The 199,417-nt window shown below is 37.3% G+C and carries 181 protein-coding genes, 3 pseudogenes and 1 other annotated feature; of the genes and pseudogenes, 118 read left to right on the top strand and 66 right to left on the bottom strand.

Annotated elements, in window-relative coordinates:
• Window positions 1–116 (top strand): annotated as a pseudogene (locus AAA923_RS12360) (IS982 family transposase); the annotation flags it as partial.
• 898 nt (window positions 117–1,014) lie between these two features.
• Window positions 1,015–3,798: a BspA family leucine-rich repeat surface protein gene (locus AAA923_RS07595; protein WP_338216031.1), complete on the top strand. Its 2,784-nt coding sequence runs from the start codon at window positions 1,015–1,017 to the stop codon at window positions 3,796–3,798.
• 411 nt (window positions 3,799–4,209) lie between these two features.
• Here the strand turns inward: AAA923_RS07595 and AAA923_RS07590 are convergent, their stop codons facing one another.
• The 6 genes from AAA923_RS07590 to hflX all read right to left on the bottom strand — a co-directional run bounded on the left by AAA923_RS07590 (window position 4,210) and on the right by hflX (window position 11,252).
• Window positions 4,210–5,136: an ABC transporter ATP-binding protein gene (locus tag AAA923_RS07590; RefSeq protein ID WP_338216029.1), complete on the bottom strand. Its 927-nt coding sequence runs from the start codon at window positions 5,134–5,136 to the stop codon at window positions 4,210–4,212.
• The gene (locus tag AAA923_RS07585) at window positions 5,136–6,182 is read right to left on the bottom strand and encodes an ABC transporter ATP-binding protein (RefSeq protein ID WP_338216027.1); all 1,047 of its coding nucleotides are present in this window, start codon (window positions 6,180–6,182) and stop codon (window positions 5,136–5,138) included. The genes AAA923_RS07590 and AAA923_RS07585 overlap by 1 nt, the downstream gene beginning before the upstream one ends.
• A gap of 16 nt (window positions 6,183–6,198) precedes the next feature.
• Entirely contained in the window at window positions 6,199–7,224 is a 1,026-nt protein-coding gene (locus AAA923_RS07580; RefSeq protein WP_338216025.1) for an ABC transporter permease, read from the bottom strand.
• Window position 7,225: 1 nt separating this feature from the next.
• Complete coding sequence (gene opp3b, locus AAA923_RS07575; RefSeq protein ID WP_338216023.1) at window positions 7,226–8,158, bottom strand: oligopeptide ABC transporter permease; 933 nt, start codon at window positions 8,156–8,158, stop codon at window positions 7,226–7,228.
• 22 nt (window positions 8,159–8,180) lie between these two features.
• Window positions 8,181–9,818 carry a peptide ABC transporter substrate-binding protein gene (locus AAA923_RS07570; RefSeq protein ID WP_338216020.1) on the bottom strand — a complete coding sequence of 546 codons (1,638 nt, stop codon included), beginning with the start codon at window positions 9,816–9,818 and terminating at the stop codon, window positions 8,181–8,183.
• A gap of 141 nt (window positions 9,819–9,959) precedes the next feature.
• Entirely contained in the window at window positions 9,960–11,252 is a 1,293-nt protein-coding gene (gene hflX, locus AAA923_RS07565; RefSeq protein WP_041500329.1) for a GTPase HflX, read from the bottom strand.
• A gap of 510 nt (window positions 11,253–11,762) precedes the next feature.
• Between hflX and AAA923_RS07560 the strand changes: the two genes are divergently transcribed.
• A complete protein-coding gene (locus AAA923_RS07560; protein WP_338216015.1) occupies window positions 11,763–12,044 on the top strand; it encodes a bacteriocin immunity protein in 282 nt (93 codons plus the stop codon).
• Window positions 12,045–12,582: 538 nt separating this feature from the next.
• A complete protein-coding gene (locus AAA923_RS07555; RefSeq protein WP_338216013.1) occupies window positions 12,583–13,833 on the top strand; it encodes an MFS transporter in 1,251 nt (416 codons plus the stop codon).
• Here the strand turns inward: AAA923_RS07555 and AAA923_RS07550 are convergent.
• Window positions 13,828–14,034 (bottom strand): hypothetical protein, encoded by a 207-nt coding sequence (locus AAA923_RS07550; RefSeq protein ID WP_041500924.1) that lies wholly within the window; start codon window positions 14,032–14,034, stop codon window positions 13,828–13,830. The two genes, AAA923_RS07555 and AAA923_RS07550, sit on opposite strands and share 6 nt — an antisense overlap.
• Window positions 14,035–14,679: 645 nt before the next feature.
• Between AAA923_RS07550 and AAA923_RS07545 the strand changes: the two genes are divergently transcribed.
• The gene (locus AAA923_RS07545; protein ID WP_338216008.1) at window positions 14,680–15,030 is read left to right on the top strand and encodes a hypothetical protein; all 351 of its coding nucleotides are present in this window, start codon (window positions 14,680–14,682) and stop codon (window positions 15,028–15,030) included.
• A 110-nt stretch (window positions 15,031–15,140) separates the two neighbouring features.
• Here AAA923_RS07545 and AAA923_RS07540 read toward each other — a convergent pair whose 3' ends face one another.
• The 5 genes from AAA923_RS07540 to AAA923_RS07520 form a co-directional block, all read right to left on the bottom strand.
• Complete coding sequence (locus tag AAA923_RS07540; RefSeq protein WP_338216006.1) at window positions 15,141–15,743, bottom strand: hypothetical protein; 603 nt, start codon at window positions 15,741–15,743, stop codon at window positions 15,141–15,143.
• Between the two features lie 137 nt (window positions 15,744–15,880).
• Window positions 15,881–16,483, bottom strand: coding sequence for a hypothetical protein (locus AAA923_RS07535; RefSeq protein WP_338216004.1), 603 nt, complete (start codon window positions 16,481–16,483; stop codon window positions 15,881–15,883).
• Window positions 16,484–16,596: 113 nt separating this feature from the next.
• The gene (locus tag AAA923_RS07530; protein WP_338216003.1) at window positions 16,597–17,346 is read right to left on the bottom strand and encodes a response regulator transcription factor; all 750 of its coding nucleotides are present in this window, start codon (window positions 17,344–17,346) and stop codon (window positions 16,597–16,599) included.
• Window positions 17,343–18,623: a GHKL domain-containing protein gene (locus AAA923_RS07525; RefSeq protein ID WP_338216001.1), complete on the bottom strand. Its 1,281-nt coding sequence runs from the start codon at window positions 18,621–18,623 to the stop codon at window positions 17,343–17,345. Before AAA923_RS07525 ends, AAA923_RS07530 begins: the two co-directional genes overlap by 4 nt.
• 14 nt (window positions 18,624–18,637) lie before the next feature.
• Window positions 18,638–19,933, bottom strand: a complete 1,296-nt coding sequence (locus tag AAA923_RS07520; protein ID WP_338215998.1) for a GHKL domain-containing protein — start codon at window positions 19,931–19,933, stop codon at window positions 18,638–18,640.
• Between the two features lie 196 nt (window positions 19,934–20,129).
• On the opposite strand from AAA923_RS07520, the gene AAA923_RS07515 reads away from it, so the two are divergent.
• Window positions 20,130–20,342, top strand: coding sequence for a hypothetical protein (locus tag AAA923_RS07515; protein WP_338215997.1), 213 nt, complete (start codon window positions 20,130–20,132; stop codon window positions 20,340–20,342).
• A 12-nt stretch (window positions 20,343–20,354) separates the two neighbouring features.
• Window positions 20,355–20,708 carry a bacteriocin immunity protein gene (locus AAA923_RS07510; protein ID WP_338215995.1) on the top strand — a complete coding sequence of 118 codons (354 nt, stop codon included), beginning with the start codon at window positions 20,355–20,357 and terminating at the stop codon, window positions 20,706–20,708.
• Between the two features lie 235 nt (window positions 20,709–20,943).
• On the opposite strand, the gene AAA923_RS07505 is transcribed toward AAA923_RS07510, so the two are convergent.
• Window positions 20,944–21,570 (bottom strand): hypothetical protein, encoded by a 627-nt coding sequence (locus AAA923_RS07505; protein WP_338215992.1) that lies wholly within the window; start codon window positions 21,568–21,570, stop codon window positions 20,944–20,946.
• Window positions 21,571–21,752: 182 nt separating this feature from the next.
• On the opposite strand from AAA923_RS07505, the gene AAA923_RS07500 reads away from it, so the two are divergent.
• Genes AAA923_RS07500 through AAA923_RS07475 form a run of 6 tightly spaced genes read left to right on the top strand, consistent with a single transcriptional unit; the run spans window position 21,753 to window position 25,881 of the window.
• On the top strand, window positions 21,753–22,130 hold the full coding sequence (locus tag AAA923_RS07500; protein ID WP_338215990.1) for a GntR family transcriptional regulator: 378 nt from the start codon (window positions 21,753–21,755) through the stop codon (window positions 22,128–22,130).
• Window positions 22,123–22,851 carry an ATP-binding cassette domain-containing protein gene (locus tag AAA923_RS07495; RefSeq protein ID WP_338215988.1) on the top strand — a complete coding sequence of 243 codons (729 nt, stop codon included), beginning with the start codon at window positions 22,123–22,125 and terminating at the stop codon, window positions 22,849–22,851. The genes AAA923_RS07500 and AAA923_RS07495 overlap by 8 nt, the downstream gene beginning before the upstream one ends.
• Window positions 22,844–23,596 carry a hypothetical protein gene (locus AAA923_RS07490; RefSeq protein WP_338215986.1) on the top strand — a complete coding sequence of 251 codons (753 nt, stop codon included), beginning with the start codon at window positions 22,844–22,846 and terminating at the stop codon, window positions 23,594–23,596. The genes AAA923_RS07495 and AAA923_RS07490 overlap by 8 nt, the downstream gene beginning before the upstream one ends.
• Before the next feature lie 15 nt (window positions 23,597–23,611).
• Window positions 23,612–24,322 (top strand): ATP-binding cassette domain-containing protein, encoded by a 711-nt coding sequence (locus tag AAA923_RS07485; RefSeq protein WP_338215983.1) that lies wholly within the window; start codon window positions 23,612–23,614, stop codon window positions 24,320–24,322.
• Window positions 24,319–25,092, top strand: a complete 774-nt coding sequence (locus AAA923_RS07480) for a hypothetical protein (protein ID WP_338215982.1) — start codon at window positions 24,319–24,321, stop codon at window positions 25,090–25,092. Before AAA923_RS07485 ends, AAA923_RS07480 begins: the two co-directional genes overlap by 4 nt.
• 39 nt (window positions 25,093–25,131) lie before the next feature.
• Window positions 25,132–25,881, top strand: coding sequence for a hypothetical protein (locus AAA923_RS07475; RefSeq protein WP_338215981.1), 750 nt, complete (start codon window positions 25,132–25,134; stop codon window positions 25,879–25,881).
• Window positions 25,882–26,058: 177 nt separating this feature from the next.
• Here AAA923_RS07475 and AAA923_RS07470 read toward each other — a convergent pair whose 3' ends face one another.
• Window positions 26,059–26,268, bottom strand: coding sequence for a hypothetical protein (locus tag AAA923_RS07470; protein WP_338215979.1), 210 nt, complete (start codon window positions 26,266–26,268; stop codon window positions 26,059–26,061).
• A 546-nt stretch (window positions 26,269–26,814) separates the two neighbouring features.
• Here AAA923_RS07470 and AAA923_RS07465 point away from each other — a divergent pair.
• Together AAA923_RS07465 and AAA923_RS07460 are read left to right on the top strand one after the other, a co-directional pair.
• The gene (locus AAA923_RS07465; RefSeq protein ID WP_041500953.1) at window positions 26,815–27,003 is read left to right on the top strand and encodes a hypothetical protein; all 189 of its coding nucleotides are present in this window, start codon (window positions 26,815–26,817) and stop codon (window positions 27,001–27,003) included.
• 83 nt (window positions 27,004–27,086) lie between these two features.
• A complete protein-coding gene (locus AAA923_RS07460) occupies window positions 27,087–27,941 on the top strand; it encodes a helix-turn-helix domain-containing protein (protein WP_338215976.1) in 855 nt (284 codons plus the stop codon).
• A 51-nt stretch (window positions 27,942–27,992) separates the two neighbouring features.
• Here AAA923_RS07460 and AAA923_RS07455 read toward each other — a convergent pair whose 3' ends face one another.
• Window positions 27,993–28,925, bottom strand: a complete 933-nt coding sequence (locus tag AAA923_RS07455) for a DHH family phosphoesterase (protein WP_338215974.1) — start codon at window positions 28,923–28,925, stop codon at window positions 27,993–27,995.
• Window positions 28,926–29,067: 142 nt separating this feature from the next.
• The gene (locus AAA923_RS07450) at window positions 29,068–30,525 is read right to left on the bottom strand and encodes an APC family permease (RefSeq protein WP_338215972.1); all 1,458 of its coding nucleotides are present in this window, start codon (window positions 30,523–30,525) and stop codon (window positions 29,068–29,070) included.
• 723 nt (window positions 30,526–31,248) lie between these two features.
• Between AAA923_RS07450 and AAA923_RS07445 the strand changes: the two genes are divergently transcribed.
• From AAA923_RS07445 to AAA923_RS07380, 14 genes are all read left to right on the top strand, one after another.
• A complete protein-coding gene (locus tag AAA923_RS07445; RefSeq protein WP_338215971.1) occupies window positions 31,249–32,001 on the top strand; it encodes an ABC transporter ATP-binding protein in 753 nt (250 codons plus the stop codon).
• A 14-nt stretch (window positions 32,002–32,015) separates the two neighbouring features.
• Complete coding sequence (locus AAA923_RS07440) at window positions 32,016–33,806, top strand: FtsX-like permease family protein (protein ID WP_338215968.1); 1,791 nt, start codon at window positions 32,016–32,018, stop codon at window positions 33,804–33,806.
• A gap of 703 nt (window positions 33,807–34,509) precedes the next feature.
• Window positions 34,510–35,241: an amino acid ABC transporter ATP-binding protein gene (locus AAA923_RS07435; protein ID WP_338216044.1), complete on the top strand. Its 732-nt coding sequence runs from the start codon at window positions 34,510–34,512 to the stop codon at window positions 35,239–35,241.
• 11 nt (window positions 35,242–35,252) lie between these two features.
• Window positions 35,253–36,080, top strand: a complete 828-nt coding sequence (locus tag AAA923_RS07430; RefSeq protein ID WP_338215966.1) for a glutamate ABC transporter substrate-binding protein — start codon at window positions 35,253–35,255, stop codon at window positions 36,078–36,080.
• Window positions 36,077–36,715 carry an amino acid ABC transporter permease gene (locus AAA923_RS07425; protein WP_338215965.1) on the top strand — a complete coding sequence of 213 codons (639 nt, stop codon included), beginning with the start codon at window positions 36,077–36,079 and terminating at the stop codon, window positions 36,713–36,715. The genes AAA923_RS07430 and AAA923_RS07425 overlap by 4 nt, the downstream gene beginning before the upstream one ends.
• Before the next feature lie 13 nt (window positions 36,716–36,728).
• Window positions 36,729–37,382 (top strand): amino acid ABC transporter permease, encoded by a 654-nt coding sequence (locus AAA923_RS07420; protein WP_338215964.1) that lies wholly within the window; start codon window positions 36,729–36,731, stop codon window positions 37,380–37,382.
• Between the two features lie 400 nt (window positions 37,383–37,782).
• Window positions 37,783–39,186 carry a Na+/H+ antiporter NhaC gene (nhaC, locus tag AAA923_RS07415; RefSeq protein WP_338215962.1) on the top strand — a complete coding sequence of 468 codons (1,404 nt, stop codon included), beginning with the start codon at window positions 37,783–37,785 and terminating at the stop codon, window positions 39,184–39,186.
• A 475-nt stretch (window positions 39,187–39,661) separates the two neighbouring features.
• Window positions 39,662–40,573 (top strand): efflux RND transporter periplasmic adaptor subunit, encoded by a 912-nt coding sequence (locus AAA923_RS07410; protein WP_338215960.1) that lies wholly within the window; start codon window positions 39,662–39,664, stop codon window positions 40,571–40,573.
• A 12-nt stretch (window positions 40,574–40,585) separates the two neighbouring features.
• Entirely contained in the window at window positions 40,586–41,263 is a 678-nt protein-coding gene (locus AAA923_RS07405; protein ID WP_338216042.1) for an ABC transporter ATP-binding protein, read from the top strand.
• Complete coding sequence (locus tag AAA923_RS07400; RefSeq protein ID WP_338215958.1) at window positions 41,256–42,407, top strand: ABC transporter permease; 1,152 nt, start codon at window positions 41,256–41,258, stop codon at window positions 42,405–42,407. Before AAA923_RS07405 ends, AAA923_RS07400 begins: the two co-directional genes overlap by 8 nt.
• Before the next feature lie 8 nt (window positions 42,408–42,415).
• Entirely contained in the window at window positions 42,416–42,868 is a 453-nt protein-coding gene (locus AAA923_RS07395; RefSeq protein ID WP_338215956.1) for a hypothetical protein, read from the top strand.
• A 317-nt stretch (window positions 42,869–43,185) separates the two neighbouring features.
• On the top strand, window positions 43,186–43,674 hold the full coding sequence (locus AAA923_RS07390; RefSeq protein WP_338215953.1) for a prolyl-tRNA synthetase associated domain-containing protein: 489 nt from the start codon (window positions 43,186–43,188) through the stop codon (window positions 43,672–43,674).
• A 334-nt stretch (window positions 43,675–44,008) separates the two neighbouring features.
• On the top strand, window positions 44,009–45,700 hold the full coding sequence (locus tag AAA923_RS07385) for an FAD-dependent oxidoreductase (RefSeq protein WP_338215951.1): 1,692 nt from the start codon (window positions 44,009–44,011) through the stop codon (window positions 45,698–45,700).
• A gap of 98 nt (window positions 45,701–45,798) precedes the next feature.
• Window positions 45,799–46,560, top strand: a complete 762-nt coding sequence (locus AAA923_RS07380) for a hypothetical protein (RefSeq protein WP_338215949.1) — start codon at window positions 45,799–45,801, stop codon at window positions 46,558–46,560.
• A 106-nt stretch (window positions 46,561–46,666) separates the two neighbouring features.
• Here the strand turns inward: AAA923_RS07380 and AAA923_RS07375 are convergent, their stop codons facing one another.
• From AAA923_RS07375 to AAA923_RS07360, 4 genes are all read right to left on the bottom strand, one after another.
• On the bottom strand, window positions 46,667–48,361 hold the full coding sequence (locus tag AAA923_RS07375; protein ID WP_338215947.1) for a radical SAM protein: 1,695 nt from the start codon (window positions 48,359–48,361) through the stop codon (window positions 46,667–46,669).
• A gap of 396 nt (window positions 48,362–48,757) precedes the next feature.
• A complete protein-coding gene (locus AAA923_RS07370; protein WP_338215945.1) occupies window positions 48,758–49,897 on the bottom strand; it encodes a trans-sulfuration enzyme family protein in 1,140 nt (379 codons plus the stop codon).
• A gap of 442 nt (window positions 49,898–50,339) precedes the next feature.
• A complete protein-coding gene (locus AAA923_RS07365) occupies window positions 50,340–50,999 on the bottom strand; it encodes a histidine phosphatase family protein (RefSeq protein ID WP_338215942.1) in 660 nt (219 codons plus the stop codon).
• An 84-nt stretch (window positions 51,000–51,083) separates the two neighbouring features.
• Complete coding sequence (locus AAA923_RS07360) at window positions 51,084–51,740, bottom strand: histidine phosphatase family protein (RefSeq protein ID WP_338215940.1); 657 nt, start codon at window positions 51,738–51,740, stop codon at window positions 51,084–51,086.
• A 112-nt stretch (window positions 51,741–51,852) separates the two neighbouring features.
• On the opposite strand from AAA923_RS07360, the gene AAA923_RS07355 reads away from it, so the two are divergent.
• From AAA923_RS07355 to AAA923_RS07340, 4 genes are all read left to right on the top strand, one after another.
• Window positions 51,853–52,473 (top strand): NAD(P)-dependent oxidoreductase, encoded by a 621-nt coding sequence (locus tag AAA923_RS07355; RefSeq protein WP_338215938.1) that lies wholly within the window; start codon window positions 51,853–51,855, stop codon window positions 52,471–52,473.
• A 4-nt stretch (window positions 52,474–52,477) separates the two neighbouring features.
• On the top strand, window positions 52,478–52,918 hold the full coding sequence (locus AAA923_RS07350; protein WP_338215935.1) for a flavodoxin domain-containing protein: 441 nt from the start codon (window positions 52,478–52,480) through the stop codon (window positions 52,916–52,918).
• A 142-nt stretch (window positions 52,919–53,060) separates the two neighbouring features.
• Window positions 53,061–53,741: a sunset domain-containing protein gene (locus tag AAA923_RS07345; protein WP_338215933.1), complete on the top strand. Its 681-nt coding sequence runs from the start codon at window positions 53,061–53,063 to the stop codon at window positions 53,739–53,741.
• The gene (locus AAA923_RS07340; protein ID WP_338215931.1) at window positions 53,741–54,577 is read left to right on the top strand and encodes a DNA/RNA non-specific endonuclease; all 837 of its coding nucleotides are present in this window, start codon (window positions 53,741–53,743) and stop codon (window positions 54,575–54,577) included. Before AAA923_RS07345 ends, AAA923_RS07340 begins: the two co-directional genes overlap by 1 nt.
• Window positions 54,578–54,613: 36 nt before the next feature.
• Here AAA923_RS07340 and AAA923_RS07335 read toward each other — a convergent pair whose 3' ends face one another.
• The 7 genes from AAA923_RS07335 to AAA923_RS07305 form a co-directional block, all read right to left on the bottom strand.
• Window positions 54,614–55,015, bottom strand: a complete 402-nt coding sequence (locus AAA923_RS07335) for a MerR family transcriptional regulator (protein WP_338215930.1) — start codon at window positions 55,013–55,015, stop codon at window positions 54,614–54,616.
• A gap of 613 nt (window positions 55,016–55,628) precedes the next feature.
• Window positions 55,629–55,943, bottom strand: a complete 315-nt coding sequence (locus tag AAA923_RS07330; RefSeq protein ID WP_338215928.1) for a hypothetical protein — start codon at window positions 55,941–55,943, stop codon at window positions 55,629–55,631.
• A gap of 389 nt (window positions 55,944–56,332) precedes the next feature.
• The gene (gene lacD, locus AAA923_RS07325) at window positions 56,333–57,322 is read right to left on the bottom strand and encodes a tagatose-bisphosphate aldolase (protein WP_211257136.1); all 990 of its coding nucleotides are present in this window, start codon (window positions 57,320–57,322) and stop codon (window positions 56,333–56,335) included.
• 33 nt (window positions 57,323–57,355) lie between these two features.
• Window positions 57,356–58,300, bottom strand: a complete 945-nt coding sequence (locus AAA923_RS07320) for a hexose kinase (RefSeq protein WP_338215924.1) — start codon at window positions 58,298–58,300, stop codon at window positions 57,356–57,358.
• A gap of 404 nt (window positions 58,301–58,704) precedes the next feature.
• Window positions 58,705–59,220, bottom strand: a complete 516-nt coding sequence (lacB, locus tag AAA923_RS07315) for a galactose-6-phosphate isomerase subunit LacB (RefSeq protein ID WP_041500000.1) — start codon at window positions 59,218–59,220, stop codon at window positions 58,705–58,707.
• A 17-nt stretch (window positions 59,221–59,237) separates the two neighbouring features.
• The gene (lacA, locus tag AAA923_RS07310) at window positions 59,238–59,672 is read right to left on the bottom strand and encodes a galactose-6-phosphate isomerase subunit LacA (RefSeq protein ID WP_338215923.1); all 435 of its coding nucleotides are present in this window, start codon (window positions 59,670–59,672) and stop codon (window positions 59,238–59,240) included.
• A 17-nt stretch (window positions 59,673–59,689) separates the two neighbouring features.
• Window positions 59,690–60,454, bottom strand: coding sequence for a DeoR/GlpR family DNA-binding transcription regulator (locus tag AAA923_RS07305; protein ID WP_338215920.1), 765 nt, complete (start codon window positions 60,452–60,454; stop codon window positions 59,690–59,692).
• 270 nt (window positions 60,455–60,724) lie between these two features.
• On the opposite strand from AAA923_RS07305, the gene AAA923_RS07300 reads away from it, so the two are divergent.
• From AAA923_RS07300 to ppk1, 5 genes are all read left to right on the top strand, one after another.
• Complete coding sequence (locus tag AAA923_RS07300) at window positions 60,725–61,237, top strand: PTS sugar transporter subunit IIA (RefSeq protein ID WP_338215918.1); 513 nt, start codon at window positions 60,725–60,727, stop codon at window positions 61,235–61,237.
• Between the two features lie 17 nt (window positions 61,238–61,254).
• Window positions 61,255–61,560 carry a PTS sugar transporter subunit IIB gene (locus tag AAA923_RS07295; RefSeq protein WP_338215915.1) on the top strand — a complete coding sequence of 102 codons (306 nt, stop codon included), beginning with the start codon at window positions 61,255–61,257 and terminating at the stop codon, window positions 61,558–61,560.
• A 26-nt stretch (window positions 61,561–61,586) separates the two neighbouring features.
• Window positions 61,587–63,005, top strand: a complete 1,419-nt coding sequence (locus AAA923_RS07290) for a PTS galactitol transporter subunit IIC (protein ID WP_338215914.1) — start codon at window positions 61,587–61,589, stop codon at window positions 63,003–63,005.
• Between the two features lie 740 nt (window positions 63,006–63,745).
• Complete coding sequence (locus tag AAA923_RS07285) at window positions 63,746–65,125, top strand: DUF2252 domain-containing protein (protein ID WP_338215912.1); 1,380 nt, start codon at window positions 63,746–63,748, stop codon at window positions 65,123–65,125.
• A 21-nt stretch (window positions 65,126–65,146) separates the two neighbouring features.
• Window positions 65,147–67,150, top strand: a complete 2,004-nt coding sequence (gene ppk1 / locus AAA923_RS07280; protein WP_338215910.1) for a polyphosphate kinase 1 — start codon at window positions 65,147–65,149, stop codon at window positions 67,148–67,150.
• Window positions 67,151–67,384: 234 nt separating this feature from the next.
• On the opposite strand, the gene AAA923_RS07275 is transcribed toward ppk1, so the two are convergent.
• Together AAA923_RS07275 and AAA923_RS07270 are read right to left on the bottom strand one after the other, a co-directional pair.
• Entirely contained in the window at window positions 67,385–68,290 is a 906-nt protein-coding gene (locus AAA923_RS07275) for a proline-specific peptidase family protein (protein WP_338215909.1), read from the bottom strand.
• A gap of 390 nt (window positions 68,291–68,680) precedes the next feature.
• Complete coding sequence (locus AAA923_RS07270) at window positions 68,681–68,968, bottom strand: type II toxin-antitoxin system HicB family antitoxin (protein ID WP_338215907.1); 288 nt, start codon at window positions 68,966–68,968, stop codon at window positions 68,681–68,683.
• Between the two features lie 164 nt (window positions 68,969–69,132).
• Here AAA923_RS07270 and AAA923_RS07265 point away from each other — a divergent pair, with 164 nt between their 5' ends.
• From AAA923_RS07265 to AAA923_RS07255, 3 genes are all read left to right on the top strand, one after another.
• A complete protein-coding gene (locus tag AAA923_RS07265) occupies window positions 69,133–70,458 on the top strand; it encodes an NEAT domain-containing protein (protein WP_338215906.1) in 1,326 nt (441 codons plus the stop codon).
• A 363-nt stretch (window positions 70,459–70,821) separates the two neighbouring features.
• Entirely contained in the window at window positions 70,822–71,586 is a 765-nt protein-coding gene (locus AAA923_RS07260; RefSeq protein ID WP_338215904.1) for a threonine/serine exporter family protein, read from the top strand.
• Between the two features lie 2 nt (window positions 71,587–71,588).
• On the top strand, window positions 71,589–72,056 hold the full coding sequence (locus tag AAA923_RS07255; protein ID WP_338215902.1) for a threonine/serine exporter family protein: 468 nt from the start codon (window positions 71,589–71,591) through the stop codon (window positions 72,054–72,056).
• A gap of 537 nt (window positions 72,057–72,593) precedes the next feature.
• On the opposite strand, the gene AAA923_RS12330 is transcribed toward AAA923_RS07255, so the two are convergent.
• On the bottom strand, window positions 72,594–72,818 hold the full coding sequence (locus tag AAA923_RS12330; RefSeq protein WP_366150649.1) for a zinc-ribbon domain-containing protein: 225 nt from the start codon (window positions 72,816–72,818) through the stop codon (window positions 72,594–72,596).
• A gap of 165 nt (window positions 72,819–72,983) precedes the next feature.
• Here AAA923_RS12330 and AAA923_RS07250 point away from each other — a divergent pair, with 165 nt between their 5' ends.
• The 14 genes from AAA923_RS07250 to AAA923_RS07185 all read left to right on the top strand — a co-directional run bounded on the left by AAA923_RS07250 (window position 72,984) and on the right by AAA923_RS07185 (window position 86,401).
• Window positions 72,984–73,406, top strand: a complete 423-nt coding sequence (locus tag AAA923_RS07250) for an HIT family protein (RefSeq protein ID WP_338215900.1) — start codon at window positions 72,984–72,986, stop codon at window positions 73,404–73,406.
• Window positions 73,407–73,468: 62 nt separating this feature from the next.
• A complete protein-coding gene (locus AAA923_RS07245; protein ID WP_338215898.1) occupies window positions 73,469–73,951 on the top strand; it encodes a GNAT family N-acetyltransferase in 483 nt (160 codons plus the stop codon).
• 739 nt (window positions 73,952–74,690) lie between these two features.
• Entirely contained in the window at window positions 74,691–76,589 is a 1,899-nt protein-coding gene (locus AAA923_RS07240) for a heavy metal translocating P-type ATPase (RefSeq protein WP_338215896.1), read from the top strand.
• Window positions 76,590–76,731: 142 nt separating this feature from the next.
• Window positions 76,732–76,962 (top strand): heavy-metal-associated domain-containing protein, encoded by a 231-nt coding sequence (locus tag AAA923_RS07235; RefSeq protein ID WP_338215894.1) that lies wholly within the window; start codon window positions 76,732–76,734, stop codon window positions 76,960–76,962.
• The gene (locus tag AAA923_RS07230; protein WP_338215892.1) at window positions 76,962–77,516 is read left to right on the top strand and encodes a ferritin-like domain-containing protein; all 555 of its coding nucleotides are present in this window, start codon (window positions 76,962–76,964) and stop codon (window positions 77,514–77,516) included. Before AAA923_RS07235 ends, AAA923_RS07230 begins: the two co-directional genes overlap by 1 nt.
• Before the next feature lie 13 nt (window positions 77,517–77,529).
• Window positions 77,530–78,216 carry a Crp/Fnr family transcriptional regulator gene (locus AAA923_RS07225; protein ID WP_338215890.1) on the top strand — a complete coding sequence of 229 codons (687 nt, stop codon included), beginning with the start codon at window positions 77,530–77,532 and terminating at the stop codon, window positions 78,214–78,216.
• Window positions 78,217–78,810: 594 nt separating this feature from the next.
• The gene (locus tag AAA923_RS07220; RefSeq protein ID WP_338215888.1) at window positions 78,811–79,470 is read left to right on the top strand and encodes a Firmicu-CTERM sorting domain-containing protein; all 660 of its coding nucleotides are present in this window, start codon (window positions 78,811–78,813) and stop codon (window positions 79,468–79,470) included.
• 130 nt (window positions 79,471–79,600) lie between these two features.
• On the top strand, window positions 79,601–80,305 hold the full coding sequence (locus AAA923_RS07215) for a Firmicu-CTERM sorting domain-containing protein (RefSeq protein WP_338215886.1): 705 nt from the start codon (window positions 79,601–79,603) through the stop codon (window positions 80,303–80,305).
• Window positions 80,298–80,894 carry an exosortase family protein XrtG gene (gene xrtG, locus AAA923_RS07210; protein ID WP_338215884.1) on the top strand — a complete coding sequence of 199 codons (597 nt, stop codon included), beginning with the start codon at window positions 80,298–80,300 and terminating at the stop codon, window positions 80,892–80,894. Before AAA923_RS07215 ends, xrtG begins: the two co-directional genes overlap by 8 nt.
• On the top strand, window positions 80,891–82,228 hold the full coding sequence (locus tag AAA923_RS07205) for a TIGR03111 family XrtG-associated glycosyltransferase (RefSeq protein WP_435890167.1): 1,338 nt from the start codon (window positions 80,891–80,893) through the stop codon (window positions 82,226–82,228). Before xrtG ends, AAA923_RS07205 begins: the two co-directional genes overlap by 4 nt.
• Window positions 82,225–82,605, top strand: coding sequence for a 6-carboxytetrahydropterin synthase (locus AAA923_RS07200; RefSeq protein WP_338215881.1), 381 nt, complete (start codon window positions 82,225–82,227; stop codon window positions 82,603–82,605). Before AAA923_RS07205 ends, AAA923_RS07200 begins: the two co-directional genes overlap by 4 nt.
• Window positions 82,606–82,617: 12 nt before the next feature.
• Window positions 82,618–84,165 carry a TIGR03766 family XrtG-associated glycosyltransferase gene (locus AAA923_RS07195; protein ID WP_338215879.1) on the top strand — a complete coding sequence of 516 codons (1,548 nt, stop codon included), beginning with the start codon at window positions 82,618–82,620 and terminating at the stop codon, window positions 84,163–84,165.
• A 484-nt stretch (window positions 84,166–84,649) separates the two neighbouring features.
• On the top strand, window positions 84,650–85,480 hold the full coding sequence (locus tag AAA923_RS07190; RefSeq protein ID WP_338215877.1) for a DUF8370 family protein: 831 nt from the start codon (window positions 84,650–84,652) through the stop codon (window positions 85,478–85,480).
• 150 nt (window positions 85,481–85,630) lie between these two features.
• Window positions 85,631–86,401: a formate/nitrite transporter family protein gene (locus tag AAA923_RS07185; protein ID WP_338215875.1), complete on the top strand. Its 771-nt coding sequence runs from the start codon at window positions 85,631–85,633 to the stop codon at window positions 86,399–86,401.
• 285 nt (window positions 86,402–86,686) lie between these two features.
• On the opposite strand, the gene AAA923_RS07180 is transcribed toward AAA923_RS07185, so the two are convergent.
• The gene (locus AAA923_RS07180) at window positions 86,687–89,218 is read right to left on the bottom strand and encodes a hypothetical protein (protein WP_338215874.1); all 2,532 of its coding nucleotides are present in this window, start codon (window positions 89,216–89,218) and stop codon (window positions 86,687–86,689) included.
• A gap of 294 nt (window positions 89,219–89,512) precedes the next feature.
• On the opposite strand from AAA923_RS07180, the gene helD reads away from it, so the two are divergent.
• Together helD and AAA923_RS07170 are read left to right on the top strand one after the other, a co-directional pair.
• Window positions 89,513–91,834 (top strand): RNA polymerase recycling motor HelD, encoded by a 2,322-nt coding sequence (gene helD / locus AAA923_RS07175; RefSeq protein WP_338216041.1) that lies wholly within the window; start codon window positions 89,513–89,515, stop codon window positions 91,832–91,834.
• A gap of 219 nt (window positions 91,835–92,053) precedes the next feature.
• Window positions 92,054–95,680 (top strand): hypothetical protein, encoded by a 3,627-nt coding sequence (locus AAA923_RS07170; RefSeq protein ID WP_338215872.1) that lies wholly within the window; start codon window positions 92,054–92,056, stop codon window positions 95,678–95,680.
• A 48-nt stretch (window positions 95,681–95,728) separates the two neighbouring features.
• Here the strand turns inward: AAA923_RS07170 and AAA923_RS07165 are convergent, their stop codons facing one another.
• On the bottom strand, window positions 95,729–96,160 hold the full coding sequence (locus AAA923_RS07165; RefSeq protein WP_338215870.1) for a hypothetical protein: 432 nt from the start codon (window positions 96,158–96,160) through the stop codon (window positions 95,729–95,731).
• Between the two features lie 189 nt (window positions 96,161–96,349).
• On the opposite strand from AAA923_RS07165, the gene AAA923_RS07160 reads away from it, so the two are divergent.
• The gene (locus AAA923_RS07160) at window positions 96,350–97,681 is read left to right on the top strand and encodes a dihydrolipoyl dehydrogenase family protein (protein ID WP_338215868.1); all 1,332 of its coding nucleotides are present in this window, start codon (window positions 96,350–96,352) and stop codon (window positions 97,679–97,681) included.
• An 84-nt stretch (window positions 97,682–97,765) separates the two neighbouring features.
• On the opposite strand, the gene AAA923_RS07155 is transcribed toward AAA923_RS07160, so the two are convergent.
• The 4 genes from AAA923_RS07155 to AAA923_RS07140 form a co-directional block, all read right to left on the bottom strand.
• A complete protein-coding gene (locus AAA923_RS07155; RefSeq protein ID WP_338215866.1) occupies window positions 97,766–99,520 on the bottom strand; it encodes an ABC transporter ATP-binding protein in 1,755 nt (584 codons plus the stop codon).
• Entirely contained in the window at window positions 99,520–101,283 is a 1,764-nt protein-coding gene (locus AAA923_RS07150; protein WP_338215864.1) for an ABC transporter ATP-binding protein, read from the bottom strand. The genes AAA923_RS07155 and AAA923_RS07150 overlap by 1 nt, the downstream gene beginning before the upstream one ends.
• 59 nt (window positions 101,284–101,342) lie before the next feature.
• Window positions 101,343–101,786 (bottom strand): MarR family winged helix-turn-helix transcriptional regulator, encoded by a 444-nt coding sequence (locus tag AAA923_RS07145; RefSeq protein ID WP_338215861.1) that lies wholly within the window; start codon window positions 101,784–101,786, stop codon window positions 101,343–101,345.
• A gap of 104 nt (window positions 101,787–101,890) precedes the next feature.
• The gene (locus AAA923_RS07140; RefSeq protein WP_338216039.1) at window positions 101,891–103,255 is read right to left on the bottom strand and encodes an FAD-dependent oxidoreductase; all 1,365 of its coding nucleotides are present in this window, start codon (window positions 103,253–103,255) and stop codon (window positions 101,891–101,893) included.
• An 83-nt stretch (window positions 103,256–103,338) separates the two neighbouring features.
• Here AAA923_RS07140 and AAA923_RS07135 point away from each other — a divergent pair, with 83 nt between their 5' ends.
• The gene (locus AAA923_RS07135) at window positions 103,339–104,037 is read left to right on the top strand and encodes an EAL domain-containing protein (protein ID WP_338215859.1); all 699 of its coding nucleotides are present in this window, start codon (window positions 103,339–103,341) and stop codon (window positions 104,035–104,037) included.
• A 428-nt stretch (window positions 104,038–104,465) separates the two neighbouring features.
• Here AAA923_RS07135 and AAA923_RS07130 read toward each other — a convergent pair whose 3' ends face one another.
• Together AAA923_RS07130 and AAA923_RS07125 are read right to left on the bottom strand one after the other, a co-directional pair.
• Window positions 104,466–105,101, bottom strand: coding sequence for a GPP34 family phosphoprotein (locus AAA923_RS07130; RefSeq protein ID WP_338215857.1), 636 nt, complete (start codon window positions 105,099–105,101; stop codon window positions 104,466–104,468).
• 10 nt (window positions 105,102–105,111) lie between these two features.
• A complete protein-coding gene (locus AAA923_RS07125; RefSeq protein ID WP_338215855.1) occupies window positions 105,112–105,693 on the bottom strand; it encodes an SGNH/GDSL hydrolase family protein in 582 nt (193 codons plus the stop codon).
• A gap of 92 nt (window positions 105,694–105,785) precedes the next feature.
• On the opposite strand from AAA923_RS07125, the gene coaA reads away from it, so the two are divergent.
• Together coaA and guaA are read left to right on the top strand one after the other, a co-directional pair.
• Window positions 105,786–106,712, top strand: a complete 927-nt coding sequence (gene coaA, locus AAA923_RS07120) for a type I pantothenate kinase (protein ID WP_338215853.1) — start codon at window positions 105,786–105,788, stop codon at window positions 106,710–106,712.
• Between the two features lie 58 nt (window positions 106,713–106,770).
• Complete coding sequence (guaA, locus tag AAA923_RS07115) at window positions 106,771–108,336, top strand: glutamine-hydrolyzing GMP synthase (protein ID WP_338215851.1); 1,566 nt, start codon at window positions 106,771–106,773, stop codon at window positions 108,334–108,336.
• Between the two features lie 219 nt (window positions 108,337–108,555).
• Here the strand turns inward: guaA and AAA923_RS07110 are convergent, their stop codons facing one another.
• The 3 genes from AAA923_RS07110 to AAA923_RS07100 form a co-directional block, all read right to left on the bottom strand.
• Window positions 108,556–109,014, bottom strand: coding sequence for a hypothetical protein (locus tag AAA923_RS07110; protein ID WP_054746443.1), 459 nt, complete (start codon window positions 109,012–109,014; stop codon window positions 108,556–108,558).
• Window positions 109,015–109,090: 76 nt separating this feature from the next.
• Window positions 109,091–109,480, bottom strand: a complete 390-nt coding sequence (locus tag AAA923_RS07105) for a hypothetical protein (RefSeq protein WP_054746442.1) — start codon at window positions 109,478–109,480, stop codon at window positions 109,091–109,093.
• A 621-nt stretch (window positions 109,481–110,101) separates the two neighbouring features.
• Window positions 110,102–110,941 carry a hypothetical protein gene (locus AAA923_RS07100; RefSeq protein ID WP_338215846.1) on the bottom strand — a complete coding sequence of 280 codons (840 nt, stop codon included), beginning with the start codon at window positions 110,939–110,941 and terminating at the stop codon, window positions 110,102–110,104.
• 122 nt (window positions 110,942–111,063) lie between these two features.
• Between AAA923_RS07100 and AAA923_RS07095 the strand changes: the two genes are divergently transcribed.
• From AAA923_RS07095 to AAA923_RS07070, 6 genes are all read left to right on the top strand, one after another.
• On the top strand, window positions 111,064–111,357 hold the full coding sequence (locus AAA923_RS07095) for a hypothetical protein (RefSeq protein ID WP_056945775.1): 294 nt from the start codon (window positions 111,064–111,066) through the stop codon (window positions 111,355–111,357).
• Between the two features lie 93 nt (window positions 111,358–111,450).
• Window positions 111,451–111,834 (top strand): hypothetical protein, encoded by a 384-nt coding sequence (locus AAA923_RS07090; protein WP_056945774.1) that lies wholly within the window; start codon window positions 111,451–111,453, stop codon window positions 111,832–111,834.
• A gap of 103 nt (window positions 111,835–111,937) precedes the next feature.
• Entirely contained in the window at window positions 111,938–113,167 is a 1,230-nt protein-coding gene (locus AAA923_RS07085; protein ID WP_082611528.1) for an FtsK/SpoIIIE domain-containing protein, read from the top strand.
• A 2-nt stretch (window positions 113,168–113,169) separates the two neighbouring features.
• Entirely contained in the window at window positions 113,170–114,387 is a 1,218-nt protein-coding gene (locus AAA923_RS07080) for a replication initiation factor domain-containing protein (protein WP_056945773.1), read from the top strand.
• Between the two features lie 56 nt (window positions 114,388–114,443).
• The gene (locus AAA923_RS07075) at window positions 114,444–114,650 is read left to right on the top strand and encodes a DUF3173 domain-containing protein (RefSeq protein WP_201779031.1); all 207 of its coding nucleotides are present in this window, start codon (window positions 114,444–114,446) and stop codon (window positions 114,648–114,650) included.
• Window positions 114,651–114,656: 6 nt separating this feature from the next.
• A complete protein-coding gene (locus AAA923_RS07070; RefSeq protein ID WP_056945779.1) occupies window positions 114,657–115,955 on the top strand; it encodes a tyrosine-type recombinase/integrase in 1,299 nt (432 codons plus the stop codon).
• Window positions 115,956–116,360: 405 nt separating this feature from the next.
• Here AAA923_RS07070 and AAA923_RS07065 read toward each other — a convergent pair whose 3' ends face one another.
• The gene (locus AAA923_RS07065; RefSeq protein WP_338215836.1) at window positions 116,361–117,458 is read right to left on the bottom strand and encodes an SLAP domain-containing protein; all 1,098 of its coding nucleotides are present in this window, start codon (window positions 117,456–117,458) and stop codon (window positions 116,361–116,363) included.
• Window positions 117,459–117,747: 289 nt separating this feature from the next.
• On the opposite strand from AAA923_RS07065, the gene AAA923_RS07060 reads away from it, so the two are divergent.
• Together AAA923_RS07060 and AAA923_RS07055 are read left to right on the top strand one after the other, a co-directional pair.
• A complete protein-coding gene (locus AAA923_RS07060) occupies window positions 117,748–118,641 on the top strand; it encodes a YitT family protein (RefSeq protein ID WP_041500151.1) in 894 nt (297 codons plus the stop codon).
• Window positions 118,642–119,191: 550 nt separating this feature from the next.
• Window positions 119,192–119,419, top strand: coding sequence for a cation transporting ATPase C-terminal domain-containing protein (locus AAA923_RS07055; protein ID WP_338216037.1), 228 nt, complete (start codon window positions 119,192–119,194; stop codon window positions 119,417–119,419).
• Between the two features lie 111 nt (window positions 119,420–119,530).
• Here AAA923_RS07055 and AAA923_RS07050 read toward each other — a convergent pair whose 3' ends face one another.
• A complete protein-coding gene (locus AAA923_RS07050; RefSeq protein WP_338215833.1) occupies window positions 119,531–119,833 on the bottom strand; it encodes a bacteriocin immunity protein in 303 nt (100 codons plus the stop codon).
• Window positions 119,834–120,274: 441 nt separating this feature from the next.
• On the opposite strand from AAA923_RS07050, the gene glgB reads away from it, so the two are divergent.
• The 6 genes from glgB to AAA923_RS07020 are packed head-to-tail and all read left to right on the top strand — an operon-like array spanning window position 120,275 to window position 130,178.
• Window positions 120,275–122,155, top strand: coding sequence for a 1,4-alpha-glucan branching protein GlgB (gene glgB, locus AAA923_RS07045; protein WP_435890169.1), 1,881 nt, complete (start codon window positions 120,275–120,277; stop codon window positions 122,153–122,155).
• A gap of 5 nt (window positions 122,156–122,160) precedes the next feature.
• Entirely contained in the window at window positions 122,161–123,306 is a 1,146-nt protein-coding gene (locus tag AAA923_RS07040; protein ID WP_494515736.1) for a glucose-1-phosphate adenylyltransferase, read from the top strand.
• On the top strand, window positions 123,303–124,475 hold the full coding sequence (glgD, locus tag AAA923_RS07035; RefSeq protein WP_338215829.1) for a glucose-1-phosphate adenylyltransferase subunit GlgD: 1,173 nt from the start codon (window positions 123,303–123,305) through the stop codon (window positions 124,473–124,475). The genes AAA923_RS07040 and glgD overlap by 4 nt, the downstream gene beginning before the upstream one ends.
• The gene (glgA, locus tag AAA923_RS07030; protein ID WP_338215827.1) at window positions 124,468–125,904 is read left to right on the top strand and encodes a glycogen synthase GlgA; all 1,437 of its coding nucleotides are present in this window, start codon (window positions 124,468–124,470) and stop codon (window positions 125,902–125,904) included. The genes glgD and glgA overlap by 8 nt, the downstream gene beginning before the upstream one ends.
• Window positions 125,905–125,941: 37 nt before the next feature.
• A complete protein-coding gene (locus tag AAA923_RS07025; RefSeq protein WP_338215825.1) occupies window positions 125,942–128,347 on the top strand; it encodes a glycogen/starch/alpha-glucan phosphorylase in 2,406 nt (801 codons plus the stop codon).
• A gap of 19 nt (window positions 128,348–128,366) precedes the next feature.
• Entirely contained in the window at window positions 128,367–130,178 is a 1,812-nt protein-coding gene (locus AAA923_RS07020) for a glycoside hydrolase family 13 protein (RefSeq protein WP_435890168.1), read from the top strand.
• Window positions 130,179–130,426: 248 nt separating this feature from the next.
• On the opposite strand, the gene AAA923_RS07015 is transcribed toward AAA923_RS07020, so the two are convergent.
• Entirely contained in the window at window positions 130,427–131,089 is a 663-nt protein-coding gene (locus tag AAA923_RS07015; protein ID WP_338215821.1) for an HAD family hydrolase, read from the bottom strand.
• A gap of 50 nt (window positions 131,090–131,139) precedes the next feature.
• Here AAA923_RS07015 and AAA923_RS07010 point away from each other — a divergent pair, with 50 nt between their 5' ends.
• From AAA923_RS07010 to AAA923_RS06995, 4 genes are all read left to right on the top strand, one after another.
• A complete protein-coding gene (locus tag AAA923_RS07010) occupies window positions 131,140–131,874 on the top strand; it encodes a hypothetical protein (protein WP_338215820.1) in 735 nt (244 codons plus the stop codon).
• A 178-nt stretch (window positions 131,875–132,052) separates the two neighbouring features.
• Window positions 132,053–133,036, top strand: coding sequence for an Lreu_0056 family protein (locus tag AAA923_RS07005; RefSeq protein WP_338215819.1), 984 nt, complete (start codon window positions 132,053–132,055; stop codon window positions 133,034–133,036).
• A gap of 58 nt (window positions 133,037–133,094) precedes the next feature.
• Window positions 133,095–133,658 (top strand): SLAP domain-containing protein, encoded by a 564-nt coding sequence (locus AAA923_RS07000; RefSeq protein ID WP_338215818.1) that lies wholly within the window; start codon window positions 133,095–133,097, stop codon window positions 133,656–133,658.
• 26 nt (window positions 133,659–133,684) lie between these two features.
• Window positions 133,685–134,806: a CAP domain-containing protein gene (locus AAA923_RS06995; protein WP_338215817.1), complete on the top strand. Its 1,122-nt coding sequence runs from the start codon at window positions 133,685–133,687 to the stop codon at window positions 134,804–134,806.
• Window positions 134,807–134,927: 121 nt separating this feature from the next.
• On the opposite strand, the gene AAA923_RS06990 is transcribed toward AAA923_RS06995, so the two are convergent.
• Window positions 134,928–135,227 carry a hypothetical protein gene (locus AAA923_RS06990; RefSeq protein WP_338215814.1) on the bottom strand — a complete coding sequence of 100 codons (300 nt, stop codon included), beginning with the start codon at window positions 135,225–135,227 and terminating at the stop codon, window positions 134,928–134,930.
• A 168-nt stretch (window positions 135,228–135,395) separates the two neighbouring features.
• Between AAA923_RS06990 and AAA923_RS06985 the strand changes: the two genes are divergently transcribed.
• Together AAA923_RS06985 and pepI are read left to right on the top strand one after the other, a co-directional pair.
• Window positions 135,396–136,220 (top strand): SDR family NAD(P)-dependent oxidoreductase, encoded by an 825-nt coding sequence (locus AAA923_RS06985; RefSeq protein ID WP_338215811.1) that lies wholly within the window; start codon window positions 135,396–135,398, stop codon window positions 136,218–136,220.
• Window positions 136,221–136,306: 86 nt separating this feature from the next.
• Window positions 136,307–137,203 carry a proline iminopeptidase gene (gene pepI / locus AAA923_RS06980; protein WP_366150648.1) on the top strand — a complete coding sequence of 299 codons (897 nt, stop codon included), beginning with the start codon at window positions 136,307–136,309 and terminating at the stop codon, window positions 137,201–137,203.
• Window positions 137,204–137,247: 44 nt separating this feature from the next.
• Here pepI and AAA923_RS06975 read toward each other — a convergent pair whose 3' ends face one another.
• The gene (locus AAA923_RS06975) at window positions 137,248–137,532 is read right to left on the bottom strand and encodes an iron-sulfur cluster repair di-iron protein, ric (protein WP_338215809.1); all 285 of its coding nucleotides are present in this window, start codon (window positions 137,530–137,532) and stop codon (window positions 137,248–137,250) included.
• A 244-nt stretch (window positions 137,533–137,776) separates the two neighbouring features.
• On the opposite strand from AAA923_RS06975, the gene AAA923_RS06970 reads away from it, so the two are divergent.
• From AAA923_RS06970 to AAA923_RS06960, 3 genes are all read left to right on the top strand, one after another.
• Window positions 137,777–138,661 (top strand): serine hydrolase, encoded by an 885-nt coding sequence (locus tag AAA923_RS06970; protein WP_338215807.1) that lies wholly within the window; start codon window positions 137,777–137,779, stop codon window positions 138,659–138,661.
• A gap of 156 nt (window positions 138,662–138,817) precedes the next feature.
• Window positions 138,818–139,759, top strand: coding sequence for an NAD(P)H-binding protein (locus AAA923_RS06965; protein ID WP_338215805.1), 942 nt, complete (start codon window positions 138,818–138,820; stop codon window positions 139,757–139,759).
• 305 nt (window positions 139,760–140,064) lie between these two features.
• Window positions 140,065–140,604, top strand: a complete 540-nt coding sequence (locus AAA923_RS06960) for a dihydrofolate reductase family protein (RefSeq protein ID WP_338215802.1) — start codon at window positions 140,065–140,067, stop codon at window positions 140,602–140,604.
• 35 nt (window positions 140,605–140,639) lie between these two features.
• Here the strand turns inward: AAA923_RS06960 and AAA923_RS06955 are convergent, their stop codons facing one another.
• The 3 genes from AAA923_RS06955 to AAA923_RS06945 all read right to left on the bottom strand — a co-directional run bounded on the left by AAA923_RS06955 (window position 140,640) and on the right by AAA923_RS06945 (window position 144,705).
• Window positions 140,640–141,449: a CAP domain-containing protein gene (locus tag AAA923_RS06955; protein WP_338215800.1), complete on the bottom strand. Its 810-nt coding sequence runs from the start codon at window positions 141,447–141,449 to the stop codon at window positions 140,640–140,642.
• 16 nt (window positions 141,450–141,465) lie between these two features.
• Window positions 141,466–142,071: an SLAP domain-containing protein gene (locus AAA923_RS06950; protein ID WP_338215797.1), complete on the bottom strand. Its 606-nt coding sequence runs from the start codon at window positions 142,069–142,071 to the stop codon at window positions 141,466–141,468.
• Window positions 142,072–142,179: 108 nt separating this feature from the next.
• Window positions 142,180–144,705 carry a PRD domain-containing protein gene (locus AAA923_RS06945; protein WP_338215795.1) on the bottom strand — a complete coding sequence of 842 codons (2,526 nt, stop codon included), beginning with the start codon at window positions 144,703–144,705 and terminating at the stop codon, window positions 142,180–142,182.
• 269 nt (window positions 144,706–144,974) lie between these two features.
• Here AAA923_RS06945 and AAA923_RS06940 point away from each other — a divergent pair, with 269 nt between their 5' ends.
• The 5 genes from AAA923_RS06940 (at window position 144,975) to AAA923_RS06920 (ending at window position 148,271) form a co-directional block, all read left to right on the top strand.
• Window positions 144,975–145,412 carry a PTS sugar transporter subunit IIA gene (locus AAA923_RS06940; RefSeq protein WP_338215793.1) on the top strand — a complete coding sequence of 146 codons (438 nt, stop codon included), beginning with the start codon at window positions 144,975–144,977 and terminating at the stop codon, window positions 145,410–145,412.
• Window positions 145,413–145,428: 16 nt separating this feature from the next.
• Window positions 145,429–145,923 (top strand): PTS sugar transporter subunit IIB, encoded by a 495-nt coding sequence (locus AAA923_RS06935; RefSeq protein WP_338215791.1) that lies wholly within the window; start codon window positions 145,429–145,431, stop codon window positions 145,921–145,923.
• A gap of 43 nt (window positions 145,924–145,966) precedes the next feature.
• Window positions 145,967–146,818 (top strand): PTS mannose/fructose/sorbose/N-acetylgalactosamine transporter subunit IIC, encoded by an 852-nt coding sequence (locus AAA923_RS06930; protein ID WP_338215790.1) that lies wholly within the window; start codon window positions 145,967–145,969, stop codon window positions 146,816–146,818.
• Between the two features lie 2 nt (window positions 146,819–146,820).
• Window positions 146,821–147,669 (top strand): PTS system mannose/fructose/sorbose family transporter subunit IID, encoded by an 849-nt coding sequence (locus tag AAA923_RS06925; RefSeq protein WP_338215788.1) that lies wholly within the window; start codon window positions 146,821–146,823, stop codon window positions 147,667–147,669.
• A 296-nt stretch (window positions 147,670–147,965) separates the two neighbouring features.
• A complete protein-coding gene (locus tag AAA923_RS06920; RefSeq protein WP_338215786.1) occupies window positions 147,966–148,271 on the top strand; it encodes a DMT family transporter in 306 nt (101 codons plus the stop codon).
• A 272-nt stretch (window positions 148,272–148,543) separates the two neighbouring features.
• Here AAA923_RS06920 and AAA923_RS06915 read toward each other — a convergent pair whose 3' ends face one another.
• The 4 genes from AAA923_RS06915 to AAA923_RS06900 form a co-directional block, all read right to left on the bottom strand.
• Entirely contained in the window at window positions 148,544–149,782 is a 1,239-nt protein-coding gene (locus tag AAA923_RS06915) for a CAP domain-containing protein (RefSeq protein WP_338215784.1), read from the bottom strand.
• 365 nt (window positions 149,783–150,147) lie between these two features.
• Window positions 150,148–150,762 (bottom strand): SLAP domain-containing protein, encoded by a 615-nt coding sequence (locus tag AAA923_RS06910; RefSeq protein ID WP_338215782.1) that lies wholly within the window; start codon window positions 150,760–150,762, stop codon window positions 150,148–150,150.
• Between the two features lie 12 nt (window positions 150,763–150,774).
• Window positions 150,775–151,185 (bottom strand): nucleoside 2-deoxyribosyltransferase, encoded by a 411-nt coding sequence (locus AAA923_RS06905; protein WP_338215781.1) that lies wholly within the window; start codon window positions 151,183–151,185, stop codon window positions 150,775–150,777.
• Complete coding sequence (locus AAA923_RS06900) at window positions 151,182–152,069, bottom strand: LysR family transcriptional regulator (protein ID WP_338215779.1); 888 nt, start codon at window positions 152,067–152,069, stop codon at window positions 151,182–151,184. Before AAA923_RS06900 ends, AAA923_RS06905 begins: the two co-directional genes overlap by 4 nt.
• A gap of 109 nt (window positions 152,070–152,178) precedes the next feature.
• Between AAA923_RS06900 and AAA923_RS06895 the strand changes: the two genes are divergently transcribed.
• Genes AAA923_RS06895 through AAA923_RS06885 form a run of 3 tightly spaced genes read left to right on the top strand, consistent with a single transcriptional unit; the run spans window position 152,179 to window position 154,360 of the window.
• A complete protein-coding gene (locus AAA923_RS06895) occupies window positions 152,179–152,715 on the top strand; it encodes a DapH/DapD/GlmU-related protein (RefSeq protein WP_338215777.1) in 537 nt (178 codons plus the stop codon).
• 4 nt (window positions 152,716–152,719) lie between these two features.
• On the top strand, window positions 152,720–153,469 hold the full coding sequence (locus tag AAA923_RS06890) for an SDR family oxidoreductase (protein ID WP_338215775.1): 750 nt from the start codon (window positions 152,720–152,722) through the stop codon (window positions 153,467–153,469).
• A 24-nt stretch (window positions 153,470–153,493) separates the two neighbouring features.
• On the top strand, window positions 153,494–154,360 hold the full coding sequence (locus AAA923_RS06885) for an aldo/keto reductase (protein WP_338215773.1): 867 nt from the start codon (window positions 153,494–153,496) through the stop codon (window positions 154,358–154,360).
• A 280-nt stretch (window positions 154,361–154,640) separates the two neighbouring features.
• Here the strand turns inward: AAA923_RS06885 and AAA923_RS06880 are convergent, their stop codons facing one another.
• Entirely contained in the window at window positions 154,641–155,504 is an 864-nt protein-coding gene (locus AAA923_RS06880) for an SDR family oxidoreductase (protein WP_338215771.1), read from the bottom strand.
• 140 nt (window positions 155,505–155,644) lie between these two features.
• On the opposite strand from AAA923_RS06880, the gene AAA923_RS06875 reads away from it, so the two are divergent.
• Window positions 155,645–156,394 carry an alpha/beta hydrolase gene (locus tag AAA923_RS06875; protein WP_338215770.1) on the top strand — a complete coding sequence of 250 codons (750 nt, stop codon included), beginning with the start codon at window positions 155,645–155,647 and terminating at the stop codon, window positions 156,392–156,394.
• A gap of 47 nt (window positions 156,395–156,441) precedes the next feature.
• On the opposite strand, the gene AAA923_RS06870 is transcribed toward AAA923_RS06875, so the two are convergent.
• Window positions 156,442–156,900, bottom strand: a complete 459-nt coding sequence (locus AAA923_RS06870; protein ID WP_338215769.1) for a nitroreductase family protein — start codon at window positions 156,898–156,900, stop codon at window positions 156,442–156,444.
• Between the two features lie 67 nt (window positions 156,901–156,967).
• Complete coding sequence (locus tag AAA923_RS06865; RefSeq protein WP_338215767.1) at window positions 156,968–157,888, bottom strand: helix-turn-helix transcriptional regulator; 921 nt, start codon at window positions 157,886–157,888, stop codon at window positions 156,968–156,970.
• A 91-nt stretch (window positions 157,889–157,979) separates the two neighbouring features.
• Between AAA923_RS06865 and AAA923_RS06860 the strand changes: the two genes are divergently transcribed.
• The 7 genes from AAA923_RS06860 (at window position 157,980) to AAA923_RS06830 (ending at window position 162,844) form a co-directional block, all read left to right on the top strand.
• Window positions 157,980–158,582, top strand: a complete 603-nt coding sequence (locus AAA923_RS06860; RefSeq protein WP_338215765.1) for an FMN-dependent NADH-azoreductase — start codon at window positions 157,980–157,982, stop codon at window positions 158,580–158,582.
• Window positions 158,583–158,653: 71 nt separating this feature from the next.
• The gene (locus tag AAA923_RS06855; protein WP_041500243.1) at window positions 158,654–158,887 is read left to right on the top strand and encodes a cytochrome b5 domain-containing protein; all 234 of its coding nucleotides are present in this window, start codon (window positions 158,654–158,656) and stop codon (window positions 158,885–158,887) included.
• 311 nt (window positions 158,888–159,198) lie between these two features.
• On the top strand, window positions 159,199–160,236 hold the full coding sequence (locus AAA923_RS06850) for a zinc-dependent alcohol dehydrogenase family protein (RefSeq protein WP_338215762.1): 1,038 nt from the start codon (window positions 159,199–159,201) through the stop codon (window positions 160,234–160,236).
• A gap of 12 nt (window positions 160,237–160,248) precedes the next feature.
• Window positions 160,249–160,845: an NAD(P)H-binding protein gene (locus AAA923_RS06845; protein WP_338215760.1), complete on the top strand. Its 597-nt coding sequence runs from the start codon at window positions 160,249–160,251 to the stop codon at window positions 160,843–160,845.
• A gap of 137 nt (window positions 160,846–160,982) precedes the next feature.
• Entirely contained in the window at window positions 160,983–161,861 is an 879-nt protein-coding gene (locus AAA923_RS06840; RefSeq protein ID WP_338215758.1) for a LysR family transcriptional regulator, read from the top strand.
• Window positions 161,862–161,958: 97 nt separating this feature from the next.
• The gene (locus tag AAA923_RS06835) at window positions 161,959–162,330 is read left to right on the top strand and encodes a nuclear transport factor 2 family protein (protein ID WP_338215756.1); all 372 of its coding nucleotides are present in this window, start codon (window positions 161,959–161,961) and stop codon (window positions 162,328–162,330) included.
• Between the two features lie 19 nt (window positions 162,331–162,349).
• A complete protein-coding gene (locus AAA923_RS06830; RefSeq protein WP_338215754.1) occupies window positions 162,350–162,844 on the top strand; it encodes a GNAT family N-acetyltransferase in 495 nt (164 codons plus the stop codon).
• A 73-nt stretch (window positions 162,845–162,917) separates the two neighbouring features.
• Here AAA923_RS06830 and AAA923_RS06825 read toward each other — a convergent pair whose 3' ends face one another.
• The gene (locus tag AAA923_RS06825) at window positions 162,918–164,108 is read right to left on the bottom strand and encodes an ATP-binding protein (protein WP_338215752.1); all 1,191 of its coding nucleotides are present in this window, start codon (window positions 164,106–164,108) and stop codon (window positions 162,918–162,920) included.
• A gap of 522 nt (window positions 164,109–164,630) precedes the next feature.
• Between AAA923_RS06825 and AAA923_RS06820 the strand changes: the two genes are divergently transcribed.
• The 4 genes and pseudogenes from AAA923_RS06820 to AAA923_RS06805 all read left to right on the top strand — a co-directional run.
• Window positions 164,631–167,162, top strand: a complete 2,532-nt coding sequence (locus tag AAA923_RS06820) for a M1 family metallopeptidase (protein WP_338215751.1) — start codon at window positions 164,631–164,633, stop codon at window positions 167,160–167,162.
• Between the two features lie 217 nt (window positions 167,163–167,379).
• Window positions 167,380–169,614, top strand: a complete 2,235-nt coding sequence (locus AAA923_RS06815) for a lectin-like domain-containing protein (protein ID WP_338215750.1) — start codon at window positions 167,380–167,382, stop codon at window positions 169,612–169,614.
• A gap of 176 nt (window positions 169,615–169,790) precedes the next feature.
• Window positions 169,791–169,889 (top strand): annotated as a pseudogene (locus tag AAA923_RS06810) (manganese ABC transporter ATP-binding protein); the annotation flags it as partial.
• 53 nt (window positions 169,890–169,942) lie between these two features.
• Window positions 169,943–170,527: pseudogene (locus AAA923_RS06805) on the top strand (metal ABC transporter solute-binding protein, Zn/Mn family); the annotation flags it as partial.
• A 232-nt stretch (window positions 170,528–170,759) separates the two neighbouring features.
• On the opposite strand, the gene AAA923_RS06800 reads toward AAA923_RS06805, so the two are convergent.
• Entirely contained in the window at window positions 170,760–171,458 is a 699-nt protein-coding gene (locus AAA923_RS06800) for a Bax inhibitor-1/YccA family protein (protein ID WP_338215748.1), read from the bottom strand.
• A 77-nt stretch (window positions 171,459–171,535) separates the two neighbouring features.
• On the opposite strand from AAA923_RS06800, the gene AAA923_RS06795 reads away from it, so the two are divergent.
• The 3 genes from AAA923_RS06795 (at window position 171,536) to AAA923_RS06785 (ending at window position 173,424) form a co-directional block, all read left to right on the top strand.
• On the top strand, window positions 171,536–171,976 hold the full coding sequence (locus AAA923_RS06795) for a hypothetical protein (protein WP_338215746.1): 441 nt from the start codon (window positions 171,536–171,538) through the stop codon (window positions 171,974–171,976).
• Window positions 171,977–172,219: 243 nt separating this feature from the next.
• Window positions 172,220–172,672 (top strand): LytTR family DNA-binding domain-containing protein, encoded by a 453-nt coding sequence (locus tag AAA923_RS06790; RefSeq protein WP_338215744.1) that lies wholly within the window; start codon window positions 172,220–172,222, stop codon window positions 172,670–172,672.
• A 2-nt stretch (window positions 172,673–172,674) separates the two neighbouring features.
• Complete coding sequence (locus tag AAA923_RS06785) at window positions 172,675–173,424, top strand: LiaF transmembrane domain-containing protein (RefSeq protein WP_338215742.1); 750 nt, start codon at window positions 172,675–172,677, stop codon at window positions 173,422–173,424.
• A 404-nt stretch (window positions 173,425–173,828) separates the two neighbouring features.
• Here the strand turns inward: AAA923_RS06785 and asnA are convergent, their stop codons facing one another.
• Complete coding sequence (gene asnA, locus AAA923_RS06780; protein ID WP_338215741.1) at window positions 173,829–174,836, bottom strand: aspartate--ammonia ligase; 1,008 nt, start codon at window positions 174,834–174,836, stop codon at window positions 173,829–173,831.
• Between the two features lie 98 nt (window positions 174,837–174,934).
• Window positions 174,935–175,185: a binding site (T-box leader), on the bottom strand.
• Between the two features lie 117 nt (window positions 175,186–175,302).
• Complete coding sequence (locus tag AAA923_RS06775) at window positions 175,303–175,788, bottom strand: GNAT family N-acetyltransferase (protein ID WP_041500283.1); 486 nt, start codon at window positions 175,786–175,788, stop codon at window positions 175,303–175,305.
• 112 nt (window positions 175,789–175,900) lie between these two features.
• Here AAA923_RS06775 and AAA923_RS06770 point away from each other — a divergent pair, with 112 nt between their 5' ends.
• The 4 genes from AAA923_RS06770 (at window position 175,901) to AAA923_RS06755 (ending at window position 179,906) form a co-directional block, all read left to right on the top strand.
• Entirely contained in the window at window positions 175,901–176,749 is an 849-nt protein-coding gene (locus AAA923_RS06770) for a LysR family transcriptional regulator (RefSeq protein WP_338215737.1), read from the top strand.
• 95 nt (window positions 176,750–176,844) lie between these two features.
• Complete coding sequence (locus AAA923_RS06765) at window positions 176,845–178,524, top strand: putative glycosyltransferase family protein (protein ID WP_338215735.1); 1,680 nt, start codon at window positions 176,845–176,847, stop codon at window positions 178,522–178,524.
• Between the two features lie 173 nt (window positions 178,525–178,697).
• Window positions 178,698–179,333 carry an MrcB family domain-containing protein gene (locus AAA923_RS06760; RefSeq protein WP_338215733.1) on the top strand — a complete coding sequence of 212 codons (636 nt, stop codon included), beginning with the start codon at window positions 178,698–178,700 and terminating at the stop codon, window positions 179,331–179,333.
• A 33-nt stretch (window positions 179,334–179,366) separates the two neighbouring features.
• Entirely contained in the window at window positions 179,367–179,906 is a 540-nt protein-coding gene (locus AAA923_RS06755; protein ID WP_338215731.1) for a protein NO VEIN domain-containing protein, read from the top strand.
• Window positions 179,907–179,929: 23 nt separating this feature from the next.
• Here AAA923_RS06755 and AAA923_RS06750 read toward each other — a convergent pair whose 3' ends face one another.
• Window positions 179,930–180,547, bottom strand: a complete 618-nt coding sequence (locus AAA923_RS06750; RefSeq protein WP_338215729.1) for a LysE/ArgO family amino acid transporter — start codon at window positions 180,545–180,547, stop codon at window positions 179,930–179,932.
• A 124-nt stretch (window positions 180,548–180,671) separates the two neighbouring features.
• Here AAA923_RS06750 and AAA923_RS06745 point away from each other — a divergent pair, with 124 nt between their 5' ends.
• The 4 genes from AAA923_RS06745 to carB all read left to right on the top strand — a co-directional run bounded on the left by AAA923_RS06745 (window position 180,672) and on the right by carB (window position 187,534).
• A complete protein-coding gene (locus AAA923_RS06745) occupies window positions 180,672–182,123 on the top strand; it encodes an aminotransferase-like domain-containing protein (RefSeq protein WP_338215726.1) in 1,452 nt (483 codons plus the stop codon).
• A 182-nt stretch (window positions 182,124–182,305) separates the two neighbouring features.
• Complete coding sequence (locus AAA923_RS06740; protein ID WP_338215724.1) at window positions 182,306–182,662, top strand: hypothetical protein; 357 nt, start codon at window positions 182,306–182,308, stop codon at window positions 182,660–182,662.
• 621 nt (window positions 182,663–183,283) lie between these two features.
• Window positions 183,284–184,342, top strand: coding sequence for a carbamoyl phosphate synthase small subunit (locus tag AAA923_RS06735; protein ID WP_338215722.1), 1,059 nt, complete (start codon window positions 183,284–183,286; stop codon window positions 184,340–184,342).
• A gap of 15 nt (window positions 184,343–184,357) precedes the next feature.
• The gene (carB, locus tag AAA923_RS06730) at window positions 184,358–187,534 is read left to right on the top strand and encodes a carbamoyl-phosphate synthase large subunit (RefSeq protein WP_338215719.1); all 3,177 of its coding nucleotides are present in this window, start codon (window positions 184,358–184,360) and stop codon (window positions 187,532–187,534) included.
• A 43-nt stretch (window positions 187,535–187,577) separates the two neighbouring features.
• Here the strand turns inward: carB and AAA923_RS06725 are convergent, their stop codons facing one another.
• The 3 genes from AAA923_RS06725 to AAA923_RS06715 form a co-directional block, all read right to left on the bottom strand.
• On the bottom strand, window positions 187,578–190,745 hold the full coding sequence (locus AAA923_RS06725) for an AAA family ATPase (RefSeq protein WP_338215716.1): 3,168 nt from the start codon (window positions 190,743–190,745) through the stop codon (window positions 187,578–187,580).
• Window positions 190,742–191,932 (bottom strand): exonuclease SbcCD subunit D, encoded by a 1,191-nt coding sequence (locus AAA923_RS06720; RefSeq protein WP_338215713.1) that lies wholly within the window; start codon window positions 191,930–191,932, stop codon window positions 190,742–190,744. The genes AAA923_RS06725 and AAA923_RS06720 overlap by 4 nt, the downstream gene beginning before the upstream one ends.
• Before the next feature lie 131 nt (window positions 191,933–192,063).
• Window positions 192,064–193,473, bottom strand: coding sequence for a C69 family dipeptidase (locus AAA923_RS06715; protein ID WP_338215710.1), 1,410 nt, complete (start codon window positions 193,471–193,473; stop codon window positions 192,064–192,066).
• A gap of 344 nt (window positions 193,474–193,817) precedes the next feature.
• Here AAA923_RS06715 and AAA923_RS06710 point away from each other — a divergent pair, with 344 nt between their 5' ends.
• Window positions 193,818–196,019 (top strand): Tex family protein, encoded by a 2,202-nt coding sequence (locus tag AAA923_RS06710; protein WP_338215708.1) that lies wholly within the window; start codon window positions 193,818–193,820, stop codon window positions 196,017–196,019.
• Window positions 196,020–196,083: 64 nt separating this feature from the next.
• Here AAA923_RS06710 and AAA923_RS06705 read toward each other — a convergent pair whose 3' ends face one another.
• Window positions 196,084–196,926, bottom strand: a complete 843-nt coding sequence (locus AAA923_RS06705; RefSeq protein ID WP_338215705.1) for a mechanosensitive ion channel family protein — start codon at window positions 196,924–196,926, stop codon at window positions 196,084–196,086.
• A gap of 86 nt (window positions 196,927–197,012) precedes the next feature.
• Complete coding sequence (locus tag AAA923_RS06700) at window positions 197,013–197,267, bottom strand: hypothetical protein (RefSeq protein WP_338215704.1); 255 nt, start codon at window positions 197,265–197,267, stop codon at window positions 197,013–197,015.
• A gap of 394 nt (window positions 197,268–197,661) precedes the next feature.
• Between AAA923_RS06700 and AAA923_RS06695 the strand changes: the two genes are divergently transcribed.
• The gene (locus AAA923_RS06695; RefSeq protein ID WP_338215701.1) at window positions 197,662–198,186 is read left to right on the top strand and encodes a GNAT family N-acetyltransferase; all 525 of its coding nucleotides are present in this window, start codon (window positions 197,662–197,664) and stop codon (window positions 198,184–198,186) included.
• A gap of 38 nt (window positions 198,187–198,224) precedes the next feature.
• Entirely contained in the window at window positions 198,225–198,809 is a 585-nt protein-coding gene (locus tag AAA923_RS06690; RefSeq protein ID WP_338215698.1) for a peptidylprolyl isomerase, read from the top strand.
• Window positions 198,810–199,417 lie beyond the last annotated feature (608 nt).

Below are 199,417 nucleotides of genomic sequence, written 5' to 3'. Positions count from 1 at the left end.
TTTCTCGTTGGGGAAATATTTTCGATCTGGAAAGAAACAGGGCTCGTTCCCTAGATGGTTTTCAAACAAGAATTGAACAATGTTTATTAGTAGATACTTTAAAACAAATCAACTAGCACCACGAGTATATAGATATAAAAGAGTCGGAGGAGCAGAGATAGTATTCACCCGCTGTGGGTGTGGCGTTATGGCTTTAGCCATTACACCACCGGGCGTGTTTGGAGACTTTCCGGTTTGTGGAAAGGCTTCAAACCGAGGTCTGAGACCGCACTTTGGCTCGGGCCGGTCCGCATAGCAGGTGAATACTATCTCTGCTCCGGAGACGGGAAGGTCATAAATTCTTCATACATTGTTATCAATTACTTCGTACTTTGGAAACTATATGTTCATAATTTCCCGTTATTATATAACCATAGTCAAATAACAAAGGAACAAAGAGGTGACCGGATGAACAAACAATCCATTTCCAAATTGAATAACATGAATTAATTTAATCCCCTTAAAATATTGAAATCCCTTATAAACTAAAATTAAAAATTATATCTCCCCCCTTAAAAAGATATAGAAGAATTTACTTTGAAAGAAGTGACCTGATGAAATTGGAAAACCCCGTAAAAATTATTTTCTTAAATAACTCACACAACATGAATAGAAATAAACCCCTATATAAATAATCTATTTTTTAAAAAGTTTAATCCCCTTATAAACACATAAATGAAACTTTCATATCTCCCCCCCTATAGATATAAAGTTAATTTCCTAAAAACAATTCGATATTTATTCCCCGTAAATATCCAAAAAATAAAAAGTCTACTGTATGTAGGCTTTTTTTGTTGGGCTGCCGCTTTCGGGTGCACGTGATTTTTACCTATGAAACTAGCTTTATTCTTATGTAAAATAATATTTATATTATTAAAAATTATACTTTTCTAGTTTATTTTTTGAAAAAAAAGCAAATGAAAAGGTATACAATAAACAACATAAGAAGATAATAATTATTGGGGTGAGGGTAAGATGAGGTTTAGACAGTTACAGAAAAAATCTAATGTTGTTTTGAAAAGAAAAATGTATAAAAGCGGGAAAAACTGGGTTATAAAATCTAGTTTGGCTATTATTAGTGGGTTAACCTTGTTTGGTGTTTCTCAGACAATTAATGTCAAAGCGGATACTGTTCCAGTTGGGCAAGAGAATACTGCTAATAATGTCAAAGCGAATACCGTTCCTGGTGGACAAGTAGTTTCTGATAAAACATTGACGGATGATTCTGTAACTGAAAATACATCTGGGTCTCCCGAACTACCTACAAATAGTGGTGGAAAAAGTACAATTACTTCTGATAATCCTCAGCAATTACCTGTAAATCCTGTTCAAGAAAAGCAACCAATTGTGAGACCAAAGGAGAATATTGAAGAAAGCTATCAAAAGTTTGATATAAATGATTCTCAAAGTGATGCAGATCAGGAAGAAAAACTAGCAAACTCTCTTGATGTTTCTAAAAAAGCTATGATCAATACAGCTGCCAGTCCAGTTCAAGTACAATCAGATGATACTGTTTCGACGTTGGATCCAGAGCAATCAGGTGACTTTGGGGTTCATTGGTATACAGATAAAGGAACTCTTCATCTGGGCAGTGGTACGTTGGCCAGTGCTCCTTATGAAGGTGGACCATGGTCTGACGGGTCTGAAAGCTCTGTAAAACTGAGGAAAAACATTACAAAAATAGTTTTTGATGGTCAAGTTAAAGCAGGCAATAGTCTTAACGAATTATTTTCTCGATTTTCTAATTTAACTGAAATTGATAACTTACCTTTCCTAGATACTTCTGACACTACGGTATTTTCCAGTATGTTTCAGGGGGATGCTAAACTAGAAAAAATGGATCCTAGCCAATTTAACACCAGTAGTGCTACGTCTCTTAGTGGGTTGTTTTATGGTGATAAGGCATTAACATCATTAGATGTTTCCGGATATGATGTGTCAAATGTTACCGATTTCAGTCAAATGTTTTCCTATTGTAACCATCTTAAAGATATAAATATTTCTAATTGGAATATGGCACAGGCTACCGATTTTGAAAGAATGTTTGATTCCGATGAATTAATGGAAAGTGTTGAGTTACCAGATAGCATTACTTCAACTAAAGTGAAATCGGATTCAAAAATGGATTTTGATTATATGTTTACTTACTGTACTGCTTTAAAATCTTTGGATTTATCGAACCTTAATATGGATTTTTCTAATATTACTGCGCAAGGAATGTTAAATACTGTGGCAAATACAGATTATGCCAATATTACAGGAAGTCTGACGGAATTATCGCTTTCTTCTATCAATAATTTAGTCTCGTCGGATTTATCAACTTCTTTGCGAGATAGCGATGATAGAAAACAGTACGCCTCAGGTTGGAAAGTAGTGAAAACCGATGATGGTGTAATTCCTTTGGGGACTGAGAAAGAGACTTACTTATTAGACACTATATACAATGGCGTAACTAATAATGGTACTAAGACGACATGGCAATTAATGTTTAAAGACTATATTGATTTTACTGTTAGATATATTGGTGAAGGTACTTCTAAAGAATTGACGAGTATTCCAGAAACGAGAGTGAAACAAGGACCATTCACCTTAAGGTCACTCTCCAGTTTAGGTGTTTCTGCTGAAGGTTATCTTAAGGATTTCCAACCAGCTCCTATACAAGTAGATTCAAGTACGAACGGTCAAACTATTGATGTAACAATTCCGGTATACGTTGCTCCTGTATATGCTCCTATGAACTTTAATATAATAGAAAAGGATACTAATGATAAATTAATTAATGAAATAGATTTGAAAATTCCTGTTGGTAAACCATTACAAGATACTAGTCAAGTAGATAAAATTTCTAGTAAACCATTTATTTTGAAGACAGATGATTCTGGCGATAAATATAGTTATATTGAAATAATTGATGATGAAGGTAAGTCAGAAGAACCAATACCGATAGATAAGAAGACTGCTGATGTAATAGGCAGTGATAATGCACAAGATCTTACTAATTTCTTTTTGAAGAATAGTTTCTCAAATGGAGCTGATCCTAGTCAATCTAATTGGACTTATGTGATTCATACATATTATGAACCTGAGAAAACTCATTCGGGTGGTTCCAATAGTGGTTCAAGCAGTAGTTCCAGTGGTAATGAATCAATTCCTGAATCAAATATAGAGGATAAAGAACAAACCATCGCTACTTATGCTGATAAATCAAATGTCAAAATTTATGATACAGATGGTAATGAATTAACTAACAGAGTTATATCAGCAGACACCGGTTGGTTTAGTGATGAAATCTTGACCCTGAATGGTCAAAAGTATTATCGTGTAGCAACTGACCAATGGCTTAAGGCTGATGATGCCTACGTTTATGTAGCTGAACCAACGTTAGTTAGAGTTTATCAAGATGTCTTTGGTGGCTTGGTTAAAGCTGAAGGTAATCCAGTAACTGACCGAGAATTGAAGTCAGGGACTGATTGGAAGTCAGATCGATATGCTTATATCAATGGTGCAAAGTATTATCGTGTAGCCACAAATGAATTTGTTAGTGCAGATCAAGTTTATGAGTATAAGAATGTTAATGAAACTTTAACAACTAAATCAGTTGTAAGTTTATACAATGAACGTGGTCAAAAGTTGTCTAATGAATTACCAGTGAATGCAACATATAAGATTGATCGAGTAGTGGTAAATAACGGTCAAGCTTACTATCGTGTCGCTGAAAATGAGTTTGTTATAGCAAATGATGATATTATTTTAAATTAAAAAAACGCGGTTAAATAAGGGAAATCCTTGTTTAGTCGCGTTTTTTCTTCACATTTAATTAGTAAATTGTTCGCAAATAACTAACGGTTTATTCATATTTTCCAGCTATTATATAACCATAGTCAAGAAACGAAGAGGTGACTCAGATGACTATGAAAGCACCATTTTAAAAGGATAATTAAAATTTAAAAACCAATAGATTTTTTCAAATATATCTCCTCCCCCCCTGATATATAGAAGAATTTCAAAATGAAAATAAAAGGAAGAATAGCTTATGAAAGAGACAAATACAAAAAGAGCTAGCCGCAAGGCTAGCTCTTTTCTTATGTAAAATAATATTTGTTTGGTATAGGATTTGGATTTTGTCAGACGTAATAGGATCAGGCAATGTCTGCACGCATCGCCATGGTTCTATTTCTTATATGTGGCTGCTTCTTCATTGCTGCAATAAAGGAAGTGGCCAGGTAATACTTCTTGCAATCTCTGATCATCCTTGAAGGGACTCTTGTGATCAAAGTCGATTCTTGTACGCTTCTTCTCAATCTCTGGATCAGGGACGGGAATAGCAGATAGGAGACTTTGAGTATAGGCATGCAATGGATTGTTGTAAATCTCATTGGAATCTGCCAACTCAACAATCTTACCACGATACATAACGGCGATACGGTCACTGATATATTTAACCATGGAAAGGTCATGGGCGATGAATAGGTAAGTCAAACCTTGTTTCTTTTGGATATCTTGCATCAAGTTGACAACTTGCGCTTGAATAGAAACATCAAGGGCTGAGATAGGTTCATCAGCGATAATAAATTGTGGGTCAACTGCCAAAGCACGGGCAATACCGATACGTTGACGTTGACCACCAGAGAACTCATAAGGGTAACGTGTCATATGTTCAGGGTTCAAGTTTACCATGTCGAGCAATTCACGGACTCTAGCGTCACGCTCTTGTTCGTTTTTAACTAAACCGTGGACATCAAGGCCTTCAGCAATAATATCCTTAACCTTCATTCTGGGGTTCAATGAAGCATATGGATCTTGGAAAATCATTTGCATTTCACGACGGAATTCTTTCATCTTAGGTCCATGCGCTTTGATTTTACTAATATCTTGGCCATTGAAGAAAATGTGACCATCAGTTGGGTTGTAAAGTCTGATAATACTACGTCCAGTAGTACTCTTACCAGAGCCAGATTCACCAACTAGTCCAAAAGTTTCGCCCTTATAAATATCGAAGGAAACATCATCGACAGCTTTGACTTCGTTAGGTTTACCAATGTTGAAATATTGTTTGAGATTTTTTACGGATACGATTACTTCTCTTTCATCTGCCATTATTTAGCATTGCCTCCTAACTTTTCAAATTTCTTGTAACGATTGAGAATCGCTGCAGGTGGTGTAACTTTTGGTGCATTGGGGTGAAGCAACCAAGTAGCGGCGTAGTGATTCTTTGAAACCTTAAAGAATGGTGGTTGTTGTTCTTCATCAATTTGCATAGCATATGTGTTACGTGGCGCAAAGGCATCACCCTTTGGTGGATTCAATAGGTTTGGTGGTGTACCAGGAATTGAATTCAAACGGGCATTTTCGTTGGTATCAAGGGTAGGCATTGAATCCAATAGTCCCCATGTGTATGGATGTTGAGGATTGTAGAAAATATCTTCAACAGAACCATATTCAACGAAACGACCAGCGTACATAACGGCTACACGGTCAGCGATACCAGCAACGACACCTAAATCATGGGTGATAAAGATGATGGCAGTACCAATTTTTTGTTGTAACTCTCTCAAAAGGTCGATGATTTCAGCTTGAACAGTAACATCCAAGGCAGTTGTAGGTTCATCGGCGATTAGAATTTCTGGGTAATCAACGATAGCAATCGCAATAACGATACGTTGACGTTGACCACCAGAGAATTGGTGAGGGTAGTCTTTCATTCTGGCAGCTGGATTAGGAATACCAACTAAACGAAGTACTTCTTCAGCACGCTTCATGGCATCCTTTTTAGAAACGTTGTTGTGAATCAAAAGTGGTTCAGCAACTTGTTTTCCAATTGTCATTGTAGGATCAAGTGAAGTCATAGGATCTTGGAAAATCATGGAAATTTTGTTTCCACGAAGTTTATCCATTTCCTTTTCACTCTTTTGTAAAAGGTCGTCCCCATGATAGAGGATTTCACCTTTAGAAATAGTGGCATTTGAAGCCAACAATTGTAAGATTGAACGAACTGTGATGGACTTACCAGAACCAGATTCACCAACAATAGCTAAGGTTTCACCGGCGTTTAAATGGAAGTTAACACCACGAATTGCATGGACGGTACCGTTATAGGTATCAAAGTCGACATGTAAATCTTTTACTTCTAGAATTTTATCCATTTCGATTTCTCCTTAGTTAATGCTCAGATGATTGTGGGTCAAAGGCATCACGTAGACCATCACCAAGTAAGTTAGTGGCAATCATGATAATACTCAAGATAATAGCTGGAGCCCACATTTGGTATGGCAAGAATCTGAAGGCTTTTTGACCATCTGATAAAAGTGTACCTAATGATGCGTTTGGTGCGGGAATACCAATACCAATGAAACTTAAGAAAGCTTCGAAGAAAATGGCATTCGGAATTGTAAACATTGTTTGAATAATAATTGTTGAAGACAAGTTAGGAATCAAGTGCTTAGTAGCAATCTTAGTTGATGACTCGCCAAGTGTTCTGGCAGCTAAGATATATTCTTGTTCCTTCAATTGGAATGTTTGAGCACGAATCAGACGCGCCATTGTAACCCAACCAGTGATGGCAATCGCAATAACGATTGAACCTAGACCTGGTTTTAAGATGATCATCATCAAGATAACAACAATCAAGTTAGGAACAGAAGATACGATTTCAACGATACGTTGCATGATTGTATCAGTTCTGCCGCCTTTCCAACCGGAAACGATACCATAAGGAACACCGATGATTAAATCAACTAGTGTAGCCAAGATAGCAACAACAAGTGAAAGACGAGTACCATAGATGATTCTTGATAATAAGTCACGACCAAGATAGTCAGTACCTAATAGATAGAAAGCGTTCTTAGGTGCGCCTGCTTGTTTGTAAGCATCGACCATCTTACCACCCATGTTTTGGTAACCGTTGAATCCAGGGATGTTTAAGTTTCCCAACTTAGGAGGCAAGTTAGATAAAGTAACTTCTTGAGCATTAGGATTGTGAGGTGCAACTAGTGGGGCAAAGATTGAAATCAAGACGATAATTGAAAGTAGTGTTAAACAAACAACAGCGACTTTGTTTGAGAACAAGCGACGACGAACATCTTGTAAGTATGTTAGAGAAGGTGTACCGATCTTTTCTTGTTCATTATTATTCTCGTCATGAACTAATTTGAATTTTTCCTTTGGAATGTCTGGAATTTGTTCCATATTATTCTTTACCTCCGTTTCCTAATCTAATTCTTGGATCGATAAATCCGTAAAGAATATCGACAATCAAGATGATAACAACCAATAGGAATGAATAGAAAATTGTAAGTCCCATGATTGTAGGGTAGTCATTTGTTGTAATTGATTTAACGAATTGTTCACCGATACCAGGGATTGAGAAAATGTTCTCAACAACCATTGAACCAGTCATAACAGATACGGCCATAGGTCCGATGATTGTAACAACTGGGATTAAAGAATTACGAAGCGCATGCTTTGTAACAACTTTCCAGGCTGAATTACCTTTTGATTTGGCTAATTCAATATAATCACTACTCATAACATCGACCATTTCAGTTCTCATAAATCTGGCAACGTTACCTAATGGTAAGGCCGCCAGAGCTAGTGTTGGTAACACACTTGATTGGAAGTTATCCCAAAGAGCAACTGGGTAGATGTGCCATTTGTAGGCTAAGTAGAATTGTAGTAGTACGGCTAAAACGAATGATGGAATTGATAGACCTAAGATTGAAATAAATGTAGCAAGTGTATCAACCCATGTGTTTTTACGAATAGCAGCAACAGCACCTAGTAAAATACCAAGAACTGTACCAAGAATCATAGCTTGAGCACCAATTTGCATTGATGGAGCAAGACGTTGGCCGATTAAGGCTGTAACAGGTTCATTGTTGAATTGGAATGATGTTCCAAGGTTACCTTGAAGCAAACCACCCATATAACGTAGATATTGGACAAAGACTGATTGATCCAAACCATATTGAGCTTTAACAATTTTCAGTTGATCTGGCGACATACGGTTCTGGTTAGAGAACGGTGTACCAGGAAGCATCTTCATTAAGAAGAATGTCAAAGTTGCAATAATGAAAAGGGTCAAAAACAGGTAGAAAATTCTTTTGAGAATATATTTAGCCATATTTAATCTCCCTAACTCCTAATTATTTTTTGTAAACAGTGGCAAGGTTGTAACTACCATTTGGTGTAATTCTGTAGTTCTTAACGTTTTCTCTAGTTAAGTTAGCTTGGTAAGTTTGGTATAGCGGAACGGCACCTTGATCTTCGGTCAAAATTGCGGTCGCTTGTAACATATCTTGCCATCTAGCTTCAGGATCAGTAGCGTCAGTTGTCTTACTCTTCTTGATTAAAGCATCGTATTCTTTATTTGAATACTTACCATCATTTTGAGGGTTATTTGTTGTAAACAAGTCAAGGAATGTAACAGGGTCTGGGAAATCGGCATTCCAAGCTGTAACAACGATATCAAAGTCACCAGTCATAGATTTGTTAAGACGTGATTTGAATGGAACGTTTTGTAAGGAAATGTTTAATCCAGGCAAGTTCTTTTCAAGTTGACCTTGTAGGTACTCGTTTTGTTTCTTAGCACCATCAGTATCGTCACCTAAAATAGTGAAGTTAAGGTTCTTTTGACCAGTTTCTTTCAATCCTTCTTTCCAGAGTTTTCTAGCAAGTTTAGGATTGTATTCTGAATATTTACCGGGAGCTTTCAAAGCTGCTTCTTTAGTAAAGTCTTTCTTAGTTTCTGGATTGAATGACATTCCAGCTGGGACAACGGTATTATCAACACCGGCAGTCTTACCAAGAACGTTATCAGTTAATTGTTTACGGTTAATTGACATTGAAATAGCTTGTCTAATCTTTTTGTTTCTGAAGAAAGGATATTTCTTTTGATTCAATTCGAAGTAGAACGTTGCAGCAAGTTTATCGTTGGAGAAAGTCTTGTAATTTGAAACTTGACGAGCTGTATCACCACTGATCTTTTGTAGACGGTTGATACGGTTAGCATCGTATAAGTTCAAACCAGTATTGTTATCCTTAACAACGTAGTATTTAACTTTATCAAGTTTAACAATCTTAGCATTCCAATACTTGTCGTTCTTAACTTCAGTCCAACTGTTGTTTGAAACAGTCCAGTTAACTAGCTTGAATGGTCCGTTGAAGACCATTCCTTTACTCTTCAAACCATATTGCTTACCAGCTTTCTCAACTGCTGGTTTGTATTGTGGGAAGAATGTTGAACTGGCCATCAATGTATTGAAGTATGGAATGGCGTTTTCTAGCGTAATTTGTAATGTATAGTCGTCCAATGCCTTAATACCTAAGGTATTAACTGGTTTCTTACCAGAGTTGATAGCATCGGCATTTTTGATACCTGAGTAAATATATGCATATTGTGAAGCTGTCTTTGGATCAACGGTTCTGCGCCATGCGTAAACGAAATCTTGGGCACGAACGGGTTTACCATTTGACCAAACAGTCTTCTTTAAATGATAAGTGTAAGTTTTACCGTTGTTGGTTGGTTTAACAACACTCTTAGCGATAGCAGGCTTTAAAGTCTTACCATCGAAACGATATAACCCCTCCATAGTATCTGTTAAACCTTGAGCACCGATAACATCAGTGTTCATTGATGAATCCATTGTAGCGATAACATCACTGGAACTGATTGAAAGTGTATTTTTATTATCTTTTTCTGTCGAGTTACCACACCCGCTCAGAACTAATGCAAATAGAAATATCGGTAACAATGCAAGGAAATACTTCTTCTTGAAATTCATTGTTCATCCTCCCTAAAATAATTATTCTTAGAATACACTAATGAATATTAAAAGTGAATACCCTTAATTAGAAAAATTCTAATGTTTATAAAATAATAATACAATATGGACTAAATTGCAAAGAAAAACAGAGATATCTGCTTAATCAGATACCTCTGTTTGGATGTATTTATTAAATCTTTCTAATTCTTCAGGGCTTAAATTAGCACTGATCAAGGAACCGTCATTAGTAAACTCTTTTTTGATTACTTGGGAGTTTTTCAATATTTCTTCCGCAACTTTCTGATCACTGTAAGGAACCAGTAATTCAGCTTGCTTGTAGTGATTGAAAACTTTTATTTTAATCAGATCAACTAATTTTTCGATCGATTCCTTATCAATGGCTGAATAATAAATATTATCGCCTTCGATAACAGGGAATTGTTGGCCTGGTTTGAGGTCAGCTTTGTTGAAAGCATAAATCATTGGCTTATCAACGACACCAACTTCTTTTAAAGTTTTCTCAGTAACTTCAATCATGTTGCGCCAATGTTCATCTGAAACATCAATGACTTGGATTAATAAGTCGGCGTTTTCTGCTTCCTGTAACGTTGTCTTAAATGATTCGACTAAGTTATGTGGTAGTTTGCTAACAAACCCGACTGTATCGGAAAGTAGGAAACTTGAGTTGTCTTCAAGATCGATGCGACGAACGCTGGTGTCTAGGGTAGCGAAGAGCATATCCTTTTCAAAAACCTTACGGTCTTGCGAATTGTCCTTATTAAAATTCAAGATACCGTTCATTGTCGTTGACTTACCAGCGTTGGTATAGCCGACTAATGAAACTAGTGGAAGGGATGTATTAGTCCGACGTCTGCTTTGAACATCAATTGTACGGTCGACCGTTTTAAGTTCGTTACGTAAAGCGGTGATACGTTTTCTAATTACACGTCTATCCAATTCCAATTTTGATTCACCGGCACCACGGTTAGCGAGACCACCTGAAGCTGATTGTTGGTCAAGTGGATTCCCAGATGGGTGAATTCTTGGTAGTTGATATTGCATTTTAGCAATTTCAACTTGTAATTTGGCTTGCTTAGTTTGAGCACGATTTGAGAAAACTTGGAGAATCAATTCTGTTCGATCCATGAAACTCAATTTAGTTTCTTTTTCCAAATTTCTGATTTGTGAAGGTGTCAATTCATCATTTAAAACGATAATTTGAACATCGTCAGCGTTGGCAATTTCTTTGATTTCGGTAACTTTACCAGCACCGAAGTAAGTTTTACCACTGACACTGTTAACGTTTTGAACGATTGTATCAGCTACTTCCATGTTATTAGCTTCAACTAAAGCGGCTAATTCTTGCATCGTATATTCAAAGTCAGGCTGTAGGTGGCTAACTCCGGCAACGATTACGCGTGTTTTTTCATATGTTAATTTAGATTCAGTCATAAATCCTCCTGGTGGCACTAATTACCCCAGGGTAACAATGCCAATTTATTATTTATTGGTTGAAATGATATCAGTCTTTAAGCGCATGATTGCGAATACCATCCTTTCGATAAGCTGTATAAATAATACCATGGATGTCCTTTTTGCGCTATATAATAGGTAGAAAACGGTTTCTTGGGTTTTGGGGTATTGAAATATACCGCCTCCGACTGGGAGTGATTTTTCGCCCTGCTATGGGACCGGCTCGAGCCACAGCGGTCTCGACCCTCGATTTTGAGCCGAAACCCGCGTCTCAAAATACGTCCTGTGGTGTAATGGCTAAAGCCATAACGCCACTTCCACAGCGGGTGAAAATCACTCCCAGTTGGAGGCTAGATTGTCTGTTTAATTCAATTGTTTCTTTATTATATTAGTTCAGGACTTAAAAATAGTGTGTTCAAGATAATTTGGTTCGTTTAAGAGTTAGATTTAGTAGTATTGAAACAATAAATGATATGAGGCAATTTTAATATGGATAAAAATGAATTGATGAAATTGATTGATAACGCAGCTCGGGATGAAACTGTTAAGAGTGATAAAGGTTTGTTTGATGCTTTGTTATTAGCTTACAAGGATTTGGATAATGGTAAGGAAGTTAGGGGCGTTGTTAGAAAACTGGGTGGAGTTGTTTCTACTTACTTGATGACACATCAATACAAGGCTTCTGATAGTCTTATGGCATTGGCCAAGGCTGTACAGGTCGATGATCAGAAGTTTTGGAAGGGCACTGGAATTAGTCATTTATTCTGGTAAAAAAAGCAGTTAGTCTTGGAATTGTCTGAGATTAACTGCTTTTTGTTTTGCTAAAGTTAGAGATTTTAAGTTCTGAAATAGTAATGTACCTTGAAACGTATGCCAAAAAGGATTTTAATATTATTAATATTCTAATTTGATTAAAGAATTGCTTTTTTTATTCGCTATATTATAATTCATCCATAGATGAATTTGTGATTAACGTTAATTAGCTGGGAATATACATCAAATTATAAAATTAGAAAAAGATTAGAAAACATATTATTTGTCGATATTTTTTTTATCAGATGATACGCATGGTACTAGTTGATAACCTATTACAAATATTTCATGGTCTAAAATTGTTTGAATAATTTTGCGTTCGAATAATAACGATTAATTAGTCGGAAGAGCTGGGAAATATTTGTGTGCCGAGGTTCCATACTTTGGCTCGGACCGTTCCGCACAGCTGGTGAATATTTACTAGCTCTGGAGACGGCATATTTAACTAGCACCACACGTCAGATAGCACAAAATCTAAATGAAAAGGGATCTTATTATGGAAAGAAAAAGGAAGTCTGGAGTTCAGATATCTTTAGCTATTAGTAGTTTATTTATAGGATCCTTTGCCAGTGAGCTGTTTACGTTTGCTTTAGGGATGTATGTGCTCAAAGTTTATAAATCGAGTATTCTATTTTCACTAATAATTTTTATTGGGCCATTTTTATCATTTATATTTAGTCCTTTTATTGGGCACTTGGTTGACCACTTCAATCATAAAAGAATTGTTGTTATGGCGCAGGTTGCTAGTACTTTAGTGCTCTCGATTGTTGCTTACTTTCTATTTGTTGTTGGGAATAAAATATATTTTCCGACGATTATCGTTGTCCTCGCAGGGCTACTGGAATTATGTGATGCGTTTCAATCCACGGCTTATAAGGCTTCTACTACTGGAGTTGTGCCAACAGCTGATCAGCAGAAATTAATTGCGCTTGAGCAAGGTGTAAGTATTATTGCTAGTTTGTTGAGTCCAATTCTTGGTGGAGGGTTATTCGCCATAATTCCTGTAGTTTCCTTCTTTATTTTGGATATCATTGGGGAAATTGTTGCTTTGATTTTGATATTATTTCTCAACTTTAATTTTGCTGAGGTTGCCAAAATTGATGAGAAACCTAAGGAACAATCGATACTTTTGGATTCTAAAGAAGCTTTGTCATTTATTAAAAGTGACAAGATATTGGCATCAATGGCCACTTTCGGTATCATCGCTAACTTCAGTATGGCATCGATTAACGTTGGTATACCTTATGTTCTAGTTACATTATTTAAGATGAAGTCGCTGCTTTTCGGAATAATTCAAGCCTTGATTGCAGTGGGAATGTTAACAGCCAGTATTTTATGGAGTGTAAAACATGTTAATGCCAGTTTAACTAAAATGACCGGTATATTTGGATTAATAACAACATTCAGCTTCGTACTATTCTGTTTGCCACTATTCACAAAATTAAATATGTTTATTGTATATGCAATTTCAATGTTAATCCTAGGTTTATCAGTTACTTCAATAAATATGCCGGTTTCGATTTATATCAGAACGAAAATTCCATTTGAAATTCAAGGAAGAGTAAATGCTTTTTTCAATTCTGCCGTAAGCGTGCTGACACCAGTTGGAACAGCAGTATTTGGATTACTATTCAACAAAGTTTCACCGATTATACTTTTTGGAATCACAGGAACTATTTTATTGATACTTTCTATCTTCATGTTTAGTATTGATGTGCCAAATAAAAAAGCGACCAAAGCCCTATAAAATAGGATTCTGATCGTCGTCTTTTTTAGGCTTAGGTTTGCGGAAGAGGCTAAGTAATAAGAAAACAATAGCGGAAATGAAGAAAATGGCATCAACTAAGATCCAAGTTGATTCAGTTGAATGAGCAGTAAATATGATACCAACAACGAACATAGCGACTGCATACCAAAAGTTAATGGTCTTATAAAACAATTTATTCATATGTAATATCTCCAAAGTAGTAAAAATGTATACGTTTTATTATACACCTGATAGAGGTTAACCGTCTCCAGAGCTGAGAAGTATTCACCTGCTATGCGGACCGGTCCGAGCCAAAGAGCTGTCTCGAATCTCGGTTTGAAGCCTCACCACAAATCGGTGAGTCTCCAAACACGCCCGGTGGTGTAACGGCTGAAGCCGTAACTCCACACCCACAGCGGGTGAATACTTCTCAACTCTTCCAACCATTTTTATTTATGTATTGGTTTGGGGCTTTTAGTATAAAGTCCTAGATATTTAAAAAACTTTAATTTATCGACATTGAATATAATTAATCGTAACAAAAAAATATCTAGTCATTAAAAGACACTAGCCGGAGGTAGCGAGAAAAATTCACATGCTATGGAGGTGGCGTTATGGCTTCAGCCATTACACCACAGGGCGACTTTGGAGACTTACCGGTCTGTGGTAAGGCTTCAAAGCGAGACTTGAGACCTTGGCTCAAGTCGGTCCTCATAGCAGGTGAATTTTTTCTCGCAACCGGAGGCGGCAGGTTTCACAGATTTAACAAGTTTAAATAGAAAAATGAGCTAAAGCATATCTATTATTAAGGAAATCAGTTATATTTATATACGGGTGAAAAGACAAATGGAATATTCTAAACAGAAGTTATTGCTTTCGATATTGATGAATTTCGATGAATCATTTAACAATCAGATTAATGAATCAGCGGTTAATCAAGAGATGGGGCAATTTATTAAGCTATCTGTCCAAGAACTCTCGGAGAAACAATATCGCGGTTCGCTTTTTGACAAGAAAATCGATCAACTCATTAGTAAGGTTAATCATGAACGTAACGCGAATGAATTGGTTTTCAACGATTATACTGGTCGCTTATGGGACCAAATCTTACAAATAAAACAACGGACAACTAGCTTTGAAACTGCTTATTCTTTGATAGATATCCTAAGTACAAAAAATGCATCTCTTAAATTATAAGAGGTGCATTTTTTTAGTTAAAACTTATTTTATGGTTAGGGTAATTGATAATTTTAATCTGTGCATCATCGAGACTGTCGATTTTGTGCATGTAGTTATAACGGTGAAAATTAAGCTGTTTTTGTGGAAGTATGCTTTCTATCTTTAGGAATATCAGTTTTGATAGGAACATCTCCCAAACCTTTGAAGAAAACATCGAGTTTATCGAGGGTATTATTACGACTATATGCGTAGTCACGGGAAACGTCCAAGTCGACTGTAGAGCCGTTTTTGAGCGTTAAAACAACGAGGTCTGGATGATGGATCATTGAAAGAACTGGTGAAAGAACTGCTACTCCAGGGCCGAAAGGAATTGCCATTGGCATAGCGTAGTTGCCGCTCAAATCACCAACAACCGTGACCGATTTAATATCACTCTTTTTAATCGTCACCATTTTAGCAGCGAAAGGAGCCACCATACCTAATAGCCGATTTTTCCAAGATTTAATGTCACAATATCTGATTTCGTCAGGATCTGCTGTCCAATAAACGAATAGTGTTGGCACATTAGGAAAATAATAAGCAAAGAATACGTATAGGGAAAATGCTAGGCCGACTAGTAGTCCTAGGGGAACTGATTTAAGAATATCGCCAGCTGCACTTCCTGGTAGAAAGCCAATTAACAAACTAATCAAGAGTGCTCTATAGGTTATCTTTTTACCGAATTTTAACATGATAATTACCTTCCTTTGAAAATATTTATTCATGAATGATTCCTTTTGATTACAACTAGATTATAGGAATTAGGAGGGCTAGAATGCACGCACTTATCGGTTGCAAGTATCTATACACCGTTATAACGATAAAAGAATTAGGCTATTTTATTTGAAATGTGCTTTCTATCCGTGGGGATATTTGTGCTGATGGGAATATCTCCCAGACCTTTGAAGAAAGTATCAAGTTTATCGAGGGTATTGTCACGGCTATACGCGTAGTCACGGGCAACACTTAGGTCAATTGTAGATCCATCTTTGAGAGTCAAAATTACGTCATCTGGATGGTGAATCATTGATAGAACTGGTGAAACAACTGCTGGTCCAGGTCCGAAAGGAATAGCCATTGGCATTGCGTAGTTGGTGCTCAAATCACCAATAACTCGTGCCGATATAATGTCACTCTTTTTGATAGTTACCATTTTAGCTTTGGAAGGAACCACCATTCCTAAGAGACGATATTTCCACGTCTGGATGTCACAATATTTAATTTCATCAGTATCTGCTGTCCAATAGACGAATAGCGTAGGTATATTTGGAAAATAATAAGCAAAGAAAACATATAAGAAGAATGGCAATCCGATTAATAATCCTAAGAAAAATGAGTTGTAAGAATCTCCGGCTTCGAGACCGGGGATTGCGGCAATTAAAAGGCTAATTAACAATGGTCTGTAATTGATTTTTTTACCAAATTCCAACATGATGATGACCTTCTTTAAATTGAATTGTTCTTATTACACCCTTAATTTAGCATTAGGTGAGGTCACTGGAATCAAGATATCTTGAAATAGGGTAGATTTGTTCTTGAATGAAATTAGAGCGTTTCTTGAATGATATTTTTCAGTTTCTTAGATTTTCCGATAGAAAATTTCTGTGTTGTGCCGTCACTAAAACCGATTTCCCGAATTGAAAAATCAACGTGATGAATGTTCTCAGGGTTGATCAGACAAGAACGGCTAATTCGGAATAGGAAGGGATACTTCTTTTCCAATTCAGTTAGTTTACCGTAGAATTCAAATTTGCCGTTAGTTGAGTCGAGGTTCAAACGGTGTGGGATGTCTGAGGCTTCGAGGAAAATAACCTCAGACTTATCCAAATTGTAGACTTGGCTGCCAACTTCAAAGGAGAAACCTTTCTTTTGAACAGTTCGAGTTTCATCAATAATTTGTTTGGCATAATCGAGCGTATCGTAGATTTCTTGACGATAATCATCTAAAGGTTGGTCTTTTTCGATGAAGTCTAAGGCGGCAACTTTGCGTTTTAAGGTTAAAGGAGCAAGTTCATCGTGAGTTGTAACGAAAATAATTTCGGCTTGGACGTCCTTTTTACGAATGATGGCTGCTAATTGAATGCCGTCAATTTCAGCTTTTAAGTCGATATCCAGAAAGTAGATACCGTTTTGGGGCTCAGATTGGTCTAAATAGTCGATAACTTGCTGCGGGTTAGAAGCTTCTAGTTCAACCTTGAAGAGGTCGCTGTGAAAGAGAATATAATTCTCGACCAACTTGTCCAGTTGTTGTAATTGGATTTGATTATCCTCACACATGATAATTGGGTAACTCATTTTTTGTCCTCCTTGGTTATTAATGTGATGTGGAATCGGAACCACTTAGCATTTTTACTATATTGAATAAAGATATTGGAATATTTCTTCTTTAATTCCTTGATATGAAGCAAGTCCAGGTAATCTTGTTCCCGTTCAGTCGTGGGTAAATTGGCCAAGGTATTATTGACCAAAAACGCCAACTGATTATTCTCTTGAGTGATAGCGAGTTGAATTTTGCCATGTTCTTGACGTTCAGTGAAATGAATTGCGTTGTCGATAGCCCGGTCTAACAGGCGTATGAGGTCAAAAATATTAATCGGTAAATTATTCAACTCATCGGTACAATTGAAAAAACAGACAATATTCTTCTGATTAATGGTATTTAATTTGCTGATGAGCAGACTCTTTAGGTAAGGGTTCTTCACATTATTTAAGTCTTGATATAAATCCATTGATAAATTGTTTAGATAATCATCAGAATAATTTTCGAGGTTATCCAGTGCTTGATTCATCAACTCGTAATTTTGTTGTTCGGCTACGGACTTTAAGCTGAATAGTAGGTTCTTATAATCGTGTTTAAAATGACGTAATTTTAATTGATCGTGTTCCAATTGGTCGGTATAAAGCTTCAGATTTTTAACTTGTTCTTCAGAAAAACGGTCGCGATAAACTTTTCTCTGCCGTCTTCTGGTAAAACTGAATATTAAAATAATAAAAATACATTGAATGAGGATAAAAATAAACATACCAGTAATTAATCCAGCATATGCTTTGAAATGTTGGGTGAGTTTTAGAAACATGAAAAAGATAATGTAGACGTAACTGAGTACGATACTAGTCATTGGATTTTGGCGTGATTGAAAGAAATTGTTTAGTTTGAAGTAATTGTAGAAATAAACAAAGGTGATTGAAAAGATGAATTCTATCAAGTTTATTGTCAGATTAAAGCCATATGAAACGACATCTGGATTAGGTAAAAAGTGTATCAGAACTGGACTGGGAATGATAATGGCAAGAAATTTAACGAGAAAGCTCAACAGAATAATATTTATGAGGTAATAATCGATTTTCTTGTTGGACCAGAGAACAAAATAAATAATTATCGCAATAAGCAAGTTAGCATAACCAGATAAGAAGATATTTAGAGTAATAGAAATTAACCAAAGTGCCCAGTAACTGAGTGTTTTGCGTTGAATAGAAAATTTAGAATGATAAATTAAGCTGAACGTGTAGTAGAAAATTGCCCAGGCAAAGCAGATTCGCATTAGATGCGGTCCGGTAATAAATAACGTCATAAATACTCCCCAAATTATTTAATAATTACAATACTAAGATTAAACCATTGATTATTTTTCCGATATTGAACAAATAGATTAGGATACTTCTTTTTGATGTCTTGAACATTGACCATGCCTAATCCCGAGTGATGCTGTTTGGTGGTAAAGCCTTCTTGCATCATGTCAGAAATATCGGTTTGTTCGGCGGTGGTGTTGTTGATGACAAAGGATAATTGTGCGGCTTCCTCAATAATCGCAATTTGAATTTCACCATTCTTTTGATTTTTCGTGGCTTCAGTTGCGTTGTCAATCGAAATCCCCAGTAGTCGCACGAGGTCAAAAATATTTATCAAAACGTCATTGACCGTATCACGACATTCAAAGTGACAGGTGATGTTATTTTGATGAATCAAAGTGAGCTTACTGATTAAAAGGCTCTTCAAATATGGATTCTGAACGTTATTGAGGTCCTTAAATAGTTGCATTGAAATATTGTCGAAATAGCTGTTGGAGTAATCTTCCAAAGTTCCTAAAGAGTGCTTCATTTCTTGATAGTCGCCAGTTTTAGCAATATCTCGTAGACCAGAAATTGTGCTCTTATAGTTTCTTTCAAAGCCACGGAGCTTAATTTGGTCGGTTTCCAATTGGTCAGTGTACATTTTGAGATTCTTCAGTTGTTCCTTCATAAGTTCACGGGTATAAGTTTCAGCTTGAGTTTGGTTGCTCTTTAGAAAGACAATGACGATGAAGAAACATTGAATCAGAATAAAAAGCATGATACCAGACATTAAATCTGAGTAAGCTTGATAGTGCTGAATTATCTGCATGAAAAAGAAGATAACGATGAATAAATAGCCAATTAATAAACCAAACAAGGATGAGTGGGTGATATTCCATTCCTCTTCAATATTAAAATATCTATATGAAATAATAAAAATTGCTGAAATAACGATTTGGATTAAAAGTGTGATGAAGACGAATAGAGTACTGCCCCAGAGCGTTTTAGTTGAGATATTTTGACTATTGAAGAAAAAGGCAGTCGTATTGATCAACGTTTCGCCAAGTAATTGAATCAGGGAACTCAAGAGAATTGTATTGATCAACAGTAGTTTAGATTTCTGGTGCCAACAAAAGGCTAAGTACAAGATGATGGCATCGATGAAATAGGCGTAATCAGGAATAAAAACAGCCGTTATAACGATGGATATGGCTGATATTACGAAAAGATAATTTTTTTGTTGCCGATACAAACTGTTAAAGACATAGAAAAAGACTATTCCCGACAGCGCTCGACCAATGACGTCAATCGTTGGATTTATATAAATCATCGTTTGCCCCCCTACCTATATTGATAGATTAATTATCACATATAATTAATCGCTAAAAATAAAGATATCGTGAAATGGGGAAATTTATTCCTGAAGTCGTTCAAGAACAAAAAATAAGGTATTCAAGATGTTTTGATTCAAGGCAATTCACGAGATGCTATCTTGTAGTCAAGAAGCAAGAAGGGAAGCGTCTAAAATGATTTGGAATTATGTCTTTGGTATTTTAGCAATCGCATTTGGAATGTATCAGATGTTAAATTCAATTAAATACGTTAAAGTGATTCAACATCACGGTAATAAGACGACATCAAATTTTTCTGCCTTAACCGTTTGGTATAGTTTTCTCTTTGGAGCATGTTTCATAATTGGTGGCGTGGTCTTGTTTGTAGTAAAAAGTCCATTATTTTAAGGAGCAAGCACGATGAAAAAAGATATTGAGGTTAGAGAAAAAGCCAAGGAGAATATTAAGGTATTGTATGATTCACTCATGGATCGACCTGAAAAATCAGCTCATTTATTAAATATTACTGATGTTTTAAAACAAGTTTATGTAAAAATTGATACAGCTAAAGATCCATATGTTTTGCTCAGTCGACTAGCTAAATATATTTATGTTGAAGGTTTTAGTCGAGTAGTTTTGTCAAAGGATGAGGAGAAAGCCTTGATGGAATTAGGAAACTTGTCAAAAGATGCTAGTTGGAATGGCATGAACATGGGTGACTTTAACGATAAGTCACAGTTCTATAGTTTCTCGGAACAAATACCACAAAGGTAATTTAAATATGCCGTCTCCAGAGCTGGGAAATATTCTCAAGCTGTGCGGAACGGCCTTAGCCAGAGAGCGGTCTCGAACCACGGCACACAAATATTTCCCAGCTCTTCCGACTAGTAAATCGTTGTTAGTTGAGTGTAAAAGTATTTAAAAAATTTTGAACTGTGAAGTATTTGTCGTAGGTTATCAATTAGCAACATGCGTAAATTAAATGTATTTGAACTTAAAAATAAGAAGATTACGGTGAATTAGTATCATCGTAATCTTCTTCTTTTTTGCTTAACTGGAGTAAATTTTCAGTTTCATCTGATAATTCCAAAATTCTAGGATTAAAACCTTTGAGAAAAATCCGTAATTTACCTAACGTTTCATGCGTTCGTCTTACATAATCGCGTGATAGATCTAGGTCGATTGTTTCCCGATTTTTCATGGTCAGACGGACTTTGACAGGTTCATTTATCATCAGAAATAAGTTGTACATTAAGCCACCTTCTTCTGATAAGACCAGTTCGGATGCGAATGATAAATCGTGTTGCGGTAATCCTAATATTGATATTTGACGAATATTTTTCCTGTCAATGACGGTAACTGGTGAAAACTTAGGTAAAAGAATAGCCAGTACGCGTTTATTGAACGGTTTGATATCGTTATAACGGATAAATTTACTGTCGGAATCCCAATAATTGAAGATTACTGGCAGTACAAATAGATAATGTCCCAAGAACATCAATAGAAAAAGTATAACGGCGATTTTAATTCCCAACATAGTTGCGATATTAATTCCAAAGATTAGTCCGATGGCTGTAGCGATGGCTCCACTAACTAGAAACGGTCGATAATTGACCTTTTTTCCAAATTTGAGCATGATACATCAGTTCTTTCGATTGGCTCCCAATTTTGATCTAAATATAACATCACGCCGGAAACGTTGCTGCTAAAGGTGATTGACATATTGGCAAAAGAAAATTTAAAAATCGTTGTTAATTGATTGCTTTTTTTTAGTGCCCGTTGTACTGTATTAGTGTACTAGAACAGTAAGAGGGTGAAATGATGGAATATATTGATAACATACCTATTTACCTCCAAATCAAGGATATCTTGTATCGCAAAATTATTAGCAATCAGTATGAATTAGGATCACAACTGCCTTCAGTAAGACAGTTGGCCGTCCAATTTTCTGCTAATTCAAATACCGTTCAGAAATCGCTCAAGGAAATGACTGAAGAAGAAGTCATTATACCGCAGCGTGGTAAAGGTAATTTTGTGACAGAGGATACCAGTATTGTGGAAAAATTAAAAGCACATATTGTCAGTGAAATGTTTGATGCAACATACGATAAATTGCATTCATTGAATATGGATGACACTGAAATTATGAATAGCTTCAACACCTACGTCAAAAAGCGGGAGGCAAGTCATGAGTAAAGTATTGGAAATTAACGCTTTAAATTATAAAAAGAATAATAAGTTAATTTTAAAAGACATTAACCTTAGTCTTGATAATGGCAAAATTATCGGTTTGCTTGGTGCAAATGGGGCTGGTAAAACGACACTCATGCGTTTGATCTCCGGTGTTAATGCTAAGACTTCCGGTCAAATCACGGTTGCTGGGGTTGATGGTAAGGCTGCCCGCAAATCATGCGTTAGTGCGACTTATCCATTAACCAGTTTTAACAAAGGCGCTGGCGAAAAAAATACTAAAGTTAAAGATGTCGTGAAATTTTATATCGACATTTATCCTGATTTCTCATTTGAAAAGTACCAGGCAATGGCTAAATTTCTAGAAATTTCTTGTGATGACAAGTTGGTCAATCTTTCAACTGGTACTGCTGAAAAACTAGAGATTGCCTTAACCTTGGCTCGCCAAGTACCACTTTACTTGTTGGATGAACCGTTGAATGGGGTCGATATTATGGCTCGTAAGAAAATTATCAAAAGTATCATTCAGTGGAAGGGTGACGATTCAACAATCATTATCAGTTCGCACTATGTGAAAGAAATCTCGAGCCTTTTAGACGATGTCGTAATTTTAAAGGACCAAACAGTTTATCAAGTTAGTCCTGTGGAAGATATTCAAGCTAAATATCACTTGGGAATTGAAGAGTATTATGAAAAAGTTTATGAAGGGGGTCTGGAAGATGAGTAGCTTAGGTCGTGTTAGTAAAGGATTACTTAAAAATAAATTTAAAATAATCAGCTGGATTTTAGGAATTCACATACTTATCATATTAGTTACTCAAATCTGGAATTCCTTCCGAACAAATCCTGGAATAACTAGTTTTACTGGTGGTGTCTTTATTGCTCTTGCCATTGGAATCTTTGCAATGGCAAGAGCAAATGAGCTGGTTTACGTTAACGACAAGTATCGTTTGATACCAATCAGTGATGCAACGCTTTATTCAAGCAACATGTTGACGTCATTTTTAGGATTAATCTATTTGATGGTTGGGGAATTTGTTGTTTATGTAGCTTCTGTCGCATTTTTCCCTAACGACTATGATCGCTTTATGGTCAGAAGTTTCAATTCAGTCCAACAGTATTATTTCAAAGCAGAAGTTGTAGTGGCATTTATATTAGGAATCATCGTCATTTGGACTGGCATAACGGCGTTACATTTATTGATCGATTGGGTTAATGATTTTCTGCCATTTAGAAGTCAAAGTTTTGTCAAAGCTATCGTTGCAGTAATCATTGTCTGGTTGTTTATGATACCTTTCAACTTTATTACAAGTAATGTTTTGAGAATCATGGGAATCAATGATTTAGATAGCAGTTTCGGTGCCGTTTCACGAGTGTTGTACTCGGGCATGGCAATGATGGTTATCTGGATTGTAATATTCACAGTTATTGATCTTTATTTATTAAATAAGAAGTCAGAAACAATTAATTAGGAAAGGGGCGTCATTATGACAAATTTGTTAAGAATTAAGAATTTGAATTATAAGAAGAATAATAAAGCCATTTTAAAAGACGTCAATTTGAACTTAGCCAGTGGCAAGATTGTTGGCTTACTTGGTGAAAATGGTGCTGGTAAAACCACTTTGATGCGTTTGATTGCTGGGGTGAATTCATTGCCTGAAGGCGTTATAACGGTCAATGGTACTAGTAAGAAACGTGAAATCAAACAAAATGTCAGTTTTAGCGATCAACTTGGTGGTTTCTCGAAGAATACCAAGATTGGCGATATCGTTAAATTTTACGAGAAAGTTTATCCTGATTTTGTGTCAGAAAAATACATGGAAATCGCTGAATATCTAGGATTAGAAGAAGATAAAAGAATTTCTTCACTTTCAACTGGTACAAGAGGCAAGCTGATTATTGCTTTGACACTATCTCGTGATACTAAACTCTACTTATTAGATGAACCTCTGAGCGGTATTGATAGTATGTCACGTAAGAAGATTATCAGCAGTATTATCCGCTGGAAGACTGATGATTCAACAATTGTCATCAGTGATCATTACGTTACAGAGATTGCTAGTCTTTTGGACGATGTAATTATTATTAAGGATGAAACAATTTATCAAGTTAGTTCAGTTGAAGATATTCAGGAGAAATATCACTTGGGTGTCGAAGAGTATTACGAACAGGTTTATGAAGGAAGTGTTACAAAATGACCAAATTTATGGGTTTGACTAGTAATTTAATGAGTGAGAAATGGCGAATGATGAATTGGATCATTATTGTTGACCTAATTTTTCTAGTTGCTGTCGATGTGTTGAGAATCTTCACAGGCGGTTGGGATGGCCAAATCATTCCAGATTATTTCTTTGCAACATTCATGGTTAGTATGAGTTTTGCTAATTTTGTTGGATTTATCTTGTTAGCACGTAAAAACGAAAGAGTTTATACGAGTAATAATTACCGTCTGCTTCCTGTTTCAGAGACTAAATTATATTTCAGTAATCTTTTAACAACTTTTTTGGGATTCATGTATCTTCAAGTTCTAGAATGCGTGATTGGAACTATTCTTTACTTTATAAGTGGTCAGAGTGATTTTAATTTAGCCGCTGGCGAAGTAAAAGGTCCAGTTGGAACAGCTGTGTTAGTGCTTCTTTTAATGCTTTTAACAATGATTCTAATTTGGATGGGTATTACTTCGGTTCATTTTCTAATTAATTGGATCGGCGGATTCTTACCATTCGCTCGCCAAAAATTTGTTAATTTCATTCTATATATCGTTGTAACGGTAGTTGGAGTTATGATTTTTAACTATACGTCAGGCAATGTGTTTAGAGTTATTTACAGTGGATCACAAGGAATTACAACATTAGGCCAAATCAACAATGTTATCTGGCTTGGAATCGGAATTGTTGTAGTTTGGGGAGTAATTTTTACAGCGTTAAATATCTATCTCTTGAAGAGATGGACGGAAACAGTTCGTTAAAACAACTACAAAATAAAGACTATGGGATGGTCCGTTATTATGAGTAGCTTACTGGGTGTAAGTAAAGATTTAATTTGGAGCAAATTTAAACTCATCAATTTAATTTTGCTCATTGATGTTATTGGAGTTTTAGTTTTCATTGGAATGAATAATTTTCACGCCAAACTGGATTCGCAGTATCCCGTCGGCTTGATGGTTAAGATTGCTGCAGCAGTTTGTGTAATTAGTATCACCTTATTGGTTCGAGCTAATGAGAATATATTATCGAGTAATCGTTATCGGTTAGTACCGATATCAGATAATAAGTTGTACTTTAGTAATTTACTAACAACTTGTCTGATTTATTTGTATTTTGGATTAGTCGAATCAATTATTTTTATCAGTTCACTGTACTATTTTATGAAAAAAGATGTCATCCATCATCTGATTGTTATCAGTGATATGCAACTGGAATTATTGATCAAAGACTTAGCAATCGGGATATTAGCAGTACTGTTGATTTTGACTGGTAGCACGTTGATTCACCTATCTATGGGGTATTTCAGCAACTTCTTACCAATTAAAAATCAAGGTATTATTCCTTTGGCGTTTTATATTTTGATAGTAACTTTTGGTGGTGCAAATATCTATTGGACATTAACGCGGATGTCAGTTCTAGGGATGTATCGTTATACTGGCATGCACAATAATGAATTTTTGATAGTAAGTGTGATAGACATTGTCGGAATATTAATTTCAATCGTAGTTGGTCTATATCTCTTGAAAAATCAAGCTGAAACGGACAGATAATTTTACGTTCATGATGGAAAAACGCACGTTGATGATTAACTTGGCACAAAATTATTAATAGAGAGTATTATCTATCTAAAGGTTGGGCCAGGAAAAGCCAATACTTTTATTGAAGACTGTTTTATCGGTTAAAAACTAAGCAAAGAAGGGAACCGTTGTGAGATTCAATAGTGATTTTTATAAAGGAAAATACTTTTGGATAGGCATTGTGGGATTACTATTTTTAGTTGATTTCCCGTGGAATAGCATCTGTACGGTTGAAGGAATTCTTTCTCTGACAATGGTTGTTATTGGTACGGTTTCATTGATTGGTTCAATTTTTAACTTTTCGAAGTATTTTTCATAAAATAAACAGAGGATTTCAATACTAGACAGCTTGTCTAGCATTGAAATCCTCCTTTTTTTTGGTTGGACCTTATCATATGGGTAACTCATAGGAAAGAAGTGACCAAAATGTCTGATCTAATTGCTTTACTAGCCCTGATTATGGGCGGTACACAAATTTTTCTAGTAATAAAATCATTTAATCAAATTAGGAGAGAGCCAAAGAATAAGTTTCCTAAAATTGAACGATTGTTATTGGTTTTTGGATCTACTTTTGGAATGATTTTAATATTTCTTAGTTTTGATATTATCTTCAAATGGATTTAATCATTTTGTTAAAAGACTTATGCTTAAGGTGTATGCCGTTTCCAGAGCTGAGAGTATTCATCTGCTGCGCGGTACGGTTCGAGCCAAAGTGCGGTCTCGAACCTCGGTTGAAGCCTTTTCAAAGACCGAAAAGTCTCCAACACGCCCGGTGGTGTAAGAGCTAAAGCTCTAACGCCACTTTCGCTGCTGATGAATACTCTCAGCTATTCCAACTAGTTTATTTTTTTATGATGGAGAATATTTAAATTAATCATAGCAGTTAGGAAAAAGGGGGATGATTTCTTGGGAATTGAGTTAATTGGGATTGTCGTTATTCTAATGGGAATCTACCAAATATATGTCGGTCGAAAAATGTATTTCAATATCAAAAAGAATGTTAAAAATCCTCAGCCATACGTGTTTATGGGCGTTTACTCGTCACTTATTATTGGAGTCATCTGTCTAGTGGTCGGTGCTTTCATGATTAAATAAGCGTTATATAACGCTGCAAGCAGAAAGTGCGTGCATTTTCCTTGATTAAGAACCTATAATTTAGGTATAGGGAAGTGAAAACGATGTCATTAGCAGATAATATTGTTAAATATCGAAAAAAGAATCAATTGACACAAGAGCAATTGGCTGAAGCATTGAGCATTTCACGACAATCAATTTCCAAGTGGGAGACTGGAGAAAATCTACCTAGTATTGATAATTTGATTTCGTTGAGTGGCTTGTTGGATATTTCTTTGGATGAGCTAATTACCGGTGAACCATATCTACACTTCCCATTCAATTATGGTAAGCCCCAGAATCGATGGTCGGTATTTTTTTTAGTATTGGTGGTTATTCTGGGGGGGTTAGTTTTCTCAGGGTTCCATCTTTTCTATGCGCCTATTTTTGGAGCGTTCGTTGCTTATGTGATGGCAATATTATTTTACCCATATGATTTCAAACGCTACTACACGTATTGGACACTGGATAAGTCAGGAATTACCTATGTGGCTAATGATAAAGATGTTTATAACAGCTTAGATGAAATAATTATTCCAATTAAAACATTATTTCATGCACGGAAAACTAAATTTATTTCCTATCAACAAATGAAGAGTATTGAAGTTAAATTGGACTTATTCAAGGTCAGTCCTAATTCAGCGATTGCACCTAAAGGTGGCTATGCACCAACCGAAGGACAGTATATGCACGAGGCTTTTCATCTGATTATTACGACTAAAGATGATCAAACAATCTATTTGGATTTGCGGCAGTATTATTGGCCACGGTCAAAGGAACGTCAAATGTTGGCGACAATTATTTCTTTCTTGAGACGGAAGAATATTGAATTTGTCGATAAGCAAAACATTGCAGAAATGGTTCGAGATAGAAGTATCAGTTTGACTAAAGAACTATATGAATTACGGGATAAAAAATAAAAGAAGGGTCGTCAATCCGCGGATTGACGACCCTTTTAAAGTCTAAACATTTTATTTATTCAAATTATCCATATCTTTAATTAAAGCTTCAACTTCATCCATACTACCAACGTAAACACCACTAGCTAATGGATGACCACCGCCACCGAATTTTTCAGCAACGCCATTGATAGCAACATTCTTTGAACGTAAGTTAACACGGAAATGATTCGTATCTTTTTCACTGACAACAATCCAATTATTGATGGTGTTAATGCGACCAATCAATGGCACCACGTGATCCAACTCACCATCATTTAAATTGAATTTATCAAATGTTGGCTTTCTGATGATGATGTAGCCAAACCCAGAATCAGTAATTTGAAAGTTATTCAAAATATAGGCTTCCAAACGTGCTACTTGCAATGACATCTCATCTTCATGCAAAGCAATCTGAGAAATATCGATTCCAGTTTTAGCCAATTCAGCGGAAATTCTCAAAGTTCGATAATCAGTTTCTCCGTATAAGAAACGGTTTGTATCACCGACGATACCAGAATAGAGGCTGAATGCCGATTTTTTCGAAACTTTGAGTGGTTCCAATTTGTCAGCCAACGTGTAAATCATTTCGGCACAACTTGAATATGATTCATCCACCCAATTAATATCGCCGAATGGGTCAACATTGGGATGATGGTCAATTTTAATAATTTTGGCTGCCTTTTGATAGGTACCATCATTGTCGAGTCGTGGAGAATTGGCAGTATCGACCGCAATAACTAGGGCATCCTGATAGACGTCACTAGAAATTTGGTCCATTTTGCCAATCCAATCGAGCACGGTTAAGTCGATTCCTGTCACATAAATGTCCTTGGTCGGAAAAGATTCTTGCAAGATGGTTTTCAAACCAATTTGTGAACCAATGGCATCAGGATCAGGATTTTGATGTCTGAGAATAATAATTTTTTGGTACTGTTCAATGTCTTTTAAAATTTCATCAATCATATGAAGACCCCTCAGCTTTTATTGATTTATTTATATATTACTAAAAAAGACGGTTATGTAAATATAATATCAATGTTTAAACGTAATTAATTACTTTAATAATAATCTCTAATTAGCTTAACATTAAATGACTGTAAAACAGCTAGTTAGTTTCGTGTGATCTTTGGAAGTATGCAATCAAAGGTAAAATAATCCCAATTAAAATCATTAACACAGGTTCCAAAATGTTCAACGTTAAAACGTGTGTCCATGCTGAAGTACCAGGAGTTTCATCGGTTGGGAAGATACCCAATGTGGCGGCTCCGAAGGTGATTGCAAAACACCAAATACCAACTAAAATAGCAAAATATTTATTTTTAATATAAACGAAGTCAGATTTGAATTTATCATCGTGTAATCTAACTAGGATAAAGGAACTGAACAGGAAACAGGTTGTATATGGTGAAACGATACCGTTTAGATTCAAGAGTTGGTTGAAGATTGAATTCATATTTGGCAACGTTGCACTCATGACCATGATAAGTGTACAAATACCAGTCGTTAGCCAGTAACCATTGATTGGCAAGCCACGCTTATCAGTTTTAGTAAGACCTTTTGGTAAATATTCTTTCGCGGTATCAGATAGGAACATTCTCGTTCCGGCATCCAAGAGGACAGCCAATTGCGCCATCATGTAGAGTGCCTGCGTTATAGCGAATAAGTATAGGAAGAAACGACCCATGCCGAATTCTTGTCCCATGTATTGGAAAGCATAGTAAGAACCGTTCATCTTCAAGTCATTTGGCAAATGGTGGGCATTGAAGAATACTCCCAAGGCAAATGAACCAAGCACAGTTAGAAAACCAGTCATAATGGCTAGCATCCACATAGCTTTTGGAAAGTCACGTTTACCGTTCTTCATTTCTGTAACGTATGGTGCAGCGAATTCTGATCCGTTCATCGCAAAGATGACGAGTCCAAATGTTGAAAGATAATGCATATCGAACTTAGGAATAAATGATTTTATAGTAAATGGTTGGGTATGTGGCATGTTACCTTTGCTCAAGTAAACAAAAGTCATGATGACATACAAAATTGAGATGATAAACATCGCACCACCACCGAGAATACTCAAAATTTGTAATGAGTTTCTCAAATAATGTTGGATAAAAATAAAGACTGTAAAAATAACGGCTGTCAAAAGGGCAAACATTGAATTGCTCATCTTATCTGACATTGAACTGTTACCATTGATCAACCAGCCAAATGATACCAACGTTGAGTTAGCAACATCGACAATATAAGGCAAACTAGAAACCCAAACAGTCCAAGCACAAATATAGCCCCAGACATTACCACCAGTGGCACGTACCCAAGAAGTAACGCCACCACCTTCTTCATCAAATGTTGAACCGAGATGACCAACCATCATCTCATAAGGTACAACGAATACAAATAGCATAATAATCCATGTAAATACGATTCCCAAACCTTGGTTATGGAAATTGTAGACAATATCATCGAAGCCAATAACGGTAACGAAATCCATTAAAGCAACGACAGGCCAACTAATAAACGACTTCTTAGAACCAGCGTCGATATTTGGCAGATTTTTCCCCATCGGAAATACACCCCTTTGTTTTGTAGATTAACGTATTGTTTGCCGTCTACAGGACTGAGAATATTCTACCCGCTATGCGGACCGGTTCGAGCCAAAGTGCGGTCTCGAACCTCGATTGTTTGAAGCCTCGCACAACCCGCGAGTCTCCAAATTCGCCCGGTGATGTAATGGCTAAAGCCATAACGCCACACCCACAGCGGGTAAATATTCACAGTCCTTGCGACTAATTGATTTCCTATTTAGTACGAAGGTTTTTACGAATATCTTCAGCTCTTTTCGACTAACTGTTGCTGTAATAATCAAAAGGCTGATTTGTTTAAGCATTCAGAAATACCCGTTAAAATATCTATTCATAAAAAATAAATTAGTTGGAAGAGCTGAGAGTATTCATCAGCAGCGAAAGTGGCGTTAGAGCTTTAGCTCTTACACCACCGGACGTGTTGGAGACTTCCCGGTCTTTGGGAAGGATTCAACCGAGGCTCGAGACCGTTCTTTGGCTCGAACCGTGCCGCGCAGCAGATGAATACTCTCAGCTCTGGAAACGGAACTAGAGCAACATGTTAATCAATTTTTTTAGGCCATCTTTGCGAATTGATAGTCCAAAAATATTATATCTCACAATGAAAGATTGACTTACAAAAATGTAAGGAAATGTAAGAAGAATCGCACGACCCAAAATGGCTATCCAGTTATGATAGATATATCAAATGGAGGGAAGTACAAATGCAAAAAATCGTCGATGTACAAAATATTGAAAAAATTTATGGTAAGGCCGGTGAGAAACAATTTAAGGCTTTGTCAGATGTTAATTTTGAAGTAAAACCCGGCGAATTCGTAGGAATTATGGGTGCTTCAGGTTCAGGTAAGACAACACTTCTAAATATTCTATCTACTTTGGATACACCAACTAGTGGTCGTGTTGAGATTGCCGGACAAGATATTACTAAATTAAAGAACAATCAAATGGCTGATTTCCGAGCTAATAAAATTGGTTTCATTTTCCAAGATTTCAACTTACTAGAAAATTTAACTGCTTACGAAAACATTGCTTTACCTTTGGCATTACAAAATAAACCTGCTAAATCAATCAAGCCAGCCGTTATGAGCATCGCTGAAAAGCTTGGCTTAACTGAAATTTTGAATCACTATCCAACTGAATTGTCTGGTGGTCAAAAACAACGTGTCGCCGCTGCTCGTGCCTTAGTTCACGAACCATCAATTGTCTTCGGTGATGAACCAACTGGTGCGCTTGATTCTAAGAGTGCTCGTGCTTTGATGGACACACTAACAAAAATTAATCGCGAAGATAATGTTTCAATTTTACTTGTAACGCATGATCCATTCTCAGCTAGTTTCTGTGATCGCATTTTATTCATCAAAGATGGTGAAATCGGCCAAGAGTTGAAAAAAGAAGACGATAGCCGTGCTGAATACTATCAAGAAATCTTGGATTCACTAGGAACATTCGCTGAATAGGAGAGGAGGACATTATGTTAAACAAATTAGCCTTGAGTGGTATTAAACATCGAATGCGTGATTACAGCGTGCTGTTTTCTGGCTTGACGATTGCTTCAGCCATTTTCTACATGTTTATGTCACTGGCAACTAATCAAAATTTTCTAAAGTCCAATTCTCCGGCCGCAGCAACTAGTTTTATCTTCGGATTCGGGATTGTACTGTTAGCCATCATAACGATAGTTTACGTCAATTATGCCAACACTTTTCTGTTGAGCATGCGTCAAAAGGAATATGGGATGTTCATGATGCTCGGTGCCAAGAGTAGCAAGATTTCCCGCATGATTTTTGTTGAAACATTTGCTATTGGTGCTATTTCAACCTTGATTGGCTCAGCCATTGGTATTTTGGCAACTGGTTTTGTCAGTAAGTGGATTATCAACGCCCTAGATATGCAAGTTAAACACTTCAACAGTTTCTATCTACCTGCTTTATTATGGACGTTCGCATTTTTCATCATTATCTTCATGTTCTCAGCAATTAGAAATTCAATTTCACTCCGTCGTAGTAAGGTTTTAACGCTCTTAAACCGTGACAGTCAACCAGTCAAAATTAAGCGTAACGGCGTTTTAAAAGCTGTCCAAGCTCTACTTGGTCTAGTACTACTAATTCTCGGTTATTTAACAATGTGGTATATCGGTCAAAATGCTGGTTTCATCATGATTGGGATTCCAATTGCTTTAGTTACAATCGTTGGTGGAACTTACTTCATGATCAATTCCTTCGTTACAACAGTTATCGGAATGTTGAAACGCAACACAAAGTATTCTCAAAAAGGTTTGAACAATTTCACCTTGTCACAATTGAGCTTTAGAATGAACGACTATACTAAGATTCTCTCAATGGTATCGATCATGTTCGCCTTAGCCCTTGGTGCTATTACAGTTGGACTAGGCTTCAATAATCAAATCGACAACGTAGTTAACGGTCAAAACTATTATGATGTGCAATTAACTAACCCAGATGCTGCACAACAAAAGCGTTTGAAGAGTTTGAATATTGAAAAGAAAAATACTTATCACTTTAAATCTGATAAGACAAATGTCTACTATCAAGCAAGTGAATTCGAAAAACAACCAATCGGCTATTCACAAATTGATACGAAGACAATGGTTTCAAAACTTCGGACTTCAACCAATCCAAGTAAAAACGATAATGCCAAATATGAATTGATGAATACAAGAATGCCTGATCAACGTGGTCATGTTGCTAAATTTGTCAGTGACCAAGAATATAAGGCAATCAATGCTCCCGAAACAACAACTGTCTTGGTTAAAACTAACTCATTCAAGAACAATTTATCTGAAATTAAGGCCATCTCAAAAGCTGAAGTCAAACGTTACCCGGTTTTGAAAAATGCTGGTGGCGATAAATACAGTGCTTATACATTGATCAACGGATTCTTCTCTGGACTAGAATTCATGGGATTCTTCCTTGGAATTGCCTTTCTAGCCATGTTAGCTAGTTGTTTAATGTTCAAGATTTTATCTGGTGCCAATGGGGATGTTAAGCGTTACAACATGCTCTACAAGATTGGTACAAGATCAAAAGTTTTACGTGCAACAATCAACAAGGAAATTGCCGTATTTTTCTCAGTTCCCGCAATCCTTGGAGTGGTTCACGTATTGCTTGGTTTACAAATGTTTAGTGCAATTCTTTATAAACCATATGCACATATCGAAATTCCATTCGCAATCTTCATCGTTCTATACCTTGGTTATTACTTCCTAACTAGATATCTATACAAGAAGATTGTTCTAAAGTAACATGCAGTGCTGCCGTATCCAGAGCTGGGAAATATTCTCGAGCTGTGCGGAACGGTCCGAGCCAAAATGCGGTCTCGAACCTCGGTTTGAAGCCTTGACACGGTTCGTCAAGTCTCCAAACACGTCCGGTGGTATAAGTACGGAAGATTCCTTCCGTACTTATACCACTACCACGGCACACAAATATTTCCCAGCTCTTCCGACTAATTGATTGGTATTAGTTGAATTTGAAATAGGTTATCAATAAGCACCACGCATAATGTAACAGGTTCCAGCAGTTTCTTCCGAGAAACTGCGCACAACGGGTACTCTCAGTTCTGGAGACAGAATACGAAAAACCTTTTGTGCGCAGCTTCTCGGAAACGAGAAGCACTTCCCCCCTTAATAATTAATCTTTTTAGATTTCGAAATCCTCAACAATTTTTCGAAAACATTAAAAAAGTTCACTTTAGTTTTAATAAAGTGAACTTTTTTATTTGTTCGTAAAATTTTTTTTAATTTAAAAAGCGTTAAGATTATAATCCCTATAACATTGGTGTTATAGTTTTTCTGGGTCAATGGTCATTCGTTAAAAAGACGAACATTTCTTTCACAAAATGTTTTTTTGTTGCCAAAACATAAATTAAACATTAAAATTTTCTTAATATAATTTTTTAGAATTATTTTTCACGAAGTAAGAAGGGAGCATTTAGCTATGTCATCAATGATTGAATTCCGCAATGTGCAAAAGTATTACGGAGATTTCCATGCTTTAAAGGATATTAACTTGGAAATTGACAAGGGTGAAACAGTTGTTTTAATCGGACCATCTGGATCAGGTAAGAGTACTTTATCCAGAACTGTCAATGGTTTGGAAACAATTCAAGAGGGGCAATTAATTGTTAACGGACGTGATATTGCTGAGAAATCAACTGATATCAACCGTATTAGACGTGATGTCGGAATGGTTTTCCAACACTTTAACTTGTACGCCAACAAGGATGTTCTCGAGAATATCATGTTAGCACCTAGAATCGTTTTAAAAATGAATGAAGAAGAAAATAAAAAGCAGGCCATGGCTTTGCTTGATCAAGTCGGTTTAGCTGATAAAGCTCATAATATGCCTTCACAAATCTCTGGTGGACAAAAACAACGTGTCGCCATCGCTAGATCTTTAGCCATGAAACCTCGTTGCATGCTATTTGACGAACCTACCAGTGCTTTGGATCCTGAAATGATCGATGATGTTTTGAAAGTTATCAAGTACGTTACTAGTCAAAGCGATATGACTTCTCTAATCGTTACTCACGAAATGGGCTTCGCTCAAGAAGTTGCTAACCGAGTTATCTTTATGGCTGACGGTGAAATTTTGGAAGATGACGACAAGGATACTTTCTTCAATCATCCAACTAATGAACGTGCTACACAGTTCTTGAGCAAGATTATTAAACACTAGGGGGTAAGAATATGAAACGCTGGAAATATTTTGCAGTAATTGTCACTTCTTTACTTCTAGTCTTTACATTAGCCGGCTGTGGTTCACAATCACTGTCGTCACAAAATCTTTATGAAAATGACAAAAAATCCAAAACAGTAACTTGGGGTGTTAAAGCCGATACTAAGTTGCTTGGTTTGGTGGATGTTAAAGACGGACAAGAGAAGGGATTTGAAATTGATTTAGCCAAAGCTATTACTAAGAAAATGTATGGTAAAGATGCCAAAGCTAAATTCGTTACCGTTACATCACAGTCACGTATCCCTTTGTTAAAGAATGGTAATATCGATGCTATCATCGCTACAATGACCATAACGCCGGAACGTCAAAAGACAATTGATTTTTCTAACTCATACTTTGATGCTGGTCAATCAATTTTAGTTAAAGACAGTTCGCCAATTAAGAAAGTTCAAGATCTTAACAATAAGACAATCATTGGGGTTGTCGGTTCTAACTCAGTTCAAAATGTTAAAAAATTTGCTCCAAAAGCTCGAGTTCTCCAATTGCCTGATTATGCTCAAGCTCTAACAGCTTTAAAGTCAGGTCAGGGCGATGCTTTGACAACTGATAACGTTATTTTAGCTGGTATGGCAGTTAAGAACCCTGGCTACAAGCTACAAGGTAAGGCCTTTACCACTGAACCTTATGGTATTGGTATCAACAAAGGTCAAACTGACTTAAAGGCTGGTATTAACAAGGCTTTGGGTGAAGTTGAGGCTGATGGTACATACAATAAATTAATCATTAAGTGGTTTGGTAATGTACCTGGATTTAACTACAAGGAGGTGCTACGCAAATGATTCATCTACTAACAAGTAACTGGAGTGCATTTATCAGTGGTTTTGGTTGGACGTTGCTATCAAGTATTTTGGCACTGTTCTTTAGTTTAATTATTGGATCACTGTTCGCAATTCTCGAAGTAGTACCAAATAAATTTTTACGTATCATCGGTAATATCTATGTGGAAGTTTTCCGTAATATTCCGCTACTAGTTATTACAATGTTTTTCTACTTGGTAATTCCGTTGTACGTTGTCAAAATCAACGGATTTACAGCCGGAACAATTGGTTTGACGATTTATACATCAGCCTTTATCGCTGAAACTGTTCGTGCTGGTATCAATTCAGTTGATCCAGGACAAATGGAAGCCTCTCGTGGACAAGGGATGACTTTCTGGCAAGCGATGCGTTATATCGTTTTACCACAAGCCTTCAAATACGTTATTCCACCATTGGGTAATCAATTCGTTAACTTGGTCAAAAACTCTTCAGTTCTAGCCTTCATTGCTGGATTTGACTTGATGTACCAAGGTAATGCGATTGCTTCACAAACGTTTGATACAGTTAATACTTACATTATTGTTGGTGTATTCTACTTGATCATAACGTTGCCAATTAGTTACTACATGCAACATCTAGAAAGAAAATTAGCTTAGGAGGAGAAAAATAATGCAAAATTGGATTGACGCTTATTCATGGATCAATATCAGATTCCTTCTCCAAGGCTTATGGATCACGATTTTGATCTCCGTTATATCAGTGATTTTGAGTTTTATTATTGGATCAATTTTGGGAATCATTCGTTACGCTAAGATTCCTTATTTATCAAAAATAGTTGGTTTTATCATCGATGTTATTCGTAATTTACCATTGCTACTGATTATCTTCTTCGTTTACTTTGGCTTGCCAGCATTTGGTTTCAAACCGGATACGATTCCCGCAGCCATTTTAGCGATGACAGTCTTCGAGTCGATGATGATTGCCGAGATTATCCGTTCAGGTATTTTGGCAGTTGATCCCGGACAAATGGAAGCATCACGGGCAATGGGGATGAAGATGTCGCAAGCAATGTGGCATATCGTTTTACCACAAGCATATAAAAAGATGATTCCAGCAATGGTTAGTCAATTTATTTCATTGATTAAGGATACATCTTTGGCAACAATCATTGTTGTGCCAGAATTGATGCAACACGGTCAAGTTGTTTATGGACAAGACCCTAACTTCATCATTCCAGTCTTCGTGGCTATGGCGGTTATGTACTTTATCGTTTGTTACGCGTTGTCACTGTTGTCAAAATTTATCGATCGTCGAATGGCATAAAAAAATATTTAAAGTTGACAGAAATGAATCAGCCTGTTATTGTTTAAGGCAATCAAATAAACATATATAAGTGTCTGAATTAATTAGTAATGTATCTGGGCGTAAGAAAGCCGGTGGTTGATGCGAACCGGTCAGGGTGCAATTATGAAATACCAGACATGACTTGGTTTTTCCAAGCGGAATAAGAGAGCCGTTATTCTCAAGAGTGGAGCAATAGTTTTTTTGAACTATGCTCAAGCTGGGTGGTACCACGGTAAATCGTCCCTGTTGCATATTTTTGCAGCGGGGACTTTTTTTATACAAAGGGGTACGGAAAATGATGATCAATACATGTGGTGGTAATCCTCGATATTAGTTTTTTCTAACATTCACAGTTAAAAAACAATTTGGAGGATTCAAAATGAATAAGGGTAAAAAGAATGTCAGTTTTAGAGAAGCAATCGCAATTTTGGTAGTGATGTTGATTGTTTTAGGATTTGGAGTTATCAAGTTTGGCTTGTCACCTCAAACACCAGTCTTAGTAGTTATCGGCCTATTGATTTTATGGGCTAAGGTTCGTGGTTCTGAATGGGATGAAATTTTTGATGGTATTACCGATGGCGTTAAAAACGGAATTATTCCCATCTTCATTTTTATTTTAATCGGAGCTTTGATTGGAACATGGATCGCAGCCGGAATTATTCCATCAATGATGGTTGCCGGTTTCCACTTAATTTCAGCACAATGGTTTGTGCCATCAGTTTTCCTAGTTTGTGCCTTGATTGGAACATCAATCGGTAGTGCCTTTACTATTATTTCAACAATCGGAATCGCACTATTCGGAATGGGTCAAACTTTGGGAATGAATCCAGCTTTGGTTGCTGGTGCAATTATCTCTGGTGCCATTTTTGGCGATAAGACTTCACCACTTTCAGATTCAACAAACTTGGCTTCAGCAATTGCCGAAGATGACTTGTTCGATCACATTAAAAACTTGATGTGGACAACAATTCCCGCATTCATCATTTCATTGATTCTTTACGCAATTCTAGGCAACGCCGGTTCAGGCGCTAGTTTATCTAAAATCGATACAACTTTAAACGTTTTGAATTCTAATTTCATCATCACATGGTGGTCAATTTTACCAATTGCTTTATTGTTCGCTTGTTCCATTATGAAAGTTCCTGCCATTGCGACATTGATTTTAAATATCACCGTAACAGTCGGCATGATTTTTATTGAAAAGCCTGGTACACCGGTAAAAGCTATTGCTGGATTTATTGAAAATGGTTTCGTTTCAAAAACTGGTACTGCCAGTGTTGACGCTTTGTTAACTCGTGGTGGAATTTCTTCCATGATGGGTACAGTCTCATTGATTTTCCTAACTCTTTCGTTAGGTGGCTTGTTAATGAAGTTTGACGTCATTCAAACAGCCATGACACCACTAGCTAAGAAGCTTAAAACACCAGGCGCCGTCGTTACAGCAACAATCCTTTCAGGAATCGGCGTTAACATCTTCGTTGGTGAACAATACTTATCAGTTATCCTACCTGGTAAAGCATTTAAACAAACATTCAATGAACATGGTTTGGATAACTTGGCCTTGAGTCGTGTACTTGAAGATGGTGGTACAGTAATCAATTACTTGATTCCATGGGGCGTTGCCGGAGCTTTCGCTGCCAATACCTTAGGAGTACCAACATTAACCTTCTTACCATTCTGTTTCTTTAGTCTATTATCACCAGTTCTTTCCATTATTAGTGGATTTACCGGAATTGGTTTAAAACGTCAGGATAAGACATCTAAAAAAGTTGTGACTGCTTAGGTGTCTTTGGACGCCGGAGGGCGTCAATAATGTAGTTCCGCTATGGGGACCGGTTCGAGCCAGAGTGCGGTCTCGAACCTCGATTTTGAACCTTGCACAGTTCGCAAGTTTCAAAACTCGTCCCGTGGTGTAATGGCTAAAGCCATAACGCCACCTGCATAGCGGACTACATTATTGACACCCTCCGGCTTTTTGTTTTGAAATGGATATATTCTTATGCTTTGTTTGATGATAGTTTGTAGGACACAATATAAATTGAAAGGTATTAAATAAAATGAGATTCTGATCAGAATTGTTTAATTGAAAATTTGTCAGAAAAGTGTAACCGCTAACTTTACTGGTACCATTAAACTTTTAAAAAAATCAGGGCAGAAATGCTCTATTTTTTTGCCATCAAACATTGACAGTACGCCAATTTTTGTCTAGTTTAAGACTGTTATGCTATTTAAGATAAGCAAATTTAGGGAGATTATTTATGAAGAAAATCAAGATTGCTATTTGGGGTATTAATGTTGTCCTAATTGCCGTTATTTTGTTTTTAGTTTTAGGAAACGGCTTTAAGAATGATACTAATAAAATAGATTACAAAACTTATACTGTGCAGCGCGACAATACTAATTATTTCAACGGTATTGTTCAAGAAACAGATAAGCAAGCGGTCAGTGACCAACCCAAGAGTGAAGATGAAACTTTGACTTCAACTCACGTTATTAATGGTCAAAAAGTTACCAAAGGACAAGTATTATTCAGCTTTTATCGTGATATGAGCAGTGACTTGGCCAGTGCCAACGCTGAGATTCAACAAGCCCAACTTGCAATCCAAGCATATAATTCAACCGACAAAACAACGGCTGACAAGATTGAATTGAGTAAGAATCAAGAAATGTTAGCTGAAACTCAAGCTAAAATTAACAAGATTACTAAGGCTCAAAATAGAACTGTTTTGGCACCAATCAGTGGTGTTTACTACAAGGATGATGCTGGAAGAAGTTATATTTACGGCGCTCCAGTTATCCAAGGTAATGTGAATGAGTACAGTCTTGATAAAATCAAACTTGGTGCTGACGTTACAATCATCAAGAATGATGGTACAAAGATTTCTGGTAATTATGAACAAAAAGATGCCATTCCTTACAGTACTCACAACGTTTCTTACTATCACTTCCGTGTTGCGACTGAAGACAAGCTCCCATACGGCATGCATGTCCAAATCAAGACTGAATCTGACGGTTACAAGATTCCTTCTAAAGCTGTTTGGAGTAAGAACACAGTCTATCTTTTGAAGAATGACAAGAAGCACAAGAAACATGTAACAATGATGAAAAAAGATCAAGATTACTATGTGATCGATGGGCTTAAGGCTGGCGACAAGCTAGTCTTAAAATAAGGCGGTGAAATGATGCTTAAAGTTACTGATATAGGTAAAACTTATGGCAAATTCACTGTGTTACAGAATATCGATTTAGAGGTTGCTGATGGGGAATTTTTAGCAATTATGGGACCTTCTGGATCAGGTAAGTCGACTTTGATCAATATCTTGGGATTATTGGATCAAAGTTATACTGGTGAATATCTGCTTGAAAATAAAAGCTACAAAGAAGTTAACGATAATGAGTTGTCACAAATCCGTGGCGATCAATTGGGATTTGTTTTCCAAAATTTTAAATTATTAACGACATATAACGTTTATGAAAATATTGAAATTCCACTTATTTATAGTAAGAAAAAGCAAAGCAAGAAACACGAAATGGTTGAAGATGTCATCAAAAAGGTTGGTTTGACTGGAAAAGAGAAAAATCGTCCAGCTGAACTATCTGGTGGCCAACAACAACGTGTTGCGATTGCTCGAGCTATTGTTAACCGTCCCAAGTTGATTATCGCGGATGAACCAACTGGTGCTTTGGATTCCAAGACTAGTAAAGAGATTATGGAAATCTTTACGAAATTGAATCAAGCTGGAACAACTATTATCATGGTTACTCATGATAGCGAAGTGGCTGATTATGCGATGCGTACAGTCTATATTCGTGATGGCCGTCTATATAATGATGAAAAGAGTGTGAAAAATCATGACTGATAAAATTATGATTGCTCTCAAATCAATTGGTAAGAATAAAAATCGTAATTTTCTAACAATGTTGGGAATTATTATTGGTATCGCCAGTGTTATTTGTATTTTGGCAATTGGGGATGGCTTTACACATACTGTTACCAAAGGTATGGGCAGCCACGATACTCGTAATAAAGTTACTTTACAGTGGCAATCAACGTCTGATTACAATACTGACGGTGGTTTCACACCAAATGACGCTTCAGTCTTGGCCAAAGTTCCAGGCGTTGACCATGTGAAATTGACTAGTAGCATCGTTGAAGCTGGTGCCAAAGTTCAATATAAGACGAAGAATATTTCGATCGGTTTGAATAAGCAGCCTAAACATTTGAAGTTAGTCAAGGGGACTTATTTCAATATGACAGGTGCTTCAAACGGTGTTTATATTTCTGAAGATTTAGCGCACAGATTATTCAAAGAGAATGCCATCAACCGTTTAATTTCAATTGATGGAACAGTTTTCGTTGTCCAAGGAATTTATCATATCAGCGATATGAATTACCGCCCAGATGCTTACGTTTCTAAACAAATTTTCAAGGATTTGTTTGCTAATCAGATTTCTAAGGATCAAGCTAAATTGTACGTTCAACCAGATGCTAATAAGAAACAAGTTGGTAAGACAGCTGTTAAGCGTATGAAGAAGATGGGTGAACAGAAGCATACAGGTGACTATTCTGTTTCTAATCCAGACGCTATCAGTAAACAATTCACTCGTGTCTTAAATGATATTACGTACTTTATTGCCTTTATCGCCGGAATTTCTCTATTAATTGCGGGTATCGGCGTTATGAACGTTATGTATATTACTGTTTCCGAACGTCGCAAAGAAATCGGGATTCGTCGTGCTTTCGGTGCCACATCTAGTGATATTAGAAATCAATTTTTGATTGAAAGTGTTGTTCTCTGTGTTATCGGTGGAATCATTGGGATTATCTTTGGATATATCTTTGTTTCAATAATAAATGCATTCTTACCATTCAAAGCCGTTATAACGGTATACGCAATAATCCTATCGTTGTCAGTTTCGACCGCAGTTGGTTTGATTTTCGGATTTATTCCATCAAACAAAGCGGCTAAATCAGAACTAGTTGGATTATTGAAAGAAGAGTAGGGGAAAATATGAAGAATTTATATAAATTAGATAGACTTTCTGTTTTGGGGACAGTCTTGATTAGTATTTTGATACAAGTTATTCAAATGATTTTAACTGATCCTAACGTTTCAGAAATGCCACAAATGGGTAAATGGTTGAAGTTGTTGATCTATGTAATTGGTGCCGTACTTGCCTTTGCGATTGCTTATTGGTTGTTCAACTTGTTATTGAAAAATAATGATAATTACAAAGCTAAATTAGCTATTAATATGGCAATTGGTTTAACAATTGAAGCTTGCTTGATGATTATCGTATTTTTGATTGCTGGCAAAACTAATATTTGGATCAAGGGAATTGTTGGTGTTATTGGTTTTGGTAGTATGGCTGGTTTGAACTGGAAGTTTTTGGAAGTATCACAGTCAGATAAGATTAAAATCAGCGTTTTAACTGCAATTTGGTTTATTTTGACATTGTTCTAAGATGCCGCCTCCGGGTGACAGTGATTTTTCGCCTGCTGTGAGGACCGACTTGAGCCAAGGTCTCAAGTCTCGCTTTTGAGCCGAAAACCACGTCTCAAAAGTCGTCCTGTGTTGTAATGGCTAAAGCCATAACGACACCTTCACTGCTGGTGAAAATCACTGTCACCCTCCGGCTAGTTCATTAATATTTTGTTGATTGGTTAAAACTTGATTAATATTAAATGGGTTTCATAAATCCTGCATAGTTTAAGAATGTGGCCAAATAACGTTCACTTCTCTGATAGAATGGGTCTAAAAGGTTCTTTGGGGGAAATGTTATGAGTCCATTTGAGCGGGTTAAAGCTGAATTAGCTAAACTGAATATTTCTTATGATATTGTTGAACATCCGGCTGTTTTTACCACTGATGTTGCAGATGAATATATCAAAGGTAAAGTTGGTGTTAGAACTAAGTCGCTGTTTCTAACTAATAAGAAGAAAAAAGCTTTTTATTTAGTTTTTATGGATGACGACAAACGTTTGGATATGAATCACTTTGCTGAAATCGTTGGAGAGAAACATATCAAATTTGCTTCAGAAGCTAGTTTGATGGAAAAACTTGGCTTGAAACCAGGAGTTGTTTCAATCTTTGGTTTGTTGAATAATAAGGAAAAAGATGTTCAAGTTTACTTTGAAAAGGACATAGTTGGTGATATTCCATTAACATTCCATCCGAATGACAATACGAAAACGATTTTTGTTAAAATGGACGATTTGGTTAAATTTTTAAATGATTTAGGATTTGAATATAACGTAATTGAATTATAGAGACTTTTCTTGAGCTGGAAATCGCAGTTTAAGGAAAGTCTTTTTTGGTATATAAACTATAGTCACAAAAAGAGAGATTTAACTGTCTATTTATGAAATATCAATAATATTAGCTGGAGGTTGCGAGAGATTCTACCCGTTGTGGATGTGGTGTTAGAACGGTGGTTTTCCGTTCTTACAGCACGGACGTATTTTGAGATTCGCGTTTTTTGCGAAGCTCAAAATCGAGGCGTGAGACCTTGGCTCGCACCGGTCCCACATTAGGTGGAATCCCTCGCAACCGGAAGCGGCAAAATGTTATGATAAATTAAATAAAATAGGGGGATTTAAGCGAATGGTTAATAAGAAAATTGTGATTGTTGGTGGTGTCGGCGGCGGTGCCTCAGCTGCTGCCAGAGCTCGTCGTTTGGATGAATCGGCTGAGATTACGATGTATGAAAAGGGACCTAATGTTTCGTTTTCTAACTGTTCTTTGCCATACCATTTGAGTGGTCTGATTCCTGATGCTGATAGTATCGTTATGAAGACTCCGGAGCAATTTCATAAGCAATATAATATCAATGCGGAAGTTAACTCAGAAGTGGTTGATATTGATGCTCAACAAAAGACGGTTCAAGTTAAGGATGTTAATACTGGCGAAATTAGAACGGCTGCTTATGATGAATTGGTATTGTCGCCAGGAGCTAATCCCATCATGCCAAAATCTATTAAAGGTATTGATAAATCAAATGTCTTTTCAATTCGAAATGTAGTCGATATTAAGTCACTGCAAGCATATTTGACGGATGACAACGTTACTGATGTCGCCGTTATTGGTGGTGGTTTTATCGGTTTGGAAGTTGTCGAAAATATTGCCCAAACTGGTAAAAAACTAACATTAGTTGAAGCGGCTGATCATGTTTTAGGAACGATTGATGATGACTTCGCTCAATTGGTACACAAGAATCTTTATGACAATGGTGTTCAAGTTATTTTGAATGATGGTTTGGCTGAAATAAGCGACCAACATATTACGCTGACTTCTGGTAAAGAAATCAAGGCTCAAGCAGTCGTTATGGCGATTGGAGTCAGTCCTGATACGGCTTTGGCAAAGAATGCTGGCTGCAAGATTGGCGTTACAGGTGGTATTGAAGTTAATCAACAATTTGAAACTTCGGTGCCAGATATCTATGCGGTCGGTGATGCGATTGAAGTTACCAATATGATTACGCGTCAGAAAACTCGTTTGGCATTGGCTTTTCCAGCTCAAATGGAAGCACGTGATGCGGTTGATCACATGTATGGACGTCCAGTTCAAAATCAAGGTGTGATTGGGTCGCAAGTGATTCACTTGTTCGATTTGAATGTTGCTTCGACTGGATTAACGGAAGCGGCCTGCAAGCAAAATAATTTTGATTACCGTTCTGTGACCGTTATACCGCAGAACCGTGTCGGCGTTATGCCTGATACATCACCAATATTCTTGAAGCTAGTTTTCAGTTATCCAGGTGGTGAAGTCCTTGGTGCACAAGCAATTGGTAAATCTGGAGTCGACAAACAAATTGACGTTATAGCAACCATGATTTCGATGCACGGTAATATTTCCAACCTAACTCATTTGGAATTGGCTTATTCACCTTGGTTCAGTACGGCTAAAAATGCGGTTAACATTGCCGCTTTAGTTGCCGAAAATGTTCTCAATGGTGAGTATCAACAGGTTTCAATTAGTAAGGTACGTGGATTGGTTGAAAGTGGTGCTTTTATTATTGATGCCAGAGAACCTAATGAGTACGCAGCTGGTCATATTACGACCTCAATCAATATTCCATTGAGTCAATTCCGCCAACGTTTGGACGAAATTCCAACTGATAAGCCAGTGTATATTCACTGTCAGTCCAGTCAACGTAGTTATAATATGGTTCGAGCTTTGAACAATCTTGGTTATACCAACATTACGAATATTTCAGGGTCATTTTTAGAGCTGATGCAATATGAATATTTCAAGGACCAAACAACTGATCGAAAATCAATTTTGACTAATTATTAATTAATGAAAATAAGACAAAAATTTTAGTGTTTTATATAAAATAATCGCGGTACAACAGCATTCCACTACGTGCGATAATGACGGTGGGGAGAATTGCGATGAAAAAAACACTAATGATTATTGTGTCCTTATTAGTATTTGTTTTACCTCTGTCGGCGTATAGCGTTAATGCTTTGAATAGTTCGAATGCTCAAGAAATTAAGCGAGAAGAATCCGCAAAATTGATCAATCGAAATCAGAAGATTTGGCAGAATCATATTGCTAAAGCTGATGTTATTCATAGCGACGAATTTAGCACACGCAAGGCATTTATTAGTACATCACTTGAACAGTTGCAGAATCACAGTCAAACCGTGATTGAGGGGACTGTTTATAATCTTCAGAAGATGAGTAGTCCGGAAGAAATGTCTTATACCAAGGCCACGATTTACGTTAATCGAGTTATCAGTGGTGATACGTCATTGAAGGATAAGCAGATTTATTTGGCTCTTGATGGCGGCTTAGTGTCCTTTGACCGTTGGTATTCGCATAGCGGTAGACCAAAAAATCAGAACCGTGAGATGCTTATTAAAAATGATGAATTTCCATTGCCAAAGATTGGTTCTAAGATAATTGTTGGTTTGATTCCAAATCATTTGGATGAACCAACTGAGTATAACGTGGCTTTGAAACGAAGTGGTTTTACAATCAATAATTCTTATGCCATCGAAAATCCACGTTATAACGTCTGGGTCAAAGCTCCTGATGCAACCAAGTATCAGCTGAATAATTCTAAGATGCGTCGACAAACTAATGCCCAACAAACTCAAGATTTACAAAAGTTAACTCAACAAATTAATCAAAAATACAACAACAAATAGAGCAGTAATCCAAAATCGGATTACTGCTCTATTTGTTTAAGCGGAAAAAGCTATGCTTTGTTGCACGTTTAAGGCAGAAATAGTTATGTCAAAGCCTCATTATTAATTAGTTGTTCATTAATTCAGATAGTAGTTCTTTAGCTGATTCTTGAAGGCTGTCTTTTGACTTATCATACCCAAGATGAGTATAAATTTCGCCGACATAAATCTTATCTTGATAGAGTTTATTGAATACTTTATCAATAATAGGACGAGTCTTTTCTTCTTCTTGAACAGGACCGAATGGGTTGGCAAAGAATGTTGTACTCATACCGACTTCATCAGTTGTCCCAAGGGCTTTACGCTTACCAGCAATAAATGTAGCCTTAGCGTGATCTTCATCAGGGAATTGATGCAAACCAATTTCTGAATCGTAGTTATTTGCGTAGACCCACATGTCGATTGAATGATGTTCGACCACATGCTTGTAAGTGTTGGCAGGTAAGATAACACGGGCATTCTTGAGCTCAGGGTTCAAGTAGATACCACGATCCATATTATTGAAGGCGACAGAACTGCTCAAGTCATCCAAACGAACGAATGCACCTGTTTCAGTACCTTGGGCGTAAACGTTGCCTTCTTCATCGAAAGCAAAGCTACCCATATCGTCAAAAATGGTTTCAATGTTAATGATTTTATCATCAGCGACTTCTTGTAACGCTTCAATTGATTCAGACTTTCCGGCACCAGAGTCACCGAAGAAGACAACTGACTTAGTTTTACCATTTGAGAAGCTGATATTAACCATTGAACCATGAATTGGCAAACGGCTTTCATAAATCATGTGCAAGTTGTGAACGGTTAGGCACATCTTCTTCATATAACCGAAGTAAGTTGTCTTATCGTTATAAGGAACTTCACCGACCCAAATATCATTTTCTTCATCGTGATAGTAGTGGCTGACGTCACCCTCAGTCTTTTTGAGACCGAAGAGAATAATTTCATCAGGCTTTTGTCCGGCAATACTTTCTGCATCAGCGACTTCAAACAAGTTAGCTAAAGCAATACCACTGACAAAGTAATCGCGATGGAAGTAGATGAATGCTAAACTTTCACCGATTTTAGCAGGGAAACAGTACCAGTCTTTTTGATCACCGTCGAATTTATCGATAGGATTGTCTTTAACGGCACTGAAAACACCTTCACGTTTATTACTCTTAGTGTGCATCATCATTGGTGGACGCAACATGATTGTATCCAAGAAACGAATGCTTTCTAGAGCTTGATAGTTTTTGGGAGCAGCCCATTTAATTGATTGAGTTAGAACACAGGCATTAGTACCAGCGTTGATTTGACGATAAGTACGGTTAGAAAATCCTTGGATTTTTTCTTCAATAGCACGATAAAGGTGAAGCACGACTTCATTGAAACGGTTGTCGATGTTCATGAAATTGCCTTTAACAATGGCACTGCTGTGCTTATTGATGAGAGAAACTCTAAAGTATGAACGGTAGTATGAGTAGAAATCTTCAATACTCTTTAAAATCTGCTCATTACCATATTTTTCATATGTAGGTTTATCGTCGATTAAGACAGCTTTCAGGATACTGATGTAAGTATCAGCTTGTAAACCTTCTACCTTATTGGTTACAGCTAGTTGACTCTCTTCTAGGTATAGGTCGACTAAATTGTGAAAACCTTTGCTGTTGATTAACTGAAAAATATCTTGGACGTATTCTTCGTTGTAATTAATTACGGCAACTGATCGATTAGGATTAATATAAAAGGCCTTTGATTCGATAGCTTGTAATGAATTAGACATATGTTAAAGTTCCCCTTTCAAAAATGAGATTAATGACAGTTTATAGCATTTTTCAGTAAATAGACAGTAAAAATTAGAAAAAATTTAATATTGTCAATATTACAAATCGTACTAATGTTGAAATTACGGGAAAATTAGACGTATATTTAAAAGATTTCAAATAAAAAAATTATTTTATTAAATTAATTGTAATATGGGGTCCGTCTCCAGAACTGAGAGTATTCATCTGCTGCGCGGCACGGTTCGAGCCAAAGAGCGGTCTCGGACCTCGGTTGAAGCCTTTTCAAAGACCGAAAAGTCTCCAACACGTCCGGTGGTGTAATGGCTAAAGCCATAACGCCACTTTCGCTGCATATGAATACTCTCAGTTCTTCCGACTAATTGGGTTTAACAAATTTATATTTTATCGAATGCTTGCTTCAAATCTCCTAACAAATCTTCTTCATCTTCGATACCGACAGATAAACGAATTAATTCATCTGTAATGCCGTTTTGTAGACGAATTTCTCTAGGTATTGCGGCATGTGTCATCACGGCTGGAACTTCGATCAAACTTTCAATTCCACCTAGGCTTTCAGCTAAATCAATTAGTTTCAAACTTTCGACGAACTTCTTAGCATCAAGGCCTGGTTGAAGTTCGAATGAAATCATGGCACCAAAACCTCGCATTTGTTTCTTGGCTACGGCATAGTCAGGGGAATCGGGTGCCCCTGGATAGTAAACGTTGGCAACTTTGTCATTATTTTTTAGATAATCGTAAACTAGGTTGGCATTTTCTTGATGGATGCGCATTCTAACGCCGAGTGTCTTGATACCACGCATTAATAGCCAACTGTCATCTGGTCCTAAGACGCTACCAATGGAGTTTTGTAGGAAAGCTAAGTCTGCAGCAATTTGCTTGTCATTTGTGACTGCTAGGCCTGCTACGACGTCACTATGACCACCGAGATACTTAGTAGCACTGTGAACCACGATATCAACGCCGAGTGTTAGTGGATTCTGATTGTATGGTGTCGCAAAAGTGTTGTCGACGATTGTTTTGAGATTATGTTTTTTTGCAATGTCCGCTACTGCCTGAATGTCAGTGATTTTGAGTAGTGGGTTAGTTGGTGTTTCAAAATAAATGGCTTTGGTATTTGTTTGAATAGCATCTTCAACTGCTGTTAGGTCACGAGTATCAACAACACTAAATTCTAAACCAAAACGTTTTAGAACCTTATTAACTAAACGGAAGGTTCCACCATAAACGTCATTACCAATGATGATGTGATCACCGGTAGAAAATAGTGAAAAGACGGTGTGAATAGCTGCTGATCCTGAGGCGAAAGCAAAACCGTCAGTTCCGTTTTCAATTTCAGCAATCAATACTTCGAGTGCTTGACGAGTAGGGTTGCCAGTTCGAGCGTATTCCCATTTTGGTTCAGCTCCAAGTTTGTGCTGGTGGAATGTTGATGAACGATAGACAGGTATTGAAACTGCTCCTGTTGTTGGATCTTCGCTGATACTGCTGTGGATTAATTTTGTATTGAATTTCATAGTGATATATTCTCCTTTGATTTTTGGGCGTAAAAAAAAGGGTGCAAATCAAATTGATTTGCACCCTACGCGTAAGTTACCAGTAGTCTAGTCTGATTTTAAGCACTCAAACTGACGGCACGCATAGAATGCGAACCGCAACAACATAATGATGTTTGAGCATTGATTAAAATCATTGTCTTGACCTCCAAGTAATTGATGTGTTGAGAATATATTAATTAATTTATTTTGTCAAATTTAATATGCGGTTTTGTCTCCAGAACAGAGAATATTAACCTGCTATGCGGACCGGTCCGAGCCACAGTGCGGTCTCAAACCTCGGTTTTGAGCCGAAGACCGCGTCTCAAAACTCGCCCGGTGGTGTAATGGCTAAAGCTATAACGCCACACCCACAGCTGGTTAATATTATCTGCTCTTCCGACTAGTTGATAAGTATATATATTTAATAGAGTAATTGATTGTAACTTGTTACTTTGTTTTTACCGTTATCACGTGTCATCATTGTTAAACTAGAATTTCTAGGACTTACCGTTACGTCAAAATCACCATCGTTATAACGGTCGGTGATTGAACGGATTGTTGTTCCGTGTGAAACTAATAGAATTTTATCGCCATCTTTAGCAATTTTGTCGAGTTTTTCGAATCCTTTGTTTACACGGTTCCAATACTCTTCAGCGTTTTCGGCATCGTGAAACGGATCGGCTTCTTTCATGAAGTCTTTAGTGGCATCCATACCATACTTGGCAATAATTTCGGCAAAACTCTTGGCACCGTGGGGTTCTCCAACCATGAACCATGCTTCGGGAGAATTCATTCCCTCGTAATAACCGTAGAATTCTTCACGAAATTCCATTAATTTTTGAGGTGTGATTTTATCGTGGTTGATATTTTCATCCACAATTAATTTGCAAGTGTCGATTGCTCGTCTGGCATCTGAAGAAAATGCGGCCGCAAAGTCGACGTCTTTCAAAGCATGTGCAGCTTTTTTAGCAACCTCGACTCCTTCTGGGGCAAGGGGAGTATCGGACCAGCCTTGCATTTTATTGTATTTGTTAAACCAAGTACGTCCGTGACGAACAAGGTAAATTTGGTATTTTGCCATTATTAAAACTCCTCATTAATATGTGTAATTTAAGTGTAACGCACTCGTCTGCAAGCTGAAATGCTGTTTTAGAGATTCCTCAGTTTAATCAGTTATCAACGATTGATTGTATTTGGTTACCTTATTAATGCCATTGTCGCGCTCCATGATGGTCAAACTTGCGTTGGCAGGAATATCATCAACTTTCAAATTGGCCGTCTTGTAACGAATGGCAAAGCCCAATATAGTAATGCTGTGAGTTACTAAGAGAATTTTGTCTCCATCATGAGCAATTCGATCAATTTTCTTAAATCCACGATCGATTCGGCTCCAATATTCTTCAGCGCTTTCGGCGTCATGTAATGGATCAGCCTCTTTAACGAAATCCATGGTGGCGTCAAAGCCATATTTTTTAACAATATCGGTAAATGTTCTAGCTTGATGTGGTTTTCCAATGGCAAACCAAGATTCATCAATACTGCGGCCTTCAAAATAGCCATAGAATTGTTCTCTGAATTCGGAAAGTTCTTGGGGAACCAAGTTATTTATATTTCTTCTTGTAATGATACGTGTTGTATCGATTGCACGTTTCATATCAGAGGTCATGGCAGCTGCAAAATCAACGGTTCTTAAAGATTCAGCAGCTTTTTGTGCAACGGCAACGCCCTCGTCAGTTAGCGGAGTATCGGACCAACCTTGCATCTTTTCATATTCGTTGTACCAAGTTTTACCGTGTCGTACTAAATAAATTTGATATGCCATAATTAGCGCCTCCCAGCACGATAAGTTTACTATATTAGAAGCTTATCTTTGGTTATTTTGCTTATGATTATGTAAAGTGAATATGTTGATATAATTTGGAGGTAGTGGATTTATGAAAATAGCAGTAATTGGAGCAAATGGTAAGGAAGGTTCTTTGATTGTCAAAGAGGCTTTAAGTAGAAATTTGGATGTGACTTCAATCGTACGTGATGCAAAGAAATCACCAACTGATAAATGTTTGGTAAGAGATGTTTACAGTTTGAAAGCTGAGGATATTAAAGATTTTGATGTATTGGTTGACGCTTTAGGATTCTTTGGACCAGCTGTTAAAGAATACGTCCCTGCAATGAAACATTTGATTGAAATTATTGGGAATGCTAAAACTAGATTATTGGTTGTTGGTGGCGCAGGATCACTTTATGTTGATAAGGCTCATACAACTAAACTTTACCAACAAGCTGATTTTCCCGATTCTATTAAACCTTTGAGTGAAGAAATGGGCAAGTCATTGGATATTTTGCGTGATAGTAAGATTGATTGGACATTTATCAGTCCAGCAGCCGATTTTCAAGCTAAAGCAGAACGCACTGGAAAGTATGTTTTAGCTGGTGAAGAATTAACTTTTGACGAAAATGGTAAGAGTGAAATAAGTTACGCTGACTTTGCATTGGCAATGGTTGATGAAATTGTAGCAGATAAGCATTCCAAAGAACGTATAAGTGTAAGGTGGTAATTCAATGAAGATACTTTTAACGTATACAAGCATGACCGGTCGTAATGAAAAAATTGCTAATTATTTGGCCGATTATTTAAAAGAAAAAGGCGCCGACGTCGATTTAGAAGAAATTATCGATACAGATGCCTTTGGATTGTCCGATTATGACGCTGTGATCGTAGAAAGTTATACATATCACGATGGTGAAGTTCCTGACGAGGCTCAAGATTTCTATGAGGATTTAGCTGACATTGATTTGGAAAGAACTAAGTTTGCAGTGTTAGGCTCTAGTTCTAAGAAACATATTCATTTTGGACGTGCGGTCGATTATTTCACAATGCAACTTAACTCCAGCAATGGAGAACAGGTTAGCGATTCTGTGAAGATTGATCAAGACCCAGATGAAGATGATTTCAAGCGAGTTAGAGATTTGGGCGATAGAGTTTTGAAGAGTTTGAAATAAAGAGTACAAAAATATCCGGGACTTTTATGAGTTCTGGATATTTTTTTGGAGAAATTTACGTATACGGCAAGTTATCATCTTGTACCGGATAAATTTCTCGGATAAGATTGAGTTAACAAATTCGAATAGGGGGAAACAGGGGATGACAAGAATAGTCGGTGTCGTGGCGTTTGGATTTATCATTTATTTTATAGTCAAAATGTTCAAGACTCGTAAGTTAGTTAAGACGATTCAGAACAAAAAAGTCCGAAAGCATTATCGTAATGGCTTATTACTAAGTATTTTAATCATGATAATCACGCTTGGTTTTGGTGGCGGTGGGACTACTGAACAAACCGATTCCAAGCAAACAGGCAGTGCCGAGACTATTAAAGTAGTAAAAAAGCAGAAGTATATCGGTAAGGACAAGTACCAAATTGCCAAAAAAGAGAATGTAGCTTTACTTGCTAAGAAAAAGAAACTTCAAGAACAAGCAGATAGTCTACAGTCGCAAAAGGATAAGATTGCTAGTGATGAAGCTGCTGCCAAACAAAAAGAACAAGAACAACAGGCAGCCGCTCAAAAGCAACAAGAAGAGCAAGCAAAACAGCAACAAGAACAAGCTGCAGCTACGCAGAAACAGCAATCGCAACAGTCTGCATCGCAAACTCAAACCAAAGGTGATATGAATACATCTGATTCAGGATCCATTGTTGGAAATGTTAATTCGCACATCTACCACGTCCCTGGTCAAGCCGGTTACAACATGAATTCATCTAATGCAGTCTATTTTCACAACGAGCAAGAGGCCATCAATGCCGGTTATAGGAGGGCAAAACGCTAATGAAAAAGTTAGTTAGATTTTTAGTTTTATTAGCTTTAGTTCCGGCCACAGCAACGGTCACAACTCAAAGTCAGGCTGCTTCTAAGAGCAATGTTAAAACTGAATATGTGAAGAATTATTCTTACCAAAAGAAAACTAAGAAGTTAGTTTCAAAAAATAAACAACTCAAGAAATCAATTTCTAAACTTCAACGAGAGATTGCGGATAATCAAAAGTTTCTTGACGATCACAACAACAAGCCAACGCAAACAGCTGCCAATACTGATTTGGCCAATATGAATTACAACGGCACGCAGGAAATAGTCGTCAATAACAATAATCCTAGTTTTAACCAAGACGATTTGAGTATAGCTAAAGGTGCTTGGCAACAATATGGCGACCTCGATAATCTCAACCGAGTTACTGCTGCTAATGCATTGTTGAATATTTCACTGATGCCATCAGCTAAACGTGAACCTTTGCACTGGAATCCAACAGGCTGGCATAATAAAAGAATTAATGGTGGCTGGCTCTACAATCGTAGTCATTTAATTGGGTATCAGTTAACCGGTCAAAATAATAATCCTAAAAATTTGATGACTGGAACACGGTCGTTAAATAGTCCAGAAATGTTAGCTCACGAAATGGATATTGCTTATTATTTGAAACAAAGTAGTTCGCATTATATTAGATATCGTGTTACACCAGTCTTTCGTGGGGATGAATTGTTGCCACGTGGTGTTCAGATGGAAGCACAATCAATTGGTGACAACGCCGTTCACTTCAATGTTTACATTTTTAATGTTCAGTCAGGTGTCACACTAAATTACGCAGACGGAACGAGTCAAATTGGATAAAACTCAAAAAAGACGATCACAATGTGACCGCCTTTTTTACTGACTAAATCTTCTTGCAGCACTCAAGCTATCCTTCTTAGTACCTTTAATAATAGCTTCTTCTAACCTAATCTTTTCATCCAAACAATTTAAACGCTCAGTGGCCGCATCAAGGTCTGACTGGGCTTTTTTTCGTTGCTCTAACAACAATGCGTGACGTTTTTTTAAAGCTGCAGGACCGGTTTTCTGACTCAATTGTAAGTACGCTTGAATTTCAGAAAGCGACAATCCCAAGTCCCTTTGAAACTTAATACCTTTCAGCCAAGTGATGGATTCATCGTCGAAAACTCTTTCACCGTCAAAATCACGCTGAATGGAAGGGACCAGACCAAGGTCACAGTAATAACGAATAGTTGGAATTGAAAGACCGACCGTTTTACTTACTTCAGAAATTTTCAAGAATAATCACACCCTTTGAAATGAACTTTCAAGGACAAGGGTAGCATCTTTACCGACCGATTCTGATTACATAATGTCAATGAGGTGTGTGGACTGAAATATTCCGCCGAAGGTCGTCAATAATATAGTCCGCGTGGGGACCGGTCCGAGCCAGAACGCGGTCTCGAACCTCGATTTGAATCCTTGCCACAGTTCGGCAAGTATCCAAACTCGTCCCGTGGTGTAAGAGATAAAGCTCTAACGCCACCTCCACAGCTTGACTATATTATTGACGACCTTCGGCTAGGTTTTCTGGATTTGATAATGTCTAAGATTTTTATGTGTAAGTCTTTAAATATGAATATATATATTCTGAAAACATAAAGTGAAAATAAAAGTATAAATTGGCTGGAGGGTTCGAGGAAGTAAGGTGCCAGCAGTTGTAGTGGTGTTAGGGCGTTTCGCCCTTACAGCACAGGACGTGTTTTGAAATTCGCGTACTTTGAAGTTCAAAACCGAGGTGAGAGACCTTGCGCTCGAACCGGTCCAACAGCAGGCAGCCTTACTTCTTCGAACCCGGAGGCGGTAAACAAAAAATCCCCCAAATCCAAACGGATTCAGGAGACCTAATTTGTTATTTCTTAGACTTATTAGTAGCTTTCTTAAAAATAGAACTAATGATAAATATAATCACAACAGCCATAAAGACAAACGTGACAATCGTATTGATGTAATCAAGACTAGCAGGCAATTTAACAAAGTTCATCAGTGTGATATAAACACAGTAAATAGCGATGAAAGTCAAAAGAATCGTATCACCAGTCCAAACTTTCTCTTTATCACGATGTGAGTATTTTGAGATCATATAGATAATGTAAATGACAATCAATAATACAGCAACCATTGATGTAATAGCGTTTCTAGCCAATTCAAAGTTAGCAGGTACCATAATTTTACCCCCAGATAAAATTTCTAAATAATATAGTGTGTTAAGTAATAATGTGTTTTAAACATTGTTATTAATTATAGTCGTATATCCGAATAATTAGTATTTTTATATTAAATTGCAGCAGATCAACTAGTTGGAAGGGAAGAGAATATTCACCCGCTGTGGGTGTGGCGTTACAGCTTTAGCTGTTACACCACCGTGGAGACTTACCGGTCTTTGGTAAGGCTTCAAACCGAGGTGTGAGACCTTGGCTCACGCCGGTCCGCATAGCAGGTGAATATTTCTCTTCCCTGGAGACGGCCCAAAAGAAAAAACTGGAGATTCCTGAACAAAAAGATTGTCCAAGAAACCCCAGTTTATTCAAAGTGCATAATTTTTAAAGTTTTAAATTAGTCTTTTGAAACTTTTTCTTTCCATGAAGTTGCAGTTTCAGCAAGAACTTCGTTCAATTCTTCGATGTTCTTCTTACCTTGATCGTTCATCCACTTCTTACCAGCTTCTTCACCATCTTTGGCGAATGGTTCGATAGCACCTCTCCATGTGGCACGTCCACATAGAACACCATTGAACTTAGCATCAGCATCTTTAGCTAGGTGTAGTTCATCTCTGAAGGCCTTAGCTGTAACACCGGCACTCAAGAAGATATATGGTAAGTTTGTAGCATCGCTTTGTTCCTTGAAGTACTTGATAGCTTCATCCTTTGTGTAAACAACAGGGTTGTCGCCGTTAAATCCTTCAACGTAGTCAAGGTTAATAGGAACTTCAACCTTCAAAACATCGATGTTGTACTTAGGCTTTGAGAATTCTTTCATAGCTTCGATAACCTTGTGTGGCTTTACCTTAGCATATTCGGCACTCTTAACGTCACCAATTGAGTCATCGTATGTAACTAATTCAACGAAGAAAGGAATATCTTCAGCAACACATTCGTCACCAATTCTTTCTACAAAGGCTTCCTTTTGGTCGATGATTGATTTATCTTCATCTGGATCGATGTAAAGCAAGAACTTGATTGAGTCGGCTCCGGCTTCCTTCAAACGACGTACTGACCATACTGAGATCAAATCAGGTAATCTACCTGGTTCAGTTGCATCGTAACCAGTCTTTTCATATGAAACTAATAGACCTGAGCCTGCTGCTCTAACCTTTGATGCTGGAAGACCATATTCTGGGTCCAAAAGAATAGCTGAAGCATAAGGTGTCAATTCAGAAGCGATAGCTTTCTTGAATTCAACGATATCTTCTTCGTTAGCTGGCTTGTTTGCGGCTGCGGCTAACATCTTCTTTAGTGAACCACGTTGGTCAATAGCAAGAGCTGCAATAACTCCGTTCTTGTCAGACATTTTTTCTAGTGCTGCGTACTTTTTTGCTGTTGTCATATACATTCATTCCTCCGAATAATAAATTAAACATTAGTACTTAACTATGTCTACCTTTTCAAAATAATCCTCATACTGACTAATGTCAATATTTCCAGTCTTTTCCTGTAAAGTATTTAGGATACCGACTGTCATAGCTCTTTTCATAATATCTTCTGGTTTTTCATCTTTTACTATACCTGCGGCTAAACCAGCTACAGTGGAATCGCCTGATCCAACAGGGTTAACGGCGTGAATTTTTGGAATGTTTACTTTGAAGAAGTCATTTTGGTATTTAACGAATGCGCCCTGTGAACCTAGTGAAACCACAACCCAAGGAATTCCTTGGAAAATTTCTTCGGTTGCTAATTTGTCTTTCAAGTCGTTCAAATCACTGATTTCTTTACCAATTAATTGAGCGATTTCATCTTGATTAGGTTTAATCATAAATGGCTTAACGTCGCTTTCTAGAGCTAAACGTAATGCCTCGTTAGAACTATCCAGAATAACGGGAACATTATGATTAGCAGCGACATTTACCATCTTGGAATAAAGGGCCTTTGATAGGCCTTGTGGTAAACTTCCAGAGATTGTTACTAAATTGAAACTACTTACTTGATCGTCGAAATGCTCTAGAAAAGCGTTTTCGTCGTCTTTTGAAAGGATAGGACCTGCTTCAAGAATCTCAGTTTGGTCACCATTGTCGTGTAGAATAGCGATACAATTACGAGATTCTTGACTGATCTTCATGAAAGCGTGATCGATGTCATTTTCATCAAGTTGATTAGTAATGTATTGGCCGATTGTTCCACCAATAATTCCTGATGCTGTGACATCAACGCCGAGTTGCTTGAGAACCCTTGTAACGTTTAATCCCTTACCACCAGCTGTCTTGGAAACATCCTTAACACGATTGACGGTATCAATATTCAGATGTTCTAGTGGATAGGAGATATCAACTGAAGGATTCATTGTGATTGTTAAAACTGAATTACTCATTGTGCGGACCCCTTTATTAAATTTAAAATAGTCTGATTCAGACCATTAAAAATGGGTTCTATGAAACAAAACCTCTCAAAGTTAGTCCAGCTTGATGCATTGTACCGTGTGGTTCAGTGCATCAAGCCGGGCTAACTTTTTTATTTCATATAGCCCTGATGAGTTACACAATGGCAGCTCACTTTTTTTATTTTTTTTGATTGGATTGGAAGGTTAGGGTGGGATTGCCTTATATATATAGGGGTTGTTAGACTTCTTTATATAGGCAGTGGCTCTAAAACGAGTTCCGCAAGCCAATTTCTTCCGCTTTACATACCTTCCCAAATCGTCCGCAAGGTGCGCGAACAATTCGTGAAGCTACGTAAATGCTCGGAAATTCCCAGGCTTGCTCCACTCTCTATCTTTTAGTCGTGATAGAATCCTTCGTCCCATAGCTTCATTTCGTGATCGTAGAAGTGTGGATTGTCGTGTTGGTCTGGATTGTCTTTTGATTCAACGGCATCAATCTTCTTAACTAGATCGTCATCTTCACCTAAATAGTCAGCAGCAAGGAATGTCTTAACGATTTCTTCAGCTAGATGTTCACCGACAACGGCACCACCAAAACTGATAACATTAGCATTCAAGTGTTCTTTGGCATACTTAGCTGTTGTTGTATCAGCAACTAATGCAGCACGAACTCCTTGGTTCTTGTCAGCAGCTGTTGAAATACCAACACCAGTACCACAAAGTACGACACCATAGTCGGCTTTGCCATCACGTACAAGGTTAGCTACACGTAATCCGTAGATAGGGTAGTGAGTTCTTGTGTGGTCATATGTACCAACATCAATAACCTTGTGACCCATAGCTTTTAACATTTCTGAAATTTTGATTTTAGTATCTGTAACAATATGGTCGTTTCCTAATGCAATAATCATAAATTGATTTCCTCCTATTAATATAGTTTTTCTAGCATGTCCAAACGGATTTGGTGACGTCCACCGGCGTATTCAACACCTAAGTATTCATCGACGATTGATTCTGCACGTTTGTTACCAACAATTCCAGCACCAATAGCAATTGCTTTAGCACCGTTGTGTTGTGTTGTCATGTGAGCTGTATTTTCTTCAGTAACGTTAGCTGTTACCATTCCGTGAATCTTGTTACTTGCCATGGCTGAACCTGTACCATATTCATCAAACATGATTCCACGATCTGTCTTGCCATCAAGTACGGCATGAGCAACTGCAACTGATGAATCTACGAAATCAGCAGCTGGTTCTTCTGAAAGGTCTACAACTTCGTAGCCTTTGCCTTCATTTTCAAGATAACTCTTGATGTAATTTTTTAATTCAAATCCTGCTTTATCTGAAGCTAATGCGATTTTCATAAAAATATTCCCTCCAATTATTTGGTAATAAGTCTTACATATTGTTGATAATAATCGATAGTCTCTTTTGAGGTGCTCTTGTTAGTCACAAGATAATCTACATCGTCCAAACTATAGAAGGTATAGAAATCATTACGATTCAACTTATATCTATCTGCAACAATGTATTTCGTCTGTGAGTTATTTAAAGCGACGCTTTGGATTCGACCTTCTTCGGTGTTAGCAGTCATAATCTGAGAATTTTGAATCCCATTGACCCCGACGAATGCTTTGTCGAATTTCAATCCATTCACAGCGTTGCTTGCCAAAGCACCGATTAAAGTTCCTGAACGGCTACGATAAATACCACCAGCTAAAATCAATTCACAATTAAGATCTGAATTTTTAAAGCTTTCAAATACAGGAATGCTAATCGTTACGACCCTCAAAGAATTAATATCTTTAGTAATGTTTTGAGCAATCAATTCAAGCGTTGTTCCTGGACCGATAAAGACAGTATCGAAATTGTCGATTTGGTTAGCTGCCAGTTTAGCTAGTTCTTGTTTTTCCTTAATATGTACCTGGCGTTTTTCTACGTGAGAAGCTTCCTCTAATGGAGAAACGCTAATTTTTTGTGCTCCACCGTGGATCCGGATTAACTTGCCAGATTCTGACAACTCTTCAAGATCACGACGGATGGTCATATCAGAACAATTCAATAATGTAGTTAAATAGTTAACAGTAACGATGTCGTTCTTATCTAATTCCGATAGTATCTTTAGAAAGCGTTCTTTCTTTAACAAAAGATCACCTCTTTTTGTTTACTATTGTTCGTTACAAACATAATTTAGCATTGGAATGTTCGCTTGTCAATCATTTTTGATAAGTAAGTGTTTATTTCTTTGTAAGCATTTACCTTATTAATCTATCAAGAAATCTGGCGGTCCATTGCTATATATAGGAAAGGTTATTTATGGTCTTATAATTTTATATTTGGTATTGACACATTTTGTGCAAGCGTTTACTATTGTTCTTGTAAACAAAAACAAACAAACAGGTAGGTGATGGTGTTAATGGGTGAATTAGCTGCTGATCAACTATTTAGCGAAAACGAAGTTTATATTTCTAAAGCTTCTACACAAGAGGAAGTGTTTCGCGAAATAGCAGATTCTTTATTAAAGAAGGATCTTGTAACTGAAGACTTCATTAATAATTTATTGGAACGTGAACAAAACTATCCAACCGGAATTGATATGTCAGTTGTATCTCCAAAGATACCAAATATAGCTATTCCACATACGGAGAGCGAATTCGTCAAAGCACGAATGATTGTTCCTATTAAGTTAGACAAAGAAATTTCTTTCCATAATATGATTGATCCATCGAAAGAATTTCCAGTGAAGTTTTTGTTCATGATTCTTAACAATGATCCAGAAGGCCAATCAAACATTTTGGCACAGATCATGGACTTCATGGCTCGCACTTCTGAAAACGAGCTCGTACCATTCTTTAAGAGTGACAATCCTAAAGAAATCTATTCATTCTTGAATAGAAAATTTATTAAATATGCTAAGAGCAATGAATAAAAAAGGAGAGTGTAATTATGTTTAAGATTTTAGCTGCTTGTGGTGCCGGAGTTAACTCAAGTCACCAAATTAAGGATGCCTTGGAAACAGAAATGGGCAACCGTGGATATGATGTTCAAGCCGATGCCGTTATGGTTAAGGATATTACAGAAGATATGTTGAAGGATTACGATCTATTTACACCAATCGCTGCCACAGATCTTGGATTTACACCAAGCTGTCCAGTTGTTGATGCTGGCCCTATCCTTTATAGAATGCCTGCTATGGCCAAACCAGTTTATGACCAAGTAGAAGAAGTTATTAAGGAAAGTGGCAAAGCATAAAAACGTTCATCTAGGGGGAAACGGATATGTCAGGAATTATTGATTTTGCCAACGCGATATTCAAACCGTTAATTGATCTTGGTGCCGCACCAATGATGTTAATTGTTTTGACTATTATCGCTTTGATCTTTAGAGTTAAATTCTCTAAAGCTTTGGAGGGTGGTATTAAATTAGCCATCGCTCTTACCGCTATCAGTGCCGTTATTGGATTGTTGACAACAGCCTTCCAAGACGCATTGAATGCGTTTGTTAAGTCTACTGGTATTCAACTATCAGTTACTGACTTAGGTTGGGCTCCACTTGCTACTATTACTTGGGGTTCACCTTACACATTGTTCTTCTTGCTTGTTATGGTTATCGTTAATATCGTTATGATCGTTATGAACAAGACAAACACACTTGATGTTGATATTTTTGATATTTGGCATCTAGCTTTCGTTGGTTTGCTAGCAATGTTCTTCGGTGCTAACTTACTAATCACTACATGTTTAGTTATTTTCATTGGTGTTTTGAAGATTATCAACTCTGATTTAATGAAACCTACTTTTAATGATCTATTACATGCACCAGCTTCAAACCCAATGACAACAACACATATGAACTACATGATGAACCCAATCATCATGGTATTTGATAAGTTATTCGATGTTATCTTCCCATGGTTAGATAAATTTGACTTCGATGCTGCCGCATTGAACAAGAAGATTGGATTCTGGGGAAGCAAATTTGCAATTGGTATTTATTTAGGTATCTTTATTGGTTTACTTTCACACCAAGGTGTTAAAGAAATCTTTACACTATCATTTACAGCTGCTTTCTGTTTGGAACTATTCTCACTTATCGGTTCATGGTTTATCGCCGCTGTTGAACCATTGTCACAAGGTATTACAGACTTTGCTAACAAGAAACTTAAAGGTCGTACAATGAACGTTGGACTTGACTGGCCATTTATCGCCGGACGTGCTGAAATCTGGGCTGCCGCTAACGTTTTGGCACCTATCATGCTTCTTGAAGCACTTGTATTACCTGGAAACAAGATCTTACCTTTAGGTGGTATCATCGCCATGGGTGTTACACCAGCTTTGCTAGTTGTTACACGTGGTAAGATTATCCGTATGATCGTTATTGGTGCTATTGAATTGCCTCTATTCCTATGGGCAGGTACATTATCAGCACCTATGGTTACAGCTACAGCCAAGAAGCTTGGCGCATTCCCTAAGGGTCTTGCATCAGGTACAATGATTTCCCACTCAACTATGGAAGGTCCTATTGAAAAATTCTTAGCTTACTTAGTTGGTAACGCTTCAACTGGTCAAATTAAATTTATTCTTTACGCTGCATTAGCACTTGTTGCATACCTATTGATCTTTATCTGGTACGCACAACAAATGAAGAAGAGAAACAAGATTTATGCTGACGAAGCTGCTGCTAAAGCTGCTAAATAGTATATGAATGTTTTAAAAATCCCGAATATTTGATTCGGGATTTTTTTTGCGTTCTGCCGTCTCCAGAGATGAGAAGTATTTCGCCTGCTATGCGGTACGGTTCGAGCCAAAGAGCGGTCTCGAACCTCGGTTGAAGCCTTTTCAAAGCCCGAAAAGTCTCCAACTCGCCCGGTGGTGTAACGGCTAAAGCCGTAACGCCACTTTCATAGCTGGTGAATACTTCTCATCTCTTCCGACTAGTTAAGCATCATTATATTGAGCAAGTATGATTAAAAGTTTGAATGTATATTTATTTGGTTGGGTCTAGTGTCTTGAAAAATATTTTAAGTAGTGGCGATAACTTTTTGAGAATACTTAGATTGTTTAAAAACCCTAGGAATTATATAGATCAATTCATCGAAAAAATTAGTCGGAAGGTCAGAGAATACATACCCGCTGTGGGTGTGGCGTTAGAGCTTCAGCTCTTACACCACCGGGCGAGTTTGGAGCCTTACCGAACTTTGGTAAGGCTTCAAACCGAGGTTCGAGACCGAATTGTGGCTCGGACCGGTCCGCATAGCAGGTATGTATTTCTCTGACCTGGAGACGGCCCACATATTAATATTTAGTTATTAAATCTCAACAGTTTAGTCATACTTAAGAAATATATTTTAGTATAGTAAACATTAATGTAAAAAATGTTGAAAGCTGACGGTTATTGGTGCCAGCTATTGTATAATAATCTTGAGGAGATGACCGGTATGAGTAGAACACCATATACGTATCAAGATACTGATGCTTTTAAAAGTACGGAACAATTAATTATCAGAGGTCGTTTTTTTGCGACAACTGTTTCTGATAAATTTGATCAATTTGAACCCGAAAAAAGAAATATCCACAAAATTCTGAATATCAAAAACAAACTATTAGTTCCAGAACTTTTAGCAGTTAAGCGTGAGAGAATGTCGAAGTCGCTCTTTGCTTTCTTTCGCGGAACCGTTGATGTGATGCATTATGACATGTCGCGGAATGAGAACAGTGGCATCAAAGTATTAGTTGGTGGCGACGCTCATCTCGGTAATTTCGGTTTTTACGGTTCTTCTGAAGGCCAATTACTCTTTGATATGAACGATTTCGATGAAGCCCATTTAGGTCATTGGGAATATGATTTAAAACGATTGTTGGTCAGCGCCTTGCTGGTTGCTAGAGCCCATAACTTCGTTGAAACTGACGTTCAGGAATTTTTGTTAACGGTTGTCGATACTTATTTCGACACCTTGAAACACATGACAAAAATTTCTGAAATGAAGCGTTTTATTTTACCAAATACACTCCAAAATATTACCGAGATATTTGGTATGCTCAAAGATAATGAGGAGTACTTCCAAGAATCATTCAATAATATGATTGCTAAAAGTATTAAGAAAGCTCAAAAGAGCAATTCTCGTTTAGTGATTGAAAAATATACTGAGGTCAGTGCCAGTGGCGAACGTCGTTTTGTCGAAAATAAGCCGGTGACACAGCACATCAGTGAGAAAGACTATAAGAGTGTCGTTGATGGATACAAGAGTTACAAGAAGCATCAACGTAGCGATGTCAGACTGTTTTTGGAGGATTTCGATATTATCGATATCGTCCGTCACAGTGTCGGTGTAGGGAGCGTGGGAACTCTTTGTTACTTGATTTTGCTACAAGATTTGGACAGTAATTACTTGGTACTCCAGGCTAAGCAAGCTTTGCCAATTTACAATGATGATAAATTGTACTCTGACGATGAGATTAGTCAGGGTCAAAATATTGTTAACAGTCAATTGATTTTGCAAAGCGCTTCAGATCCATTCTTGGGAGCCTTCGATACGAAGAAATATAGTTTTTACATGCGTCAATTTAAGGATATGAAATCATCTATTAACCTGGATAAACTAGATTTTGAATCATTTGAGGATTATACAAAGGTTTGTGTCATTCTACTTGCCAGAGCGCACTCACACTCACCTAACTATCCGTTGATTATTGGATTTGGTGAAGAGTATGCAGATATTGCCAACTCATTGATGAACTTTACCAATAGTTACGTCAAACAAGTGGAATATGATTACGAATCATTTAAAAAAGAACAGAGGGATGAAAGACAAAAATAGAAATGAAGGTTAATTAGCTATATGAAGGATAAATATTATAATAGGGATTTAAGTTGGATATTATTTGATAATCGAGTCATTGATCAAGCCTATGATGAAAAGGTTCCGTACTTGGAAAAAATGCGTTTTTTGGCCATTGCCTCAAACAATTTGGACGAATTTTTCCGTGTCAGAATGCACAATATTCATACGATGGTTAAGCAAGATAAATCAGAAAAGCGAACTGGTATGTCTGGGGAAGAGATCCTCAGTTTAGCCTATGAATTTAATACTCGTAATATTGAAAAACAATATACTGCCTACCACGCATTGATGAAAGAAGGCAAGGATAGCGGCCTATTTAAGTTGATGAAGTATGCAGATTTGAAGGATTCAGAGAAGAAGTATATCAAGAAGTTTTATAACAAAAAGATCGTGCCTAGATTAGACATGCAGCGTTTCATGAAGGGATTCAAATACCGGCGTAACTTGAATTTATTGATGGAAACGCCTAACTATATTTACACATGTCCAATTCCGGAAGATCTCGGCCGTTTGGTTGAAACTGGTGTCGATAATCACTACATCTTAATTGAAGATGTAATTCGCCACTGCGCCTCGGATATGATTAGAAAGTATAAAATTTCTAAATTCTACGTCTTCCGGGTTACTTACGACCAAAATAAGCCATATGACTTTTTGGATGAACATCTGTCTGATGAAGAATATCTGAATAAGATGATTAACTATGTCGATACTCGTGACCTTCGTAAGATTACTAGAGTGGAATTTGCCTGCAATGGTGATAAAAAAGGTCGAGAATACTTTGCTAAATTACTCAATATCAGTAAGAAGAGTGTTTACAAAATTCCAGGACCAGTTGATCTCAAATTCCTCGGTAATATTTTCAAACTTTATAAAGACCATCCAGATTTAGTCTTCCCACCATTCGAAGCATTGCAATGGAATAAGACCAACAACATGTTGCAGTATTTGGATAAATCACCAATTTTAGTCCAATATCCATATGATTCATTCCACGTCTTTATCGACTATTTGGAAACTGCCGTTAATGATCCTAAGACAACTAAGATTTGTATCACAATTTATCGGACGGAAGATAATTCTGATTTATTGAGATTATTGAAAGAGGCTGCCGCAAAGGGGATTGATGTTACAGCTGTGGTTGAATTGCGAGCTCGTTTTGACGAAGTTCACAATATTGAAGTTGCCAAAGTTCTGAAAGAATCGGGCGTAAAAGTTTTGTTCGGCGATAAGATCAATAAGGTTCACTCGAAAATCTGTTTAGTCTTACATGCTGATAATACTGGCTATGTTCAAATTGGAACAGGAAACTATAACGCTATAACGGCTAATGTCTTTTCTGACGTCAGTTACTTTACAAGTAAACAAGATTATATCGACGACGCCACTAAATTTTTCAATTATTTGATTACTGGCGAAAAGTTGCCATATAAATATTTGACCGCCTCACCAAATGGTATTAACGATATGGTGATTGCCAATATTAAAAAGGCTGCTGAAGCTTACAAACGTGACGGTCAAGGTGAAGTCTTCATGAAAGTTAATGGTTTGACCGATGTCGACATTATCGATGCAATTTATGATGCGGCTAAAGAAGGTCTACCATTTAGACTGATTGTTAGAGGACCTTGTTCATTGAAGATTGGTGTTTGTGGACCTAAGGAAGATATTCGTATCAAGAGTATCGTTGGGGAACTGCTAGAACACAGTCGAATCTTCAAGTTCCAATATGGTAGCGATCATACTGATATTTGGATTTCATCAGCTGATATGATGACTAGAAATCTCGAACGTCGGGTGGAAATTGCTGTTCCTGTGATTGAAGAAAAACCTAAACGTCAATTGTTGAAGATTATTAAGATGTTTTGGAGAGATACTGAAAACTCCTATCATCTCAATGATGAGGGTAATTATGTTAAAACCCATGTTCATCATGGTATTTCGGCTCAACAAACTTGGTTGGACCGTTTGCAATATCGTAAATATATCCATACAAAGTAAAAGTACGTAAAAAAATCCTTCAATTTTTTAAGATTGAAGGATTTTTTTCGTACTTTTGATATTATTTTTAATTCTTGGTTATATAGGCAGTGGCTCTAAAACGGGTTACGACAGGGCAACTCCTTCCGCTTTTCATAATTTAGTAAATCGCCCGCAAAAAACAGCGTGCAATTCACTAAATTACGAAAATGCTCGGGAGCTGACCGCCCTGTCTTCACCCTCTAATTTCACTCTCTAATCTTTAAAATTGCCTGATTCAACATCTTTAATAAATGTCTTCAAGTGATCAAAGTAAACTGGAGCGTTATCGATCATGTGATGGTGTCCACCGTTTGGTGTTGTTACTAGACGTGCATGTGGGATTTCCTTTTGCATAATCTTAGCTGTTGGAATAGGCATTGTTTCATGTTCACCGAAAGTTAATAGTGTAGGTACTGTAATTTCCTTAAGGTGTTTTCTGAAGTGCCAGTCCTTTAATTTACCTGTGATGACGAATTCGTTGTCACCTTGGAATGTGTTGTAAACGGCTGTACCGGTTGTATCAACTAAGTGTCTGATAGCAGTAGGTTGTTTACGGTCAACGTATTCAGCGTTCAAAATATCAACGTAGCTTTGGTATGTAGGGTCTGAAAGATTGTTGTCAGCTTCGATTTTTTCCATGTACTTAACTTTGTCAGGACCTAATGTGTCCATACGGCATTTGTTAATATTTACAACATAGTCATCGATTTCGTCGACCATACTTGAGATGATAGCACCCTTGAGGTGTTGTCCATATTTAGCAGCGTACATTTGAACTAAAGCGCCACCCCATGATTGTCCGATGAGGTAGAAGTTTTCTAGTCCAAGCTTTTGTCTAACTTCTTCAACTTCTTCCAAGAAATAGTCGTAAGTTAAATATTTCTTAGCGATTTCGGGGTCGCTGTAATCTGGTTGGTCTGAGTACCATGAGCCTAATTGGTCATAGAAAGTTACTTGAACGCCGAGATCAGCTAATTTGTCGCCAAAGTTTTCCCAATATTCATGGTTTCCGCCGGGTCCGCCATGTAAGCAAAGTAATTTGATGTCACCATGGCCTTGAGTGTGTGTCCATAAGTGGTATCCGTTATCTAAAGTAAGGATTGTTGTTCCTTGTTTCATAAAAAGTTCACCTTCCTGCAAATGATAATTATAAGTATATATCTATCTCTTAGTTTATTTCAAATAATCTATAATATTATTTTAATAATTCTAATGTAAAATTTATTTTGTGGGGCTGCCTTCGGGTGCGAGAAATGGAGTACGCAGTGCAGGTGGCGTTAGAGCTTTAGCTCTTACACCACGGGACGATCTTGGAGACTTGCCGAACTGTGGCAAGGCTTCAAGTCGAGGTTCGAGACCGCACTTCGGCTCGAACCGGTCCCCACAGCGTAACTCCATTTCTCGCACCCGAAGGCTAATGGGTTGATGTGCTCTAGGTCTTTCTTTGAAATGACCTATATTTTAAAATACGAAAAAAAGAACCGTTCTTTTAAACGATTCTGCATTTTTTTAATTTATTTCTTCAACGTCGAGATCGTCAAGGTCAACACTGACCAAATTGACGATTGCTTGCGGATTAGCTTTTTGAATATCTTTTAAATCTGATGGAGTAGGCATTTCTGAATCTGAATTTCCATAAAGTGATATACCCAGTGCCTCAGGAGCTCTTTTGATTGCTTGATTTAGAGTGTACCCATACGTTAAAGCGTCTGGAACATCGGGAAAATTAACACTGTAAACACCAGGATCGTTTTGTGTATCATCAAAAATTGCTGGATATTCGACTATTTTTGTCATCATTTTCCTCCAAAATTTAGGATCACTGATATAGTACATTAGGTTATAGACATAATGAAAATGATTTGACTATTAAATTATAAATATTTTGAGAAACATGTCGTAATATTTAAGTGTATAGAAAAATTATGATAATATTGGTATATATGGTAAAAAGGGGCGATATGATGAAGAAATTGCTAATTAGTCTATTGTCTGTGGGGATGCTCTTAGGAATATTTGGTGTAGTTGGAAATAACACTGGTACACCTAATGTAATAGAAGAAACAGTTCAAGCAGATTCGACCAGCAATAGTAAAACAATTAATTATGAAGTTTACAAAGAAAATTCAAATTCACTGTCACCAATGAATACGTTGTTTACCAAAAGCGCAACGATTACTCCCAATGATGACGGAACTTATAAGGTAACTATTATCGGCAGGACCACTAATCTCAATGATTTGAACGTACCAACGATTGACGGCCAAACACCAAAGGTTGCAACAAATGGCAGTCATCTTAAGGATATTAGCTTTAATGTCGCTAGTTTAGAGGACTTGGACAAAGACATTCCAGCAAAAGTAACGGTTGATACGAAAATTTTGAATCTTCCGATTGATAACCAGAATGTTACTTTTAAATTTGATTCGAGTTCAATGTATTCGCAAGGTGCTAACAGCACATTTGCGGACAGTTTGAATAAGTTGACACATGCTGAAAATAATATTACTAACGGTCTCAATAATGCCAAAAGTATTGTCAGTGGTTTACAAGCTAATGACGACAACGATAATATTATTTCCACACCAAGCGATAATTCCTCAACTAGTTCGACAACAAACACTGATAATAACAACACTACAGCCACTAAAGTTGATCCTAAAACAATTTTGAAAGAATTGACTTATAGTATTGCTAAAAATAATGGCGACGGTTCATTGATTTCACCTTACTTTACGAATACAGCTAAATTGATGCAAAATCCTGATGGCAGTTATTACGTTGAAGCCACGATTAAGTATCCAAAGAAATTTGGAACTAACGCCTTTGAAATCAACGCAATTAATGGTCAGAAACCATTCAACGTCAGTTTCCGTAGCGAAGGCGATAGCAATTACATAACATTCGACTTTCCAATTAAGAAAATAACTGATTTGAGTAATTTGATTCCCGGTGATATCACGATGAATATTCCTGATTTTGGCTTGAATAAAGATTTAGGATTCAAATTGAATTTTGATAGTTTAAATCCAGCTGATCTTTCAAGCTTGATGAGTAATACTGATACATCAGGGATGTCAGACTTGATTTCCAGCTTAGGCAGTATCAGTGACTTAGGCAATGTAAAAGCAACACCAACTACCAAATCAAATACAGCAGCCAAGCAGAATACCAATACATTACCTCAAACAGGTAATGAAACAAACGATGCTCTAGCAGTAATCGGTGGTCTAATCTTGGTTTTGACATTGATTTTATTAAAAGGTACATATTTAAAGAAGAACTAAATTCATAAGAAGATAATTTCCCTATTATGGAAATTATCTTCTTTTTATATGGAATAGACTTACTGGCTTAATTAATTATTAATCAAAAATATAAATTAAATTAGTCGGAAGAGATGAACATATTAACCAGCTGTGGGTGTGGCGTTATGGCTTCAGCCATTACACCACCGGGCGAGTTTTGAGATTCGCGTACTTTGCGAAGCTCAAAATCGAGGGACGAGACCGCACTGTGGCTCGGCCCGGTCCGCATAGTAGGTTAATATGTTCATCTCTGGAGACGGCCAACTTTGTTTTTACTTTACCCCCCGTTTGTGTTAATAATATTCTAATAATATAAATATCTACCATTTGGAGGGAACCATTATGGGGGCTATCAGCGAAAGAGATATTGTCACTCTTTGTGGTCAAGTGGGAACGATTCTACTAGAGAATGGTGCAGAAACGGCTCGAGTTGAAAATACAGTCGAATATGTAGGAAGAGCTGCAGATTTACCGGTTGTTTGTCACGCGACAATGACTGGTATTTTTGTTAGTTCAGAAAAAAGCGCTACCACTAGGATTTTTAAAGTCCGAGTGGGCGATTTTAATTTGCAAAAAGTAGATGACATCAATACTTTATCAAGAGAATTTAGCAGTCACAAAATTACTTATGATCAGTTACAAAAAGAAGTCGACCGAGTTGAGAATGAAAATCGTGATTTTTCTTGGCTGACAAAATGTTTCGGCGCTGGATTAGTTTCCATGCCACCAATGTTACTGTTCAAAGCTACTTGGGGCGATTTAGGAATAGCCTTTTTCGTTGGGATTATCGGATATGTTGCATCACAATATATCGGACATCATACGAAAATTCCTTATATACCAGTGGCGGTCGGCAGTTTAGCAATTAGTATGTTGGCACATGTTTTAGGAATTTATGGCATAGCTCATGATGCAAATTACATCATTATCAGCGCGTTGATGCCACTAGTTCCGGGAGTTCCAATGACCAACTCTTTGCGAGAAATAATTGAGCGAAATACTATTTCTGGATTAGTTAGAGCAACCGATGCCATCATGTCGGGAATCTCCATCGGAAGCGGCGTTATAATCGGACAAATCGTTATTAGAACAGTGATGGGAGGCTAATTATGTCAGAAATTATTTATGGATTCATTTTTGGTTTTCTATCAAGTGTCGGATTCGGAATTATTACGAATAATCCAAGAAGAACGTTGATACCGGCAGGATTAGTCGGAGCCATCGCGTGGATCGTGTACATTGTGGTCGGCTGGTACAATCACGGCCTGATCATGCCCAATCTGATGGGTGCCGTGGTAATCGGAATATTAGGAAATTTATGCGCGATATTAGTAAAGGCTCCAGTCAATATTTTTTATGTACCATGTTTAGTTTCACTAGTTCCCGGAGCAATTCTGTATGACAGTATGCGTAATTTCACATTGGGTAACGACAGCCAAGCTGCGTATGGATTTGTCAAAGCTTTAACAGTGGGGATGTCATTAGCAATAGGGTTTATCATCGCTGAAGTAATAGCCAACAAACTTTATCCACCAGTTAAAAGGTATTTAACTCAACGAGAAAATAGTAAAAAATGATGGTTGGTTTAAAGATGCCGTCTCCAGAGCTGGAAAATATTCACAAGCTGTGCGGACCGGTCCGAGCCAAAGAGCGGTCTCGGACCTCGGTTTGAAGCTTTGACACAGTTCGTCAAGTCTCCAAACACGTCCGGTGGTATAAGTACGGCACACAAATATTTCCCAGCTCTTCCGACTAATTAGTCAGTATTAGTTGAACGTAAAAGCGTGTAGATGAAAAAAATAAGTAAAAAAAATTTTGGGGGATTTTTTGGCAAAAAATGAACTTTATATCCGTTATAAGTAAATTTTATTAAATACAGATTTTCTACAGAAAATGAACTTTAAAAAAAGCAGCGAAGGCTAAATTCTAATACCTCGCTGCTTTTTTTACTCGAAAATTCTTGGGCCATTTATCTGTTTATGTTAAATAAAGTGCCTTCTTTTTCTATTTCTTCCTTTACAATATGGACAAACTTTCATATGACGTTTTTTATAATAAAGGATTCTTTTTACAGGCATTCGGAATTTATGGTCGCGGTTGTCTGAGCAATACCATCAAACTGGGGTTGTTGAATTATCCAATATTTCATTTGGTTGAGCCAAATAAATATTCGCAACAAAGTCCCAATATTCAATCAAGTCAGGGTGCTTATCTTGAAAGGAGTTCAAACCCGGTAAAGCTCGCCTATCATTACAGTATGGACAATTTGTACTGCCATATATGTGGTTATTAATTACATCTAAATATTCACCAGAACAAGTTGAACAAATCCATTTCACAGCATACCGGTATTGCAATACGGTTTAGTTGCTGGTAAAAAATATCTAATATCATTATATCTAGTGTTGATTACGAAAGCTATCACCACCGGACATCCTTATTCTGTCTAAACAAAGTGACCAAACAAGCGTATACTGATGAAAACAAGATTAGGGGTGCTTTCCATGGAAGATAATTGTCTCATTTGTCAACGTATCGCAATGATTAAAGCCAATCTGAATCCGTACTTTGTTAAAGAACTCTCAACTGGTTACGTGGTGTTAGCCGACAGTCAATATTTTCGTGGCTATACGTTATTTTTAGCCAAGGAACACGTTACCGAGCTCCATCTCATGTCGCCAGCCACCAAGACCCAGTTCATGTTAGAAATGAGCTGGGTCGCCGAAGCCTGCGCAAAGGTGTTTCACGCGGACAAAATGAACGTTGAAATGCTAGGCAACGGCGATTCCCACGCACACTGGCACATCATTCCCCGGCACAATGGCGACACGCCGACTCCAGGTCCCATTTGGTGGGTCAAGCCCGAAATCATGTACGCTGACGATACCGCACCCACCCCTGAGGATCTTGACTGCCATGAAATCTAAATTGAACACGGCGCTTGAGACTGTCATCAGTCACTACCGCTAATTAAAATGAGGTGAATCATTTGATCACAACACGCTTCTTTAAACCGACCGACGCTAAAAAGGTCGCAACCATGATTGCGACCACTTTACGAACATCTAATTGTCAGGACTATTCCAGCGACTACCTAGAGGCTTTAATCGCTGAAATGCCACCCGCCTTTTTCATAGCCAAAGCGCAACAAACGCACTTTTACGTTTTTGAAAGCGATGGACAAATCGTTGGCACTGGTGCCATTGGGTCCTATTGGGGTAAAGCAAATGAATTCAGTCTATTCGACATCTTTGCGTTGCCATCCTTTCAAGGACGCGGACTGGGCCGCAAAATCATCGAAACCCTTGAAGCCGACGACTACTTTAAGCAAGCTACCCGGGTAGAGATTCCAGCTTCCATTACCGCGTTAGGCTTTTATCAACACATGGGTTACACGTTCAAAGCTGATCACGATACCCTGGATTATGAACAATTGTACCGTCTAGAAAAATTTCCGACACACCTGCACTAAACTGAGTACAAGTATTTTCCTCTAAAACTTTTAAATTGTTTTTAATATAATTGAGATTATGTAACAAGACCCAAGATGTACTTTATTTAGGACAAATGGCAATTAATTATGTGGTCAGATTCATTGTATTTTGGACTTTATTATGGCTAAAAATATAATACAATATTGGATAAAGTCTATTTTTAAAAATATGTACTTTAAGGCTAAAACACTCACTATGATTTAGGTACAGCTTTTTAAAATAAAGTTCAAAAAAATTCACTTTATATTTATATTCAAGCAATTTTAGATTATGAAATATTTGTAATAGGTTATCAACTAGTATCGCTGGTATGAATATAAATTAAATAATCCCTTCATTACTAATAGGAAGAAATATCAAAATTCTTCTTATTAATAATGAAGGGATTTTTGTGTTTAATTATGCTATCAAAAAAGCAAATACCCTAGCCGGAGGTTGTCAGTAATATGGTCCAGCAGTGGAGGTGGCGTTATGGCTTTAGCCATTACACCACGGGACGAGCTTGGAGACTTGCCGAACTATGGCAAGGCTTCAAGTCGAGGTTCGAGACCGCACTTTGGCTCGGATCGGTCCCCACAGCGGACTATATTACTGACAACCGGAGGCGGCATATATATAAACAAATTTCAGTTTCTTTTCAAACTTGATTAGAATCAAGTTTTTAAATCAGCTTACCCAGTAGAATATGTCTTGTAAGTAAGAGAGAGGTAAGAACAGATGACAAAATTAAACGTATGGATTACAAAACATCAAAATAAAATCACCGCTTCAATCGCAATCTTGATTGCATTAAGTTTACTTTCAGATTTCGTATTGAAAATGGGAACTGCCGCTACGGTCTTCATGATCGTTGCCAGTATCCTCGGAGCTATCCCGGTAGCTCTACATGCCTTCAGCGCATTGCAAAATAAAGTTATCAGTATTGAACTTTTGGTAACTATCGCTGTTATCGGGGCGTTTATCATTGGAGAATATGAGGAATCCGCTGTTGTTACTTTCCTATTTCTCTTTGGTAACTATTTGGAACAGAAGACTTTGGAAAAGACTCGTTCTTCAGTTAAGAGCTTGACAAAGATGGCTCCAACAACCGCCGAATTGGTTGACGAAGATGGTAAAACTGAAACTGTCGACGTTGACGACTTGGATGAAGGGGACCACGTTTTAGTTAAACCAGGTGGTCAAATTCCTGTCGATGGCAAGATTATTGACGGAACTGGATATATGAATGAATCTTCAATTACTGGTGAATCAACTCCTGTTAAAAAAGGTATCGGTGATAAAGTTTTTGCTGGATCTTTAACAGATAACGGAACAATTACAGTCGAAACAACTTCCGTTGGTGAAGATACAACTTTTGGTAAGATTATCGAACTTGTTGAAGAAGCTCAAGATAGTCAATCACCAGCTGCACGTTTTATTGATAAATTTGCAACATATTACACACCTGCCGTTTTAATTATTGGAATTCTTGTTTGGGCAATCACCCGTGACTTTCCATTGGCTATCACCGTGCTAGTTCTAGGATGCCCTGGTGCTTTGGTTATCGGTGCTCCCGTTTCAAACGTTGCCGGAATTGGTAATGGTGCCAAAAATGGTATTTTGATGAAAGGTGGAAATGCCGTTAATAGTTTTTCACATGTGGATACTTTGGTACTTGATAAAACTGGTACTTTAACCACTGGTAAGATGAGCGTTACGGATGTGGATAACTTTGGTGACAAGACAGAGAACCTTGCTTTACTAGCTGCTGTGGAAAAAACTTCAGATCACCCACTAGGCCAAGCAATTGTTAAATACGCAACTGAACAATCAATTACTGAAACACCAGAATTACCTGAATTAGATACTGTTAAAGGCCAAGGATTAGTTGGTCAAAAAGATGATTTCAAGATTTTAGTTGGTAATGAACGTTTGATGAAAGCTAACGATGTTAAAATTTCCGCTGAACAAAAAGAAGCTATCAATAGTCGTATGAATGACGGTGACTCAGTCGTTTTGATGGCTGTCGGTCAAGAATTAAAATTAGTTGTCGGTGTTAATGATCAACTCAGACCAGATGCCCGTGAAGGACTCCAAGCTTTGAAAGATGCTGGTTTGAAACGTATCGTGATGTTGACTGGTGATAACAAAGTGGCTGCACAACGTGTCGCTGACAGATTGCCAATTGATGAAGTTCACGCTGAATTACTTCCTGAAGATAAAGTAACCTTTGTTAAGAAGTTCCAAGAACAAGGCAGTACCGTAGCTTTCGTTGGTGATGGTATCAATGATAGTCCATCACTCGCTACAGCTGATATCGGAATTGGAATGGGAACCGGAACTGACGTTGCAATTGAAACAGCTGATATTATCCTGGTTAAATCAAGTTTCGACGCTTTAGCACATGCTTATGTTTTGGCTAAGAAGACCGTTGCTAATACGAAAGAAAATATTTTTATCGCTGTTGGTACCGTCGCATTACTACTATTAGGCTTGATCGTTGGGGTTATCCATATGGGTAGCGGAATGTTTGTCCACGAAATCAGTATTTTAGTCGTAATCTTTAATGCAATGAGATTAATTAAAAATAAACCTGCAAAACTTGATTCAAATCAAGTTCTCAAAACAGCAAACTAGTTAAGATAGTATTTGTAAGTTAGTTGAGCAAGTGATTTTCGGATTACTTGCGAACTGTAAGTGATTCAAATTTGGAACATTTACAGCTCGTGGGTAGTTGAAATTTCACCGCGAAGAATTAAGAAATATGGAGGAATCAATTATGGCAAAAGCAATTTTACAATTAGGTGAATTAACATGCCCATCATGTATGACAAAAATTCAAAAGTCCGTTGAAAATCAAGATGGCGTTTCAAACGTCAAGGTTCTTTTCAATGCCGGTAAAGTTAGAGCAGATTTCGATGAAAGCAAGACTTCAGCTGATAATTTGGCTCAAGTAATCACAGATTTAGGATATGAAGTATTAAAAGTTAAAGTTAAGGAGCTTGCATAATGACTGAATTAACAATTGATGAAAAATTTGAAGCTGAACAAAAACAAGCTGACACAGATCACCACAAACCCACTGCCGGAGCAATGACTGGACATATCGTTTCCAATCATTTCCTATTAAATATTAAATTGCACCAATTAAAATGGTTTATTAAAGGCGCTAACGCCGAGAATTACAAAGCAGTTTTGAATCAAACAATTGACGAGAATAACGCTTGGTATGATAAGATAGCCGATGAATTATTAGATGAGGGTGAACTTCCTCCTTCAACTATGAAAGAATATTCCGACTACGCAATGATTGACGAAGATGGCAAGAACAAATACTTGAGCGCTGAAGAAATGATTCAAACAGTTGTAAATGATTTCAGTACTGACAATATGTTTGTTACACGTGCCATCAAGTTAGCTGAAAATGAGGATCGTCCATTTATGGCACAAGTTTTAGTCCAATTACTAGGATTCAATAATCACCAAATCAGAATCTACCAAGCTTTACTAGGCAAGAGTGCCCGTGAAGGCTTTGAAGAGGAAGATGACGAAGATTTCGATTAAGGAGCGATAATTAATGGCAAAATTGGCGCATGACCACACCGCAGAAGATTGTGTTGAATTAGTTTCAATCTTTCAAAATTTATCAAAGTCTGATAAAGAAACCATTGCAACGTTGGTGACTCACCATCACTACAAGAGCGGCGAATATCTATTTTCCGCAGGCGATGAAGCTGATTCACTAATCATTGTGGCCCACGGTCAGGCAAAGGTTTTCCAAATGTCTGCCAATGGCAAAGAGCAGATGCTCCGGATTTTACAGACAGGAGACTTCGATGGCGAAGCAGCCTTGTTTACAAATACCGATCACAACAGTTTTGCCCAAGCTTTAATGGACACCGCCGTATGTCAGATTAAACGTAGCGATTTTCAAAAGCTGATGCAACAAACACCAGAATTAGCAGTCAATATGGTCAATGCGTTAGGACGTCGAGTAGGACAGTTGGAGCAACAGACAACCGAAGTCACGACAGCCAGCGTTGAAAGCAGACTAGCTAATTATCTTTTGGAAACAAGCGCAGGCTTAGACGATGCAGTATTCACTCTTCCACTTAAAAAGAAAGATATCGCAACATATTTAGGCACGACCCCTGAAACAATCAGTCGGAAATTAACAGCCTTGGCAAAACAAGGAATGATTGAAAAAATCACGAATAATAAATTCAAGATTTTAGACGAAGATCGATTGATGATGATTGATTAAAGGCAGAGAGTGGAGACAGGGCGGTCAGCTCCCGAGCATTTGCGTAGCTTCACGAATTATCCGCGTACTTTGCGGATGATTTGGGAAGTTAGGCAAAGCGGAAGGAGTTGCCCTGTCGGAACTCGTTTTAAAATGAGAGAGTGGAGCAGGCTTGGGAATTTCCGATCATTTGCATGACTTCACGAATTATCCGCGTACCTTGCGGATGATTTGGGAAGTTAGGCAAAGCGGAAGAAATTGGCCTGCGGAACTCGTTTTAGAGCCACTGCCTATATGAAAAAAGATAACCAATAGCCCCAGTAATCCAGCACTTTAAGATTACTAGGGCTATTTATTTAAGCATTAAAGTTGTTGTATCTGAACTCCGTTTTAAATCACTGCTACACGAAAAAAAACAACACCCAGTCCCAGTAATCCAACACTTCAGAATACTAGGACTATTTATTCTGAAATCAAATTGAATGATTTGATTATTTCCAAACCATTTGTTTTTTAATACAAAGATTTGTTATTTCTTACCATAAATATCTTAATAAACACCTTGTTACCAGTTATAATTGGTATAGATGAATTTTAGTAAACTAAAAGGGGGATATGATGCGTAAGATAATTTTTGCCTTGTTCATTGCTTTAGGAATTGTTAGTACGGGGATGACTACAGTTGTTAAAGCCGCTGACACAAATAAATTTGGTATCACAATCGATGGTAACTTCAACGACTGGAAAGATAAGCCGAAAGTTGATTTCAAAAATCCTTGGGATACCGATCCAGTTAAGGAAGCTTCACTTTTAACCGATGGCGACTACATTTATTACTATGTGACGATGTCTAAGACTGGGAAAGCTAATTATCCAATGCAGGTCAATGATTACGAGTTAACTGTTGGTGGAAAAACTCACGTTATCTATATCAAGAATGCCAGTAATTTACCAGAGAATGCTAACCGGAAAGTAATGTTGCAGGATACGACTAAGGGTGATTACAATATGATTCATTCTCCAGCAATCGTTCATACATTTGCCAAAGACGGCAATTTGTACGCTTCAATGGAGTGCAAGATTCCGGCCGCTGACCTACATGCGACATCGATAGATTTACATGATATTTCAATGAAGAATCCAATTTTAGGAAATAAAGTCGTCGAAGCTAAAGGTGCCAGCACTGGACCAATTGTGTTAGCCAGCATCGGTTTTGGGATTGCTTTGCTCAGTTTTTTTACCGTTCCTAAGCTGAAAAAGATGACAAATAAATAAAAAATAATTATAATTTATTGTTATTTTTGGATATTATCAATATTATGTCCTATTTATTTTGATAACCAATGAATATGCATTAAATATTAATATTATGATGATATAATAATCCTCGAAGAGAGGGGATTGCATGAAAAAAATAATATTAGCGATGTTAGTTCTTTTAGGATTAGCATCTTTTAGCGTCACTACAAACGTGCAAGCTGCCGTTGATAGTAACTCAATGGGTAGCCCCAATATTAAGATTGATGGTAATTTTGATGACTGGAAAGATAAACCAATTACCGATGTTAAAGAACCCTGGGATAATTACAATATTAAACATGAATCTTTATTAGCTGATCAAGATAATATTTACTTTTATTTAGATATGTCACCTGTACAAGGTAACGGTTATTTAGATATTCAACCTTCAGGTTATAAGTTAACGGTTGGGGATAAAAAATTTGATATAACTATTAAAGATGATCCTTACATTTTAGATGGGAATACACCAAAAAAAGTACATTTATGGATTTATGAAGAGGATGGCGTAGGCAATGTTAATATGCTATCTAAAAAAGCTGAAGCATACGCTGCTAGAGTTCCCATTAATGTTGGTCAAGGGTATACCGAGAAGCTTGAGTTCAAGTTGCCTCTATCAGAACTTGGAATTACAGGAACTACTTCGCAAGAAATAACCATGAAGAACGCCAACTTGGGTACTCAAACTCTCCACGTAAAAGGTGGAAGTACAGGTCCCGTAGTATTGGCGGTCAGTGGTTTTGCAATTGCATTATTAGCAGTTATTAAGATGCCTAAGATAAACGAATTAAGGAAGTCGCTTCATGAATAGTATTTTACTATTCGGCATTATCATTTGGATATATATGCTGTCAGTTCTAAAAAGAGCAAAACTGACGGCATTTTCTTTTATCATCGGTAGTGTCGGATTCTTTTTCATTTTGATGGCTATGAGTACACCTTACTGGATATGGTTCTTTACGCATGCAGTAATCAACGGTGTTTCATGGTTAGGAGATCTGACAAAAATGAGTCAGACATATCCTAAATACGGTTTAGTTTACATCGTCAATAACCTTTCACCAGTGACGATGCAAATCGATTACGAGTGTTCAGGAATCATCGAGACTATGGCCTACATCAGTTTGTTAGCTTTTTATCCAACATATTCACGGAAGGAGAAAGTTTTTTACTTGTTGCTGGGGATGCTTTGGATTTACCTATCAAACGTATTGAGATTGATGCTAGTCATTATTATGGTTCATTTTGGTGGAGCGGGACTCTTTTATTTAGCACACACCATTATTGGAAGAATTGTATTTTATCTATTAGTAATTACACTTTATTACAACGTCTTCACTTATTCTCGACTATCTCAAGGTGTATATAAAATATTTAAGGAAAGAATAAAGCGAGCATGAGATATTTTTGGTATCTAACAGTTAGGCAAATGGGGTTTTGGTTAACCTGGGTCTTAATTCCAATCGTTGTTGAGATTGTTCCTGCATTCATCTCGGCAATTCTTTTGCTGGTTAGAAATAGGAATCGGGCCAAAGAACCAATGCCTATGAAATTACCATTTATTACGGTCATCGTGCCAGTTTATAATTCTGAAGACACACTTTATAATTGTGTGAAATCAATTAAAGATTCAACGTATCCTAGTAAATTAATTCAAGTTATTTTGGCTGATAACCAAAGTACCGATAATAGTTTTGGTGAATTTGCTCGAGCTCAAACGGATTTTGGCTTGAACATGCAGCTGCTTAAGACGAAAAAAGGTAAAGCCAATGCTCTAAATGCTTCAATTTATCAATCCATTGGAACGTATATTATCAACATTGATAGTGATGGAACTTTGGAAAAGAATGCTTTGATGAATATTGTTTTGAAGTTTGAAAATCATTTGGACATTTCAGCTTTAACCGGAACAATTTTGCCAAGAAAAGATATGGTCAAGCGGACAAAGAGTTTCCCACTACGACTATTACGTAAAAATGAGTACTTTGAATACGCTCAGGCCTTTCTTTCTGGGCGAGTAATTGAATCATACAGTGATCAGTTATTTACGATGTCAGGGGCCTTTTCAGCCTTTCGTAAGTCAACTATTATGAAAACATTTATGTACGACACCAAAACTTTAGGTGAAGATACGGAAATGACTTTCCAAATTCGTGATCGTTTGAAGAAGAAAGTTTTGATTTGTACGGATGCAATTTTTTACATCGATCCTATTAGTGGTTGGGATGAATTGTACCGGCAACGTCAACGCTGGCAACGTGGAGAATTGGAAGTTGCTAAGTCATATATGAGAAATAATGCCAGCCTCAAGAATTTCTTCACTAATTTCTTGGTACGGCGGATGATTATTGACCATACGTTTATTTTTCCCAAGATGATTTGGCTATTTGCCAGTTTTGTTTTACTATTTTTGCGTTATTCACCAGTTATTTTGAGCTTATCGTACGTAGTTATTTACTCCTTATACGTGTTAGTTTCAACGTTAAATTACTTCTGCGTCAGGTTACTGTTAAGCAATTTCCAAAATGAGGAACGTTTTTACAGGAAGTTGTTATGGGTAACACTGACTTTGCCAATGTATAACTTTATTTGTTCATGGTTCAGATTGATTGGTACGTTGAATGTTTCAGAAGACAATCATAATTGGAACTCATTAAGTTTTAAGGATGAGTCTAAAAGTGCTTTTAAAATTGTTAAACGGGATGTCCGTAATTTAGAGAGGAATCGATATTGAATATAGATGGTTATGAAACTTATAGTACTTACAAATTAACATCATATATAAACGCCAGTCACGCTGTCCGTTGGGAAGGTGGCATTGGCAAGGAACATATGCATACATGGGCCGTTATTTGCGAAATTCACATTAATAATAATCAGATGGTTCCGTTCAACCAGATTGAAAATGAATTGAAGGAAGTTTCTTCACGAGTCTCCGGTCGATTTTTGAATGAAGTGCCACCTTTTGATCACGTAAATCCAACGTTAGAAAACTTAACAACATATTTCTTCCAAGTTATCACCGAATTATTGCGTAAGAACAATGCTGTTTTGACACGCTTGGAAATCGGTGAGTCACCAACCAGATTTTATTGCATAACTTTGAAGTAATAGGTGGAGAAAATGAAAGAAAAGTTTTTTAAATTCGGAAGCAAGTTAGTTAAGTATCTTTTCTACTTCTTCCTTTTACTGACATTTTATTTTGCCATCACGTCGCCAAACTTGATTTTAGGTGATAACAACGTAACCGGAGCAGGAACAACGCTTTACACGACGTTTTTCATTATTATCAGTTTGGCTTTGATAATTACGTTTTTTACATATGAATCTTGGTCGGACTTTTTGAAATTTCTGTTTATTGATCGAAAGTGGATTACTGCCAGTGTCATGGTGGGAATAGCTATTATTTTTCAAATTATTTTTGTTTGGAATGTTCATCCGGCAATTGGATTTGATCCTGGTGCCTTGCATCAGGCGTTATACAATACGACTGATCCAGAGACAAAAGCTTATTTCTCATTATATCCCAACAATATTGCGACCATGTTAGTGATGCATCAGATTGCAGTTTTCTTTCACAGCAGGTCATGGTTATTGTTCGACGTTATAACGACGTTATTGGTTGATACATCGGCGTTATTCAATATTTTAGGGGTAGCCGTAATTGACCGTAAGAAGGTGCCATTGGCAATGTATATCCATGCACTGTGGTTGATGGTCTTTCCAATGATTATCGTGCCATATACCGATGCGTGGGTTTTGCCATTAGTTTCTTTGTACATCTTTTTGTATATTTTGATGCGTTATGGAAAGTTCCCTTGGGGTTGGAAAATTCCACTGGCTGTCTTATTTGGGATGACAGTTATTTTCTCATACCTCGTCAAACCTTCAGCTATCGTGGCTGTAATTGCGATATCGTTAATTGAATTCTTATACGTTTTCAAAGGTAAATTTTCTAAGACTAAAGTTCTTAATGAATTTATCTTTGCATTAATCGTTGTGATTGCAATGGTGCCAACATATTCTATTAGTAATTACGCGATTGACCATCAGAAGTATATGGAAATTAATACGTCACGAGCCATTGTTCCCATTCACTTTATGAGTATGGGTGTTTCAGGTGAAGGTGGTTATAACGCTCACGATGCTTTGATGATGGCGAGAATGCCCAATAAACAAGCGCAAGTTGACTATTCTAAAAAGATGTTAAAGAAGCGTTTGAAGAAAATGGGATTCTTCGGATATATCAAGTTTTTGTTCAGAAAGCATTCTAATAACACGGCAGACGGAACATTTGCTTGGATTAAGGAAGGCCATTTCATTATCGGAAATACCAATCCATCGCATAAAGGCTTTGGTGGTAAAATCCGAAACTTCGTTTACTTGTACGGAACAAATTTAGGAGACTTTCGTTATGTTGCACAAGTTTGGTGGGTCTTCCTTTTGACGGCTATTTTCTTTAATTGGAATGATGGTCGCAAGTTCGTGCAATTATTAAGATTGACGGTTATTGGTGGATTCATGTTCTTACTATTGTTTGAAGGTGGCCGTAGCCGTTACTTGATCCAGTACTTACCGGCATTTTTGATTTTAGCTACACTTTCATGGAGCAATTCATGGAATCAGCTCAAGGGGATGCTCTGGTGGATTGATAAGGATAAAAGCGAATGATAGCATGAAAAAAGAACCGATCAGTCATTCATAGGAGGGATTGATTGGTTCTTTTTTTGATGATCAGCAAGTGTTTGATTCTAAAACCAGTCGATATAATAATATACCAATGAATTGCAATGTAATTCATTGTATTACATTGTAATGCCCATATTGGCATTTTAAGCACCGTTATACAACGATACTTATCAAGTGGTATTTACAAAGGACTTTTAAAATAATTGCTCTAAATGGATTATATTGAGTAATAGAGTACATTTGAATTAGCACTAGTGGTATAATAGTGCTAATAAGACGAAAAAAGAGCAAAGCGGCAACTTTGCTCAGTGTTCAATACCATAGTAATGATATCAACATACAATATTATTCTACTATTATTTCAACCACAGATAAAGAAAATTAAGCTTTTTTAATTTTTTTCATTTTTGTGTTATTTGATGACTGTATTGAATGCCGTTTTAAAAATAAATCAGGAGGCATTTATATGGTCAGATTAAACTACCATAAGAACAATGATATCAAGGATGATAAGAAGTTTGTAGATTTTAACCTTTTAAAGCAGTGTGATGATTTCGACTGGATTGGTTTTAGTCCAATAATTGACAGTTATATTGGATATAATATTTCTTTATACGTAAAAGGCGAAAAAAAGAGGGTTATAAGAAACTTTTCTAATTTTTCAGAAAAACATTTTTATCCAAGTATAGGGTATGCTGGTAGTTCTAATGGCGGTCGGGGCGTTAAAGATAAGGCATTTCTTGAAGTTTTTGATTTGATAGCAATTAGAGAAAATGCTGCAAAAATTATGGAAGGAAATATCTTTGCACCGGTTGTTGTTGATGGGTATGGACAGGATAGAAATTCAGATTTTTTAATTTCACTTATGCTTCCACAATTGAGTGATTATACTGAGAAAGTAGCTAGACAAGAAGGACTTGAAATAAAAGAATCTGAATCTCAAAAATGGGATATCAAATTAGAGAAGTGGGTGCCTTTCAATGTAACAGTGGCCAAATTTCCAGATGATTTAGTCTTTAGACTGATTATTCCGGAAGGTATTCTGACACCTGAATTGCCTTACAGTGCTAGCGATTTTATATATCACTACTGTATGCAAATTGACAATTATAAATTGGATAAAGATAATAAATATACTCAAAAAACCTATAATGAAATGATAAACCAAGAGTACGGCTCTAACCATTCATTTATGTTGGATCGCTTTAAGCATATGAATGACGAGCAGCTTTTACGCTATATGAACAGTAGGGTTGCTAACTCGAAGTTAAATCGTGATAAACACGATAAAAAATAACACGTATACATAAAAATAACGTCGATTATAATTAATCGGCGTTATTTTTATGTATACGTGTTATCCGAATGATTTTTCCATATTTTATTGATATGTTCGGCAATTGATGATATTTTTAATACACTAAATGGTGTATAGGGAGATTAAAATATGTTTACTCCAGAAGAGATTCTGCAAAAGAGTATTGGTGCCGGAGTCAATAAACTTAAAAAGACACTTGTGGCCAAAATGATTTTAGGATTCATCGGTGGGGCGATGATTTCTATTGGATTCTTGGCTTATGTCCGCGTGACGGCTTCAATTCCGAGTAATTTAGCTAGTGTGAAAGCTTTAGTCGGAGGAGCAGTTTTCCCAATCGGTTTGATTGTTATTCTGTTGGCTGGTGGTGAATTGGCAACCGGAAATATGATGGCCGTTGGAACATCACTTTTTTCAAAGAAGAACAATTGGTTCGACTATTTTAAGAACTTGGCAATAATTACATTATTCAATTTTATCGGTGCTGTTTTTGTGGCTTATTTCTTCGGACATGTAACAGGATTAACACATGCGGAACCTTTCAGACAGGCAGTAATCGGTATTGCGGCAGGTAAGACGGGGGCTAGTTTTTGGTCAGCTTTCGTTTCCGGAATCGGTTGTAACTGGCTAGTTGGTTTGGCCGTTTGGTTGTCATTTGGTGCTAAAGATGCTGCAGGAAAGATTCTGGGTATTTGGTTTCCAATTATGATCTTCGTTGCAGTTGGATTCCAACATAGTATCGCCAACTGTTTTATCATTCCAGCGGCTATTTTTGAAGGTGGCAGCACATGGTGGTTATTCATTCAAAACTTTGTGCCAGTGTTCCTTGGTAATATTGTCGGTGGCTTGGTATTTGTTGCCGGATTTTATTACTTGAGTTATAAAACAAAAAATGCAGACTAAATTTGTGTTCATCTACAGAATTGAGAATATTCACCTGCTATGCGGACCGGTCCGAGCCACAATACGGTCTCGAACCTCGGTTTGAGGCCTTGCAAGGTTCAGCAAGTCTCCAAACACGCCCGGTGGTGTAACGGCTAAAGCCGTAACGCCACACCCACAGCGGGTGAATATTCTCAGTTCTTCCGACTAGTTAATTGCTATTAATTAATTAAATTAAGTATGTTAAAACAAAAATGGTTCCATTATTAATCTTAATTGATCAATGATGGGACCATTTTTTAACTTCTATAAACTATCGTTGTAATCCATAATTGTCCAAGTTAACGTTCCACTATATTTTTTGGAACTAGATAGACCATAATTCTTCAAAAGTAATCCGGAATTAGTGGTCCATTTATTCAGCTTAGAAAGTAAAGTAGTTGTTTCTGTATTATATGAATTGGTATCGCTAGCAATTATTACGGGGTTATTTGTCAAAACAGTTGAACCTGAGGCGTTCTTATTAACAATTACACCGTTGAATTTAGAATCGCCATTAGTTAATTCACTGGCTGATACTTGCAACATCCAAGGATTTTGATAGCTGGTAACTGAAACGTCGTAGTTATTAGCACGCTGAATGTATTCTTTCAAAGATAGGTAATTGAAGGATTTAAATTGCAAGTCATCATCTGGTTTCACTTGCAAAAGGTGATTAGGCTCGACCTGAATATTATAGGTGGCAGTGTTGGATGTTATTCCGTCTGTATCAATAGCACTGATAGTAACTTTTTGAGTTTCGTTATTCGGGAATAGACTCCAGAAATCTAAGCCAGCCTTTTCAATAACTGTTCTTAAAGGAATCACGTCACTTAAAGTATCGGAATTGGCTGAAACGGTCGTATTATAAGTTAGATTGTGACCACCAACGCTGATTTGATATTGAATTGGATCGTTAGTCGCAAATTCAGGACTAGCTTTCCCAGTGTAATTAAGATTTGTGTTTAAATTTAACGTTGCGTTATCTTGCTGATAAATGAGCGTAACTGGGTTAGTCATTGGATTAGTTAGGTTTAAAGTCCAATCTTTTTTGTAAAGAACCGTGAATTGAGGAGTACTTGTTGTTTCAATATCATTTGAACCAGTAAAAGTGGCAGGTTGCTCACCGACGGTAATGTCAGCCTTAGTTTCATTGACAGCAACACCATTGATAATGATGTCAGCTATTTTTGAAGTTGCTGAAATATTACCTAGGTTTTGTAAGAAAGTATAATTGATTGTTTGAAGTCCATCGGAATCAGTTGATATTGCTCCGGCTGGAATAGATTCTGGTTTACCATTTTCATATTTGATAGTACCGATAGTTCCATCGGCAGTATCGTAAGTAATATTTTTAGGCAGAATAATTTTTGAAGCAATATCTTTCCAATCTTCACGACCATCTTCGTAAGTCAATTTATAATCAAGTTGTATTTTATCACCACTGGCAACTTTACGGTCGGTCGTGTCGCCAGTTCCGCCATCAGGGTCGTCGAACATAACTTTATTCTTCGTTGTGTCAGTTACAGTTGTGTCGATTGAGGCATTAACCAAATCTGGAATTGATTCGACGGAAACTAACTTGCTAGCAACATTTGTATTGACATTATTATTGGCTCCTGTGAATCCCCAATAAATTTTACTGTCTGAAGTGATATCACCTAATTGTGTCATATCAACTGTGATATTGTCATCTATACGCTTGCTGTTATTATTTATTGACCCATCAGGGAACTTGTCATTATATGAGTAGGAAATTGTGGCTGTTTTTAAATCCGCTGATGGCATCCATCTAAAAGTAATGTGGTGCCAAGCGACAGAATTTTTGTTAGCATCGGTACCATTAGCAAGGTCAGCTCCTTGTTGACGATGTATATGAAACATTGTATATCCTTCTGGAAAAGGACTATAAAAAGAAGTGTTGTCAAATTCGAGTGGGTAATAAGTTGAAGGAAAACTTGGATAAGTTACCGCAATATGGCCGTATATTCCTTCAGCCCCTAATGCTGTATCATCAGGGAAACCGGATGGAGCAGTGACAGTGGCTCTTTTTGTGTCAAAAGAGCTTGTAGAATAGTAAGAATATAAGGTGTCCATAGAGTACATAATTGGTGGGTAGACGGCCGAATTAGCTTCTTGTTTTTGCGTATCGAATTCTAATGCAATACTGTGTTGGATGGCCGTTTTGGCCACAGCTTCGGGAGAAGCCAGAGAACCAGTATAACCTTTGTTGGTAGATTTATCGTAACCATAAACGCCGAGGCCTTCTTGACCGGCCCCCATTTCAGTTGAACCATCCTTATTGTTTTGTAGAACCAAAGCCATACCTTGCCCATTAACTGTTTCCGAGCTATTACCGGGACCAAAGCTCATCCAGAAAGAAAGTGTTTGTGGCTTTCCCGCTTTGAAATAAGCTGTATCCATATTGGACCAAGCAGAACCGTATGAACCAGTCTTATTTTTGACTGCATATGATCCAAGTATGCCGTTATTAGTATTATCTGCACTATTAGTAGCAGTACCATGAGCTAATACTAAAACTTTATTATTATTGGAAATAAATGCTGAATTAGACTTAAATCTGAAGGAACTATCAGAAGAATTATTAGTTGGATCTTTAATAGTAAAATAATTACTCATTAATAGACCAGTAGGAGCTTTACTCACAGTGTCTTGATCAGCGCTACTCAAATCAGCATCGGTTGCAGCTGAAACTCGTGTAAAACTAAAAAGCATTGCTAAAGAAGAAATAAGCAAAGCAAAGACGACTGGTAATTTAAATTGGTTTAGGTGTTTCATTCTTTTTCCCCCTCACAAAAGAAATAAATGAAATAGTATACATAATGTACACTAATATTAATGAACATTTTATTCATAATATGTTATTAAATTATATAGAATTTGAGTTCAAATATGAACTAAAAAGTTTGCTTTTTAGCATGATATATATACTAGGCAATATTGCTAATATGCGAGTATCAAAGGATAAAACAACTCATATCTATTAATTGATATTGTTATAAGGGGGTCGTCTTTGTAATCGTTAAAATTTAGTGGTAACATTATATAACTTAAAATTAAGAGGTTATTATGATGACAAGCAAACCTAAAGTTAATGAAGTAGACGAAAAACAAAAAGAGCAAGCCCATTTAAACGATGTGGTTGCTCAAATTAAGAAGTCTGAAAGTCGTCTCCAGGAACACATGGAAGTTGCCGAAGAAGATTTAAAAGTTATCAATAATGCTTTTGATGATATTCATATTGGTATGGATGGCGATTCTATTTCGATGGATGCGGCATTGTCCATTCACCAACAACAACAGATGCTCGATGAAAGAAATAATAGTTGGCAACAGTCCCGTCAACGTTTGGGAATTCTCAAGAAACTTGAAAAGACACCGTTCTTTGCTCGTTTGGATTTCCAAGAAAAAGGTGAACCTAAGAAAGAAACAGTGTATATCGGTTTGAGTTCATTCACTGATAAAGCTGATCATTTCTTAGTCTATGATTGGCGTGCTCCAATTTCTTCTATCTATTATGATGGGAAATTAGGGGATGTCACATATCAAACACCTGATGGCGAACAGGATGTCAATTTATTCTTGAAGCGTCAATTCCTAGTTGAAGATGGAAAAATCAAAGCATATTTTGATACTCAAGAGACAATCGGTGATCAGATGCTTTTGGAAGTCTTGGATGGTAAATCTTCGACACACATGAAGGGCATCGTTAAGACAATCCAGAGTGAACAAAATAAGATTATTCGTGATACCAAATCGAAACTCCTATTTGTTCAGGGTGCTGCCGGTTCGGGTAAGACATCAGCTATTTTGCAAAGAATCGCGTTTCTACTATATAGATATCGTGGAACTTTGACATCTAGTCAAGTTGTTATGTTCTCACCAAACTCGTTATTTAACGACTATATCAAGAATGTTTTGCCTGAAATGGGTGAACAAAACATGGTCCAAATGACGTACAAACAATTCTTAGCCCGTCGTTTGCCAAATTTAAATGTCGAAAGTTTATCAGATCAATTTGAGACAGTTGTTGATACTGATAGTAAGAATATCGGTAAATTTGTTTCTGATATTGAATTTTTCAAGATTTTGACAAATTACAGCAAATTGCTTGGACAAAGCGGAATTGCCTTCAAGGATATTAAATTCCAAGGCAAAGTCTTTATTCCTAAGGAAAAGATTCAAGAATTTTATTACAGCTATGGACCTCAATATAATTTGGGTAATCGTCTCGATGCGACGGTTGACCGTTTGATTAAGCTATTACACCGTAAGATTGGTGCCGAAATGCGTTCCAATTGGGTTTCCGAACAGATTGAAAACTTGAGTAAAGAACAATTGCAAGCTTTGTATACTACAGCTGATCAAGAATTCAAAAATGGTGACGAAGAGAAGAAATTCTTGGCTCGTAAAATCGTTACAACTATGATGCAAGGTGTTTATAAGAACATCAAGCACTTACGTTTCTTGAATGTTGCGGCCAACTACTTGAACTTCTTAAAAGCTGTGCCAAAGATTGTTGATTTAAGCGAACACGGCATTACTAATGAGCAGTGGAATCAATTCGTTGATAAATTTATTCAAGGATTCCAGAATAAACAAATTTCAATGAACAATTTAAGCCCATATCTTTACTTGTATGATTTGGTCACAGGTAAGCACGGTGAACTTGATATGAAGTTTGTCTTTATTGACGAAATTCAAGATTACACACCATTCCAATTGGCTTACATGAAGTACAAGTTCCCAAGAGCTCGTTACACAATGTTGGGTGACTTGAATCAATCAATTTTCACGAAGAAGAACAGTCAAACATTGCTTGCTGAAGCACAGAGCCTTTTCAATGCGGACGAGACAAATGTTGTCCAACTAGTTCATTCATATCGTTCAACTAAGCAAATTACTGACTTTACCAAAGCTATTTTGACTAACGGTCAACGAATCGAACCATTCAATCGTGATGGTGATTTGCCAAATCTATTGATGTCACAAAACGTTGATGAATCTGTTCAACAAGTTTTGGGACAACTTAAAGAGAACGATAAACGTAAATTTACCACAGCTATCATTGCCAAAACTTTGGAAGATGCAGCTAAGTTGCACGAATTATTAGGCGCTCAAGGTGTTAAATCAACTTTGATCCGCTCAGAAAACCAACGTTTGGCAACTGGAACAATTGTCTTACCATCATTCTTGGCTAAAGGTTTGGAATTCGATGCAGTCATTATGTGGGATGCTTCAAAGGATAAATTTAGCGAGGATGAACAACAATTAGTTTACACAATTGCTTCACGTGCCATGCACAAGTTGACGATTACTTCGATTGGAGAATTGTCACAATTATTACAACGTGTACCAGAGAAATATTATCAAGTTGCTGAACCTAAGGCATAATATGACGAATAGTTATCAATTTTAGTAATTGATGCTATTCGTTTTTTGTTGTCAAAAAATAAAAGTAAAGTTCTCTTTAAATGAGAATAATGTTGCAATAAAGTAAAATATTTCATAACAAATAATAAGTATTTATGATTTATGAAATCATTCGCACAAATAATTCCTGTATGATATTTACATATAAGAGGATTTCTACAATTTGTGAGGGAAAGAAGTATGAAAAATAACAGAATAAAATTTATATTGTTAATGATGGCTTTTTTAACCATTTTGGGGTTAACAACTAAATTTTCTTCGGTTAAGGCAGCGACGACTCCGCCTACAAAAACTGAAGTATATCAGGATGCTCCAGATGGATTATCGTTGGACGGATTAATTGATAATCCTAATTATGAAAACGGAACTAACGGAGCAACTTTGTTAACCAATTATCCAGCTAATATCGTTGAAATGTTAAGCGCCAATAAAGCTAACAATCAAGTTAGTTCTTTTTGGGGTAAAAAATATAGTGATAGTTCTGAAACCAAGCTATATAATTCTTTCAGATTAGATAAGCCGCAGACTATTTCAGCGTGGCTTTATTTTGGCGATACTTATCATTTCTACAGTGATAAATCAGGGAGTAAGTCTGATCTTTATGATAGTACCGTGAAAGATAATTTAACATCTGATGGTATGGCTTTAGTTTTACAGGATGATTCCAGAGGTGCTAAAGCTATATCCACAGCTATCGGTGGTACTGATAAAGGAAAACCCTCCTATGGAGAAACTTTAGGTGTTTGGGCTGGTAGTTCTGCCGATCACCAACCATTAACGGCCACTGGTGGAAGTATCCTTAGTCCACCTTCTGCCACTTTATTTGATAATTTATATACTACAGGTATTCAAAATAGCTTTGCGTTTGAAATGGATGCTGTTCAAAATTATAGGGCACCAAAATCCGCTCTTGATGGTCTGATTTTTGAAAAGATAACTGGTACAGATGATTATTTTGACGCAGATAGTAACTATAAAGGACAACATCTAACTACTGGTTACCCTGGGGATAGTGCAACATATAAATCAGCTATGGGTACTTACAATGTTAATAAAGGTTTCTATTATTTTTCACAAGCATATCAGAGCGGTACTTCCAATAATATTGAAATTTCTGGATATTCATCTTCTAGTCCTTCTGATATGAACGCGGACAAAGCTTGGCGACATTTGACATTTAAATATACTCCGCCAGCTGATGCAGGTTCGACAATGGCATCTTATAAATATAGTTTTAATGATCAAAAGATTGATGGAACGGCTACTGGTTTTAATCTTAAAAGTTCTGGTAGTGGCTCAATCGATTTATCTAAAGTTAGTAAAAACGATAATATTCGCTGGGGATTCACAGCCTCAACTGGTTCAGAATATTCCGCTGCGAAAGATTATGCGATTATCATGCAGCAGATGCCTAATACAGCTAATGTTGAAAATACGGCTAAACTTTATGACATGTCACAATATGATAGTAATGGTGAATTAGGCCGTGAAATTAGTGACTTGAATCAAAATAACTTGTACAATCCTTCACTCAGCAACCCAATAGATGGATTCTTAAATAAAACAACTTATAATGTTGCTAATAATGATAATTTACTATTTCAATATGACTTGAAATATGATTCTGGAACGATGAATACTGGTGACATTAAGAGTGTGCTACATTTACCTAAAAACATTAATTTCAAGGCAGGACTATCGAGTTCTGTTGGTGACCAAAGTATTGGCAAAGTAGTTTACTCGGGTGAAGGCTCTGACCCTAGTAAGTCATTTGAGATTTCAGCTAGTGACATTACAACTGATGCTAAAAGCGGAGATCAAGTATTAAACATGGACCTTCCTGATATGGATACTGAAGGTCAAAAAGCGACCATTTATCTTTATGGGCAAGCAAATGCGACAACGACACCACAGTTAGTTGATGGTGAACCGATTTCTTACCGTAGTAATAATTTTATTTCTGATGTTACGACACCTGTTTTCATCATTAATGATCAATTGAATATTGCCAGTGATAAAACTGAGCAGGATGTAGCTTCAGATGAAGATGTGACACTTAATGGGACAATTAATTATGTAAATAACTCGACCTTTGATAATAAGGCAGTTCAGATACATACAACTATCAATGGTAAAGATATTGGTGCTGCCACAGCCAACACAACTTCTGGGGCAACGACTGGTAGCTATACGATGGCTGCATCAAATGCATTGAGTGAAGGCAGTCCGTTGAAGATTGGTAAAAATACTATTGAAGTTTATGCAACGGACTCCTTAAATCGAGTGTCTAATAAAATAACTTATACAGTGAATGTCAAAGATTATAAGGATTTAAAATTGGTGGCAACTGGAGATAATCCTCAGACTGTTAAGGTTACTGATCCGATTACGTTGACTAGTGATTTGTCATATACAAATGGCGATAATATTGATTCTGGTACTTTAAAGGGGTATTTCAAAGTTGATGATGGCATGTATACAAGTATTGGTGTGAGTGGTAATGGTATTTCAAATCCAGCAAACCTTCATATCAAAATTCCTGCTGGTACTCTATTAGCTGGCACACATACAATTACTTTTTATGTAAGTGACGGAAAGCGTGATTCTAATCCGGTTGAGTATAAGGTTATCGTTAATGATAAAGAATTGATTTTAACACCTGATTCAACCGATTTGAAACAAACCGTACATGACAACAGCAATGTGAGATTAAACGGAAGTTATGCATATGCAGATAACTCCAATTTTACGAATAAAATTACGTCAATTAAGTATCAAATCACCAACGCTGATGGAACAAAACAGGCTGAAGTATCACAAAATGTGACTGATAAAGTTACTGATAAGGGTGACTTTACAGTTGAGTTGGAACCAATTGGAGCCAAATTATTTGATGACAATAGTCAACAATCGGTTGATGATTATCTGAAAACAGCAACTGGTTTAAAGGTTGGTCTCAATGAGATTGGTGTAACTGCTTATGATGGAGATACAGCATCGAACTCAGTAACTTATGAGGTAAATGTGCCTGATATAACACCAAGTATTTCAGCAACAAAAGCTGAATTAACGGCAATTTCTAATTTACCATTTAGATTACCAATGACTTTCACATATCCAACGAGTGATTCAACTGATTATCTTTTGCAGAATGGTGATCTAGCTGTTTTTGCTCAAACTGATGGCAATAGTGATACACCGGTTATGACCTTGGCTGACCGACCTAAGAAATCTGAGGATAAGGTTAAAACACCGTATAAGCTTAATCCGAAAACTAGTTGGACTGATAAATTGTCAGCTGGCGACTACAAATTGAATGCCTACGTGATGGATCGATACCTACGTAAGACGAATACCGTTAACTATACAGTCAAAGTTTTGCCAACCGGTGCGCAAGTCGAAGTGGATGATTATCGTTTCAAGACAATTGACCCACGTGGCAGCATTGTTCCCAGATATGTCCAACGTGACGGCAACTGGGATATAAAAGTTGATAGTTACAAGTCCAAGTGGAAACTACAGGCTCAAGCTGACAATATGAAACGCCAAGATGAAAGTGGGAATTACAGTGAAATCTCTAACTTACAAATGGTGCAATTAAGTGAAGATTCTGGTACTCCAATCTCATTATCAGAAAATCCAACGATTGCTTCTGGTGATAGCACGGCTTCGGAGAATCCTGTTTCTTATTCGATTTTTGGTGATAATAGTGACCCTAATACCGGTATTTTACTAGGCACAAGGGGAGTTCCGTTATCTGGTGAATATCAAAGTACTGTAACTTGGTCAATGAGTGATGCACTATAAAACGAGTAATCTAGTCTGATTGCTCATTTTTTTGTGTTTTGAAACTTGTTATTTAAAAATGCTTTTGTAAAAAGTTAGGTTGGATTCAAACTCATCATCTGTAAGCAACTTATCGGGATCTGTATGGAATAAAATATCGGTATGAATTCCTGCTTTGTTGAGCTCTTTTTCTAAATCCAACATCGTTTTTGATTCATGATTCTTCTCATTTCTTTTTTTCAATTTTCTCCAAGCAATGTAGAGGTGTGGGGCGCCAAATCCTCGACCAAGATTGAAGATGTAGTCACTGTGTTCTTGGTTTAAATATTCGACCAGCTTGTTAACTGTAGATTCATCAACGTTATTGTTTAAATGTTTTTGGTCAAAAATTGAGATGACTTCTTCAAGTCTATCACCAACTTTTAAGTTATATAGGGCGCTTTGAACATCGTCCAAATTAAGAAAATTATCTGCTAATGCTTTAATCTCACTGTTATTCATAATTGTTCTCCAATCAATAATTATTTCTTAAAGGCATTATACATCATTATGCGAACATATGTTTGTATAATTGGAACTTTTTACTATTTTTTTGAAGAACAGCGAAAAATGTAAATAATCGAATTTATTGCCACCTTTTCCGGAATGCATTATGTTGAATGTATAGAAAAAACTTTGGAGGTCAGCTGGATGGTTAAATACGATTACGACGTACTTTATATTGGAGCGGGTCATGCCACATTTGATGGTGGGGCACCGTTAGCTAAAACTGGTGTCAAAGTTGGTGTTATCGAAAGTGGTTTGATTGGTGGAACTTGTCCAAATCGTGGCTGTAATGCCAAAATCACATTGGATGAGCCAGTTAAAATGGTCCGTGAATCTGAACGAATGGGCGATATTTTTGAGGGTGATCTCAAGCTTGATTGGACGAAAAATGTTGAACATAAACAAGAAATTATCGAGAATTTACCACAGGATTTAACTGAACGTTTGGAAAGCAATGGTGCGATGATAATCAAGGGTCATGCGACGTTTAAAAATAATCACACTGTTATTGTCGATAATGTGGGTGAAGTTACGGCTGAAAAAATTGTGATTGCGACAGGATTACGACCACACCGTTTGAATATCGTTGGAACTGAACTGGCGCATGATAGTGAAGACTTCATGAATCTCAAGCAGTTGCCAGAGCACATTACGATTGTCGGCTCCGGTTATATTGGAATGGAATTTGCTACAATAGCGAATGCCGCCGGAGCTCAAGTAACCGTCATGTTGCATTCTGACAAAGTTTTACGTAATTTCCATCAACCATATGTCAAAATGGTAGTCGATGATTTGAAGCAACGTGGTGTTACATTTATCGAAAATTCACGGGTTCAGTCATTTGAAAAGGTTGGTGCCAGTTATCAAGTAAACTATGCCGATGATCAACAATTAACCACTGATTGGATTTTGGATGCAACAGGTCGAATTCCTAACCTAGACAATTTAGGTTTGGATAACGTTGGAGTGAAATACGATAAAACTGGAGTTTTCGTAAATGATTATCTCCAAACAAATATCGAGAATATTTATGCGGCTGGGGATGTGGTATCCAATAATTTACCAAAAGTAACACCGGCAGCTTACTTTGAATCGAAATATTTGATGAAATTATTCTCTGGTCAAACGACTGAACCAATTGATATGCCAGTGATTCCGTCAGTTGTCTTCACGTCGCCACGAATTGCCGAAGCAGGTGTTTCTGTAGAAGAAGCTGAAGCAAAAGGTTATCAAGTTTCTGAGAATGATTTAGCCAACTATTGGTATTACAAAGTTGATAAGGAACCGATTGCTCAGAGTAAACAAATTCATGACAAAGATGGTCATTTATTAGGTGTGACTGAAATTAGTGATCAAGCTCAGGATGCAGTGAATGCCTTGTTACCAGCAATTGAATTCAAGTTAGACCCAGAACAAATCGGACGATTAACTAGTTTGTTCCCAACAATCGGTTATGCGGCATGGCATCGAGCATAAACGCGCAACAAAACATAGCTTTTTCCGCTTAAAACAAAAGAGACAAGCAATCAAAAATCGGATTACTTGTCTCTTTTGCGTAATTTATTCTTGAAATTGACTGTTATACATATTAGCGTAAAAACCATTTTCTTTCATCAACTCGGTATGATCACCACGTTCAATAATTTCACCATCTTTGACTACTAAGATTACATCCGCATTCTTAATAGTAGATAATCTATGGGCAATAACGAATGATGTTCTACCTTTCGTTAATAAATCCATGGCCTTTTGAATCTGTTCCTCAGTTCTAGTATCAACTGAACTTGTGGCTTCATCAAGAATTAACATTGGGGCATTTCTGATTAAAGCTCTGGCAATAGTTAATAATTGTTTTTGACCAACTGACAAGCTGACAGAATCGTCCAGCAATGTATCGAAACCATTCGGCAACGTATCAATAAAGTGATCGATGCCGACAGCTTCACAGGCTTTTCTGATTTGTTCGTCTGTTACGTTAGGTTGATTATAAACTAAATTATTTTTAATAGTGTCGTCGAATAACCAAGCGTCTTGCAATACCATATCGAATTGATTACGTACTTCGGTACGCTTCATATCAGTAATATCAACGCCGTCAATTTTAATCGTACCGCTGTTTAAATCGTAGAATCTCATCAATAAGTTGACGGTCGTTGTCTTACCAGATCCAGTAGGACCAACGATAGCAATTTTTTGACCAGGTTTAGCGTGCATCGTAAAGTTTTTCAAAATCTTTTGACCAGGTAAATATCCAAATTCAACGTTATCGAATTCAACATCCCCAGTAGTTTTGATCAACTTATCAGTTTTTTCAGAATCGTCAACTTCTTCAGATTCCTTCAAGAATCCGAAGACACGTTTCATCGCAGCTGATGCAGTTTGTAAACTCGAGAATGCTTGAGCAATTTGTGATAGTGGTTGTGAAAATAGACGAACGTAAATCATGAAAGCAACGATTGTACCCATGCTCAAATTACCGTTGATTGCCATGATACCACCAACGATACAGACCATAACGTAACCGAAGTTACCAATGAATCCCATCAATGGTTGCATGATACCAGACATGAACTGTGACTTCCAAACGGCATCATACAAGTGATTGTTCATTTGATCGAAATCAGTTTTAGCTGTATCTGTATAATTGTAAGTTTTAACAACAGCGTGACCTGAGTAGATTTCTTCAGTATAACTTGAGATATCGGCTAGGCGACTCTGTTGGGCATTGAAAAATTTCTGTGATTTAGACATCAAAGCGATGGTACCGATAAAGCCAGCTAGCACGGAAACGATAGCGGTAATACTCATTGGAACATTTGTTACTAACATCATTATGACAACGCCGACAAATAAAGTGACGGAGGAGATCAACGTTCCCAAACTTTGGTTCAATGATTGTCCCATGGTATCCAAGTCATTGGTAACACGGCTTAAAGTGTCACCTTCGTTGTGAGTGTCGAAATAGTTCAATGGTAATTTATTGATTTTAGTAGTGATTCTGGTTCTTAATTTTTGAGTGAACTTCTGTGTTACGGTTGCCATGATGAAGCCTTGTCCATATGACATAATAGCTCCAACAGCATAAATTATTCCCAAGATGATGACGATTTTCATAACTTGAGCGACATCGATACCTTTGACCAAACCGTCAGTTATCAAATCAGTAATTTTACTCAATTGACTCGGACCAACAATTGAAGCAACGCTACCTAAAATGGCAAATATTACCGCAATAAGAACTGGTCCAATATATGAACGTCCGTATTCAACAACGCCATCTTTGATACTGACTCCTCTAGTATTAGCTCTGCGCATTAGGCAAGTTCCTCCTTTGATAGTTGTGAGTATGCGATTTGTTGATAAACTTCGTTATCTTTTAGTAATTCTTCGTGTGTACCTTGACCGACAACTTGGCCTTTATCCAACACAATAATTTCGTCGGCATCGATAATCGTACTGATACGTTGGGCAACGATAACTTTGGTTGTTTGTGCAGCTTTTTGTTTCAAAGTGTCACGTAATTTTTTGTCAGTTTCATAATCCAAAGCTGAGAATGAATCATCGAACAATAGTATTTCGGGTTTTCTAGCAATAGCACGAGCAATGGCTAAACGTTGTTTTTGACCACCGGAGAAATTGTCACCATGTTGGGCAACAGTTGAAGCTAATTGCTGGTCTTTTTCTTCAACAAAAATCTTTGATTGGGCTATGTCTAAAGCATCATAGGCTTCATTATCAGATAGTTGGTCTGACTTATTAGTGCTTGTTCCGAAGTCGATATTGCTCTTGATATCACCACTGAATAACACAGCTTTTTGAGGAATATATCCAATGCGATTATTCAAATCTGACTGGGCGTAATCTCTGACATCGACATTATCGATTAAAACTTGTCCACTAGTCGCATCGTACAATCTAGGAATCAAGTTCAAAGCTGAACTCTTACCACTACCAGTTGATCCGATAATAGCGACAGTTTCGCCTTGCTTAGCCTTCAATGATAAATTCTCAATCGCAGGTTTTTCAGCACCAGGATATTTAAAAGTAACATTTTTGAATTCTAATTCACCTTGAGTTTTTGGTTCAGATGCAGATTCTTGATTAAATTTAATTGATGGTTTAATTGCTAAAACTTCGTTGATTCTTCCAGCTGAAACAGTTACACGTGGCAATAAAATGAAAATCATTGATAGTAGTAGGAATCCTAAGATAACTTGCATGGCATATGATGAGAACACAATCATGTCACTGAACAATGTTAATCTTTGCATCCCAACAGCTTGGTTGATGATAACTGCACCAATTCCGTAGACGGCTAGTGTCAATGCACTAGAGATGAATGTCATTCCGGGGTTCATCAAAGCTAAGAAACGATAGGCAAACAAGTTAGTACCAGTTAAATCATCGTTTGCTTTGTTAAACTTATCGTTTTGGTAATCTTCAGCGTTATAGGCGTGAACAACCCGAATACCAGATAGATTTTCTTGCGTAACTAAGTTCAAACGGTCAGTTAAACTTTGAACCATTTTGAATTTTGGTTGAACCTTAGTTAAAATAAGCGTCAACATTAAGCACAAGAGTACTACGGCAACAGCAGTAGCAGTCGTCCATTCCCAGCCTTTACCAGCAATCTTAGTAATTGCCCAAACAGCAGTGATGGGAGCTTTGATGATAACTTGTAGACCCATAGCAACGAATTGTTGAATTTGGGTAATATCATTGGTTGAACGTGTTAACAAACTTGAAACGGAAAAATTCTTAATGTCTTGAGTTGAGTAATCCATAACTTGGTTGAAGACATCTTTTCTAACACGGGCGGAAAAACCACCAGCAATTTTAGCAACGAAGTAACCTGTCACAACGGCGGCTAGGACACTGGCAATTGAGCAAAGAATCATCATCGCACCAGGTTGAATAATCTGGCTGACGGTTGTTCCTTTAGTCTCGATTCGTTGAGTGATTGTTGACATGTATCCGGGAATGCTTAGTTCCAACCAGACTTGAATGACGATGAACAAGGTACTTATCGCCATCATGCCGTATTCTTTTTTATTCATTCTTTTTAGTAGCTTAAACATTGGCAACTCCTTATCCTATATAGGTTCGCATGCGAACTATATATCTAAAAATAAAATGCTTATTCAGCATTTTTAGAAATTTGTTTCAAAACTTTGAAAAAGGTCTTCATATCATTGTCGGAAATATCTTTTTTCAATGACGATTCCACTTCTGAAGCCGCATTATCGACCTCTTGCATTTTTGCTCTGGCTTGCTGTGTTAACATCAAACGTTTATAGCGTGCATCTTGACTAGAAGGGGAAGTTTCGATGATACCATTCTTGACCATCCGCTGAACTAAACCACTGGCAGTGGACTTACTAATCGACATTCCGTGTTCGAGATCTCTTTGGAATACTTCGTGGTCATCATTCATTGCAATATAACCGGCGGCCATTCCTTGCAACTTAGATATATGCTCGGGAGCATGATTAAATATCGGATATTGCGCTTTAATATAACGGTCAATTTTCAAAGAAGCACCTCTGATTTGAAACATAATTGTCGTCTCAGGGTCAATCATGATATCTTCCTCCTGTTCGTTCGTATGCGAACTATATTACTTTCTTTTAATTATGAAGTCAACAAAAAAAGCAAAACTTTTTTATAGTTTTGCTTTCAGAATATCTATTTTCTCAAATAACCATGTTCTTGGTCCACAGCAACTTGAGCAACTAAATTCAAATAATTAAATGGTTCGTCAAAGTTAGGTGAGAATAGCATATCGAGAAATGCTAATTCATCAATTGTGTTGCCATTTTGAATCACAACAGAAATGGTGTTGGCTGATTGTGAAATTTCGTGGTCAGACATCATTTGGGCACCTAACACTTTGCGGCTGATTTTATCATAAACTAATTCAATCGTAATTTCAGCAGTTGTTGGCATAAAGTCAGGACGGTAATTACCATGATAAAAGGCAACTCCGGTATCGAATCGAGCCTCTTGAGCTTTGTCAAAAGTTAATCCGGTACAAGCAATTGTTTTACCAAACAAAAGCATGCCAGTTGTAGCTTGGGTACCAATTGATCTGAGACGTTTGTCCAAAACATTGATTCCAGCTAGAGTACCTTGGCGAACAGCATGTGAAGCTAGAGGCATGTAGGCTTGACTCAAGGTTGGATTGTAGCGAACTTCGGTAGCGTCTCCGGCTGCGAAAATATCAGGGTTTGTCGTACACATATAAGGATCAGTTACGATTGCACCATTTTTAGACAACTTGACTTGCCCTGCCAAAAGATCTGACTGAGGGATAACTCCGGGTGCGATGGCAACCATGTCAACGGCACATTCTGATTTAGTTGTTTTGACGTTGATCTGTTCATTCTGTAAGTCGTCGAATTGCGTTACAGTAGTATTGGTTAAGATTTTAACGCCATGTTCAACAAGTAATGTTTCAACTTTTTTGGCCATAATAGGGTCCATATATTGACTAAGAAGATGTGGACCACGTTCAATTATGGTGACCTCGTGACCAGACTTAATATAGCCTTCGGCTAGTTCAACTCCAGCATATCCACCGCCGACAATGGCAATTTTGTGATGAGTTTGAGCTGCAGCGTATAATTCGTGAGCTTGGTCGCAAGTTTTGCAAAGCATAACTTTGGGATTTTCAATTCCGCTGATTGCAGGTATGGCAGTGATTGATCCAGTTGCCATAATCAGCTTGTCATAATCGTCATGTACTAATTCTTTGGTCTTTAAGTCTTGAACTAAGATAGTGTGTTTATCAGCATCGATACTGATAACATCATGAAGCAGGCGCATTTTAACACCTTGTTTAGTAAATTCGTCGGGATCTGCATAAAAAACATCGTCTAAGTTTTTAACAGTTCCACCTAAGTGTAGATATGTTCCACAAGATAGGAATGAAATTTCGGCATGACGCTCGTAAACAGTTATGTCCGTATTAGGATAATATTTGAGAATTTGTTTAATGGCCGCGATTCCTGCATGGGTGCAGCCGACAATAATTACTTTCTTTTTCGTGATGTTGCTATCCTTTCTAGTTGTCGTATACTACAAGTATACAAGGAATAGTACAAATGTAAACTCATCAAAGAGGTGATAAATGAATGAAACCGATTTATCGTTATTTTGTTCAACCACAGCTGAACGGGCGTACCAGAAGCATCTTTGGATATGAATTGTTAATTAAGCAATTGACACCCGAAGGCTGGCGTTTACCTGAATCATTTACTGCGATTAGTTCTGAAACAACGTCTGATTTATTAGTAGCAACTACGAAGATTTTAGGCGAAAAGGTTCAATATTGTTCCGTGAATATTAGTCGTGAACAATTGATGGATACAACTGTAGCTAAAGCAATTATTACAAGTCAAACACAACTTTATCCAGCTAAGCTAGTTGTTGAATTAACTGAAGAAAAGGGACCTAAGAGTTATCCTGATACAAGCTTGATTCCATATTTAAGAAAGTTTGTTGAATCAGGGATGCAAATATCTTTGGATGATGTTGGAACTGGTGTTAACGACTTCAGAAGTATCCAAGAGTTCCTACCTTTGGCATCGGAAATTAAATTTGCTTTGCAAAACTTCAAGACTGGTTTCGAGGATCCAAAAATTCAACAGAAGTTGCATTTCTGGCACGCTATCAGTGAAGAATATGGATTGCGCATGATTCTTGAGGGTATTGAGAATGATCATGATGCACAATTGAGCAAGGACTTTAATATTCAATTGCGTCAGGGTTATTATTATGGGAAACCTAAATTGTTGAGATTGCCTGGAGATCCTGTCGATATGGGATATTAGGTCATTGCCGCCGAACCTTGCCAGTGATTTTCACCTGCTGTGAGGACCGACTTGAGCCAAGGTCTCAAGTCTCGCTTTGAAGCCTTGCCAAAAATCGGCAAGTCTCCAAAGTCGTCCTGTGGAGTAAGGGCTAAAGCCCTAACTCCACTTTCACTGCTGGTGAAATCACTGGCAAGGTTCGGCTCTTTCTTTTGGACTTGCTGCAGTTTTATTAGTTTTATATGAATATTTGGATACTAAAAAGGCATTACGAGTAATCTATTATGATTGCTTGTAATGCCCTTGTTTATATATGCGGTGGCTCTGAAACGAGCTACACAAGGGCAACTCCTTCCGCTTTGCATAACTTCCCAAATCATCCGCAAGGTACTCGGATAATTCGTGAAGTTACACAAATGCTCGGGAGCTGACCGCCCTTGCTCCACTCTCTAACTTAGAAGTGTTAAAGTAACTCGATTCAACTTCTTAGAAAGCTCAAACAACTTCTCATAAGTTGGGTCATTTTGATACAACTCAATTTTATCTTTCAACTGTTTCTGCTCGAATTGTGAGAAGTAGAACTTCAAATCGTGATTTCCGTATAAAGTGGCTAATAGGGCAAATGCTTCTGGTGAAACTTTTTCCGCTGTTAGGATTTCTTTACGTAAATCGGCTACCAATTCTCGTTTAACACTGCGGTTAGGTAGGTAATTGTTTGTCTTGAATACTAATCCGGTCACTGCTTTGGTCACGTCGACTTTATCAACTAGGGAATCACCGATTTCGTTGTAAATAATACGAGTGATTTTTTCGTTGGTTGCCATGGCTCTTAAAACGTGATTGACGCTGCGGCCTTGGTTCTTGTTGATGATTTGGAAAAATTCGTTCAAATACGTTTTGTCGTCGGGCAAAACCTTATTAATGATGACACTGTTGTCTGTCAAATCGATAATATCATTTAGTGCTAAGTCGAAAAATGAGCTTTCAGCTAAATAAGCACGACGTCTGGTATTCTTAAAAATACGAATGCTACCTTTTTCGTTACACGATAAAATAAAATATTTTTGAGGAATATTTAAATCCATAAAGTGCTCCTTAATTTGACACTAGTTCTGATTTTCTTGCTAGCGTGGCTTTAATTTCTGGTATTAACTCGTCTTCTAAGAGATTATAACCTTGCTTGGTAAAGTGCAAACCGTCTGTCTGTAATAATTCTTTTAGATTGGCGCAATTAGTCATATCGTGTAATAAATCGATATACGATACGTCAAGTTGTTTGCTGAGATGTTCCGTTACCAACTCAAATTGCAGCTGGCGCGTCCATGGTCTAGTAGGGTCTTTAATCCAATCAATGTACGGTGGCGAGAGTAGAATAACACGCTCACTACCGAGAGTCGTAATTATATTAGTCAGGTTTGCGGCAAATTTACCGGGTTTGATTTCATCATCTGTGGAAATATCGTTGGCGCCAAATCCTAAAATAACTACTGCGGGATCTAGTCGTGCCACACGATCAACACGTGTCATAGCATTATTGGTTTTGTAGTCCGAAATCGACATATTAATGACTTCATAACCAGGAAAGTCTTTCCGAATGCGTTTAGCTAGCGTATCGCTGGCTTTTCCATCCCGAAACCCCATCATGGTCGAGTCCCCAAATAATACTATTCTCTTCATATATGTTTCCTTTTTTGAAAATGTTCTATACTATACTAGAATACCAGAAAACTAATAAAAGTTAATTATTATATTAAGCAGGGTCTAATAATATGCAAAGTTTAACTAACTACGATGAATTTACTCGAAAACAATGGGAAAGTTTCCACGGCGAATACACTAAGCAGGCAATTACTGACGGAGAGTTAAGGAAAATCAAATCCTTGGATGATGAGATTTCCATCGATGACGTGCGCTCAATTTACGCTCCAATTCGTCATTTACTTCATATATATTTGAAGAATTATCGCAAATTGACGAAGTTGAAGAATGAATTGGTTAATCGTTCGACACGCAAGATTCCGTTCATCATCGGTGTTTCCGGTTCAGTGGCAGTGGGTAAGAGTACGACTGCACGTTTGTTGAAGATTATGTTGGAACGTGCCTATCCACAATATAAAGTTTCTCAGATGACGACTGACGGTTTCTTATATCCCAGCAAGATTTTAAAAGAACGTAATTTAATGGATAAAAAAGGTTTTCCCGAAACATACGATATGGAAAAACTTTTGAATTTTCTTGGTGAAGTTAAGACTAAAGGTGGAAAGATTAAGTATCCACTGTACTCACACAATATTTATGACATCATTCCTGACCGATATGAAGAAACAGATAATCCGGATATTTTAATCGTTGAAGGTATAAATGTACTACAATTGCCTCATAACGAGCAGATCTATGTCAGTGACTTTTTTGATTTTTCGATTTATATTGATGCAGAGGTCGAAGATATTGAGAAATGGTTCCTGAAACGCTTCGAAAAGCTGCTAGATTTGGCTAGAAACGATCCTAATAGTTACTACTACCAATTCACCCAGATTCCGGAAAAGAGCGCTATGGATATGGCAAAGCACGTTTGGGAGACAATAAATTATCCTAATTTACGGGATTACATCAAGCCAACGATGAATCGAGCCAACTTAATTTTACATAAGTCAGAAGATCACCAAATTGATAAAATTTATCTTCGTAAATATTAAGCGCTTACAGTATATGACATGGAACTGAATTTCGTATACAATAGAATAAATAAAAAAAATGGGGGAAATTGATTTGAGCAAGCAATGGCCTGATGCTGATAGCATCATCGTTCTAGACTACGGTAGTCAATACAACCAATTGATTACTCGTCGAATCAGAGATATTGGTATTTATTCAGAATTATTACCAAATACTATTACTGCTGCAGAAGTTAAAGAAATCAATCCTAAGGGTATTATCCTTTCTGGTGGACCAATGAGTGTCTACGACAAGGATGCCTTTACGCTCGACCAAGACATTTACAAGCTAGGAATTCCTATCCTTGGTATTTGTTACGGTATGCAATTGATGTCTTATAACCTTGGCGGAAAAGTTGAATCAGCTGATAACCGTGAATACGGACGTGCTGACATTACCGTTAAAGATACAGATTCTGTATTATTTAAAGGCTTACCAGAAAAGCAATATGTTTGGATGAGTCATGGTGACCTTGTAAGAGAAGCACCTGAAGGATTCAAAGTTGTTGCTACAAGTAAGAATGCACCTATTTCTTCAATCGCTAATGACGAAAAGAAGATGTATGGTGTTCAATTCCATGCCGAAGTTAGAAATACTGAATTCGGTTTGGATATCTTGAAGCATTTTGCTTTTGATGTGTGTGGAGCAGAAGCTAACTGGTCAATGACTGATTTCATCGATCAACAAATTGCTAAGATTCGTGAAACTGTTGGTGACAAGAAGGTTCTTCTTGGACTATCTGGTGGTGTCGACTCTTCAGTTGTTGGTGTTTTGTTACACAAAGCCATTGGTACTCAATTAACAAGTATCTTCGTTGATCATGGTTTGCTACGTAAGAACGAAGCAGATCAAGTTATGGATAGTTTGAAAGGTAAGTTTGGTTTGAACATTATCAAAGTTGATGCTCAAAAACGTTTCCTAGACAAACTTGCTGGCGTAACTGATCCAGAAAAGAAACGTAAGATTATTGGTAACGAATTTATCCAAGTGTTTAACGATGAAGCTACAAAGTTGGATGGAATCGACTTTCTAGCTCAAGGAACACTTTATACAGACGTTATCGAAAGTGGTACAAGTACTGCTCAAACAATCAAATCTCACCACAATGTTGGTGGACTTCCAGAAGACATGCAATTTAAGTTGATCGAACCATTGAGAACATTGTTCAAAGATGAAGTTCGTGAACTTGGTGAAAAATTAGGTATGCCACATGACCTAGTTTGGCGTCAACCATTCCCAGGTCCTGGCCTTGGAATCCGTGTTATCGGTGAAGTTACCGAAGAGAAGTTACAAATCGTTCGCGATAGTGACTGGGTTCTCCGTGACGAAATCGCTAAAAACGGCTTAGACGAAAAAATCTGGCAATACTTTACAGTATTACCAGGAATTCGTTCAGTTGGTGTTATGGGTGATGGTAGAACTTACGACTATACAATCGGAATCCGTGCCGTTACTTCAATCGATGGTATGACAGCTGACTTTGCACAAATCCCTTGGGATGTATTGCAAAAGATCTCGGTTAGAATCGTAAACGAAGTTGATCACGTTAACCGTGTAGTTTATGACATTACGAGCAAGCCACCAGCTACTATTGAGTGGGAATAATGAAGTAAGTGAAGTTGAAGCCAGAACGTTGATTTAACGGCGTTTCGGTTGTCATAAAACGGGCTAAATAGTGGGTCATAACAAAGGTGCCCCACCAAAATCACCACCAAAGATAGCCGCTGTTGCTTAGGTAACGGCGGCTATTTTGCTACTGTGACCCACCAAGATATTTCAGAACGAAGCGAATAAAAAGAGGCTTTTCAGCCTCTTCGGTGGTTATTATTCTAAAGTTGCAGATACAGCAGGAATACCAACTATGTTACCAACAGCTTCACATTTAACGGTAATGGTATCACCGGCCTTAATTTTACGTGTTTCTTTGGTTACGGGTAAGAGAACGTCAAAACCGCCCGGAGCAGCAAGACCGACACCCATCTGGCTTTCATCGCCAACTTCGGTAACCTTAAACTCAAGGGTTTTGCCTTCAATCTCTTTGGTGGTAGCATTGGCGATGAAGTCTTTACCTTCTGCCTTAGAGGTAACAGTATAGTCAGCAGAACCAACACCCGATATAACCCCAAAAAGAGTTGCAGCAGTTGGAAGTGCAATTCCGACTACTAAAAGGATGACACTTAGCTTCTTTGGCCGTTTGCGCAGAGCAGCAAAGATAAGCATGATTAGTGCAACAATGGCAAGAATGATACCGCCAATAATGGTAAAGCCAATTACAGTTTCCATTGATGTGTCCTCCATGAATCTCCTGATTAATTTGATTATACTGCATCAAAACGTGTGCGTCTATACCGTGGCATCACTATTCTTTGTCGAATGCGAAGTTAACTGCATCAGAGATGGTCTTTTTGTAGGCGGTCTGAAAGTCGCTTCCAGTATCATCGTGTTCAAGGGACATGAATATAGAGTTGTCATCGTTATCAAATTGGTCCTGCCAGACGTAGGACGTTCCGTTATAGGTTAGACGATTCCAGCCTCCTGTGGAAGTCCCTTCAGGTTTGATGTTTGTCTCATAGGTCATTTCAATAATCTTGTGTGTATTTGTGAATAGAAATGCAGCTTTACGAGTGTCTGGGTTAATCAAGAATGCCGCATTGTGGAATAGAGATTCTTCATCTGATTCATAGTTGAACAGATATGCGTGTTTGTATGTCTGTTCAACTTTGTTAAGCATCTGTTGTTTAGCGGACACTTTTTTGACCGCCTGTTTAGAAACCTGGGAAGATGAACTTTTCGTAGTGCTCGTACCGGTATCGTTTTTTTCAGAACAAGCCACGAGAGTGATGCTTAAGCCAGCTAAAAGAATCAGCGAAGCTGAGAAGATTCGTTTTGGTGTCATAGTTTTCCTCGCCTTTAGTTGTGATGTCATTATTCGTTAAGTATATGATAGCCTATAAAAAAGGGAAATCCTACTTACAGAACAAAATCACTAAAATGATTGTGGCATTACCACACATGTTCAACTGATGCAGAGTAAAAATGCCCGACGAATATTTGAAAATGCGGCGAGACGGCTAGTGACCACATTAGACAGTAGAGTAAGGACGGCGAAAATGAACGCCAAGCATCATAACGGCATGAAGTCTAATTACTAGTTTTCATGATTAAAATAACTCTTTGCATATGTGACAGTATTTGGCAGACCACATGGAAGAAATAGAGCAAAAGTTTGGAGATATGTGAAATACCGCTCTGATAAAACGATATCTTATCCACCACTTATGATTTCTACGATAGTAAAATATGCGCTAATAATAAAATTGACGTTATAACAAAGCGACTGTCCATCGGGCAGTCGCTTTTAATATATACATTAGCCGTTTTTTTGAGGGAATAATGACATTTCATATCTGTGTACTTTTTGCATGGCTCCGATTGCCGTATCAAGCTCGGTGGAAACTCTAGCGTATTCGTTACGCATCCGGTTATCATCTTGATACCAAGCACGACTTTCTGCTTCGAATGCTTCATAGGCATTTATAGTCAAGTAATAGGCTAGCATACCAGTATCAGTTGGGGTAGGTTTGAGCGGCGTAAGAATGTCCGTGAAGATTGTTTGCATGAGCTTAGGAAACCTGACGTAAAACTTTCGGAATTCCTTTCCGAAAAACTCCTCCTCAAATCGACGAACTAAAATTTCTTGAAAAGATTCAGCATTTAAAAACTGTATGCGCTGAGAAAGTTCGTCAAGTGCTTCAATTTTAACAGTATTAATTGTTCTCGATTTTTTACGTTCAACCTTAACTGGATAGATGTCATAACTAAGTCCTGCACGCATTTGAGCAAAGTGAACATTTGCAGTTAGGACCTGAAAAAGTAGTTCGTGTAGATTAATCATAGTTAAGTCGGTACCTTTGTATGAATAAATCTCATTAATTGCTTTTTTCAGTAGCACATTCCACTTGATTTGTCCCCAAAGCATTTCATCAAGATTGTTGAATTTCAGGTTCTCTCGGATATCTTGCGCATTGAAGTCACTCATCAAGTTCGGATATTTAGTAGTCCGTTTATTGTTGATGATATTACTGACTAACGATTCGTCGGATAGAATGTCCGAACGATTTAGGTTAAGTTCTTCCTTTCGTTGCTTAATAGTTGAACTAATTGTGGTAAACACATATTTTGTGGTTTTTTTAAACGCCGTTTCAAACATTATGAGGACTCCTCTCCCTTAAAGCGTGGGACAAAATTGTTATATTAACGAAAAAAGGTCATATTTCAATCCCACGTTGCAAGTATATACTTAAAATATCGAAAGCGCAAGGAGGTGACAACATGACGAATCATGAGCGCATGAACGTTAGCTACAGTCATTCACTAGTATCAGGTTCCCTGCTAGACGAGCACCATGTAAATGACTCAGAAATTGAAGAAGCAATGGACGAATTGAATGGCCTTATATTAGCAAATCACTTTGACCCTTTTGGCAATGAACCAACCATATTTCTGAAATTAGGTGATATAAGCCTCGAGGTGAAGGCTACTAAGGATTGTCAGGCATGTATGCGTGACCTAATGGCAGTACTTGCTCGCCGTAATTGGAATCGAAAGTATGGTTATGGCTGTTGACCGTAACTAATACGTCTTGACCAAGGCCACGATGTCAATAAACTCTGGGTACAAAAATAAAGACGGCTGCGTATCGCAGCGGAGGTAACTATCATGGCTCTACAAAATTCCTGGTTCTTTTCGCAGACCAGTTTCAACGATGCGAAATTCAAGTCGGTAACTAACAACCAGTTCCGCTTGGTCTCTCAGCACCCATATGCTAGCAAGAAGAATCCTCAAGATATCGGTGTAGCATTAACGCTTCAAGTGGTCAAAGATACCGCCGATTATGGTGTTGACAAAAAGACTGGCATGAAGCGGGATAACAACGTTCTGAATACCTTTGATGTGACAATCTTGAACGGAGTACAGCGTTTAGATGCTCAAAAGGGCGATGTCATTCGGCTCGGTGACATGATTGTTGAAAAGACTTTCATCATTGGGTTCAACCTGATTCTCCGTTATAAGGATGTGCAGGTGATTAAGCGTGACAAGTAAGGTTAAAACTTCACGGTACCTTCGTGGACAGGCCTTGGTTGTCATTGAATCCCTATTACTGTTACTGGTAGTAGGGATTTTCCTTACCACGCGGTACCTTCAAATGATGATTCCTGATGTAATTCTAATTGTATGTATCTTCGCGATTACAGTTGTTGGTACGTGCTCGGTCACATTTTGGTCGATGCGTAACCATATTAGTAAAGGTTGGAGATTTGCACTACGCCATTACAAGTTGTGTTTGTCGGTTCGCCGTGCTTTGCTTGATGCCGCTTATTATGTACCGCGGCAGTTCTTCGGAACTGCCGTGGCCCAGTTGCCTAAAATTAAGCTCACTTTCACAGATAATTATCAGCGTGGAATGCTGTTGGTCGAGAATCGTGTGAAGTATGCCCAACGTTTGGACACTGCCCAGTTATCCAGTGCATTAAGGCGATATGTGGTTGAACGCTCGTATCTTAGTGATGATGAGAATTACTACTGTTTTGAATTGTTTGATAGTCGTCTTGAACGACGATTAGAGTTCCGTTCTCTTGATGAATTGCTAAGTTACAATGCACAAGTTGGTGATTTGGAGTTGTTCATTGATAAGTTCACTGTGATTCCGTTACACCACACGCTAATTGTTGGGCAGACGGGTTCTGGTAAGACATACGGTGTGTATTCTTTCCTGTTGCAGATGCTTATCAAGCCGGTGCAATATCAACTATATCTAGCCGATCCGAAAGGCTCCAGCCTTTCGATTCTCGGCGACATGATTGCGCCTGACTGTACCGCTGAAGATGTTGATGATATTGTAGCCCTCCTGCGTGAGTTCAATGATGTGATGGACAAGCGCAAGGCTGATTTGAAGGCTAAGCTGGCCACTAAGCTTGAGGCGTCATATTCGGACTTTGGATTTAACCCGTATGTTTTTATCTTTGATGAATACGCGTCATTCCAAAGTGTTGTGCAGGCTATGGATAAGAAGCACCGCGATGAGGTCAATAAGCTGATTTCGCAAATTGTGCTTCAAGGGCGCCAGTTGGGCTTCTTCCTGTTTATTGTCATGCAGAAGAGTGATAGTACGTCATTACCAACGATGATTCGCGATAACTTGCCACTGAAGATTGTTTTGGGTAATGCTGAACAGCAAACCTACGTCACTGCGTTTGGCACGGGCGTAGAAATTCCTAGCCGTGACTTTCGCAAGGGTGAAGGTGTGTACACATTCCCTGGAATTGCCAACACGCCTAAGTTGTGTGCGTTTAGTTACCTGAATTTTGACATTAACGCCGCTTTTCGTGCCAAGCGGGGGTTATGTAATAACCCCCGCTCCAGTAAAGGAGCCTAAAAATGGAGCCTACACTTTTACTCGGAATTGATGAGTTCACGATGGTGCTAACTGTTGAAAAGTCAAAGATTGATGATATTGGCAGTTGGCCGCTAATTGCCTTGGACACCATCAAGAAGTTTGTTGAGATGACCGACATTAAAGTGATATTCGGCAAACAAGCTCAATTGATTGGCAAAGTTCCGCAAGGTTACACGATAGGTTACCAGTTTGGCGACAATCCGTTTTACTTTGCCATTGCGTACCACCCCGACAATGTTCAGATGGGGATTGTGATTAAGTTTTCGGCCTATTCATGGTCGTACTACTGTCATGAATGGACGCTGGTACATCATTCACCGATGAACATCAAACAGTTCGCTTCACTGACTGTATCTGATGAATTTCATTCTCGGCTTAGTCGAATTGACTTTACCGCTGACTTTCAGAACGTAGATTTTACAGTTGATGACCTGTACCGTCACCTGACTGATGGTACATGGATTGTTCAAAACGCTGATGGCAAAAAGAACCCTTCTGGCTTGTCTGCGCATGAGGTCAACAAGATTGTCGAAACTTTCTATGTTGGTTCTAAAAAGGGCAATACACGGCTGTTCTTGCGAGTCTATGACAAGCGACGTGAACAGATAGAGCAACCTAGCTTTCGTTACGAAGAGGCGTTGTCGGTCGAAAGTTGGGTACGGTTAGAAGCAGTGTTCAAAGGTATATATGCCCACCAAATTACTGATAGCCTCCGTAATGAACTGGACGATGATGAGCCGTCATTGAAGGCATTTATTGCTAGCAAGCTACTTGAGAAATATCGGTTTGTTGATGCAGAGACGGAAGAATACGCCGATTTAACGAAAATGCTTATACGTGTTGTTGAAGATAATGAATTTAGCCGGTTACGCTTAGAAAGCCCACGAGACAGCGAGTTGATTCAATCAATCCAATATTTGATGTTCAATTCTGGCTTGTTTACCGCCATGTACAAATGCGATGCCTTGTGGGGACACAATTCTGGCATTGAGCTGCTGTTAAGAATGGCGGCTGTGTACCTGCGTGGACGTCATCCGCCTGATGATGCAATTAGGTGGGTGGCCATTCACCGTAAAGAGATGGAAAAACGCACGCTGGCAGAATTATTTGATGAAATTGATGCAAACCAAGAAGCTATGAAAAAAGAGACCATCACCACGCCTCCGACAGCAAATGGTGACAGTCCCGCTCCTGTGTAGATAATTAGTCTACCCGCATAGTATCTCATGCTTCTTGTACGATTGAAAGAAATGAGATGGTAATTGTGACCTCCACAATTTGTAAGCAAGACTTGATGGCGATTGGCTACAAAGAGCACACCGCGCGAAGTTTGATTTGCCAAGCCAAGGCCATTATGGTACAAAATGGGTATCCGTTTTATAACAACCGGCGTTTGGGACGTGTCCCAACAGAAGTTGTTGAGTCAATCATTGGCACGAAGCTTCAATTGAAAGCAGAGTGATTGATGATGACAAATAAAATGCAACAAACAACGAAGTACACCGGCGTTTTCAAGGACTTGAAGAGCGGTATGTACTTCTATCAGACAGAACTTGGAATTGACCGGATTACCGGTCGGCGTGTTAGAAAGAAGGCGCGTAAAGACTTGACCGGCCGCCCGTTTAAGACAGCGACAGCGGCAAATAAAGAATTGACACGAGTTAAGCGAGAGTATTACCAAGCTAACAGTTACGCCAACTATCAAATGACGTATCGTGAGTTTATGCAGAACATCTATATTCCTGCGTACAAAACGGAAGTCGAAGAAAGTACGTTTTCTGTTCGTAAAGGCGCTTTCAATCAGTTTTGCGCTCGTTTCGGGTCTAAGAAGTTGCGGGATATCAATATCGAGGATGTTCAGAATTACCGAACATACTTACTGACTGATGCAGATGAAGGTGGTGCTGGATTCTCACAGTCATACGCGAGTTTGGTGTTTGGTATGTTTCGTAAGACCTTGGACAGGGCGGTTACGCTGCAGTATCTAGAGTTCAATGTGTCAAAGCGGATTAAGGCGATTCCGAAGAGTAAGGCCATTGTGCCATACTGGACGGCTACCGAGTTCAAGAAGGTCATTAAGCAGATTTACATTGGCGACTTTCTGGAACATCTGTATTTCGTAATGCTGTGGGTCTACTTCATGACTGGTGTTCGAGTTAATGAGGGCATGGCCTTATGGTGGAGCGATATTGACTTGGACGAGAAACGTATGCGGGTGCACCACATGCTGTATCTGAAGTCACGGACGGATTGGACACGTAACGACTACACTAAGACTGCGGACGGCAAACGGACAATCGCTTTGGACGATACCACGGTGGATATACTCCGCAAGTGGCGGCAACGGCAAAAAACGGTAGGGCTAGGCAAAGACGATGACTTTGTATTTACCTATGATGGCTTGCCAATGATTAAGTCAACTCTGGGACGAGTTATTCAGCGTTATGCTAATGCCGCTGGTGTGAAGCCTATCCAAGGTAAAGGATTGCGTCATAGCCATGCATCGTACTTGATTAATGAGTTCAATGTGTCGGTTCTGGTACTGTCGAAACGGCTCGGGCATAGCAGTCCGGACATAACTTTGAGAAACTACTCACATATGTGGGTCGGCGCCGATACTGCTATTGTTGAGCAGATGGAAGGCAATATCAAAGTGGAGACTGCGGCAGTAAGTTCGGTCAAGTTTAACGGCAATCAATCAATCAAGAAATTGAGTGAAATTGGTGCCCCACCAAGCACACCACCGGAACAGTGTAAAGGTGCTTAAAACGTTGATATGTAGGTATTCTCACGTGAGTGCTAGCGCTTGAATGGGAATAAAGATTAAGTAAAACATGAAACGGAAATGCTGATATAACAGCATTTAGTGGAATGAAGCGTAAGTAAAAATGATTTAGAATAATATGATCGTCTACGTTTAGTCTACCTTTTCTACTGAAATATTGAGAAAAATAGCTAATTCTAAACACGCATCGTATAATATCGTGAATACTTAGAAAGACATCCTTTATTAGGTTGCCTTTTTATTTTGCACTAATTTTGAGGAAAGTTTCCTTGTAAAATAACATGTTTTCCAGCCAAAACTCAGCCAAAATTGTTATAAAAAAACTCTGACGGTTAGATGTCAGAGTTTTTTTGGTTCAATTAACTTTCAACCTTTAAATAATTTATATTAAATTGAATCTTTAGAAATAAATTTAGTATTAGGATTTGAACCAGTGTAATTATATAAATCTTCAAATTGATTGTATGTATCATAACTCCAATCAGCATCAAAGGATGCAGCATTACCACTGATACCTAAACCAACGCTAGGGCCAGAATAAATTAAAGCGGCACGATGACCATAATGACCAGCTTGTCCACTGCCAGTGAGATTTCCACCTTCATCATACCATCTTGATAGTAAGTAGTAAGCGGCATCTTTATCAGACTTAACACCAGCCCATTTTAGCATGAAGTCAAACCCAGAACCGGATAAATTTTCAGAAGTTGATCTAGTAGCAGTTGTATGGTCTAGATTATTGCCAACTTGTTGTTCAGCACGTTGTTGAGCGTAGTTCATCATATCTGTTGTTAAATGAACAGGTGCTGTGCCGTTTGCTTTATGTAGTGCATTTAGATATTTTTCAAAGTAATTATTGATATTAGTAAGGTTTGGCTTGTATGTATTAAACTCTTGACCAGTATCAGGGTCGATATTTTTATTCAGATCAGTAAGATGAGTTACTTCTACTTTAGGAAGAGTACCTTCATCACCATGAACTTGGTAATTATACAAAGTAATAAATTGGTGAGGCGAAATTTGGTAATATGTTTTCCCTGTGTATGATTCAAAAACAACTTTTGAAACTACCCAATCTGAAAAATGACCAACTTGACCATTAACTGATCCGTCACGATCATCATATGTATCTGCTGAAGGTTGTTCAACTAAGATATCTACCTTACTGTTGTTATGAGTATTTTGACTATCGTTGCTACCAGTCAAGCTGGAAGAATCAGTTGATTTTAAATATTCGTTTGTTGCAACTTGGTAGTAGTCAAGACCATTTAATTGAATGATTTTACCAACTCTCCAAGGTGTATTAGCTGCAAGACCTCTATCTTGCACCAAATTACCATCTTGCGTGTATAGACGTGTAATGGTTACATTTTTTGTGGTAGCAACCATTGCGGCATCGGCATCATCACTTAAAATAGAACTAGTAGCAAAGGCTGCTAGCGCAAGCCCTGAAACAGTTAATGATTTCAAAAATAATGATTTCATAAATAATCTCCTTAAATTCTTCCTCTATATTTGTAAAGCCACATATCCAATTAGTATGATATTACATTAATATCTTTAATCAATACTTTATCTTGAGTTAATACATTTATCCTATATGAATGAATTAAAATTCAATTTACCAAATTAAAAAATGCTAAATCTTTATTCTTATAAATTTTGGCATTTTTGTTTAATTGGCATTAAACTATTGACCCTACACTATAATTAAAAACAATGAAGAGTACACTAATATTAATAGCAAAAAAATTATTATATTGGAGGGAAAAATATGAATTTTAAGTGGTGGACCAAATATAATAGTTTGGAACTATTAATGATTACCCTAGGATGTGCCATCTATGCCTTTAGTTTGGATATGATTTCCATTCCCAATGGTTTAGCTGACGGGGGATTAAGTGGTATCACATTGATCATTCGATATTTTCTTCATATTAATCTTGGTGTGAGTACGTTAGTGCTAAATATTCCACTGATATTAATTGGATTTCGATTTCTGGGCAAGCGTGTTATGTTCTATACGCTTTATGGCACGCTTTGTTTGTCATTATTCTTAATACTATGGTCGCATCAATCTATAATTAAACCGTTACCATTAAAACATGATTTATTGTTATCATCCCTTGCTGCAGGTGTATTATCTGGACTCGGCATTGGACTAGTTTTTCGTTATAACGGAACAACGGGTGGTAGTGATATCATCGCCCGTGTCAGTCAGAAAAAATATGGTATTTCGTCTGGTAAAGGTATTTTAATTATGGATTATATCGTATTATTTTTATCGTTATCATATTTGGATTTTTATCACATTATGTATTCGTTAATTGTTAGTTTCATTTTGGCAAGAATGATTGATTTCGTGCAAGAAGGTCCCAATCGTGCCAAAGCCTTGTTCATTATTTCTGACAAATATGAAGAGATCACGCAGTTAATTGATATCACGCTTGAGCGTGGCTGGACATATTTGAACGCCGAAGGTGGTTATCAAAATGATGAGAAGAAAGTTATTTATCTGATGATTCAACCGCGTGAAGTGCCACAATTAAAACAACTAATAAAATCCGTTGATTCCAAAGCTTTTGTTACCGTGCTCGATGCTCATGAAGTAATCGGTGAAGGATTTAGTTATCAACGAAAGAGATATCATATTAGTTTGCATAAATAATTAAATATATTCATTACTTTTCTAACATAAGAAATCAAAAAATCCGTCTCATACTCACTATTACATTAGTGAGTATGAGACGGATTTTTTTCGTGAAAATGAAGTACTTAAAATCATTATTTCTCCCAAGATTTTTCAGCAAACAAGTGATACAACAAAAGTCCCACCCCGAGCAATGCACAAACACCGCCATAATAGGTACAGTTTTGCCGAATTGCGACACATTCATGATGATTGCTCCACCGACAAACAGAAATCCACTGGCGATTAAATTAGTCATAATTTTTCTCCACATTCGAATTTAAGTTACTTGTATATATGATATTCAGTTTAACAGTTATATGTAGCGACTACTATTTATAACGATAACAATATATTTATAGGTTCTAAGTCGTTTGTAACAGTGTTGATGGTCTTGTGGGTGAACATGATCAGTGATGCCTTGCCATCTTTTGCCATAAAATATGGTGTTAAGAAGAATAATTGTCCGTGAAATTACGATGGGTGCGGTAGTTTCGTAGCCTTTATCTTGGCTGCTAGAAGTTCCAGAATGCTGTTCCACCGCAATCCCTTCAGTAATCTGAAGCTGATTATGGCAGTAACTTTCTCGGCATTAAGTTCAATTTTGGTAACTGTAGCGCCATTTTTTAATGAAGTAATGGGAACGGCCAGACTGAACGGTAAATTATACTTGGCAGTAATATTTTTACCAGCGGTGCCATTGTTCATAATTTCCGGAGTTAAAGCGTTATTGCTGAAGAAAAATAAAATCAAGTAGTCCCATTTTATGTATTATTCTTTATGAGTATAAAATGAATTTTTGTATCGAAATAAGCTCGACAACACTTTCTAATCAAGTGCTGTCGAGCTTATTTTATTGTCATAAATTTTATTTCTCGCTCAAGTCCAATAAATTGTTCTTAGGATCATGATACAAAACAGCAGCTGAACCAAGGTCACGAAGTTCACGCCACCAATTTTCTTGTTCGTCGGTCAAAGTGATTTTTTCAGTCAAACGAATATAGTTCACAGCGCTGGCCGCATGTGCAGTCAAATCGCTCACATCAGTTCCTTCTTCAAGTCGTTTGTAAGCTTTCATTAGGGGAGCTTGCAAACGTTCATCGTCAGTTGAGTTATAGAGTTGCTTGATCAAAGTTTTAGCTTTGATAAGTTGGTCATCTTTTTCAGCCATATCAATTCACCTTTCTAAAAATATATAGATTAAGTGTATCACCCAATTTCGTTCCAAAAACTTGGCGGATTGTCCAACAATATCTTCATAATTCAACACAGGCTATTTTTATATAATAAGCAAACTGGTATATATCAAAAAGAACCAATAATTAATGTCTATTGTGAATAAATGAACACTTTGAACTGCTAAATTGTCAAAAAACTCATAAAACTCATAAAACAAACTATTACCAAATGACATCTTGTCTACTCTAAAATATGAAAACGATTACTTACTAATATACCAACGTATAAGTACCTAGAATTTATTCGATATAATTTCATCAAAAAATGAATACAATTGTCAAAAACTAACTTATAATGAGGTTATAACAAAGGTGTTTAAATAAATATAGTTACAATTTTCACGTTTCTTTGAAGGGAAGTGATTGGGTTGGTATTGCAAGACACATTAGCTGATAAAAGTTACTTGTTTAACACGGGGAGGTCTTTTAAAAGTTACGGTTTCTTAGGATGTCACATGCACGAAGAAGGTCGAGCAGAATTCAATGTTTGGGCTCCAAATGCTAAATCCGTCGCAGTCGTTGGTGACTTTAACGATTGGCAAGATAGTTCGATGAAACAGATTGAAAATACTGGTATCTGGCATATTGAAATTAATAATGCCAAGTTGGGTAACTTGTACAAATTTGCGATTGTTGGACCTGATGGTGAACGTAATTTGAAAATTGATCCGTATGCGACTCAGTTTGAAAAAAAACCTGGGGACGCAGCAGTTATTACACCGCCAATTGGTCACAAATGGCACGATGGTTTGTGGCTCGGACGAAGAAAGCGGAGTAAACCAGCACAACGACCAATGAATATTTATGAAGTTCATCTTGGTTCTTGGAAACGACACGATGATGACAGTTATTATACATATTCTGAGTTTGCTGATGAATTGATTCCTTATGTGAAAAATCTCGGCTACACGCATATTGAGTTGATGCCTGTCATGGAGCACCCTTTGGATGCTTCTTGGGGTTATCAGCAATTAGGATATTTCGCTACTACAAGTCGCTTTGGCGGTCGAGAAGACTTCTTAAACTTCATTGATAAATGTCACTTGGCAAATATCGGAGTCATCGTTGACTGGGTTCCGGGACACTTTATTAGAAATTACGATGCACTTTATCAATATGACGGGACACCAACGTTTGAATATCAGGATGAAAATCGAGCTGATAACAAAGGCTGGGGTGCTTGGAATTTTGATTTGGGCAAAGCTCAAGTGCAGAGTTTCTTGATTTCGAGTGCTATGTATTGGATTGATGAATGCCACTTGGACGGTCTGCGAGTTGATGCGGTTTCGAACATGCTGTATTTGGATTATGACGTTGGCAAAGAAAATTTGGTCAATAAGTATGGCGATAATCGTAATTTAGAAGGTATCGAATTTTTGCAAAAACTGAATCAAGTCGTCCATCAAGAACATCCCGACGCATTGATGATTGCGGAAGAATCTTCTGCATATAAAGGTGTGACGGACACGGTTGCCAATGGTGGCTTAGGATTTGACTACAAGTGGAATCTCGGTTGGATGCACGATACGTTGAAATTCTTCGAAATGGATCCGCTCTATCGTCACGATCACTACAACCTATTAACATTTGCTTTTGTTTACATGTACAATGAAAAATTTATTTTGCCATTTTCTCACGATGAAGTTGTTCACGGCAAGAAGTCGTTGATGCACAAGATGCCGGGGGACCGCTACAACCAATTCGCTAATTTGCGGACGATGATTACGTATTTATTAGCCTTTCCGGGTAAAAAATTAACTTTCATGGGCTCAGAATGGGGTCAATTCTTGGAATGGCGTGATTGGAGTCAGCTCGAGTGGGTCGATTTAAAGGATCCTTTGAATCAGAAGATGCAGGCATTTACGAAAGCTATCAATGATGTTTATCACGATGAACGGCCACTTTGGGAGCAAGACCATGAGCCTGAAGGAATGATATATTCCAACACGGATGACAACGAAAGTTCGACGATGGGCTTCATTCGGCAAGGCAAGAAGAAACGTCAATTCGTTGTGGCAGCTTTCAACTTTGTACCAGTCGAGAGACAGGATTATCGTATCGGAGTTCCATATTCAGGTGATTATGAATTACTTATTAACACGGAAGATGAGCGCTTTGGCGGTACTTGGACCAAACTGGAAACGCAATTCACAGCAGATAAAACGCCTTTTAACGGGCAACCTGCTAGTTTTACGGTGACACTTCCAGCTATGGGAGCGCTATTGATTCGACCAACCAAACTTAATAGAGGGTGAGTCAGATGAACGAAAATAATGAAATGTTAGCAATCATTCTTGCCGGCGGACAAGGCAGTCGGTTAGGAAAATTGACCAAATCCACAGCAAAACCAGCGATTCCTTTTGGAGGACGCTATCGTATCATTGATTTTACACTAAGCAATTGCGCCAATTCAGGTATCAATACTGTCGGGGTTATCACCCAATATCAACCTTTGGAACTAAACGCTCATATCGGAAATGGTTCCAGTTGGGGTCTGGATGATCAAATGGGTGGTGTTACTGTTTTACAACCATTCTCATCGACAGAAGGGGAAAAGTTCTTCGAAGGAACAGCCCATGCAATCTATCAAAATATTGAATATATTGACCAACAGAATCCAAAATATTTGCTAGTTCTTTCTGGTGACCACATTTATAAGATGGACTATGAAGCAATGTTGGCCTATCACAAAGCTAAGAAAGCCTCATTAACAGTTGGGGTCATTCCCGTAACTCCTGAAGAAGCCAAACGTTTCGGAATGATGAATACGGATGAAACTGACCGCATTATCGAATTTGAAGAGAAACCAGAACATCCCAAGAGCAACAAGGCTTCAATGGGTATTTATATTTTCAACTGGGCAACTTTGAGAAATTATCTAACAACTAGTTTCAGCACTAACAAAGAATTAGAAGACTTCGGTAAAAATGTTATCCCAATGTATTTAGCAAATAATGAATCCGCCTATGCATATTCATTTGATGGCTACTGGCGTGATGTCGGTACTATCCAAAGTCTCTGGCAAGCCAATATGGAATTCCTTTCTCCATATAACAGCTTGAATATTGGTGACCACAATTGGCGGATTAATTCCAAAGCCCAAGTTTTGCCACCAATGTATTTGACAGCGACAAGCAATATCAATAATTCGATGATTGTTGACAGTTGTTACGTTGCCGGGGAAGTTGACCATTCGATTTTGTCGCAACGTGTTTCAGTCGGTGCCGGTAGTAAAGTCGTGGACAGTATGATTATGCCTGGAGCGACGATTGGCAAGAACGCTGTGGTCGACCATGCATTAGTTGGTGAAGAAGCAGTTATTGGCGACGATGCTGTTGTTAAAGGAACTGAAGATGATATTGCCGTTGTAGGTTACGGCGAAGTGTTGGGGGTTAAAAAATCATGAAACATAATAGTGTGAGTGCCATCATAAATTTAGTTGAACCATGGGAACAACTCGAGCCATTAACAACGAACCGTCCAGTGGGAACGCTGCCTTTTGGCGGTCGCTATCGTTTGATTGATTTTCCACTTTCAAGCATTACTAACGCCGGAATTCAAAACGCCATGATTATTTCGCCACGTTCAGGCCGTTCAGTTGCGGACCATTTGCGTAGTGGTAATGATTGGAATTTGGATACTATTCGCGGTGGACTATTCAACTTTCCATACAATGATTTGTCATTAATTGCTCCACAAAAGAAAGAGACATTGGTTCATCACTATTACGACAATACGATTCTATTTTTGAAACGCAGCAATAGTGAATACTCCGTAATTATGGGAACAAGAAATATTTGTAATATTGACCTTCGTGCGTTGTTACGTTATCACCAAGAACGCGACAATCCGGTCACAACTGTCTACAAGAGTATTGATGCCAAAGAAGCCGATCCTAATACATCTGTTTTACAACTGACTGATAATGGCATGGCCACAGCAATTTTACCAGCAGCAAGCAAGAATGTTGTTCCAAATGATAATGGTAAATTTGCCAAGAGTTTGAACATTTATATGATGAGTACGGTTGATTTAATCGACATTTTGAAGGAAGCTAATGAACGTGGAGACTTAATCAGTTTAGAGGATTTGATGCTCCAAGCGGTTATGCAACACAGTGCCAACGCCTTTGAATATACTGGTTACTACGCTAATATCCATGATATTGAAAGCTACTATAATGCCAGCATGTCGATTTTGGCAGAAGATAATTTCAGATCACTCTTCTATACTCAGCGTAGAATTTACACGAAGGTTAAGAATGAAATTCCAACGTTCTTTGCTAAGAGTTCGCATGTCAAAGGCAGTCTCTGTGGTACTGGTGGCTACATTGAAGGAAAAATTGATCATTCAGTTATCTTCCGAAATGTGTTCATTAATCGCAAATCACAAATTAAGGATTCCGTCATTATGCAAGGGACCAGAATTGGCGCTGGGACAACAGTTGAAAATGCTATTATCGACAAGAACGTTGTCATTGGTCCCAACATGCAATTGAAAGGAACACCTGAAAATCCTCTTGTAATTGGTAAAGGCGAACGAATATTTCGGCAAACGGAGGTATCTAATGAATAAGGTTTTATTTGCGGCAGCAGAAGCAGCACCTTTTTATAAGACTGGTGGTTTGGGGGATGTTATTTACGCTTTGCCACAAGCTCTGCAGCAAGATAATGAAGTAAAAATAGTTATTCCATACTATGGAAAGCTTTTTCCTGAAAAATATCGTAATTTAGTTAAAGATTTGATGCACTTTACCGTTCGTGTCGGCGAAAAAACGAAGTATTGTGGTATCAAAACGCTTGAACTCAACGGGATCCAATACTATCTGATCGACAATGAAGAATACTTTGGTCGCGATGGTTTGTACGGCTATTGGGATGACGGCGAACGTTTTGCCTTTTTCCAATTAGCTATCTGTGAGATGTTGGAAAAGGTCAACTATATTCCTGATGTATTGCACTTGAATGACTGGCACACCGCCTTTATTCCCGTGTTGTTGAAGGATAAATACAATTGGATTGATGCCTATCGCCATATTAAGACAGTTTTGACGATTCACAATATTCAATTCCAAGGAATCTATGATCCAATTATTTTGGGCAGTTTATTTGGCATTGGCCGTCGGACTTTCAATGAAGGCAGTGTCGAATACTATGGAAATGTGAACTTTATGAAGGGCGGAATCACGTTTGCAGACGCTGTCACCACGGTTTCTCCAAGCTATGCGAAAGAAATTCAGACCCCTAATTTTGGCGAACATTTAGACGGTATATTACGTGATAATTCTTATAAATTGCATGGAATTGTCAACGGTATCGATATGAAAATCTATGATCCAGCAACTGATACTAATATTCCAGAACACTTCAGTGTTAAGGATATGAAAGGCAAGGTACTCGACAAGAAAGCCTTACAAAAAACTGTTGGTCTACCTCAAAAAGATGTGCCTATCTTTGCGGTCGTATCACGTTTAACACGTCAAAAGGGTATGGATCTGTTGTTAGATGCTTTAAATGAATTTTTACAAAATCATGATGTACAAGTTGTCATTCTAGGAACTGGCGACCCTGATTTGGAAAAAGGTTTCAAAGGGTACCAAGAAGCCTATCCTGACAAGCTTGCTGCCAAAATTGAGTTTGACGTGAAATTGGCACAGTTAATCTATGCCGGAAGCGATGCTTTCGTTATGCCATCAGCGTTTGAGCCCTGTGGCTTATCACAAATGATGGCAATGCGCTATGGTAGCGTACCAATCGTCCATTCCGTTGGTGGATTACGTGATACAGTTGTTCCGTTCAATAAGTTCACCAAAAAAGGAACTGGTTTCGGATTTGACGATTATCGTTCTGAAGTCTTGGGCAAAATGCTAGATTCTGCCTTTGATTTGTATAGTAAAGCTCCCAAAACTTGGCAAGAACTCAGAAAACAAGGGATGGAACAAGACTTTGGCTGGGAAAATTCCGCCACTAAATATCGCAATTTGTATCAAGAATTGACTGATTAGGTCAGTTTGCATCTCTTAGAATAACAGAGGTATAAAAATGGAATTAAAAGAAGCCGAGTTTGTCAGAGATTACATTAACGAAATTAGGGCTACATATGCGGTGGACTTGAAAGACACTTCACCCATGGAGCAATACATGGCTTTGGGACATTTAATTAAGCGCTATAACAGTGAGAACTGGACGGATACTTCGAAAAGTTACCGTAAAAATGATGTCAAACAAGTATATTATTTTTCAATCGAATTTTTGCCCGGACGACTTCTTAAATCAAATATGCTCAATTTGGGCATTACGGACGTCGTCAAAAAAGGTATTAGAAATTTAGGCCTAGATTTCGACAAAATTGTTCGAGCTGAGCCCGATCCTGGACTTGGTAATGGTGGTTTGGGTCGATTGGCCGCCTGTTACATGGATTCAATGGCAAGTATTGGAATGGCTGGTAATGGTAACGGAATTCGTTATCGTTATGGTCTATTTAAGCAAGTCTTCATGGACGGTTATCAAGTTGAATTGCCTGATGATTGGCTACGTAACGGGGATGCTTGGGAAGTCAGACGTGAAAATCGGGCTTGTTTAGTTAGGTTTGGCGGTCACGTTTGGATGCAAGAACAAGCAGATGGCAGTTTGAAACCAGTTTATGATCATACCGATGATGTGCTGGCAGTACCTTATGATACTGGCATTATTGGCTATCACAATGTAGTGACGAATACGTTGAGACTATGGTCAGCTGAATTGCCACCAAGCGCGGAAGAAAAGTATTATTCACAAAAACAACGTGACAATATCGATGATATTACAAAAGTTTTGTATCCAGACGATAGTAATGAAGAGGGACGTTCGTTGCGTTTGCGCCAAGAATATTTCTTCTCCTCAGCTGGTGTGCAAAGTATTGTCCGTCATTATCTATCTGGCCACATTAGCCTCAAGCGTTTTGCCCAAAAAGTTGCGATTCATATCAACGATACCCATCCAACATTGGTAATCCCTGAATTGATGCGTATCTTGATGGATGAACATGACTGTCCTTGGGATTTAGCTTGGCAAATAACGACTTCAACTATGAGTTATACCAACCACACAATTATGCAAGAAGCACTTGAGAAGTGGCCAATTCCAATGTTCCAAGGCTTGCTCCCTAGAATTTATCAAATCGTCGAGGAAATTAATCGTCGTTATCGTGCTGACAAAATTCCTGTTTTCGGTGAGGATATTGTTGACCGCACCGCTCCTTTGGGTGATGGACAAGTCCGGATGGCTTATTTAGCTGTTATTGGTAGTCACAGTGTCAACGGAGTTGCGCCATTACACACCGAGTTATTGGAAAAAGATGTTTTAGCCGATCTTTATCGAATTTACCCTGAAAAGTTCAACAATAAGACTAACGGTATTGCCGAACGTCGTTGGTTGGAGGTTGCTAACGAACCGCTTACTAAGTTGATTGACAGTAAGATTGGTAAAGAATGGCATTTCAATCCAAAATTGTTGCAGGAATTGTCAGCCTTTGAAGGCGATACGAAGTTTTTGAATCAATTAGTTGATGTTAAGAAAGAAAATAAGCAACGTTTGGCCGATTACGTGCAGTCAGAAATGGGTATTACGATTCGAACTGATGCTATCTTTGATGTTCAAATCAAGCGACTACATGCGTATAAACGTCAAGTTTTGCATATGTTAGAGATTATTCGTGAGTATTTGGAAATTAAGAATAATCCCAAAGCTGAAGTTACACCACGAGTTCACATTTTTGGTGCCAAAGCAGCTCCTAGTTATCATTACGCCAAGTCAGTTATCAAGGTTATCAATGCTGTAGCTGATTTAGTCAACAATGATCCCGATATTGGCGACAAGTTGAAAGTTGTCTTTGTGCCAAACTATGGCGTTTCATTGGGTGAATTGATTATCCCAGCTGCCGATGTCAGTGAACAAATTTCCACGGCTTCCAAAGAGGCATCTGGTACCAGCAATATGAAATTGATGACTAATGGTGCTTTGTCATTGGCCACAATGGACGGTGCCAATATTGATATTATTCGGGCTGCCGGTAAGCAAAATGAGTATACTTTTGGGCTCACAGCGAGTGATGTTTACGGATATTATCATCGTAATGACTATCGTTCAAGAGCCATTTATGATGCTAATCCCGAGTTACAAAAAGTTGTTAATTGCTTAATTACCAATATGATTCCGGGTATTTCGACTGAAGGCCGTGAGATTTACGATTCATTACTACAATATAATGATGAATATTTCGTCTTGGCTGATTATGCCGATTACGTCAAACAGCAGAAACAAATTTCCCAAGATTTCAAAGATGTTGAAACTTGGCAGAAGAAATCCTTGGCTAATATTGCCGCATCTGGAACGTTCTCAGCTGACTATTCAGTAGCTCGTTACGCTGAAGATATTTGGCAAGTTCCATATAAGCGGATTTTGAAATAAGGTGGCCCATGCAATGAGTATTGTGATTGAGTACGATTCATTTGAAACGTCAAAAAAAGCTCCATTCGGCGCAGTGGTCGAAGGAACCGAGATTGATTTTAATATAAGAGTTCATTCCAGCAATGATATTCAACAAGTTATCCTGCATGTGGCGCAAGATGGTCACTGGGATACGGAACATCAGTTGCAGATGAACTTGGGACCACATTCTTATCAGACTAAATTTACACCCAAGTCTTCAGGTTTGTTTTTCTACTATTTTGAAGTTATTACGAATCAGGAAAGTTGTTTCTATGGTTGTTTAGATGGTGGCTTTGGCGGTGAAGGCGTGATTTATTTGAAGCGTTCAGATGTCCAAATGTATCAGCTAACTGTTATGAGCCATGTGGAAAGGATTCCTGATTGGTATAAACATGGCTTGGGTTATCACATCTTTGTCGATCGTTTCAACAATGGAAATTCTGATGGTCACATTAATAATCCGAAACCTAATAGCTTTATTTATGGTCAAAAGAGCGATTTGCCAATGTATATTCGTAACAATAAACAAGAAGTTGTTCGTTGGGACTTTTATGGTGGTAATTTACTCGGGATTGAAAAAAAGATTCCTTATTTGAAGCAATTAGGCGTGACAGTCATTTATTTGAGTCCGATTTTTGAGGCAATGAGTAATCACCGTTATGATACGAGTGACTATTTCAAAATTGATCCGATGTTGGGTACATTGACTGATTTTGACCGCTTGGTGAAGAAAATTCACGAAGCAGGGATGCACGTTATTTTGGACGGTGTCTTTAACCATGTAGGAGTTAATTCACGTTACTTCAACCAATCTGGAACGTATGAAACACTTGGTGCTACCCAGTCGAAAGACAGTCGTTATTATCCTTGGTTTACTTTTACTAAGTATCCGCAAGAATATGACAGCTGGTGGGGCGTCACTGATTTGCCAACGGTTAATAAAGAAAATGTTGACTATCAGAATTTTATTTATGGTAGCGATGACTCGGTGATTGACTACTGGACTAGCCGTGGTGTTGATGGCTGGCGCTTAGACGTTGCCGATGAGTTGCCTGATGAATTTATCTTGGGTATTCGACAAGCATTGGACAAGTATCCTGACAAGGTTTTAATCGGTGAAGTTTGGGAAGATGCCTCGCATAAATTGGCTTACGGCAAACGACGTCATTACTTGGAAGGTGGCATGTTGCAGGCAGTCATGAATTATCCATTACGCAAGTTGATAATTCGGGTGCTGACGGGTGATTTGAAGCCATCTGAGTGGTGGTTAGAGTTGATGACGTTAAAAGAAAATTATCCACAGACTGTTTTTAAATATAATTTTAATAATATTGGTAGTCATGATACGAGACGAATTTTAACCGCCTTGCATGGCAATAATGATTGGCTCCAGCAGGCATTTGGATTGCTGTTCACTTTGCCCGGAGTGCCTTGTGTTTATTACGGGGATGAAACTGGTTTGACTGGTGGAAAAGACCCCGAGAACCGGGCTTTCTTCCCTTGGGATGATCTCAATACTAGTTTGCAACAGGCAGTGGAGCATCTGTATCATTGGCGTTCACGTAATAGCTGGATTGATGAGGCGGAGTTTGCCCCATTTTATCTGGATAATTACGGAATTGGATATGTTTATTGGCAAGACGATAAGAAATTATTGGTTGTCTTGAATACTTCATCCAATGAACGTCAGATAAATTCCAATGATTTAATGTTGGATGTGGTGCCTTCTGATCTGGCAGTTGCGGTTAAGAAATGTTTGACTAACAAGAGTTTGGAACATGGTGAATTTAAGATTATTGAAGATTTGTAGGCGTCTCCAGAACTGAGAATATTTAACTCGCTATGCGGACCGGTTCGAGCCATAGTGCGGTCTCGAACCTCGATTTGAAGCCTTGCAAAAACCGCAAGTCTCCAAACTCGCCCGGTGGTGTAATGGCTAAAGCCATAACGCCACACCCACAGCGGGTAAATATCCTCAGTCCTTCCGACTAATTCGATATATATATATGTATAAAAAAAGACTGATATGTATTCAGTCTTTTTTTGCGTGCCATTATATTATTGCTCAAATAGTTTTATTGATTCTTTTAGATTTGGAAGAACTGCCACGGCCTGTTTTGCCAATTCTGGCTTAGGTTGAACTAGATCAGGGACAATTATTACGTCGATTTTGGCTGCTAGTCCAGATTCGATTCCGCTGTTGGAATCTTCAAAGATTACTGCTTCTTCAGGTTTGGCGTGAGTGACATCTAATGCGTGTAAATAAATATCGGGAGCTGGTTTGTTGTTTTTCACATCGTCACCACTGATTAAGTCGGTAAAATAGTCTGTTATGCCAGTGTTTTTGGCGTTGAGCGTCAAAATTTCTTTTGTTGAAGATGAAGTTATGTAACGAGCAATATTATGTTCCTGTAGATATGTTAGTAATTCTATTGCACCAGATTTAAGGGTCACTTCACCAGCTAAAACTTTGTCGTGGTAGCGTTCCATTGATTCATCAAAAATTTTTGTGCCAAGTTTTGGATCACCAGCTAATTCTTGTAGACGACGTTTAGTATCAGGGAACCCTTTGGCAATGTAATGTTGGTTATCTTCTTTTGTGAATGGGAAGCCATACTTTGCTAGGATTTCTTTACGAGCTGAGTAGTATAAACCTTCAGTGTCGATTAGGATTCCGTCCATATCGAAGAAGACAAACTTTTTATCACGTAGATTCATCATAAAATTCCTTTCCTCAAACAGTGTGTTGGTGGATGCTTGTTATGATTTGATTGTACACTAAGTTTTACATGCCCACGATTGAAGATGTCACTGCCATCAGTTTTGAGGAATTACGTGATAATTCGCAGCGGATTAAGTCGATGATGCAGAGTATGTCTAATATGAAGAAAAGTGTTTCGATGGATCATATGAAGACAGTTTTGGAAGACATTCCACGGCACAGTTCGACACGTTATATCAACCAGGGCAGTCTGACCGATTACTATTTTGAATCGGCTAAAGCTAGTTTGGATGATGGACATATCTATTTGGTTGTTTCCAATACCGGAAGTCCAGCTAGTAAGATAATTTCGCAATTTACGCAGAAACAGTATAATCACGTGTCACTATCTTTTGATAGAGATCTTAATACGATTATTAGTTACAATGGTGGAAATAATGTGTATCCTCCGGGGATGAACGCTGAGGCTGTGCAGTATTTTCATCAAAAAGATGATGCGTCAGTTTTGATATATAGTTTGCCAGTCACTCGTAAACAGAAAGAAATTTTAATTGAAAAAGTTGCCGAAATTAATGAAGAGGGCAGTGCTTATAATCTAGTAGGATTGGTTGCCGAGCATTCATTTAGACCAAATATTATGTTCTGCTCGCAGTTTGTTTACAAGATGTTGAAATTGGCGGGCTTAGAATTCTTTGAAAAAGATGCTGGAGAAGTTAGACCAACTGATTTCATTGAATTGGATTACTATAAAAAGATGGCTTTTGAGTATGAGATAAAGTTCTGATCGATATGGTCAGAGCTTTTTTTACGATTAGTTTTTAGAATTATAAATAAAATATTCTTTTATTGAAAAGTTGGTGCTTATTTATTTATAAATAGTTGTATAATCAAAATGGATATTTAATTAAGAATATTTTTTTTAGTTACGGAATACTTTTTTAATCGACGATAGGGGAATAATCATGAGTAAAAAGGGATTAACTGCGCTCGCCGTTTTACTGGTTAGTGGTGGTATTGCCGTTTCGGGATGTAGCAATCAGAGTCAGAGTAAGAAGGATACGTCCGGCAAAAAGACAATGACTACAGCGGTCAGTAAAAAGAAGAGTCAAAAGGTTAAAACTAGCACTGAAAAAACTAGCGCGCTTTGGGATAAGGATAAGGACACTCATTTAGAATCATTTATGGATCAATGGGGTCCAACGATGAAACAAGAATATTCGAAATACAATGGAACTGATTCATTAAAGACAAGTACTGACATTGTCTATCCAGATGATTTGTCCAAAGTAACGGTTGAAGGTTCAAATTCTTCAATTGGGTGGAGCAAAGATGGTAGCAATAAATATACATACAATGTTGTTGCCATTTATAACTACAATGGCATCGTTCCACCACTTCCCAATCACATTACTTATTTCTTTGCCTTTCATAATGGAGAACCAATTGTTTTGGTTGACCAAAGTCGTGATGGACAACCTAATCTGACTGAGACAGCAAATACCAAATTGAAGTCAGGTTTTGATGATGTTGTTGCCGGAAAAGTAGCCACCGTAGATTCAGATACAGGTAATAGTCAAGCATCAACCAATGATAAGAAAACTACGGAATTGACTTCAGATCCTAAGTTAGTTGGTGTTATGGTTCATCAATTGGCTTTGCCGGGTGATGATCTTTCGAAAGAAGATATGTTGAGTATTTATCTTGATAATGGTAAATACGAAATTGGAATTGGGACTGCAACTTCTACCATTGGTTATGTGATTAATGGTGAAGTCGTGAATTACTATACCCGTGATTATAGCCACGGAGATTCTACAGCAACGGCACCTTTGATTGAGCATTCTATCAGTTTGAATGATTTGGAAAGTACTTATTATTCAACAGATGCTCAAAAGCAACTTGTACAGTCAGTTGCTAATAAAATGCCTGCAATCCAGCAGGATTAAAATAAAGTTTTACAAGTAAAATAATGGTATCAAATAATTTAAAAGGGGATTATTTATCATGAAACTTACAAAATCAGCAGTACTAGCAGCCGCATTATTAATGGCAGCAACAGGAGCAGTAACAAGTTTATCAAGCAATTCTACAGAAGCAGATGCTGCCACAGTCGCAACAGTTAAATCAGGCGTTACAGCACAACTTTATAATTCAAATGGTGCTTGGGTTACTGACCGTGCTTTGGCACAAAACACAAAATGGCGTGTTGGTACTATCAGCAAAATCGCCGGTGTCACAATGTATCAAGTTGCTACAAACGAATATTTAAAAGCTTCAGATTCAATACTTTCAGGTCAACCACAACAAGCACCTTCATCAAGTCTAGTTGCTACATTAGGTAACAACGGTGCTCCATTGTACTTCTCAGCTACAAAGGGTGATCCAGCTCACTATCAAACACTTGGCGCAAACAGTGCTTGGAGAGTTAGCCATGTTGTTACAAATGGTAAGGATACATTCTATGAAGTTGGTCTAGGTACTTTTGTTAATGCTAAGGATGCTCAATTGAACAAGACACCTTCAAACGTTGAAACAATTGGATTTGAGCCATACCTAGGTTTGAGATAATCAATTAGACGAGGATAGTAAATATTATGAAGTTTATGACTAAATCAACAGCTATCGTAGCTGCTTTGGCAATGGCAACAACTGGAGTACTAGCTTTTTCCACAAAAGTTAGCGCTTCAACTGTTGCGACAGTTCATTCAGGTGTAGTTGCACGTTTGTACACACCGCAAGGAGAAAAAATTAGTAACCGAGCTTTGTCACCAAATTCTGCATGGCAAGTTGGCAAAATTTCGACAATTAACGGTGAGAAGATGTATCAAGTTTCAACTAATGAATATCTTCGTGCTGCTGATTCTTCTCTCAATGGTCAACAACAAAGCCATGCACCAAGATTAGCTGGTAAAGCTATGAGTATGTTGGCACTTTATCGTGATGACACTAACAGTATGGCTAACCGTTCATTGGCTCCAAATTCAGAATGGGCAATTGGTGAGTATGTCGTCAATAAAAATGGTCAACAATTTGTGCAAGTTTCAACGCATGAATACGCTGATGCATCTAAATTGATGTACACACAACCTATGACTAACCCAACTTATATCGCTGACTTTGGTACAAATACTAAGTTCTCAGACTTTGCGGTCGTTGGTTCTGGTAATTTAGGCACTAATGGTGATAGTTCATCTGCAACGGATACTACACCATCAGTAACAGTACCCGATGTGAATACTAATAGTAATAATTCAAGTAAGAATCAGCCAGTTGCAAGTGTTGCATCCATTCAATCAGCTGTTGTTAAATCAATCAATGATGCCCGTGCTTCAAAAGGCTCAGGTCCGGTAGTATTAGATTCAGTATTAACTAAAATTGCTATGAAACGTGCAAACGAAAGTGTTACTAATTTCACGCATATTCGCGCAGACGGTAATCATTGGTATGCTGAACTAAAACAAGTGGCACCATCATATGTTGCTAGAGGTGAAAATCTGTTTTTGACACCATGGAATGATCTATCAGTTGAGACACCGGAGCAATTAGCATATGTAATGATGGATAATTTCCGAGGCGAAGGTGAAGGTAGTGAGACTGATATGTCTAAATGGACTCATTACACTGGAATGCTTGATTCTAAGGCGGGAAAAGTTGGTGTTGGCGTATACGTTACATCAGATAAAACCGTTTATATTGCTGAGGATTTTGCCGAATAATTAATCTTACAATCAATAATAAAAGCTAGCAAAAGCTCACAAATCAAATTAGAGTGATCGTCGTCGCTGGTAAATAAGTTTAAAAAAATAAACCCCAACCAATTACGGTTGAGGTTTTTTACTATCCATTTAGATCGGAAGTATCCAATCTAAAGAAAGGTGATACCAAGTGAATAGCGATGATGTATGTGTTATTGGATAAAACATTGTAACAATCCCAAACACGTTCGCTAGGTTCGGTATTGCGAAGATATTCTTTGATATCGGCTAGGTAAGGCTTTATTTCGTCTTCCTTGAGAACTACGTGCTGTTTTATATTTAATTCTCGTTTCTGAGCACCGGTCAAAACTAATCCAGTTTGAATTTCCAAATCCTCCGTTAATTCTGCAATAATCTTTGTAAATCTAATATCTAATGTCATTAGATAATTCCTCCATTTTTTTTTGTTATGAAAACTAAAAAAAGATGCCCATGGCGTCTTACGGTTTTACGAATTCGATAATAAGTTAAAATGTTTGACTTAGAGTGACCTCTAACTTGTAGAATACTGGACATGGTGAAAATGAATTAGAAAATAGAGGAAATATTAATGACAAAAACATGGATGATTACAGGAACTTCTAGTGGATTCGGTAAGGAATTGGCTCAGGTCGTCGCCAAACAAGCGGACACTAACTTGATAGCGACTGCCCGTAAAGAGGCTGATTTGGCATATTTAGACGCATTTGATGCAACACGTGTGGCTAAGGTGATTATGGATGTGACGAATGAAGAACAAGTTCAAGCAGGAGTTACAGCAGCCAAGGATAAATTCGGTGGAATTGATGTATTGGTCAATAACGCTGGCTTAGGATATTTTGGAACGATTGAGGAAAGTAACGAGAACGATGTTCGACAAATGTTTGAGGTTAATGTTTTCGGATTGGGCAATGTGACAAAGTCAGTTTTGCCAATTATGCGATCACAAAAGCAAGGTGTAATTGTTAACATTTCATCCGCATTAGGTGTTACTTCGTTGCCAACTTTAGGTTGGTACAGTGCAACTAAATTTGCGGTAGAAGGTTATTCCAATGCTTTGCGCCAAGAAGTTGCTCCATTGGGTATTCAAGTGATGAACGTTGAACCTAGTGGTGCCAGAACTAAGTGGAATGCTGGCAAGACAGCCCCAGTTGAAATCTCAGATTATAGTAAATTTGCTGGAATGGTCGATGGTGCTTCAAATGGTGTCACACAAACACCTGGTAGTCCGGAATTGATTGCTCAAACAATTTTTGGCATGGTAACTGATAATGAAATTGTTCCAGAACACTTGCCATTGGGAACTTTCGCGACTGATGGGATTAAAAAGGAACTTACTAATACTTTGAAAGATGTTGATAAATATCACGATATTTCAGTTGGTATTGATCAATAGGTGATAAAAGAATAATGTCTCAGCTATTAAATTAGTTGAGGCATTTTTTGCTATGATAATTGTATAAGTGAAAAGAGGCAGTTAAATTGAAAATCCAAACAGGCTACATGCCATTTCGTGAATACAGAACTTACTATCGAATTGTCGGTGATTTGGACTCCGAGAAGACACCGTTATTGCTGTTACATGGTGGTCCAGGTTCAACGCACAATTATTTTGAAGTCTTTGACCAATTAGCCGAAGAAACTGGTCGACCAGTAGTTATGTATGATCAGATTGGTTGTGGAAAATCCAGTATTCCTGATGATAAAAGTCTGTGGAACGCTGATACTTGGGTAGCTGAGTTGAAAACGTTACGTGATTATTTAGGGCTAAAGCAAGTTCATTTGTTAGGTCAATCTTGGGGTGGGATGTTGGCGATAATTTATATGTGCGACCATAATCCTCAAGGTGTGAAAAGTTTGATTCTTGCCAGCACTTTATCTTCGTCCAAATTATGGGCTCAAGAACAGCATCGAATGATTAAATTCATGTCTCCAGAAGATCAAGTGGCAATTGCCAAAGCAGAGTCAACGGCAAATTATACTTCATCGGGATATTTAAAAGCCAATGAACATTTCATGTTACAACATGCCTCTGGCCCTATCACAGAGCAGTCTCCAGAGTTTTTACGTCGTCAAAAAATCAGTGGGGAAGTAGCTTATGTTACCGCTTGGGGTCCCAATGAATATTTTCCAACTGGTAATTTGAAAGATTATGATTACACGGATAAGTTGAAAAATATCATCACACCAACCTTGGTAACGAGTGGAACTGACGATTTATGCACGCCGTTAGTTGCTAAAACGATGGTCGATCAATTGCCCAATGTTGAATGGACTTTGTTTGCTCACAGCCGTCATATGGCGTTTATTGATGAAACTGAAGCTTATATGAAACGATTAATTAAATGGTTAGCCAAAATGATTGAAAACAACTTCTAAATTAAAAAAGCCACTCAATTTATAGTTGAGTGGTTTTTGTCGTTCTAAACTTGAGCATTGATAGCATCGGCTGTCTTCAACATGTGATAAGTTGCTTCAAAGACAGGGCAGACATCACCGGGAATCGCATAATCCTTAGTAGTTTGACGTAATTTGGCAAAATTATCGTTGAGGTTCTTGTTATTTCCGGCATCTAAGCATAATTTAACATATTGTTGTCTGACGTCGAAAACCTCAGGATGATTTTGTCCATGTGCGTTAGTAATTGCTCGAGTATAGAAATCCAATTTATCGTGGCGCTCGTCTAAATAGTCCTTAACTGCTGTCATTTGAAAAGCCTCTTTTCATTTAATGACTTCAGTATAAGGTGCCAAATTAATTAAAAATTGATTTAAATCAAAAATCGTATATTTAAAAATATGTAACATAATTGTATAAAACATTTACGGTTGTAGCTCGTATAATTGAGTTACTTAAGAGGTTATTAGTAAATATATGTAAGCGTTGAGATGAGGTGATCACATAAGAGTTAAAAGAAGGAATATAAAAAAATATTTAAGAATTATTTTAGTGGTGGTTCTGCTAGCAGGGGGACTAGGTTACTATTTTAATAATTCTTATGCTTCAAGTGGTAATGATAATGTCAAAACTAATCAAGTGATTAAAAAGAAGCAACGCATTATCAAACACAACTTGACGAGTTATTTGAACAGTGTGACGAAAGATGGCACCACTAGTGTTAGTTTTTATAATTTAGGCGCTACTGAGGATAGTGATGCAGCCGATGGCAAGTACGCCGACGTTTATAAGAAAGGTAGCTTACAAGTAGAGGCTAATGCTCACACTGCACAAACCGCTGCTAGTACGTATAAGCTTTACATTGCGGCGTTTTTAATGAATCAAAAGTTGCATGGCAATTTTAGTTGGACGGATTCCAATGTGGATGGATTCAATCGAATGATTGTTGAAAGTGCAAATGATTTTTCGGAAAATCAGATTAATATTTATGGCGCGGATATTTTAAATGAGTTTGCGGGCAATCAAGGCTGGTATTCGGGCGTTTTCCAAACTGGTCAAGGAACACTGACGACAAGTTATAGTTTGCAGCTGTTGTTGCAAGACCTCGAGTCAGGAACCGGTGTGTTTAAAAATAAATCCGACCGAGCTAAAATTTTGAAATTGATGGGCAAACAAATTTATCGTGATGGGATTCCTGCTGGGGCTGCCGCAGCCGATGCTGGGACAACTGTTCAAGATAAAGTTGGTTTTCTCGATGATGTCAATAATGATGCGGGGATTGTGACGATGCCAGATGGTCAGAAGTATATTCTGGTTGTTTTGACCAATGGTCATAATCAAAGCGGATTTAGTGGGTTCCCAAGAATTGCCAAAATTACGAAAAATGTGCAGAAGATTGTCTATGGATCTGATGCTGGAACTAAAATTGTTAACTATTAAGGGGCTCTGAATTTGATTCAGGGCTCTTTTTTGTTATTGACAGAGGTGTTAAAATTTAGCTATTGTGTAAGCGTAAACATTTATGCTTAATTGACAACTAAACGGTCAATCTAGCATGTTTGGATACGTCAAAATAACAATTGGGGGTATTTTTTAATGCAAAAAACTTTTGTTAATGGTGTCGATGGTAATTTTGGGAAATTAGTCGTTGAGTATGTTCAGCAATTGATTCCTAAGGAAAGATTAGTATTCACCGCACCTGATGAAAGCAAATTAAAGATTTATGCCGACCAAGGTATTCAAACGGCCGTGGCAGATTTCAATTCGCCGGAAAGTTTGGCTAAAGTCTATGCACATGCTGATAAAGTTTTATTGATTTCGATGCCTTTTGTTGGTGAGAAGCGTCGTAAAGCTCATAAAAATTTTGTGGATGCTTGTGTAAAAGCAGGAGTTAGACAGGTTATTTATACGTCGGTTTTATCCGCTGGAAATCCTTTTAACCCAAGTGTCGAGAATGCCGACCATGGTTATACAGAATCTATAATTCAAAATACGGATTTAGATTATATTTTCTTACGTAATTCACTCTTTGCTGAGGCGTTTATTTCGGATTATATGCGTGCGGTTGATAGTCACGAAGATACGATTGAGAAAAATATGGGTGACGGACGTGTTTGGTTTATTTCTAGACGTGATGCAGCCTTGAGTGCAGCTTGTGCATTAAATGATGACTTTTATCATAGAGCAGTTTTGAATATTAATGGTCACGAGCCATTTACGTATAATAAATTCTTGGAAGTTGGTAATAAGGAGACTGGCAACAATATCAAGTATATTAAGAAGACTGACCAAGAATTATATGATTACTTTGATAGCATTGGCGTTCCTAGAAATACTGATGGTGATTTTTCAAAGAGTCCAATTCAAGCAACTTCTGAAGGGATGGTTACATTTGGTACGACTGTTCGCGAAGGATACTTGGATGTTCCAGTCAGTGATTTTCATAATTTGACAGGGCATCAACCAATTACTGTTAAATATATGTTTGAGCATAAGGATGATTTCTTGTTAGGAGAGCGTCATTCTACAGAAAAGTAGTAAATAAATAGAGGATTTGGGAATTAATCAGCCCAAGTCCTCCTTTTTAATTTCTGAAAAAAAGCGCAAAAAAATAGACAGGTGACCACACCTGCCTATTTCCCGATACAAAGTGACTGAGATTGCCACTTATAAAAGCTGCATCGGTTTTAGTATAACAATAATCGAGACTAATAGATAGAATAATTTGCAGAAATAAAATAAATGACAAAAAGTAAAATTAAAATATTGCTTGAAGTTATGTATTTACCGCCAATTGATTATATAATTGTTTCAACTAAATAGGTCAATTGGAGGACAAAATCATGGCACGCAAAGTTATATTATTTATCGCTGAAACTTTGGATGGCTTTATTGCTGAAACAGATGGCAATATTGATTTTTTAATTGATAGTGACTTTACTTCGGGGGAAACGACCGATCGTGAATATGAAAGATTAACTAAGCATATCGATACAGTGGTGATGGGACGAAAAACTTATGAGCAAGTATCCAATAAATTATCACCTAATAATTATCCGTATGATTCGTTTGAAAATTATATTTTAACGACCCATCCAACTGAAAGCCTTGGTAATATTAACTTTATCCGGGACAACGTTGTTGATTTAGTCGAGATGCTGAAGGGGCAACCATCAAAAAAAGACATCTGGATTATCGGTGGAAGCAGTATTATCGCTCCACTAGTAAATAGTGATTTGATTGATAGTTATCAAATCGGTATCGTTCCAATCGTTTTGGGTAGTGGTATTCCGCTCTTTTCTGACAAAACTAAGTTCAAAGAGTTTAACTTGGAATCAGCCAAGAAGGTTAATGGAATTGCTTATCTAACTTATAGCAAGTAAAAAGAAGGAAAATCGCAGAGGATTTTCCTTCTTTTTTATTGAACGGAATCTTTGGAAACAAATTTAGTGTTTGGCGAAGTTCCCGTATAATTATAGAGATTCATGAAATCATTACCTGGTGCCCAGTCAGCAACGAAAGATGAAGCATCTTTAGACATACCAACTGCAACGGTTGGTCCGGAATAGATTATGGCAGCTCTGTGTCCAAAATGACCACGGGTTCCTAAGTAGCTTCCCATATTGTAAGTTTCGTCATACCAGCTCTTTAGTAAATAATAGGCTACATCTCTGTCTGAATGAACATATCCCCAATGAAGAAGATAATCATAGCCAGAACTAGATAAGTTTTCTGACATCTCACGAGTTGCAGTTGAATGGCTCAATTGACCATTAGTTTGTTGTGCTGCTCTCTGATTGGCATAATTAATGAGTTCGGTCGATCCATGAACTGGTTGTGTTCCATTAGCAGCATGAATAGCATTTACATATTTAACAACATAGTCATTAATTTTGTTGATGTCGGGTTTGTAATTTGTTATTTGGACTTCAACATTTGGGTCATTCTCAAGTTGACCATCTCCAATAAAAACATATTCGTTAGTTGCTACTTGAGCATATTCAGCGCCGTCAATGAAACCAAGTTTGCCGACGGCCCAACTAGTATATGGTCCTAAAGCACGATTGCTGATTAATTTACCCTCAGAAGTATAAAGTCTAGTGATTTTGCGTACGAAAAATGTTGGTCTCTTAGCTGCATCAACTTGATTTTGTGTCGAAATAAATCCACCGAATGTAGCTAATAATAAAGCAGCAATGATACCAGTTAATCTAGATTTTTTCATCATCTGTTCCTCATATTTTCTAATAGTCTGTATTTGGAGTATATCCAGGATTCAATTTAGGATCCATTTGCCAGTAATAATATAGATTAGGGTCTGAAGTTGGTTCAGGCAGTGCCTTGTTGAATTTCATATGGGTGATAGGAACGTAGTCATCGCCAGAAACTTGAACGTATTTCTTCCCGAGTCGATTTACAACGTATTTTCCAATTTGCCATTGTGAACCTTCAGGTAAGATGTTGTCGGAAAGGTCATCTAGTCGCTTACTGATTGTCAGCGTGCCTCCGTGTGTCGTAACCGTTCCAATTAGAGCAGCTTGAGCAGGTTGCTGTGTTTGAACATTACCGCCAGATAATGAAGAATCGCTAGCTTTCAAATATTCATTGGTAGCGACTTGATAAAGTTTCTCGCCGTTGATAGTAATGGTTTTACCAACTGCCCATTTAGTATTTGGTGCAAGGGCTCGATCAGTAATCATTTTTCCCTCAGAGGTGTAAAGCCAAGCCGGCCCTTTGGTGATTGTTGTAGCGACTGTAGATGCCTTGGCGTCGTGCTGTGTAACGAGCAATCCACCAACCGATGCCACTGCTAGAGTAGCAATTAAAGCTACTGATTTGGTTAATCTCATAAAAAAAATCCCCCTATAACAAATTGTCCTAACTAACGGATAATTTAAGAATAGAAGAATTTTATAAATATATCAATATCAAAAGTAACCGATTTCATAATTTGGGGTCTAATTAATAAAAATAAAATCTTTAAGCAATTGATACAAAAGTTCAATTTCGTAATCTTGAATCTTAATGTTAAACTTCTGCTCAACTGGTTTAAAAATGCCATGTGAAAGTGAGAAGAAGTCACGTTCTTTATCAGTTAGAGACTCTTGCTTGATAACCGATTCAGAGTTGCTTCGACTCATCAGCATACGTTCAAACATTAATGAAAGGTGCATGTACAAGTTTAATTTAAGTCTAGCTTCGAATTTGACGTTATAAAAGTTTTCATAATGAGAAACTACATCTTGGCTATCTTGAATCACAATATCGGGATTTAAAATCTGTAATCGACCGCGAATACCTTCAATTGATAAGAATCTTAGTAATTGATCAATTAGGGATGTGGTCGATTTTTTAGTTTCGCCAGCGTTTAACAAAATTGATTGAAGTTTTGAAGAGGTGACTTTATCGAAAATATTATAAATATTCATGATATTCAAATCGAGACTGTCGCTGACATCAGACGTCGTCATAATCAACAATGTATTTGAGAAGAATTGCTGATCATTATTTTCCAATAACTCGTGCAACTTTTTATAATCAAGCGCAATAACTTCGAGTGAAGGTGAAAGTGTTGAGTCGATAAGTTTCTTCAATTCTTTTGATAGTCCTACACCAGACATACAAGAGACGATAATATTCTTCTTATTTGAGAGGCCTTCATAATATTGTGCGTCGGTGCTTAAACTATATTTCTTGCTGGCCTCAGCGATTGATTGAAAGCTATCGTTTCGTTGGATTCGAAGTGCAATGTCCAATGCCATTGAAGTAGTGACATTATTCACAACTAGCAATTCTTGATTCGAAGTCCGCTTAATCTTAGTAAACATTTGGCGCAATGATCCCATATCGAATAAGATGATATTTCCTTGTGTTGAGCTAGGTTGATTTTCAAGATATTTGCTAACGTAAGTATTAATCTGCTCCAATGAAATATCGATTGGCATGTCGAAAGCTTCAAAAAAGTAACTTCCACACAATGAATTGACGACTTGTTGAATACTTGATGCGGTATGTTCACCGTGAGCAAGCAAAATTGCATTATAGCGGACGGCCTCAATTTCATCAGCACATTGATACATCAATATGAAGAAAGGTAAGTAATAAGCTTCACTATCTACTCGTCTAGGAAGAGTTTTTTCTAGTAGTTTATGAAATAGATAATGGGATCGTGGATAGTGTTCCTTAACTTGTTCTTGTAAATGAGGCACCTTTTCAGAACCCGCAATATTGTCGTCATATAGGTTGGCAAATACGAATGCGAGCGTGATATTTCTCCAGAAAGTCTCATCTTTGGGAAAAGTTACACCATATGGATGAGTGATATATTTATGAATTAAGTCTTTAATTCTCTGTATGGACGGATTTAGGAGTTCTTCACTGGTTGCAGTGCTTAATTGATTAATGATTTTAATCACAAGGAAATACTGCTCGGAAATGGTCTCGCCACGTTGAACTGAATCCGTCAATTTGTTGAGTAGGGATGTTAAAGTAGTGCCCAATTGTAACGAACTGTTAGTTAGTGATCGAATGCTGTCCGTTACCATTTGTTGGTTTGGCAATATGTGGATGGATTTTTCGGAAACGTCACTGATAAATAACAAATCCCCTTCAGGCGTATGCGCATATGCTTCAGCACATAAGAGTTGAATGTAATTATTCAATCCGCGAATATTATTGATTTGTTTAATAGTGGAAAGTTTAATTAATTTGCTAGGAGAAATCATGATTCCTCGACCAGTTTGATTAGCTTGTTGTTGTAAAAACATAGCTATAAAAGCGATTCGTTCCGCAAAAGGACGTTGGTTTAATGGTCTAAGGGTAATATGAACTGCGGCTGATTTGAAGTAAGCATTGTCTAGTTTATCAATATCCGCTGTAGCTGAGAAAATGTATCGAGGTCCGGAAGAATCCTGTTGATTAGTAGTATTGAAAAGATAATGTTGGTCATTTTTAGTAAGTGATTGCAGGTTTTTAATGTATAAATACCCCGTTTGCTTGGGTTCTTTATCTTTGAAATTGTCGATATTTTCAGTTAGGTCACTCCGAAATTTTTCGGACTGATCCTTGTAGTTTATACAATCCATAATTTGAAAAGCAGCATTCTTAATCAGTTCTTTTCGACGTATTGCTTCTTGATAGATAGCACGAGCAAAAGTACGTTTGCCACTTCCCGGTGTTCCAGTAATAAAAATTGGCAAGCCGTTTGTCGGATAAACAATTGCCTCTAAAGCATGCTGAATATCAGAACTTAAACTCCCATCAGCCCCGATTAAGTTATCGAAGGCCGATGGGTCTTTTTTGATTTGCCAGTAAACAGGTCTGGTTCCTGATTTTTTAAGCTTATCTTTTTTTTCCAATTTAGAAAGGTAACTGCTTGTAACACCACGGGTTAATCCAACAGCATCTGCGGCTTGTTTAGTTGTAATACGTTCATTTGGAAAGCGTTGCAATATTGCGGTATATAGTTTTTCTAATGCATCCAAAATAATCACTCCTTAAGCACTAACGATGATAATTAATCACAACGTACTGGTGACTTTTTACTTGACTGTGATTAATATAGACATTGTAAGCGTTATATTTATTTAAGTCCAGATGAATAGAAGCGGTCTACAGTAACTCAAATGAAAGGGGGTACTTCCTTAACGGTATCGAAAACCACAGTAGATGAATATAACAAAACAGATTCTTTACCGATGCCGACTACCGTTTTCTGTGGAACATACGTGTTTTACAGAATGGAAGAAATAAAATGAAATATTTATTACTTGTAAGTCACGGTGATTTCTCAAAAGGATTAAGACAAACATTGAGTATGTTTGCTGGAGATCCTGTTAAATCTGTAGTTGCCGTTGGTTTGAAAAAAGATGAGGCAGCTTCCACACTGGAGAAACGTTTTGAAGGTATGATGAGCGATTTTCCTGAAGATTCAGAATTTGTGATTTTGGCTGATGTTATTGGTGGTAGTCCACTGACAACCGTCTGCAACGTTCTAAGCAAGCACGGCAAGTTGCAAGGTAGCTTGGTAATGGGAGGAATGAACTTCCCAATGGCTTTAACCGCAACATTGTCGAAAGACAGTTTATCAAATGAGGATTTGCAGAAAAAGATAACAACAGAAGCAACTGATGCTATAAAAGTATTTGATACAACACAATCATCAGAAGATTTATCTGACGACGATATTTAGAGGAGGATTTATTATTATGGCAATTTCTTTTGTACGTATTGACGATCGAATGATTCACGGACTAATTACAGTTCGTTGGGGTAAGGAATATCCTTGTGATGGAATTATCGCTGTTAATGATAAGGCAGCTAACAACCCAATTTTATCTGAGGCTTATAAAGCAGCTTCCGAGAAGAAAACTTTCGTCTGGACATTAGCACATTTTGAACAAGTTAAAGATAAGGTATTAAATTCATCAACACGTTATTTCTTAATTACAAAGAATCCCCAAGATATGAAACAAATTTTGGTAGATATGGGATTTGTACCAGGAGATATTAAGACAATTATTGTTGGACCTGGTAATGATCGTGATAACGCAATTAAATTAGGTGACAACCAATCATTCACACAAGAAGAAGCCGGTGCTTTTGAGGATATTGAAAAGGCTGGTTATAAAGTTGAGTTCGCACTGTTGCCAGATCAACGTATCGGTGATTGGGGTAAGTTCAAGTCTAAGTTTGGTTATTAGAATTTGATTCAAATGTTCGATATTAAAAAGAGGGGTATTTAAAATGACAATTAGTTGGGTTCAAGCTGCTATTTTAGGGTTATTCGCATGTTTATGTTCCAACTCTTGTATGGCTGGTCAAGCCGTAGGTAATTATACAATCGGTCGTCCATTAGTTGGTGGTCTAGTTTGTGGGATCGTACTTGGAAATGTGCCACTAGGTATCGCTGCTGGTGTCGCAATGCAATTGGTTTACATCGCTTTGGTTACACCAGGTGGTACTGTTTCAGCCGATGTTCGTGCAATTTCTTATATCGGTATTCCTTTGGCAATGGTTGCCATCACAGCACAAGGATTAAATCCTATGAGTGGTAGTGCTGCTAACCTTGCTAAATCAGTTGGTACTTTGGTTGGTACCGTTGGTACTGTTTTGTACTACGCTGTTGCAACAATGAATCTAGTTTGGCAATCATTTGGTTGGAAAGATGTTCACAATGGTAAGCTTGATAAATTAACTGCTGTTAACTTTGGCTGGCCTTGGATTTCACACGCTTTGTTCTCATTCATTCCTACAATGCTTCTAACATATTATGGTTCTACAGCTGTTACAGCATTACGTAATGCTTTACCAATGGATGGTGTTGCTATGAAGACACTATTCACTGTTGGTGGAATGCTTCCATGTGTCGGAATTGCTATCTTACTCCGTCAAATCATTAATACTCCACTTGATTTTGTACCATTTTTAGTTGGTTTCACATTAGCAGCATCTCTACACTTAAACCTAGTTTCAGTAACAGTTATTTCACTATTGTTCGCCGTTATCTTCTATGAAGTTGAAATGGCAAGAGGTTCAAATAATGGTACGCCGTCGGTTGCAGATGGACCAGATGATGACGATGAGGAGGATATTTGATCATGGAAAATACTACTGATACTATGAAAAAACTTGATCGGAAGACATTAAATAAATCTTTCCATCGTTGGTTCTGGGGAGCACTAACATGTTTCTCTCAAGAACATATGCAGACTTTTGGTTACATGGCTTCAATGCTACCAATTATCAAGAAATTATATCCAAAGCATGATGATCAAGTAAAAGCAATTCATGCTTACACAGCTTTCTTTAATACAAACCCTATGTTGGGTACCGTTATTGTTGGTATTACAGCAAGTATGGAACAGGCTCGTGCTAACGGTCAAAACATCGATGGCGAAACAATTAACGATATGCGTGCTGGTCTTATGGGACCTATCGCTGGTATCGGTGATTCATTGATTGATGGTACATTGATTCCTATCTTGCTAGGTATTTCATTAGGTATGTCTTCTGGTGGTTCACCAGTTGGTGCTATCTTCTACATCGTTTCATGGGTACTAATCGCTTACTTTGGTCAACGTTTTCTATACTTCCGTGGTTACAAATTTGGTGACCAAGCCGTTAGTTTCCTAGTTGGTAAACAAGGAGCAGCTATTCGTCACGCTATCGGAATCGTTGGTAGTATGGTCGTTGGTGGTGTTCTAGCTTCATGGGTTAACGTTACAACATCATTGAAATTGGTTGGATCAAACGGAAAGGTCTTCCTAAACTTACAAGATAAGTTGGATAGTATTTATCCCGGAATCTTGACCGTTGCAATTACATTCTTCTGCTGGTGGTTAATGACTAAGAAACATGTTTCAGCTATTTGGACTATGTTGATTTTGGTTGTTGTTTCACTTGTAGGTGTATTGCTTGGATTCTTCAACCCAGGTCTTTCATACTAAAAAAGTCCGGCTCCAGGTATGAGAATATTAACCTGCTATGCGGACCGGTTCGAGCCACAGTGCGGTCTCGAACCTCGATTTGAAGGCTTTCCAAAGAACGGAAAGTCTCCAAATTCGCCCGGTGGTGTAATGGCTAAAGCCATAACGCCACACTCACAGCTGGTAAATATTCTCATACCTTCCGACTAATTTAATTAAATATGTTTGTTGGTATTACGACTAAATAAATTGCTATTACTCTAGCGATTAGAATGATTTTAATATTCAGTTAGAAATAAATGTAAAGGAGAAGTAAGATGACATTTCAAGAAATGAAAGATGGTTATGAGCAAGAAGTCACTTATCAAAAACATATGTTAAAGAATTTAGGTTATTGGTTCCAGCTCTTTACCATTCTTAGTGGTATTGGAATTGTCTTGATTTACTTCTATCATGCTCAAAGTTCATGGTTAAAAATCTTAGGTATTGTGTTATTGGTTCTTGGCGCATTTGGGATGTTACTATTTGGATATTCAGGATGGAAAGGTCAGCAGAATGTCAATGCTTTGATCGATGATTATGAATCTAAGGTTGATTATTTACATAAGAAATCACATAAATAAGAGGGCGTCTCCAGGACTGAGATAATTTACCTGCTATGCAGACCCGTGGTGTAAAGACTAAAGCCTTAACGCCACTGTCACAGCCGGTAAATTGTCTCAGCTCCTCCGACTAGTTAATTTAATACATATATATTATTGAATAGACTACAACTGAACTTAATACAGCAACGTGTATAAATAGTATAGAGTTTAACCCTTCAGTTAAATTAAAAATTCTCCTAATAACATTTTGAAATGTTATTAGGAGAATTTTTTGTTTATTAGATTATTTACTAGATAGCATCTTTAGAGATGAACTTAGTATTAGGGTTTGAACCTGTGAAGTCATATAGTGCAAGGAACTTGTCATTTTGAGGCATATTCCAGTCAGCATCGAAAGAAGCATCACTATTAGTAACACCTAAACCGACGTTTGGACCTGAATAAATTAAGGCGGCACGGTGACCGAAGTGACCTTCTTGTCCTATTCCAGAATAATTATTATCCTCGTCATACCATTGCTTTAATAGGAAGTAGGCGGCATCTTTATCAGATTTAACACCTGCATAATTCATATAGTTAAAGCCGGCACTTGATAGATTTTCAGATGTGTCTTTAGTAGCAGTTGTGTGATCCAAATTTCCACCATCTTGTTGACTGGCACGTTGTTGAGCATAAGTCATCATATCATTATCTAAAGTAACAGGAGCAGTACCATTAGCTTTATGCAAAGCGTTCAAATATTCAACAAAGTACTTATTAATGTTAGCCAAATTTGGTTTATATGAAGCAGTGTTTGTATTAGTTGAAGTATTTGTGTTGGTATTTGTATCAACATTATTGTTATTAGAATTGTTGTTAGTATTAGTATTTACAACAGTTGAATTGTTGTCTGTACCAATATTTGACCAATCATTGTTGTTTTCATTGTTTGAAGTAGTCGTTTCGGTACTTGTATCGACACTTGCGCCAGGGATACCAAAGTTAGCACTGTATGTGGTGTCCTGTGGCATGTGATTCAAGGATAAATGTTTGCCATTGACGTATTCGTGAGTTGAAACTTGGAAGAAGTCATCACCATTTTTATTTAGATAATGTTTACCAATTGCCCAGTTAGAACCATTTCCTAACAGACGGTCAGACATGGCGTTGGTATCATCACGGTATAGTTGAGCATTACCGTTAATGATTTTTCCAACTAATTTGTCGGTTGAGGCAGTCTTTTTAGGTTGTAAGTAGGCATAGTCACCGGTCAAATTGGCTTCAGTTGATCTCAAGTATTCATTAGTTGAAACTTGATAAATGGCCATGTTGTTGTTGGCAACAAAGATTGTTCCGACAGCCCATTTAGTATTTGGTGCAAGGGCGCGGTTGGTGATTGCATTGCCATTGATATCATATAACGTGGCTGGTCCCTTGGTAGTTATGGTCGCGATAGTTGAGGCGTCAGCTTGTTTTTGTGATAAAGCTAAACCTGCTGTAGAGGCCATTGCTAAAGCAGCGATAATTGTTGCTGATTTAGAATATTTCATTTGTGAATCCCCCTAAACATATTATCCTAAATATCGGATAATTTAAGAATAGAAGAATTTTGTTAATATATCAATAGGTAAAATTGGAAGGTGGCCATCTCCAAGGATGAGAATATTTGCCTGCTATGCGGACCGGCCCGAGCCACAGCTCGGTCTCGAACCTCGGTTTGAAGGCTTACCACAGACCGGTAAGTCTCCAAACACGCCTGGTGGTGTAAGAGCTGAAGCTCTTACACCACACCCACAGTGGGTAAATATTCTCAGCCCTTCCGATTAATCAAATTTTTTAAATAGTTAATCATATGTATTAAGTAAAATATAATTAAAATTTCTACCTATATAATATATGAGCGAGTAGGTAAAATTTAGAAATTGAACCAACTATCAATGCTGGTATAGTTATACGCACTTTGTGGATCGCGGAAAGGTTGATAAAAGAACCCTACATCATATGTTGGAGTTGGTAATATTTGATTGAATACCATATGAACAGCCGGGACATATGTATTCCTAGCTACTTCAACATATATTTCACCGAAAGTATTAACAAGACATTGACCAATACGCCATCTTGAACCTTCAGGTAAACGAGGTGTGGGAGATATACCGCCAAGGTTTTTATCAATGGTCACAGTACCATCATGAAAGCGGGATCGTACGGTACCAATTAAAGGTTGTTGAACGGGATTCTGAATATCAGACAGAGTAGAGTCCTCGTATGATAAATATTCATTGGTAGCAACTTGGTAGTAATAATAATCATTGATAGTGATAATCTTACCAACAGCCCATTCTGTATTTGGACTTAACGCACGGTCAGTAATTTTCGTACCATCAGAAGTATAAAGCCAAGCTGGTCCTCTTCTGGTGGTAGTTGTAGCAATTTTTGCAGCCTTAACATCAGTTTGAGTAGTTAATAATCCCCCAATTGTAGCCATGGTTAAAAATGCAATTAACGATACTAATTTAGAATGTTTCATCTGTGGTTCCCCCTATAATTTGAGTGTTTTTTTTAAAATCTCGATTGCTTCAGCGACTGTCGAATATTCAAAAATTTTCTTAAAATAATCAGTCCCATTGATCATTGCCGACAACTGACCGTTCTTAGAATTATGTAGGATAATGACGGGTTTGTGCAACTTCTCCGCGTAGGCAAGTTCGTAACCGACGCCCAAGCTAGGATTGGAAGTCTCGGCAACCACTAGGTCAGCTTCTTTTAACCAAGCAATGTCACGATTTCTTATATATGAATCGTCTTGCTTTTGACCGACAACTGAAAGGGATGGGTCGCCAATGTGTTCCGTCAAAACTTGATTATCTTGTTTGAGAAAATCAATCAGTTGTTTGTAAATTTTAACATCGTCACGTCCGCCCCGGATTGAGGCTGAGAAGTATATTTTCATTTTGATTGTTCTCCAATTTTTTCTTTGAGAGTCTTTAAAAATAATTTATCCACATCGGGTAAAGTTCTCTTTTTACTCCAAATCAAAGTATTCGGGTCGGTTAATTCAGGGGATAGTGGGCGAAAGGTTAAGTCACTGTCAGATGAAACGTCTACCAAATCATCATATGTCAGTGCCATGCAGGCGCCAGTTTTGACCAACAAACTAGCATTGAAAATTAAATTATAAGTTCCCACAAAGTTGAATTGATCGAATAATCCCTGACTCCAATTTTTGAAATCACGGTGCTGCTTAATTTGATGGGAAACTAATAGCGGACGTCCAATCAGATCACTTGGTTGGATGTATTTTTTTGTCGTCAATTGTTCATCCTTGCGCATCAAAATACCCCAACGGTTTTTCATCGGCAGTTCCAAAGTGTTGTAATTACCAAACTCGTGATGTCCCATGATAATACCAAATTCCAGAACACCGCTGTCGAGTGCAGATTCAATAACGGTGTAATCACCACTATTAAAGTTGATGTGAACTTCTGGATATTTGCGAATGATGTCGTGAACGGTATCCATAACACCTTGAACAGCAATACTTTCACCAGCTCCGATATCCAAAGTTCCACTGACAACATCTTGCTTTTGTAAGTTATAGGTAGTTTTATCGACTAAATCCACGATTTCTTGGGCACGTTCCAAAAGATAATAACCGTCTTGGGTCAGTTGAATCTGTCGTTTGCCACGAATGAATAATTGCGTTCCAAGATTAGTTTCCAAATCAGCGATTTGTCGTGATAATGCCGGTTGTGAAATATGCAATAGGCGGGCAGCTCGAGAAATATTTTGTTCTTGTGCGATGGCAATAAAGTAGCGTAAGACTCTAATATCCATTGATATACTCCTATTATAATAAAAAGGTATAGTTATTGATTCATGATAAGTATTTAACATTATAATAATCTCTTTGTATACTGAATTCAATCAGAGAGAGGTACTTAAAATGAAATCAGAAATGGATGTAGGGACTGAAGCCTACGAACAAATCGAAAAGGTCAATCGTCGCAACCAAATGTTAGTGCAACAGTTGAACGATTCGCCACATACGAAAGCGGAGACTCGCGACCTTGTCAGCCAAATTACCAATGAAAAAATTGATGAGACTACTGAAATTAGATTGCCATTTTATACCGACTTTGGGCAAAACCTACATATTGGTAAAAATGTTTATATCAGCAATTGTTCAATGTTCGTTGATCTCGGTGGAATTTATATTGGCGACAACGTTTTGATAGGACCTAATGTCACAATCACATCGGTTAATCATCGTAATAATCCTGCCGATAGACGTCATTTGAGCTTTAAATCAGTTTACATTCACGATAATGCTTGGTTGGGTGCGAATGTTACTGTCACACCAGGAACAATTATCGGTGAAAATGCCATCGTTGCTGCAGGTGCAGTTGTGACAAAAAATGTCCCTGCCAATACTATAGTTGGTGGCGTACCGGCCCGCATCATTAAAACAATTAAGGAGTAATTTTATGAGTTTAAAAGATAAAGTAGTTGTAATCATGGGAGCCTCAAGTGGTATCGGTGCTGCTACTGCCAATTTATTAGCTGGTAAAGGTGCTAAGTTAGGTATTGCAGCTCGTAGATTGGATCGTTTGGAAGAAATTAAAAAGCAGAACTCAGATGCTGAAATCAAAACTTTTAAAGCTGACGTAACCAAGGCTGAAGAAGTTGAAAAGGTAATTGCTGACACGGTTGCAGAGTACGGTCGAGTTGATGTGTTATTCAACAATGCCGGAATTATGCCAGTCAATAATTTAGACCAATTAGCTCACGACGAATGGCAAAATATGTTAGATATTAACGTTAAAGGTGTTTTGAATGGTATCGCTGCAGCCTTACCAGTTATGAAGAAACAAAAGAGTGGTCATATTATTACAACGTCCTCAGTTTTAGGCTATGAAGTTTTACCGGGCTATGTTGCTTATTCAGGAACTAAATATGCGGTTCGTGCAATTATGGAAGGTTTACGTCAAGAAGAGCACGCAAACAATATCAAGACGACCATCATTGCCCCCGGATCAGTTAGAACAGAATTATTCAATTCAATCAATAATAAAGAAGTTCGTGAGGGACTTGAGTCGGCCATGAAACAGCCCGGTTCTGAGATGATGGCTTTACAACCAGAAGAAATCGCTCAAGCAGTTGCTTTTGCCATTGATACACCAGCAAATATGGCTGTCAACGAGATGGTAATTCGCCCAACTGGACAAGAAGTTTAAAATAAAAAATTAGGAGAAAATTATATGTCAATTTTTGATGAAACAATCACTTTAAATAATGGAGTAAAGATTCCTAAGTTAGCTTTAGGTGTCTGGGAAATCCCTGATGATCAAGTTGCTGATGCAGTTAAGAGTGCACTTGATATTGGCTACCGTCGTATCGATACAGCCCAAGCTTATGGTAACGAACATGGTGTCGGCGAAGGAGTTTTGAATAGTAATGTCAGTCGTGACCAGATTTTTGTGAATTCAAAAGTCGCCGCTGAAATTAAGAATTATGACGAAGCTAAACAATCAATTGATGAAACTTTGAACAAGATGGGCTTGGATTATTTGGATATGATGATTATTCACAATCCTCAACCATGGGCTGAAGTTAACCAAGGCAATGACCGTCACTTTGAAGGAAATTTGGAAACATGGCGTGCAATGGAAGATGCTGTTAAAGCTGGTAAGTTGAAGACTATCGGTGTTTCAAGTTTTAACAAGGAAGATTTAGACAACTTGATTAAAAATAGCGATACTAAGCCTGCCGTTAACCAAGTTCAGATTCATATCGGCGATACACCAATGGATATTATCAAGTATTCACAAGCTAACGATATTGCTGTTGAAGCATTCTCACCAGTTGCTCACGGTGCTGCAATGAATGATGACAGGATTAAAAAGATGGCTGAAAAGTATCATGTCAGTGTGCCACAATTGTGCATCCGTTATGATTGGCAATTGAACGTTATTGTTTTGCCTAAGTCAGCCAACCCTGATCATATGAAGTCTAATGCCGAAATTGATTTTGAAATTTCAGCTGAAGATATGAATACTTTGATGAAGATTGACCAAATGAATTATGGTGCAGCTAGCGCTTATCCAGTATTTGGTGGAAAGCTATAAAATAGGGGCCGTCTCCGGGTTACAGTGATGAATTCTGCTATGAGACCGGTGCGAGCCAAGGTCTCGCGCCTCGATTTTGAGCTTTGCCAAGACCGCAAATCTCAAAATACGTCAGTTGTGTAAGAACGGAAAACCACCGTTCTAACGCAACTTTCATTGCGGAATTCATCACTGTAACCCTCCGACTAGTTAATCTGTGTCAAATGGTGTTATTGATCAAAATAAATATATATTAATAGTAGAAAAAAGGAGAAGACGTTTTAGTTTTCTCCTTTTTGCGTTATTTAAAATCGTCTTGATAATCATAAATGTAATTCTGAATTGTTCTTGGTGCGTGGCCTAATACTTTGGCTGCTGTATCCGTAACTTCTTTGGCATTGCCGAGTTGTGTTATCAAGTAAAGCATGACCATTACGTTGACGAAATCTTTTTTGATACCGCGTTTTAACATTACTTTGCGAAACTTTAATAGGCTAGGTTTGCTGTAAGTTATTTGGGTTCCCAGAATCTTAGTCATAATCTTGGCGATTTCTTGATATGACAATGCCGATGGACCAGTGATATTTAGTTTTTGATTGAGATATTTTTCGTCCGTTAGGACAATGCCAGCGACTTCACCAATATCACGTGTGTCGATGAAACTTGTTCTGGCATTGCCAGCGGGGATAAACAAATCATGATTCTTTTGAATATCCTCACGGTGTGTTGTATTGAGGTTTTGCATGAAGAAACTTGGTCGTATGAAAGTATATGGAATCTTCAAGTCGAGAATCATTTGTTCAATTTTATGATGTGGAGTCATGGGATTCTTTTCGACACCAATCAAAGATACGAAAACGATTTGTTTGATTTGTTTTTGCTTGGCAAAGGTTAGAAATGGCAACATATCTTGTTTGGGCTTTGCCAGCTGTGGAGGGCGAACGAAGAATACTTTATTTACGCCGTCAAAAGCAGATTCAAAAGTCGATGGATCTAGGAAGTCGAAATGCTTAATTTCTACATTATTCAATCCCTCAAATTTTGCCTGAGCTTTTTGTAAATTGTGTGTTCCAGCTACAGCTTGAACGTTTTGTTGATTTAAATATTTAATTAGTGGATAACCGATATTACCTGTACCACCGATTACTAAAATTTTATCTGCCATAATTTATGCTCCAATCTATCTAGCTTTATTATATTCAATTTGAAGACCGAATTTAAAAAGTTTAGAATTTTCCAACAAACAAGACTAAAATAATCATAATTTGTTAGAAACATAACTTATTAGAAGAAGGATGATAAAAAATGGATGTCGAAATAAAACGTGATGGCTTAACTTTGCGAGGGGAGTTTCATAAACCAGCTACAGATAAATTCAATCTAGTGATTCTGATGCACGGATTTACTTCCAATCGCGGAGTTGACCCAGATCAGTTGTTGTATCAATTGGCAAAACGCTTTGAGGAAAAAGGTTTGGCAACGTTACGCTTTGATTTTAATGGTCACGGTCAATCAGATGGGAAATTTGTCGACATGACAGTTCTGAATGAAATTGGCGATGCTAAAGCTATCTTGGACTATGCTAGACAAATCGAAGGTGTCGAAAAAATTTATTTATTAGGTCACTCACAAGGTGGGGTTGTTGCCAGTATGATTGCTGGTTATTATCCTGAAAAGATTGCTAAGTTGGCTTTGCTAGCTCCTGCTGCAACTTTGAAAGATGATGCTTTGAAGGGTGATACACAAGGGTTCACTTATGATCCACACAATATTCCTGATACATTGCCAATCAAGAAAGGCTTAACTTTAGGTGGCTTTTATCTCAGAACAGCTCAAACTTTGCCAATTTATGAAATTGCTAAAGAATATCATGGTCCCGTTTGTTTAGTCCACGGTATGAAAGATACAGTTGTTGATAAGATTGCCTCGACACGTTACGACGACGTTTATACCAACGATACTTTGCACTTGTTGGATGATGCAGACCATGGCTTCGGAATCGGAAACTCTCGAGCAGAAGCTTTGGATATTGCAACAAAGTTTTTTACTGAATAAGTATTAAAAAAACTAGGACTTCCCATGATGAGAAATCCTAGTTTTTATTATTTAACAATGTTTGTTTGAATCTTCTTTAGAGAAGTTTCACGTGGTGTGAAAGTCTCGTTTGTTTGTCCTAATGTCAAAGCAAACAGTGGTTTGAAACCATCAGGAATAACTCCAGCCGGAATTGAACCAAGACTTGCCATGTTGTAATTAGCGCCTAAACCTTGATTTTCTGCCTCAAGTTCCATGTTGTGAACGATTGTGCCGGCAGAATTTCCTTCCATTAAGCCGTTGTTTTGACCAGAGACGACAATGACGGTTGGAGCATCGTAAATACCATTCATTTGTGACAAAACTTCTGGTTTTTGAATAACTGTTAGACGATATTCATCGAATTTTGCCAAGCCAACGGATCCAGCATTAGCAGCCAACAAAATATTGTTCAATTGTTCGTCAGTAATTTGTCCAGAATATTCACGAACGGCCTTACGTGATTGAATCATTTCAAAAGTTTCCATTATATGAACCTCCAAAAATACGATTTAGTTTAATAATAAGCTTTTTTGTATCCGGTTGCACAAACATCTAGTATTGATTGATAATTTTTTGCAATTCATTAACATACGCTTGTTTTAGTTCAGCAGGATAATTTATTTTGACATTTTTTCCAAGTGTAATCAGGTATTCGACCATATAGTTAAATTCGGCTCGATTGTAGCCGCCGTACATTAGAATATTACCGTTGGAAGTTTTTAAATGCATGTTTGGATAGTTATTCTTCTGAAATAATTCTTGTCCCAACGGTGTTAACTCGCATTCGAAAGGGATGTTATGATAGTTATTTTCGTAATTTTGTTGGAATTGTTTCAGTTTCAGACGTGAATAAGTATCCGTAATTTTACGATTGATTTGGCAACTTTCGATGCGGTCACAACGGTAAGTTCCCCATTTTTTTGTATTTATATCGAGAGCATCACAGAACCAAATTCCGTTGCGGTAGAGCAAATTAAAAACTTGAAGCTGCTTGTTTCGATGATAAGTTACATCGATAACTTTTTCGTCGACTATTGATTGTAAAATAATGTTCAAAAAATTGGGTGTAGTAATAGAAGGAACGCGATAATAGTTAACACCATCCTGCAATTTGGCGACATATTCTTGCTGGGATTTGGGTAAGGTTGCTAATAATTTGTCATAAATATGTTGATAATTCTTCTCAAAGGGAGTGGCTGATAATAAGGTCAAAGCTTTGATAGCAAAGAAAATAGCACTGACTTCCTCAAGATTGAAGATAACAGGAACGAGCAGTTCTTTTTTGATGAGGTGATATCCGCCATGACGACCATTCTCGACATAAAAAGATAGTCCCATGGCCTCCAATTCAGTTATATCGCGCAGAACAGTCCGTTTAGAAATATTGAATTCGGAAATTAAGTCGTTGATTTGAAAGAAATTTTTATTGCTGAGAAAGATTAATTCTTGATTTAGTCGTTCAGCTTTGTTCATTTTTATATCTCCTTTTTTTCATAAAAGGTGCCATGCATTGTCACCTTTAGATTGTAGTATATAAATATCGAGAAGGAAAGAAGACATAAATATGGAAACATTAATAATTAACGCTCAACCAGATTTTAGAAATGGTGATCACTACTCAATTAAGTTACAACAACGATTTTTAGAAAAATTTCGAGTTTCGTTTCCGCAACTAACGACGGATCAATTGTTGGGTATTTGGGAAAAGCAAGCTGCACACATAACCTTAAGTGCTGAAGAGAACAGGATTTTCCAAATTAATCAGAATTTGATTCAACAATTCAAATCGCATCACCGAATCGTTATTGTTTCACCACTCCACAACTTTAACGTGACTTCAAAAATGAAAGATTATATCGACAATATTTTGGTTGCTCACGAAACTTTTAAATATACCGCCGAAGGTTCAGTTGGCTTGATGACTGACAATTATAAAGTTATGTTGTTGCAGGCAAGCGGTTCGATTTATACCAACAATGATCGTTACACACCACTAGAATTTTCAAGAATGTATCTAAAAGGTATTTTTGAAGAATTAATGGGATTTGATAAATTTTCAATTGTCAGGATTGAAGGATTACAGACAAATGGTGTCGATATAAATCAGACAGTACAGCAAGGAATGGCAGAATTAGATACTGAGTTCACTAAATTCTATGAGAGCTAAAAATATCTTCATCCGCTGATAAATGTCATAATATTTGTAGATATTAATTTTTGAAAGTAGAGGTTGATTAGATGGCAGACAAACAATTTACACTTGAAGAATTAAAAAAATTTAACGGAGAAAATGGCAATCCAGCCTATGTGGCCATTGACGGGATTGTTTATGATATGACAGATGTTGAACCATGGAAAGGCGGAAAACACCATGGCAACGTTGCAGGCAATGATTTGTCAGAAGCAATTATGAAATCTCCACATAAACATTCAGTTATTGCTAAGTTGAATGAAGTTGGAAAATTAGTCTAAAAAGCGGAAGGAGTTGCCCTGTCGGAACTCGTTTTAGAGCCACTGAATATATAAGAATAATTTTAAAATAACCTCAAGTGATCATCAAAAAATCACTTGAGGTTATTAATTTGATTTCAAAAATTATTAGTAATACTTTATAAAAATCAGCAGGTGAATATTCTCTGTCCTGGAGACGGCCAAACATAAGTAAAACTTATCAATCACCCCAATATTTGAAATTGGTTCAACGAGAAAATGAATGTACTATATCACTTGTAAGTTAAATCAAAGAAATAATAAATAAATAAAATCCAAGGAGATATTTAAATATGAGAGCAGCAACTTTTGTAGAACCTGGAAAAATGGAAGTTAGGGAATACGCCAAACCAACTATTCAAAAGCCGACTGATGCGATTATCAAAATCGTGCGTGCTTGCGTCTGCGGATCAGATCTTTGGTGGTATCGAGGAATTGCTAAACGTGAATCTGGTTCAACCGTTGGTCACGAGGCAATTGGTATCGTTGAATCAGTTGGTTCTGATGTCAAAGATATTAAAGTTGGCGACTTCGTAATTGCACCTTTCACTCATGGTTGTGGTCACTGTGCGGCTTGTCTAGCAGGTTTTGATGGCGATTGTTTGAACAAAGAAGCTGGTGGCAATGGCGGTTATCAAGGTGAATATTTGAGATTCATTAACGCTAACTGGGCTTTAGTTAAGATTCCTGGTCAACCAGAAGATTATTCTGATGATATGCTCAAAAATTTCCTAGCTTTGGCTGATGTTATGGCAACTGGTTTTCATGCTGCTAGAAGTGCCGAAGTTAAGAAAGGTGACACAGTTGTAGTAATGGGCGATGGTGCTGTTGGTTTGAGCGGTGTACTTTCTGCTAAATTGCTTGGTGCTAAACGTATTATTGCCATGAGTCGTCACGAAGATAGACAGAAATTGGCTAAAGAATTTGGCGCAACAGATATCATTGCTGAACGTGGTGACGAAGCCGTTGAAAAAGTTATGGAATTAACTAAGACTGGTGCTGATGCCGTACTTGAATGTGTTGGAACTGAACAATCAGTCGACACAGCTGTTAAAGTTGGTCGTCCTGGAGCAATTGTTGGACGTGTCGGTGTACCACAAAAACCAGAAATGAATACGAATAATCTTTTTTGGAAGAATATCGGTCTACGTGGCGGAATTGTTTCAGTAACCACAGATGATAAAAATGTTTTGCTAGATGCCGTTTTGAATGGTGAAATCAATCCGGGTAAAGTTTTCACGCAACGTTTTGACCTTGACCATATCCAAGATGCCTATGAGGCAATGGATAAGAAAACAGCTATTAAATCACTATTAATTATTGATAAATAAGGAGAAATTAAAATGACAAATGTATTAATTATTGGAGCAACAGGAACAATTGGTGGAACAGTTCGCCAAACACTTTTGAATGAAACTGATGACAAGCTAACTTTATTTGCTAGAAGTGCCGGTCGTTTGAATGTCAGTGACCGTGAAACTGCAATGGCAGGAGACGTGACATCTGATTCCGACTTGGATAAAGCTATGGAAAATCAAGATGCAGTCTTTGTAGCCTTGAGTGGCCCATTAAATCGTTTTGCTGAAAAAATTGTGGCAGCTATGGATCGAAACAATGTTTCACGTCTATTGTTCATCACATCAATGGGAATTTATAATGAAATCCCTGCATCCGTTGGTAGTAACGGAAACTTGAGTAACAACGGTGTCCTTCGTCCTTATCGTGAAGCCGCCGATATTATCGAAAGTTCAGATTTGAACTACACTGTTATTCGTCCGGGTTGGTTTACAAATGGACCAGTTGACTATGAAATCACACGTAAAGGCGAACCATTTGGCGGACATGATGTTTCGGTTAAATCGATTGCTGACTTTGTGAAGAATGCGATTGCTGATGACAGTTATTATTCACATGATAGCGTTGGATTAAATAGTAAATAACCTCTTCTGGGGTTATTTTTTTTGCTTTGGTTTTGCCACCGAAGGATTCGAGGTAGGACAGAGGAACTATATTGCTGACAACCGGAGGCGGCCCCAACTGGTATAATGGTAAAAAATACAAGTTTGAGGCGAAGTTTATGTTTCAACAGATGCAATACTTTATCGCAATCGTTAAGAACCACAGTTTTACGCAGGCCGCGGTTGAATGCAATATTTCCCAATCAGCAATTTCCCAACAAATGAAAGAATTAGAAAGCAATCTGGGCGTGAAACTCTTGGAACGTAAGGGTCGGAGTTTTGAGGTTACTGAAGCCGGACAATATTTTTATACTCATAGTCAGGATATTTTGACGAATGTTGATCAATTAGTTAAAAATACGGTGAAAATAGTCAAAAATGACGATGTGAATCTCAATGTCGGTTATTTGCGAAGTTTCGGGACGACAGAATTTCTTCAAACAGTTTCCAAATTCACTCAAGAATATCCTCAAGTTAAAATTCACATTACTAGTGGCAACCATGAAGAACTCTATGAATTATTGCGGACGGGCAAGATTGATTTGAATTTTTCTGATCAAAGGCGGGCGTTGTCGAATGAATATCAGAATGAATTTTTGACATCAAGTGAATTTATGGTGGCCGTCAGTCGTTCTTTGCCAGTCAGCACTGAAAAAATTGATATTGCTGAATTGGCTGATATTCCTTGTATCTTAATTTCCGACAGTGATGATCCAACTGCTGATGAGTCGTATTATCGCGATATTCTCGGGGTTAAGGGTGAGTTTGTCATTGCTAAAAATTATGATGAGGCACAAATATTAGTTGCTTCTAGTCAAGGTTATTTAATTATTAATTCCCGAATGCAAAACCAGTTAAATCAGGATATTGTTAAAGTTATTAAATTAATTAAAGGCAAGCAGAGTTTGGTTCAGAATTACTATGCTTACTGGCAAGCTGATAACTCAGGCTTTTATATCGAAAGCTTTGCCGACTTGTTGAAAGAAAGCTTTGCATAAGGATAGCTTATGAATGCTATTTGGAATTGAAATAGCTCTATGGCGGTCTTCACGGTATCATTATGTTTGTAGATAAAAGCAGAAAGCGTGATAAATAATGACTGATCAAGAAGCAATTATTCAATTATATCGAGACGAAAACAAGTCTATGGTCGAAAAAGACCTTTCTAAATTAGATAAAATTTTAAGCTCATCAATGAAATTAACTCATATGACAGGCTATGTGCAGCCAAAATTGGAATGGATCGACCAGATTCAAAATGACGAAATGCAATATCTTTCTTCCAAAGAAGAAGCAATTAAGAACATTGAAATTACCGGTAACAAGGCTAGTTTTATCGGTCAAAATCGTGTTCAAGCTAAGATTTGGGGTGGCGGAGCTAATACGTGGTCGCTACAAATGAAAATGTATTTCGAAAAGAAGAATGGTCAATGGATTATTGCCAATCAAGTTGCCAGCACTTACTAAAAGTAACGGAGTAACAATAATGGAAATTACGAATGTAAAGATGGAAGATTTACCGGAAATTTTACGCATCGAAAACTTAGGATTTACCCCTGAAGAAGCTGGAACTGAGGAGCAGTATCGTGACCGCATCAACAAGTTATCAGATACTTTCTTAGTTGCTAAAATAGATGGTAAAGTGGTGGGATTCGTCGTAGGACCAGCCACTAAAGAAGTCTATGTGGAAGACTGGATGTACGAAAAAACTCCAGATAACCTTGCGACAGGTGGACATCAGATTGTCTTCACAATTGCAGTGGATCCAGAATATCGTGGCAATAGTATAGGAAGTAAATTGTTAAGTGTCTTGGAAAAGAATGCTCGAATTGCTAAAAGGGAAAGTATTTCCTTAACTAGCTTGAAACACAATGTACCATTTTATTTGAAAAATGGTTTTGAAAATGAGGGTGTGGCAGATTCAGAGCACGCTGATGAAGTTTGGTATAACTTGGTTAAGAAGTTAGATTGTAATTTATAATTTCTAATATAAAAGAGAGATTAATCGTTTTAGATTAGTCTCTCTTTTTGTGATGCTTATTTAAAACTTTAATTTATGATAATAACCAATCAATGATGTATTCTACAGAAATGCCATTAACGTGACCAACATCCATTCGATTGGCTGTTAGGACGACTTTAGGAAAGTTATCAGGTAAAACAGCTAGGTTACTGATTTCACGGTTATTATCATCAGGTAGCTGCATAGTTACTTGGTAGTAACGGGTTTCGTTTCCTTTACGTGCGATAAAATCAATTTCTTTAGTATCATCTTTACCAACATCAACCTGATATCCGCGGCGTCGTAATTCTAGATAAACGATATTCTCCATTTGATGTCCAAAGTTGTCATGATAGTTGCGGTTTAATGTGGTGTTTCTTAAGCCTGTGTCGACAGCATAATATTTGGCAACAGTACGAAGATAAGCTTTGCCGCGTATATCATAGCGTTTGGCAGGGTAGAAGAGAAAGGCATTTTGTAGTAAATTGATATATCGAAGAACTGAAGTGGCATTAGCTGTTTTGAATCCTTCATTAGATAGAACGCCTGCAATCTTGTTTCCAGAGATTAAATTACCAATTTCACTTAGGAGATAATTTGAAATTTGGGTCAATTGGCCATCATCACGTATTTGAGCACGTTCAGTCACGTCCCAAAGCAAAATAGAGCTGTATATTCCATCCAAAATGCTCTGTTTTACCGAAGCATCATCAACTAAAGCTACAGCGGGAAATCCTCCTTCAGTTATATAGTCGTTAAAGTATCGTTCTGGTTGGTCTGTTATATCTCGAAATTGTAAATACTCTTTGAATGATAGTGGATAAATCGGAATTTCGACCATTCTACCTGTTAAAAGAGTAGCCAATTCGCCTGATAATAGGGATGCGTTTGATCCAGATACGTAAATATCTGCATCAAAGTCTACTCGAAAACTATTAATCACGTCTTCCCAGCCAGTAACTCTTTGAATCTCGTCAAAGAATAAATACATTTTCTTATCAGGAATTAGGGATTTCATAACGTAGTCATAGAGGGCGTTTTTAGATAAGAGATTCTGATATTTCATAGATTCAAAATTGATAAAGATAATCTGATCGTCAGGAATCCCTTGTTGACGCAATTCGTCTCGAAACATCCGAAGAATAAAGGTTTTTCCAGATCTTCGTACCCCAGTGATGACCTTAACAAATTCGGTGTTTTGAAATTTACGTAGCTTATTTAAATATAAATCACGAACAATCATTTTGAGCCCTCCTTTTTCTTCAATTATAATTGAAGAATTTCTTAATTTCCAGTTTTCTTCAATTATAATTGAAGAAACTTCTAAATTCCTGCTTTTATCAATTATAATTGATAAAAATCTAAGATAGTATTGAATTGGAAATCACATTACTTGGGACATAAGTTTATTTTTGATAAGCTATTTGGGTATTAATAATGGTTTAACTGTTTTATTAAAGGGATTTTAAGTACAGTAAATTTTAGTCGGAGGGTGTCAGTGATTTTTGCATGCTGTGGAGGTGGCGTTAGAGCTTTAGCTCTTACACCACGGGGCGACTTTGGAGACTTGCCGGGTTTTGGCAAGGCTTCAAATCGAGGTACGAGACCGTACTTTGGCTCGCACCGGTCCCCATAGCTGGCAAAAAATCACTGACAGCCAGAGACGACATATTAAATTACTATTCTTTTTATATTGAAACTAAGATATATTAAAGATTATAATAAATTAGAAATATATTAAAGAATGATTAAAAAAGGGGAACTTATGTCTGAAATAACACGCTTTTATGATAAATTTCAACCAAGTCGCTACGATGTCTTCATCGATATCGACCGTGGAACTAAAAAAATCTCTGGTAAGACCGTTATTGATGGTGAAGCTAAAGTGCCATCCATCTCAATTAACCAAAAATATTTAAATATTGAAACCGTTCAAGCTAATGGTAAAGATGTTCAATTTGCTGTTGATGATACTAATGAAGCTATCAACATTGATTTGCCACAAGCTGGCGAAACAACTTTGACAATTACTTACAACGCTAAATTGACTGACTCAATGATGGGTATTTACCCTTCATACTACGAAGTTAATGGCGAAAAGAAGCAAATTATCGGAACACAATTTGAAACAACTTTTGCTCGTCAAGCTTTCCCATGTATTGATGAACCTGAGGCCAAAGCTAAATTTGATATGGCTATCAAGTTTGACGAACAACCGGGTGAAACAATTTTAGCTAACATGCCAGAAATTAGAACTGAAAATGGCGTTCACTACTTTGATACAACTGTTAAGATGTCAACTTACTTAATTGCCTTTGCTTTCGGTGATCTTCAAAGTAAAGTTACAACAACTAAGAGTGGTGTTGAAGTCGGTGTCTTCGCTACTAAAGCTCACAAGGCCAACGAATTAGACTTTGCCTTGGATATTGCTAAACGTGCTATTGAATTCTATGAAGACTTCTATGAAACTCCATATCCACTACCACATTCATGGCAATTAGCTTTGCCTGACTTCTCAGCTGGTGCCATGGAAAACTGGGGTCTTGTTACATACCGTGAAGCTTACTTGATGGTTGATCCTGACAATACTTCGCTTGATACTAAACAACTCGTTGCCACAGTTATTACTCACGAACTTGCTCACCAATGGTTCGGTGATTTGGTAACTATGAAGTGGTGGGACAACTTATGGTTGAACGAAAGTTTTGCCAACATGATGGAATACGTTGCTGTTGATGCCATCGAACCTGACTGGAATGTTTGGGAAATGTTCCAAACATCTGATGTTCCGGCTGCTTTGCAACGTGATGCAACTGATGGTGTTCAATCCGTTCATGTGCAAGTTAATAATCCAGCTGAAATTGATGCTTTGTTCGATTCAGCTATCGTCTATGCTAAGGGTGCCAGAATGCTAGTTATGGTTCGTGCCTTGTTAGGTGACGATAACTTACGTGCTGGTTTGAAGAAGTACTTTGAAGCTCACAAGTATAACAACGCTGAAGGTGATGACCTTTGGAATGCTTTAGGTGATGCTTCTGGTATCGATGTTGGTTCAATCATGCACTCATGGCTAGAACAACCTGGTTATCCAGTTGTTTCAGCTAGTGTCGTTGATGGCAAGATTACTTTGTCACAACAACAATTCTTTATCGGTCAAGGTAAAGATGAAGCTCGTTCATGGAAGATTCCTTTGAACAGTAATTATGGTGCTGCACCTAAGATTATGTCTGAAAAGTCAGTCGTTGTCGGTGATTACGCCGAATTACACAAGGATGCCAACGAACCATTCCGTCTAAATGTCGGTAACAACTCACACTTTATCGTTAAATACGATGCTACTTTGTTGAAAGATATTTTGGATAATCTTGATTCAATCGACAACATTTCACAATTAGGAATTTTACAAGATCTTCGTCTATTGGCTGATGCTCGTGAAATTTCATACGCTGAAATCGTGCCATTATTAGGTAAGTTCGCTCAAAGTACATCAACTGTTGTTAATGCCGCATTGTATCGTGTTGCCAATAACTTGAAGAAGTTTGTTAAACCAGGTTCTGTTGAAGAAAAGAACTTGCAAGCTTTGTTCGATAAATTGAGTGCTAAGCAAGTTGCTCGTTTAGGTTGGGAACCAAAGGCTGGCGAATCAAATGACGATCAATTAACACGTCCATATGTTTTGAGCGCCGCATTGTATGCTGAAAATAAAGATGCCATTGCTAAGGCTCACGAAATCTTTACTGAAAACAAAGATAACTTGATTGGCCTATCAGCTGACATTCGTCTCTTCGTTTTGAGAAATGAAGTTAAGAACTACGGTTCTGCTGAATTATTCAATAACTTGTTGAACGATTACGTTAAGACTGCTGACCCAAGTTATAAAGAAGACCTTTCAGTTGCTATCACAAGTACACCTGATGCAGAATTGATTAAGAAATTAATCAGCAAGTTTGAAGATGCTGATACTATCAAGCCACAAGATTTGCGTGCATGGTATCGTGGAACTTTGGCAAATAAAGAGGCTCAACAAGACGCTTGGGATTGGATCAGAAACGACTGGTCATGGTTGGAAAAGACAGTTGGTGGCGATATGGAATTCTCAACATATATCACTGTTACATCAATGATCTTCCACACACCAGAACGTTTGGCTGAGTTTAAGAAGTTCTTTGAACCAAAAGTTAATACACCAGGTTTGACTCGTGAGATCCAAATGGATATCAAGATTGTTGAAACTAACGTTAACTTGATTGAAGACGAAAAAGACGCAGTTAACAAAGCAATTTCTGAAAATAAATAGCAAATTATGAAAAGAAAGCTTATCAATATTTGATGAGCTTTCTTTTTTTATGCCAAAAAGCTAAAAAATGACACAAATTCGATGTATTTTTTTCATGATGTGTATATAATTATCAAAAGATATTTTTAATTTATATATTTATGAAATTGAGGGCGGCAAAATCAGAAAATTAAATATAGTGGGGCTGTTTTGTATTGCCTTTTTTTTGATTATTTTAATGTTTGACATTCAAATCATGGGGGTTAATGCAGCAACATCTGATAGTGTTCTTCAAGAACAAAAGGACGGTCTAACAACTGCTCCAAATAATTTGGGACTTGGTAGTGGACTTAGTTCATCTAACGCTAGTAATCAGTTGTTTGTCGCAGGAGACCTTAGTGGATATACTGATTCTAACGGTACTGCAAAAAATTGGGCAACGTTGATGGATTCTGGTGGATCTACATTTACGGATAAAATGCGTGCCATTAGAATGACATTCGCGAAGAATCAAGCTGCTTCTATCTGGTCAAATGTTGATCAAGGAAATTATATTGATATAACTAAAAAGCAGACATTATCCATGTGGCTTTATTTTGGACCATCGCAACATATCGATTCTAGTGATGGATTTGGTGATGGTATGGCATTTGTGATGCAAAACTCTGATGAAGGTATTAAAGCTTTTTCACATAAAGGAACATCTATTGGAGTCGGCGAAACTTTGGGTGCTTGGGGTGTTGATAATGATAAGAATATTGATAATACCGATAGTATTGCAAGTACGGCCATTCCGGACAGTTGGGCATTGGAATTTGATACGTATGAAAATAATTCGACAGCTTCAGGCAGTTCGAGTTCCTTTGATATTGGATATCCTAATCAACATATAGCTTATGGTTATCCAGCAGAACCAACAACATATACGCGGATGGGTAGTGGTGGAATATTTTTCAAGAATTATTACTATACTCAAAAGCATTTGGGATATAAGGCAGTAACGTTACATGATGGTAAATGGCACCATTTAACGATTAGTTGGAATCCGAATACTTTTGAAGCAACGTATTCTTTTAATGATAAAAATCCAGATCCAGAGGAATCAAAAGGAGCAAATCCCATAACAGTGACAACAGAACCGTTACTAAAGAAGGAATTTGCAGATCTTTCATCTGGAAAGCTGCGTTGGGGATTTACAGCTACCACTGGGGCCAACTATGAAGCTAACTTAGTTGCATTTGAATCCATTCCTTCGTCTGTTGAAGCAGATACTACGTCAACAATTAGAGACAATACTCAAAATAAGGACGTTAATAAAGGTGACTACGTTAATTCTAATGATAATCTAACGGTTAACTATAATTTGAAATATGATAGTGGTAAAGATGTTTGGAAGAATATTGTTGCTGATTTGAAATTACCAAGTAATTTAACATATACTCCAGATGCAAATGGCGATATTGGAACGGTTACCTATAATGATGGAACAAAAGAATTGATTAAGGCTGATACTAGTTTTACCCCGGAAACTGAGGAAAATGATGCAAGTATACACTATGAATTAGAAAGAAATTTGGACAGTTCAACCAGAGGGAGTATAAGTTCAGCTGTGATTTCTATCAATGGTGTCACTAAGTCAGTTGGTTCTGATACTAATGTTGCTTCAGTTCGTTCCAAAATCGATAGTGACAATTTGCTTACGAATATAGATACACCAGCATTTAATATCAAAAAGAGTAAACCAATCAATTTAAATTTAGATAATAGTACGATGTCAGTTGGTACGGACGAGGATGCTAATATTACCGGAACGGTTTCGTATACTGATGGCTCTACCGTGACCAATTCAGATGTTTCAGTCTATGCTAAATTGAAGGGCAATGGAACCAATTCAGATACCGATTTGTCGACAACCACTTTAAGCGATTCTGATAGTTCAGGAAAATTAAATTTCAAAGTTCCAGCAGATAAGTTAAATGAACAATCAAATACTTTGGAAGTCTATGTGATGGATAAGTATGGCAATCTTTCCAATACATCGAAAGTTATAATTGCGAAAGATGGATCATTATCGCTTACAGTTAATAATGACTATAAATTTAAGAATATGAATCAAATTTCAGCGTCACGACTAATTTCTCGTAGTGGAGATTGGGATATAACAGTGAATGATAGTCGTGAAGTCAGTGCCGCCAATACTTGGAAACTATCGGTCTCAACGGGTGGTTTGTATAATGGCGGTACACCATTTAATGGTGATATAGTTTACCTGAGTTCAGGCGGGATTGAAAGTACAATGAATGACAATGATGTAGATATTGCAAATGGTGTTAAAACTCAGGTAGGCGAACAAGACACTGATATTTCTAAAAGTTGGAATAGTACTAGTGGAATCTTTTTGAGAAGCAAGGGTTTGAGTCCGGCCGGAAAATATTCTGGTGTAATTAATTGGACTTTGTCAGATACACCTTAAAATGGATATATAAATGTAAGTTCTCAGATAAAATTCTGAGGGCTTTTTTGCATTCTTGAATTTATAAAGCACTTTATTAATATAAGTGCAAAATAAAATTTAAGTTTGCCTAGTTTTTTTAATTGAAACACCATGTAGTATATGATAGCTCTGACATTAGAGCGGAGGCTCTTTTTATGCTAAATGTTAAGAACTTCACTGTCACTTATGATGACACAATAGTATTTTCTGAGGTTGCCATTAATTTTAACGTTGGTAAAATTAATGGAATCATTTGACCGAATGGTGTAGGTAAATCAACGCTGATTAAAGCTATTTTAAATTTGGTCGTGAAGTATTTGCGGCGAGTGAAAATGTGGAAGCTAAACATCTGATAACTAATAAGGATGAAGGTGACCCCCATGAGTGGCTAGATATAGCTGATGAGGTCAAATACGTTAGCACGATTATGAATGTTTTGAAACAGAAAGACCCTAAGAATGCTGGCTTTTATGAGGACAATGCTGAAACTTATATTGCCAAGTTGGAAAAATTACATCAACAGGCGCAATCTAAGTATCTACAAATACCTGAGAAACAACGTTTGTTAGTAACTTCAGAGGGGGCATTCAAGTACTTCTCCGAAGCTTATCACATTATGCCGGCATACATTTGGGAAATAAATACTGAGGCTCAAGGTACACCGGAACAGATAAAGGCTGTTTTAAGTAAAATTAAGAATTCTGATGTTAAACATTTTTTCATTGAATCATCAGTTTCGCCCAAATCAATGGATAAAGTTGCCAAAGAATCAGGATTAGAGATTTATTCTAAACTCTTTACTGACTCGCTATCTAAAAAAGGTACCACTGGCGATACATATTATTCGATGATGAAGTGGAATATTGATCACATTTATAATGGTTTGAAATAAAAAATTCCCCGCAGTCTTTTTAGTAGACTACGGGGAAATTTTTTCGATTTCAACTCACTAAAAAATCGAAAACATAGCAATTGAGGACTATTTGTTTTCGAAGTCTTCGTGAGCCATTTATAGTACTACCTTATTTGAGGTAGCGCAAGAATTTGAATTTGGGATACCGTCGGAAGTGCTGAGAGTAGACAAAAAAATCCCCAAATGATATTTGAGGACTTTCTTATAAATACTAGTTATTATTACCAAAAATTTGAATGATACTCATGAACAAGTTAATGAAATCAAGAACCAAGTTAACTGAGGCAACTAAGGCGATAGCACCCAAGCTTTCTGAGTCTGAGTAATTTTGGTAAATACGTTTGATATTTTGTGAATCAAAGGCAATGTAGAATAGGAACAAGACAATAATTACGGCGCTGGTGATCATCATCATTGCTGAACTGTGGAAAATCAAACCGTTTAGCAATTCGACAACGATAACGGCGATTAAAGCTGTGAATAAAGTTCTACTCCAAGATGTTAAGTCTTTCTTAGTAATGAAACCAATTACGGCTGAAACAACGAAAGCACCGGCTGTAACTGCCAATGTTTGAACGATGCTTCTAGCTGAATATAGGTAGAAGACAGGCACGCCGATAACTGATAAGGTAACGATAAATCCAATGTAACTCAAGAATGTTAGGAAATACGACCTCGTGGCTAAGCGACTACATAAACTAATGAAGGCAATTGGAATACCAATCATCAAAATCATTGAAATAATACGATGTTGTGCCATGCTTTGGAAAATAGCCATTGAAAGAGCTTTGTTATTTGCGATTAATTGTGCACTAATGGTCCATAGGGCGATTCCCAAGCCTGTATAGAGATAAACTAGGGATGTGAATCTTGCTAAACCAGAAGTTCTGACTTTATCTACAGATTGCATAAAATTCCTCCTCAATTATTATAGTAATAATTGTACAATAGGATAACATTTTTGACGGTTTTAAGAAAGGAAGCAGTATGGGACAGAGACATGATTTACGTTGCAGTAAGTGCGGTTACGAAATTGATGCATTGCTAGGTATCGGTATGATGTATTCGAAAACTAATATTTTTGAAGGTGAAAAGCCAATGTTGACGGAGTTGGTTGATGATAAAGAAATTACTAACCGAGCTTTGAAATCCGTAGTAGCTGGAGAAAAAATTTTAGATGATTATGGACATGAACTTTATGCTTGTCCAGAAGATTTCTACCTATTTGATAAGTTTTATTTTAAAATTGGCGATATGGAACCGGAATATCATTGTCCGTATTGTGATAATCAGTTGCAACGAGTTACCTTTGCTAAAGGAAGTTTCGGAAAAACAAGACTTAGGTTTGTTGATCAAAACAAGTTTTGGCATTGTCCGCGTTGTGGTAATGATGAGATGGTAGAAGTAAATTTTGGTAACTGGGATTAGTCAGGGATTTTATATTCCTGACTTAAACGTGTGACAAAGCATAACTTTTTCAGCTTAAACTAAATAGAGCAGTAATCCAAAATCGGATTACTGCTCTATTTACCTTAATGCTCGAAAGTTGACCATGCTTTGTCGCACTCTTTGATACCACTTAGTTTCTAAAAAGGACCACTTAGGTAGAATAGCTATACAGCCTAACTTGGATGTGGTGTAATACAGTTATCGAAAGGGGGTTGAGTCGATGTGAAGATAAGACTAGATATTTCACCTGATTATCAGGAAAAAGAAGTTGTCATCAAGGCCGCTAAAAAAGATGATGAAGTGCAACAGATTATGGACAGTATTAAAGATGTTGCAGAAAAATTTAATCATCTCAATGGCTATATCGGTGAAACGGTCTATTCGTTGGCATTAAAGGATGTTTTGTTCTTTGAAACCAATGACCGTAACGTCTACGCCCACACGACCAACAATGCCTTTCTAATTCATTATCGGTTGTATGAGCTGGAGGAGAATTTGCCTGATAATTTCTTACGGATTTCTAAGTCATCAATTTTGAACGTTGATGAGATTTTATCATTATCCAGATCAGTGACTGGTAACTTAGTTGAATTCAAAAATACTTATAAACAAGTGTACGTTTCACGGCGATTTCTACATGAGTTAAAAGATAAATTAAAGCAAAGGAAGTTTTGAATATGAGAAATAGAAATGGAATTTTCTGGGGTATTTTTCTAGTGTTGAGTGCGGCAATTCTAGTCGTCAGCCAGATGCACTTGATTACATACTCGTTTAGTTTTTGGACAGTAGCTGTGACAATTTTCTTGGCAGCTGTTTTGATTAAGAGTTTAATTTATTTCTCAATTCCGGGAACAGTGTTTTCGTTGGCATTTCTGGGAATAGTTTACGCAAAACCATTGGGAATCACGGCAATTGTTCCTTGGACATTATTAGGTGCAGCGTTGTTAGTTTCAATCGGTTTGTCGATGATTTTTCGGCCATTGATTGCCAAACATCGTCCATGGGTAAACTATAGTAAGGGCTATACGAGAGGACACCATGGGCCCTTTGTTCAGATGGATTACACGTCGAAACCCGATGTGGAGACAGTTAATGATCCAGATGTAAATGTTTATGTGAAGATGGGCAGCAGTATTCGTTACGTGAAATCTGACGATTTTAATTCAGCTAATATTGACGTTTCGATGGGAGATGCTAAAGTTTATTTTGATAATGTAAAAATTAATGATAGCGCCGCAATTAATGTCGATGTTTCGTTTGGTGGGGCAGAGTTGTTCGTACCAAGTGACTGGATTATCCGTCAAGGAATCGATACTAATATGGGAACTATTACTGAAGTCGGTAATGTTAGAACTGATGAAGATAGTCCAGAGATTACGATTACTGGTCGAGTTTCGGTTGGAAGTTTGAAGATTACCTATATTTAGATGGTCTGACTTTGGAAAACGATATTGAACTTTGATATTTAGCTAAAATATTAAAGTTAGTCATTAAAAAAGGTCTTCAACTTTGATATTTAGTCGAAATATTAAAGTTGGTGCTCAAAAATCGTCTTCTATTTTAATATTTAGCCGAAATAATGAAATAGGTCGGAAAAAAATACCTTCTATTTTAATATTTAGCCAAAATAATGAAATAGGTCGATGAAAAAAATCCTCTATTTTAATATTTAGCCAAAATAATGAAATAGGTCAGTAAAAATCACGCTCTATTTTGATATTTCCCCATAATATTAAAATAGCAATTAAAGAAAAAACTAAAAATGGTCCTACATTCTGAACAAAACAGAATATAGGACCATTATTTGTAATTAGGGAAGGATTAATATTTTTTATAGTAAGTGAATGCCATTTTCGTCACATTTCTTACGTAGGTCTTCAGGCCAAACAGCGGCTTGAACTTCACCAACGTGAGCTTTACCGAGCAATAACATACATAGACGTGATTGTCCGATACCACCACCGATTGTGTAAGGTAGTTCACCGTTCAACAATTGTTTGTGGAAAGGTAATGAGGCACGATCTTCAGCATGAGCCATCTTCAATTGTTCTCTCATTGATTCTTCACTGACACGGATACCCATACTTGAGATTTCCAAAGCCTTTTGTAGAGGTTCGTACCAGAATAAGATATCACCGTTTAATTTCCAGTCGTCATAATCAGGGGCACGGCCGTCGTGACGCTTACCACTCTTCATAGGTCCACCGATTTGCATTAAGAATACACAGCCGAGTTCCTTACAGATGGCATCTTCACGTTCTTTAGGTGTCTTGTCAGGCCAGCGGTCTTCAAGTTCTTGAGTTGTAACAAAGTGAATTTCGTCAGGCAAATGATAAACAGCCTTAGGGAATTTGTACCAAACTTCGTGTTCCATATGCTTGATAACTTTGAAAATTTGACGGACGGTGCTTTCCAAAGTTTCAGTTGTACGTTCATCTTTAGCAATGATTTTTTCCCAATCCCATTGGTCAACGTAGATTGAGTGAATGTTATCAAGATCCTCATCTTTTCTGATAGCGTTCATGTTAGTGTAAATACCTTCGTGCATGTCAAAGTGATAACGTTTCAAAGCTAGACGTTTCCATTTAGCCAATGAGTGAACGATTTCAATTGTTTCACCGGGCATACCTTTCATAGTAAAGGAAACAGGTGATTCGACACCGTTAAGGTTATCATTAAGACCAGTGCCTTTTTCGACCATCATTGGTGCTGATAGACGTGATAAATTCAATTCTTTACCAAATTCGTCTTGGAATGTTTCACGAATGTATTGAATAGCTTTTTGTGTTTCTTTAACTGATAGTTTTGGATCGTAGTCCTTAGGTATAATTAAGTCCATAATAATTTCTCCTTCTTCGGTCGATCAATTGATCGTTTTTCTTAATGAATAAATACAAAATAAAAAAAGTCTTTCATCTCAATTATTAAATTAATAATAATTGGGACGAAAGACTTTTTCGCGGTACCACCCAAGTTGCCTATATAAAAATAGGCCACCTCAATAAGAGCACTAGCATGCTCCACCGATGGTAACGTACCGGTTAACGTCTGAACTTACTCTGATTGCTCATTTTAGCCAGAAACATAAGAAAGTGTTATTCGGATAATCCATTTACTAATTGGGTTCTCACCATTCCCAACTCACTGTTAGTGTGGAAAATCTTACTCTTCTTTCTCGTCGTTTTTATCTTGTGACACTTATATTAGCATCTTTTTAAAAAAAGTAAATAATAAAATTTGAATTTTATTAATTTTGGCATAATTTCTTAGAACCCCTTTAATGTAAGAAAACGTGATTATTTAAGTTAAAAAATTAGTTCATAGAGTCGAGAATTTCGGTCTGGGTAAGGATAATTGGCATTGAATTGCTCTGGTGTGACTTGCTTAAAACCGTGCTTTTCATAAAAGTAATGTGATCTGGTTTCGCCTTCTGGGGTATCTAAGACTAATCTTTTGAAGTTGTTAGCTTGGGCGAAGTTAAGTAATTCCTGATACAACTTTGCGCCTAGGCGATTTGGTTGCCCACGAAATTTTGGATAAGTGAAGAATTTTTTGAGCACGGCTGTCTGATTTCCAATTGGCAATAAGGCGATGGAACCTACCACTTGATTTTCTTCTAATGCAATCCAGAAATTTCCACCTTTGGATTGATAATAAGAGCTGATTTGGAAAATATCATCTTGTTCAGCCATTTTAATATTTAATTTGGCTTCGATGTTTTGACAATAATTAATTAAGTCGACTAATTGAGCTAGGTGATGGGGATTATTTTGATAAGGAACTATTTGCATATGAAAGCCTCATTTCTTAAACGTTGATTTCATTGTAACTGGCAATTCCATATATGTATAATTGATAGTATGAATAGTAATTATCAAATATATTGATAGATAGGATAAATTTATGGACGTTCGTGAATTAATAACTTTTAAGACGATTTCTGAAACACGTAATTTTTCTAAAGCTGCCGATATTTTGGGTTATACGCAATCAACTGTTTCTATGCAGATTAAAAGCTTAGAACTCGAGTTAGGCGCAAAGCTGTTTGAATATAAAAAACGCCAAGTAAGCATTACTGATGCTGGTTTACAGTTGTTGCCTATGGTCGAAAAAACGTTAGAAAGCTTTTCAGATATTAAAAAATGGAATCAAACTGAAACTTCAGGAATCTTGAAGATTGCCGCTCCAGAATCCTTGACGATTTCGGTGATAGCTCCGAAACTACAACAATTTCAAAAACTTTATCCTCAGGTACAACTTGAGCTTCAGAATGCGACTTGTTTACATAATGAAGAAGTTTTGTTGCGTGGCGATGTCGATATAGCTTTTATGATGTGGCCTAGTAAACCCAGTAAGAGGTTGATAGATCATGATTTGGGTGAACAAAAAATGGTCTTAGTTAGCTCACAAAAGCAAACTTTTCAACAATTGTTAAATGATAGTCAGGCTACCTTTGTGATTAATGAACCTGAATGTAGCTATCGTAATCAGTTTGAAACTTCTGTTTGGCAGCAACATCAGCGACAATTCAGAACAATCAGTTTGCCAAGTATTGCTACAATTAAGTCAGTGGTGATTGGTGGGTTAGGATTTAGTTATTTGCCATGGGAAATGGTTAAAATGGAAGTTGAGAATGATCAATTGTTTGTTATTAAAACGGATATTATTAATCACGTTCATGGACACTTATTGACCCGCAACTATAAAACTAAATCCAATCTGATTTCTGATTTTGTTAAGGTATTTAAATAAGTTTTGAAGTATATACAGATATTAGATTATCAACTAGCACCATGCGTACTATAATTGAGAATAAATATGTTTATAAGTCTTCTAATGGTGTTGTTATGAAAAATTTGAACCGTAAGTCGAAAGTATTAATAATTTTATTAGGGTATTTGTTTATTGCCGGTATCATGTATTTAACTTTCCAAAGCAAGAGTATTTGGTATGGCGATGATGTTTATTACCAGTTTCAACGTATTCAAGGAATTAGTAAGTCCCTGAAGGAGGGACTGTTGCCGTCGATTTCCACGATTAATTTTGGAGAAATTGGCTACGCAGTCAATATTTTTTATCCGTGGATAACGTTATTACCATTTGGAATTGTTTCATTATTTAACAGCAATCCGATTTCAGCATTTTATACGGCGTTGTTCATTTATTTCTTAGCATCGCTACTGATTAGTCATTATTCGATGTATGAATTTTCAGGCTCACATTTTCAGGCGCTAATTTTTACATTGATTTATGACTTCAGCACCTATCGATTGATTGATTTGTTGAGTCGGGCAGCTTTGGCTGAATATATTGCGACTATCTTTTTACCATTATGTTTTCTAGGATTTTATGAAACATTCTTTAGAAATTATCATAAATGGTATTTGTTTGTACTGGGATTTGGAGCCATTGTTTTAACGCATGTTTTGACGACATTTATGACTATTTTGATTTTCATCGCCTTCTTGTTGTTAAACTTTATGAAGATAAAGCCACTTAAGGAACATGCGATTGCTCTGATAAAAGCTGTTTTTACAACAATACTGATAACTTCAATTTATACCGGTCCATTTATTCTGGAAGAATTATTCCAGAAGTTCCCTAAACCGGATCCACAGATATTGCAAGGATTGGAACTAACCAAGTTTTTGAAAGTAACTATGCAAAGTAATGCCAGTCGTTTTGTGGAAGGAAATCTCTATAACCCAGGCTTGATAGTTTTAGTTATTTTGATAGTCGGAGCGATTTATTTTGTAAAATTTAATAGCTTAAATAAAAAGATTTATTTAATGGGATTAGCATTATTTTTGATTTCTACCAGTCTTTTTCCATGGAGCATATTACAAAATACCCCAATCAGCGTGATTCAATATCCATACCGCTTGCTGATATTTGCCACATTGTTTGCGGCGGTCAGTGGATCACTAATGATAACTGAGTTAGTACGCCAGTGTGACATTAAGATGCAGTGGGGTGTGGCAGCTTTATGTGGGATTTTGATGATGGGGATCTGGCTTAGTTCTTTCAAATCAGCAACGAATCACACCATGATTTCTGACCCACATGGAGTTATTGATACGGCGATGATCAATGAGGACAGGATTCCAGATTCTTATTTGAATCAATATGTTCCCAAAGAGACTTTGAATTATTTATCTTCGGTTACGGAACATCAGATGTACATTAATAATAAAGTTGTAAAAGCAGTTCCACATGATGATCGTGATACTGCAGTTTTGAAAATTAATAAATTGCAAAAAGGTGATGATATTAATTTACCAATAATTCGATATCGTTTGACCAGAGTATCAGTGAATGGTAGACCAGTGCCATTTTGGACTAGTACTCGAGGGACCATTGAATTTAAAGTAAAACAAAGTAGTCGAAGCAATCGGATTGTTGTATCTTACGGGAGTGGTAAGTTGTACGCTGGCTTGATTTGCTTAACGATATTAGGATTTTTGATTATTGCAGGTGATATTTTCTTGCAGAAGCGTTTGAAGTTTATTGAAGAATTGAGTATATAGAATAAGAGTTGATGGAAATCTCTATTTCTATCAACTCTTATTTATTTATTTAATATAGTCATTTTTATGAATATGTTTGTGGATTATTTTCATGATACTGTAGAGATTATTAATTTATTAAGGAAAATTCAAATTATTATATTTGTATTTGAATTATAATAAATGTAATTTTAATGGAATATGATGGTGAAAATATGAACATTAGGGAAACGCTTGAAACTGTCTTAAGGGACTATCCTTTAACTAGTGAGGATAAGAATAATACATCTTTTAAAAATAATAAACTGGTAGCACTACTTTCTAAAGGATTTCCGAAATACTCCAATTATTTTTATAATGATCAAATGTTCGTTTCCAGTGGATCAGCTGGCCGTGGGAGATGGGCAACGATTCCTTGGATTTGTGTTTTTGATGCTGCAATATCTAAATCAGCACAACATGGATTTTATTTAGTTTATTTATTTTCGATAGATACAAACACTGTATATTTGTCCTTAAACCAAGGTTGGACTTTTTTTAGAGAAAAGTATGGTAAAAAAGAGGGTCTGAATAAAATTCAAACAGTTGGTGATTATTTTAGAGATAATTTGGTGTACGACAGGCATGAATATTTATCTAAAATAAATTTGAACTCATCTAGTTATAAAAGTACTGACCTACCTGAGGGATATGAGTACGGAAATATTTTTGCCAAAAAATATTCAATTGATGAGATGCCTAGTAATGTAACTTTAGAAAATGATTTAAAGAAAATGATAGTTATTATTTATCAATTGCAAAGGTGTTTAATTGATGTCAAAAATGTTTAATCCTCAATTAATGTGATTTTGTCAGAGATGAAATTGGAAAATGGATTTGATAATAATAAAATTAGTGAAGAAAATGATTTATCATCAGGAAATATTATTCAAGTTACAGCTCCAAATAAGAACTTAGATGAAAAAGAATTTACTGGTCAGCCCCATAAACAAGATACGGAATTAAAACAGTCAAAAAATAGTAAGCTGGGAAAAATGGGTGAAGATCTTGTTATGAATTATGAAAAGAATCGTCTTTTAAAAGCCGGTTTAAAAGATTTGGCATATAAGGTTAAGCATAGTTCTGAGTCTGAAGGCGATGGTTTAGGGTACGATATAAAATCATATAATTTGGATGGTTCTACGATTTATATCGAAGTTAAGTCAACAACTGGTGGAAAAGAAACGCCCTTCTTTTTAAGTAGTAATGAATTATTAGCATCTAAAAAATATTCTGAAAAATATAGATTGTATCGATTATTTGGGATAGGCTCAGATAATGGAACGAGTTTTTATATAGTTAAGGGGTCCCTGGATGAAAAATTAGATCTAGATCCAGTAAGTTATAGAGGATTACCAAAATAAAAAGAAGCCAATTGGCTTCTTTTTTAATGTATTAATAAAGTAACAAAATTAAATAACAATTTCCCACCATACAAAATAATAATGACACCACAAATTAAATTAATAATCCGTAAAACTTTAGCGTTGAATTTATCTTTAAACTTAGTAACCACGGCATTTAACACGATAAACCAAAGTGCCGAAGCAATCCCAACACCAGCGATGAATACTGGATAACTATAAGCTGGCAAGGTAACTTGGAAAGCCCCAAGCATCATTGAGCCATCGATAATTGCTTGTGGATTGAACCAAATTACGACGAAAGCTGAAGTGATAGTTTTGAAAATTGTCATTTCTGGCGTGGCTTCCGCGCTGATATCCGTCGTTTGTGATCGGAGTAAATTTATCCCCATATAAATTACGATTAAACTACCAATTAACAGAATGACCAACTGTAACCATTCAAATTTTTTCATGACTGCTCCGATGCCAAAGAAGCAAGCGAAGGCTAATGAAACATCGAAAATAATGATAATTAATGTCGTTAAAAACGATTTGCGCCGTGTCTGTGTGAGTGCAGCGTTGATGACGAAAAGATTTGCCAGACCGATTGGAGCATCATACGCAATCCCCATTGTTAATCCCTGTAAAAAGAAGTTCATGATTAGTCCCCTTTACCAACCAAATAATGTGTTATATATTGACTACAATAACGATTATATCGGTGTTATTAAAAGATGTAACCAACCAAAAATAAACTTTCGACCCAACCAAAAGGAGATCATTATGAAACGAGTTCGTCCGATTCAAATTACTTGGAAACCTGATAAAAATAATGACACGCCAGTTTATCGTCAAATCGTGCAATATATTTGTGACAAAGTAGCGAATGGTGAGTGGACAATTGGTTCAAGATTACCTTCACAACGGGCTTTGGCAGAATCATTTGGCGTCAATCGCAGTACTATTTCGACTGCAATTGATGAATTGACTTCCTATGGAATTATTTCTGGCAAATCGGGGGCGGGGACGCAAATTGTCAGTAATACGTGGTCACTGATGTTGCCAACCAAACCAAGTTGGAAAAAATTAATTTCATCTGGATATTTACAAGAAAATAATCGTCGAATGCAACAAATCAATCGACTGGAATTTGCGCCTGATATTATTCGTTTGGGAACAGGAGAACTTGATCCACGACTATTTCCACAAAAAATGTGGACAGAAGTTTTGCAAAAGATGAGTGTCGAAATAACTTCATTAGGATACGCTGAACCGCTGGGAATACTGACTTTACGGGAAGCAATTGTTGAACATATGAAACAATTTGGCATCAATGTTTCAACTAAAAATGTTTTAGTAACGTCCGGTGCTTTGCAAGCGTTGCAATTAATTTCTTCATGTATGTTGGAAGAAGACAGCACCGTATTTACTGAGGCACCAACTTATTTGAAGTCGCTACAAATGTTTCAATCAGCCGGTTTGAATTTAAATGGTATTTCGATGGATCGAGATGGCATGGAATATTGGAAAATTGCCAAGCGGTTGCAACAATCAGAATCATCGATTCTCTATACGATTCCGACTAATCAGAATCCCACGGGAATCACGATGAGTAATGCTCGCCGTCAAGAGTTGATGAATTTTTGTATAAAAAATAGGCTGCCAATCATTGAAGATGGTGCCTATCAAGAGTTATGTTTTGATGATGAATCTGCGTTGCCTTTGAAAGCTATCGATGATAACGGCATGGTCATGTATCTGGGCAGTGCCTCGAAAACTTTGGCACCGGGATTAAGAATCGGTTGGGTGATTGCCTCTGAACCAGTGATTCAACGCCTTGGTGATGCCAAAATGCAGATGGATTATGGTGCTAGCTCACTGTCGCAATTGGTATTTGCAGAATTTTTGCAAAGTGGTAAATATAAGGAATATCTAATTGGTTTGAAGAAGGTTTTGAAGCAACGACGTGACAATGCTTTGAATACTTTGGAAAAATATTTTCATGATATTGCCAGTTGGGATGTACCAATTGGTGGATTTTATATTTGGCTGACATTTAATGATGACGTTGAAGTCGATGATTTATTTGATCGTGCTTTGGACAAGGGAATACTGTTAAATACTGGTGATATTTATGATTTTAAACATAATCGTTCCCTCAGGTTGTCGTTTGCATACCTAACTTGTGAAGAATTTACAGCAGCGATGAGAACCATTCGTAATGGACTCTATTAATAGAAATTAGCAATAATTTGGTGACTATCAAAAATCCTTATTTGTTCTCGCATCATCTTATGAAACAGAACTTACGGACTTTCGATTGGAAGTTTCGAACATTTAAAGGTAAATAGTCCAATTTCCTCAATATGAATGGTATTACGTAGATTTCCAAAACTGATTTTTACAGGATTACTACAATGTCAAAAGGATTTGGCTCTAGACGCCCCCGTATTGTCAGAAGAATTATTGCTGTAAAATGCTATCAAGCTGAGAAGATAGAAGCTTATTTTATTGATGATAAAGCCAAAGAAGTTGAGACTTACAATGCAGTAAATAAATTCTATTCAGATAAAGTAAAATTTAATTATCATTATAAATCAGCTCTTGTGGCTGATAAAAATGAAGCTGATTTGGTTACAACTCGTATAGTTCCCTGGGATGATAATAAAGATATTCGTTTGAATCCTCACAATGGAATTTGTGTAACTAAAATATTCTCTGATGCCTTTGTTCAAGGGTACTTCGAGCTCTCAAATCAAGACCATATGGGTTAGTATCAGGTATATCTTCAGATAATCCAGAAGTTAACAAACACTAAATAAATATAAGAATAAAAAAATATACATGAATAAAGAACATTCTCCTAATAAAAAGTATTAAAAATACCGTCTTGAGCATGTCTTTAAGAAATAATTGCTATTGACGAATCAACACGTCCTTTGTATTATATGTACAACAACTTTTAACTAAGTCCAGTGAGGCTTGGAAAGTAATCAATTAGTAAGGGGAACCTTCTAAATCGAACTTTCTTTGTCTGCTGGCAGAGAAAGTTTTTTTATTGCCATAGTTTTAATTAGCTTAAAAATATTTAATATAAATAATACTTAAATTAAAATAATTTTAATTTAAGTATTGACGATTCACCTCGTTGTTTGTATCATTGGAACAATAACTTTTAATTAGACCCAGTGAGGTCTTGAAGGCGAAAGAAGTACAGAGAGGATTCTCTGAGTTTCGCGTACTGGTGAAAAGTTTTTAAATTTGAATTTTTAATAGGATCCAGAGAGATCCCGAAGGTTCAGTCTATATCAATCGTCTAAGACAAAAACTTTAGGGATGCTGGTAAGTAGGCATCCCTTTTTATGTACAAATTTTTATCAATTCGGAGGACAAATATGAAAAGATACCTAGTTTTTGAAGATGGAACATACTTTGAAGGTACGGCTTTTGGAAGCGACACAGAAACAATCGGCGAACTTGTTTTTACAACAGGGATGAGCGGATATCAAGAAGCAATTACTGATCAATCCTACAATGGACAAATTATTAACTTTTGTGCACCAATGATCGGTAATTATGGTGTCGCCAAGAAATTTAATGAATCACAAAAGCCTACTATAAAGGGCGTACTAGCCCGAGAAATAAGCGATGTCGTTGGCAATTATCAAAGTGAAATGACAATCGATGAATTCTTGAAACAAGAAAATGTCCCCGGTATCCGACGAATTGATACACGTGCAATAACTTTAAAGATTAGAAAAGCTGGCTCATTAAAAGCCGCAATCGTAGACGATTTAAACTCAGGTTTATTAGACCAAATCAGTACTTGGAAATTAGACGATGAACAATTACAAAAAAGTATCAACCCCACACCAGCTACGTTTGAAGGTAGCGGCAAACATGTCGTACTACTAGATTTCGGATATAAAGAAAGTATCGTGTCTGAACTAACTAAAAGATGTTTGCAAGTAACAGTTGTACCAGGCAATACATCATTAGAAGAAATTGAAAACTTAAATCCCGACGGTATTATGTTGAGCAATGGACCTGGAGATCCAACTAGACACATGGATGTTTTACCAACGATTGTTGAATTGGAAAAACGTTATCCACTGTTTGGAATTTGCATGGGTCATCAATTATTATGCCTAGCTAATGGTGCCAAAACTTTTAAGATGAAGTTTGGTCATCGTGGGTTCAATCACCCGGTCAAAGACCTTGCTAGCGGCAGAATTTATTTCACATCACAAAATCACGGTTATGCTGTTGATGAAAAATCAGTTAATGGAACAGACTTGAAAGTTACCCAAGTTGAATTGAATGACCAGACAGTCGAAGGAGTTGAGCATACTAAATACAACGCCTTTTCAGTTCAGTTCCATCCGGATGCTAAGCCAGGTCCACACGATGCTGATTTCTTATTTAACAAATTCTGGGACATGATTAACAAATAGTTGGAGGGGAATAAATTGCCAAAAAGAACAGACCTTAAAAAAATTATGATTATCGGTTCCGGTCCAATTATTATTGGTCAGGCTGCCGAATTTGATTATTCAGGAACACAAGCTTGTCTAGCTTTGAAAGAAGAAGGTTATGAGACGGTTTTAATCAACTCTAACCCAGCAACAATTATGACTGACAAGCACATTGCCGATAAAGTGTATATTGAACCAATCACACTAGAATTCGTTGAGAAAGTTTTGGTAAAGGAACATCCTGATGCCATTATTCCAACTTTAGGTGGTCAAACAGGTTTAAATATGGCTGTGCAGTTGCAAGAAGCCGGTATCCTAGACCAATTGGATATTGAAATTATCGGAACTAAATTAAATACAATTAACGAAGCTGAGGATCGTGAAGAATTTAAGGAATTGATGAACAAATTACATGAACCAGTTCCTGCTTCACAGTCAACTCATACTTACAAATCCGCTAAGAAATTTGTTGACGATATCGGCTTTCCAGTTATCATCCGTCCTGCCTTTACCATGGGTGGAACTGGTGGTGGTGTAGCTCACGATTATGTTGAACTAGAAGAAATTGTTGAACGTGGTCTAAAGGCTTCACCATCGACAGAAGTATTGATTGAACAAAGTATTGCCGGCTATAAAGAAATTGAATTTGAAGTTATGCGTGATAGTGCCGATAATGCTTTGGCTGTTTGTCACATGGAAAATGTTGATCCCGTTGGTATTCACACCGGAGATTCAATTGTTATCTCTCCGATTCAAACGTTAACTGATACTGAAATTCAAAAATTACGTGATGTTTCCTTAAAAATTATTCGAGCTTTGAAAATTGAAGGTGGCTGTAATGTGCAACTTGCCATCGATACTAAAACAAGCAATTACTTTATTATTGAAGTAAATCCTCGTGTTAGTCGTTCTTCAGCTTTGGCATCAAAGGCAACTGGTTATCCGATTGCTAAGATTGCTGCCAAAATTGCGGTCGGTTTGACGCTGGATGAAATTATCAACCCAATTACTGGAAAAACTTTTGCACAATTCGAGCCCGCTTTGGACTATGTTGTCTGCAAGATTCCTCGTTGGCCATTCGATAAGTTTTCTAAGGCTGACCGGACTATCGGTACTCAAATGAAGGCAACTGGTGAAGTAATGGCTTTAGGTAGAAATATCGAAGAAGCCTTGCAAAAAGCTGTTCGTTCACTGGAAATTGATCAAGAAGATTTAATTATGAATTCATTAGCTGACAAATCGATTGAGGATTTGGAAAAATATGTTCAAACTCCAACTGATGACCGCCTGTTCTATATCGCCGAGCTCTTGAGACGTGATGTTTCTTATGAGACTATCAAGGACCTAACAGCAATCAATCCTTTCTTCCTTGCCAAAATTAAAAATATCATCAACTACGAAAAAGTTTTGACTAATGGAACTTTGGATAAAGATATTGTTTTAGAAGCTAAGAAATTAGGCTATTCTGATAAAACTATCGCTCGTTTGAATGATTTGGATGAAGATATCATTCGTCACTTTAGAATTCAGAGTGAAATTTTACCAACTTATAAGACTGTTGATACATGTGCTGGTGAATTTGAAGCGGCAGCCCCTTACTTCTACAGTACTTATGAAACTGAGAATGAATCGGCAAAAATGTCTAACAAATCAGTATTGATTCTTGGTTCTGGTCCAATCAGAATTGGTCAAGGGATTGAATTCGATTATTCAACCGTTCACTGTGTCAGAGCTGTGCAACAAATGGGTTATAAGGCCATCGTTATCAATAACAACCCTGAAACTGTTTCAACTGACTACTCAGTCGCTGATAAATTGTACTTTGAACCTTTGACATTGGAAGATGTTTTGAATGTCTGCGATTTGGAACAACCTGTCGGTGCCATCGTCCAATTCGGTGGTCAAACTTCTGTCAACTTGGCAGAACCTTTGAAAGAAAATGGAATCAAGATTTTAGGTACCCAAGTTGAAGATATCAACCGTGCCGAAGATCGTGACCTCTTTGACCAAATTATTAAGAAGTTAAATATTCCACAACCAGCTGGTGGTACTGCTACATCCCAAGAGGGTGCGCTTGAAGTTGCTCATAAGATTGGTTATCCAGTTTTGATTCGTCCAAGTTATGTTCTTGGTGGTCGTGCTATGGAAATTGTCAGATCTGACGAAGAACTCGACAAATATATGCACGAAGCAGTTCATGTTTCCAATGATCATCCAGTTTTAATTGATACATATTTGACTGGACGTGAATGTGAAATTGATGCCTTGAGTGATGGTAAGAATGTTTTACTACCCGGTATCATTGAACATATCGAAAGATCTGGTGTGCACTCTGGTGATTCAATGGCCGTTTATCCTCCTCAAAACATTCCGGATGAAGTTCAAGCTCAAATTGTTAAATACACTAAGTTGTTGGCTAAGGAATTGAAGTGTGTCGGTATCATGAATGTTCAATTTGTTATTCATGATAACCAAGCTTATGTGATTGAAGTTAACCCTCGTGCCAGTCGGACCGTGCCTTTCTTGAGTAAGGTAACAAGTATTCAAATGGCAAGAATTGCTACGAAGTTAATTCTGGGAGCTGACTTTAATACACTAGGTTTGGAACCAGGCTTGGAACCGGAATCTCGTTTAATTCATGTTAAAGCACCAACATTCTCCTTCAATAAATTAAACAATGTTGATAGTGCTTTAGGACCTGAGATGAAGTCAACTGGTGAGGTTATGGGCTCTGGACTCGACTATACTGAAGCTTTGTACAAAGCCTTTGAAGCTACTAATGAACATATTAAAGATGCTGGTAATGTCTTGATAACTGTCAACGATAACGACAAGCAAGAAGCTAGTTCATTAGCTCATCGTTTCCATGATGTTGGATTCCAAATCTTGGCAACTAAAGGAACTGCTGCATATCTCAATAAAGAGGGTATTAAAGCCAAAGTTGTTCCTGAAGTCGGTCAAGCCAAAGAAGATATTGTTTATTACTTGAGTCACAATAAGATTCAGTTATTGATCAATACCTTGGGCGAGAGTAGAAGTCACCATTCTGACGGTTATATTATTCGTCAAAATGCGGTCTTGAACTCGGTGCCACTTTATACATCACTTGATACTGCTAATGCGATTTTGAAAGTATTAGAGAAACGTTTTATCAGTGTTAATGCATTATAGAGACAAAAATAGCATCCCGTGCGTGGGATGCTATTTTTGTTGCTTACTTGTTTATTAATTCAATTTCACTCTTACCGTCACCAAGCTTTTTGACTAGTAATTGTTGACCAATACTTTGTTTCATTGATTCAATGTGGCTGATAACACCAACCATTCGGTTTTTACCGATATCTTCGAGGGCATTCATTGCTTCGCTGAGCGTTTCATCATCGAGTGAGCCGAAACCTTCATCAACGAATAGGGCATCAATTTGCACACCATTAGCCGAAGATTGAACGACTTCACTTAGTGATAGAGCAATGGAAAGAGCGGCGATAAATGTTTCACCACCAGAGAGGGTATCAGATGATCTAATAGCGTTAGTTTCTCGATCGTATACATTGATATCCAATCCGTGATCACGTTGTTTATCGGCAGCTTTTTCGGAAATAACAAAGTAATAACGGTTGTGGGATAGTCGATTGAGGAATGTTTCATTGGCGTAGGACAGAATTCTCTGAAGATAGTTTTGAACGACGTAAGTTTCTAGTTTCAACTTGCTGTCATTACCATCTTTACCATTAACAACATTGTAGAGGCTTGTGATTGCAGCTAGTTCTTTAGCAAAGCTCCCCTGTTGTTTCATGATTTCTGTCACTTTGTCGAAACTCTTTTGTGCGTTGGCGAAGTCTGATTTGGCAGTTGCAGCCTGAGAAATGGCGGCTTTACGCTGAATTTGGACTTCATCGAGGGCTTCTTTCAATTTATCCGTATCAGGTTTTTCTAATCCTTCGATGGCCCTTTTGAGTTTGTTAATACTATTTGTTAGCATTTCTTTTTCTTTATTGTAACTGACAATAGTATTTTGTAATTCAGTTAGCTGATTTTGGTTTAACTCGTGAATCCACTTATCCAAAGTATCGTAATCATTGGTTTTAGCTGATTCAGAAGTTAAAGCCTGATCTAATTCTGTAGATAAGCTCTTGAGTGTGGCGTTTTGTTTTGTTAAACGATCTTTGATGTCGTTTAAGTGAGTTTGGTTATTACTGAAGTCCTTTTCAGCATCGTTCAATGATTCTTGGGCATGTTTCAAATTAGTTTGGAACTCGGTGTAATCATGTTTTAGCTGAGCTTGTTGTTGAAGTAGCTCGGAGCTGGATATATCAGGGTTATCCAGTGCCTGTACCTTAGATTCCAAATCTTTAGTGTGAGTTTGCTGTTGTGCTAATAGACGTTCTACTCTAGCATTAGCCGCTGACAAATCACTTTGGATATCTTGTTGCTGTTGTTCCAAAGTTTGAATTTCTTGTTTTAACTTTTGAGCAGCTTTTAGTTCTTTGTTTATTTCATCAAGTTTAATTTGGAATTGGTCACGAATCTTTTCCATATCAAACTCAGCTGGTAAGTCGATACTTACTGTTTCAAGTAATTCATTATACTTAGATGAAAGATTTCTTAGTGCCTCGACTGATTCAAGTTGTTTTTGACTGAACTCGGCAGATAGGTCATCTAGCGTTTGATTGATTTCTTTAACGGCGTTGTCAGCTGCGGCATAGGCTTTTTGGGAGTTATCAACTTCATCCATAGACTTTCGTAGTCCAGCCTCATCAGCAGTAACTGCATGTTCAGCATAAGGGTGGTCGGTTGATCCACAGACAGCACAAGGTTGACCATCTTCAAGTTCTTGACGTAATTGGGCAATCATTAATGTCTGTCTAGTCTTAATCTTTTCTTGATAGACTTCCTTAGCTTTAACAAGTGTCGATTTTTTAGTCTCAGCTTCAGAAGTTAATTTCTTGAGTCGTTCTTGAAGCCGTTGAGCTTCAGCAATAGTTGTGTCACGTTTGTTAGCTAAAGGAGTTAGTGTGTCGCTGATATTGTTTTTCTCGTTATTTAATTTATCCTTTTGGTCATTTAAGGACTCTGAATCAGTAGCATTTTTTTTCTTGGTTTCAATTTCCTGCTTAATTTTTTCAACAGCCTCAGTTTGCGAGGTTAGGTTAAGTTGGGCTTGTTCCAATTGAGGTTTCAGTTGAGCTAGTGCCTGTTTGATATTCTCAATATCTTGAACCTTGGCGATAGCGACACTTAGTTTTTGAGCCTGTTCGTTTTTGCTATCAAATTCTTTGGTTTGAGAATTGAGCTTAGTAAATGATTCTTTAGATTGATCCAGTTCATTTTGAGAGGCTGTTAATTTTTGAGTGAAACTTTGCTCATCTTTAGCAGTCTCTTTTTGTTCAATCGTAATTTTATCAAGGTCACGAACAGTCTCACGGAGTGGTTGAGCCCAGGTTAATTCGTCAATGTGAGTCTGCTTTAGCTTGATATCTTTAGCTTGATCGGTAATTTTAGTTTTATATTCCTGTTCAGATTCAGCTAAACTTTCAAAGTTGTTTTTGATGGTTTCGGCTGCACGGTATTTATTGTCGGCAGTTTCATATTCGGCATCAATTTTCTTTTCGGCTGCTTGAGCAGTAACCAATGTGGCTTGACGTTGGTCTAAGTATTCTTTCAAGACAACGGTCAATTGGTCATTGGTAGTTTTAGATAATTCCGTCTGTTCTTCATCAGACCAAACAGGAGATTCAGTTTGCGACTTTAACTCGTTGTTAAAATCAGTTGATTTAGTGTTAGCTGCATCAAAATGATCCTTCAGTTTAGATGTGAAGTCAGTGAATAATTGGGTACCAAAGATTTTCTTGAGGATTTTTTCTTTGTCATTGGTGTTAGATTTTAAAAATTCTGAGAAATCATTTTGAGGGAGTAGAATAATCTTCTTAAATTGATCAGCGTTTAAGTTGAGAATTTCAGTAATAGAAATGCCGACATCAGCTGGTTTAGATGCGATACTTTCAACTTCAATACCACCAACATCTTCAACAACTGATAAGTTAGCTGTAGGATTTCTAGTAGTGTTACCAGTACCACGCTCTTTGGCTAGTACTTGGAGTGGCGTACGTTCGATTTTATAAATCTTGCCACTTTGTTCAAAGTAAAAAATGACTTTTGTAATATCTTTAGGACCAGCGAATTGACTGCGCATCTCTCGGGCATCACGGTCACTAGTAGTGGTGTTGAAGAGAGCATAGGTCATAGCATCAAAAATAGTTGATTTTCCAGCACCGGTATCACCACCAATTAAGAATATTGGCGATTCATCAAGCTTACGAAAGTCGATAACAGAGTGTGCATGGGGTCCAAAATTATTGATTTCTAAGTAAATTGGTTTCATTTGTGCTCTCTTTCCACTTCATTGAAGATAGTTTCAACGATGTTCTTTTGTTTAGTTGATAAGTCCTTACCGGTGATTGTTTGGAAAAATTTATCTACAGTTTCTTCAGGGCTAATTTCATTGATGTTAACTGCAACATGTTGCAAGTCATTTTTGTCTTGATTGACTTGATAATCCAATTCGACAATTGTTCCATAGCGCTTTTGCAATTCAGCACGGATATTAGTCTGAATGTGTTCACTACGGTCAAAATCTTTAATAGTTATCGCAAACCAGTCCTTATTAACTGGTTGTTGTTTGTAAAAGTCAGCATCGCAGAGCGTTTCCCAGTTTTCTTCGAGGACAATCAAATCCGTTTTGGGTGTTAAAGGTTTGAATTCGCGGGTAATTCCCGAATCATCAATGGTAACGATATCGACACCTTTAGCTTTATTTTTGAGACGTGCTTCCTTGATATTGAACTTAACTGGACTACCAGAATAACGGATAGTCTCACTTGGAGAGGCGAAACGTGTATGAATATGGCCAAGCATTACATAGTCGAAAGCTTGAAATTGATCAGCCGTTAATGTGGCTAAACCACCGACTTTAGACGTAGTTTCACTAGTAAGGTCAATTTCTTCATCCTTATGAGGGGTGACAGCAAAGTGAGTTATTAAGATATGTTTCTTATTTTTGTCGAATAATTTCACCATATCGCTGATGACTAGATTCATAGCATCACTGATTGTTGTAATATTTTTAACTTCTTCTTCGGGAAGTCCTTGTTCTTTGTAGTAAACACGGGCATCGATTGGATCAAAAAATGGCAATAGAAAAATTTGAGCTTCGTCAGTCTCAACTGGTGTAAAGGCTTCTTTTAGAAGGGTATTCAGATAAAAATTAGTATGCTCCATCCATTCACGACCATAGTTAAGTCGTTTGGCACTATCGTGATTACCAGAAATAGCATAAATAGGGATGTCGTTTTCCAAATTTATTTCACGAAGCATTTTATCTAAGGCAGTTACGGCCTCAGGATTAGGGATGGCACGGTCATAAATATCACCCGCAATGACAACACCATCGACGTGTTCATCTTTAGCAATTTGTAATATCTGCTTAAAGGCATGTTTTTGTTCGTCCAAAAGAGACAGTGCATTTAATGTTCGACCAATATGCCAGTCAGCTGTATGTAAAAGTTTCATCGGCAATTCCTCCATTGAGTTCATTGTATCAAAGTTATCTTTCTACAAGGAAAAGTATATCATCTTCTAAGAACGTATGTTCGCTGAAATATCAAAAAAAGACGATAAATTAATTATCGTCTTCAAAAGTATTAATCGTTTAAATTGTAACGAAGCTTCATGTTCTCAGAACCCATTGTTACCATGTTTCCGAGCAATTTAGTTTGTAATTCAAAAGCAGTTGTAGCCAATTTTTCGTTAGCTGATTCCAGATACTTTTCAACATTTTTGGCATCTTTAATATCGGTATCAGTATCGTTTTGGATTTTACGATAAGCACTCATAGCATCGAGTTCGTAATCGTTTCGCATGTCAACGTAGAAGTCATAATCAGTATCACCAAGTAAAGCTGTTGTACAACTCAACCAGTACATGTTATTAAGGTCGAATTTGCCAGTAGCATTTTTGTATGGTGCAGGTGTGTCGTTAACGTTAGCGTAAAAAGGAACAACTGTGTTAAATGTGTTGGCACCGTAAGCTAACCAGTGGATACCAGCAATTTCAGCAGGAACATTATTTCTAATTTGGAGAATGTGAACGTTGTGGTTTCTGTTGATTCCGATTGGACGGAAGAGTTTCTTTTCGGCATCAGTACCATGTCCGTAAACATCATACTTAGTATTTTCGAAATGAGAACTCAAGACGAATTTTACATCTTCAATAGAAATTTTACGGTTGGCGTGGCAGATAAATGGTAAATCTTGGTCCATTGGATCATCTGGTGTATCGTCAGGACTGAAGAATCTTTGACCATACCAAGTACGTGGGTTGTTGTAGACAGTATCTTTGATAGATGAGCTACCAAAAATATGTCTCAAATTATATTTGTCAAAATCAGGATTCAAATTATTATTATCAATCATTTCCTTCAAATCGTCTGAACAAATTGTGTCATCAGAATCGAAGTCGAAATCGTCGATATTCATACGGTTAGGAGCGACAACATAGGCATCGTCAGGAATGCGAACGGCAGCAAAGTGGTGTCCACCGATAGTTTCAAGCCACCAAACTTCTTCTTTGTCAGCAAATGAGATACCGTTTGGTTCGTAAGTACCATATTTTTCTAACAATGAACCAAGACGTTTAACACCTTCACGGGCACTGTTGGCGTATGGAAGAACTACGGTAACAAGGTCTTCCTCACCAAGTCCACCTTCAACGAATGGATCTAGTCCTAAGACACGTGAATTAGTAGTAATTGTTTCAGTTGCTGACATAGCAACGTTTTTACTATTAATACCGGCGGCTGGCCAGATGCCATTTGTCAAAATTGAGTTAGGCATTGATGTGTAACGGAGTGGGTTGTCAGGAAGATCAACGTTAACTTTACTAATAACTGAAGTGTAAGTTTTTGGTTGGTCCTCAGGGTTTACAACTACAAAACGTTGAGGATCTAGTGCTTCGTGACCATCATCGTTTCGAGAAATAATTGTTGAGCCATCGATTGAAGCCTTTTTACCGACTAAAATTGATGTACATGAACCTTTAATGCGTTTTTCCATTATATAATTAGCTCCCTTTTATGGTTTCTATTGTTTAATTATAACTTTTCTAATATGGTTAGACAAATTGGTGATTGATGTACTGTCCGTTTCCATAGCTGATAAATACTCTCAGCTCTTCCAACTAATCTATCTTTGGGATTAGAATATTTTTGAATTATGCTTTCTTACTGGTTTGTTTGAAACTCAGTGATAAATTGTGATGTATAGCAAATATGACGATTTTCTTGTTCTTTTAGAACTGGAGGATCGTCTTTTTGATAGTATACTTATAAAAGCAAAGTGATAATTGTTAATTTCTGTTCAATTATAAATAAGCAGCTTGATTAAAACTGGAGGTACACATGGCAGCAAGTAAATCAGAAGATAATTTGGTTGATTTAACTCAATCAGTTCATAAACAAATGAATAAATATAAAGTTCAACAAATTAAAGCAGTTCTAGAATTGTTGGATGAAGGTAATACTGTGCCGTTTATTGCTCGTTATCGTAAGGAGCGGACTGGGACTTTGGATGAAGTTGCCATTCGTGATATTGAAGACGAAGCACATCGATTAATGAAGTTAAATCAACGCCGTGAAGATGTCATTAATTTGATTCAAGAACAGGGCAAGTTAACGCCTACATTAAAAAAGCAGCTTGAAGAAGCAACGGTATTACAACAAGTGGAAGACTTATATCTTCCATATAAACAAAAGAAGCAGACCAAAGCTAGTATTGCTCGAGAAGCTGGGCTAGAACCATTAGCAAATTGGCTATTAAGTTTTCCATCAGGCGGTTTAAATAACAAAGCGAGTTCCTTTATTAATGCTAGTAAGGATTTACCTGATTTAGAGGCAGTCTGGGACGGAGTTAACGAGATTTTAGCCGAAAAATTCAGTGAAAAAGCTAGTTTTCGTGAATGGATACGTGGATATACTTGGCAAAATGGTGAACTGACTAGCAAGATTAAACGTGGTGCTAAGGAAAAGGATGAAGGACAAACCTACGAAACATATTACGACTTCCAACAATCGTTGAAACAAATCCCACCATACCGAACTTTAGCTATTAATCGTGGAGAACGTGAAAAAATATTGACCGTTGGTATTTCTATCGATACTGATAAAATCTTGAACTTTGGGAATTCTCGAATAATTGGTCGTCATCAGGGACCAGCTGTCGAAAAAGTCCAGGATTCCTTTGCGGATGCATACAAACGATTTTTGGGACCAGCTATTGCCAGGGAACTTCGTCGCAAGCTATCTGACCAAGCAAATGAACATGCCATTAAAGTCTTTGGAAATAATTTATATCATCTTTTGATGGCATCACCACTGAAAGGCAAAGTTGTTATGGGCTTTGATCCGGCTTATAGAACTGGCTGTAAGTTGGCAATCGTTGATGCTAATGGACGATTTTTGACCAAACAAGTGATTTATCCTCACAAGCCAGCGAATAAAGAAAAACGGGATGCGGCTAAAACTGAATTTAAGAAGTTGCTGGAAGATTATCAAGTTGAAATGATTGCCATTGGGAACGGAACTGCCAGCCGTGAATCAGAAGAATTTGTTAGTGAGATTCTAAAGACTTTAAAACGTCCGGTTTACTACGTAATTGTTAATGAAGCAGGTGCTTCAGTTTATTCAGCAAGTGCAAATGCCCGTGCAGAGTTTGGAAATCTGCATGTTGAAGAACGTTCGGCAATTAGTATCGGTCGTCGATTACAAGATCCATTGGCGGAATTGATAAAGGTTGATCCTAAAGCAATCGGTGTAGGGCAATATCAACATGATGTTCCGGAAAAGGATTTGGATGAACAATTGGACCGAGTTGTAGAAACGGCCGTGAATCAAGTTGGAGTTAACGTTAATACAGCAAGTCCAGAATTATTGACTCATATTTCTGGATTGACTTCGACTACCGCAAAAAATATCGTCAAGTTTCGTAATGAAAATGGAGCCTTTAATAAACGTGAATCTTTGAAAAAAGTTCCCCGTTTGGGACCTAAAGCTTATCAGCAATCAGTTGGATTTCTAAGAATTATTTCTGGGGATGATCCGCTGGACAATACCGATATTCATCCGGAAAGTTATGCTGCTACACGAAATTTGTTAAAAGAAATTGGGATGTCTACCGAATCGGTGGGTACGCCTGAACTTCAACAAGAATTAGTGAAGTTAAATAAGCACGAATGGGCTCAAAAACTGGATATTGGTGAGGAAACTCTAACTGATATTATCGATGGATTGAGTAAGCCAGGTAGAGACTTGCGTGACAATATGCCAGCACCATTGCTTCGACAAGATGTTTTAACTATGGCTGATCTTAAACCAGGAATGGAACTTCAAGGTACAGTTAGAAATGTGATTGATTTTGGTGTATTCGTTGATATTGGTGTTAAACAAGACGGATTAGTCCATATTTCACAGTTAGCTGACAGATTTGTTAGTGATCCTAGTACGGTGGTAACAATAGGTGATATTGTGACTGTTTGGGTACTAAGTGTTGATGAAACTCGTAATCGTATTCAATTGACGATGCGTAAAAATAAGGTTACTGCATAAATTTATTCATAAGAAAGGCCCTGAACTTGGAAATAAATCCAAGCTCAGGGCCTTTTGTCATACTTTATTTAGGTAAATCGATTTTGGCATCTTTAATGGCTGACAAATATGTTTTTAACAAGACATTCTTAGCTTCAAATTGAGCACCTGGCTTAGTGTAGGCGGCAACTTGAATGGTCAATGTACCATCATTTTGATTGGCAAAACCAATAATTGCGGGACGTTTGGTGATTTTCAACTCATTTAAGTCCAAATTCTGATTAATATCTTCAATAATCTTCGTAATTTCGTTAAAAGGAGAGTCATTGAAGATTGGAATTTCCATTAGAGCCTGCATATTGTTCCGTGATTTATTGCTGACAACAGTGATATTACGGTTGGGGATGTAGTTAAGAGTTCCGTCGATACTTTGAATTTGGGTAGTTCGAATACCAACATATGTAACGCGGCCTTCAATACTGTTGATTTTAATCGTGTCGCCAACGCTGATTTGTTGTTCCAATAAGATGAAAAATCCATTGACCATATCAGAAACGAACCCTTGCGCACCAAGTCCAATTGCCAAACTGAAGATCCCAGCACCAGCAATCAATGTTCCGACAGGGATGCCAATGGCTGAGAGAATGGCGTAAATCCAGAAGAATATCAGGATATACTTGAAAATATTAAGTACTAACGTGTAAATTGTGTCGAGTTTCTTAGGCGAAATGGATGCTTTAGTGCCACGTAATCCAGTTTTAAAGATATGACGAATAATTTTTTTGCCAATCCAATTTATTAATAATAGGACAATTGTTAATAAAATTAATTGAAATAAAACGCCGGTAATATGTTGCAAGACTGATTCCCAATCGACTTTGAGAAACATATTTTTAATTAGAGAATTGAAGTTAAGGGATGATTTCAAGATGATTGTTCCTTTCAAAAGAAGCTGTAAATATAGTATAGCAAAAAGAAAAAGCCAGAGAATGGATGATTCCCTGACTTTTCCAACTATTTCATATAACTTCCCGGTACGAAATCTTCAACGGCCACATATAGACGGTCGGATAAATCTTTATAAAGTTCGTGTTCACCTGTTAATAAGGTGAAATTCAAATTGTCGCATGATTCAATCAATTTGATGGCAGCAGCAATTTTTAAATCATCATGTGAGTAATCAATGTCACTGTTACCAATGATGGTAATGTCTAAAGTAGGTCTATCTTGACCCAAAGTATATTCTTGAATGTTTTCTTTTATTAACATGTTTTCTCCCTCAAAATCCTCTGGAGCAATAAAATACAACATTTTTCAAGAGATAACAATACTATTGTACGGATTGTAAACTCAGATAAGTCGGATATATTGACGGTAAATGATGATGAAGTGAATACAGATGGAAAAGGCCTGTGTATCAAGAAATATCGTTATTGTTGTATTAGCTTTAGGCATTGGATGTTTTGTATTGTTCAAAATGATCGGTGCAACTGAATTTTACACTAACCATTTTTCTTAGTACCATTTGGCTATTTATTTATCTTAATAGGATTCGTCAGTGATCTAATTCACTGGTATCAGTGCAAATTTGCCAAATAAATTATCCAAATTATTTTAAAATAGGTGTATCTTAGAGAAAAAGCAAAGTAAAGAAGGTTAATTAATGGCACTAATTTATATGAGAAAAGCCGAGACTTCCGATATTGATGCAATTATGGAAGTGATTGACGAAGCTAAAGCACTTTTAAAAGCTGACGGCAGTACACAATGGCAAGACGGTCATCCAGATAGAGAAATGTTACTCGGTGATATTGCCAATGGATTTGCCAGAGTTTTAATCGTGGATGGGGATGTTGCCGGAACTGCTACTTTGGTGACAACTGACGACCCTAACTACAGCAAAATTGAGGGAGCTTGGCAAGATACAACCAATCAGTATGCTACGATTCATCGAATTGCTATTTCTGCTAAATATCGTGGTATGAAGTTGAGCAAATTCTTCTTCTCTAATTTAATCAGTGATACATATGCCCAAGGTATTCGACACATGCGAATCGATACACATAAACTCAATAAACGCATGCAACATTTAGCTGGAGAATTTGGTTTTGAATATACCGGAATTATTTATGTTCCAGATGCAGTCGATGGTAAACGTTTGGCTTATGAATTAAGTATGGTAAAGTAGTTTAACGTTAATTGTACATATAGAAGGGAAACTAAAAAATGACATACCCACAATTAGATTTAGAAAACGCTACTGGTAGTGTAGCAACAATCAATACTAATCATGGAACGATTAAGATTCAATTGTTTGATGAACTAGTACCTAAGACAGTTAAGAACTTTGTTGAATTGGCTAAGAAAGGTTATTACAACGGAATCATCTTCCATCGTGTAATCCCTGACTTCATGATTCAAGGTGGAGATCCAACTGGTACTGGTATGGCTGGCGAAAGTATTTATGGCGATAGCTTTGAAGATGAGTTCACTGATCAATTGTTCAATTTGGACGGTGCATTATCAATGGCTAATGCTGGCCCTAACACTAATGGTAGTCAATTTTTCATTGTATCTAACCAAAATATGCCTAAACGTATGATTAAGGAAATGGCCGGAGCCGGTTATCCTCAAGAAATCGTTGCAGCTTATAAGAATGGTGGAACTCCATGGTTGGATCACAGACACACTGTCTTTGGCCAAGTAATTGATGGAATGGACGTTGTCCGTGAAATAGCCCGTGCTAAACGTGATGGTAATGATAAGCCTAAAGAAGATATTGTTATGGAAAGTGTTGAAATCACAGATTAAGTATATAGAGACTAGACAAGAGGGATGTTAACCTTAATCTAGTCTTTTTTGTTGCCTAAATTCTGATCAAACTTGTACAATTCGGACTTCCATTGTTGAAAAAACGTGATATAGTATTAGTCAATAAAGTTGAACCAGATATTTATAAGTGATTTGTTTTTAGCTACTTAATAGGAAGAAACTTGTTTATGATTCAATTGTGTAAAATAAATTGAAAAAAATCATAAAAAGTACTTGCATCGGTTTATCTTTAACGGTAATATATATCTTGTTGTTGCGACAGATGACAACGGCGTCAACGGATTCAAGCTTAATTGCTTTTCCAAACGTCATTAATTATTTTAAAAAAGTTCTTGACTTGGTCTTGTAACTTCGATATGATAATTAAGTTGTCTGTTAGATGACTCCTAACAATTTATCATTTGTTTGATAGATTGTTAGAAAAATTATTTTAAAAAGTTCTTGACATTCATTTGTTGGCTTGATAAAATAATTAAGTCGCTGATGAGCGTAAGCGCTTAATCAGCTGGTAGACCTTTGAAAACTGAACAAAGTTTTAACACTAAAATTGTGTAGGCCAACATTTATTTGTTGGATTTACAACGAAG

It is taken from the genome of Companilactobacillus muriivasis, assembly GCF_036246245.1.
Taxonomy (GTDB): Bacteria; Bacillota; Bacilli; order Lactobacillales; family Lactobacillaceae; genus Companilactobacillus; species Companilactobacillus muriivasis.
Note: the sequence above shows the minus strand (reverse complement) of the source record. Positions and strands in the feature narration are given on the sequence as shown.

Bases quoted from the DNA above. Each gene is read 5' to 3' on its own strand.
- AAA923_RS07595 (WP_338216031.1), top strand. From the start codon at position 1,015: ATGAGGTTTAGACAGTTACAGAAAAAATCTAATGTTGTTTTGAAAAGA.
- AAA923_RS07590 (WP_338216029.1), bottom strand. From the start codon at position 5,136: ATGGCAGATGAAAGAGAAGTAATCGTATCCGTAAAAAATCTCAAACAA.
- AAA923_RS07585 (WP_338216027.1), bottom strand. From the start codon at position 6,182: ATGGATAAAATTCTAGAAGTAAAAGATTTACATGTCGACTTTGATACC.
- AAA923_RS07580 (WP_338216025.1), bottom strand. From the start codon at position 7,224: ATGGAACAAATTCCAGACATTCCAAAGGAAAAATTCAAATTAGTTCAT.
- opp3b (WP_338216023.1), bottom strand. From the start codon at position 8,158: ATGGCTAAATATATTCTCAAAAGAATTTTCTACCTGTTTTTGACCCTT.
- AAA923_RS07570 (WP_338216020.1), bottom strand. From the start codon at position 9,818: ATGAATTTCAAGAAGAAGTATTTCCTTGCATTGTTACCGATATTTCTA.
- hflX (WP_041500329.1), bottom strand. From the start codon at position 11,252: ATGACTGAATCTAAATTAACATATGAAAAAACACGCGTAATCGTTGCC.
- AAA923_RS07560 (WP_338216015.1), top strand. From the start codon at position 11,763: ATGGATAAAAATGAATTGATGAAATTGATTGATAACGCAGCTCGGGAT.
- AAA923_RS07555 (WP_338216013.1), top strand. From the start codon at position 12,583: ATGGAAAGAAAAAGGAAGTCTGGAGTTCAGATATCTTTAGCTATTAGT.
- AAA923_RS07550 (WP_041500924.1), bottom strand. From the start codon at position 14,034: ATGAATAAATTGTTTTATAAGACCATTAACTTTTGGTATGCAGTCGCT.
- AAA923_RS07545 (WP_338216008.1), top strand. From the start codon at position 14,680: ATGGAATATTCTAAACAGAAGTTATTGCTTTCGATATTGATGAATTTC.
- AAA923_RS07540 (WP_338216006.1), bottom strand. From the start codon at position 15,743: ATGTTAAAATTCGGTAAAAAGATAACCTATAGAGCACTCTTGATTAGT.
- AAA923_RS07535 (WP_338216004.1), bottom strand. From the start codon at position 16,483: ATGTTGGAATTTGGTAAAAAAATCAATTACAGACCATTGTTAATTAGC.
- AAA923_RS07530 (WP_338216003.1), bottom strand. From the start codon at position 17,346: ATGAGTTACCCAATTATCATGTGTGAGGATAATCAAATCCAATTACAA.
- AAA923_RS07525 (WP_338216001.1), bottom strand. From the start codon at position 18,623: ATGACGTTATTTATTACCGGACCGCATCTAATGCGAATCTGCTTTGCC.
- AAA923_RS07520 (WP_338215998.1), bottom strand. From the start codon at position 19,933: ATGATTTATATAAATCCAACGATTGACGTCATTGGTCGAGCGCTGTCG.
- AAA923_RS07515 (WP_338215997.1), top strand. From the start codon at position 20,130: ATGATTTGGAATTATGTCTTTGGTATTTTAGCAATCGCATTTGGAATG.
- AAA923_RS07510 (WP_338215995.1), top strand. From the start codon at position 20,355: ATGAAAAAAGATATTGAGGTTAGAGAAAAAGCCAAGGAGAATATTAAG.
- AAA923_RS07505 (WP_338215992.1), bottom strand. From the start codon at position 21,570: ATGCTCAAATTTGGAAAAAAGGTCAATTATCGACCGTTTCTAGTTAGT.
- AAA923_RS07500 (WP_338215990.1), top strand. From the start codon at position 21,753: ATGATGGAATATATTGATAACATACCTATTTACCTCCAAATCAAGGAT.
- AAA923_RS07495 (WP_338215988.1), top strand. From the start codon at position 22,123: ATGAGTAAAGTATTGGAAATTAACGCTTTAAATTATAAAAAGAATAAT.
- AAA923_RS07490 (WP_338215986.1), top strand. From the start codon at position 22,844: ATGAGTAGCTTAGGTCGTGTTAGTAAAGGATTACTTAAAAATAAATTT.
- AAA923_RS07485 (WP_338215983.1), top strand. From the start codon at position 23,612: ATGACAAATTTGTTAAGAATTAAGAATTTGAATTATAAGAAGAATAAT.
- AAA923_RS07480 (WP_338215982.1), top strand. From the start codon at position 24,319: ATGACCAAATTTATGGGTTTGACTAGTAATTTAATGAGTGAGAAATGG.
- AAA923_RS07475 (WP_338215981.1), top strand. From the start codon at position 25,132: ATGAGTAGCTTACTGGGTGTAAGTAAAGATTTAATTTGGAGCAAATTT.
- AAA923_RS07470 (WP_338215979.1), bottom strand. From the start codon at position 26,268: ATGCTAGACAAGCTGTCTAGTATTGAAATCCTCTGTTTATTTTATGAA.
- AAA923_RS07460 (WP_338215976.1), top strand. From the start codon at position 27,087: ATGTCATTAGCAGATAATATTGTTAAATATCGAAAAAAGAATCAATTG.
- AAA923_RS07455 (WP_338215974.1), bottom strand. From the start codon at position 28,925: ATGATTGATGAAATTTTAAAAGACATTGAACAGTACCAAAAAATTATT.
- AAA923_RS07450 (WP_338215972.1), bottom strand. From the start codon at position 30,525: ATGGGGAAAAATCTGCCAAATATCGACGCTGGTTCTAAGAAGTCGTTT.
- AAA923_RS07445 (WP_338215971.1), top strand. From the start codon at position 31,249: ATGCAAAAAATCGTCGATGTACAAAATATTGAAAAAATTTATGGTAAG.
- AAA923_RS07440 (WP_338215968.1), top strand. From the start codon at position 32,016: ATGTTAAACAAATTAGCCTTGAGTGGTATTAAACATCGAATGCGTGAT.
- AAA923_RS07435 (WP_338216044.1), top strand. From the start codon at position 34,510: ATGATTGAATTCCGCAATGTGCAAAAGTATTACGGAGATTTCCATGCT.
- AAA923_RS07430 (WP_338215966.1), top strand. From the start codon at position 35,253: ATGAAACGCTGGAAATATTTTGCAGTAATTGTCACTTCTTTACTTCTA.
- AAA923_RS07425 (WP_338215965.1), top strand. From the start codon at position 36,077: ATGATTCATCTACTAACAAGTAACTGGAGTGCATTTATCAGTGGTTTT.
- AAA923_RS07420 (WP_338215964.1), top strand. From the start codon at position 36,729: ATGCAAAATTGGATTGACGCTTATTCATGGATCAATATCAGATTCCTT.
- nhaC (WP_338215962.1), top strand. From the start codon at position 37,783: ATGAATAAGGGTAAAAAGAATGTCAGTTTTAGAGAAGCAATCGCAATT.
- AAA923_RS07410 (WP_338215960.1), top strand. From the start codon at position 39,662: ATGAAGAAAATCAAGATTGCTATTTGGGGTATTAATGTTGTCCTAATT.
- AAA923_RS07405 (WP_338216042.1), top strand. From the start codon at position 40,586: ATGCTTAAAGTTACTGATATAGGTAAAACTTATGGCAAATTCACTGTG.
- AAA923_RS07400 (WP_338215958.1), top strand. From the start codon at position 41,256: ATGACTGATAAAATTATGATTGCTCTCAAATCAATTGGTAAGAATAAA.
- AAA923_RS07395 (WP_338215956.1), top strand. From the start codon at position 42,416: ATGAAGAATTTATATAAATTAGATAGACTTTCTGTTTTGGGGACAGTC.
- AAA923_RS07390 (WP_338215953.1), top strand. From the start codon at position 43,186: ATGAGTCCATTTGAGCGGGTTAAAGCTGAATTAGCTAAACTGAATATT.
- AAA923_RS07385 (WP_338215951.1), top strand. From the start codon at position 44,009: ATGGTTAATAAGAAAATTGTGATTGTTGGTGGTGTCGGCGGCGGTGCC.
- AAA923_RS07380 (WP_338215949.1), top strand. From the start codon at position 45,799: ATGAAAAAAACACTAATGATTATTGTGTCCTTATTAGTATTTGTTTTA.
- AAA923_RS07375 (WP_338215947.1), bottom strand. From the start codon at position 48,361: ATGTCTAATTCATTACAAGCTATCGAATCAAAGGCCTTTTATATTAAT.
- AAA923_RS07370 (WP_338215945.1), bottom strand. From the start codon at position 49,897: ATGAAATTCAATACAAAATTAATCCACAGCAGTATCAGCGAAGATCCA.
- AAA923_RS07365 (WP_338215942.1), bottom strand. From the start codon at position 50,999: ATGGCAAAATACCAAATTTACCTTGTTCGTCACGGACGTACTTGGTTT.
- AAA923_RS07360 (WP_338215940.1), bottom strand. From the start codon at position 51,740: ATGGCATATCAAATTTATTTAGTACGACACGGTAAAACTTGGTACAAC.
- AAA923_RS07355 (WP_338215938.1), top strand. From the start codon at position 51,853: ATGAAAATAGCAGTAATTGGAGCAAATGGTAAGGAAGGTTCTTTGATT.
- AAA923_RS07350 (WP_338215935.1), top strand. From the start codon at position 52,478: ATGAAGATACTTTTAACGTATACAAGCATGACCGGTCGTAATGAAAAA.
- AAA923_RS07345 (WP_338215933.1), top strand. From the start codon at position 53,061: ATGACAAGAATAGTCGGTGTCGTGGCGTTTGGATTTATCATTTATTTT.
- AAA923_RS07340 (WP_338215931.1), top strand. From the start codon at position 53,741: ATGAAAAAGTTAGTTAGATTTTTAGTTTTATTAGCTTTAGTTCCGGCC.
- AAA923_RS07330 (WP_338215928.1), bottom strand. From the start codon at position 55,943: ATGGTACCTGCTAACTTTGAATTGGCTAGAAACGCTATTACATCAATG.
- lacD (WP_211257136.1), bottom strand. From the start codon at position 57,322: ATGACAACAGCAAAAAAGTACGCAGCACTAGAAAAAATGTCTGACAAG.
- AAA923_RS07320 (WP_338215924.1), bottom strand. From the start codon at position 58,300: ATGAGTAATTCAGTTTTAACAATCACAATGAATCCTTCAGTTGATATC.
- lacB (WP_041500000.1), bottom strand. From the start codon at position 59,220: ATGATTATTGCATTAGGAAACGACCATATTGTTACAGATACTAAAATC.
- lacA (WP_338215923.1), bottom strand. From the start codon at position 59,672: ATGAAAATCGCATTAGCTTCAGATAAAGCAGGATTTGAATTAAAAAAT.
- AAA923_RS07300 (WP_338215918.1), top strand. From the start codon at position 60,725: ATGGGTGAATTAGCTGCTGATCAACTATTTAGCGAAAACGAAGTTTAT.
- AAA923_RS07295 (WP_338215915.1), top strand. From the start codon at position 61,255: ATGTTTAAGATTTTAGCTGCTTGTGGTGCCGGAGTTAACTCAAGTCAC.
- AAA923_RS07290 (WP_338215914.1), top strand. From the start codon at position 61,587: ATGTCAGGAATTATTGATTTTGCCAACGCGATATTCAAACCGTTAATT.
- AAA923_RS07285 (WP_338215912.1), top strand. From the start codon at position 63,746: ATGAGTAGAACACCATATACGTATCAAGATACTGATGCTTTTAAAAGT.
- ppk1 (WP_338215910.1), top strand. From the start codon at position 65,147: ATGAAGGATAAATATTATAATAGGGATTTAAGTTGGATATTATTTGAT.
- AAA923_RS07275 (WP_338215909.1), bottom strand. From the start codon at position 68,290: ATGAAACAAGGAACAACAATCCTTACTTTAGATAACGGATACCACTTA.
- AAA923_RS07270 (WP_338215907.1), bottom strand. From the start codon at position 68,968: ATGACAAAAATAGTCGAATATCCAGCAATTTTTGATGATACACAAAAC.
- AAA923_RS07265 (WP_338215906.1), top strand. From the start codon at position 69,133: ATGATGAAGAAATTGCTAATTAGTCTATTGTCTGTGGGGATGCTCTTA.
- AAA923_RS07260 (WP_338215904.1), top strand. From the start codon at position 70,822: ATGGGGGCTATCAGCGAAAGAGATATTGTCACTCTTTGTGGTCAAGTG.
- AAA923_RS07255 (WP_338215902.1), top strand. From the start codon at position 71,589: ATGTCAGAAATTATTTATGGATTCATTTTTGGTTTTCTATCAAGTGTC.
- AAA923_RS07250 (WP_338215900.1), top strand. From the start codon at position 72,984: ATGGAAGATAATTGTCTCATTTGTCAACGTATCGCAATGATTAAAGCC.
- AAA923_RS07240 (WP_338215896.1), top strand. From the start codon at position 74,691: ATGACAAAATTAAACGTATGGATTACAAAACATCAAAATAAAATCACC.
- AAA923_RS07235 (WP_338215894.1), top strand. From the start codon at position 76,732: ATGGCAAAAGCAATTTTACAATTAGGTGAATTAACATGCCCATCATGT.
- AAA923_RS07230 (WP_338215892.1), top strand. From the start codon at position 76,962: ATGACTGAATTAACAATTGATGAAAAATTTGAAGCTGAACAAAAACAA.
- AAA923_RS07225 (WP_338215890.1), top strand. From the start codon at position 77,530: ATGGCAAAATTGGCGCATGACCACACCGCAGAAGATTGTGTTGAATTA.
- AAA923_RS07220 (WP_338215888.1), top strand. From the start codon at position 78,811: ATGATGCGTAAGATAATTTTTGCCTTGTTCATTGCTTTAGGAATTGTT.
- AAA923_RS07215 (WP_338215886.1), top strand. From the start codon at position 79,601: ATGAAAAAAATAATATTAGCGATGTTAGTTCTTTTAGGATTAGCATCT.
- xrtG (WP_338215884.1), top strand. From the start codon at position 80,298: ATGAATAGTATTTTACTATTCGGCATTATCATTTGGATATATATGCTG.
- AAA923_RS07205 (WP_435890167.1), top strand. From the start codon at position 80,891: ATGAGATATTTTTGGTATCTAACAGTTAGGCAAATGGGGTTTTGGTTA.
- AAA923_RS07195 (WP_338215879.1), top strand. From the start codon at position 82,618: ATGAAAGAAAAGTTTTTTAAATTCGGAAGCAAGTTAGTTAAGTATCTT.
- AAA923_RS07190 (WP_338215877.1), top strand. From the start codon at position 84,650: ATGGTCAGATTAAACTACCATAAGAACAATGATATCAAGGATGATAAG.
- AAA923_RS07185 (WP_338215875.1), top strand. From the start codon at position 85,631: ATGTTTACTCCAGAAGAGATTCTGCAAAAGAGTATTGGTGCCGGAGTC.
- AAA923_RS07180 (WP_338215874.1), bottom strand. From the start codon at position 89,218: ATGAAACACCTAAACCAATTTAAATTACCAGTCGTCTTTGCTTTGCTT.
- helD (WP_338216041.1), top strand. From the start codon at position 89,513: ATGACAAGCAAACCTAAAGTTAATGAAGTAGACGAAAAACAAAAAGAG.
- AAA923_RS07170 (WP_338215872.1), top strand. From the start codon at position 92,054: ATGAAAAATAACAGAATAAAATTTATATTGTTAATGATGGCTTTTTTA.
- AAA923_RS07165 (WP_338215870.1), bottom strand. From the start codon at position 96,160: ATGAATAACAGTGAGATTAAAGCATTAGCAGATAATTTTCTTAATTTG.
- AAA923_RS07160 (WP_338215868.1), top strand. From the start codon at position 96,350: ATGGTTAAATACGATTACGACGTACTTTATATTGGAGCGGGTCATGCC.
- AAA923_RS07155 (WP_338215866.1), bottom strand. From the start codon at position 99,520: ATGCGCAGAGCTAATACTAGAGGAGTCAGTATCAAAGATGGCGTTGTT.
- AAA923_RS07150 (WP_338215864.1), bottom strand. From the start codon at position 101,283: ATGTTTAAGCTACTAAAAAGAATGAATAAAAAAGAATACGGCATGATG.
- AAA923_RS07145 (WP_338215861.1), bottom strand. From the start codon at position 101,786: ATGATTGACCCTGAGACGACAATTATGTTTCAAATCAGAGGTGCTTCT.
- AAA923_RS07135 (WP_338215859.1), top strand. From the start codon at position 103,339: ATGAAACCGATTTATCGTTATTTTGTTCAACCACAGCTGAACGGGCGT.
- AAA923_RS07130 (WP_338215857.1), bottom strand. From the start codon at position 105,101: ATGGATTTAAATATTCCTCAAAAATATTTTATTTTATCGTGTAACGAA.
- AAA923_RS07125 (WP_338215855.1), bottom strand. From the start codon at position 105,693: ATGAAGAGAATAGTATTATTTGGGGACTCGACCATGATGGGGTTTCGG.
- coaA (WP_338215853.1), top strand. From the start codon at position 105,786: ATGCAAAGTTTAACTAACTACGATGAATTTACTCGAAAACAATGGGAA.
- guaA (WP_338215851.1), top strand. From the start codon at position 106,771: ATGGGGGAAATTGATTTGAGCAAGCAATGGCCTGATGCTGATAGCATC.
- AAA923_RS07110 (WP_054746443.1), bottom strand. From the start codon at position 109,014: ATGGAAACTGTAATTGGCTTTACCATTATTGGCGGTATCATTCTTGCC.
- AAA923_RS07100 (WP_338215846.1), bottom strand. From the start codon at position 110,941: ATGTTTGAAACGGCGTTTAAAAAAACCACAAAATATGTGTTTACCACA.
- AAA923_RS07095 (WP_056945775.1), top strand. From the start codon at position 111,064: ATGACGAATCATGAGCGCATGAACGTTAGCTACAGTCATTCACTAGTA.
- AAA923_RS07090 (WP_056945774.1), top strand. From the start codon at position 111,451: ATGGCTCTACAAAATTCCTGGTTCTTTTCGCAGACCAGTTTCAACGAT.
- AAA923_RS07085 (WP_082611528.1), top strand. From the start codon at position 111,938: ATGATGATTCCTGATGTAATTCTAATTGTATGTATCTTCGCGATTACA.
- AAA923_RS07080 (WP_056945773.1), top strand. From the start codon at position 113,170: ATGGAGCCTACACTTTTACTCGGAATTGATGAGTTCACGATGGTGCTA.
- AAA923_RS07075 (WP_201779031.1), top strand. From the start codon at position 114,444: ATGGTAATTGTGACCTCCACAATTTGTAAGCAAGACTTGATGGCGATT.
- AAA923_RS07070 (WP_056945779.1), top strand. From the start codon at position 114,657: ATGACAAATAAAATGCAACAAACAACGAAGTACACCGGCGTTTTCAAG.
- AAA923_RS07065 (WP_338215836.1), bottom strand. From the start codon at position 117,458: ATGAAATCATTATTTTTGAAATCATTAACTGTTTCAGGGCTTGCGCTA.
- AAA923_RS07060 (WP_041500151.1), top strand. From the start codon at position 117,748: ATGAATTTTAAGTGGTGGACCAAATATAATAGTTTGGAACTATTAATG.
- AAA923_RS07055 (WP_338216037.1), top strand. From the start codon at position 119,192: ATGCTGTTCCACCGCAATCCCTTCAGTAATCTGAAGCTGATTATGGCA.
- AAA923_RS07050 (WP_338215833.1), bottom strand. From the start codon at position 119,833: ATGGCTGAAAAAGATGACCAACTTATCAAAGCTAAAACTTTGATCAAG.
- AAA923_RS07040 (WP_494515736.1), top strand. From the start codon at position 122,161: ATGAACGAAAATAATGAAATGTTAGCAATCATTCTTGCCGGCGGACAA.
- glgD (WP_338215829.1), top strand. From the start codon at position 123,303: ATGAAACATAATAGTGTGAGTGCCATCATAAATTTAGTTGAACCATGG.
- glgA (WP_338215827.1), top strand. From the start codon at position 124,468: ATGAATAAGGTTTTATTTGCGGCAGCAGAAGCAGCACCTTTTTATAAG.
- AAA923_RS07025 (WP_338215825.1), top strand. From the start codon at position 125,942: ATGGAATTAAAAGAAGCCGAGTTTGTCAGAGATTACATTAACGAAATT.
- AAA923_RS07015 (WP_338215821.1), bottom strand. From the start codon at position 131,089: ATGATGAATCTACGTGATAAAAAGTTTGTCTTCTTCGATATGGACGGA.
- AAA923_RS07005 (WP_338215819.1), top strand. From the start codon at position 132,053: ATGAGTAAAAAGGGATTAACTGCGCTCGCCGTTTTACTGGTTAGTGGT.
- AAA923_RS07000 (WP_338215818.1), top strand. From the start codon at position 133,095: ATGAAACTTACAAAATCAGCAGTACTAGCAGCCGCATTATTAATGGCA.
- AAA923_RS06995 (WP_338215817.1), top strand. From the start codon at position 133,685: ATGAAGTTTATGACTAAATCAACAGCTATCGTAGCTGCTTTGGCAATG.
- AAA923_RS06990 (WP_338215814.1), bottom strand. From the start codon at position 135,227: ATGACATTAGATATTAGATTTACAAAGATTATTGCAGAATTAACGGAG.
- AAA923_RS06985 (WP_338215811.1), top strand. From the start codon at position 135,396: ATGACAAAAACATGGATGATTACAGGAACTTCTAGTGGATTCGGTAAG.
- AAA923_RS06975 (WP_338215809.1), bottom strand. From the start codon at position 137,532: ATGACAGCAGTTAAGGACTATTTAGACGAGCGCCACGATAAATTGGAT.
- AAA923_RS06965 (WP_338215805.1), top strand. From the start codon at position 138,818: ATGCAAAAAACTTTTGTTAATGGTGTCGATGGTAATTTTGGGAAATTA.
- AAA923_RS06960 (WP_338215802.1), top strand. From the start codon at position 140,065: ATGGCACGCAAAGTTATATTATTTATCGCTGAAACTTTGGATGGCTTT.
- AAA923_RS06955 (WP_338215800.1), bottom strand. From the start codon at position 141,449: ATGATGAAAAAATCTAGATTAACTGGTATCATTGCTGCTTTATTATTA.
- AAA923_RS06950 (WP_338215797.1), bottom strand. From the start codon at position 142,071: ATGAGATTAACCAAATCAGTAGCTTTAATTGCTACTCTAGCAGTGGCA.
- AAA923_RS06940 (WP_338215793.1), top strand. From the start codon at position 144,975: ATGAAATATTTATTACTTGTAAGTCACGGTGATTTCTCAAAAGGATTA.
- AAA923_RS06935 (WP_338215791.1), top strand. From the start codon at position 145,429: ATGGCAATTTCTTTTGTACGTATTGACGATCGAATGATTCACGGACTA.
- AAA923_RS06930 (WP_338215790.1), top strand. From the start codon at position 145,967: ATGACAATTAGTTGGGTTCAAGCTGCTATTTTAGGGTTATTCGCATGT.
- AAA923_RS06925 (WP_338215788.1), top strand. From the start codon at position 146,821: ATGGAAAATACTACTGATACTATGAAAAAACTTGATCGGAAGACATTA.
- AAA923_RS06920 (WP_338215786.1), top strand. From the start codon at position 147,966: ATGACATTTCAAGAAATGAAAGATGGTTATGAGCAAGAAGTCACTTAT.
- AAA923_RS06915 (WP_338215784.1), bottom strand. From the start codon at position 149,782: ATGAAATATTCTAAATCAGCAACAATTATCGCTGCTTTAGCAATGGCC.
- AAA923_RS06910 (WP_338215782.1), bottom strand. From the start codon at position 150,762: ATGAAACATTCTAAATTAGTATCGTTAATTGCATTTTTAACCATGGCT.
- AAA923_RS06905 (WP_338215781.1), bottom strand. From the start codon at position 151,185: ATGAAAATATACTTCTCAGCCTCAATCCGGGGCGGACGTGACGATGTT.
- AAA923_RS06900 (WP_338215779.1), bottom strand. From the start codon at position 152,069: ATGGATATTAGAGTCTTACGCTACTTTATTGCCATCGCACAAGAACAA.
- AAA923_RS06895 (WP_338215777.1), top strand. From the start codon at position 152,179: ATGAAATCAGAAATGGATGTAGGGACTGAAGCCTACGAACAAATCGAA.
- AAA923_RS06890 (WP_338215775.1), top strand. From the start codon at position 152,720: ATGAGTTTAAAAGATAAAGTAGTTGTAATCATGGGAGCCTCAAGTGGT.
- AAA923_RS06885 (WP_338215773.1), top strand. From the start codon at position 153,494: ATGTCAATTTTTGATGAAACAATCACTTTAAATAATGGAGTAAAGATT.
- AAA923_RS06880 (WP_338215771.1), bottom strand. From the start codon at position 155,504: ATGGCAGATAAAATTTTAGTAATCGGTGGTACAGGTAATATCGGTTAT.
- AAA923_RS06875 (WP_338215770.1), top strand. From the start codon at position 155,645: ATGGATGTCGAAATAAAACGTGATGGCTTAACTTTGCGAGGGGAGTTT.
- AAA923_RS06870 (WP_338215769.1), bottom strand. From the start codon at position 156,900: ATGGAAACTTTTGAAATGATTCAATCACGTAAGGCCGTTCGTGAATAT.
- AAA923_RS06865 (WP_338215767.1), bottom strand. From the start codon at position 157,888: ATGAACAAAGCTGAACGACTAAATCAAGAATTAATCTTTCTCAGCAAT.
- AAA923_RS06860 (WP_338215765.1), top strand. From the start codon at position 157,980: ATGGAAACATTAATAATTAACGCTCAACCAGATTTTAGAAATGGTGAT.
- AAA923_RS06855 (WP_041500243.1), top strand. From the start codon at position 158,654: ATGGCAGACAAACAATTTACACTTGAAGAATTAAAAAAATTTAACGGA.
- AAA923_RS06850 (WP_338215762.1), top strand. From the start codon at position 159,199: ATGAGAGCAGCAACTTTTGTAGAACCTGGAAAAATGGAAGTTAGGGAA.
- AAA923_RS06845 (WP_338215760.1), top strand. From the start codon at position 160,249: ATGACAAATGTATTAATTATTGGAGCAACAGGAACAATTGGTGGAACA.
- AAA923_RS06840 (WP_338215758.1), top strand. From the start codon at position 160,983: ATGTTTCAACAGATGCAATACTTTATCGCAATCGTTAAGAACCACAGT.
- AAA923_RS06835 (WP_338215756.1), top strand. From the start codon at position 161,959: ATGACTGATCAAGAAGCAATTATTCAATTATATCGAGACGAAAACAAG.
- AAA923_RS06830 (WP_338215754.1), top strand. From the start codon at position 162,350: ATGGAAATTACGAATGTAAAGATGGAAGATTTACCGGAAATTTTACGC.
- AAA923_RS06825 (WP_338215752.1), bottom strand. From the start codon at position 164,108: ATGATTGTTCGTGATTTATATTTAAATAAGCTACGTAAATTTCAAAAC.
- AAA923_RS06820 (WP_338215751.1), top strand. From the start codon at position 164,631: ATGTCTGAAATAACACGCTTTTATGATAAATTTCAACCAAGTCGCTAC.
- AAA923_RS06815 (WP_338215750.1), top strand. From the start codon at position 167,380: ATGTTTGACATTCAAATCATGGGGGTTAATGCAGCAACATCTGATAGT.
- AAA923_RS06800 (WP_338215748.1), bottom strand. From the start codon at position 171,458: ATGCAATCTGTAGATAAAGTCAGAACTTCTGGTTTAGCAAGATTCACA.
- AAA923_RS06795 (WP_338215746.1), top strand. From the start codon at position 171,536: ATGGGACAGAGACATGATTTACGTTGCAGTAAGTGCGGTTACGAAATT.
- AAA923_RS06785 (WP_338215742.1), top strand. From the start codon at position 172,675: ATGAGAAATAGAAATGGAATTTTCTGGGGTATTTTTCTAGTGTTGAGT.
- asnA (WP_338215741.1), bottom strand. From the start codon at position 174,836: ATGGACTTAATTATACCTAAGGACTACGATCCAAAACTATCAGTTAAA.
- AAA923_RS06775 (WP_041500283.1), bottom strand. From the start codon at position 175,788: ATGCAAATAGTTCCTTATCAAAATAATCCCCATCACCTAGCTCAATTA.
- AAA923_RS06770 (WP_338215737.1), top strand. From the start codon at position 175,901: ATGGACGTTCGTGAATTAATAACTTTTAAGACGATTTCTGAAACACGT.
- AAA923_RS06765 (WP_338215735.1), top strand. From the start codon at position 176,845: ATGAAAAATTTGAACCGTAAGTCGAAAGTATTAATAATTTTATTAGGG.
- AAA923_RS06760 (WP_338215733.1), top strand. From the start codon at position 178,698: ATGGAATATGATGGTGAAAATATGAACATTAGGGAAACGCTTGAAACT.
- AAA923_RS06750 (WP_338215729.1), bottom strand. From the start codon at position 180,547: ATGAACTTCTTTTTACAGGGATTAACAATGGGGATTGCGTATGATGCT.
- AAA923_RS06745 (WP_338215726.1), top strand. From the start codon at position 180,672: ATGAAACGAGTTCGTCCGATTCAAATTACTTGGAAACCTGATAAAAAT.
- AAA923_RS06740 (WP_338215724.1), top strand. From the start codon at position 182,306: ATGTCAAAAGGATTTGGCTCTAGACGCCCCCGTATTGTCAGAAGAATT.
- AAA923_RS06735 (WP_338215722.1), top strand. From the start codon at position 183,284: ATGAAAAGATACCTAGTTTTTGAAGATGGAACATACTTTGAAGGTACG.
- AAA923_RS06725 (WP_338215716.1), bottom strand. From the start codon at position 190,745: ATGAAACCAATTTACTTAGAAATCAATAATTTTGGACCCCATGCACAC.
- AAA923_RS06720 (WP_338215713.1), bottom strand. From the start codon at position 191,932: ATGAAACTTTTACATACAGCTGACTGGCATATTGGTCGAACATTAAAT.
- AAA923_RS06715 (WP_338215710.1), bottom strand. From the start codon at position 193,473: ATGGAAAAACGCATTAAAGGTTCATGTACATCAATTTTAGTCGGTAAA.
- AAA923_RS06710 (WP_338215708.1), top strand. From the start codon at position 193,818: ATGGCAGCAAGTAAATCAGAAGATAATTTGGTTGATTTAACTCAATCA.
- AAA923_RS06700 (WP_338215704.1), bottom strand. From the start codon at position 197,267: ATGTTAATAAAAGAAAACATTCAAGAATATACTTTGGGTCAAGATAGA.
- AAA923_RS06695 (WP_338215701.1), top strand. From the start codon at position 197,662: ATGGCACTAATTTATATGAGAAAAGCCGAGACTTCCGATATTGATGCA.
- AAA923_RS06690 (WP_338215698.1), top strand. From the start codon at position 198,225: ATGACATACCCACAATTAGATTTAGAAAACGCTACTGGTAGTGTAGCA.